Here is a 223,316-nt window from a genome sequence, read left to right as displayed (position 1 = left end):
GACGAACAGGCCGCTTTCGAGATCGGCCGTATGAACTCCTCGCTCGATCATTCCTGTCAACCAACGTCCCAGCGGGGTTTCGCTGCGCGCCAGTGACGGTAATGCTGCCCGGGCGCCATGGATGAGCAAAGTGCGCAAATAGGTGTAGCGAGCAACTCAAATAAGACCGGACGCAGCGCCGGTCGGTATTCACTGACATTCGTTGTCCAACCAGGTGCCGCGAAGTAAGACGGGTGGATCGGCCACCAACTGCCCGGCGCCGTGGTGTATTTGTCCCGATCCTCTCTTAGCCGCTCATTGAAAGCCGCTTCTGTGGGCCGCCAATGATTGAGCGCCTCGTACTTTTTAATAGTTTCATCGAGATCATTAGTAAAATCTCGAATCTCATCAAAATACGTTGTGATCCAGGTTATTGCTTGATTGACGAGAAAGCAGGCCTGATATGCTGGTGTGGTAAAAGATCGCTCCGCAGCGACACGGCAGATCGATTTAGCAATCTTCGAGATGCCATCCTCGCCTTCAAACGGCTCGAATTTGATCGGATCATGGGTAAGATATTTTCGATAATAGAATAGTAACTGCGGCGCAGTCAGGAATGATATTATCCGATTCTCCGAAAGCGCACCTTCCTCGATTTCGTTGACCAGATCATCTTCCTCATCGTCTTGGCCCGCGCCTTTGCGAGGTTGGATTGAAAGGCCTTGTCCGCGGATGAAGTCATCCAAATCATGCGAAACGGATGCCGGAAGACTCCGTGTGTGAGGTGCGCCGAGCGCATTGGCGAGCGGCTCTTTCCGGGCGTACTTCTTGTTCCCTTTGCAATAGAAGGGAATTTCGAACTCACCCGTCTCAATTTTCTGGATGAGTTCTCCGAGCCGCTGCCGATATGGGGGCAATCCGACGATGCCGCCGACTTCCAGGTCTTTAACGAGGTCATCAATATCGTCCTTAGTGAGCTCCGCGTTGCGCTCAATCCCGCGGGCGTGCCTCCAGCGGACAAAGGCAAAGTAGTTCCTGTTGTTTATAGGGATGATCGCGGCGATGAATCCCTGTCGCTGTGGCCATCTGTCCGACCCGGCCCTGGCCTGTTCGCGCGCGCCGCGCTGCGCCAGCGATTATCAGGCGAAGGTGTCCGGACCGCTGCTCGATCGCATCGACCTACATGTCGAGGTGCAGGCGGTGACGGCGGCCGACCTGGTGCTGCCGCCGCCGGCCGAGGGATCGGCGGAGGTGGCCGCGCGCGTCGCGGCGGCGCGCACGCTACAGACCCGGCGCTATGCCGGCAGCAAGGTGCGGACCAATGCCGAGGTGGATGGCGAGCGGCTGGAGGATGTGGCCGGGCCGGACGAGGCCGGGCGGCAATTATTGGCACAGGCCGCCGCCGCGATGAAGCTGTCGGCGCGCGGCTATACGCGGGTGTTGCGGGTGGCGCGCACGATCGCCGACCTGGCCGGCGCGGAGCAGGTCGGCCGGGTGCATGTGGCCGAGGCGCTGAGCTACCGGCGGCGGGCGCCGGTCAACTGAGTGCTTAGGCTGCGCTGTCGCTGGTAATGAGCTTGAGGTCGGCGGCCGCGACCGGGCCATTATCCTTATGGGCAAAGCGACCCTCGACCCGGCCGCCGGCCTCAATCGTGATCCGCTCATAGGTCACGTCGCCGGTGATGCGGGCGGTGCTTTCGACCACCAGTTCCTCGGCGCTGATCGATCCGTCGACGAGGCCCGCCAAGCGCGCGCTCTGCGCGGTGACATGGCCGATGATGCGGCTGTCGGGGCCCTGGACCAGCGCGGCGCAGCGAATGTCGCCGTCGATCACGCCGTCGACATGCAGGTCGACGGTCGCGGCGAGATTGCCGGTGATCGTCACGTCGCTGCCGATCAGCGAGAAGGGGGTGTGCTTAGCCCCGGTTGCCGACATCGGCGAGACGGGCCGTGGCGATTTGCTGGACTTGGAGAACATCTTTGCGGGCCTCGAGGAAACGGCGGGGATTGATGGGATCGCCGTTGACGCGCACCTCGAAATGAAGATGCGTGCCGGTCGAGCGGCCGGTGGAGCCCATGCGGGCGATCTGGTCACCGCGCGCGACCTGCTGGCCGACACGGGCGTTGAAGCCGGACAGATGGGCGTAGCGGGTCATGATGCCATTGCCATGGGTGACCTCCACGACATTGCCATAGCCGCTGCGCTGGCCGACATAGCTGACCTTGCCGGGGGCGGCGGCCAGGATCGGCTGGCCATAGCGGCCGGGAAAGTCGAGCCCGGCATGGAAGGCGGCGTGGCCGTTGAACGGGTCGCGACGATAGCCATAGGAACTGCTGAGCATCGGCGTGCCGGTCGGCTGGCCCGACGGGATGCGCAGCAGGCTGGTTTCCAGAAATTCCATGCGAGAAAGCGCGGTGGCGAGCTTTTCCAGCTCGGCCGGCATCGCATCCTCGTCGCCATGCCAGGGGACGAACGGGCCACCCTGGGCGCGGGCCGCGTTGCGGGCGAGCGCGTCGGGATTGAGGCCGAAGCTGCGGATCGCGGCGGCGGCCTTCTGCGCGCGGGCTTCGACGGCGCTGGTCAGCAGGGCTGCGAAGCGACGCTGGCGGGCATCGACCTGCATCAGCGGTGCGGCTTCGGGCGCCATGCTGATCTTGGTGTCGAGCTTGCCATTGGCGGCCTTGTCGGTCGCGGCGTCGGCCTTGCCGACCGGGGCATTGGCCGCAGCGTCGCCGGGCTCGCCAAAATGCGTCTTGTACAGATCGTCGATGAAGTCCTGGCGCGCTTCCAGGTCATGGGCGAGGTCGTTCACCGACTTGCGATAGCCATCGACCTTGCGTGCCTTGCTGGCCACGGCCGCGCCCTTGGCATCCAGCATCGCGCGGTCATGAGCGACGGCAGCGCTGCTCGCCAACATCGACACGGTGACGGCGCCCCAGCCGACCAGGCCGGTCGACAGGATGCCGAGCGCCAGCAACTGGGCGCGCTTGGAAATGCGGATGAACTTTACCTGGCCGCCCGAGCGCAGGAAGATTTCCCGCTCCGGGCACAAGGCACTGAGCCTGGCCCAGAGGGTGGCGACCCCCTTCTTCTTGCGCTGCGACAATTGCGACCCCGTAACTATTTATTTCGGTGAGTCGGGCCGGTAGCAAAAGAAGATCGGACGCGCGAATCCGCAGCCGCGGACTCGTGACGAGTCGAAGCTAAACCGGGACGAAATGATCTTCGTCCCATTTGGTTCCCTGGCTTTGAAAATATTTTTCGTGATGCGCTTCAGCTTCGGCGGGCGAAGCGGGAAGGCTCAAGAAAGCTGGGTAATTGCGATGCCGGAACGGCAGCGCTCCAATAATAGCCCTGGCCATAATGGCAACCACCTGATCGCAAATATTCCAGTTGTTCAATCGTTTCGACGCCTTCGGCGACGGTCTTCACGCCCAGGCTGTAGGCGAGATTGAGCACGGTGCGCACGATGGCGGCATCGTCCGGGTCGGTTTCCAGGTCGCGCACGAAGCCCTTGTCGATCTTGATGACGTCGATCGGAAACTGCTTGAGGTGGGACAGCGAGGCATAGCCGGTGCCGAAATCGTCGAGGGCGATGGCCATGCCCGCCTGGCTGAGGCGCTGAAGATTGCGTTCCACCACATCGACATTGCGGCCAAGGAAGACGGATTCGGTGACTTCCAGCTCGATCCGGCGCGGTTCGACATCGGCATGGGCGAGGCGGGCGAGCAACCGGTCGGGGAAGGCGCGGTCGTGCAGTTCGACGCCGGGGACATTGACCGCGACATGGCCGAAATCGATGCCGGCGCTGGTCCAGGCCCGGCAATCGGCCAGCACCTGGTCGATCATCCGTTCGGTGATCTTCCGGCCCAGTTCGGGATGTTCGAAGGCGGCCAATATCTGGTCGGGCATCATCAGCGTGCCGTCCGGACGGACGCAGCGCAGCAGCGCCTCGAAGCCGATGACGCGGCCGTCTTGCAGGTCGACCTTGGGCTGATACCAGGGCACGGGCTGGGCATGGGCGAGCGCATCGCGTGCCCGCTCCAGCATCCGCGCCTCGGTCTGCCAGCTTTCCAGCAGGCCGGGCTCGAACAGGCAGGCGCGCCCGCGTCCGCTATTCTTCGCCTCATACAGCGCGATGTCGGCATGCTTCATCAGGTCGATCATGTCGCCGGCATGGTCGGGATAGAGGGCGACGCCCATGCTGACGCGGCAATCAATGTCGCGCCCGCCATGGCGCAGCGGCATGTGCAGGCGCGCGATCATGCGGCTGAGGATGGTGTCGAGGTCGGCCAGGCCGCGCAGGCGGGTGAGGATGACGGCGAACTCGTCGCCGCCCATCCGGGCGATCATGTCGGCGGGGCGCACCGAGTCGCGCAGCCGTTCCGCCACGGCGCACAGCAGAGCGTCGCCCGCATCATGACCTGCGCTGTCGTTGATCCGCTTGAATTCGTCGACGTCGATCAGCACGACCGCCATCTGGCCGCCGGATCGTTCGGTCGACTGGGCCGCCTGCATCAGGCTGGCCATGAAATGGGATCGGTTGGCGAGGCCGGTCAGGGCGTCGGTCATCGCCAGATGGGCAAGATGGCGTTCGGCCTGCTTGCGGTCGGTGATGTCGACGATGCTGGCGAGGATACATTGTTCGCCGGCGAGCAGGATCGGGCGGGCACCCAGCAGGACATCGCGGATGATGCCTTCGTCATTGGCGAGGCAGCATTCGTCATTGTCGATGCTGTCGCCCCGCGTCAGTCGGTCAAGCAGGCGCAGCGGCGGGGCATGGTCGACGATCAGCGCCAGCCGGGCGACATCGTCTGCGGTGCCCAGGTTGCGTGTGGCGGAATCGTTCATGCGCAGGACGGTGCCGTCGTCGCGGATAACGATCAGCGGCAACGGCACCGTCATGAACAGCCGTTCGAGCGCTTCGCCATTGGCGGCGAGGGCGACGCGGGCGGCCTGCGCGTCCTGGCTGGCGGTCCATTCCAGGCGCTGCAACCGGTTGGTGCGGGCGATCGCGATCCACATGCCGCAATGGAGCATCAGCACCGCCATGATCATGCCGGGCATGGTCGGCGATAGAGGCGCAGGGGCCAGATAACCGATCAGCAGCGCGACGCCGCAGCCCAGGCCGCCGCCGACATTTCCCCGGAAGCTGGTCGGCACCACCAGGTAGAAGACGAGCGGCAGCATCACCAGAACGAAGATGGCGATGTCGCTGCGCGAGGAGACGAGGAAGGCGACACCGATGGCGGTGATGCATTGCCAGACGAAACAGATGCGCTCGACTGCCTTGAAGCTGTGCATGTAGCGGCACAGGCCCAGGCTGACGAGTGACCAGAACACCACGACCAGGCGGGCGGGCACCGCGACCCAGAAATGGGGCGTCCCGGCAAAGCGCCAGTCGCTCAGCAGGAAGAGGGTGTTGAGCAGCGCCGACAAGGCGAAGAGCAGATGGGCGTGGCGACGCGATTCGGGCAGTCGATCGGCCTGGAAGGCGGCCTCCCGTTCCGGGCTGTGGAACTCGCCGCTAATGCGGGAAAGTGCAATCACGACTGGTCCATCTGGATATGGGGCTGCGGGGAAAGATCCCATAATCTGCAGCATGTTAGCAAAATGATAAAATGTCATTCACTATGTGGCGCGCGCATCTCCGTGCGCCTTCGGGCGCCGTGCTTGACCCTTCCGTCCCCCGTCGCTATAGGGCCGCTGCCCCGCGCTATGCGTCTGGAAGACTCGTTTTCCCGCCGCTTTCCGGGGCAAGCACTAGAGCTGAACATTATCGGCTGTCCCTGCGGCTCCGGGCGGATCTTGTCCGTCGGGGGCCTTTGCCGTTCGGAATTTTCGTGATTCCGGCCGGTCAGGAACGCAGGTGGCGTCCGGTAAAGTAACTGAAAAGGTGAAGGGCTTCATGCCAACAATCAACCAGCTGGTCCGTAAGGGCCGCGAACTGCAGAAGACCAAGTCCAAGGTCCCTGCGATGGATGCGAACCCGCAGAAGCGTGGCGTTTGCACCCGCGTCTACACGACGACCCCGAAGAAGCCGAACTCGGCTCTCCGTAAGGTGGCGAAGGTGCGTCTGGTCAACCAGCGCGAAGTCATCACCTACATCCCGGGTGAAGGCCACAACCTCCAGGAACACAGCGTCGTGCTGATCCGTGGCGGCCGTGTGCGAGATCTTCCGGGCGTGCGCTATCACGTTCTTCGCGGCGTTCTGGATACCCAGGGCGTCAAGGATCGCAAGCAGAGCCGTTCGAAGTACGGCGCCAAGCGTCCGAAGTAAGGGGAGAACAGTAATATGTCACGTCGTCGTCGCCCCGAAAAGCGCGTTATCCTGCCGGATCCCAAGTTCGGTGATATCGTGCTGTCGAAGTTCATGAACAGCATCATGCAGGACGGCAAGAAGGCCGTCGCCGAGTCCATCGTTTACGGTGCGCTCGACACTGTCGAAGCGAAGTCCAAGAAGGACCCGATCGGCATGTTCCATGACGCGCTGAACAATGTGAAGCCCGGCATCGAAGTCCGCAGCCGCCGCGTCGGCGGTGCGACTTACCAGGTCCCCGTCGAAGTGCGCCCCGAGCGCGCCCAGGCGCTGGCGATCCGCTGGCTGATCACGGCTTCGCGCAACCGCAGCGAAACCACCATGGCTGCCCGTCTGTCGGGTGAGCTGCTGGACGCTGCCAACAACCGCGGCAATGCCGTCAAGAAGCGCGAAGATACGCACCGCATGGCGGAAGCGAACCGCGCCTTCTCGCACTACCGCTGGTAACAGCAGGGCGGGCGCTTATGTGCCCGCCTTGTTATTTGGTTTCCAAAATCGGTCCGTTCGCCGTGGGTGGCTACCCATGGCGAACGGATTGGTTTAGGGGCCACGCGCAGAATTAACGAATCCCCAACCGCCGGCGCGCCGGCAACGGAGAAGCATCATGGCCCGCAGCCATCCGCTCGAACGCTATCGCAATTTCGGTATCATGGCGCATATCGACGCCGGCAAGACCACCACGACCGAGCGTATCCTTTACTACACCGGCAAGTCCTACAAGATCGGCGAAGTCCATGACGGCGCCGCGACCATGGACTGGATGGAGCAGGAGCAGGAGCGTGGTATCACCATCACCTCGGCTGCAACGACCTGCATCTGGAACGACCATCGCCTGAACATCATCGACACCCCCGGCCACGTCGACTTCACCATTGAAGTCGAACGCTCGCTGCGCGTGCTCGACGGTGCGGTTGCCGCGTTCGACGGCGTTGCCGGCGTTGAGCCGCAGTCGGAAACCGTGTGGCGCCAGGCGGACAAGTACAAGGTTCCGCGGATGTGCTTCATCAACAAGCTCGACCGCACCGGTGCCGACTTCTATTATTGCGTGCAGACGATCATCGACCGTCTGGGCGCGACCCCGGCCGTCCTGTATCTGCCCATCGGCGCAGAGTCGGACTTCAAGGGCCTGGTCGACCTGGTCGAGAACCGCGCGATCATCTGGAAGGATGAGAGCCTGGGCGCCGAATTCTACTATGAAGAAATTCCGGCCGACCTCGCCGACAAGGCTGCCGAATATCGCGAAAAGCTGATCGAGCTTGCCGTCGAGCAGGACGATGCCGCGATGGAAGCCTATCTGGAAGGCAATCTGCCCGACACCGCGACCCTCAAGAAGCTGATCCGCAAGGGTACGCTGGGTCACGCCTTCGTGCCGGTGCTGTGCGGTTCAGCGTTCAAGAACAAGGGCGTTCAGCCGCTGCTCGACGCCGTCGTCGACTATCTGCCGAGCCCGCTCGACATCGAAGACGTCCAGGGCGTCAAGATGGACGGCGAAACCCCCGACAGCCGTCCGACCTCGGACGACGCGCCCTTCTCGGGCCTGGCGTTCAAGATCATGAACGACCCGTTCGTCGGCTCGCTGACCTTCCTGCGCATCTATTCGGGCACCCTGACCAAGGGCACCTACCTGAACTCGGTGAAGGACAAGAAGGAAAAGATCGGCCGTATGCTCCTCATGCATGCGAACAGCCGTGAAGACATCGACACCGCCTATGCCGGCGACATCGTCGCGCTGGCCGGCATGAAGGAAACCACCACCGGTGATACGCTGTGCGCCGAGCGCCAGCCGATCATCCTGGAGCGGATGGAATTCCCCGAGCCGGTCATCGAACTGTCGGTGGAACCCAAGACCAAGGCCGACCAGGAAAAGATGGGCGTCGCCCTCAACCGCCTGGCCGCTGAAGATCCCTCGTTCCGCGTCTCGACCGATCACGAATCGGGCCAGACCATCATCAAGGGCATGGGCGAACTTCACCTCGAAATCCTGGTCGACCGCATGAAGCGCGAGTTCAAGGTCGAGGCGAATGTCGGTGCGCCGCAGGTGGCCTATCGCGAGTATCTCAAGAAGGCCGTCGACGTCGACTACACCCACAAGAAGCAGTCGGGCGGTACCGGTCAGTTCGGCCGTATCAAGGTCAAGCTGACCCCCGGCGAGCGTGGTTCGGGCTTCGTCTTCAAGGACGAGATCAAGGGCGGTAACATTCCCAAGGAATATATCCCCGCGATCGAAAAGGGCATGCGCGAAACCGCTGCCACCGGTTCGCTGATCGGCTTCCCGATCATCGACTTCGAAGTGCTGCTCTATGACGGTGCGTACCATGACGTCGACTCGTCGGCGCTGGCGTTCGAAATCACCGGCCGCGCCGCAATGCGCGAAGCGGCGCAGAAGTCGGGCATCACCCTGCTCGAGCCGGTCATGAAGGTCGAAGTCGTGACCCCGGAAGAATATCTGGGCGACGTCATCGGCGACATGAACAGCCGTCGTGGCCAGATCCAGGGCACCGATACGCGCGGCAACGCGCAGGTGGTCGAGGCGATGGTCCCGCTGGCCAACATGTTCGGCTATGTGAACTCGCTGCGTTCCTTCACCCAGGGCCGCGCGAACTACTCGATGATCTTCTCGCACTATGACGAAGTGCCGCAGAATGTTGCGGACGAAGTCAAGGCGAAGATGGCCTGACGAGTTTCCCTGTCCGGGCCGTGCAATCGGCTCGGATAGGGGCTGGTAATCTGTGAATATGCTGCTATGGACGCGCCTTCGCGAGGCGCGGCCGAGCGGTCAGACCCAAGCTGATTTTGATTAGAAGGTAGGATAAAATGGCTAAGGCTAAGTTTGAGCGGAATAAGCCGCACTGCAACATCGGCACCATCGGTCACGTTGACCATGGTAAGACCTCGCTGACCGCGGCGATCACCAAGGTTCTCGCCGAAACCGGCGGTGCGACCTTCACCTCGTACGACAACATCGACAAGGCTCCCGAAGAGCGCGAGCGCGGTATCACCATCTCGACCGCCCACGTCGAGTATGAGACCGAAGCCCGTCACTACGCGCACGTCGACTGTCCGGGTCACGCTGACTACGTCAAGAACATGATCACCGGTGCCGCCCAGATGGACGGCGCGATCCTGGTCGTTTCGGCTACCGACGGCCCGATGCCGCAGACCCGTGAGCACATCCTGCTCGCCAAGCAGGTCGGCGTTCCCCAGCTGGTCGTGTTCATGAACAAGGTCGACCTGGTCGACGACGCCGAAATCCTCGAGCTGGTCGAGCTGGAAATCCGCGAGCTGCTGAGCTCGTACGACTTCGACGGCGACAACATTCCCGTCATCGCCGGTTCGGCTGTCGCTGCCCTGCAGGACAAGACCCCGGAAATCGGCCACGACGCCGTTCTGAAGCTGATGGCTGCCGTCGACAGCTGGATCCCGCAGCCCGACCGTCCGGTCGACAAGCCCTTCCTGATGCCGATCGAAGACGTGTTCTCGATCTCGGGTCGTGGTACCGTCGTGACCGGCCGCGTCGAAACCGGCATCGTCAAGGTTGGTGAAGAAGTCGAAATCGTCGGCATCAAGCCCACCAAGAAGACCACCGTCACCGGCGTCGAAATGTTCCGCAAGCTGCTCGATCAGGGCCAGGCCGGCGACAACATCGGTGCGCTGATCCGTGGCGTGGGCCGTGAAGAAGTTGAGCGTGGTCAGGTTCTGGCCAAGCCCGGCTCGGTCACCCCGCACACCGAATTCGACGCCGAAGTCTACGTGCTGTCGAAGGAAGAAGGCGGCCGTCACACCCCGTTCTTCGCGAACTATCGTCCGCAGTTCTACTTCCGCACCACCGACGTGACCGGCGAAGTGATCCTCCCCGAGGGCACCGAGATGGTCATGCCTGGCGACAACGTGAAGCTCGGCGTCAAGCTGATCGCTCCGATCGCCATGGACTCGGGTCTGCGCTTCGCCATCCGTGAAGGCGGTCGTACCGTCGGCGCAGGGGTTGTCGGCACGATCTCGAAGTAATATAGGACCGCAGCGGCGCGAATCGCCCGATTCGCGCCGCTGAAGTTTTTTACCCGCCCCGGATCGCCTTTCTCCGGCTCGAATGAGCTAGAAGGGCAAAACGGGGCGGATATTTTTTTGTTGGCGTGTTTTTGTAAATCAACGGCTGCTCCGGCTGATTCATGAAAATGCGCTGGTTATTGGCTCTTTCGCATCGGTACAGGAACAATGGACAGCAACATCCGCATTCGCCTCAAGGCGTTCGATCATCGCGTGCTCGATCAGGCGACCGGCGACATCGCCGAAACCGCCCGCCGCACCGGCGCCCTCATTCGCGGTCCGATTCCTCTTCCGACGCGCATCGAAAAGTTCACGGTCAACCGTGGTCCGCACATCGACAAGAAGTCGCGCGAGCAGTTCGAAGTCCGCACCTACAAGCGTATGCTTGACATTGTGCAGCCGACGCCGCAGACGGTCGACGCGCTGATGAAGCTGGACCTGGCTGCCGGCGTGAACGTCGAAATCAAGCTGGCCTAAGGTCGGCAAGTCCCCGCCTTCCGTAAGGTAGGCGGGGTATCGGGTATTCTGTTCCTCTTCTCTGGAGAGGCGGAAGCTCAAACGACACAAGGGATACCGCACGGCCCGCCGGTGAACCGGCCAAGGCGCGTGGTCCTGGTCCCCCGTCGCCTTTCCCGAGAGGGATCGGCATCCAACCCGGACGGGGTGATCTATGCATTGGGTTGGGCCGCGAAGCAGAGATGCTGAGCGGTTTTTTCGTTGGATACGCCCGCTGCTATGGCGGGCCTCTATGGGAGTAATCAGTGATGCGCACTGGCGTGATCGCTAAGAAAGTCGGGATGACCCGCCTGTTCCAGGACGACGGACGTCACGTCCCCGTCACGGTCCTCAGCCTTGAGGGTACGCAGGTCGTCGCACGTAAGGAAGTCGAGCGCGACGGTTATGTCGCCCTTCAGCTGGGTGCTGGCGTTGCCAAGGCCAAGAATGTCGCCAAGCCGCAGCGCGGTCACTTCGCCAAGGCGGAAGTTGAGCCCAAGGCGCGTCTGGTCGAATTCCGCGTCGCCGAGGATGCGCTCCTCGACGTCGGCGCTGAAATCGCCGCTGACCACTTCGTCGCTGGCCAGCTGGTCGACGTTGCCGGTCACACCCAGGGTAAGGGCTTTGCCGGTGCTATGAAGCGCTGGGGCTTCGGCGGTATGCGCGCCACCCACGGCGTGTCAATCAGCCACCGTGCGCATGGTTCGACCGGTAACCGTCAGGATCCGGGCCGCGTCTTCAAGAACAAGAAGATGGCCGGTCACATGGGTGATCGTGAGCGGACCCAGCAGAATCTCGAGATCGTCCGCACGGACGTCGAGCGTGGTCTGCTGTTCGTCAAGGGTTCGGTTCCGGGCGCCAAGGGCACGTGGCTGACCGTCAGCGACGCCGTGAAGGTTCCCCGTCACGCCGACGCGCCCTATCCCGCCAGCCTGAAGCAGGCTGCAAACAGCAATGCCGCGCCGGCCGAGACGCCCGCGGAAGCGGCCGCTCCCGAAGCGACCGAAGGCCAGGAGGGCTAAACCATGAAGGTCAATGTACAGACCCTCGACGCCGCAGCTGCCGGTGAGTTGGAGCTCAACGATGCCGTTTTCGGCCTCGAGCCCCGCGCCGACATTCTGCACCGCGTCGTCACCTGGCAGCTCGAAAAGCGTCGTGGCACTGCCCGCGGCACGCGCGAGCGTTCGGATGTCGCCCGCACCGGCAAGAAGTTCGGTCGCCAGAAGGGCGGCGGAACCGCTCGTCACGGCGATCGCCGCGCTCCCGTCTTCATCGGCGGTGGTAAGGCTCACGGTGCCCGCGTTCGCGACTTCAACCCCTCGCTGAACAAGAAGGTTCGCGCGCTGGGTCTGAAGATGGCGCTGTCGTCGAAGGTCAAGGATGGTTCGCTGATCATTCTCGACAATCTCGACGTTGCCGAAGGCAAGACCAAGGCGCTGGTCGCCAACCTGGCCAAGCTGAACCTGAACAAGGTTCTGTTCATCGACGGCGACGCCGTGAACGTCAGCTTCGCCAAGGCTTCGGCCAACATCGTCGGCGTCAACCTGCTGCCGGCCGTTGGTGCCAACGTCTACGACATCCTGAAGGCCGACTCGCTGGTGCTCACCCGCGCCGCGGTCGAAAAGCTGGAGGCCCGTTTCAATGGCTAAGAAAGAAGCCGCGACCGTGGACAACCGTCACTTCGACGTCGTTGTCGCGCCGGTCATCACCGAGAAGTCGACCCTTCTCTCGGAAAACAACGCCGTTGTTTTCCAGGTCGCCAACGACGCATCGAAGCCTGAGATCAAGGCTGCCGTCGAGGCGCTGTTCGGCGTGACCGTCAAGGCGGTCAACACGCTGGTGCAGAAGGGCAAGGTCAAGCGCTGGAAGGGCAAGCCCTACAAGCGCAACGACGTGAAGAAGGCGATCGTCACGCTGGCCGAAGGTCAGTCCATCGACGTCACCACCGGTATTTGAGGCGAGATAGATGGCACTCAAGCACTATAATCCGACGAGCCCGGCCCAGCGCGGCCTGATCCTCGTCGACAAGTCGAGCCTGCACAAGGGCAAGCCCGTCAAGGCGCTGACCGAAGGCAAGCGCAAGACCGGTGGTCGTAACAACAAGGGCCATGTCACTTCGCGTGGTATCGGTGGCGGTCACAAGCAGCGCTATCGTATCATCGACTTCAAGCGTCGCCTGTGGGATGTTGAAGGTACGGTCGAGCGTCTGGAATATGACCCCAACCGCACCGCCTTCATCGCGCTGGTGAACTATCCCGACGGCACGCAGGCGTACATCATTGCGCCGCAGCGTCTGGCGCCCGGTGACAAGGTCATCGCGGGCAAGAAGACCGACGTGAAGCCGGGCAATGCGATGGAACTGGGTCAGATGCCGGTCGGCACGATCATCCACAACATCGAGATGAAGCCGGGCAAGGGCGCGCAGCTCTGCCGTTCGGCAGGCACCTATGCCCAGCTGGTCGGTCGCGACCGTGGCATGGTCATGGTGCGTCTGTCGTCGGGTGAGCAGCGCTACATCCGTTCGGACTGCATGGGCACCGTTGGCGCCGTGTCGAACCCCGACAATGGCAACACCAACCTTGCCAAGGCTGGCCGCAACCGTTGGAACGGCATCCGTCCTCTGACGCGCGGTGTTGCGAAGAACCCGGTCGATCACCCGCATGGTGGTGGTGAAGGCCGGACCTCGGGCGGCCGTCACCCGGTCACCCCGTGGGGCAAGCCGACCAAGGGTGCGCGCACCCGTCACAACAAGGCAACGGACAAGTTCATCATCCGTAGCCGCCACGCGAAGAAGAAGAGGTAAGCGAGATGGCTCGTTCCGTCTGGAAAGGTCCGTTCGTGGACCTCAGCCTTCTGAAGAAGGCGGAAGTCGCGCAGGAAAGCAATGGCCGCTCGGGTCCGATCAAGACCTGGTCGCGCCGTTCGACCATCCTGCCGCAGTTCGTTGGTCTGACGTTCAACGTCTATAACGGCCGCAAGCATGTTCCGGTTCTCGTGAACGAGGATATGGTGGGTCACAAGCTGGGCGAATTCGCTCCGACCCGCTTCTTCCCCGGTCACGCTGCCGACAAGAAGGGCAAGCGCTAATGAGCAAGGAAAAGGCTCCCCGTCGCGTCGCCGACAATGAAGCGCTCGCCGTCGGCACGCAGATCCGTGGTTCGGCCCAGAAGCTGAACCTGGTCGCCACGCTGATCCGCGGCCGCAAGGTCGAGGACGCGCTCAACATCCTCGCCTTCTCGAAGAAGGCGATGGCTGTCGACGTGCGCAAGGTGCTGGCTTCGGCCATCGCCAATGCGGAAAACAACCACAATCTGGACGTCGACGCCCTGGTCGTCGCGGAAGCATCGGTGGGCAAGAGCTTCACCCTGAAGCGCTTCCACGCTCGCGGCCGCGGCAAGTCGACCCGGATCCTCAAGCCCTTCAGCCGCGTGCGCATCGTCGTGCGTGAAGCTGGCGAAGAAGCGGAGGCGTAAGCACATGGGTCACAAGAGCAACCCGATCGGTCTGCGTCTGCAGATCAACCGTACCTGGGACAGCCGCTGGTTCGCCGAAGGCGCCGACTATGGTCGCCTGCTGCTGGAAGATCTCAAGATCCGCCAGTACATCATGAAGAACCTGCCGCAGGCCGCGATCTCGAAGGTCGTGATCGAGCGTCCGGCCAAGCTGTGCCGCGTGTCGATCTACGCTGCCCGCCCCGGTGTCATCATCGGCAAGAAGGGTGCAGACATCGAAAAGCTTCGCAAGAAGCTGGGTGCCTTCACCTCGTCGGACGTGTCGCTGAACATCGTCGAAATCCGCAAGCCGGAAATCGATTCGAAGCTCGTCGCACAGGGCATCGCCGACCAGCTGGAACGCCGCGTTGCCTTCCGTCGCGCCATGAAGCGTGCGGTGCAGTCGGCTCTCCGTCTGGGCGCCGAAGGCATCAAGATCACCTGCGGCGGCCGTCTGGGCGGCGCGGAGATCGCGCGTGTCGAATGGTATCGTGAAGGCCGCGTTCCGCTGCACACCCTGCGTGCGAACGTCGACTATGCCGAAGCCACGGCGCACACCGCCTATGGCGTTTGCGGCATCAAGGTCTGGATCTTCAAGGGCGAGATCCTCGGCCATGATCCGATGGCTACCGACCGGCTGATGCTGGAGGCTCAGACCTCCGGCGTGCGCCCGGCGCGCTGAGAATAAGAAGGTAATAGCGTCATGCTGCAACCGAAGAAGATGAAGTTCCGCAAGACCTTCAAGGGTCGGATCAAGGGCGATGCGAAGGGCGGCACTGCGCTGAACTTCGGCGCCTACGGTCTCAAGGCTCTGGAGCCCGAGCGGATCACCGCGCGCCAGATCGAAGCGGCTCGCCGCGCGATCCAGCGCCACCTGCGCCGTCAGGGTCGTCTGTGGATCCGCGTGTTCCCCGACGTTCCGGTCACCAAGAAGCCGGCTGAAGTCCGCCAGGGCAAGGGCAAGGGTTCGGTCGAATATTGGGCGGCTCGCGTCGCTCCCGGCCGTATCCTGTTCGAACTGGACGGCGTTCCCGGTCCGCTCGCAGCAGAGGCCTTCTCGCGCGCCGCGATGAAGCTGCCCATCAAGACGAAGGTCGTTGCCCGCCTCGGCGACACCTCGCACCTGGAGGGTTAAGCTGTGGCCAACGTTGCAGACCTCAAGACCAAGTCGGACGACGAGCTGTCGACCGAGCTGAACAACCTGAAGCGCGAGCAGTTCAATCTGCGTTTCCAGGCGGCCACCAACCAGCTGGAAAAGCCCAGCCGCGTTCGTGAAGTCCGTCGTTCGATCGCGCAGATCAAGACCCTGCAGACCGAGCGTTCGCGCTCGGCCGCGAAGTAAAGGAAACACACGATGCCCAAGCGCGTGCTGACGGGAACGGTGGTTTCCGACAAGACCGACAAGACGGTGGTGGTTCGCGTGGAGCGCAAGGTTAAGCATGCGCTCTACGGCAAGATCATCCGCCGGTCGAAGAAGTACCATGCCCATGACGAGGGCAATGTCTACAAGGAAGGCGAAACGGTCCGTATCGAAGAGACCGCTCCGATTTCCAAGCTCAAGACCTGGAAGGTCATCGAGCGTGTGGACACCCACAAGTCGCCGGAATCGGCGGGCTAAGGGCAGTCACCGACTCTAGAGTCGAAAAAGTTCGGACGCGGGGCTGGCCTTTTCCTTCGGGAGGAGGTACAGGCCCGCGCTTCGTGCATTTCGATTCACCGGGTCGACTCACGAAATTCGGAACCGCCGGGATAGTCCCGGTAGGCCAAATAAGAAGGAACCGGATCCATGATCCAGATGCAATCCAATCTTGACGTCGCGGACAACAGCGGCGCCAAGCGCGTCCAGTGCATCAAGGTGCTGGGCGGCTCGAAGCGGCGTTTCGCCGGCGTGGGCGACATCATTGTCGTCTCCGTCAAGGAAGCTGCTCCGCGCGGTAAGGTGAAGAAGGGTGACGTGCATCGCGCCGTCATCGTGCGCACCGCCAAGGACGTGCGTCGCGCTGATGGCAGCGTGATTCGCTTCGACGGCAATGCCGCTGTGCTTATCAACAAGAACGAGGAGCCGATCGGCACCCGTATCTTTGGCCCGGTCGTTCGCGAGCTGCGCGCCAAGAAGCACATGAAGATCATCTCGCTCGCTCCCGAGGTGCTGTAATGAGCGCTGCTAAGATCAAGAAGGGCGACAAGGTCGTCGTCCTGGCTGGCAAGGACAAGGGCCGTACCGGCGCCGTCCTCCAGGTGATGCCCAAGGACGACAAGGTCCTGGTCGAAGGCATCAACGTGCATGCGAAGCATCGCAAGCCCGACCAGTCGAACCCGCAGGGTGGCATCGACCGCAAGCCGGCCCCGATGCACATTTCGAACGTCGCTGTCGCCGACAAGGATGGCAAGCCGACCCGCGTCCGTTTCGAGGACCGCGACGGCAAGAAGGTCCGCGTCGCCGTCAAGTCCGGTGAGGTGCTGTAATGGCCGACAAGTATATTCCGCGCTCGAAGTCGATCTACGACGACGCCATCGTGAAGGCGATGGTCGAGAAGTTCGGCTACAAGAATGTGATGGAAATCCCGAAGATCGAGAAGATCACGCTCAACATGGGCGTCGGTGAAGCCACGCAGGACAAGAAGAAGGTCACTTCGGCCGCCGAGGAAATGGAACTGATCGCCGGCCAGAAGCCGGTCATCACCAAGGCGAAGAAGTCGATCGCGCAGTTCAAGCTGCGTGAAGGCATGCCGATCGGTGCCAAGGTCACGCTGCGCCGTGAGCGCATGTATGAATTCCTTGATCGCCTGATCAACATTGCCCTGCCGCGCGTGCGCGACTTCCGTGGTCTCAACCCGAAGAGTTTCGACGGCCGTGGCAACTATGCCTTCGGCATCAAGGAGCAGATCATCTTCCCCGAGATCAACTATGACCGCATCGACAAGGTGCGTGGCATGGACATCATCGTGACCACCACGGCGAAGACTGACGACGAAGCGCGCGAACTGCTGCGCCTCTTCGGCTTCCCCTTCCCGATTGAAGAGAAGCAGGCGGTCTAATAGGCCCCGCTTCTCTCCCAACGCTTAAGCTAAGGAAGAGAACTTAAGTCATGGCGAAACTGAGTTCGATCAACAAGAACGAGCGCCGCAAGAAGCTGGTGAAGAAGTATGCCGGCCGCTATGCGAAGCTCAAGGCGATCGCAGCCGATACCGCTCTCGACGACACCGAGCGTCTGATTGCGCGTCTGAAGATGGCGGAAGTCCCCCGCAACGGCAACCCGACCCGCATTCGCAACCGCTGCGAACTGACGGGCCGCCCGCGCGCTTACTACCGCAAATTCCGTCTCTGCCGCGTGCAGCTGCGTGATCTGGCCAACAAGGGCCTGATCCCCGGCGTCACCAAGTCGAGCTGGTAAGGATCATTTGAGATGGCATTGACCGATCCCCTGGGTGATATGCTCACCCGCATCCGTAACGGGCAGCAGGCGAAGAAGGACAGCGTTGTGTCCCCCGCCAGCAAGCTCCGTGCCCGCGTGCTCGACGTGCTGCAGCGCGAAGGCTATATCCGTGGTTATTCCGAGGAAACCCTCGGCAATCACCCCGGCCTGCGCATCGAGCTGAAGTATTTCGAGGGCCAGCCTGCGATCAAGCATGTTGCCCGCGTGTCCAAGCCTGGTCGCCGCGTCTATTCCGGTTCCAAGGAACTGCCGGTGATCCGCAACGGCCTGGGCATCACCATTGTCTCGACGCCCAAGGGCGTTCTGTCCGACGCCGAAGCGCGTGAACAGAATGTCGGCGGCGAAGTGCTGGCGGAGGTGTTCTGATGAGCCGCACTGGCAAGAAGCCGGTCACCGTGCCTGCGGGCGTGACCGCGTCGATCGCTGACGGTCAGCTGTCGGTGAAGGGGCCCAAGGGCACCCTCGCCATGCCGCTGGCCGACGAAGTGACCTACACCGTCGAAGAAGGCAGCATCGCTGTAAAGCCCGCCAACAACGGCAAGCGCGCCCGCGCTTTCTGGGGCATGCAGCGTACCCTGATCCAGAACCTGATCACCGGCGTGACCCAGGGCTTCTCGAAGAAGCTACTGATCACCGGTGTCGGCTACCGTGCGAACTCGCAGGGCAAGACCCTGAAGTTGCAGCTCGGCTACAGCCACGACGTCGATTTCGAGATTCCGGAAGGCATCGAGATCAAGACCCCGGATAACACCACGGTCGAGATCAGCGGCATCGACAAGCAGCAGGTAGGCCAGGTCGCCGCCGAGATCCGCCGCTGGCGCAAGCCCGAACCCTATAAGGGCAAGGGTATCAAGTACGCCGGCGAATTCATCTTCCGCAAGGAAGGGAAGAAGAAGTAAGATGGCTAAGCTTTCCCTCTTCGCGCGGCGTCGTCGCCGCGTTCGCACCGCGCTCAAGGCTGTTTCGGGCACCCGCCCGCGCCTCAGCGTCCATCGTTCGGGCCGTCACATCTACGCCCAGATCATCGACGACGTCGCCGGTACCACTGTCGCCGCCGCTTCGACCCTGGACAAGGATGTTGGTTCGAAGGCTCTGGGCAAGACCGGCGCCTCTTCCGAAGCCGCTGCCGATGTCGGCAAGCGCGTCGCTGCCGCTGCTACGGCGGCCGGCGTCACCAAGGTCGTGTTCGACCGCGGTGGCTTCCTGTTCCATGGCCGCGTCAAGGCGCTGGCCGATGCCGCCCGTGAAGGCGGGCTGGAGTTCTGATCATGGCTGACGAAAACACCAACGAAGTCGTCGCGCCCGTCGAGGGTGCCGAGGCTCAGACCGAAGGTCGTGGTCCCGGCCGTGGCCGTGGCCGTGGCGGTGACCGCAACCGTGGCGAGCGTGGCGGCCGTGGCCGTCGCGACGACCGCCGTGGCGGCAACCGTGACGAGGAACAGGGCGAAGAGCTGATCGAGAAGCTGGTTCACATCAACCGCGTCTCGAAGACCGTCAAGGGCGGTAAGCGCTTCGGTTTCGCTGCTCTGGTCGTCGTCGGCGACGGCAAGGGCCGCGCCGGTTTCGGTCATGGCAAGGCGCGCGAAGTGCCTGAAGCCATCAGCAAGGCGACCGCTTCGGCCAAGAAGGCCATGGTTCGCGTTCCGCTGAAGGAAGGCCGCACCCTGCACCATGACGGCCTCGGCCACTTCGGTGCTGGCAAGGTGACTGTCCGTTCGGCTCCGGCCGGTACCGGCATCATCGCCGGCGGTCCGATGCGCGCCGTGTTCGAAAGCCTCGGCGTCGCTGACGTCGTGACCAAGTCGAACGGCACCTCGAACCCCTACAACATGATCCGTGCGACCTTCGCGGCGCTGGGCGAGCAGACCAGCCCCAAGTCGGTGGCGCAGCGTCGTGGCAAGAAGGTCGCTGACCTTCTGCGTCGCGGTGGTGCCTCGGCCGAAGTCGCGCAGGCTGACGCCGAAGCGATTGCGGAGTAACTGACATGGCGAAGATCAAGATCAAGCAGATCGGTTCGCCGATCCGTCGCCCCGAAAGCCAGAAGAAGATTCTGATCGGCCTGGGCCTTGGCAAGATGCATCGCGTGGTCGAGCTGGAAGACACGGCGGAAGTCCGCGGTGCCATCAAGAAGCTCCCCCACATGGTGGAAGTGGTCGAGGGCTAAACCTTGATCGTTTCAGACAGAATTGTCTGAAACGTGAATCAAGGTTTAGAATATAGGAATAGAGCCTGATTCACGTTATCGGCGGAAGCGCGAAGCGCTTCCACCTCAAACGATCAGGCTCTAAGCCCTTTCGATCCGACGAAATGAAGCGAAAGAGGGGGAAACCCCTCTTTCGTTTTTTCAGCGGAAGCGCTAACGGGCGCTTCCTTTAGATGATCCCGCACGGGATCAGCGCGACAAAAGCGAAAGCGAGTGCGAACATGAAACTGAACGAAATCAACGACAATGCCGGTGCCCGCAAGGGCCGTATGCGCGTCGGCCGCGGTATCGGCTCGGGCAAGGGCAAGACCGCCGGTCGCGGCCAGAAGGGTGCCAAGGCACGCTCGGGCGTCAGCATCAACGGCTTCGAGGGTGGCCAGATGCCGCTCCACATGCGCATCCCGAAGCGCGGCTTCAACAACATCTTCGCCAACGATTATGCGATCGTGAACCTGGGTGAAGTGCAGGCCGCGATCGACGCCGGCAAGCTGGACGCCGCTGCCGTCATCGACCATGCGGCTCTGAAGGCCGCCAACCTGGCCCGTGGTGGCAAGGATGGCGTCCGCGTCCTGGCCAAGGGCGAACTGACCACCAAGGTCAGCTTCCTGGTCGCCGGTGCCTCGAAGAGCGCCGTCGAAGCGGTCGCCAAGGCTGGTGGCAAGCTGGACGTGATCGAAGTCGTCCCGGCTGCCGAGAAGGCCAAGGCGAAGAAGGGCACCGCCCTTGCCGCCAAGAAGGCCGCCAAGGCCTAAGTCTCGCCCGAGACTTGCAAGCACGGCCCCGCTGCCCGATATGGGTTGGCGGGGCTATGTGTATCGGGGGGAGCATATGTTCGTCGCAACGGCGGCAACTCCCGTTCGACATGGTCTTCCCGCCCCGCTAAGGGGGTAGCGATTCCGCCACGGAGCCCGATGGCTCCGGCAAGAATGATTTGAAGGGCAGCCACAATGGCATCGAGAGCCGACCAGCTCGCATCCAATCTCAGCCTCGCGAAGTTCAGCCAGGCGACCGACCTCAAGAAGCGCCTGTGGTTCACCCTCGGCGCGCTGATCGTCTTCCGCTTCCTCAGCTTCGTGCCGCTGCCGGGTATCGATCCCACCGCGCTCGCGGCCTGGTCGCAGAAGTCGGCCGGTGGCATCCTCGACATCTTCAACACCTTCTCGGGTGGTGCATTGTCGCGCGCGAGCCTCATCACGCTCGGCATCATGCCCTATATCACCGCGTCGATCGTGGTGCAGCTGGCCGCCTCCCTCTCGCCGCAGCTCGCGGCGATCAAGAAGGAAGGCGAGAGCGGCCGCAAGAAGCTGAACCAATATACCCGCTATGGCACCGTCGGCCTGACCGCCGTGCAGGGCTATGCCGCCGCCGCCAACTGGCAGGCGCAGGGCGTGGTTGTGGACCCCGGCATGCTGTTCGTCGTCTCGGCGATCATCTCGCTGATCGGCGGCACCATGTTCCTGCTGTGGCTGGGTGAGCAGATCACCTCGCGCGGCATCGGCAACGGCACCTCGCTGATCATCATGGCCGGTATCGTCGCGCAGCTGCCGGTGACGCTGAGCAACCTGTTCAAGTCGGGCAGCGAAGGCTCGATCTCGGGCCTGGTCATCTTCCTGGTCGTCGTGCTGGGCTTTGGTCTGATTGCCTTCATCTGCTTCATGGAACGCGCGCAGCGCCGGGTGCTGATCCAGTATCCCAAGCGCCAGACGCGCCAGGGCCTGATGCAGGCCGATCGCAGCCACCTGCCGCTGAAGGTCAACACCGCGGGCGTGATCCCGCCGATCTTCGCCAGCTCGCTGCTGCTGCTGCCGCTGACCATCTCGCAGTTCATGGGCGTGAAGGCGGACGATGACAGCCGCTGGAGCAGCATCGTGCTGACGATCAACCAGTATCTGTCGCACGGCAGCCCCTTCTACATGGGCCTTTATGGCCTGGGCATCGTCTTCTTCTGCTTCTTCTACACCGCCGTGGTGTTCAATCCGGAAGAGACGGCCGACAATCTGAAGCGCAATGGCGGCTTCATTCCGGGCATCCGTCCGGGCAAGAATACCGAGAATTATCTCGATTATGTCCTGACCCGGATCACCGTGATCGGCGCCGCCTACCTGGCCTTTATCTGTCTGGTGCCGGAATTTGCCATCGCCCGGGCGGGAATTCCCTTCTACCTTGGTGGGACTAGCCTGCTGATCGTCGTCAATGTTACGGTCGATACCGTGACCCAGATCCAGAGCCATCTGCTTGCCCATCAATATGGGGATCTGATCAAGAAGGCGAAGCTGAAGGGCCGTCTGCGCTAAGGGGGCGCAGACAGACAAGCGCAAGTACAAGGGGAGAATGCGCGCAATGAATATCATTCTGCTTGGTCCTCCGGGTGCCGGCAAGGGCACCCAGGCCACGCGGCTCGTCGACAGCCGTGGCATGGTTCAGCTGTCGACCGGCGACATGCTGCGGGCTGCGGTGAAGGCGGGGACTCCGGTCGGCCTTCAGGCCAAGGCGCTGATGGAATCGGGTTCGCTGGTGCCGGACGAGGTCGTCTCGGGCATCATCGGCGAAGCGCTTGATGCGCTGGCGGCCGATACCGGCGTGATCTTCGACGGCTATCCGCGGACCGAGGCCCAGGCCCATTCGCTCGACACCATCCTGGCCGATCGCGGCCGCACGCTCGATCATGTGATCGAGCTGGAAGTGGACGAGGATGCGCTGGTCGAGCGCATCACCGGTCGCTTCACCTGCGCGACCTGCGGCGAGGGCTATCATGATGCCTTCAAGCAGCCCAAGGTCGAGGGTACGTGCGACAAGTGCGGCGGGCACGAATTCAAGCGTCGTCCCGACGACAATGAGGAAACGGTGCGGACCCGCATGGCCGAATATCGCGCCAAGACTGCACCGATCCTGCCGATCTACGAAGCGCGCGGCATCGTCAGCCGCGTCGACGGCATGGCCGACATGAACGATGTCAGCGGCGCGATCGTCGCCATCTTGGACGGCGTTCCGGCCTGAGCTATTCTCCCTCCCCGGCGACAAGGCGGGGAGGGAACATGGCCTATCCAATCAGATCGATACTGACAGGCGCCGGCATGGCGCTGGCGGCCGCGCCCGGACAGGGTGGGGTGGTTGCCAGCAGCGATGCCGGCTTTGTCGTGCAGGCGAGCGTGGACGTGGCTATGGCGCCCGGCGCGGCCTATGCGCTGCTGGCAGAGCCGGGGCGCTGGTGGAACAGCGCCCACACCTATAGCGGCGATGCGCGCAACATGGTGCTGGAGGCGAAGGCCGGCGGCTGCTTCTGCGAGACCCTTCCTGACAAGAACGGAAAGGGGTTCTCCGGCAGCATCGAACATGCGCGGGTCATCTATGCCGCGCCGGGCCAGCGATTGCGGCTGAGCGGGGCTCTGGGGCCGCTGCAGAGCGAAGCGGTGACCGGTGTGCTGGACTTCGCCATCGCGGCCAGGCCGGGCGGCAGCCATGTGACGCTGACCTATTCCGTTGGCGGTTATATGCGCGGTGGCCTGGTGCCGATCGCGCCGATCGTCGACAAGGTGCTGGTGGAGCAGCTCGACGGCTATAAGCGGGCGATCGACAGCAAGGGCTGACACGCGACAGCGCCGGCAGGCAAAAGCAAATCGGGGTGGAAGCCCGATGGCCTCCACCCCGATGGATGATGCCTAATTCTCGTCGCCCATGCGCAGGGCGGCGATGAAGGCTTCCTGCGGAATCTGGACGCTGCCATATTCGCGCATCCGCTTCTTGCCTTCCTTCTGCTTTTCCAGCAGCTTCTTCTTGCGGGTGATGTCGCCGCCATAGCATTTCGCCGTGACGTCCTTACGCATCGCCGCGATCGTCTCGCGCGCGATCACCTTGCCGCCGATCGCCGCCTGAATCGGGATCTTGAACAGGTGGCGGGGGATCAGATCCTTGAGGCGCTCGCACATGTGGCGGCCGCGCGCTTCGGCGGCGGAGCGGTGGACGATCATCGACAGCGCATCGACCGGCTCGTTGTTGACGAGGATGCTCATCTTGACGAGGTCGCCCTCGCGCGTGCCGATCTGGTGATAGTCGAACGAGGCATAGCCACGGCTGATGCTCTTCAGGCGGTCATAGAAGTCGAACACCACTTCGTTGAGCGGCAGTTCATAGGTCACCTGGGCGCGGCCGCCGACATAGGTGAGGTTCTTCTGGATACCGCGACGGTCCTGGCAAAGCTTCAGGATCGAGCCGAGATATTCGTCGGGGCAGTAGATCACCGCCTCGATCCAGGGCTCCTCGATCATCTCGATATGATTGGGATCGGGCATGTCGGCCGGGTTGTGCAGGTGAAGGGTGCGACCATCCTTCATGTGCATGTCATAGACGACCGACGGCGCCGTGGTGATCAGGTCCAGATCATATTCGCGGCTGAGGCGCTCCTGGATGATTTCCAGGTGAAGGAGGCCGAGGAAGCCGCAGCGGAAACCGAAGCCGAGCGCGGCCGAGGTTTCCATCTCGAACGAGAAGCTGGCGTCATTGAGGCGCAGCTTCGAGATCGACTCGCGCAATTTCTCGAAATCATTGGCATCGACCGGGAACAGGCCGCAGAACACCACCGGCTGTACTTCCTTGAAGCCCGGCAGCGGCTTGGCTGCGCCATTCTTCACGGTCGTGATCGTGTCGCCGACGCGGGTCTGGGCGATTTCCTTGATCTGCGCGGTGATGAAGCCGATCTCGCCGGCGGCGAGTTCGGGCAGCGCCTCGATCTTGGGGCGCATGCAGCCGACACGGTCGATCAGATGCTCGGTGCCGCCGATCATGAACTTGATCGCCTGGCCCTTCTTGATGACGCCGTTGATGACGCGCACCAGGATGACGACGCCCAGATAGGGGTCGTACCAGCTATCGACCAGCATCGCTTCCAGCGGCGCATTGCGGTCGCCCTTGGGCGCCGGGATCTTGGTGACGATCGCTTCCAGGATATCGTCGATGCCGATGCCGGACTTGGCGCTGGCCAGCACCGCTTCCGACGCGTCGAGGCCGATCACCTCCTCGATTTCCGCGCGGACCTTCTCCGGCTCGGCGGCGGGCAGGTCGATCTTGTTCAGGACCGGCACGATCTCATGATCATGCTCGATCGACTGATAGACGTTGGCCAGCGTCTGCGCTTCCACGCCCTGCGCGGCGTCGACCACCAGCAACGCGCCCTCGCACGCGGCCAGCGACCGCGACACTTCATAGGCGAAGTCGACATGGCCCGGCGTGTCCATGAGATTGAGCTCATAGGTCTCGCCATTCTTGGCGGTATAGTCGAGGCGCACGGTCTGCGCCTTGATGGTGATCCCGCGCTCCTTCTCGATGTCCATATTATCAAGGACTTGCGCGCTCATCTCACGGTCGGTCAGGCCGCCGGTGCGCTGGATCAGGCGATCGGCCAGCGTCGACTTGCCATGGTCGATATGCGCAATGATCGAAAAGTTTCGGATATGGGACAGGTCGGTCATCGGCGCCCGATAGCAGCAGTTGCGGGCGCTGTCAGCAGGATCACGTAGTGCATGGCATGCGAAATTGCCGTGCGATGACAAGCATCGTCATTAACCCCCTTTGCTTGGAAGCCCCTTGCGGCTGTGTTACGTTCCAGAAAAATATCCGGGGCGCACCAATTTCTCTCGACCAGACAGGAAACGGGGTTTTTGAAAATGCGTGTATTGAAGATGCTGACTGCGGCTGCGGTCTGCCTTGGTTCGGCCGCGCCGATGGCGATGGCCGCCGAAAAGGGTTCGTCGGCCCGTCAGGAACAGTCGCGAAAGCAGGCGGAAATCCCGCGCTGCACCCGCCGCCTTGGTACCGTCGCAATCGTCGAGCCCGACAATCAGTGGTGGCGCGAACTCAATCTGGGCAGCCCCGAGGCGATCCTGAAGATCTTCGTGCAGCAGTCGGGCTGCTTTGGCCTCGTCAATCGAGGCCGGTCGATGGCGAGCCGCAACATGGAACGCGCCATGGCTGACAATGGCGAATTGCAGGCGAACAGCAATCTGGGCCGTGGCCAGGTGAAGGCGGCGGATTATTTCCTGGAGCCGGATATCGTCTCCTCCAACCGCAACAGCGGCGGCAATTCGCTGGGCGGCGTGCTCGGCGGCTTCATGGGTGGCAGCACCTGGGGCCGGATCGCCGGCGGCATCAACGTCAAGAAGAGCGAGGCCAATGTCACCCTCTCGGTCGTCAATGCCCGCACCACCGAGGAAGAGGCGTTGACCGAAGGCTATGCCCGCAAGTCAGACCTGAGCTTCAACGCGAGCGGCGGGTCGAGCTGGTGGGGCGGTTTTGCCGGCGCCGGTGGCGGCGGCTATCAGAATACCGAGATCGGCCAAGTGATCGTGCTCGCCTATCTCGACGCCTATACGAAACTGGTGACGCAGCTGGGTGGTCTGCCCGAAAATGCGGCCGCAGCCGCGCCGGTCGCGCAGCCCTGATGGCGAGAGGGCGCTGCCGCTGCGGCAGCGCCCTCATCTGCTCGGCGCGATTTCCGCAAGTGGGCCTGGCGCCCGTCGCCGCTTCTTCCACCAGCGCAGGATGATCTCTCCCGCCGGTCGTTCGACCAGGCGGTTGATCAGCGTGCCGAGCGTCAGCGCGACGAGGAAGGCGGCGGCAAAGCCGATCCAGGGGCTATAGCCGGCCCTGGCAATTTCCAGCATGACGACGAAACCGACATGCTGGTGGATCAGGTAGAAGCTGTAGCTGATCCCGCCCATCCAGACGAGCGGCCGGATCGCCAGGAAGCGCAGATGATTGCGGACCAGCGCTGCGAAGGTCGCCATCAGCACCAGGCCGACAATCGTCACGTCCCATGTTTCCATGGTCGCGATCGACAGCAGGGCCAGCGCGGCATAGGGGGCCTGCTGCTGCCAGCTGCGTTGCCCAGCCCAGATGCGATAGGCCAGCATGCCGATGATGAAGAAGGGCGTGTAGCGCAGCACCAGCAGCATCACGACCCGTTCGGGCACGATGTCGGGCCAGAGCTGCATCACCCAGCGCAGGATCAGCCAGGCCACCAGCGTCGGTTCCAGATGCCGCAGGCCGATCCATTTCCAGATCGAGACCATGCAGAAATAGAAGGCGATCTCCACCGTCAGCGTCCAATAGGCGCCATCCACTTCAGGAATGAAGGCAAAGCCCTGAAGCATCGTCAGATTGGCGAGAATCGCAAAGGGGCCGACCAGCAACTGGGTCGCCTGGGCCAGATATTCGATCGACAGCGTCACCAGCATCGCCACCAGATAGGCGGGGTAGAGGCGGGCGAAGCGGTTGACGATGAAGTCGGCGACCGTGCCGATCCGATCCAGCGTGAAGAAGATCGCAAAGCCCGAAATGGTGAAGAACAGCAGCACGCGGTAATTGCCGCCGGGGAAGCTGAAGGGCACATGGCTGGCCTGCGGGAACAACTCATGGAAGCGGGTCGAATAATGGAAGACCAGCACGCACAAGGCGCCGATCCCGCGCAACGCGTCCAGCTCCGTCAGCCTTGTCCGTTTCGGCTTCGTTTCGACCATGATGCTTCATAGCAATGATAGAGCAACGAATGGGATATTTTCTTGGTTAACGCGCAATGGGCAAATGGCGGATACGGGCGCTGTCGGTCCCAATCTGGAACGTCCCGCCTTTGCCTCCTTGCGGGATCGCGGTCTTAGCCGGCCGCACACCAGTCGATTGGCTTGGCCGACCAGGGACGGGCATAATGTTTGAGAATGAGAAGCTGGCCCAGCGAGACACCGTCGCGCAGCAGGATGCGGTCGGTCGGGTCACTGTCGGCGGGGTCGGCATGGGCTTCGAAGCTGCCGCCGTTCAGCATGCCCTGCAACGCGGTGCGGCCGGCGCGGGCAAGGGCGGCTTCCTGCGGGCAGGCAGCGCCTTCGAGACGCGGCGCGCTGATGTCGGCGAGATGGTAGCGACGGCCCTGATAGGCATAGGCGTCGGTGGCAAGGACGCAGGCCTGGCCGTCCAGATCGTCACAAGCGGCAAAACGGGTGGATATGGTGGCGGGGGCGTCGATGGATGGTGCTGAAGCCGTCGTCGACGCGGGCAGCACATGGCGCATCAGGACCAGGAGGAGCGCCCCCATCAACAGGGCGATGAGGATGAGGCGTAGCGGCACGATGGCGCGGCGCTGATCCTGCTTGTCATTCAGCCAATGGTCCGACCGGTCCCGGTCTTCGTCACCAATATCATGCAGGCTATAGGCCATGATTCATCCCCAATCGGAGGCTATCGCTAGTAAATATTTGGAAATTTTTGGTTAACCATGGTGGTCGCGCAGGGGGCGTCGGACGGCGCCTTGACGCCGCGCCGGGAGCATGGTGAAAACCGCGGAAGCCAGATGAAGGAGGCGGCGTGAGCGAAGCATGGCTGTATGACGAGCATCCGGCGATGGTCCGGGCGCATCCCTTCCTGTTCCTGCTGCTGCTGGTTTCGGTGGTCGGTATCCTGGCGATCGGCGTGTGGTGGGTGATGCACAAGGGCGAGCGGCTGGCGCTGAGCGAGCGCGAGGTGCTGCTGGAGCGTGGCTTGCTGGCCAAGCAGCGGACCGAGGTGGCGCTGTCCAGCATCCGCAGCGTGCGCATCACGCAGACCTTCGGCCAGCGGCTGTTCGACGTCGGCAATGTCGAGCTGTTCAGCGCCGGTGACGTAGCGGAAATCGCGATCCGCAACATGCCGCGACCGGGCCGGATTCGGGCGATTGCGGCGGCCCGCAACCTGGACCTGCTGCCCCAGCGCTGAACGCTCGGGCAGGGGCGGCGCGCACGGAAAGCGCACGAAATCCGCCATTTTCTTGTCGAACATAATGTCTAGGCCCTTGACTTGGGCGCATTTATTTTAACCAATAGGAGCCCAGGGGCCGGCAGAGCTTTCCACCCGCACGAGGACGCCAGGAACAAGCAACGTCGATCCGCATCAGGCGGACGGCGGGAAAAAGGGGGCGCCTTGATGGTGGGTTTGCGCGTAATGCCGCTGTTGCCGGAATTGACGGCCGATCAGCGGGCCGAGATTCGGCAGTCCTGCGGCTTTGCCTGCGTGCGCTGCGGGGTGACCATCTATCGTTATCTGGGGCTGCCAGACGGGCCGGGGGCGACGCTGCTCTGCCCGACCTGTCACGGACTGGTGGAGGAAGGGCGGCTGACCGCGAATCAGGTCCACAGCTTCCATGCCAATCCGGTGGTACGCCAGCGCCACTTCGCGCGCGATCGCCTGCCTTTCTCCAACGAATTGCCGCAGTTGATCGTCGGTGGATCGCGGATGCTGCGCGATACGCCGATTCCCATCACCCTGGACGGCGAGCCGATCCTGATCTTCGCGCCGCCGCGCCGATCCATGGGGGCGACGCGGATCAGCGTCAGACTGGGCGCGGCCGACGGCACGCCGATGCAGGTGATCGATGGCAATGAATGGAAGCCGCATGACGGCAGCTGGCATTTCCTGTTGCGTGGCGACCGCTATTCGATGATGGCGGCGCGGGGCGACGGATTGTGCGTTTTGCGTATCGTTGCGCGCAACCGGCTTGCGGTCGAGCATCTGCGGACCACGATCAACGGGCGCCGGCTGGAAGTGACGCCGGACTGGCTGGAGGTCGATGGCAAGCGCTATGTCGACCGGATCGGCAGCGGTACGCTGATCGGCCTGGAACTGTAGACGGCGCCTTTCGGGGCGCTATCCGGGTTCCCGATTGCAGCTATTGCGGATCGAGTCATGTCATGACTGGATTCCGTAACGGAAACAGGCGATGCCCACAGGCGTCGCCTTTTTCGTCTCACCGATATGGATGAAGTGTATCTGATATAAATCAATGGCTTGGCCGGCATCATAAAAAATTGATCATAGAAGAAGTTTACATCCGTTCCGGGGCATGATTCCCTGTGGGCGATCAGAGGGGTTGGAATGTCGAATGCGGTTGCCAGTCTGGACGATAATCAGCGGGCATGCCTGCGGCTGGTGGCACAGGGCTATACCTCCAAGCAGATCGCGCAGCGCACATCGCTGACCCCCGGCACGGTCGACCAATATGTCTATCGCGCGACCGTGGCGCTGGGCGCCAAGGATCGGCGCGAAGCCGCCCGGATATTGGTAGAGGCCGAGAAAAACGCGCAATTCAAGCAATTTGAATTAAAGCCGGAGCCGCTTGTTGAACCGGCGATGGCGGGTGAGAAGGAGGCGTCGGCACCAAGCAGGCCGACCCGGACCGGCGACATCCCGGCTGGTGCAGAGCGGCAGGAAAAGGGTCGTTTGCGCCAATTGGGTAACCGGATTCTGGCAACCATGGGAGGGGAACCGCATGGGCTGAATCGATGGCAGATCCTGACGACCATCTTCCGGGTCGCGTTATGGGCAGGGGGTTCCCTGGCCGCGCTGATCACGATGGGATATTGGCTCAATCATCTGTTCGGCTGACGGTCTCCAACAATCCAACCATCTGATGGGCCAGCGAGCGCTGGCCTAAAAAGGGAGCCTTGCCATGTCCAATGCCCGCCGCGCCGAGCGCGCCGCCAAGAGCGAAATGCACATGTCGGACGACACCTTCTTCAACCTGAGCGGCCAGGTCCGCGATGCCTATGTGAAGCTGGACGATGTTCTGGCCCATACGCTGCGGATGAGCGCCGACATGATCGACACCGCCCGCACCATCGGCCTGGCCCCCGAACAGGGACAGAAGCTGTTCAAGCGCTTCCATGGCTGCATCGACACGATGATGCAGAGTCGCGAGCAGCTGCTGGGCGCCCATCTGGAAGCGACCAAGATCCGCATGAAGACCAACCAGGCCGAACGCGCCGACGGCTGCTACAGCCCGTGGAGCGCGCTGGAAGAAAAGCAGGCCGACGCCCTGCGCCTGGTCGCCTGACGCGACCGGACCGGAAGGCAGGATCGTGCAGATCTTCCTCGCTTATACGATCGCGCTGATCGCCACCTCGATCTTCGTGGTGCGCTATGGCGGCGCGACCGGGCGCTGGAGCATCGTCGGCGTCTGGGCGGGGTTCATCCTGGCCCAGACGGCGGTCCTGACCATCCGGCCGGAGGCGGTGCTGATCCGCACGATCCTGGCGATCGAATGCGCCTCGCTGCTGTTCAAGATCATCATTTCGATGCTGAGCAGCCGGCGCTGGCCGATCATCGTCGCCGCCTTCCAGCTGAATGTGGCTGCGGTTCAGGTCGCGGTGATCGTGTCGCCCGCCTACCTGACCAAATTCTTCTACGCCATGTCGACAATCTGGGCGGTGCCGGTGCTGGTCGTGATGGCCATGGGCACGCAGATGGACCGGAAACACGCGTTTCCGGCCTGAACAAGGGAAACAGGATGCGGAAATGTCCGCTATTCCCTCTTGCGGCAGCGCCGGCCGGTGAAAGGCATATCGTTTCTGTTTTTGTCCGATTGATGGAGGGCCGATAATTATGGCATCAAGGGACATGACCCAGCGCGTTACGCGCCATCTGAACCCAGTAGGGAGTGATGGAATGGAGGGAGAGGGTGGTTATCCGGCCGAAAGTCCGGTCGTCACCGCGGCCGACCTGGTCCGCGGCTTTTCCGAATGTCGCGACATGGCGACACGGACGCCACTTTACATCACCCATCATGGCCGGGCGACCCATGTGCTGCTGGGCGTCAACGAGTTCCGGGCGCTCAAAGCCCAGTCGGGCAACGCCGGTCAGGAGAGCGCCGAGGAGAAATTGTTCGCGCTGGCCGACTGGGTCGATCAGGCGGTGATCATCTGCGACCAGGACATGCGCGTCGACTTCGTCAACCGGGTCGCCAGCGCCATCTGTCGCAAGCCGGTGGGACAGATGGTCGGCCCCAAGCTGGACGTCGTCCTGCCGTCGATCAGCGGCAGCCTGATGGAAGTGCATGTGCGCCGCACCGTGAGCGGCGGCGAGCCGAGCGCGGCCGATATTCCCTCCCCCTTCGCCGACGGCGCCTGGCTGCGGCTGCAGAGTTTTCCCCTTGGAAGGTCAACCGTCATCATGTTCCGCGACATTACCGAGGATGTGCGCCGCCATCGGCTGGCCGATGCCAAGGCCGCGATCATCGAGGCGATGACCGCCCATGGCGATGTCGGCTATGTCCGCCTGTCGGTGCGCGGCACGATCGACGCGGTCGATGTGCCCTTCACCGACATGCTGAGCCTGCCGCGCGAGCGGGTGATGGGCGTGCAACTGACCGATCTGGTCCTCACCCATGGCCGCGCGGCGTTCCGCCAGGCGCTGGAGCGGGCGATGCAGGGGCAGGGCGCGCAATGCGTGCAGACCATGCTGCTGAGCAATCGCGGCGAGGCGGTGGCGGTGAAGGCCTCTATCGTCGCCCTGCACGGCGCCTATGGCGCCGAGGGGGCGGTGGTGCTGATCACCGCACTCGATGGGAGCACGGTGGTGGAACTGCCGCGCGCCGCCGAATGAGGCGGGCGCGGGTCAGCCGCAGCGGGCGCTGGTGACGACCATCTGATCGTCATAGCTGACGGTCAGCCGGTCAGGGCGGAAGTCCATGGTCATGGCCATATTGGGGCCGCCCCAGCGCAGCGTCTTGGCGCCCGATGCCTTGAGCAGGTCCGCGCCCAGATCGGCCGTCGCCTTCTGGCCGGTGAAGCGGTCGAGCCCGTCATTCCTGCACGGCCCTTGTGCCATGGCTGGCGGCGATGCGGAGCCGGGGCCTTCGCTGCCGGTTCCGGCACAGGCGGCCAGGGGCAGGAATATCATCGCCATCATCGGCATGGGCATCGCCATCCGCATCGTCCGTCTCCTTATTCGGTCCGCGTCATCTTGAGTCGGCCATTCTTGACCGCAAAGGCAAGGCGCCCTTCGACCAGGTCCACCGCGTCCCGGCCGAACTGGTCATAGCGCCAGCCTTCCAGGATCGCGAGATCGTCGCGCACGCCGGCGGCCAGCGCCTCGATATCGTCGGTGCGGGCGAGCAGGCGCGGGGCGACATTGATGTCGCGCGAGCGAATCTTGAGCAACAGCTTCAACAGGTCGGCGACCAGTGCGCCATCCTTGCCCAGGCCCGGACGCTTGGGATCGCGCTCGGGCATCTCATCCTTGCCGAGCGGCTTGTGCGCGCCGAGCGCCGCCATCAGCCGGCCGCCAATGTCGTTGCTCTTCCAGGTGGCGGACAGGCCGCGCACCTTGCCCAGATCCTCCTGCGCGCGCGGCGGGTGGCTGGCGATGTCGGCCAGCGTCTCGTCCTTGACGATGCGGCCGCGCGGCAGATTCTTGTCCTGCGCTTCCTTCTCGCGCCAGGCGGCCAGCGCCTTGAGGCGACCCAGCACATCGGCCTTGCGGCTGGCGATGCGGACGCGCTTCCAGGCTTCGGACGGATCATTCTCGTAATTGGACGGATCGCTGATCCGCTCCATTTCCTGGTCGAGCCAGTCGCCGCGCCCGGTCTTGCGCAGTTCTTCCAGCATCTTGGGGAAGATTTCGATCAGATAGGTGACGTCGCCGATCGCATAGTCGATCTGGCGCTTGTCGAGCGGGCGGCGCGCCCAGTCGGTGAAACGCGCGCCCTTGTCGAGCTGCACGCCGAGCCAGGCATCGACGAGGTTGCCGTAACCGATCTGTTCGCCAAGGCCGAGCGCCATGGCGGCGATCTGGGTGTCAAACATCGGATGCGGCGTCTTGCCGGTCAGATTATGGACGATCTCGATGTCCTGGCCGCCGGCATGGAAGACCTTGAGCACGTCTTCATTATGGACCAGCAGGTCGAGCAGCGGCTTCAGGTCGATGCCCGGCGCCTTGGGGTCGATCGCCGCGGCCTCGTTGGAGTCGGCAACCTGGACCAGGCAGAGTTCGGGCCAGTAGCTATTCTCGCGCATGAACTCGGTATCCACCGCGACATAGGGGGATTTGGCCATGCGGGCGCAGAAATCGGAAAGCGTCTTGCTGTCGGTAATCAGCGGATGAATTTGCATATGGTCTTCGATCTTATTATGGGCTGGCCCGCGTCCTGCGGGCTGGTCGATAGTCGACAAGGCAAGCCCATAGCCGGGCCGCAACAATTTGTCATTTCCGTAAAACGAATTTGAAAGATCGAAACGCCATGCACGCCTATCGCACCCACAATTGCGGCGCCCTTCGTGAAGCCGATGTCGGCGCGAATGTGCGCCTGTCCGGCTGGGTGCATCGCAAGCGCGATCATGGCGGCGTTCTCTTCATCGATCTGCGCGACCATTATGGCCTGACCCAGATCGTCGCCAAGGCGGACAGCGAGCCGCTGCGCATCCTGGACGGCCTGCGTGCGGAATCGGTCGTGACGATCGACGGCACCGTCGTTGCGCGCGGCCCGGAAGCGACCAACCCGAAGATGGCGACCGGCACGATCGAGGTCGTGGCTGACAAGGTCACCGTGCTGTCGACCGCGGCCGAACTGCCGCTGCCGGTGGCGGGCGAGCAGGAATATCCCGAGGATATCCGCCTGCGCTATCGCTTCCTGGATCTGCGCCGCGAGACGCTGCACGCCAATATCGTCACCCGCACCAAGATCATCCGCGACATGCGTCGCCGCATGGAAGATGCCGGCTTCACCGAATATTCGACGCCAATCCTGACCGCGTCCTCGCCCGAAGGCGCGCGCGACTTCCTGGTGCCCAGCCGCATCCATGCGGGCAAGTTCTACGCCCTGCCGCAGGCGCCGCAGCAATATAAGCAGCTGCTGATGGTTGCCGGTTTCGACCGCTATTTCCAGATCGCCCCCTGCTTCCGCGACGAAGATCCGCGCGCCGATCGCCTGCCGGGCGAATTCTACCAGCTCGACCTGGAAATGAGCTTCGTCACCCAGGAAGATGTCTGGAACACGATGGAGCCGGTCATCGCATCGGTGTTCGAGGAATTTGCCCAAGGCAAGCCGGTCACCCCGGCCGGCAGCTTCCCGCGCATCCCGCATGCCGAAGCCATGCTGAAATATGGCAGCGACAAGCCGGACCTGCGCAACCCGATCATCATCCAGGACGTGACCGAGCATTTCCACGGCTCGGGCTTCGGCATCTTCGCTTCGCTGGTCGAGAGCGGCAATGTGATCCGTGCGATCCCGGCGCCGGGTGCGGGCGCGGGCAGCCGCAAATTCTTCGACGACATGAACAATTGGGCGCGCGGCGAAGGCTATTCGGGCCTTGGCTATATCAACATCAAGGATGGCGTGCCCGGCGGCCCGATCGCCAAGAATCATGGCGAGGAAGCGACCGCCAAGCTGATCGCAGCGCTGGGCCTTGGCCCGAACGACGGCGTGTTCTTCGCCGCAGGCAAGGAAGGCCAGGCGGCCAAGCTCGCCGGCCTCGCCCGTATCCGCGTCGGCGAGACGCTCGACCTGATCGACAAGGACCGGTTCGACCTGTGCTGGATCGTCGACTTCCCCTTCTATGAATATGACGAGGACGAGAAGAAGGTTGACTTCGCCCACAACCCCTTCTCGATGCCGCAGGGCGGGCTGGACGCGCTCAACAACCAGGATCCGCTGAGCCTCAAGGCGTACCAGTATGATATGGTCTGCAACGGCTATGAGATCGCGTCGGGTTCGATCCGGAACCAGTCGCCCGAGGCGATGGTCAAGGCGTTCGAGCTGGTCGGCCTCAGCCAGGCCGACGTGGAAGAGCGGTTCGGTGGTCTCTATCGCGCGTTCCAATATGGCGCGCCGCCCCATGGTGGCATGGCCGCCGGTGTCGACCGTATCGTGATGCTGCTGTGCGGCGCGCAGAATCTGCGCGAGATCACGCTGTTCCCGATGAACCAGCGCGCCGAAGACCTGCTGATGGGGGCGCCGAGCGCCGCCGAGTTCAAGCAGCTGCGCGAACTGCATGTCCGCGTGGTGGAGCCGCAAGCGAAGGCATAAGCCTTTCCATAGGCTGGAAAGAACAGGGCTCCTGCCATCCGGCAGGGGCCTTTTTCTTTGCCGTCTTGCCTTGCTGTATTGTTGTGATAACACACGTGGCGGCAAGGGAGCAGGGCGGATGATGCGGACGATCATGGCAATGGTGGCGGCGGGGCTTGCGGCGGTGTCGGTGCAGGCGGCTGGTCCCGGTTTCGATCCGCGCGCTTTGAAGGCGGTGGCGGGGCCGCCCAATGAGGTGATGGTGCTGGGCACGCCCCATCTGTCGGGCTGGCCAAAGGATTTCGATGCAAAGGCGCTGGGGCCGCTGATCGACCGGCTGGGGGCGTGGAAGCCGCAATCAATCGCGGTCGAGTCCCTGTCTGGCCTGCAATGCGACGCCTTGCGCCGCGCGCCGTTCCGCTATGCGGAGACGGTGGAAACCTATTGCTGGGACGCGACGCCGGCGCGCCAGGCGACCGGGCTGGACGTACCGGCTGCCACGACCGAGGTCGAGCGGCGTCTGGCCGCCTGGCCGGAGCGACCGACGGCATCGGATCGGCGCCATCTGGCGGCCTTGTTCCTGGCGGCGGCGGATCAGGGATCGGCGCTGGTGCAATGGCTGCGGCTGGACGGCGCGGACCGTCATGTGGGGGATGGGCTGGACGCCATATTGGTGGCGCGGCTGGAAACGCTGCGCCAGCGTCGCAACGAGGAGTTCCTGATTGCCGCGCCGCTGGCTGCCAGGCTGGGGCTGGAGCGGCTGGAACCGATGGACGACCACAGCGCCGACCGGCTCTATCGCAATGCCGAGGAGGAGAAGGCAGTGGGCGCGGCGATCATGAAGGCGTGGGACAATGAAGCGACGGCGCGGCGCAAGGCGGCCGATGCGGCGCTGCAGCCCGGCATCCGGACGGGGGCCGGCGTGCTGGCGCTCTATCGCGCCTATAATGCGCCGGATCAGGCGCAGACCATCTATGACAGCGATTTCGGCGCGGCGCTCACGGAGCCTTCGCCCGAGCGTTTCGGGCGCGGCTATGCCGGCTATTGGGAGGTGCGCAACCTGCGCATGGCGGCCAATATTCGCGACGTCTTCGCCGCCGCGCCGGGCCAGCGGATGCTGGTGATCGTCGGCGCCTCGCACAAATTCTATCTCCAGGCCTATCTCGACATGATGCACGATGTGCGGCTGGTCGATACCGACGCCATACTGCACTGAGGCCGCGCTTGCTCTTGGCGGCAGGGTTCGATCTAATCGGCCGTCCCCTTGCAGGAGAGCGGCGCATGACGATCAATCTGTCGGACTATGAGACCGGGGCGAAGTTCAAGGGTGATTATGATGCGGCGCTGCTGGCGCTGCAGCATCGCCTGTCGAAGATCCAGGTCGCCCATATCCTGCATCGCCGCCGGACCGTCATCATGCTGGAAGGCTGGGATGGCGCGGGCAAGGGCGGGATCATCAAGCGGATGACCGCGGACTGGGACCCGCGTTACTATCAGGTCCATCCGATTGCCGCGCCGACACGCGAGGAACTGGACCATCATTTCCTCTGGCGCTTCTGGACCCGGTTACCCGCCAGCCAGAATATCGGCCTGTTCGACCGCAGCTGGTATGGCCGGGTGTTGGTCGAGCGGGTGGAGAAATATGCCACCAAGGCGGAATGGAAGCGCGGATACAAGGATATCAACGCGTTCGAGGCGCAGCAGGTCGAGACCGGCACCAACATCATCAAGCTGTTCGTCCACATCACCCAGGAGACGCAGGACGAGCAACTGGCGCAGCGGCTGGATACGCCGTGGAAGCGGTGGAAGACCGGCACCGACGATTATCGCAACCGGGCCAGGCGGGCCGAATATTGGGATGCGATGCACGACATGTTCGAGAAGACCGACACCAAGCAGGCGCCCTGGAAGGTGATCGACAATAATAATCGCAAGGCCGGACGAATCGCGGCGCTAACCTATGTGGCGGAGCGGCTGGAGAAACTGGTGCCGATGGATTTCCCGGCGCCCGATCCCGAGGTGGTCAAGCTGGCACGCGAGGCATTTGGCTATAAACCGGCCAAATAATTCCGTAAAAACAACGATCTGTAACAAAAGCGTCATCAAATACTAAGCGGTCATTTACCCTTTTCTTCTAGGCCGGGCGCCATGTACGCGCCCCAGATGCTCGATCGGCCCGACCCGGAGCCGCATGTTGCCGCCGGCACCGCCTTGCCCTTTGCGCAGGGCTGCGCTGCGGTCCGGCTGGGCCAGCCGCTCAGCCAGGCGGTCGACCGCTTCCAGGACGATGCGGCGCTGCGGCTGCTGCCGGTGGTGGACGCCGCCGATCGGCCGGTGGGGGCCATTTATGAGCGCGACATGCGACGCATCCTTTTCAACCCCTTCGGTCATGCGCTGCTGCGCAATCCCAGTTTCGGCGGGCGGCTGGATGAGCATGTGCGGCCGTGTGCGATGGTGGAGCAGAGTGCCAGCGTCGAGCGGCTGATCGATCTTTATGCGGCGCAGGGGAGTGATTGCGAGGGGCTGATCGTGACGCAGGGCGGCCATTATGCCGGCGTGGTCGACGGCCCGCTGCTGCTGCGGCTGGCGGCGGAGCGGGATACGCGCGATGCGCTGGCCCGCACCCGGCGGCTGGAACATGTGACGCGCGAGAGCGGCGCATTTCGCGCGGATGTCGAGGCGCTGATCGCGGATCTGGTCGGCATGGCCGACATGCTGTCGGCGCGCGCTGAACAGGCGGTGGAGCGGGCGTCGGGCAATGGCGAGGCGGCGGCCGGCATGGCGGTCGCGGCGGAACAGACGGCCGACAGCCTGCACGGCATTGCCAGCGGCGGGCAGGAACTGGGCGGGCTGTTCCAGGCAATGGAAAGCCAGGTGCGCGCGGCGGGCGAAGCGATCCGCGCGGCGGTGGCGCAGACGCAGGTCGGGGCCGAGCAGACGGCGGCGCTGCGGGTCGAGGCGGACGGGATCGGCGCGGTCATCACCCTGATCGACGATATTGCGCGGGCGACCAGCATGTTGGCGCTCAATGCCAGCATCGAGGCGGCACGGGCCGGTGAGGCCGGGCAGGGCTTTGCCGTGGTGGCGCGCGAGGTGAAGACATTGGCGAGCCAGACGCGTGAGGCGGCGGCCGAGATCGGCCAGCGCATCGGCCATGTCCGGCTGGCGGTGGAGACGGTGGCGCAGGGGCATCTGCACATGGACGCGGCGATGGCGACCGCGAACGAGGTGTCGGCATCGGTCTTCTCGGCGGTGGCGCGCCATGGTGCCTTCAGCCGGTCGATCGCCGCGAGCCTGTCGGAAGCCGGATCGTCGAGCGACCATATCCGCCAGAGTGCGCGCCAGATCAGCGATAATGCAAGCGCGGCGGCAGCAGGCGCCCATGACATCGGCGTTGCGGCGGGGCAACTGGCAACGGTCGCGCATCGGTTGGACGATCGGGCGAGCCGGTTCCTGCAGGCGATCCAGGCAGGTTGAACCGCACAAAGCCTCTGGTAACGGCGCAAAAAGCAGCTAGTCTTGCACCCAATGGGTCCGGCACGGGCCGAAAATGGGAGAGAAGATCATGCTCGTCATGTTCGTCGGCGTCGATCGCACCGAAACCGCGGTCAACCCTACCCAGGTGACCTTCGTCTCATCCGTGACCGACGGCACCCGCATCCGCTTTGGCGAAGGCCGCAGCGTCACCGTGACCGAACCGATCGCCGAGGTGCTGGATTCGCTCAACCGCGCCCTGCGGCCGCACGAATAGCGGTCTTTTCCCTCTTCCCCTCCGTTGTGCCTGCATGGCGACAGCCCTGTCGCGCGCCCGGCAGGTAAAAGGCCCGCCGCGCCATCGCGCAACGGGCCTTTTCAGAGCGTGAAGCCAGAGGTGGACGAAAGGCAGGATCAGGCGCCCGGTTGATCCGGTCGGGCGCGGTCGTCCTGCTTAGTCGTCATCCCCCGCTTCGGGTCCGGCCATCATCCCTTCGGCGACTTCCTCGGTCTTGCCGCGGATCGCCTTTTCCAGGCGGTCTGCCATTTCGGGATTTTCCTTGAGGAAGGTCTTGGCGTTTTCGCGACCCTGACCAATGCGGACCGAGTCATAGGAGAACCAGGAGCCCGACTTCTCGACCAGCCCGGCCTTGACGCCGATGTCGAGCATTTCGCCGATCTTGGAAATGCCCTCGCCATACATGATGTCGAATTCGACCTGCTTGAAGGGCGGGGCGACCTTGTTCTTCACCACCTTCACGCGGGTCGCGTTGCCGACGATATCGTCGCGATCCTTGATCTGGCCGGTGCGACGGATGTCGAGACGGACCGAGGCGTAGAATTTGAGCGCGTTGCCGCCGGTGGTGGTTTCCGGATTGCCGTACATCACGCCGATCTTCATGCGCACCTGGTTGATGAAGATCACCATGCACTTGGAGCGGGCGATCGACCCGGTCAGCTTGCGCAGCGCCTGGCTCATGAGGCGCGCCTGCAGGCCGACATGGCTGTCGCCCATCTCGCCCTCGATCTCGGCACGCGGCACCAGCGCGGCGACCGAGTCGACGACGAGGATGTCGATGGCGTTGGAGCGGACCAGCGTGTCGACGATTTCCAGCGCCTGTTCGCCGGTGTCGGGCTGCGACACGATCAGTTCGTCAATGTCGACGCCCAGCTTCTTGGCATAGATGGGGTCGAGCGCATGTTCCGCGTCGACGAAGGCGGCGGTGCCGCCGGCCTTCTGGGCTTCGGCGATCGCATGCAGCGTCAGCGTGGTCTTGCCCGAGCTTTCGGGACCGTAAATCTCGATGATGCGGCCCTTGGGCAGGCCGCCGATGCCGAGCGCGATGTCGAGGCCGAGCGAGCCGGTCGAGATCGATTCAATCTCGATCTTCTCACGGCTGCCGAGCTTCATCGCGCTGCCCTTGCCGAAGGCGCGATCAATCTGGGCGAGCGCCGCCTCCAATGCTTTCTGTCTGTCCATTGTGCCTGTCTTCTTGGAATCGATGAGTGAGAGCATAGCGGTCATCGGCCTATCCCCTGTCAAGCGGATCGCGTCGAGTCACTCGGCGCCTGCCAATGATGTATCCCGTTTGTTCCTGCGGAACAAGAGGGGAACGGAAATTTCCTATCCTGCCTATTCAGTCGGCGAGAATCTTCTCCAGCGCGCGCTCCACGGCGCCGATGGTGAAGGGCTTGGCCAGCGTCGGCCGATCGGCATGGCCCTGCGGCAGATCATCCGCCATGCCGCCGGTGGCGAACAGGAAGGGAATCGACTGCTGCGCCAATATGTCGGCGACCGGCCAGCTTTTTTCACCCTGGAGATTGCAGTCGAGCAGGGCGGCGTCGAACCCGCCCTCGCGCGCCAGGGCGCACGCCTCGTCCACCGACGCGGCGGTCGCGTGGAGGCGATAGCCGAGCGCGTCGAGATAATCTTCCAGCATCATGCCGATCATCGCTTCATCCTCGACGATGAGGATGGACTTGCCGTCAGCCATGCGCCCTTGTCCCTTGTTCTTGCTTCCCATCGCTAGCCAAAGGGGCAGGCGATGCCCAGCATAATCGTTTGCCGGCGGGCAAGTTCATTCCACCGCCGGTCGCATCGCCAGCGCGTCGCGCGCCGCTTCGGCCAACTGGTTGACGGAAAAGGGCTTGGGCAGGAAGGCGACATTGGCGATGTCGATCGACTTGCGCAGTTGCTCCTCGGCATAGCCGGACATGAACAGCACGGGGAGGTCGGGGAAACTGCGTCGCGCCTGCGCCACCATCGCCGGCCCATCCATATTGGGCATCACCACGTCGGAGATCAGCAGGTCGATCTTCTCGCCGCCGCCCAGCACTTCCAGCCCCTGTTCGCCGTCGCTGGCAGTCAGCACCTTGTAGCCCTGCCGGGTGAGGGCGCGTTCGGCCACGGCACGGACCATATCCTCATCCTCGACCAGCAGCACCGTGCCGGTGCCCCAGGTTTCGCTGCGCTTGATCGGCGTCTTGGGCTTGGCCTGCTCGATGTCGCCGCCGGCATAGACCGGCAGATAGATGACGAAGCTGGCGCCCCGGCCCAGTTCGGATTCGGCGAAGATATAGCCGCCCGACTGCTTTACGATGCCGTAGACGGTGGAGAGGCCAAGACCGGTGCCCTTGCCCAGTTCCTTGGTGGTGAAGAAGGGTTCGAAGATCTTGGACAAGATGTCGGGCGGGATGCCGAGGCCCGTGTCGGACACGCGCAGCGCGGTATAGTCGCTGATCGGCAGAATTTGTTGCCGCATCTCGCGCACGCGGTTCGCCGGCACGCCATAGGTCTGGATATTGAGCGTGCCGCCTTCGGGCATGGCGTCGCGGGCATTGACCGCCAGGTTGATGATGACCTGTTCGAGCTGGCCGGGGTCGGCGCGCACCGCGCCGAGGTTGCGGCCATGGCTGACGTCGAGCTTCACATTCTCGCCGAGTAGGCGCTTCAGCAGGTTGGAGACGTCGGCGACGATGTCGGGCAGTTGCAATATCTGCGGGCGCAGCGTCTGTTGGCGCGAGAAGGCGAGCAGCTGGCGGGTGAGGCCGGCGGCGCGATTGCTGTTCGACTTGATCTGGGTGATGTCGTCATAGTCGCTGTCGCCCGGCGTATGGCGCATCAGCATCAGGTCGCAATGGCCGATGATGGCGGTCAGGATATTGTTGAAGTCATGGGCGACGCCGCCCGCCAGCTGGCCGATCGCCTGCATCTTGGTCGCCTGTGCGACCTGGCGCTTGAGCTTCGATTCCTCGCTATTGTCCTTGAGGCTGAGCAGCACAGCGGCCTCGCCCAGGCCGCGCACGCCGGCAAGGCTGAGCGCGATCGGTTCTTCGGGCTGTTCGCGCATGCGCACGGCGATGTCGCCCGACATTTGCGGGCCGACGGCAAAGCGGCGCACCGCGTCGGCCACCGCCGCCTGATCCTCGCGCACGACAAGGTCGCCGGGATAGCTGGGCGTTTCGGCATCCTTGATGCCGGCGGCGCGGGCGAACGCCTTGTTGACGAACAGCACCCGGCCGTCGCGATCGGCCATGGCGAGGCCGAAGGGCAGCAGCGAGAGCAGGGTTTCGATATAGGAAAGGGCCGATGTGCCGCCGCCGCCGGCCGGCTCGTCGATCAGCAGCAGCAGCATCGGGCCGTCCTGCGCCCCATTCTGGATGCCGCCCGGCTGGGTGGCGCGGCGCAGCGGCACCTGCAGCAGGCGCAGCGGCAGGCCGCCGCTTTCCTCGCGCGCCAGGAACAGCCGGCCCTTGTCATCGACCCGCATATGGGCGGCGAAATCGCGGCCGGTGATGTTGGCATCGATCCGTCCGGCGGCGCGCAGCAGGAAGGCGCCGTTGGCGGCGCGGATGCGCCCCTCGCCGCCGATCATCACCGCCATGATGCCGGCTTCGCCCAACTGTCGCCCGGCCTCGCCCGTCAGGACGCGATGGACATCGTCGAGCGCGCTGGGCTGGCGCATCGGAGTGAAGCGCCAGAGCAGATAATCTTCCGAGCGACCGGTGCGGGTGATGTCGACGTCGAGGCGCAGGGTCGCATGGGCGATCGCCTCCACCTTGGCCTCACCATCGCGCCAGGCGGCGCGGGCGGCGGCGGTCAGGCTCTCGATCAGCGAGGCATCGGCATTGACGGCCGGAGGCGAGGGATAGCCGGGGAACCATTCGCCGAACAGGTCGCTGGCGCAGACCAGCCGGCCGGCGCGGTCGGTGACGGCGATCGCCATGCTGGAGGCGTCGGCGGCGGCGCGCGCCACGGTCCAGTCGGGCACGGCATCACTGGCGGACAGCGGCGGGGGATAGAGGCGGCGATACCAGGCGAGCAGCGCGGCGATGGTGATGACCGTGGCGGCAAAGCCGGCGGCCAGCGCCCAGTCGCCGATGGCATAGAGGACGATCGCGGCGGAGGCTGCTGCGGCGAGCGCGAGCAGAGGCACGAAGCTGCGCGACGGGGCCTGCCCCATCCACGCCTCATCATCCCTGTTTACCCGCGCGACCATCGGCGCCGTCCCCTTAAGCCCTTACAATGGAACCATGACGCCACGGATCAGACCCGGGCGATCTCTTCCAATGCGCTGCTTTCGGTGCGCTTGCCAATCCTCAATTTGCGCGCCTGCCACTTGCGCCCCATGCGGCGGCGCCAGAACCAGTCGGCGCCGACATAGCCGACCACCGCGCTGGCGAGCGAGATGAGGAAGAGGCCGAGCAGCATGGCCGGGGCGGCTTCGGAAAAGAGCCAGGCGCACCATTGGCCGATCGAGGCATGGCCATCGACCAGTGCCATGAAGCCGGAGGCGTCAGCGCTGCGGCCGAGCATCCAGTTGCCGAGCCATACCGACGCCATCAGGATCAGCGGCGTGGTGGCCGGGTTGGACAGGAAGGTCATCGCCGCCGCCACCGGGATATTGGCGCGGAAGGGCAGGGCGAAGATAGCAGCGCCGGCGATCTGGACGCCGGGGATCAGCAGGAAGATGCCGACGAACAGGCCGAGCGCGACGCCGCGCGGTACCGACCGACGGGTGAAGCGCCACAGCGAAGGTTCCAGCACGCGATGGGCGACGGGGGCAAGGACGCGGCTCTTCTCCAGCGATTCACGGGTCGGCGCGTTGGCGTGCCACCAGCGGGAGAAGCGATTGTCCATGGATCAGCTATGTGCCTTCATGATGCGCTGCTGATCGCGCTTCCAGTCACGTTCCTTGATCGTGTCGCGCTTGTCGTGATTCTGCTTGCCCTTGGCCAGCGCCAGTTCGACCTTGGCCCGGCCCTGGCTGTTGAAATAGACCATCAGCGGCACCAGCGTCATGCCCTTGCGCGACACCGCGCTGTGCATCTTCTCGATCTCACGCTCGTGCAGCAGCAGCTTGCGCACCCGCTTGGGCTCGTGATTTTCGCGGTTGCCATGGCTATATTCGGGGATGTTGCTGTTCACCAGGAAGACCTGGTTCCCCTTCACCTCGGCATAGCTTTCGGCGATATTGCCCTCGCCGCCGCGCAGGGCCTTCACCTCGGTGCCCTGCAGCGCGATGCCGGCTTCGAACACGTCCTCGATGAAATAATCGAAACGGGCGCGCCGGTTCTCGGCGACGATCTTCTTCTTGTCGAAGGTTGCGGGGCGGGGGCGGGCCATATTCTGCTACTTAACTCAATTCATCATATAGGGACGCCGGCGCGTCAAACCAGACCGGCGATCTCCAGCGCGCGATCGACCGCGGCGCGGCTCGATTCCGACGGCCAGGTAATCGGCAGCCGAAGCTCGCCGGGCATGTCGGGCCGCACGCGGGTAAGCGCATATTTGACAGGGCCGGGTGAAGAATCGCTGAACAGGGCATCATGCAGGGGATAGAGACGATCCTGCAGCGCCAGGGCACCATCCCAATCCTGCGCGGCGCAGGCCGCCTGGAAATCGGCGATCAGGCGCGGGGCGACATTGGCGGTGACCGAAATACAGCCCCGGCCGCCCATCGCGTTGAAGCCGAGTGCGGTTTCGTCATTCCCCGAAAGCTGGCAGAAGTCCGGGCCGCAGGCGAGGCGCTGCGCGGTGACCCGCCCCAGATTCCCGGTGGCGTCCTTCACCCCGACGATCGACTGATATTCCTGGCTCAGCCGGTGCATCACCGGCACGCCGATGTCGGTGATGGTGCGGGTGGGGACGTTGTAGAGGACGATCGGCAGATCGCAGCGCTGCGCCAGATAGGCGAAATGCTGGTAGACGCCTTCCTGATTCGGCTTGTTGTAATAGGGCGCGACGACCAGCGCCGCGTCGGCACCGGCGGCCTGCGCCGCATACATATGTTCCAGCGCGATGCGGGTGTCGTTCGATCCGCAGCCGGCGATTACCGGCACGCGGCCGGCCGCCTGGTCGACGCAGATGGCGATGACGCGATTATGCTCCTCGACCGTCATGGTCGCGCTTTCGCCGGTGGTGCCGCAGGGGACCAGCGCGCTCGACCCTTCCTCGATCTGCCAGTCGACCAGGGCGCGGAAGGCGGCCTCATCCACCGCTCCGTCGCGGAAAGTGGTCACCAGGGCTGGAATCGACCCGGAAAACATCATTAAACTCCTTCAATTCTCCGGGCGACCGGGGCATGATCGGGCAAGCGGCGCGCTATAGCGCGTCATTCAGGGCCTGATAAGGATGCAATAGCGATTATGTCCAGCATGCCGAAGCCCGGAACTGTCGAAAGTTACCTGATCCGCATGCCTGTCATTGCTTTATTGCTCGCAACCGCCGGTGCCGGCGCCCAGACCGAAACCCCCACCGTCTATGCCCAGGCGATGGTGCAGCCCCTGCCGGGCCAGCCGGGCTCGACTCAGCCCAGCGCCTGGAACCAGGCGGCGAGCCGCGTCGGCATGCCGTCCGATCCCTCGATCGCCGGCACTATCAGCCAGTGGCGCGCCTTGCAGCAGAGCGATGGTCTCGGCTTTTCCACCTATGCCAGCTTCATCATGGCCAATCCCGGCTGGCCGGGCGAGGACCGGATGCGGCGGCTGGCCGAGACCGGGATCAATCCCGACAGCTTTGATCCGCGCCAGGTGATCGTCTTCTTCGCCCGCTTCCCGGCGCGCACCGCGACCGGCCATGCCCGCAATGCTGTGGCGCTGATGCAGGCCGGGCGGATGGACGAGGCGCGGGTTGCCGCGCGTACCGCCTGGATCACCGGCACGCTGAGTCCGATTGACGAGGCGCGGCTGCTGTCGCTGTTCGGATCGGGCTTTACCGTGGCCGACCATGATCAGCGGGCCGACATACTGCTGTGGAGCAATGACACGATCGGCGCGATGCGGATGCTGGCCTATGTCAGCCCGGCGCGGCGGGCGATCTATGATGCGCGCATCGCCTTTCGCCAGAAGTCGCCGGACGCCGCGATCAAGATGCAGACGGCCGAGCCGGCCGGTGGGGCGAGCGATGCAGGCTTCATCGCCGACAAGGCGACCTGGCTGCTCAACAGCGGCAACTGGATCGCCGGGCGGCAATATCTGGCCAATCGCCAGCCGCTGACCTTCCGCCCCGGCAATGCCGAAAAATGGTATGAGACGCTGCTGACCCAAGCACGGTCGTCGGCGAACGACAGCCAGTGGAGCTTTGCCTATGGCATCGCCAGCCAACTGGACGATGCCTATGCGCCGGGCACGGATGTGTCGACCCGGCCGATCGGCGAGCGCGACGATTATACCAGCCTTGCCTGGCTGGCGGGCACCACCGCCTTCTACAATCTCAACCGGCCGACCGATGCGGTGGCGATGTTCCGCCGCTATGCCACTGGCGGCAAGTCGCCCCAGGTCCAGGCCAAGGGCTATTATTGGGCCGGGCGCGCGGCGCTGCAGGCGGGCGATGCCGCCAGCGCCAACAGCTATTTCAACCAGTCGGCACAATTCCCCGATCAATATTATGGCCAGCTGGCGCTGGAGCGGCTGGGCCGGCCGGTGCCGCCGCCGCCTGAACGGGCGGTGTCGATTTCGGCCGCCGAACGCAGCGAGTTCAACAACCGGTCGGTGGTGCGCGCCGCCAGGGCGTTGGGCCAGATGGGCTATTGGGAGGACCAGAGCAAATTCGTCCGCGCCATCGCCAACGGCGCGGACAGCGATGGCGATCATTTCCTGGCTGCCGAGCTGGCGCAGAATCTGGGTCGCCCCGACATGGGCGTGATGGTCGGTCGTCGCGCCGTATCCAACGGCCTGACCGGCTATGGCGCCAGCGCCTTTCCGCGCGTACCGGTGCCGCCGACGGCGCAATATAACTGGACCATGGTCCATGCGATCGCGCGACAGGAAAGCCAGTTCGACAAGCAGATCGTCAGCCATGCCGGCGCGCGCGGCCTTATGCAGCTGATGCCCGGTACGGCGCGCGAGCAGGCGGGCAAGCTGGGCCTGAGCTATGACGCCGGCTCGCTCAATGATCCCAGCTACAACATCATGCTGGGGTCGGGCTATTTCCAGCGCATGCTGGATTATTATGGCGGCAGCTATCCGCTGGCGGTCGCCGCCTATAATGCCGGGCCGGGCAATGTGAATCGCTGGGTCAAGGCCAATGGTGACCCGCGCCTGCCGGGTGCCGACATGCTGCGCTGGATCGAGCAGATCCCGATCTTCGAGACGCGCAACTATGTCCAACGGGTGCTGGAAAATGCTGTCGTCTATGAGGCGATGAACCCGGAGCGGGCCAAGTTCAAGGGCAGCAATGCGGTGCTCAGCCGCTATCTGGGCAAGCAGACGCCGGGCTGATCTTTCCGGTTTGCGCGTCGGCCAAGGCTGTGGATAAGGGGCGGCATGAGCGGTCCCTATCCCAATTATATCAGCCCCGAGGGCTTTGCGAAGCTGCGCGCCGAATATGACCATCTGCTCGGCGTCGAGCGGCCGCGCATCGTCGAGGTGGTGAGCTGGGCCGCGGGCAATGGCGACCGGAGCGAAAATGGCGACTATCTTTATGGTCGCAAGCGGATGCGCGAGATTGACGGGCAGCTGAAGCGCCTGTCGAAGAAGATGAAGGACGCCAAGGTCGTCGACCCGCGCCAGCAGCCCGACAAGGGCCGGGTCTATTTCGGCGCGACCGTCACCATCGCCGACGAGGATGACAATCATCGCACCGTGACGATCGTCGGCAATGACGAGACCGATGTGGACGCCGGCCGGATCGGTTGGGGATCACCGATCGCCCGTGCGCTGCGCGGGGCGGCCATCGGCGACCTGCGCCGGGTGCATCTGCCCGCCGGCGAAAAGGAATATGAGGTGATGGCGATCAGCTATCCGCAATAGGATTTCGATCGCTTAACTTCCCATATTTCCCGCACATTTCGACATAGAATTTCCAATCCCCGTAACATCCTTGCGCCGGCCGCCCCCATTATAGGGGCGATCAGCCCTGTAGGACAGCATCCGCCAGCCAGGCGCGGAAGGCGGCCATGGCGGGGCTGTCGGGGCGGGACAGCAGGCGGGTAAGCCAATAGCCGCCGACATCGACGCTCTCCGGAAAAGGCTGGACCAGCCGCCCGGCCTGCAGATCGGCGGCGAACATCGCGACCGGGGCGAGGGCGACGCCAAGGCCGGCCCGTGCCGCCTCCACCATCAGCAGCGAGGTGTCGAACATCGGCCCGCGCAGCGGCGGGCAGGGCGCACCGGCGGTGGCGAACCAGCGCGGCCATTCGTCGGCACGATAGGAGCGCAGCAGCGGCTCGCGCGCGAGCGCGGCGGGATCGGCCAGGCGGGCGGCGAGGGCGGGCGTGCAGAGCGGGGCGAGCGGCGCGCGGAGGATCGGCTGGGCATGGGTGCCGTGCCAGGCGCCCTCGCCAAAGCGGATCGCCAGGTCCAGCCCTTCGCCGGCCAGGTCGACCCTATTGTTGTTGGTCATCAGCCGCAGATCGACATGGGGGCAGGCGCGGGCGAAATCGGCAAGGCGCGGCAGCAGCCAGCCGCCGGCAAAGGTGCCGACCACGCCCAGCGTCAGCACTTCATGCAGCCGCCCACCCTCGATCCGCTCCAGCGTGCCGCCGACCCGGTCGAACGCATCGGCTAGCACCGGGAGCAGCGCCAGCCCCTCATCGGTCAGAGCGAGGCCGCGCGGCAGGCGGCGGAACAGTGGTGCGCCGATCCGCGCCTCAAGCTGCGCGACCTGCTGGCTGACCGCGCCCTGGCTGACGCAGAGTTCGAGGCCGGCGCGGGTGAAGCTGAGATGCCGGGCCGCCGCCTCGAAGGCGCGCAGGGCATTGAGCGGCAATTGGGCGCGATCCATGGTCCAGGCATAAGATAAGCTAATGGCTGTGTCGAGAATTGATGCTTTGTCGCAAGCCCGTATCTCCCGCAATCTCAGCCCATCACCAAGCATGTAAGGGTAGGGCGATGCGCAACTGGATGGGCGTAGGTATCAGCATGGCTGCGATGTTTCTGGGTGGGCCGGCCTGGACGAAGGCGGCGGATGATCCGTTGCTGCGGCCGATCGCGCTCGCCTCGTCCAAACGCTGGCTGGCGCCGCAGGCACCGGTCCGGCTGCATGGCCAGACCTATCTGGTCGGGTTCGGCGGCCTCAATGTCGCGCTCATCAGGACGAGTGCCGGGCTGATCCTGATCGACGGCGCGGTGCCGCAGGCGGTGCGCGACGTGGAGGCGAACATCAAGGCGCTGGGCTTTTCGATCCGCGACGTGAAGCTGATCCTGAGCACGGAGCCGCATTTCGACCATGCCGGCGGGCTGGCCGCGCTGGCCCGCGACAGCGGCGCGACGGTGGTAGCGAGCGCGCCGGCAGCGGCCGTGCTGCGCACCGGCGGCATCGATCCGGCCGATCCGCAGGCGGCCTGGCTGGAGCGTTTTCCCGCCGTGCGCCGGCTGCGCGCGGTCAAGGATGGGGAGGAGATCCGGCTGGGCGACACGGTCATCACCGCCGTCGCGACGCCGGGCCATACGATGGGCAGCATGAGCTGGCGCTGGAAAAGCTGCGAGGGGCGGCAATGCGCGACGATGGTCTTCGGCTCCAGCCTCAATCCGATCGCGGCCGACGGCTATGCGTTTTCCGATCCGGCGCGCCGGCCGGTGGTCGAGGCCTTTCGTGCGACCTTCGCCAAGGTGGGCGTAATGGACTGCGACCTGTTGATCACCGCCCATCCCGATCCGGCCGACCCGGCCAAGCTGGCGCGCCTGCGGGCGAAGCGCGTGCCCAATGCCTTCATCGATCCGACCGCCTGCCGCCGCTATGCCGACCGTGCTGCCGGGATGCTGGACAAGAAGCTGGCGGCGGAAGGGGAAACGCGCAGTTACAGCCGGGGCCAATAGCCCCTTTCCCTGCTGGCCTTAATTTGCAACACTGTTGTCGTAAATGTAAAGGAGAGCAGGATGCAGATCGCGGGCAGAACGATATTCATCACCGGGGGCGGCGGCGGCATTGGCGCAGGGATGGCCCAGGCCTTTGCCGAGCAGGGCGGGCGCATCATCCTGGCCGATATCGACGCGGGTTTTGCCGAGGCGGAGGCGGCGAAACTGCCGGCGGGGACGGACGCGATGGCGCTCTCCCTCGACGTCACCCGGCGCGATAGCTGGGCGCAGGCCAGGGCAGCGGCGGAGGCGCGCTTCGGGCCTGTGGATATTCTCTGCAACAATGCCGGGATCGCGTCCGGTTTCGCGCCGCTGATCGACATGGACCCGGCCGATTTCGACCGGCTGGTGGCGGTCAACCTGACCGGCGTCTATAATGGCATCGCCTGTTTCGCGCGGGCGATGGTCGACCGGGGCGCGGGGCATATCGTCAACACATCGTCGATGAACGGGCTCAACCCCTTCGGCCTGTTCGCAGCCTATTCGGCGAGCAAGTTCGGCGTGCTGGGCCTGTCGGATTCGCTGCGGCAGGAACTGGCGCCCCATGGCGTCGGCGTCTCCACCCTGTTTCCCGGCCTGACCCGCAGCCGCATGTCGGAATCCGACACGGTCGGGCCGGGCGCGATGGACCCGGCGCGGCTGGCGCAGATTCGCGCCAACATGATGGAGCCGATCTGGCTGGGCCGGGCGGTGGTGCGCGCGGTCGAGCAGGACCAGCCCTATATCATCACCCATCCCGAATATCGCGACGACCTAGCCCGCCGGTTCGATACGATCCTGGCGGCGTTCGGGGAACCGGCCCAGCCGGGCTATCGCACGGGGGCGTCGGCGACCGGGCGCTGACTCAGGCGCGAAAGCTTAGGAACGGGCGGCTGCGAGAATCATCTCCGCCCCCTTTTCCGCGATCATCATGGTCGGCGCATTGGTGTTGCCGGACGTGATCATCGGCATCACCGAGGCGTCGATGACGCGCAGCCCGTCGAGGCCATGAACGCGCAGCTGCGGGTCGACCACTGCGCGCGGGCCGCTGCCCATGGCGGCGGTGCCGACCGGATGGAAGATGCTGCTGGCGATCGCGCCGATTCCTTCGAGCAGGGCGGCGTCATCCTGTCGCTCCGGGCCGGGCCGGAACTCCTGCGGCGCATAGGGGGCGAGGGCCGGCTGGCCGACGATCGCGCGGGTGACGCGCACCGCCTCGATCGCAACCTGGCGGTCCTCGGCGGCGGAGAGATAATTGGGGCGGATGGCGGGCGGGGCGAGCGGATCGGCAGACCTTATCCACACATCGCCCCGGCTGTGCGGGCGCAGGTTGCAGACGCTGGCGGTGAAGGCGGGAAAGGCGTCGAGCGCACCGCCGAACGCGGCCAGGCTCAAGGGCTGGACATGATATTCGAGATTGGCGGTGGCATGGCGCGGGTCGGATTTGACGAACATGCCAAGCTGGCTGGGCGCCATCGACAGCGGCCCGGAGCGGCTGGCCAGATAGTGCAGGCCCATCCACGCCTTGCCCAGCCATGATCCGGCCCGGCCGTTAAGGGTGGCGATGCCGCTCACCCGATAGGCGCAGCGTATCTGGAGATGATCCTGCAGATTTTCGCCGACGCCCGGCCGGTCGGCCAGCACGTCGATGCCGAGTGCGGCCAGCCGGGCGCCGTCGCCGATGCCAGATCGCTGGAGGATGGCGGGGCTGCCGATCGACCCGGCCGACAGGATGACCTCGCCCTCGGCCTGTGCGGTGCAGGCGTCGCCGTCCAGCAGGAAGCGGACGCCGGTGGCGCGGCCCTGCGCGATCGTCACCCGGTCGATCGTGGCGCCGGTGACGATGCGCAGATTGGGGCGGTTCATCGCCGGGCGCAGGAAGGCGTCGGCCGCGCTCCAGCGCCGGCCGCGCCGCTGCGTCACCTGAAAATAGCCCGACCCCAGATTGTCGCCGCCGTTGAAGTCGGCGGTTTCGGGCACGCCATATTGGCTGGCGGCCTGGCGGAAACGGTCGAGCAGATCCCAGCGCAGCCTTTGCCGCTCGACCCGTATCTCGCCGCCTGCGCCATGGGTGGCGCTCGCCCCATCCTGATGATCCTCCGCCCGCACGAAATAGGGCAGGACATCGTCCCAGCCCCAGCCGACATTGCCGGCCTGCCGCCAGCCATCATAATCGGCGGCCTGGCCGCGCATGTAGATCATGCCGTTGATCGAGCTGCTGCCGCCGATCACCCGGCCGCGCGGATAGGCGATGGCACGGGCGTCAAGGCCGGCTTCTTCTTCGGTCTTCAGGCACCAGTCGGTGCGTGGATTGCCCATGCAATAGAGATAGCCGACCGGGATCTTTATCCACAGCCAGTCGTCCTTGCCGCCGGCCTCCAGCAGCAGCACGCGATTGCGCGGATCGGCGCTCAGCCGGTTGGCCAGCACGCATCCCGCGCTGCCCGCGCCCAGGATGATATAATCCCAGCGGCCATAATCCCGGTCCATCGCCTCTCCTCTTGTGCGCGGAGCATGGCCCGGCGGGGACGGCGGCGTAAAGGGGTGGGGCGGGCGCGGTGGCGATATCTGGCCGGGCCATGGCCTGCAAACTGGCCATGGGCGCGGGCGGGCAAGGGGCTATGGCAGGCGGGTGACGGCGCAGGAGGATGGCCATGCAGATTGCGATACTGACGTTCGAGGGATTCAACGAACTGGACAGTTTCATCGCCGCCGCCATCCTCAACCGGATGAAGTCGCAGGGCTGGGCCGCCTATATCACCGCGCCGGAAGAGACGGTGACGTCGATGAACGGGGTGACGGTGCAGCGGCAGCGGCCGCTGGATTTTGCGGCGCAAGCGGACGCGGTGCTGATCGGCAGCGGCATCCGCACGCGCGAGATTGCGGCCGATGCCGCGATGCTGGGGCGGATCGCGCTCGACCCGGCACGCCAGCTGATCGGGGCGCAATGTTCGGGCACGCTGCTGCTGGCGAAGCTGGGCCTGGTCGGCGACCTGCCGGCCTGCACCGACCTGACCACCAAGCCCTGGGTGGTGGAGGCGGGGGTGCGGGTGATCGACGCGCCTTTCATTGCGCATGGCAATGTCGCGACGGCGGGCGGCTGCCTGTCGGCACCCTATCTCGCCGCCTGGATGATCGCGCGGGGCGGATCGATGGCGGATGCGGAAGCGGCGCTCCATTATGTCGCGCCGGTGGGCGAGAAGGCGGACTATGTCGCACGGGCGCGGGCGGTGATCGCGCCCTTCGTGGAACGGCCTGACGATCGGCTATCTGCGCAGCAGGAACACCGCATGTTCGGCGAACAGATTGGCGTTCGCATGGGTGGTTTCCCTGTCCCCTTTCAGGAACCACTGGCCGTCGATGGTCCAGCCGCGATCCTTCACCAGCGCGCGGAAATCATCCACCGTCACATGATGGATGTTGAGCGTGTCATACCAGGTGTCGGGCAATAGCCGCGTCACCGGCATGCGCCCGCCCCACAGCAGCGACAGGCGCCCGCGCCAATGGGCGAAATTGGGGAAGGAGACGAAGGCCTGGCGGCCGATGCGCAGCAATTCCTCCACCACCAGGTCGGGGCGCCGGGTCGTCTGCAGCGTCTGGCTGAGGATCGCATAGTCGAAACTGGTGTCAGGATAATAGCTGAGGTCGGTGTCGGCGTCGCCCTGCACCACCGATAGGCCGCGGCCGACCGCGGCGGCGACATTGGAGCCGTCAATCTCCAGCCCGCGGGCATCGACCTGGCTGGTGTCGCGCAGTGCCGCCATCAGCGCGCCGTCGCCACAGCCGACGTCCAGCACCCGCGTGCCCGGCCGAACGGTGCGGGCGATCAGCGCCAGATCGGGGCGGAGGAGATCGCTCATGCCCGGCCACCGCGCAGGAAGCCGTCGACCACGCGATTGAGTTCCGGGCTTTCGAGCAGGAAGGCATCATGGCCGAAGGGGCTGGACAGTTCGACGAAGCTGGCCTGCGCGCCCGAGGCGTTGAGGGCATGGACGATCGCGCGGGATTCGGCGGTGGGATAGAGCCAGTCGGTATCGAAGCTGACCAGGCAGAAGCGCGCCCGCGTTGCGGTGAAGGCGCGCGCCAGCGATCCGCCATGATCCTCCGCTATGTCATAATAGTCCATGGCGCGGGTGATGTAGAGATAGGAGTTGGCATCGAACCGCTCGACGAAGCTCAGCCCCTGATGGCGCAGATAGCTCTCCACCTGGAAATCCGCGTCGAAGCCGAAGGTCTTGGCGTCACGCCCCTGCAGCCGTCGCCCGAATTTCTCGGTCAGGCCCGCTTCGGAAAGATAGGTGATATGCGCCGCCATGCGGGCGACGGCGAGGCCCGCGCTCGGCACCTTGCCATCGGCATAATAGTCGCCGCCGCGCCAGAGCGGATCGGCCATGATCGCCTGACGTCCGACCTCGTGAAAGGCGATGTTCTGGGCGCTGTGCCGCGCGGTCGAGGCGATGACGACGCAGCGTTCGACCCGGTCGGGGAACAAGGTGGGCCAGGTCAGCGCCTGCATGCCGCCCATCGACCCGCCGATCACCGCCGCCAGCCGATCGACACCCAGATGGTCGAGCAGCATCGCCTGCGCCCGCACCATGTCGGCAATGGTCAGCACCGGGAAGCGCATCGCATAGGGATCGCCCAGCGCCGGGTCGATGCTGGCGGGGCCGGACGATCCCATGCAGCTGCCGATGACGTTGGAGCAGATGATGAAATGGCGCGCCGGGTCGACCGGCCGGCCTTCGCCCACCATCCGCCACCACCAGCCGGGCTTGCCGGTGACGGGGTGGTCCGATGCGACATATTGGTCGCCGGTCAGCGCGTGGCAGATCAGGATGACGTTGGATTTGTCCGCATTCATCTGCCCATAGCTTTCATAGGCGATGTCGACCGGGGACAGGCTGGCGCCGCTCGACAGCGGCAGCGGACCGGGAAGGCGGGCCTGGCGGCGCAGGCCGAAACGTGTGTCAGGGGAAACGCTGGCCATGACATCGGGCTAAGACGAGGGAAAGAGGCTGTCAATTGGCGGGGCGGGGTGGCGATCGGCCTGCGCCGTGCCTAGATGGAGGGCATGACCGATCAGACCCGTCCGACCATCGTCGCCTATGGCCCGCTCTACCCCTATCTGACCGACCAGCTGGAGCAGCGCTTCACCGTCCATAATGTGGCGGCGGACGCGGATATGTCCGCGCTGCCGGCCGAGGTGCTGGAGGCGCGCGCGCTGGTCAGCTTCGGATCGGTCGGGGCGCCCGCCGCCATTATGGACGCGCTGCCGAAGCTGGAGATGATCGGGCTATTCTCGGTCGGCTATGACAAGGTCGATATCGACCATGCGCGATCGAAAGGCATCCGCGTCACCAACACGCCCGACGTGCTGACCGACGATGTCGCCGACCTGGCCGTCGGCCTTCTCTATGCGACGGTGCGCAACATCGCGGCGAATGACCGGCTGGTGCGGTCGGGCGGCTGGGCGCGGGGCGAGAAGCCGGCGCTGGCGGGCCGGGTGACCGGCGCGACCATCGGTATATTGGGGCTGGGCCGGATCGGCCGGGCCATTGCCAGACGGCTGGAGCCGGTGGCGGGCGAGATCCTCTACCATAACCGCAAGCCGGCGGCCGACACCGCCTATCGCTATGTCGCCGACGCGATCGACTTTGCGCGCCAGAGCGATGTGATCATCGTCGCCACGTCGGGCGGGCCGGAAGCGGCCAAGCTGGTCGACGGCGCGATGTTGGACGCGCTCGGGCCGGACGGCGTCATCGTCAATATCAGCCGGGGCGGCGTGATCGACGAGACGGCGATGGTCGAGCGGCTGGCCGACCGGCGCATCGCCGGCGCGGGGCTGGATGTGTTCGCGCACGAACCGCATGTGCCCGAAGCACTGTTCGCGATGGACCATGTCGTGCTGCAACCCCATCAGGGCAGCGCCACCGTCCACACCCGCAAGGCGATGGCCGACCTGGTCGTCGCCAATCTGGACGCCTGGTTTGCAGGGGAGGCGCTGCTGACGCCGGTGGTGTAGGATGGGTGGGAAGCGGACTGTCCGAAAATCCTCCCCAAGCAAGCTTGGGGAGGAACTGGAAACGTCCGCTTCTGGTCGTTTCTTGCAAGTTCTAGCCGGCGTCATCCTGACGAAAGTCAGGATCCATTCTGCGCTATGGCGGATGGGGAGCGCTGAATGGATCCCGAATCAAGTCCGGGATGACGGAACCGGCGAGGTCCGCTTTTCTGACCGACGATCGAACAAGCCGACGATAGTGAATCGCCGCTAGCCGTCCTTGCAATCTCAATGGAAGTCGCGCGATTTGGGTAGAATGCGCACGTCGCGGGGGTGACGGGCGGCGGGGGCGGCCTGTATCGGCGGTTCGGATTGCGACAATCGGTTGAGGTCGGCGGTGCGGTCGTGGATGCGGCTGGCCATCAGATGGACGACGCCTTCCTTGCTGCGCTGCACCTCGCCCTCGACCAGCATCAGACGGCTGGCCATGACCGGGCGGCGCTGCAGCTCGAACAGACGCGCCCAGAGCAGGATATTGGTGATGCCGGTCTCATCCTCGATGGTGATGAAGACGGCATTGCCCTTGCCCGGCCGTTGGCGCACCAGCACCACGCCAGCGGTGCGGACGCGGGTGCCGTTCTTTGCCGCGCTGGTCTGGGCGCAGCTCAGCACGCCTTCGGCCGCGAACACCGGACGCAGGAACTGCATCGGATGGCCCTTGAGCGAGAGGCGGGTCACCGCATAATCGTCCATCACCTGTTCGGCGAGCGGCATGGCGGGCAGCATCGCATCCGTCTCCTCCCCCAGTTCGCGCGCAGCGCGGTCGTGCCGGCGGGCGGCGGCGAACAGGGGCAGTTCGTCCGAGGGGGTACGGCGCGCCTCCCATAGGGCGGTGCGCCGGTCCTGCCCCAACGAGCGGCAGGCATCGGCATCGGCCAGCAGCCGCAGCGCCCGCGCGGGCAGGCCGGCGCGCCGGGCCATATCCTCGATGCTGGTGAAAAGGCCGCCCTGCGCCCGCGCCGCCACCATCTGCGCCGCCCATTGTTCGCGGAAGCCATCGACCTGGCGCAGGCCAAGCCGCAGCGCCAGCGCCCGGCCGGTGCCTTCGCCCTTGTCCGCGCGACGGCTGCGCAGCAACGGTTCCAGGCCATTGTCCCAGCCGCTCATATTGACGTCGACATCATGGATGGCGACGCCATGCTCGCGCGCGTCGCGGACCAGTTGGGCCGGGGCATAGAAGCCCATCGGCTGGGAATTGAGCAGGGCGCAGGCGAAAATGGCGGGCTGGTGGCATTTGATCCAGGCCGAGACATAGACCAGCCGGGCGAAGGACAGGGCATGGCTTTCGGGAAAGCCATAGCTGCCGAACCCTTCGATCTGCTTGAAGCAGCGCGCGGCGAACTCCGCCTCATAACCGCGCGCGGTCATGCCGTTGATCATCTTCTCGCGGAAATGATGAATGGTCCCGACATTGCGGAAGGTCGCCATGGCGCGGCGCAACTGGTTGGCTTCGGATGAGGAAAAGCCGGCCGCGACGATGGCCAGCTTCATCGCCTGTTCCTGGAACAGGGGGACACCATAAGTGTCCTTGAGCAATTTTCTAAGCTCGTCTGGCGGGCCGAAATTTGGGTCGGGACGAGGATAATCTATGGTTTCTTCGCCGCACCGCCGTCGCAGATAGGGATGCACCATATCACCCTCGATCGGTCCCGGTCGCACGATCGCCACTTGAACTGTTAAATCATAAAGATTGAGGGGCTTGAGACGCGGCAACATGTTGATCTGTGCTCGGCTCTCGACCTGGAAGACACCGATACTGTCGCCCTTGCAGAGCATGTCATAGACGGCCGGATCCCTGGATTGCAGATCGACGGTCAGGTCGTGGCGACCCAGCCCATGCTGGTTCATCAGCGCATAGGCCCGGCGAATACAACTGAGCATCCCTAGCGCCAGCACATCGACCTTCATCAGGTTCAGCGCGTCGATATCATCCTTGTCCCATTCGATGAAACTGCGGTCGGCCATGGCCGCATTATGGATCGGCACGGTCTCGTCCAGCCGATCCTGAGTGAGGACGAAACCGCCGACATGCTGGGACAGATGACGGGGGAAAGGCGTCTTGATCAATTGCTGGACCAGGGTGCGCAACCGCTGGATTTCGCCATTGTCGAGGGCAAAGCCGGCATCCACGAAGCGGGCATCGCCAAGATCGCCCGAATAGCTGCCCCACACGGTCGCCGACAGGCGCATCACCACATCTTCGCTGAGGCCCAGCACCTTGGCGACTTCGCGCAGCGCGCTGCGCGAACGATAATGGATGACGGTCGCCGCGATGCCGGCACGGGCCCGGCCATAGCGGCGATAGATATACTGCATCACCTCTTCGCGCCGCTCATGCTCGAAATCGACGTCGATATCGGGCGGCTCGTTGCGCTCCTCCGACACGAAGCGGGAAAAGAGCAGATCATGCTCCATCGGGTCGATCGATGTGACCCCGAGCAGGAAGCAGACGATGGAATTGGCGGCCGATCCGCGTCCCTGGCACAGGATTGGCGGCTTCTGCGCGCGGGCGAAGCGCACCAGGTCATGCACGGTCAGGAAATAATATGCATAGTTCTGGCGTCGGATCAGGCGCAATTCCTGACCGATGAGAGCGCGCACCTTGGGCGGAAGCTGGCGGCCATAGCGCCGCCGGGCGCGCCGTCGCACCATATCCTCCAGCCAGGCGTCCGGCGACCAGCCCGCCGGCACCGGCTCGTGCGGATATTCATAGGCGAGGTCCTTCAGCGTAAAGTCGATCCCGTCGATGAAGCGGATCGTCTCGGCCAAGGCATCGGGGCAGACGGCAAACAGCCGGGCCATCTCCGTCGGCGATTTCATGTGCCGTTCGGCATTGGGCTGCAATCGGGTGTCTGCCGTCTTGAGCGTTACTCCTTCACGGATACAGGTCAGCACGTCCTGGAGGGGACGAGTGCCGGACGTCGCATAGAGAATATCGTTGGTCGCGATCAGTGGGATCCCGATGTCGCGTGATACCGCCTGCATCATCGCCACATGCCGGGCGTCCCGCCCCTGATAGCGCATCGATAGCCCCAGCCAGACGCGGCCGGGCACCCTGTCTTGCAATCGCCGCGCGGCCTCCTGCCAACTGGGCGGCGAGGCTGGCGGGACCAGCCGTAAATGCCGGGATGGCACAGGGACAGCCTCATCCTCGAACGCATAATCGGGCGGCGCGTCATGTTCCTGCTGCGCCTGCGCCGTGGACAAAGGCAGGATGATCATGCGCCAGTCGTCGAGATAATCGAGCAGGTCGGCAAAATGCAGGATGCAGTCGCCCTTGATCGCCTTGATATTGCCCTTGGTCAGCAATCGGGTCAGCTTCCCCCAGCCTTGCCGCGACGCGGGATAGACGATGATGTCGGGAGTGCCATCGACAAAGACCAGTCGGGCACCGACAATCAGGCGCAGGTCGGTTTCGCAGCCTGCTTCCTCTTCGGGCGTCAGGCTTTCGGGTTCGCCCCGCGCCTTCTTGTCCTCCAGCAGCTTGGCGCGCGCCTTTTCCGGCGCATCACGTAGCGCGACATGGGCGCGGACCACCCCGGCGACGCTATTGCGATCGGCAAGGCCGATGGCCTTGAGGCCCAGGGCAATCGCTTCCCCCACCAGATCGGCGGGATGGGATGCGCCATGGAGTAAGCTGTAATTGCTGATCGAGACCAGTTCGGCGAAGGGGGGCTCGGCCGGTGCCGGGCGCGGCGGGGCGGGTTTCGTTTTTTCTCGGGCTGCCTCGATCGCGTTCAATTCGCGCCGGTCGATCGATCGGGGTTTGGCGGGATCGGGCGGCGGGCGCCGGCCGCTCATGCGAACAGGCCGTGGATATACCAGCCGGGATGGACCGTCTCCGCGCCATAAAGGCCGTGGCGGAAGATCCAGTAGCGGCGGCCGCGCGCATCCTCGACCCGGTAATAGTCGCGGGTGCGGCCGGTGCTTTCGCCCTCGATCGCGCCGTCCCTGGCCTGCCACCATTGCGGCGCGATCCGTTCCGGCCCCTCGAACCGGGTGACTTCATGCAGGGTGCGGCGCCAACGGAAACGGTGGGGCGGGCCGTCGGGCACTTCCGCCACGACATCGATCGGCTGGGGCGGATCGAACAGATGGAGCGGGCGCATCGGCGGGTCGCCGGGTTCGCCGACCGGCGCCCAGCCTTCGGGCGCGCGATGCTCGACCGCCGGCAGCGCCAACTGCGCCTGTTCGGGAATATGGCTGTCGCGTGGTTCCAGCCGCTGGATGCGGGCGCGCCCGGCGCGGATCGACAGGCGATCGACCAGCGCCTCCACGCCCTCGCTCTTGCGCGCCTCGCCCCCTTCGAGCGCGAGCTGGGTCGGTGCCATCGGATCGGCGCGCGGCACGGTGAGGCGCAGCATGTCGAAGCCGAAACCGGGATCGAGCGGGTCGGACAGGCTGTCGATCCGTTCCTGGAACAGCCGCATGATCGCCGGCGCGTCGCGGATCGGCAGGCTGGTTTCGACCCGGATCGGGAAGGCGAGGCCGTCGCTACGGAAGAAGACTGCTTCGAACCGGCGGCCGCCCTGGCCGCGCTCGGCCAGTTGTTCGCCGGCTTCCGCCGCCATCTCCGCCACGACCTTGATCGCGTGGGCGCTGCTGCCCATCGGTTCGGCAAAACGCCGCTCGACCCGGATTGCCGGGCGCGGGCGGCGCGGGGCCAGCGGGCGGTGGCCCAGACCCAATAGTGCATGGAGCGCATCCACAGCCTCCTCGCCGAAGCGGGCGGCGAGCGCGGCGGCCGGGCGTGCGGCAAGATCGCCGACGGTGCGCAGTCCCGCCCGGCGGAGCGCCACTGCGCTCTCCGCCTCCAGCTCCAGCGCCTCGACCGGCAGCCGGCGCACCGCCGCATCCTCGTCCGGCGCGGGGGCGGCAGGGAAACGGGCGAGCGCATGGGCGGCCTCGGGCGATGCGGCGATGGCGTGGCGCACGCGCATGCCATGCCGTTCCAGCCGGTCGGTCGCGGCCTGCGCCAGTTCCGCCTCGCCATCCCACAAATGACCGCATCCGCTGATGTCGAGCATCAGGCCATGGCCGGAATCGAGCGCGGCATTGGGGGTGTAGCGGGCGCAACCGTCGCACAGGCGCTCCAGCCAATCCTGGTCGCCATGGGGATCGGCCTCGAACACGCGCAACTCTGGCTCGCGGGCGCGCGCATCGGCCAGCGTCATGCCGGGGGTGAGGCCCGCGGCCAGCGCATCGGCATCCAGCGTCGCGAGCCGCATCGCGCCGCGGACATTTTCCACCACCACCGCGGGCGCATCGCCCTGCGCGGCCCAGAGGTCAGGCCGCGCGATCCGCAGCCGATCGATCGGCAGGAAGGGAAACCAGAGCGCCAGATAGCGGCGCGCCGTCCTGCTGTCCGTCCTGTCCATGCTCATGGCATTCATGCCGTCCGTCTCCAAAAGCCCCTTTCTCGCCATCCCATATCAGCCGCCAGGCCAGCCCGTCCGGCCCCGCCCGTCGCCGCAGCAGGCTGAGGGCGAAGGCGCTGTGCCCCGGCGCATTGCCGGGCAGCGGATCGGATGGGGCGGCCGCCACCTGCCAGCGGGTTTCCGCCGCGCTGGGCACCGGATCGCCGCCAACCCGCAGCAGGAAGGCGGTGACGCCCGATTGTTCGGCCGCCAGCGCCAATCGCCGGCTGGCAGTGAGGTCGAGCAGCGGGGCGCGCCCGCGCAATTCGATCAGCAGCGCGCCGAGTGCGGGGCAGCGCAGCCCCTCCACCGCCGCGCGCAGCAGCATTGCGTCATCGGCCATCAGCCCGATCAGCAGCCGGGCCGGATCCAGCCCCAGCGCGGCGAGACCGGGGCCATAGGGCGATCCGCCGACCTTGGCCGATGCGGTAGTGCGCAGCCAGAGCAGCGGCGCGTCATCCGCCGCCAGCCGGGCGAGGATCAGCGCCAGGCCAGCCGCCGCCCCTTCCTCCTCCGCCGCGCCGAACAGTTCATGCACCCGCCCGCGCAGGAGGCCGCCGTCGAGCGCCGCGTCCAGCCCGGCATGGCCGGTCGCAAGCCGGGCACAGCCGACCGTCGGCGCTGGCGTCCGGTCCAGCGCCGCGATATGCCGCTTCAGCGCGGCGAGACTTTTGATCGACTCGCTCATTGCATTTGTTCCTGATATGTTCTTATTTCACTTTATTGGCTGCCCGAGTCAATCCGCTTGCCAATCCAGAGGACAAAGAAGGATTTCCTGATGACCGACACCGCCCGCAAACGCGCCGATTTCCGTACCCTGCACCAGGATGGTTTCTTCCTGCTGCCCAATGCGTGGGACGCGGGCAGCGCGGTGCGGCTGGCGAAGAAGGGCTTTCGCGCAATCGCGTCGACCAGTGCCGGCGCGGCCTGGGCGGCGGGTAAGGATGATGGCGAACTGGGCCGCGACGCGGTGCTGGCGCATCTGGAGATGCTGGTCGCGGCGACCGACCTGCCGGTCAACGCGGATTTCGAAAATGGCTTTGCCGATGCGCCCGAGGATGTCGCCGTCAATGTGACGCTGGCGGCGCAGACCGGCATCGCGGCCCTGTCGATCGAGGACTGGTCGGGCAGCGCGCTCTATGACCTGCCGCTGGCGGTGGAGCGGATCGCGGCCGCGCGCGAAGCGATCGACCGGGTCGATCCGGCGCTGATGCTGGTCGGACGCAGCGAGAATTTCCGCGTGCCCGGCATGGCGCCGAGCGAGAGCATCGCCCGCGCCGTCGCCTATGCAGAAGCTGGCGCGGACTGCCTGTTCGTGCCTTTCCTGCTGGACCATGGCGCGGTCGCCGAACTGGTGGCGGCGGTCGCGCCCAGGCCGGTCAATGTCGTCATCCATGACTATGACGCGGCCGGCATCGCCGCGCTGGCGGCGCTGGGCGTGCGCCGTTGCAGCATCGGCGCCAGCCTGGCCCAGATCAGCTGGGCGGCGTTCGACAATGCGGCCGCGCGGTTGAAGGCGGCCGAGGGGTAAGGCCTTTCACCTGGCACTCCATCCGTTCGTTTCGAGCCAAGTCGAGAAACGGGAAGCGCTGGTGTCTCCGCTTCTCGACACGCTCGAAGCCAACGGATGTGGGGGGCTTACTCCACTGTCACCAATGTCACCGACTTGGACGGCAGGGTCAGCGCCACCTGGCCCTGCGCCAGCCGCGCCGGCAGCGGGCCGGGCACGAAGGGATCGGCGCCCTCGAAGCGGATGCGGGTGTCGATGGTCGCGGCGGTCAGCGTCCGGGCGCTGGCCTTGCGCCATGCGCCTCCTTTCAGGTCGATGCGCACCGGCCGGGCGGCGGCGGGGTCGAGATTGACGATACTGAGGTGCAGCGCGCCCGCCGCATCCTTCGACGCCGACACGCTGAGTCCCGGCAGCCGCACCGCGCCCGCGACATAGTCGGGCGCCTGCACATCGACCGGGATCATCGTCGCATTCTGATGGACCTTGTAGAGGTCGAACACATGCCAGGTCGGCGTCACCACCATCTTGGCGCCCTGCGTCAGCACCAGCGACTGGATGACGTTCACCATCTGCGCGACATTGGCCATGCGCACCCGGTCGGCATGATTATTGAAGATGTTGAGGCTCATCCCCGCAATCACCGCGTCGCGCAGCGTGCTTTCGAGGTAGAGCTGCGAGGGCGCGTCCTTCTCGCTGTCGAACCAGGCGCCCCATTCATCGACCGCGATCGCCACCTGCTTCTTGGGATCATAGCGGTCCATGATCGCGGCATGGCGGCGGATCAGTTCGTCGGTCAGATGGGCGCGGGCCAGCGCCGCGGCCCATTGGTCGGTGCCAAAGCCGATATTGCGCCCCTTGTTGCGCCAGTCATTGCCGGCGAAGCTGTAGAAATGGAGCGAGAGGCCCCACATCAGCGGGCGTTCGGTATTGTAGGCGAGCGGCGTGGGATTGGGGCGCCATTTCATCGCCTGCGCCATGACCTTTTCGGTCCATTCATAATCGTCGGTATCCGCGCCCACCGCGATCAGCTTTGCCCGCTCGCCCGAATAGGCGCGCAGGAAGGCGGCATAATGGCGGAAGGCGGTGGCATAGGTGTCGGCGGTCATGTTGCCGCCACAGCCCCAGCTTTCATTGCCGACGCCAATGAAGGGCACGGCCCAGGGTGCGGCATGGCCATTGGCGGCGCGTTCCTTGCCCGGCTGGCTGTCGGCCGGCGCGGTCATGTAGCGCATCCAGTCGTCCGCCTCGCGCACGCTGCCCGATCCGACATTGACCGACACGAAGGCCTTGGCGCCGATCTGGTCCAGGAAATCCATATATTCATGGGTGCCGAACGCATTGGTTTCGGCCGACTTGTCCCAGGCGGCGTTGATGCCGGCGGGGCGCTGCGCCGCCGGGCCGATGCCGTCGCGCCAATGATAGCCATCGGCAAAGCAGCCGCCCGGCCAGCGGATCACCGGTACCTTCACCTGGCGCAGCGCGGCGACCACATCGCTGCGGATGCCGCGCACATTGGGGATGGGGCTGCCTGGCCCGACCCATATGCCTTCATAGACGCCGCGGCCCAGATGCTCGACGAACTGGCCATAGATATTGGGATCGATGGTGGCGCCGGGCTTGCCGGTATCGACCGTCAGGACGGCGCTGTCGCCGGGCGCAGCCGCCGGGGCCGATGCGCCGGCAAGACCGGCGAGCAAGCCCGCCGTCGCCGCCAGCAGTGATCGCCGCGTTCGCACCCAAGCCCGTCCCGAAAGCTGCACGCCCATGCCATCCCCTTCCTCAATTTGTCTGAGTATAGGCTAGGCGGGCGGCAGGGCCGGGGTCAAGGGGCCGTAACGTCCCTGGGTTCTTCCATCCGCGTCACATGGATCGCCTGTTCGTTCATCTGGGCGCTGCCGAAGATGGTCATGAAGGCGATGTCGGTGGCGTCGCGGCCGACGGCGATGCGGACCATCCCCTCGATCGGGGCCAATCCCGTCGCGTCGACCATATGCCAGGCGTCGTCGAGCCACACTTCCACCACCGCGTGGAAATCGGGCGGGTCGAGATCGGCGGCATAGACCGACACCAGCCGGGCGGGAATGTCGCGCGCGCGGATCAGCGCGGCGGTGAGGTGCGCGAAGTCGCGGCACACGCCACGCTGGGCGACGAAAGTGTCGGCGGCGGTGGTGGTGATATCCGAACTGCCCGGCACATATTGCAGATTGTCATGCACCCAGCCGACCAGTGCCTGCACCAGCGGGCCACCGTCCAGCCCTTCGAAATGGCCGCAGACGAAGCTGACGAACCGGTCCGCCTCGCAATAGCGGCTGGGCCAGATGAAGGGCAGCACATCCTGCGGCAGGCTGGGCAGCGGCGAACGGGCGAGCGAGAAGAGATCGGGCGCGGACCGGTCTACATCGACCAGCGCCTTGTAGCGGCTGAGCATCCGCCCGGTGCCGCTGCGCGTCCAGGTGCGCCGGCCGATCGCGCTGCCGCCCATCAAATTGGTCAGCGGCCCGGCATTGTCGATGATGTGCGATTGTTCGACGATGCGCTGATCGGCCATGGCGGCGGCCTCGACGGCCATCAATACGTCGGTCGGCCCGGAAAATTCATAGTTGAGGGTCGCTTCGATCGCGAGACGCATGGCCATCCTTCAGGAGAGATTCGGCAAGATGTCATCCTGCCGATGCTGCAGGCCGCTGTCGCGCTATTCCGGCAGCTTGCCGAACGGCAGCAGCTTGCGCGCCTGGGCGGCGGCGGCCTTGCCATTGCCGGCGCGCAGGGCGGGCAGGATGGCGGCGGCATTGCGCTTCATCAACTGGTCGAGCGGGGCGGGGGCAGGGGCATTGGCCGCCCGTTCGGCCAGCGCCAGTGCGCCGGCGACATCATTATGATCGGCGCGGATGCGCATCAATGCCGCCAGGCCCGAATAGAAGGCGCGGTTGCCGCCCAGCGCGACCGCCTTGCCCAGAGCGGCCTCCCCCACCTGCTCCTTGGCGCCCAGCACGGTGCGGGCGATGAAGCTGCCAAGCTGGTCGATCGCGTCGAGATGCCAGCCGGCGATCACCATCTGTGCCTCGGCATCGCGCGGATTGCGCGCGGCCAGCGCCTCGAATGCGGAAAGCGAGCTGCGCGCATCGGCTCGGCTGCGGGTCAGCTTGGCGCGATAGCCGATCGCGACCGCGCGTTGCAGCACCGCCTCATGATCATTGGGGGCGGTCATCAATATGCGGTCGGCGGCGCTGATGGCCTGGCCGATGAGGCTCAGCGCCCGCGCCTTGTCGCTGGTCTGGAAGGCCGCCGCAGTCAGCAGCTCGCGCGGGGTTTCCGCCAGCGCGGCCGGCGCTGCGGAGAGGGCGACGGCACAGATCAGCGGGCGGCAGAGCGACGGGGCGAAGGGCACATATTCTCCTGTTGTGGCGGCGCCACCCTGGCGCCGGATCAATAGTCCCTAGAATAACGAAGTGCGGCGGAAGATCCCGCATTGGTGCCGGTCTTCGACAGGATGCTCAGCGTCTTCGACAGGGCGACTTCCAGCTGGGTGGCGGTAAAGCCCTTCGAGTCCGTCACGACCTCCACATAGATATTGTTGGAGATATGCTGGCCGACGGCGAGCGACGTGCCGCGCCCGGTATCCTCGTCACCGCCGACGATGCCGATCCGGTCGAGACCCGATGCGCCCTGCAGCTTGCCCATCGGATTGAGCCCGCCACTGCCGCCGCGCAGGCCGTTGAGAGCGGCGGCCAACTGGATCGCCTGGGTAGCGGACAGATTGGCGACATTGTCACCGAACAGGATGCGCGAGAGAATCTCGTCCTGCGGCAATGTCGGCGTCGACACGAATGTGATGTCCGGCTGCTGCGCGGTGCCGGCGACGGCGATGCCCGCGCTGACATCGTCAATCTCGGTCAGCGCCTTGATCGCCAGCGTCGGGTTCATCATGTCGCCATTGAAGGTGATGACGCCCTGATCCAGGTCGAACTGGTGGCCCGAGAAGCTGTAGCGGCCGCGGATCACCTCGATCTTGCCGCTGACGCGCGGCTTGGTCGCGGTGCCGGTGACGCGCATGTCGGTCTTCCATTCGGAATCGAGGCCCATGCCGGTGACATAGATCTGGTTGTCGGCGCGCAGGCGGATGTCGAGTTTCCAGTTGGTCGGCGATGCAGCGGCGGCCTTGCGGTCGGCGATACGCTGCGCCAGCACATCCTGGCCCTCGCCCTTGCGGCGGACGCCCTGCAATTCACGAATCTCGGTGCCGCCCTGCCAGGCGACGCGATAGCGGGTCTCGGGCAGCGACAGGTCGCCCTTGATCAAGCCGCCATTTTCCGCGCTGTTGGTGATAGCGAGGGTACCGCTGACCACGCTGGTGATCGCTTCGCTGCGGGCGAGGCGGGCATGGTCCATCTTGACCGCGATGTTCATCGGGAAGCCGCTGTCGGCGGCCAGGCCCACCGTGCCGCTGGCCTGGACCGTGCCGTTGCCGGCGCGGCCGGAAAAGTCGCGAATGTCGAGCCGGTCGTTGGTGAAGCGGCCGTCGAGCTTCATCTGGGTGACGCGGGTGCCGAAACTCGTATTGTCATAGGTCAGCGCATTGGCGCGGACCAGGCCGTTGAGCTGCGGCGCGGTCAGTCGGCCGCCGAAATCGGCTGCGACCGCGATGCCGCCGCTCAGCCGCTGATCGGCAAGGCCGGCGAAGGAGAAGAGCACGTCGGCCGGGCCGGCATAGCGGATGCCGCCGCCCAGCGGCGCAGCCATCAGCTGTTCCGACCAGTTGGCGCCTGGTCCCGGCGGGGCCATGGTGGCGACGAAGCGGCCGATCGTGCTGTTGCCCCTGCGGATGAGGCCGCGCATGTCGCCGCCGGCGGAGGACAGCTTGCCCTCGACATTCATCGACACTGCGTCGGACACGGCGGCCAGGCTCGACCGGCGGAAATCGCTGATCGCCAGGCGTGTGGTCGCGGTCGGGAAGGCGGTCCCGTTCTGGCTGTAATCGACCATGCCGGTCGCCTTGCCGCCGATGCCCAGGCCCGGATTGGCGACATTGGCGATGGCGAGGTCGAAATCCTTGAAACGGGCCTGCAGCGCCGTGTCCGTGCCGAAATGGCCAGCCAGATCGACCTTGCCCTGCGGCAGCACCAGGCTGACCGGTTCCAGCCGATAGCCGGTCTTTTCCGCGCGGATGATCGCCGGCTGGTTCAGGCGGAAATCGACATTGCTGGCCTTGCCCTGCAGCGCGACGGCATAGAGGTCGGGGCGCAGTGCGGCGTTGACCGCGACCGAGAAGGGTACGCCGCTGGAACCATCGGCGACCAGCTGGGCCTTGCCCCGGCCGCCCTGATAATCGAGCTTTGCCCGCGCCTTGCGCACGACATAGTCGCCATAGGCGGCGTTCGCCATCTGCACGTCGGCGATCACCTTGGGCTGGTCGCTCAGCAGCATGGAGGCGGTGACGACGGCGCGGCCGATGACGATGTCGGCCTCGCCCGGCAGCTTGGCATTGCTGGCGGTCGCGTTGACGTCGACGCCCTGTAGCTTGCCGACGGCATTGAGTTTCACCGCACCGGTGATGCCCGACCCGTTCATCGCCAGCTGGCCGGTGAAGGGGCCAGCATTGGACTGCTGGATGCGGCCGTTCATGTCGACCCCGGCGAAGCGCGCCTTGGTCACGTCGATCGTCAGCGGCCCTTGTGCGGTGCGGATCAGCACATTGGCGAAGAAGGGGCCATAGGGCGATCCGCCGGTGGCATCGAGGCGATAGCCGGCCGGTTCGCCATTCAGCTTGGCAACGACATCGGTCAGCTGCACGCCGACATTGGGACGCGGCGCGCGCAGCACTGCCTGCGGCCGGTCCGCCGTGCCGCGCACGGTCAGGAACAGCGGGCCATATTGTTTCGAATAGGCTTCGGTGTCGAAGGCGAGCTGGCCGTTGGTGTCATAGCTGCCCGAACCGGACTTGATCTGGAAATTGGGCGCGGCGCCCTTGAGCCCCGCCAGGGTGAACTTGCCCTCCGGCGTCATGCCGATCCTGCCGGACATCACCGCATTGCCGCCCAGGAAGTCGCGGACCGAGGCATTTTCCCAGCGCGCTGTGCGCACGCCGAACATGCCCGACAGGCCGAAGCCGCCCTTGGGACCGGGGATCAGCTTGACGTCGGTGTTGAGGTTGACGATGCCGACGCCGTCGATCCGATAGTCGTTGACCCGCCCCTTCAGCGCGCCGCGGTAGATGGCGTTGTCAAGATCGGCGAGGATGATGGCGGTGGCGTCGATCTTGTCGCTGTCGAGCTTGAGATTGTCGCTGATCAGCTTGCCGCCGGCATAGGCAAAGTCGCCCTTCACCCGCAAATTGGTCATCAGGCCGCCGGCGGCGGCATTGAGGCCGGTGACGCGCTTCGCGGTCGCGTTGACCGGGATGCGGATGCGATCGGCGTCGATCACGGCGCGGCCGCTGGCCTTCAGATTCTCGATGCCGGTGGCGTCGAAGGCGAGGGATGTGGCGCTGATGTCATAATCGATGAAGGGCGTCGCCATCGGCCCGTCGAGGATGATTGAGGCGCGGACATCCTTGCCCTTCACCTTGTCCATGAAGGCGCCCGGTTGCAGCAGCGCGGCATTGATCTTGAGCGCGCTGAATGTGCTCTTGCCCAGGTCCACCAGACCTTGCGCATCGGCCGACATGGCGGGCGAGCGCAGCGACCCCTTGAGGTTGACGCGCCGTTCGTTGAGGCCGGCGAACAGGTCGACGTCGAGCTGCGGCCGGGTCAGCCGGTCGGCAATGTCGCCATAGACGAGGCCGGGGCGCAGCGGCCCCTTGGCGGTGAAGCTGCCGTCGCGGGCGGCGAGCGCGATATTGGCCAGTTCGCCCTTGGGCGTGGTGGCGATCAGCTTGCCGTTCCAGGCCTGCCAGGTGCCCTTGCCGTCGAGCGAGGCGGTCATGCCGTCGGGCAGGCCGCTCATCGCCGCGATCACGCCGCCCTTGGGCGCGGTCAGCGTGCCGCTCATCGCCAGGCGATTCTGTGCCGGCACCGCGTCCAGCTTCGCCTGCAGCCGATCGCCGCTGTCGACCACCGCATTGGCGGACAGCTGGGCGCGGCCGTCAGCGATATGGACGACGCTGTCGATCGCGATCTCGCGCTTCTGGCCGATCACCGGCTTGGCGAGCAGGAAACGGTCGAGCCGCATCCGGTCGACGTCGATGTCGAGGTCGGGCAGGATCGGCGCATTGGGATCGGTCGGGGTCTGGTTGAATTGCGGGCTGCGCGCCAGCACCACCAGCGGGCTTTCCAGATTTTGCACCGAAATATGGTTCTGGAGGTAGCGGAACGGGCGCCAGACGACATGGACCCTGGGGCTGACCGCGAACACGCCCTTGGGATCGCGCAGGATCAGGTCGTGGATGGTCATGTCGCTATAGATCGATCCCTCGATCCGGCCGACCTCGATCCCCATGCCCGATTCCATCTTGAGCGCGGCGATCTGCTTGATGAGGAAACTCTTGCCCGGCTGGGTATCGAGGAACAGCAGCAGGCCCGCGACCAGCACCACCAGCCCGACGATCAGGCCGGCCAGGCCGATGGCGATCTTCTGCCACAGCGGGCGGCCCTGGCGGATCACCACGGACTCGGTCGCTTCGGGCGCGGGGGGAGGGGTATCTGCCGCCATCAGAAGGCCTGTCCGATACCGATGTAGAGGGCGAATTTGGATTCGCCGGGCTGGCGGTTGATCGGCATGGCTATATCTGCGCGGAAGGGTCCGAAATTGGTGTAGAAACGTCCGCCCAGGCCCACGCCATAGCGGATGTCGGAAAATTGCGGGATCTGGCTTTCATAGACCTGACCCGCATCGACGAAGGCGACGACGCCATAATTGCCGAAGCGATAGCGGCCCTCGACCGCAAATTCATTGACCGATCGGCCGCCGATCGGATCATTGTTCGCGTCCTTTGGCCCCAGTTCCTGATAGCCATAGCCGCGCACCGACCCGCCACCGCCGGCATAGATGCGCCGCGAAGGCGCGACATCGTCGCGGGCGACGCCGTTGATCATGCCGATCTTGGTCCGCGCCGCCAGCACGAAACTGTCGGAAATCGGATAATAGCCGGCCAGGTCGAAGCTGGCGCGGACATAGGGCGAGACATTGCCCTGCAGGGACGCCTCGGGCGATACGCGCAGATTGGCGCGGAAGCCGCTGGTGGGGTTGAGCAGGTCGTTGGAGCGGTCATAGCCGACCTGCACCGGCAGTGCGCCGATGAAATAGGTCAGCCGCTTGTTTTCGCCGCTTTCGTCGATCGTGGTATTTTCGTTCGAAAGCAGGATTTCGCCGCCATAGGTATAGGTCCAGCGCTTCTGGAAGATCGGTGTCGACTGGCGCGACCAGCTGGCGTTGAGGCCCAGGGTGAAGGCTTCATAGGCGTCATATTTCTGGTGGTTGACGCCGGCGCCGGCCTGGAAGGTCTTGTCGCGCTTGCCCGCATTGGACCGGCGGAAGGTGCCCGATACGCCCTGTTCCTGGGTGCCGGCGATGACGCTGGCGATCAGGGCGCCTTCGGGCGGGAACAAGTTGCGATGGGTCCAGCTGCCTTCGGCGCGGAAGCCCTGTCCGGTGCCATAGCCCAGTTCGCCGGCCAGCCGCCGGGCCGGGCCGGCTTCCTGATCGACATGCAGGTCGACATATTCGGTGCCATCCGGGCCGGGCTCGCCGGTCTGGACCGGATCGACCGCGACGCTGGCGAACAGGCCGGTCGCGACCAGCGCCTTGCGCAGATCGTCGACCTTGCGGCTGTCATAAAGGTCGCCTTTGTCGAAGCGGGCGATCACCGCCATATGGTCTGCGCCGAACGCCTGCTTCTCGCCGCTGGTGGTAATGGTGCGGAATGTGCCGCGCGGGCCCGGCTCGACCGGCAGGGTATAGTCGCCGGTCACGGTCGCGGGATCGAGCAAGATGTCGCGGTCGCCGATCCTGGCGAAGGCATAACCATGCTCCGGCAGCTTGAGCGCGACATTGGCCTCCGCCGCCTCGACCGCAGTGGCGACGATATAATCGCCGGTCTTCAAGGTCAGGCTGTCGCGGATCAGGCCGGGCGGGATCGTCTCGGGCGCATGGATGACGATCTCGTTGATCTTGTAGCGCTTGCCCGGCGTTACCGACAGGATCGCCTTCAGCGTGCCATCCTGCTGCTGGTCGAGCGAGGCGAGGGCGGTGGCATCATAATAGCCTTCCGAATGGAACAGCCGCACCGCCAGTTGCTCGTCGGCCTGGGCGCGCTGCTGCACCATTGATGCGGTCTCGGCCTTGCCCTTGCCGTCGACCAGGGCTGACGCGGCGCGGAATTCATCCTCCAGGCCGGTCTTGCCGAAACCGTCAAGCTGGGTCGCGTAGCGGACCTCGGGCATCTTTTCGTCGCTGTCATCATCGGCGACATTTTCCGGCACGGTCACGCTGTCGAGCGCGGGCAGCGGCTGGGCCAGTTCGGTTTCGACCGGCGGCTCGGTGGCGGGGGGCAGTTCGGCGCCGGTCGCGGGTGCCGTGCCGCTGGCCGGCGCGCTGCCTTGGGAACCGCCCTGGGCCGGCATCTGCTGGTCCAGCCAGTCGTCGATCGAGGGCAAGGGGGCCTTGCTGTCGGTCCCGCTATTGCTAGCCTTGTCGTCGACGTTGCCGGCGCCGGGCAGGCGCGCGTTGAACTCGTCGTCGGGCAGGATCGGTTCTTCGTCGGCGGGCGCTGTGGTGCTGGGGGCGCTGGCCGGAACCGTCTGCGCCATCAGGGGCAGGGGAGAGGCGGCTGCCATGATCATGCCCAGCGCATGCCGAACATATCTCGCCTGCCGCTTCTTCATCTGTCTGCGATGCCCCTTTCGCACCGGGCATCCCATATGTCCGGCAAACAGGCAATACGCCCAATGACTTGCAACGGTTCCGCCTGCGTGACGATTTCGCCCGGCGGCGCGGCGCTTCCATCGGTGCCCCCGCCGGTCTAGAGCCGCTTCATGACATTTGCGCTCAACATCACCCGTTCGATCACTGGCCAGCCCTGGCGCTGGCGCGGCCTGGGGGCGGACGCGCGTTCGCCCGGCTATCAGCCCGACGATCTGGTGGCGCAGCTGCTGCTGGCGCGCGGCTGTCCGCCCGACGGGGTGGAGGCGCATCGCAACCCGACCATCCGCCATTTCATGCCCGACCCCAGCCTGTTCCGCGACATGGATGCGGCGGCCGAGCGGCTGGCCGATGCAGTCCAGCGCGGCGAGGATGTCCGCATCTTCGGCGATTATGACGTCGATGGCGCGACCAGCGCGGCGCTGCTGATCCGGTTGCTGCGCGACATTGGCCTGGATGCCCGGCCCTATATCCCCGACCGGCTGATGGAGGGCTATGGCCCGTCGGGCGAGGCGCTGGTGCGGCTTGCGGGGGATGGCGCGCAACTGATCGTCACCGTCGATTGCGGCGCGCAGGCGTTCGAGGCGCTCGACATGGCTAAGGCGGCCGGGGTCGATGTCGTCGTCGTCGACCATCATAAATGCGCGGCGGCGCTGCCGGTGGCGCTGGCGCTGGTCAATCCCAACCGGCTGGACGAAAATGCGGGCGCGGCCGTCCATGGCCATCTCGCCGCCGTTGGCATGGCCTTCCTGCTGGGTGCGGCCTTGCTGCGGACGCTGCGCGCGCGCGGCTGGTTCGCGACCCGGCCGGAACCGGCGATCATGGAGTTGCTCGACATCGTCGCGCTCGGCACCGTCGCCGACGTCGCGCAGCTCAAGGGGCTCAACCGCGCCTTCGTGGCGCAGGGGCTCAAGGTCATGGCCAAGCGGCGCAATATCGGCCTTGCCGCGCTGATGGACGCCAGCCGCCTCAATCGTGCGCCGCTCTGCCATGATCTGGGCTTCGCGCTCGGGCCGCGCATCAATGCCGGCGGGCGTGTCGGCAAGGCGGATCTGGGGGTGCGGCTGCTGACCACCGAAGATCCGGCCGAGGCCGCGCGAATCGCCGCCGAACTGGATCGGTTGAACGAGGAACGGCGCGCGATCGAATCGATCGTGCAGGAACAGGCGGAGGCCTTGCTGGCGGCGCAGGACAATCGGGCCGTGGCGCTGGTCGCCGGGCCGGGCTGGCATCCCGGCGTCATCGGCATCGTTGCCGGGCGGCTCAAGGAACGGGCCGGCCGTCCCGCCATCGTCGTCGCGCTGGACGAGGATGGCGTGGGCAAAGGGTCGGGCCGCTCCATTTCCGGCGTCGATCTGGGCGCGGCGGTGCTGGCGGCCAAGGATAGCGGCCTGCTGGTCGCGGGCGGCGGCCATGCGATGGCGGCGGGGCTTACCGTGATGGCCGACAAGGTCGATGCGCTGGCCGAGTTCCTGGACGATCGCCTGTCGGCCGCCGTTGTCCGTGCGCGGGACGAGCGGGCGCTGCTGATCGACGCGGTGCTGGCGCCGGCCGGGGTCAATCCCGACTTCGTCGCCGCGATCGAGGCGGGCGGCCCCTATGGCGCAGGCTGGCCCGCGCCGTTGATCGCCGCCGGGCCGATGCGGGTGATTCGCGCCGATGTGGTCGGCAATGGCCATTTGCGGGCGATCATGGCGGGCGATGATGGCCGGTCGATCAAGACGATCGCCTTCCGCCAGGCCGAATCGGAACTGGGTCAGGCGATTCTGGGTGCGCCGCGCGACCGCCGCCTGTGGGTGGCGGGCCGTGCGAAGATCGACGATTGGGGCAGCCGACCCGCCGCAGAGCTGCATCTGGAGGACGCCGCCTGGGCGGATTGAGAAAGATTGCAATTTTCTTGCGCAAAGGGGGTTGACCCTTTCGCCAGTCCCGCCTAATTGCGCCCTCGCTTCGCAGCGCTGCCACGGCGGCGACAACGAACGGCCCCTTCGTCTAGCGGTTAGGACGCGGCCCTTTCACGGCTGAAACACGGGTTCGATTCCCGTAGGGGTCACCATATTTTTCAATGGCTTAGGCGACTGCCTGAGAAAGTTGTCAAATATAGGTCAAATAAGCATGCAGGAGCATGCTGGGAAAATCTGACACGCCTGTGGATTTCCTTTTTCAATTTTCCATATCGATAGTGTCTCGGTCTGCGTTTGGCCTGAGCTGGAAATTTCTGATTCCCTTTCCCCCGCTCAGGTAATCGGCGAGCAACTCTGCCTTGGCCGCACGCCACATCCTTCGCCGTTCTGCTTCGGGCTCGGGCGGCAGGATCATGGAGAATGGACTGGTTGAACGTAGAGTTCTCCCGGTCGGGGACTTCTGAAGCATATAGGCGATGATCTCATCGATGGATCGCCTCAGTAGAAAGCGCCATGCCCTGTTTCCAATGGTCGCACGATGGCTTGCCAGCTGCCGGTCATTCTCCGCCTGCGCCTGAATGATGAGGTCCAGATTGGCCCGAAGCGCGGCGATAAGACGGCGGGCAAGGATGAGCTTCCTCCTCTCGCCTATGTCATGCGCGTTCAGTTCATGGGGCGGCGGCTCCTCGATTTCCCGCGTCCAGTACCGGCAAGGCAGATGGACGATCCCGAAGACGTTGATCTCGGCCTGGGGGTATCCATTTTCGATCAACCAATCCTGCAGGCTCTGCCCCTCACCAAGAGTGAGGGGCTTGGGAAAGCCATAGCGCCAGCCATGGGGCGGATCGATCATCGTCACTTTACGCATGAGCCGCCCTCCTTCTGAAAGCTGATCCAGGCGTTCCATGCATCATGGCAGCCACTATCCGAACAGACGTCGCGTGCCTGGCCGGTAAACCCATTCATCGACAGCCGGCGTGCCGGGAGCAGGATATGGATGTGAGCGGCATTTGATGACCCCGCCAGATAGGGCAGATGGAGAACCATCAGTGCGGCGAGCTGCTCCTGACGCACAAAATAGCTCCGAACCCACGCTCGCACCTGCTCCCATCCCACATTCGGTGGCTGATCTGATGGCAGTGCCAGGGTGAATTGGGCGTATCCGGTCCGCTCAGCCGCGGGCAGCATCGCATCGTAGCGCTGCAGCAGATAGCTGAGGTCCATATATTCACCGCTGGCTGCGTCAGGCAGCAGCAAATCATGACGCGATGCCTTGTGCCCGGCAGGCGTCAGCTTCGCCATAACCATGTCGGCTATTCCGGCACGATGTACATCCTGTTTGTAGAAGTAGCGGATATATTTGAAGCTGCCGTCATCGGCAGGATCCAGCGTGAAGCAGGACAGCATCTCTGGCTGATCGGCCGTGGCAGGCTTCGATTTGGCTTTGCTCATGCCGCCTCCTGCCACTGCGTGCTGGTCTGCGCCGCCAGCGAGAGACCGGCTTCAAAGCGCCGGGCATCGGGGCAAGGCGCATGGGTGGAGAATTGCAGGCCGCGCCGGTGTGCCAGGATGAATGGCTGATCGACTTCATCGGGCGGGCAGAACCAGTAGCGGTCCTCAAACCATGCGCGCTGATAGCCGGTAAACCACTGATCGTCTTTGCAGCGATAAATGTCGTATTTCACGACTGGACCAGAGAAGCGCGCGAGCAGCAGGTCCATACCATACGGCCTCGCGACCGCGCTGACGTCATTTAGCCCGATGTTCGGCCCGGTCCGGGTCCCGACGATCAGGAGATTGGCGCCTTCCAGTAGCACGCCATGCCGCGCGCCCGGGAAGCGCCGCTCCGGGCTGAAGTCGATCGGCCCGCCAATATCTGCCGCCAGCATCATGATGGCGCGATGGGTTGCAGCTTTGATCCACGGCAAGCCGTTCGCGCTCCCGAAGGAACACGGTGTAACATTATCCTGCATATTGAGAGACTTTCGCGTTGAGGGCGCGCGGCAGCCGAGCGGTGCCGCGCCTTGCCCCTTTTTTCATTCCATTTTGCTCAGCTGCCTGAGCCACTTCAAACTTGGCCTTCGCCGCGGCGGCGGCGCCTACTCGTCCGAGATGTCCACCGTCTTTATGTAAACCGTGACCACCGGCGGCCTGGCTGGCTTGGAAAAGCCGTCGCCGTGGACCGGACAGAGAGTGGCAACGATGCGATTACGCATGAGCATTTCTCCCGGATCGCCGCATCGTTGGCAGGTAACCTTGGACCGCTCTTCGGCTGCGGCGATGTAGGGTCGTGCTTCGGGAACCCTGGGCTCGAGATAAATCCGGAGCGAACCGAATTTTTCCTTCGCCTCGTCCACGCAGGCCGTGATGCCGTTCGCCGCGAGATCAGACAGGAGGTCGCGGTAGAGCTGCGCCCAGCCAACCGGCAGGTTGTCCAGCCATCGGAGATTGTCGTTCCCGCTCATGCGCAACGCCCTTCCACGGTCAGCTCCCAGTGGCGTCGGGCGGTCGAGAAACCGAGCCGTTCTGCTTCTGCGGTTGACCAGGGCAGAGTTGGCAGCGGACAAATGCCGCCGCGATCGACCATGAATGCCCGCATCTCGTCGCGGCTCTCCGGATTTGTGACCAGGTGGATCGGCCCGCCGGGTTCCTGAAGCCACATCCCGAGGCTCGTGATGATCTGAACCTCACCATCGCGCCACAGCAACAGCGTGATGTAGTTGCCGGCCTGCTTTCCTGAGACGTGGCTCGGCTCGACCAGGAGAAGATCAGTTCGACACTCGGCAACGGCTTTGATGAGGGCGGTGAGCGAGAGCTTCTTTTGCCAGTGCGCCATCACGATGTTGGCGCGGTCGGCATATTCGAAGTCCGCTAGCACGGACGGCATTGGCGATGTGCAAGGCTCGACCATCCAGCCGACCATCCCGGCGAATGCGCGAGCGGCCTCCTTCGCAAGCGCGATGCGCTTGCGGTCTTCTTCACTGACATAGATCATTTGAGGTGGGTTCTTTCTCCCCACCCTGCGGCGGCTGCAGCCGTCAGGGTGAGGATGAGATTTTCATTTCAATAATTGCAGCCACCTGCTGCTCTTCAAGCCCTTAAGACAATTTGTGTGGCTGTTTTCTGCCTGAAGCCCGATCAGGCCGATTTTATCGAATCCGCAATCGCTCGAATGAGGCAATGGCACTTGCGATCGATAAGAGCCGGATCGGCGATGTCAGCGTGTGCGGATCAGAAATGATGAGGGCTTTTACATCTCAGTGTGGTCTGCAATCACGCGAATAATTGCTTCGCCCAAAGGACTCCAGAATTGCACGATACTCGCTGTCGGTGATCGGCAAAATTGAGCCATGGCGCTTTAAAATTGAACCAAAATCGATGTCATCGGCAGCGATCCAACCTTTGGGCGATCCTGTACCGGATCATGCGAGGGTGGTGGACGCAATCGCGCGGCGCGATCCGCGCAAAGCCCGAACGAGCATGGAAATTCTCATCGCCCTCGCCCTTGAAGATATGAAGACCGTTCTGGATGGATGATCTGAAATTTCACTGTGGGGGAATGCGGAGCGTTAGTGGGGAGCATTGTTTTCACCTCCCTTTCTGGCGATGAGTTTGGCTGACCGGTGGATCGGCACAACGGCAACAAGGAGAAGAAGCGCATGCTCGGAGCAGGATCGACCAGGCCATTGCGACAAATCGCTGCGCTCTTTGGTATAGGCCTGTTGTCTGGGGCGGCGGCCCCTGCCACCAAATGGGAGCCCATATTCGACGGGAAGGATTTGTCCGGCTGGGTTCCGAAAATCACGGGCCATGCCCTGGGCGAGGATCCTCGACACACTTTCATCGTAAAAGATGGCGCTATCCACGTCTCCTACGACGAATATGAGGCCTTCAACGGAGAGTTCGGCCACCTGTTCTGGCACACGCAACTCAAGTCATTTCGGATTCGTTTTGAATATCGTTTCACTGGTCAGTCCATCGCGGGTATCAAGCCGTGGCAGGCCACCAACTCCGGGCTTATGCTTCTTGCTCAAGCGCCAGAAACGATGCGAAAGGATCAGGCGTTTCCGGTGAGCCTGGAAATGCAGTTGCTTGGCGTCCCTCGCCCGTCGGAGGAACCCAGCGGCAATCTGTGTACACCGGGAACGACCGTCGTCGTCGATGGCAATCGCGACCTGCCGCATTGCATCGCCTCCACCTCGCCTCTTATTCCCATCGGCCGCTGGACCGAGGCGGAAGTCGAAGTCCTTCCCTCTGGTCAGATTACGCATTTCATCGATGGGAAGCCAGTATTGCGTTATTCCGGGGCGCAACTGGATCCCGAAGATGATGACGCTCGCCCCTTGATTGCGACTGCGGGTGGCACGCTTCATCTCGGCAGAGGCTATGTCGCCTTGCAGAGTGAAGGGCATCCCGTCGAATTCCGGAAGATAATGTTGCAGCGTCTCGAATAGTCGGAGGTCTCTATCCGGCATCAGGGGGGGACGCCTGTATTGGATCCGACGCTAGGACTTTCGGAACGGGGCCCAGTAACGGAGGGCGAACTTCGGCAAGAAGATCGGCCAAATGACCGGCCAAATTGCCACTCCATAGCCCATCAGGCAGTGCGAAAAGTAAAGCATCAAGGCTGGAAAAACGGCTATTCTTGGGCTAATGTGAGCATAAGAGAACCGGCTAGAAGGATCGGCCAAAACTGTGGCAGTGAACGTCGAATCCCCCACTCAGATTGAGCCAGCACGGATCGATGCACCGGCCGGTGATTTGCCGGATCTCGTCGCCGAAATAGCAGCCAGGGCCGAAGGCCTCGGGCGAGCACTTCATCCGCAGACCGCACTCCATCTCGTCAGCCTCGTGCGAGTGATGAATACCTACTACAGTAACCTCATCGAGGGACACCGCACCCGTCCACGGGATATCGAGCGCGCGTTGGCCGGCGAACGCGATGACGATCAACGAGATCTCATGGCCGAAGCTGCAGCGCATTACCGCGTACAGGAAGCCATCGATCGCGCTGCCATTCATGGCGAACTTCCGGATCCTGCCGACCCCGATTTTATCCTGCAACTGCATCGAGATTTCTACGCGGATGCCTCGATCGACATGCTCACCGTGCGCGGTGGAGAGCGAAGCTTTGTAATGACGCCGGGCGAATGGCGATCAAGGGCTGAGCACGATGTCCAGATCGGCCGCCACATTCCGACATCGTCGGCCAGAGTGGCCGATTTCATGAGCTATTTCTTCTTGCGGTTTGCCTTTGAACCCGAGGATGGAATGCGCTTGACCGCAGTGGGAGCCGGGAAAGCAAAGCGCATACTGGCACTGGCAACAGCACACCACCGGTTCAATTGGATTCACCCCTTTCCCGATGGCAATGGCCGGATTAGTCGGTTGATGAGCCACGCCATGGCGCTCAAGGCAGGGATCGGCGCGCACGGGCTATGGTCGGTATCTCGAGGGCTTGCACGCGGGCTGGAGCCCGGAGATGCTGGCCGGACAGAATATCGCAAGTACATGGCCTCGGCCGATGCACCGCGTCAGGGAGATCGCGATGGCCGGGGAAACCTTTCCGAAGCGCATCTGGTGGGATTTGCTGAGTGGTTTCTCAAAGTCTGTCTCGATCAAATCAGCTACATGTCGAGCCTCTTCGAACTCGACACTCTATCGAAGCGGCTTGAGCGCCATGTGTTGATCACAGATGGCTTGTCTCCGGAGGGTAACTGGCTACTCCAGGAAGCCCTTATTCGAGGAGAATTCGAGCGGGGTGCTGCTCCGCGCCTTACGGGTCTGCCCGAGCGCAGCGCGCGACGCGTCCTAAAGGAGCTAACCGATGCTGGATTGCTGGCGTCGGATACCCCGAAGGGGCCCGTATCGCTTCGTTTCCCAAGTGACACCCAGGATACGCTTTTCCCAAAGCTCTTCGCCTAACAGCGACCCAAATTTGCCGTTCAAGGGGCGATTTTTGATCCCCAGGAGCAGACGGTCAGGTTTTCCCTTCCAACCGCGCGTCGAGCCGATCTCGGAATGTCAGCTTCCATCTAGCAATTGGTCCCAAGCTGCCCTCAAGCCTGACTGACGAATAAAGAATCGGGAATATCCGATATCTCATTGACGGGCCATATCGCATCGGATAATTTCGATGCATGGACACCGATGACGCCCTTGCCATTCTCTCCACCCTTGGCCATCCCACGCGGCTCGATGCGTTTCGGCTGCTGATCCGACATGAGCCGGATGGCTTGTCGACCGGCGAACTGGTCGAAGCGTCGGGGCTGACCCAGAGCACATTTTCGACGCATCTGGCCGTGATGGTGAAGGCCGGCCTGGTGCTGTCCGAGAAGCGTGGTCGCCAACAGATCCAGCGCGCCAACCTCGACGCGCTGCGCGGCCTCATGGTCTATCTGGCCAAGGATTGCTGCCAGGGGCGCGCCGAACTGTGCGAGCCGCTTCTGGCCGAACTTACCTGCTGCTGAAGAGGCAACAATGACCGATATCGTGATCTACCATAACCCGCTTTGCGGGACCTCTCGTAATGCCCTGGCCATGATCCGCAATGCGGGTATAGAGCCTCATGTTATCGAGTACCTGAAGACGCCGCCGAGCCGTGCGCTGCTCCTGGAACTCATTGACCGCGCCGGCATCACCCCGCGCGCTCTGCTGCGCGAGAAGGGGACGCCTTATGCCGAACTGGGCCTCCGCGACGAGACCTTGACGGACGAGGCCCTCGTCGACGCGATGATGGAGCATCCTATCCTCATCAACCGGCCGCTGGTCGTGTCGCCACTGGGCGTGAAGCTCTGCCGGCCTTCCGAAGCAGTGCTAGACCTGCTGCCGGCCGAGCAGCGCAGAACTTTCGTCAAGGAAGACGGCGAAGTCGTGGAAGCGACCCGGCGATGAGTCTTTCGGTTCGCCGGGCTGAGGTCGACGACGCGGACGCCATTGCCACCATTTATGCGCATCATGTTCTTCACGGCACGGCAACCTACGAAGTCGTGCCGCCGACCGCGGACGAGACCGTCGAGAAGATTTTGATGATCACCGGGCGGAGTTGGCCGTTCCTTGTCGCCTGCGATGGATCTGAGCTGGTGGGCTATGCCTACGCCACGCAGTTCCGGGATAGACCGGCCTATGCCTATGCTTGCGAGAACAGCATCTACGTAGCGCACGACCGGCGCGGTGGCGGCATCGGCAAGCTGTTGCTCAAGGCCTTGCTGGAGGCCGCCGATGCCTATGGCTTCCGGCAGATGGTCGCTGTCATCGGTGGCGGTGAACCGGCCTCCGTCGCACTGCACGGCTCTTGCGGCTTTGAGCAGGTCGGCTGCCTGACCGGCATGGGCTGGAAGGCCGGTCGCTGGCTCGACACAGTTTACATGCAGATCGCCTTGGGTGGCGGCACCGCGACCGCGCCTATCGCTTCCGGGAAGGACTGACGATCATGTCGCTGTTCGAACGCTATCTCTCGCTGTGGGTGGCCATGTGCATCGTAGTCGGGATCGGTCTCGGCCATTTGCTTCCCGGCGCCTTCGAGGCGATCGCAGCGCTGGAGATCGCCAACGTCAACCTCGTGGTGGCGGGCCTGATCTGGCTCATGATCATCCCGATGCTGCTACGGGTCGATTTCGGCGCCCTCCATAGCCTTCGGCAGCACTGGCGTGGTATCGGCATTACCCTCGTAGTGAACTGGGCGATCAAGCCATTCTCCATGGCATTGCTCGGCACCTTCTTCCTCGGCCACCTGTTCGCGCCGATGCTGCCTGAAGGCGTATCGTCGTCCTACATTGCCGGGCTGATCCTGCTGGCTGCTGCGCCTTGCACGGCGATGGTCTTCGTCTGGTCCAACCTCGTCGATGGTGAGCCGAACTACACCTTGAGCCAGGTGGCACTGAACGACCTGATCATGGTCCTTGCCTTCGCGCCGCTCGTAGGATTGCTGCTGGGCGTGGCATCGATTACCGTGCCGTGGAGCACGTTGGCGCTGTCGGTGGGACTCTACATCGTCGTCCCGGTGGTCATCTCGCAACTGCTCCGCCGAGTCCTACTTCGCGGGGGCGAGAAGCGGCTCCAGCATTTCCTGTCCGCCATTGGCCCGATCAGCCTTGCCAGCCTGCTGCTGACACTGGTGCTGCTGTTCGGCTTTCAGGGCGAGCAGATCATCCGGCAACCGCTGGTAATCGCGCTGATTGCCGTGCCGATCCTGTTTCAGGTCTATCTTAATGCCGGCATCGCCTATTGGCTCAGCCGCCGTTTTGGCGTGGCATGGTGCGTCGCTGGCCCTTCGGCGCTGATCGGTGCCTCCAATTTCTTTGAACTGGCTGTGGCCGCCGCCATCAGCCTTTTTGGCCTCAGTTCCGGCGCCGCGCTGGCAACGGTCGTGGGCGTGCTGGTCGAAGTGCCGGTGATGCTATCGATCGTCGCCTTGGTGAAGCGGACCCGTCCCTGGTACGAGAAAGGTATTTCCGCATGAGACTGCGCGAACTCGCCGCCCCCGATCACCTTCCTGCGCTAGACAAAGCTTTTGCGTTGGCTCGTCCCGCCAGCGGCCTTGGCCCGGATCAACCGCCTCCGCGTATTCTGCTGCTCTACGGCTCTCTGCGGGAACGCTCGTTTTCGCGCCTCGCCGTGGAAGAGGCGGCGCGCCTGCTAAAGTTCTTCGGCGCCGAGACGCGGATCTTCGATCCTAGCGACCTGCCGCTGCCCGATCAGATAGCGGGAGATGATCACCCGGCGGTGCATGAACTGCGGGAGCACGCGCTATGGTCGGAGGGCATGGTCTGGTGCAGTCCTGAGCGGCACGGCCAGATCAGCGGCATCATGAAGACGCAGATCGATCATCTGCCACTTCAGATGCGCGGGATGCGGCCGACGCAGGGAAGAACGCTTGCGGTCATGCAGGTGTCCGGCGGTTCGCAATCGTTCAATGCCGTCAATTCGCTGCGCTTGCTGGGCCGCTGGATGCGGATGTTCACGATTCCTAATCAGTCGTCAGTGGCGATGGCCTACAAGGAGTTCGACGAAGACGGCCGGATGCGGGCATCGAGCTACTACGAGCGCATCGTCGATGTGATGGAGGAACTGGTCCGCTTCACCGTGCTGATGAGGCCGCACGGGGTGCAGCTCGTTGACCGATACTCCGAACGGAAGGAGGCTGGGCTCCCGGTTGATAACGCAGCGGACCACTCCGCAATTGCAATCATGCCTCAATCCTGATTTTCGCCCTGACCATCGAATGACTGGAAAGAGCGCGTAGCGGCCATCTCCGCTGTCGACCCTTTGCCGCCGTTCAGCAGCCGATTTTTCATTCCCAGGTGCGGCCGGTCCGCTTTGCCGATCGGAACGTTCGAGACTGGCCGATTGCAGAATGACGGCTTTCAGCCCGCCGGTGAGCGATAGCTGCCGGTCGGTATAGGAGAGATAATCCTATGCAGTGGTTTGCGGTTAGGCGAGTGCAAGCTCAGCCTAGATCGGGATGAATCAACCTGTCCATCGCCTTCGCAGCGCGTTAAGCATAAAGTTCAGACATCTCACTATATATTTCGCTGACTGCTACCGATTGCGCGGAACATGCGTTTGAATTGCTCGGGAAAGCGATGCACGAGAATGAGATAAGCGATCATGGGTCGTACTCCATCGGGCGCGCGAGGGGCCAGCCCAACGCAACGCAGGTGTTTCCAGCCTCTGGAAATTCGGTCGAAACTCTCGACCGGCGTTCGATTTTTTGGAGAAGCGGCACCGGACATGCTCGGTACCGCTGATCACCAGTCAATATAGGGATCGCGGCGGCACATTATAAGACACAACGTCGGAGGCGCATCAAAATGGTGCCCATAATCGTTCGGCGTCATCGACCGCTTCAAACATGTCGCTTTCAGCCTGCATCTTATTGAGGTGAAGACGCACGGCGTCCGGGTCGCCATGCCGCGGAAATCCTCGATCCGCCTTGGCCGCCCTTGCTAGATCGCCGATCCAGCCGTCTCGGCCGTGCTGACCGATCAGCCAGGTGCCAAAGGCAATGTCCTCAAATGGGTCCTGTTCGATCGCTTCGCTATCCGTCATGGCCTGACCCGTCCCGCCAGTTGCCAGCCCCGTTTCGAAGGTTTGACCATGGGGCGACCACACAGCAGACATGCCGACATAAGCAAGCCATTTTCCACATGCTCCTCGACCGGATCGGGCCGATGCCGGCGCAGTAGATTGTGAAGGATCATCAAGGGGCTCCTGTCCCGCAATGAAGCGGACTTTGTCTTATTGAGGTTGCCTCCGCCACCCCCTCTGACACGACATGATTGGCTGGTTCTGCAGGCTCGGCCGCATCTTCGATCAGGAATTCTAGCGCGATCGCTGCATCCTCTGCGCTGAGCAAACGGCGCACGCCGGCTTCGATGTCGGCCGCCTCTACCGCCTGACGGCCCCAGGCCGCAGCCGCGCGCAGGGCAACGGCGCGAACATGGGCGAGCGGCGTCTCGGCCGCCCTCTGGCGGTGCAGTGCTTCTTGCTGCCTGCACATCAAAGCACTATTGAGTGCGATGGTCATGGTCGCCCGTCCGAACGCGCGTGGCGCACCCACAAAGGCACCCAGCGCCACGAGTTCATCGAAGAAGGGGGGCCAAGGAGATCGGAACCATCCGCCGCCATTCCTTCGATCCGGGCCTGGACTTTAGCCTGTTCGTCCCGCTTTTGCGCCTGCTCCAAGTCCTCCAGCTCGATCCGATGGCTCTCCAATCCGCTACCTGTTGGAATGTGGAGCGTCGTCGCAATCCACTGATAGACCGTCCCTGTATTGCTTGCAAAAGCCTCTTCGTCGGTATCGAGTGCATAGGTACCTGCAGGCAGGAACCCAAGTCCTGGTAACTGGAAAGGCGCCCTGAATGTCACGGATGTGCTGCTCGTACGCTTCGTCATGGACGTAGCCAGCAGGTTTTATCCAAGGGCGTGCATTGATGTTGCAGAGTCATCACTCTCTCCCGAAAGCAGGCGGGAGCACGATGGTCTCTCTGTCACGAAATGCCTGCGGCATTATATGGGTGATGCGTCATCCTAGCACATCTCCCGATAGTCCTTGCATCAATTCGGCTGTCTGAAGAATGATGTATGTCGCCGATACGGCCAATGTCCTGGAACAGAATAAATGAAGAGCGACAGGCCTGGGACACCCCGGCACCTCGGCTTGTCGGCTCCGTCCCTGGTAACCGGTTCAGCCGCCGATTTTCCATCCAAAAGTGTGACCGGTCCGCCTGCCGATTTTGGATGCGAGATAGTGGCAGATAGCTGTCTGTCCTTTTCCCGAGCTGGGAAAATGGTTGCGGGCGGAAATAGCTGCCAAATGGCTGTCGACCAGAAAGGACCTTGTTTCCTCTCCCGTTTACGGGAGGAGCATGACAGTAATCCATCCATCCCGCTCATTCAGCGCGCCGAATTCATCCACGCCCCTTAAATCAGGGGTTCGGGAGCGATCTTCGAAGCTGCGGAACGTCAATCGGATTGGTTGTGTCGCTGTGACTATGGTATGGCAGCTAATCGCTGCGCAAATCGCAGTGGCTGAGAGACACATGCGCTCCCGAAAATACAGGAGAGACGCATATGTGCCCGTCCACTTCCGCCATCGATCTTGCCGATATGCTTATCCGCGCGAAAGACAGGGTAGGTGGTAATCCGTCCCAATGCCTTGAACGTTTGACCGCGCTTCTCGGTGCAGCACGGGAGAAACTGGCTCGCGGCACGAATCTCTCCAATGCCGACATCCAAAAGCTGAACGAGGCTTTGGATGAATGGCAGAATAAATGGGCGAGCCCGCTTGAACCTCGGAAATGACGCAATACATCCCTCGACGAAAATTCGCGCGATGCAGAGTTTCTCCAAAAATTTACTTACTCTGCCAGATTGCTTTTCAAGAATTAGTTCGGTGCCCGGATTTTGACTTGAATGATGATGGAAGGGATCACCGTCATAATGCGTCAGTAGCGCCGTTCCGAAGGAGCGCAAAAAGCCTTTCCAACGGTTTTCCTGGCTTCATGACCAGCGGCAAGTCGGGATGCTGCGCGTGCAGCTCTGGAGGAAGGCCCGCAGCGCTGTACACTATGAAGGGTATTGCGGTTTCCATCAGGAAAAGTGCGAGAGGCGTGACGTCGCGATCCCGGAGATTTGCGTCTACGATGGCAGCGTCAATCTTCGCCTGAGTCAGGAAAGTTAGAGCCTCACCGACCGTTGAAAACGGCCCGGCGACTGTGCCGCCTACACTCTCCACATTATCACAAATCACCATCGCAATCAGCGGGTCGTCCTCGACGACCAGCACGCACGATCCTGACAGCATATGTCCTCCCTAGAAGCGGGAGCACGAGGTCTCTCAGCCGGTGACGCGCCACACATGTCACCGATAGACTGTAAGCGGATTGATATGGATTAAGTTCCCAAATTCATTTGTTATTTTAGCGACTAATCGTGGTGCCCATATATTGTTGGTCGAGACGCATTGGCTATTTCCCGCCAAATCGCAGTCTCCAAGGCTACACCGTGCGGTATAGCCTTCCTTGCCATGCCTCCAAAAGGCAGGCATGGTTCCGTGTCACCGCGTAATCGACGCCACTTCGGTTTACGGCGCGCTTGATCCAGAACGCGACAGGAATTCCATGAACTATAGCGGAACGCGCATTGCGCGGTCGTCGCCCCCTGCCTGCAATGACGCCTGGAATGGCAAAGACGCATCCCCAGAAAGGAAAGGAGTACAGGAAAACGGGGCAGGATCGGACAAAAGCCTCCCGATAATTACGGTCGATATTGCCGATATTCCGGGCGGTGGCCAGCTTCACCTCCTCCAGTGTGGGACAGAGTTCTCGATCCAGTTTGGCGATGATGAGTTGATGGGCAGTCGAGATCATGAATCCGAGAAGGCTCTCGCAAGGCTGACCCAAGAGCGTCTTGTTCAGCGCGATGGCAATATTTTGATTGGCGGCCTCGGCATGGGCTTCACCCTTGGGGCTGCGCTCGACGCCTGGTCACAAAGCGCGACCATCACGGTTGCCGAGCTCGTGCCCAAAATCATAAGCTGGGCGAACGGACCTTTGATGCACTTGTTCGGTACCAATCTGACAGATCCGCGAGTCAGAATTCAATTGGCCGACGTGTTTGATGTCATTACCCATGAGAAGGATCGCTTCGATGCCATTCTGCTCGACGTCGATAATGGTCCAGACGGTTTCATCAGAAAAAGCAACGACAGGCTTTATTCGACCGACGGCTTGGAAATGGCGTATGCAGCACTGAAACCGGGCGGCCTACTGTCGATATGGTCAGCCTACAGCGATGACGCATTTGCCGAAAGGCTGGAGCAGGCCGGATTCTGTCTGGATGAGATCTTGTTGCCAGCCTTTAGCGGCAGCGCCGAACGCTGGCACAATATCTGGTTCGCAGCCAAGGGCGGGGCCTGACAGTCCGTACCAGCTTTTCAAGCATGAGACTGAGCCTGCCAGGCTTCCATTCGCTACAGCGCGCGACCGGGCTTGGCAGGCATCGTCGTTCTCAGGTCAGTAAACCGGAGACTCCCATTTGATTTGTCGTGATGGCACTTGGCCGGGTTAGTTCAGAATTGCCACTGCTGTAGAGGCGATGAAGCCTCTTCGCGTTGCAACACGGAAATGATCTTCGCATAGGCACGAGCCAAATCCTCGTGTCTGGCTCTGATCGCAGGATTCTCCGCAAGCTCAGCATGCTTCAACTCGGCCAATCTCCGGCGGTTAAGATAGTCGAACCGACCCATGGCCATATTCATCGTGCTGACGGCGGATGGTGGCGGGCCACATGCGACCGGGAGCGTGTGACAGAACCTTCAATCAGCTTACCCTTCATTAAAACGCGAAGTGCATCGGCATCCCGTGGGTCAAGCAGAACGATCCGCACGCCGCCAGAGTCGAGCGCTTCGAGAACCGAAATCCTGAAGCCGTTTTTTTGGCAGACCAGCCGCACGGCGTCGGCTGATTCCATGATGTTCATGGCCCTGCTCATATCCGCTCCCCCCGCTGCTCGTTCAAAGCGAAAGGGGCTGAACCATCGGGACGCTGCGATCGATAGGGGTGCACATGCTCCCGAATGCGCTGCGCATAACCGTTGGCCAAACGCTGATGCGCATGGGAGGCAGCCCGGCAATGCGCGCTTTGGGCACGCAGCAACTCTTCCTGCTCGCGCTTGAGCAAATAATTTAGATCTTCCACGGATGGGCTCCCTCAGCTGGCAAGCGGGAGCACGTTGGTCTCTCTGTCACGGCGAATGCTTGCAGCAAATTTCGCGCAATAATTCTGTTTATCAAATAATATTCTCAATGTCCATAATTCAATTTAGAAATAACACGAAAAACCTTAAAAATTATTGAATCGACATAGCAACGATATTTCATAAAATATAATGCATGATATTTGAGATCAAATATGTATGGCACCATTAATTATTTTGAAAAAATTATATTATACCATATTCACTTTGATATCTATTTAACATCATAACAAGTTTTATAGATTTTCATAATTCATCGATCTTCAGATCGTCCCAGCCATCCAATATGCCGCTCCTCCACTCTGTTCGAGAATTCGGCATAATTGGTTGGCAACCAAGAAATGCGCTCGCTCACCTGGCGCTGACAGCAAATGCAGCGCCCGCTCATGACCATGGATGGCCTGGCGGGCTGCCTTCCCCTGCCCATCCATGCCTGTTTTGCCGCCGGCCCAATGGAACTGCCTTCATACCCATCGCCTTGACAGTGGAGATGACGGTGCTGGACTGCATCCCAAGCTTGTTGGCTTATGGTCGGGGTTCCGCATATTCATCAGCGCGACCTTGCGCTGTTCGTGACCCAGCCCTTGGCCATCGGGCAACGATGCGCGGATGCTTAAGCGCAAAAACATCAATGATAAATCTGACAATATCTATCCGAGTTCTTCGAGAATTCGCTTTACCGCCTCAAGCCCCGAAGAGCTTTTTACCGCGATATCTAGTGGTCGGCCGCCGAGGCCGGGCTCTTCGCCGTTCAGAAATGCGATGGCGCCCTGAGAGCCCAATCGGGCTATGGCAAGTTCAAGAATATGCCCTTGGCGCTCGATCTGATCCGAAGATAGATATGGACCGTCGAACCGTCTTCCAGCCCGCTCAATCAAGATGCTCATCCTTTTTTCGCATCTTGTCCAGCGCTTGTCTTTTGCGGTCGATCTGGACCAGCAAAGCGCGATCAGACATGATCTGCCATGCAGCTTTTGACCGCAGGCAGCGCTCTTTCACATTCGCCAGATTGGTTTCCTGCGCCTCTTTGTCGCATTGTGCGACGCGGGCCAGGTAGAAGTCGATCGTGGCGGGCATGTCGATCTCCTGCGAGTTGGATGTCGTTGCGACGGACGTCAATCGATCATTTCAGCGACAGCCCTGCGCAATTCGCGCACGGGCAGAGTGCCCAAAGGGACGTTTTGGTAAAATGAACGCGGCGTTTTGCCAGTCGCGGGCGATAATTTGGCATGAGCCATATTCGAACGGATACTGAGATTCATGATATTCCTGAAACACGCATCTTGGCGTGTGATGTAATGAAAAAGTCTCGCTAAACGGCGCCTTGTGTCGGCGCATAAGGCGCACAAGAACAGCCGGAGCATAACCCGCCACAGCTTGGGCGGGGCCAAGTGGTCACATTTCGAGCGCTTGCGCGGTACGGTCTTGCCATCCAATGATCAGGCAAACCGGCGCGACGGGATGCCGCGCCGCTAATGCATTATAGGGGGCGCTTTGCCTCGACGACTATCTTAAGCAGTCTCAAGGTTCACAGCAGACTGTTTGCCCCTCCGATCTGCTTCTACTTCGTAACTCAGGCGCTGATCCTTATGCAGCGTTATCATTCCCGCGCGCTCGACAGCAGAAATATGGACGAAGCTGTCCGGTCCGCCATCTTCGGGCGCCAGGAAGCCATAGCCCTTGTCAGCATTGAAGAATTTTACGGTGCCGATAGGCATGAGTGTTTCCTTTCACGAAAACAGAGAATCCACCTGCGAAATTGCAGGCGAAGCTGATAGCGCAAGAAAGGAAGCGGCACCCAAATGGGGGAAAGCTCCGTCGCAGGCGACGTTAAGCATCAACAAAAATACGGTATAATTGAAAAATGTCAATCCTAAAATCAATTTCGCTACAGAAGTGAAATGAAATTTTTACTAAAAATGAAATTGCAACCTCTAATATTATCGATTTTTATATATAGATATGAATTACATGCGTTATTTTATAGCCAAGTGCGAAAGTGTGGTCGACGCGTTTATAATAGTTCGCATCTCCGTTCAATTTGGTGACCATTTTTGCACTCATGCTCAGCGCGGCCGGTTTTGGATGGTCAAAAAGCGGCAGTTGAAGTGCCCGTATGGTTGGCGCCGTGGAAGGCTCGTTTGCGATCTCCGCATGTCCGGAATCAACGATCCGGCCCTCAGGACCGGACGGTCGGGAAAGTCCCAAAGATGGCTCGCCCGGCGACATTCCCAGACAGAATGCCAAGCTCGAAATCAGCGACTTGTTTCTACAACCTGCTGGCTGATGCTGCCAAATGGCGAGCCTTTGTCCTTAATCGCGGCCAGCGAAACGCGATCACCGAAGGCAAGGAAAGGCGTCTTTGTCTCTCCTTGCTCGATCACATCGATAGCGCGGCGCTCGGAGATGCAGCAGGAACCCAGTTTCGCATAATCGGCATTGGACACGGTGCCCGATCCGACGATGGTGCCGGCGACCAGATCGCGCGTGCGGGCGGCATGGGCGACAAGTTCGTGAAAGCCGAATGCCATTTCGCCGCCATGGGGATTTCCGAACCAGGCGCCGTTGACATGAACCTCCAGCGGCAGATGGACGCGGCCGTCCTGCCAGGCTTCGTCCAGCTCATCGGGCGTGACCGCAAAGGGCGCGACAGAGCAGGCGGGCTTGGCCTGAACCCAGCCGAACCCGGTCTTCATCTCGATCGGCGCGATCGCGCGCAGCGACCAGTCGTTGATGAGCAGGACCAGCTTGATATGGGATAGCGCGTCCTGTGCGCTGGTGCCCATCGGCACGGCATCGGTAATGACGCCGAACTCGCCTTCGAAATCGATGCCGTCAGCTTCGCTGGGAAGTCGCACATCCTGCGTTCCGGACAGGAAGCGATCGGACAGGCCCTGATACATCAGCGGCCGGTCGGTTTCGATCGGCGGCAGGTTGAACGCCTTCTGCATCAGCTCGCCATGCTGTGGGAAAGCGGAGCCGTCGAGCCATTGCCAGGCGCGGGGCAGGGGAGCGAGCAGCCGGCTTTCGTCCAGCACATCGCCTTCCCCCTGTTCCAGCCGGTCGGCTAGGAGTCGCAGCGCCGGCTCCACGCTGTCCCATCGCTCGATCGCCTGCTGCAGCGTATCTGCTACACCGTCCGCGGGCAGGCAGCGACGCGCATCGCGGGAGACGACTGCCAGACAACCGTCCGGCTGACTGAAATGGAGCGTGTTGCTGCCCTCCGGCAGAATGATTCTACAAGTTCGTGAATGACCGCTTTCCTGGGTGGGTTTCTCCGAAGGCGACAATGGCGAAAGTCCTATGTTCTGCCTCTTCTGGGCAGAGAGAATTCGGAGTTACACAATGATCGTCGTCACTCGATGGGTTGGTAACAAGTACGCAGTCACCTACCAGCTCCGCGGTGCTTCTGAGCGAGATGTTGAAGGTAGGCCAGATCATCCGCAATATGTTCAACATCTGGCAATTTTTTATCCGTCGGCTGTGGCGTTTCGTTCGAAATGTCGACCATCTTCTTCCTCGCAATTTGGGTTCCATGTGGCTCCTGCGAACGGATGGGCGTTTCACTTGTTTTACGCTGCGAGGACCTGTCAGCCATCGCAGATGGAGCAGCGATGAGTTGCTGGCCTTCGTGAAAAACTGAAAGGCCAAGACGGTTGGCTTCGATCCGGCACTGCTCGATAAATTCATGGTCACCGGTCAGATTTAAAGCTGAGCCGGGCCATTTTTGCGCAGCTCGCCTAAGCGCCAGCATGGTGCTTTCTCGCGAGATATTGAATGCAGCGATAGCCGCGCTGGATTCGGACAAAATGCGCCTGCCATCGATGTGATGGATGCGAAGGTTCGCGTCGCCCGAAACGCTATATGCGAAATTCTCGGTTTTCCATTGGTTTGGCAAGATAAACGCAGGCAATGTAACTGGAATTGCTGGCGGACAGCCCTCCGCATGCCAGCGGTCATGAGCGAGTTGATTGGCGGCGATTGTGCGCCGGGCGTCCTCGAAGGCTTTTTTTATCTGCGCTTCCACCTCATCCAGGATCATTTGGAGCCGTACTTCTGCAAGCAGAACCTCGAGCTCACTGTCAGCTTTTATTGATTGGATCGTCCGCAGATAGGCCTCGCGCGCCTCTTGAAGCGCCTTTTTCTTCTTCTCATTCACCCGTTTACGCTCGCGGGAGTATGCCTCTTTGTACCTATCGTGGGGCGTCTGCTGCGCGAGCGGGCTTGGCTGATAGGGGCCAAATTTCTGCTGTAGAGCAGGTAGGCTGAACTGCCGACCAAGCGTCGATGGTTTGTAGCTTTTCTTGCCAACGATGAGCATTGCGCCACTACCTTTCAGGCAGTATCGCGTGTCTTGCAGTAACAAAAGATGGTGGAGTTCAAACCACGAATTCGCCGCCGACATGGCGGATGCCACAGAACTCAGTTCTGGTTCGATGTTATCAAACCGTGCGTTTGTTTTGGCGTTACGTTTGTACAACCCAAGATGAGAGCCGTCCGCGCGACGAACCATTTGGCCGGTCTGAACATCGTATACGTCTCCGCCTTGCGCAGTATAAATAGCGTTGGGCTCTTTACTCCAGCCCTGCGCTTCCTCGATGACGGCAGCGAATTGGTGCAAACGATCAATTTCCCAACCCTCGGCAGGAAGGACCGGGCGACCGCTGATTAAATCAACCCGGGTTACGAGAATATGTATGTGGAAATTGGATGTGTTCGAGTGCGCTGACCAGAGTAGTTGGCAATTTTTGTAACCCATCATGGCAACAAAAATCTCAATGACCTGTTCGATCTGCGCCGCGTCCGGTATTTCGCCTTCACGGAAAGAGACGACATAATGTTCGATTGGGTCGCGCGCATTCGGAGCGAGGTGAAGTGCGGCGGCCATCTCGCGCTGGATTTCCCGCAGCTTTGTGGATCGAAGATTGCGGCTGCCGGAGACGGCTACCTTCTCTCCCGCCTCGGCATGTTCTCGCAGCTCATTGTAATGATCCAGCAAATAGGCTGGCAGCGCATGCGCCGCATGGTTTTCTGGCGTCGTGAGATCCAGGATGTAAGCGGCAGACATATGTACCGCCGTCATGACATGCTGGAGGTATCGCTTTTTCCGCCTGGCTTTACGGATGCGTTTGACAATCATCGATTATCAGTCCGCTGCAAGGAGGCGAGAGATGTGAATGTCTATGGCCTCGGCGAGTTCGGTCTGACCGAAGTTCGTGGCGCGATGGAGGGTTTGCAGAAGCGCAGCGAGAGCGGCAGTTCGGTGGTCCGTTGATGAAGCTCGTTGGAAAATGCGACGGCGGATGTATGCGGCGCGGCTCAAGCCGGCTGCCATCGCGTCTGCTTCGATAGCGGCAACCTCTTTGTTTGTTAGTCGAATTGTGACTGGCACCGTTTTCTCGAAGTCTACCCGACTCATTTTGAACTACCCACCAGGTGCGAGAAGGCGGCCGCCGAGCACCGTGACGACCGTGTGTACACGGTCCATCCTGCCTCGTTTTTTTGCCTCTGAGATGAGAAGGAAGTGAGATGCTGATGATACGAACGTAGGATGCTTCCGAGCCTCGTCTGATACTGCGAGCGGCTGCGATAGGATATTGGTGCGATTGCGCGGCAGACCTGCGGTACGACGAGCATCGCCACTGATGCGCGAATGGTCGACGCAGCATGCAAATTGGCTGCGGTCGCGCTGCGCTTGCAATAAGAGGAGTGCACGATGAACGGGATATCGCCCCGCGACGCGGACGCGACGAGGAGGGCTGCAGATGAGAGCTGCATTGGATGTTTCCTTCGTGATTTTGGATATGGTGTTAACCGGCTCTTTCGCCAGCTCGCGATCTACCGAGAGATCTGGACGCGACAAAAGCGATTGCCGCTCACGACGGTGACACGATGCCCTGCAGCCTTGCAGGCGCCGGTGCTGCGCAAATCGGCGTAAGGGTCTCGGCCTTCGCGATAATCGGCTGCGATCCTGAGAACCTCAGAAACAGATGGATCATGAGCGATAGCGACTCTGTTCCAGTCCCACCGCCGACCGGACGCCTGCGCGAATTTTTCGGCAAACTCGACTTTGCCCTGCTCGCGCGCATCGAGCCATGGGGGTATCATCCAGCCACAACTGAGAGTCCCATATACCGCCATCACCGCAGCAAACGCTGCGAAAATGGAGAAAAAGGCGTAGAATATCGTGGCACGATAGAAGGCAACCGATGACTGAGGCGCTGAAGCGTGGATACGCTTGATCGCGTCCTGCACCATCGCCCTGACCGCGGCTTCGGAATCTTGCTGGACGTTGGCGAGAATCTGCTGAGATGCATTTTCGACTGTGGTGCGTAGCTGCTCGAGCTGAAAATAGCTGACGACGACTTCGGCCACATAGGACTGGCTTTCGAGCAACTCGGGTGAGCCGGCAGCGAACATCTGGCTGAAGGCCAGATGATCGTGCTCGCTCATCGACCGCCCGAACACCCGCTCGAAAATCGCGTGGATCTCGGGCTTACCCATGGATTTTCTTCAAGACTGAGAGGATTTCGGCCCGAAACTCTTGGGTAAAGACCTGCAAATCACGCTTATGATAAGGTCGGAGGTCGGACGCCCGAGCTGCCGCGAACGAGAGGTCCTCATTTTCCAGCCGAAGGGCTAAGCTCTCTGGTAGCCGCGGAACATAACCCTCGGTTCCGCCACGTTCGAGAAATTCACGCCGCGTGGCGCTGTCCGACCAAAGACTGAGGTCGATATTCGAATCTCGTAGATTGATCATCACAACCATTTTTGCCGGGTCGACGACACTCATCCGATGACGCAAAGAATTAATGCTATCGTAGGATGGATACATCACCCAGAAAACTAGAACATTTCGTCCATTTTCTTCGTTCGACAGGAACCGGTTCCATTCTGTCGCCGCAGTCTTTCGAATTTGCGCTGGGAAATCGATGACTATTGGGGTGCGAGGATCGGTGTCCAGGATCAAATCATATGCGCGCTCCCACTCGGCCGGTTTTTGCCACTCGATGGTATCAACCATATTCGTATCGTGGTAGAAGCGCGCCAGGTTTGCGTTGCTCTCATCAAAATCAAGGCCTCGGAAGCGGCCGAATAGCGTGATAAGAAAATCACTGATCGCGCGAGCAAAAAAGCTCTTACCGACTCCACCTTTTTCACCGTCTACAACGGCCAAAATGGTTAGGCCGAGAATATTAGTTTCGATATCGATACTGATATGATTTGCAGGTTCTTTTTTCATCTGTTTTCTCGCTTATAGGTTATCGCGCGTGCTATCTTGTATAGATATTGGCGCGCTGCGCGGAGGTAGATCCGTAATTTTGCGACTTTCGGAGGTTTTTTGCTCCGTAGGCGCAAGGCTACTGCCATTACTGTGCGAATGGCGCTGCTGGGCCGCGCTGCTTCGCGGCTGCGGGACTGCCTTCTCAGGCCGATAGATCTCCTGCTTTTCTTTGATCTTGCGCTTACTCTCCTGGCGCACCTCGCCGATGGCTTTGCGAAGCGTGTGAATGCTGACGCCATACTCAGCCATTTTTTCTGCGACCTCGGCATCACGAAGAACATTGGCAGGCAATCGGCCGGCTCTCGGGATGATGATGCGAGCCAACTCCCGGGCCCGTGCCATCTGGGTTGGCGCTTGTTCATTCGTTTTACGCGCGATGAGGCGATCATCGCAGGAATTGGCGGTCGAGCCCCGTCGGCGCAAAATATGCCGAAGCCTTGTGGAAAAATTCGTAGACTTTCGAGGTCCTGCCAGACAACGGGGGGAGGGGCGAGTTGACCTTTGGCTGGATGATCCGATGGCGCTCACCTGTCGGTGATAAAGAGAAGCGCATCGATTTCTCGCAGGCCATGATCTTCGTCGCGATGGGCGGAAATCTCCCATGCTAAAACGCCCACTCCAGATTTTCTCAACAGGCCTCCGGTGCGGCTTGCTGGTGCCATGGGCCGTTATGTAGTTCGAGCGATCCGGTTTGCGTTGGTTCAATGAGCTTGATCTGCTCTCGTCCCAGGACTGGTTAACCGTATGATCAACATTGAGGCCCTTGCCGCATAGTATCAGTCGATCTCTTTGTCGGGGCCGAGACTGCGAGAGATTCGGCAGCTACGCCCGCACGCCAAGCGGTAATCTTATACCAAGGCGCTGAGTCGCTGGCGCATCACGCCATGGAAATGTTCCAGCGCCGCAATGGGCTAAACCAAAGCCCGATGATTAAGGCTCATCAACCTTTGGTATTGCGACGTCGCGCAGCATGTCGGCAGCAAAGGTTCCATGGTCGCCTATCCTAGGCTGTCAGCTCATACCGCCGTGCCATCTAGCCTTCTGAATCCAAAATGCACCAGGACGACATAAACGGCAAATTCTCAATGCTATTTTCGAGATAATCCCTAAATACTAGGTGGTGAGAATGATGAATTCTTATCGATGGATCTAAGAAGATCTTTGACAGATTGTGCCTTGATATCTCGTTCTAGAATTTTTCCTGCACAAAATTGTATGAATCTAACCAGAGGTCCGCCTTTGGCCGGGGATCCGACATTTTTATTGACGCTGACCGTTGGATTCGCCTTCCACCAAAACGTGTATGTGTTCCGAAGATTCACATAGAGTTCTTCTAGTGCAAGGTCTCTCATTGAAGGGCGTGATCCTGGTCCATTCGCATTTAACAAATCTACTTTGTTCTGTGCTAACCTGCGTAGTTTATAAACGCTGTCAGATAATTTAACGAACTCATCATATATGATTTCGTTACGGTTCACATTGAATATTCCGTATCCGTGGGTATGGCAGACAGGTATACTGCCAGATACACTGAGTCCCTCGTGGAGGGTCTCTTCAATTCCCAGTATCGATATAATTCTGTCCGCGGAGGAAATTAGCATTTCCATCTTCCGCTTATAATCAGCGACGGTTGGAATTCTTTCGTGCTTCAGTGAATCGGCGAAATCTGCAGGCGTGCCAAAAATAAGGGTTCGGCCAACATATTGCCAATAATGCTCGTTTAACTTTGCTTGGAGGTTGAGCCGCACTCGAGCAATGTCATCGCCAGCGCCCTCCGTGCTGACGGGTGTACCAACAAAATTTTCCAGCGCTGGAATATCATCTAATGAAAAGCGGGTCGGATCTATTCTTCTCGCTGCGTCGGTCAGGTCATCAAGTGTTCGCATTTATCAGATCCCATGGAGGAGTGGGTGAGGTAAATTAACCTTATTAACAATGGGTTGAGTGGTTTTTGAAAATGACTCTTTGAGAGCAGGATGGGCCAGATGCGGGAGTGCCCCCTATGGAGCTTGACCTCACAATCTTCCGACATTCCCGGTACATCATACTCAGCGTCAGCATTTGCCCCCAGTTGATTTCGGGCGATGGAGGGAGCGGCTCGCCTGCAATGCGCTCTCCGCATCCATTCGTGCATCTGATACTGCCCCTGAAGGCGGACATTGAATGCTGATTATCTGACTGGTTGCATCGAGCCGCCGATTAAAATGTCGATCAGCGTTGGAACGCGACCGCATCTTGGCAGCAGCGAAGAGGTTCGACGATTAAGGCAATCGCTGGATCGCGTGCGGACAGATGCTAATGGTGCCTCCATGCGCAAACTTATCCTAACCGCCATTATCCTCTCGATGACGTCACCTGCTTTTGCCTGGGGACCCATCGGCCACCGGGTGACCGGCGCCATCGCGGACCGCAATCTGAGCGGCCTGGCCCGTGCTAACGTCCAGCTTCTCCTGGGCGAGGAGGATCTCGCTGAGGCGGCGACCTAGCCCGACGACATGAAATCCGACCCTGCCGATTTCTGGCAAAAGCAGGCCAGCCCATGGCATTATGTGACCGTGCGCGAGGGCGACGCCTATACGAGCGCAGACGCGCCGCCCGAAGGCGACGCGATGAGCGCGCTTGACCGCTTCACGGCGACGCTGCGCAATCCCGCCGCCTCGATCGACGACAAGCGCCTGGCCCTGCGCTTTATCGTCCATATCATCGGCGACCTGCATCAGCCGCTTCATGCCGGCGGCGGCAACGACCGGGGTGGCAATGACATGAAGGTGAGCTGGTTCGTTCGCTCGACCAATCTCCATTCGGTCTGGGACAGCGCGATGATCGAGCAGCGGTCGCTGTCCTATTCGGAACTCGCCGACTGGCTGTCGCGCGCGATCACGCCGCAACAGATCATTGCCTGGAATGATCGCGATCCCGGTACGTGGATCCGCGAGAGCATCGCGCTGCGCAAGACCATCTATCCCACCGATACCAGCCTGTCCTGGGACTATGCCTATCAGCACCGGGTCGAGCTTGATGATCGGCTCAAGCGCGGTGGTATCCGCATCGCCGCCTATCTCAACTGGGTGTTCGAGAATCCGCAGGACCAGAACCCGTCCCAGGCTCAAACTCCCCGCAAGCCTTCAAGGCACAAATGACATGCCACGCGGCACGCGGCACGAACTGTTCGGCATCCTGCTTGGCGGCGATCCCTATACCGTGCTGCGTGTCGCCGATGGTGGGGAATGGCGGCTCGATTGCCCCAGATCCTGCCGGCATCTTCTTGGCCAGAAGGTCCGGGTCGTGGGAACGAGATCCGATTTCGACATGCTCGATGTCGAGCAGATCGAGCCGGCCTGAGCCGCACCGCCGGCTTGCCGCCTTTCAGCGAAAATCCCGTGTCTTGACCTTGATGCCCTCTGTCGGCTGGCCCGGAATGATGCCCGAGCCCAGGCGCAGATCAGGATCGTAAAGATCGCGGGGTCCGCGCCCGAGCGGCCTGTTCGCCGCATCGCGCGGATCGGGGGCCATGGCGCTCTTCACGATATCGGCGCGGCTGACCTGATAGATGCTCGCCACATCCGCCCGCTGCCCGACGCTAGCGAGGAGAGGGGAGAGGTCGTCGAGCCGCTGGGCGATGAGATGGATGACCTCGCCTTCCTTCTGGACCTGGCCGCGCACGCCCATCATCGAGGCGCCGAGCACCACGCGCCGATGCTTCTCGAAAAGATTGGGCCAGACGACGAGATTGGCGACATCGGTCTCATCCTCGAGCGTGATGAACATGGTGCCCTTGGCGGAACCCGGCTTCTGCCGCAGGAGAACGAGACCGGCGAGATTGACCCATCGCCCGTCGCGAATATCCTTGAGCGCGGCGCAGGTCACCATCTTCCGGCGCGCCAATTCGTCGCGCAGGAAGGCGAGCGGATGGGCGCGCAGCGAGAGCCCGATCGCGCGATAATCCTCGACCACTTCCTCGCCTTCGCCCATCTGCGGGAGAATGACGTTCGGCTCAATCGCTTCGGGGCGGAGCTTGCCTGCCCGCGCGTCCGCTGCGGCAAAGAGCGGCAGGGGCTCTTCGCCAAGACCCTTCACCTCCCAGAGGCCGGCGCGGCGCGAGAGCGCCAGCGAACCAAAGCCACCGGCATGGCCGATCCGGTCGAGCGCGCGGCCGCTGACGCCGGCGCGGCGCTGAATTTCCTCGACGCTGGCATAGGGGTCATTGCCCCGAGCCAGGACAATAGCGGCACCATCGGCATTTTTGAGCTCGCGCGCATAGCGCAGGCCGATCCTCAACGCATGATAGCGGCCCTGGGTCGGCTCGAGCGTGCAGTCCCAGCGGCTGTGATTGACATCGATCGGGCGGACCTCGACCCCATGCTGGCGCGCGTCCCGCACGATCTGGGCGGGAGCATAAAAGCCCATGGGCTGGGCGTTGAGAAGCGCTGCGCAAAAGACGTCGGGATGATGGCATTTCATCCAGGAGGAGGCATAGGCGATGAGGGCGAAGGAGGCGGCATGGCTCTCTGGAAAACCGTAGGAGCCAAAGCCCTCGATCTGCTTGAACGTCTGTTCGGCAAAGTCGCGTTCATAGCCACGCGCGATCATGCCGTTGATGAGCTTGTCGCGGAAATGGGACACCCCGCCGGTCAGCTTGAAGGTCGCCATCGCCCGGCGCAACAGATCTGCCTCCGACGGCGTGAAGCCCGCGCATTCGATCGCGACGCGCATCGCCTGTTCCTGGAAGAGGGGAACGCCCAGGGTCTTCTCCAGCACCCGGCGCAGTTCCTGCGTCGGATAGCTGATCGCTTCCTTCCCCTCGCGGCGGCGCAGGTATGGATGGACCATGTCGCCCTGGATCGGGCCCGGGCGTACGATCGCCACCTCGACCACCAGGTCATAGAATTTGGTCGGCTTGATCCGGGGCAGCATCGCCATCTGCGCCCGGCTCTCGATCTGGAAGACGCCCAGCGTATCGGCCTTGCGGATCATCGCAAAGGTGTCGGGATCATCATGGGGAATGGAGGCCAGGTCCATTGCGATGCCCTTGTCATCCTCGAGCAGAGCGAAGGCGCGGCGCATGCAGCCCAGCATGCCAAGGCCCAGCACATCGACCTTCATGAAGCCGAGCGCATCGATATCATCCTTGTCCCATTCGATGATCTGGCGATCGGCCATGGCAGCGGGCTCGATCGGCACCAGCTCGTCGAGCCGTCCCAGGGTCAGAACGAAGCCGCCGGGATGCTGGGACATGTGCCGCGGCGTATTGATGAGGGTGCGGGCGAGCTCGAGCGTCAGCGCCAGGCGCTTGTCGCTCGTGTCGAGGTTGAGTTCCTGTGCATGCTTCGCCTCGACCCCATCGCGCGCCCAGCCCCAGACCTGGCTTGAAAGCCCTGACAGCATGTCTTCGCTGAGTCCCAGCGCCTTGCCCACCTCGCGCACCGCGCCGCGCGCGCGAAAGCGGGAGATGACGGCGGTCAGCGCCGAACGTTCGCGGCCATAGGTCTCGTAAATCCACTGGATCACTTCCTCACGCCGCTCATGCTCGAAATCGACGTCGATATCAGGAGGCTCGCGCCGCTCGGCCGACACGAAGCGCTCGAAGAGCAGTTCGGATTTGACCGGGTCGATCGAGGTGATGCCGAGCACGAAGCAGACCGCCGAATTGGCGGCGCTGCCGCGCCCTTGGCAGAGAATATCCTTCGATCGGGCAAACTGGACGATCGAATGGACGGTGAGGAAATAGGGCGCATAGGCAAGCTCGCCGATCAGCCGAAGCTCATGGGCAAGCTGTTCGCGGACATTGTCGGGAACCCCATGAGGATAGCGGCTCGGCGCCTTTGTCCATGTGAGGCGCTCGAGTTCCTGCTGCGGGGTAAGGCCGCTTTCCCCGATCTCGTCGGGATAGGTGTAGGTGAGCTGCGCCAGGTCGAAGCGGCAGGCCCGCGCAATCTCGACGCTGCGGCGGAGCGGCGTCAGGTCGCCAAGATAGCGGGTGAAAAGCCGCTCCATTTCCGCGACGGATTTGAGATGCCGGTCGGCAAAACGCTCGCGGCGCTGGCCCAGCGTATCGACCGTGCATTTTTCGCGGATGCAGCTCACCACATCCTGCAGCAGCCGGCGCTCGGGCGCATGGTAGAGAATGTCGCCGGTGGCGACGGTCTGCACCCCGGCGCGCGCGGCGAGGCAGCCAAGATCGCGCAGCCGGATCGCATCGCGGGGCCGGCGCCGGATCGAGAGGGCGAGATAGGCGCGGGGCCCGAAGATGGCAGCAAGCCGGTCGAGCGCCTCCTCGCACGCCGCATCGGCGCGGTCGGGCACCAATATGCCGATCATTCCTTCCCCCCAGTCCGCCACGTCCGACCAGTCGAGATGGCAGCTGCCCTTGCCGCCACGGGCCTTGCCGATGCTCAAAAGCCGGCAGAGCCGCGAATAGGCCTCCCGGTCAGTTGGATAGACGAGAAGCGAGGTGCCGCAGACAAGGTCAAGGCGGCAGCCAATGATCGCGCGGCAGCCGGTGACCTTCTGTGCGTCCCAGGCCCGTACGGCACCGGCAAAACTGTTGCGGTCGGTGATGCCTAGCGCAGGCAGGCCCAGCAGCGCGGCAGCCGAGAACAGCTCCTCAGGGCTGGAGGCACCGCGCAGGAAGGAGAAATGGCTGGTGACCTGCAGCTCGACATAGCGGGCGCCCTCAAGATCGTCCTCGAGATCATGGTCGTGATCATTCTCGGACATCATGCAAAGGCACCATGGATGAACCAGCGCATCGGGCCGGTCGACGCCTGCTCACCATCCCCCATGCGGAACAGCCAGTATCGCGCGCCGCTCACCGTCTCGACCTGGAAATAATCCCGCACGGCATAGGGTGTGTCTGCCTCATGGCCGCCCTCACGCCACCATTCGCCATGCAGGCGCTCTGGCCCATCGGCCTGGGCGATCCGATGGCGCCGCCCCCGCCAGACGAACATGGCAGGCGGATGATCGGGCAGCATCGCCATCACGTCGACAGGCTCTGGCGGGACCAGCATGCGGGCAGGCCGGGGAAGATCATCGGCCCAGCCAGCGCCGCCGGCCGATGACAGCGGCGCGACATGCCCGACTTCGCGTTCGGGCATGCTGCTTGCGCGCGGCGCCGAGCGATAGAGGCTGCGCGCGCCAAAGCGATTGGCGAGCGCATCGACGATCGCGGCGAGATCCGGGCCGCGCTCTTCACCGGCAAGGACGCTCCCGACCTGGGCGGCCGCCATGGGCTGGGTGAGCGACGCGACCAGTGCCATGGCCTCGATCCCCATGCCCGGATCAATCGTCTCGATCTTCTGGGAGAGCAGCTTTGCCAAATGACGCACATCGCGCGAGGGGGAAGCAGTCCCGACCCGCACGGCCTGCCTGGCGCCATCGACCCGCTCGAAATGAAGATCGAGCCGGCGCGCGCCTGTCCCCGCGCGCAGCAGGAGGCGGGCAAGATCGGTGCACAGGTCCGCGATGACCTGGCCAATGGCATCGGCGGTACCGATCGGTTCGAGCAGGCTGCGCCGCACGCGCGGCAAGCTGGCGCGGTAGATCGGATCGATGGGTTCGGGCACCTGGCCCAGGGCCTGGTCGAGCCGTTTGTAGAGCTGCCGGCCGAACCGCTTGGCGAGGGGCGCACGCGGCGCGGCGATCAGCTGCTCGATGCGCTCGAACCCCATGCGGCGCAGTTCGCTCACGACGCCCGGCTCGATGCGCAGCGCCGACACCGGCATGATCGAGAGCGCGGCGCGCGTGGCCCCGGGCTCGATGATGTTCGGCCGTCCTGATGGCACAAACCGTGCCACCGCATGGGCGCAACCGGGCGTGTCGGCGACCGCGACCTGGCAGGCGAGGCCCGAGCCACTGACCCGGCGCATCATGTCCTTGAGGAGTGGCACTTCACCCTCGAAAAGATGGGCGCAGCCGGTAATATCGATCCACAGGCCATCAGATGGATCGGGCGCGACGATCGGAGAATAGCGCTTTCCTGCCCACAGAGCGAGCCGGCGCAGGCCCTCAAGATCTCCCTCGGGATCGGCATCCACGACGTCCAGGTCCGGCGCCAGCGACCGGGCGCGCGTTACCGTCATGCCGACGGCTATGCCAAGCCGGCGCGCCTCCTCGTCCACGGCCGCGATCAGGCGGCGGCCATGGTCGGCATGGGCGGTGACGAGGGGCGGTGCGCCGCCTTCAGGCGGCCTGCCGGCTTTGCGACGGATACGATCCGTCGACCAGCGCGGCAGGAACAGCGAGACAACCCGTCTCATCGCTTCCCTCTACGGTCCAGATTTGGGGTTCGGTGCCGCGCGCGCGCTCAAGCGCCAGCGACCAGCGCGGACGCGCGAGACCAGGATAGCCGAGCGCCTGGCTGGGCACGGCGCGCACCCGCCAGCGGGTCAAGGCGGCGCTGCCCTCTGCATAGCTTTCGGGCAGCATGGCGCGGCGAAAGACCATGGCCAATACGCCAGACTGTTCGGCGGCCAGTTGCAGCCGGCGCGAGGCGGTGAGCGACATTTTCCGCAGTTCCCCGACGACACCGCCAAGGCCGGGGTGACGCAAACATTCCTCCATCGCGATGAGGACGTTGGTGTCATTGCCCGCTTCCACGAAGATGACCCGATCGGGGTGGAGTCCGGCGAGATGCAGGGCCGGCGAGAACAGGTCGCGCCAGTGGAGGCACCAGATGATCTGGCCCTGCGACCGCGCGAGAATGCCGGCCAGGAAAATGGTCGCGGCTGCATCGTCGGAAAGGTCCGGACTGCCGGCGACCTCATGGAGCGCGCCGGTCGCTATGCCGCCGCCCGGCAGATGATCGTCAATGGCGTCGATGCCGAAGGGCAGCACCGGATGCCGACCGCCCACGGCTTCCACCTGCGCGATACGCGCACGCAGCTCGTCGAGGATGGCGGTTTTGGACATGGAGGCAGGGACTCGAAAATATATTCCCCATTTGTTCGCTCCAATCCTGCGCCAGAGTCAATGGCATTTCGTTCTTCATATGTTCCATGTTAAGGAGATGGCTTCGAGTCCCGGCAAGGAGGTCCCATCATGTCACGGCTGCATTGCGCGCGGGCGAGCATCGCCGAGATCGCGGCGCACTTCGGGGTCGATCCCTTGCCGTCGGTCGCGGTACCTGAGGAGACGGTGGAAGGGCTGCCGGGGCTGGTCGTCTTCGAGAAAGGCGGCCGGCGCCTGTTGCGGTCCATGACATGGGGTTTTCCGCGCCTGACCAAGGATATGCGCGCGCGCGGCGAAGAAGCGGGGCGGATCGGCTTGGTCGCTGATCTCACCAACCCAATGTGGGAGGAGATGGTGGTCGATCCGCGCTATCGCTGCCTCATCGTGCTCACCCATTTTGCCAATCCCGATGGCGTGCCCGGTGCCAAGACCAGGACCTGGTTTTCGGTGAAGCGCCAGCCGATCATTGCCTGGGCCGGATTCTGCCGAAACCTGCTGAGCGAGGGGCCGGTCTATGCCGGCATGACGATGGAGGCCAATGCCGCGATTCCGCCGACCAACGACCGGATGCCGGTGCTGCTTGATCCCCATGACTATGACGCCTGGCTGCATGGCGGCATCCAGGATGTGATCCGGTTCCAGTTCCGTTCGCCCTTTGCGGCAGAACGGATGGAGGTGCAGCAAACCGAGGATAGCTGGCGCAGCAAGGCGCCGCCGCCCGGAACGCAGGCGCAGGCGCTTTTGCTGTAGTCGGGGCGAGAAATTTGCCGGCTATCCTGCCAGACAGGCGGCTTTCCCGTCTTTCGCGCCATGATAGGATGAAGCTGGAATCGCCAACTGCTCCAGCCGCTTCGTTCGAACAGGAGGTCAGCCATCTGCAATCTCTACACCGAGCGTCTGAGCGCTGCCGAGGTGGCCGCCCATTTCGGCGTCGCCAACCCGGTCATGTCCAATGCCGGTGACGAGGTCTATCCCGGCACGCCGGGCCTCGTGATCCGGGAGGAAGCCGGGCAGCGCATCATGCAGTCGATGACCTGGGGCTTCCCGTTGCGCCTCAAGGGCATGGCCCCGACGGCAAAGCCCAAGCCTGTCAACAATATTGCCGATCTCGCCAAGCCGATGTGGAAAGGCCTGGCGGCCAAGCCGCAATGGCGCTGCCTCATCCCGCTGACGGCCTTTGCCGAAGCGGAGGGTCAAAAGGGCGCTAAGACCCGGACCTGGTTCAATGTGAAGGGACAGCCGATCTTTGCATGGGCGGGGCTATGGCGCGTGAGCGATGAATGGGGGCCTGTCTATTCGGGCGTAATGACCGATTGCAACGAAGCCATCCGGCCTGTGCATGATCGCATGCCGGTGCTTCTCATGCCAGATGATTATGAGCGGTGGCTTCACGGCTCATTTGATGACGCCGTGTCATTTCAGGACCGCTGCTTTCCCGATGCGTTGATCGAGATGACGCGCACCAGCGAATTATGGGTGAAGAAGAAGTCGGTAGTGGTCGAAACTCCGTCGTTCCTGTGACGCGGGAGATGGAACGCTGGGCCGAAGCGCTGGCCGTGGATCGTCAATATGGCGCTGGGGCGGCGGAGTTCATCGCTGGACGCGTGAAAGATCTCGCCATCAAGGGTGACGAAGCCGGCGTCATGCGCTGGCTTGCAATCGCCGATTGCCTCGATGTCCTTGCGGCTGGAGGTACGATCCAGTGAGGTGGTGGCCGGGACGCATGGTTAGGCACCGAATTGCAGCTAGCTGAGCGAAGTGGACAATTCGAACGGACTGCAAATCCCTAAATTTGCCACAGACGAGGCTAGTGAGTTTGGTTTTTTACCCCTAGCCTCGTCTTCAGAAAAACGAATGCCTAAGTCATGGCATTCTAGTTTTCCTTAGGCTGCGCGCCCTTGGCTAAGGCCCGCATTATCTTTGAGGTCGCGCCTCATTCGGTTCACATAAGATTCGACATCAACCAGAATGGTGGGCGAGAAATGCTTCGCCATGTCCGCAGCCAACGCCGTCAATGACGCGTCTGTCGATTCGGCCGTCAAGATTACAGGGCTGAACGAATATTCGATCCGATGCGCATCTGGGTCGCCCACATCTACTTCGTCGCCTGCCTCGCAGAACGCGGTTTCGGCGGGCGCCTCTAGGATTTCAGCGACGGTGGAGAAACTGTGACCTGATACAAAGGAGTGGCAGATGTCCGAAATCTCCGCATCATCAGCATCTTCTTCCTCGATTTCAGCGAGGTAGGTCGTCAATTCTGGCAGCAGCTTATTCACGAGGTCGCGCGCCTCGCCTATGGTCGGTACTTCTCCGATTTGCCACATACTCATCTGGCCGTTGGCGACGTCGATCGGCATCGCACCTGGTTCGAACTGTTCGACCCAAGCTGCGCCATCGCGATGGTCGAGCAACAGATATACTGGCCAGTGGAGGCCAGGCAGGTTCGCGGGCGTGTAAAGTGCATGCACCTCCGCATCGCCAACACAATTTTCTGCTTTCATAAATTCTCCTTATCGTTTGTTAAATCACAGTTTTCTTCGGGATTGGGTTTTATCGCCGGTTTATCAAGGCGGTGGCAACAGCCCAGGCGGTAATGCGAGTGCCGGCGTTTGTTCAAACAGTGCTTCGAACTCGACAGTCGCGAATGTCCCAGGCTTTGCCTCTTCAAGGCCAGGAGAATTCGGATTTATGCGGTCACCTGTGTTTACCTCCGTGTCTTGATGTGACGAGACACTGATAGCAGCCGCGCAAATGCGGGACTTGAGGGGAGGTTAGAAAAGTTTCGGCGAGAAGACTCCCCTGTTTTCCAGGAGCTTCAGAAGTTACCGGCGGGCAGAATGAATGGGGAGTCAGAGAAGCGGTGCGCTATGAACAGCGGCAAAATCGACAATGACTCGGTGGACTGACGGGCCGACACGTTCGAGATGCTGGCCGATGATCTCCAGCGACACTGGACGCTCATCTTCAACGACTACCCCGACGTTGAGGACATACGCGTCATCGGGATAGATCTGACCCAGCGCGGTATCGACACCGGGGCGGCCAAAGCCGCGAAAGCCGCCAAGAAGGCGGCGAAGATGTCGGGGAAAATGGCGAAACCAAGCTCGGAAAAGGGTCATAAAAATGAAAGTAGCGAGGACAGTAGAAGCGCGGTGCGACCGAGCGTCACCGAACGTCCAGCTCATTGGATCGTTTGCTGAAAGCGGCCGGTCTGTAGCCGGCCAGAGCTGTGCGGCGGAGCTGGCGTAAGCGGCCCAGCGGCTACGCGCCCATCCCAGCCGTTCGGCTGAAGAAAACTCGCGCCTATGAGCGGTCAGTCCGGTTATGGCCAAGGCTGGGACAAAACCGACGTTCGCGAGCTGCGCCGGGAACGGCAGGTTCCCGTCCAACACCTGCCGTTCCTGAAGCACTGATGATCGTTTCCCGGAATGCGAGGGATGGCCGATTGCGGAATGGCAGCTTCTCGTCGGCCGAGATGCACTAGCTGCCAGTCCGGTTCCGGGTGGGAAATCATCGAGGCACGAAGCGTGCGATTGCCGTCGAGCATGGCCATCATCCCAGAGCAAGGGGGTAGCGGAATATTGGACCGATGTGCATAGCAAGTCATGCCCCGGCGCAAAGACATATGGAGATGCGGGATCGTCCATCAGCCGATGGCTGCAATCATCGCATCGGGCCGGATCGATAGCGCGTTGACATGGCTCCCGGAGGAGCCGGCATTCCAGTTTCTTGCCGATCCATTCGGATGGAGAGGTGCGGACGGAACGCTTCACATCTTTGCCGAGCATTATGATTATCGCCATCGTCATGGCACGATCATGCGCCTGTCGCTCGATGAGCATCTGTCGGTTGTCGAACGGCGCCTTTGCCTGAGTGAGCCCTGGCACCTGTCCTACCCCCAGATTTTCGCCGGCGAAGGTGCGACCTGGATGCTGCCCGAGGCGCATCGATCGGGCGCGCTGACGCTTTATCGCGACCATGGCGGCCTGGCTGACTGGCGGCCGGAACTGCGCATCGCACTGGACTGCGTTCCGGTCGATGCAACGATCCTCCATCATCAAGACCGCTGGTGGCTCTTTTATTCGCCGGCCACCTCAAAGCAGACAAAGATATCGCAGCTTCATATCGCCTGGGCCGAGCGCCTGGCGGGCCCCTGGATCGTGCATCCGCGCAATCCCGTGCGCGTCGATGTGACATCATCGCGCCCTGGTGGCTCGCCCCAGATCCTGTCCGGACATGTCGTTCTGCCGGTCCAAGACTGCAGCAGCACCTATGGCGGAGCCATCCGTCCTCTCTGGATCGACAGGCTGGATGAGGCGAATTTCAGCGCGAAAGCCGGCGACGCCATGCCGGTCCCATTGTCCGCCGGCGCCTATCGGGACGGCATGCACAGCCTGACCGCATGCGGGGAGATCAGCCTGGTCGATGTGAAGCGGATCGACCGATCCGCACGCGGGCTGGCGCTGGAAATCAGGCGTGCGCTTGGCGGATATGGGTGAGAATGGCTGTACCTGTTCTTTCGAAACGCTCTCTTGAGTAGCGCTGGTTCACCAGGTTTCGTGCGGCCTGCCCCATTTCTTCAAGCCTTGAAGGCGTAGCAAGCAGGGTCTCCAGCGCATGGGCGAGAGCATCAGTATCTGCCGGTGCGCAGGTCAGGCCGCTGACGCCCGGCATGATCGAATAGGGCATTTCCCCGACCGCTGAAGCGATCACCGGCAGCCCGGCCGCCATCGCCTCATGCGCGGCGATGCAAAAGCCTTCGGATCGTGACGGCTGAACATAGAGATGCAGTCCGGCGAGGAAGCTCTTGGGGGCATCGGTAAATCCGGCGAATTCGACATCGACCCCTGCGTTGCGAGCCAGCATCTCCAGGCGACCGCGCTCGCTCCCCTCACCCGCGATCGCCAGCGAGAATGGAGGCGTGGCAAGGCCCCGAGCCTTGATTTGCGCCAGGGCCGCGATCAAGATGTCATAGCCCTTGACCCGATGAAGCCGTCCCAAAGAACCGATGCGGATCGGCTCGCCGGCCTGCCATGGGGATGCCTGCGGCATGGCTGGATCGACGGCGTAGATGGGCCAGCAGCGTAGCCGCTCGTCCGGAACCTGGAGTCGATGCTGCGTCAGATCGGTGACGGACTGCGAATCCCCCACCCACAAAGCCGCCCTGGGCGCCAGGAGGCGCATCAGCCTTTCATTCCAGGGCTTGAGGAAGGCAGCATGCTGCCAGCAGACGACCGGAAGTCCGAGGGAAGGCCCGATAATGAGACCAAGGATCGTGGCACGGCTGAGCGACGTCCAGATATGGGTCGCGCCCCAGTCCATCAGTTCCCGCCGTAGCCACAAGGCGGCCGCCAGATGATCGCCTGTCCCGCCTTCCCGAACGCGCGGAAGCAGCCCCGCCTCGATAATCGCGGGCAAGCCGCGCCTGTCGCTTGGCCGAAGCGCGAACAACCGCACCTGCGCGCCGCCGGCGCGCAGCACGTCGGCTATGGCGGGCACGGGCTGCGCAGCGCCGCCGCCTTCGACCGAATTGATGACATAGGCAATGCGCATGCCGTTCACTGCGACAGGCTCCGGTGCCAGGCCAGGCCGCCCAGCAGGAGACTGGCAATCAGGGCCTGACCAACGGCCTGTATCCCTGCGCCCATCAGCCCGAACGACCCGAGCAACCAGGGCAGCGCCGGCAGGAAAATGAGGCTCGCAAAGAGGTTCGCGCTCATCGACAGGGCCGGATATCCCATAGCGGAAAGCGCAGAACTGCAGGGCGGTCCGACCAGCGCGATTACCCGCGCAATGATCAGAACCACCATGACCGCGCCGGCCGCCTGGAACGCGCTGCCCGCCAGCAGGGTAACCATCATGGTCGGGAAAAGCGCCGCCAGGATGACCACGGGCAAGGCCGCGGCGATCGCGATCAGAATGACGCGCACAAGCGTGCGGCGGAGCGGTGCGCCGCCTTGGCCGGAGGCAACCATCCCTGCCAGTTCGGCATAGGCGGTGTTCCCCAATATCTGTGCCGGCTGCGAGATGATCACGGTCGCGCGCTGGGCGACCGCGAAAAGCCCGGCGACGGCAGGCCCCATGACCCAGCCGACGATCAGCGGTGCGAGCCGCCCAGCCAGTTCCGCTAGCGTGACATCGGCATTGCTGGCCACCAGGAACCGCCAGATGCCGGCATTTTCGCTTGCCACATTACCCGCCTGTGGACGGATCAGGACCGCGCCCAGTCTTGTGTAGGCACAGATAAGCCCCATGCCCCAGAGTACCGCGAACTCGGCGATGGCGGCCAGCAGCCAGGCAGCGAGGAAGCCCTTGAGCCCCCAGCCGAACAGCAGCGCCAGCGAGGCTCCGCACAGGCGCACGAGCGGCTGGACCATATTGTGCAGGCCGATAAGGTCGAAGCGGTCGATCAGTTGCAGATAGCCCGCCGGCGTAGAGCGCACCGATCCCAGCACGGCGAAGCTGTAAGGAATGGCGAAAGCCATGGTTTCGGGCGGCCAGCCCAGATGTGGTCCGACCCAGGGCGCCAGCAGCATGGCGGCGATGATCGCCGCGACGCCGCCCGCCAGTTCGACCTTGGCACCGAAACGAAGCAGACGTGCGAGGCGGTGCGATGCCCCTTCCTGTCGCGCCTCCGCGCCATAGCGCACGATCGCCTGCCAGGCCGGAAATTCGACGATGCCGCATATCGCCGTCACATAGGCATGGACGAGAACCAATATGCCATAGTCATGCGGCCCCAGGGCGCGCGCGGCGATGACAAGATAGACGAGACTGATGAGCCCGGCGCCGGCCTTGCCGCCGAGCACAAGTCCCAATCCCCTGAAAATACGCCCTGTAACGGTTGCTCGTTCGATCATGGGCGTTGGGCAGGCCAGTCTTTCATGCGCAGGGCATCGCCCGTGCCGTTGCGTGCCGCAAGACGCCGGCCGAGGAAAGTGTAGAAATACCAGTCCAGGGCAAATCGCGGCGTGTAGCGGTAGATCAGCCGTTCGGCCCGTGTCCAGCTTACGGCCTTGCGGCATGATCGCCGCGCTGAGGGAAAACAGACATGATCCCGGTCGTAGATGGCGCGGCCATGCGTCATCACGCGATGCACGATTTCATGATCCTCAAGGACATAGGGCCATCGTTTGGCGTCGAAGCCGCCTGCTGCCCGCAAGGCATCCGTGCGATAGGCCTGGGCATAGCCACCGGCATGACATTTCGCCGAGAAACGTCGGCTCTTGCGCAGGATGAAATCGGTCCGTTTTCGTGACTCAGCGCTCTCCAGCGGCGCATAAAGGTCGATGGCCATCACCGAGGCCGCTTCCGGATCGCCCGTAAACAGGTCGAGGATGCGCTTTACATAGTCGATCGGATATTCCGTGTCCGCATCACAGATCGCCACAAAGGCGGTCTCAACCCTCGACAGGCCAAGCGCCATGGCGTGAATTTTCCCGGGGGTCGGGCACGACAATATCTCTGCCCTGGATCCGAGAGATCGGGCTGCCTCGCGCGCTTGTTCGGTGCCGTTGTCAGTCGAGCCATTGTCGATAAGAAGCAGTCGGAAACGAATATCACTTTGAATCGCAAGGGTCTGAACCGTCTTGTCGATCCAGCCTTCCTCATTGAAGAAAGGCAGAATGATGGTCAGCGAGGACATCAGGCAGCACGAAAATTGCTGAAGCCAACGACGTTGCCTCGGCGCTTGTCTGCAAGCTGCGTGATGACCGCCGCTGCCCGGTCTGACGACGGTCGGCCGTCCAGATCGAAGCTGTCGGCGAACAGATTCTCCTGAATGGCTTGGTAGTGATCGCGATGCAGACCATTTGCGCGGGCGAGAGCCGGGCCAAGATCCTTGGGATCCGAGATGACTTCGCCGGCTCGCCAGTGCGCAAAGTTCGGATCCCCCCGCCAGTCGATGCCATGGCTGTTGAGAAACACACAGGGTCGCGGACGCAGCAGAAATTCATAGACCTGGCTACTCGCGTCGCCCAGATAGACATCGGCGATCAGCGTATAGCTCATATCGGTCGATGCCCGGCTGCCGAGGTCAATATGGATATTGTCGCCATGCAGAAAGCGCTTCGCGATGGTCCCCGGGCGATTGACGCTCAACTTGTCTATCGTGACTACGAACGGCCTTTCGAAGAGCATTACATGGGGTGCAAAAATAAGCTCTTGCGCATCCCGCTCGACGAAATGATCGAGCACCTGTCTGCCATGCTTGTACCAGGAAGAAAGATGCGGCGAGCAGTGCGGATTATATAAAATGATCGGCCGCTCGCGGGAAAAATGCTGGGTTCTGCCCGCCTGCCGAACAAGATCGAATTTGGGATAGCCCACGATGCTGATGGTAGAGGGATCAATCCCGGCTTCAGCGATCAGCCGGCGACGGATCTTCTCGCCCGAACACAGAACATGGTCGAACCCGGCACTGGCCTTGTCAAAGCCGATCGCACGATCGCCCGCGCCATGACGCGTATGAATCATGAAGAGCTTGTCGAGGCCATAGCGCTTCTTGAGGAGCAGAGATGTCTTCTCCGCCACGACAAGCATGTCCAGGCTACGGAAAAATTCGAGATTGTCCCGATAGAGCAGCAATTTCCTGGCCGGGATCATGCTGCCCAGCATCCCGACAAGCCGCTCCGACCGCGTCGTCAGGCCGAGTTCGACATGCTGGATCCTTGATCCCAGTAACGGTCCCGCCAACCGCCGCACCTCATGGGCCAGGCGATCATTTGTTGTTGCGATGATGATCTCGCCGGCAAAACCGCCCGCAGCGAGTGAAATCGCTATGGGCAGGCTGTGGGCCAGTTGGTGGATCTGATCATGGTTGAACAGGAAGCCGATGCGCATGGGGCGCTGACGCCGTGGCACTGGAGCCACCTCAGCTCACGAACGAAAAATATTTGCGGAAGGCGCCATCCGATGAGTTTTGCGATCTGGAGCTTCGTTCTCTCCATATTCTGTACGATTGGCCCGTTGATAGCAGGGCGCTTTCAGACCTGTGGCTTGAAGGTCAGTTGCTGCGGGCAATTACCTTCAATGCCATTCCGGCGTTGCTGCTTTCCGCCATTTGCGCCGTTCGTTCCGTCCTGCAGAATATCCGGCAAGCCGTTGCGCAGACCCGACCTGATCGCATCGACGGGCGATGCCATATCATCCTTGGGGCTGAAGCGTCGGAAAGGTGACTTGCACACACATGCCGGCACTATCCTCACAGATTGTGCAATGTGCTTGATGCAAGTTCGCTATCGCGGCCACGAGCGCCAGCCCCAATCCGGAGCCCTCGGTGTTGCGACTGGCATCCAGGCGATAGAAGCGACCGAACACCTTTTCCCGCTCGTCTGCTGGTATGCCTGGGCCATCATCGCAGATCTCGATGACAGGCGAAGTATCCTGATAGCGGAGTCGTGAGGTGATCCGTGTGCCGGCAGGCGTATGAACGAGGGCGTTTTCGATGAGGTTGATCACCAATTGGGTAAGCAACTCGCCATCGCCATGGATCAGAATATTTCCGGCATGGTCGGCAAGGAGATGGTGGTCGCCATCTTCCGCAACAGGCTCATAGAGTTGCTGGATCCGATCCATGAGTTCGCTCAAATCCACGGCCTTGAACCGCCTGCGCCCAATTCCTCCCTCCACGGTGCCAATGCGCAGAAGGGCGTTGAATGTGGCAAGCAGGCCCGATGTCTGTGCCAGCGCTGCCTCCACTGCCGCCGGCTCGATCGGATCGGCATCCCGCATCTGCTCCAGTTGCTGGTGCAGCCTTGTGAGGGGGGTACGCAGGTCGTGGGCTATGTCGGTGGAAACCTGGCGGAGGGCCTCCATAGCCGCCTCGTTGCGATCGAGCATGATGTTGAGATTGTGGGCGAGCCCGTCAAATTCCGGGCCAAAGCCGATCATCGGCAATCGCTCCTCCCGCTCGCCTTCGACAATCCGGCTTACCGCCAGATTTACGCGTTCCAGGCGCCGCAGGAATAGGACGGCCGCCAGGAAACCGCCCACCAGAACGAACAGCGTAATGCCCACCCCGCTGAGCAGGGTGAAGGCAAGGAGGCGACTGCGCAGATCCAGCACATCGAAATTGTCGGTGGCGACGACCAGCGTCAGGCCGTCCGGTAGGCTCGTCCCCAGCGCCGTCAGCGTCTCCAACCGACCGCTGACCGGGCCGCTGTCATGCTCAACCATTTCGAGCGCATATGTGCCAACCCGGGCCGCGCTGACCGGCAGGTCGCCGGCAAGACGCCGCCGCTGCGCATCGACCAGCAGATAGTGAAATTGCGCGTCATCGCCCACGCTCTGGTGGCGCGCGATGGCATCGGTCAGGCCCGATTGTCCTAGCTGCGCATATTCGCCGCCAAGGATGGCAACTTCCGCCTTCAATCGGCCGCTCGTCGCCTCGGCTGCATAATGTCCAATCTGGCTCCGAACAGTGAACAGAAGTGCCCCAGCCCCGATCGCAAAGATCAGGGCCAGCAGCACGGCAAATCGAAACGCCGCGCTACGCAAGGGCGCACGCAGCACGGCTTCAAACGTCATCGATACGATATCCCGCCCCGCGCACGGTCTGGATCAGTTCCCTGCCAAATCCGCGATCGACCTTGGCGCGCAGCCGACTGACATGGCTTTCGATGATGTTGGTTCTCGGATCAAAATGGAATGACCAGACATTTTCGAGGAGCATCGTCCTTGTGACGATCTCCCCGGCATGCAGCATCAGATATTCGAGCAGCTTGAATTCCTGCGCCTGCAATTCGATCCGATTACCGCCTCGGAGCACCGTTCGCTTGATCCTGTCCAGGCTGAGATCGGAGACCTCAAGAACGGAAACTGTTTCGGCGATGGGCGGACGACGCGCCAGCGCATTGACGCGGGCAAGCAGTTCGGTCGCGGCGAAAGGTTTGGCGAGATAGTCATCTGCGCCCGCTTCAAGCCCCTCGACGCGGTCTTCGACGCCATTCATGGCGGTGAGGAACAGGGCTGGCGCTCTCACGCCAGCTGCGCGCAGCGCTTTCAAGACCGCCAATCCGTCAAGGCCCGGTACCATTCGGTCGAGAATGAGGACGGCATGGTCCCCGCTTGATCCCAGGAAGATCGCATCGCGGCCATTGTCGCACACATCCAGCACATGACCGGCAGCAGTCAGGACGCGCTCGAGATGGACGCGCGTCGTTTCATCATCCTCGAGCAGCAGCAGCTTCATCGCCCGTCCTCATCGCACGATCCTGGTCTTCAACAGAAGGATTTTGCTTCATCTTCCTTCGTCCCCGCAAGTTGGGGATTATCAATGTTCGCGTCACGCTGCGCGAAACTGGCGACCGCTAGAGCGGGTAATGCGCAGATTCGCGCAGGAGGATATCGCCATGAAAAGGATGCCAACCGCCCTGGCGGCTGCCCTGATTGGCAGCATTGCCACGATGCTGCCCGCCGCGCCCGCTGCAAAACTCAAGGGCAGCCAATATGCTGCTCAATCCAAGCTCTCGCTCGCTGCTGCGCGGATGGCGGCGCTCAAGCTGCGCCCCGGCACGATAACCGATCAGGAACTGGAAAAGGAAAAGGGCGGCAGCGGACTGCGCTATTCCTTCGACATCATGAGCAAGGGACGGGCCTATGAAGTGGGCATCGACGCCGTGACGGGCAAACCGCTCGAAAATGTGCCTGAAGGCCATAACCCGGATTGAGCGCCTGGTACCGGGCCAGGCCAACCGGCCCGGTCGCTCCATAAACAGGGGTCAGCCTTCTCATGCCACGTCGCCTTCCCATGTCTGCAAGCCTTAGCCTGCTGGCACTGTCGCTTGCTGGCTGCGCGCATTATACGCCTCTGCCGCTCGCAACCCAGGCGCCGCTCGCGCCTGATCTTCGCTCGCTGGATCCGTCCATCCCCCGCGAACCGCTTGGCGTGGAGCAGGTGGTTACCCTTGCCCTTGCGAACAATCCCGATCTCAGGGCGATCCGGTTCAAGCGCGGCATCGCCACCGGACAGACATTGCAAGCCGGCCTTCTGCCCAATCCGTCGCTGAGCGGCGCACTGCTGCCGCTGCTATCCGGCGCCGGCAGCGTACCGGCGTGGAATCTGGGCATTGCGCAGGATATCAAGAGCCTGGTCACCTACCGTTCCAGGCGCCGTGCCGCCGCCGACAGTGAACAACAGGTCGCAGCCGACATCATCTGGCAGGAATGGCAGGTTGCAGGCCAGGCGCGCCAACTCGCCTGCGACCTCATCATGGGGAACCGCGCCCGCCCGAGCTATGCTGGAGCCTACACGCTTCTGGTCGAGCGCAACACCAAGCTTGAGAAGGCATTGGCAGCGCATAGCGTGACGCTGGTGACGGTCGCGCCCGATCGACTGGCTTTGCAGTCTGCCCGCGCCGCGCTCGATGCCCTGGATCAGCGTCAACTTGGTCTCAAGCATCAGCTCAATGCATTGCTGGGCCTCACGCCCGACGCGCAGCTTCCATTGGCCGAGCAGGTCGATCTCCCACCATTCGACATGGCAGCGATCAGGGCCGATCTTCCCAACTTGCCGGCTCGCCGCCCCGATCTCATAGCCCTGCGCATGGGCTATGCCTCGTCAGACGAGCAAGTGCGCCAGGCGATCCTTTCCCAATTTCCCGACATGAACCTTGGCGGAAGCGTCGCAAGCGACAATGCCAAGGTCATCAATGGTGGCCCGAATATTCAGATCGGCCTGCCGATATTTGATCGCAACCAGGGCAATATCGCCATCGCCCGGGCTACCCGCGAACAGCTTCATGCCGATTATTCCGCGCGGCTCGCGGCCACGATGGGCACAGTCGAAGCCATGTTGAGCGAGGCAGAGCAGCTTTCAGCCCAGCTCATGACGGCCCGGCATGATCTTCCCGCCGCACGCCTTGCTGCCGAGCGGGCACAGGCCGCCTTTGGCGCGTCCAATCTCGACGAGCGCGGCTATGTCGACCTCGTTTCCAATCGCTTCACCAAGGAGCAGGAAATCATGACACTCGAACTTGCGCTCCTCGATCGCCAGATCGCCATACAGACCCTCATCGGATCGGGCCTGCCCAAGGCAGATGCGCTGACTGCGCCGGATGCGGCACGATGAAGGGCGCAGCTTTCCTTGCGCCCATCGTCCTGCTTCTTGCAGGATGCGGAAATACGCCAGTGGCGCCGAGCGATGCGCCGACGACATTGGTCAGCACAGTGACAGCGCGGCGTGGCGCACTGCCGGCAACGCTCGACTGCTATGGCACCGTGGCACCTGCCATCAATGGAACACAGAGCCTGAGCGTTGCGCAACCCGGACAGGTTACCGCGCTGCTGGTAGCGCCCGGCACGGCCGTGAAAGCGGGCCAATCCCTGGCGACTTTCATGGTCGCGCCCTCGGCCCGCAGCGCTTATGAGCAGGCCTCGAGCGGGCTGGCTGCCGCGCGCAAACAGGCTGCGACGACAGCGCAACTCCTCTCGCAACAACTCGCGACCCAGGATCAGCTCACCCAGGCGAACAAGGCGGTTTCCGACGCGCAACATGCACTCGCAGCCCTTCAGGCGGAAGGGGCGGGGCAGGCAGCCCGCACGCTTGTCGCGCCCTTTGACGGGATCGTGACCAGCATATCTGTCGCACAGGGCGATCGCCTGCAGGCTGGCGCCCCGATCGTCACGGTTGCCAGGGCCGGTGGGATTGTCGTCACCGTTGGGGTCGATCCCGCCGTCCATGGCCGCGTAGCGGTAGGCATGCCTGCATCGCTCAAGCGGCTTTCGGGCGGGCAAAGCCTGGCAGGACAAGTCGTTCGGGCAGACAGCGCTCTTAACCCACTCACCCGACTGATCGATGTTGATGTCAGCTTCCCGGCTGGCGCGCTGCTCCCCGGCGAAGCCATGCAGGTAGCCATCGAGACCGGCCAGGTTTCCGGCTGGATCGTGCCACATCAGTCGGTGGTGACGGCTGGCGGCCCGGCCCGCCTGTTTCAGGTGGCCAATCGCCAGGCCCGGGCGATCCCGATCCGCATCCTGCTTGCCTCCGACCGGGGCGATGTCGTCGAGGGCGCACTTGATCCAGGCAAGCCGCTGATCGTCTCGGGCGCCTATCAGGTCAGTGACGGCGACGCCGTGCGGTGGAGCAACTGATGCTGGAATATCTGCTCCGTACGCAAGCGCGTACATTGGTTCTCATCGCCATGGCGCTTGCGCTGGCAGGTGTCGTTGCATCGCTATCGCTGCCCACGGGACTGTTTCCCCAGGTGTCCTTCCCTCGGGTGGTGGTCGATCTCAACGCCGGAAGCCGTCCGGCCGACCAGACGGCGCTCACAATTACCCGCCCGGCAGAAGAAGCGATCCGCGCCATACCCGGCGTCCAGAATGTCCGCTCGGAAACGAGCCGCGGATCGGCGCAGATCTCGGTCGATTTTGGCTGGGGGCGCGACATGGTCGCCAGCACTTTGCTGGTCGACACGGCTTTGGGGCGGATATTGCCGTCGCTGCCCGCCGGCACCCAATATGACGTCCGTCGCATGGATCCTACGGTCTTTCCGATCATCTCCTATGCGCTGGTATCCGAGCATGGCGACCCGGTGGCCTTGCAGGATTTGGCCACCTATCAGATCACGCCCCTGCTTTCATCGATCAATGGCCTGGCGCGTGTCGGTGTCCAAGGCGGTGATACCGCCGAGGTACAGGTGCTCGCCGACCCATATCGATTAGCCGATCACGGCCTGTCGATGACCGACCTGGCCAGCGCAATCCGCAATGGCAATGTGTTGAGCGCGGTCGGCCAGGTGCAGGATCGCGGCCGTCTGTCGTTGGTCATCGCCGACCGCAGCATCATCAGTGCGGGCGACGTCGGCAACATCGTCATCAAGGCTGCAACTGCCGGGATCGTTCACGTCCGCGATGTCGCGACCGTCCAGGACGGCGCGGTTCCGGTTTGGCAGCGCATCGTCGACGACGGCAAGCCTGCGGTGCTGTTCAATATCTATGAGCAGCCCGATGGCAACGCGGTCCAGATAGCCCGTGAAGTGCAGGCAAAGCTGGCTGGCGTAAAACTGCCAGCCGGCGTCAAGCTGGTGAACTGGTATGATCAAAGCGAACTGGTCACCCAATCTGCAGCAAGCGTGCGTGATGCCGTATTGATCGGCCTTGTCCTGGCCGGCCTCGTCCTGTTGTGGTTCCTGCGCAGTTGGCGCGTGACGCTGATCGCGGTGATCGTCGTCCCCGCCACATTGGCAGCGACAATATTGCTGCTTTCGCTGCTCGGCATGAGCTTCAACATCATGACCCTTGGCGGCATTGCAGCGGCCGTCGGCCTGCTCATCGACGATGTAATCGTGATGGTCGAACATATTGCGCGGCGGGCGGGCGCCCTTGGCAGCGATGGGAAGCCACTCGGCGACGCCGCCGTCCTGCCCGCAGCGCGAGAGTTCATGGTACCACTCACCGGCTCCAGCCTTGCCACCTTGATCGTGTTTCTGCCGCTGTCCTTCCTGACCGGCGTGACCGGTGCCTTTTCCAAGGCTCTTTCCATCACCATGGCCGGAGCACTGGCTCTTTCCTGGGCGATGACGGCCTTCGTCGTTCCGATACTCGCGCGCTGGCTGATCGATTTCAACCAGTGGCATGATCCTGGACTGGCCGGTGACGGACGTATTGGGCGTCTACATGAGCGTACGCTCGATCGCCTTTCGGCTCGTCCATGGCTCCTTGCCATGATCGCAGGCCCGCTGCTGCTGATCGGCTTTGTCGGCTATTCCAATGTGCCCACCGGGTTCATGCCGAAGGTCGATGAAGGCGGCTTCATCATGGATTATTTCACGGCGCCCGGCACATCGCTCGAGGAGACCGGCCGACAGGTCGGGCAGATCGATGCGATGCTGCGTGCCAATCCCCAGGTGCTGACCTTCTCGCGTCGCCTCGGCACCGGGCTCGGGGGCGACCTCGGACAAAGCTATCATGGCGACTATTTTGTGCGACTGAAGCCGGATCACAGCACGCCGACCGAAGTGCTTGCCGCCTCGATCGCAAGCGAGATCGCCATCAAGGTTCCCGGTGTTGAAGTGGAAGTCGCGCAGTTGATGGAGGATCTCATCGGCGATCTGACGGCTGTTCCTCAACCGATCGAGGTAAAGCTTTATGCCGCTGATCCTGGCATTCTACAGAGCGAGGCACGCAAAGTTGCAGCCTTGATCGGGCAAATTCCAGGCGTCATCGAGGTGAAGGACGGCGTGCAACTCGCCGGCGACGCGCTCAACGTCCATGTCGATCCTGTTCGCGCCGGAATCGAAGGAGTCGCCCCCGCAGATGTCGGGGCGCAGCTTTCCACCGCTCTTACCGGGGCGATCGCCACGACACTGGCGCAGCCCAGCAAGGCGGTCGATGTGCGTGTCCGCTTGGCCGAGACAATGACGCTCAGCCAGGATGGCCTGTCTCAACTGCCGATCCGGGCTGGCGACGGTCATATATTTCCGCTCTCGCGGGTCGCCACGATCGAGGCCGTCACCGGCCAACCGCAGATTGCGCGCGAGAATCTCGAGCCGATGGTGGCTGTGACGGGGCGTATCCAGGGGCGCGGTATCGGCGCAGCCGTCGGTGACGTAACCAGGGCGCTCGACAGGCCGGGGGCACTTGGCACCGGCGTGCGCTACGAAATGGGCGGCCTCTATCAACAGCAGCAGATCGCCTTTGCAGGACTGATCAAGGTGTTCGCCATGGCCCTGGTCGCCGAACTCATACTCCTGCTGATCCTGTATCGGCGCTTCTGGCTGCCGGTCATCATCATCGGCTGTTCCCTGCTTTCGACCACCGCCGTCTTTACGGCCCTCTGGCTCGCGGGCGTGGACCTCAACATCACCGCTCTCATGGGCATGACGATGATCATCGGCATCGGCACCGAAATGGCGATCTTCTACGTGTCCGAGTTCGAGGAACTCTGCCGCGTAATGCCCGCCGCACAAGCCACCCGGGAAGCCAGCCGGAATCGCCTGCGACCGATCCTGATGACGACCCTGGCCGCAATGTTGACACTCCTGCCGCTGGCGCTGGCTATCGGGCAGGGATCGGGCATCCAGCAGCCGCTGGCGATAGCGATCATCGCTGGCCTGCTGCTTCAGTTCCCGCTCGTGCTGCTGGCGATGCCAGTGCTGGTGCGACTGACTTTGCCGCGCGGCGAAACGGCACAAGCCGGGACGGGAGCCCTACCGGCCACATGACCATATCAAGAGGGCCAGCGCCCCAGCAGCAATCTGCCCATCTGAAGGAACAGCCCATGAAACATGCCCTCCTCCTTCTCGCCGCCCTGGCAGGAAGCGGCAGCGCGCTCGCTGCAGCGAGCCCCCCTCCTTACCGGATCACCGATAAAATTGCCGGACCCGATGGGGGATGGGACTATGCCCGCGTCGATAGCCGGACACATCAGCTCTATGTCGCCCGTGCCCGCGAGGTGACGGTAATCGACACCCGCACCCACAAGATGATCGGCTCGCTAGGCGTCATCGCTCACGGTCATTCTGCAGTGCCGGTCTCGGACGATCGACTTCTGGTGACCAGCGGCGACGATGCAAGCGTAAGATTCCTTCAGCGTGCCAATGGCAAGCAACTGGCACGCTTGACCGTCGGATTGAAGCCGGATGCGGCGATCCTCTCCCACGATGGCAAGCGCGCTTTCGTCATGAATGCGACAAGCGGCACGATATCGGTCGTCGATGTCCAGAGCATGAAAATCGAAAGAACAATCAAGGCGAAACCGGGCCTGGAATATGCGGTACTCGACCGGACCGGCACCATGTTCGTCAATAACGAGGATTTCAGCGAGATCGAACTGCTCGACACCATCACGGGAAAGATGGGACAGTCGATCCCGCTTCCTGGATGCGAGGGCCCCAGCGGCCTTGCTCTCGACGGGAAGTCTACCCGACTGATCGCCGCCTGCGCCAATGGCAAGGCCGCGATAGTGGATGCGCGAAGCCGCCGCTTGGTCAAGCTTGTAGACATTGGGCGGGGACCTGACGCAGTCCTGATCGACGAGACCCATAGACTGGCCTTCATTCCTTGCGGCAAGGATGGGGTACTCGATATCTTTTCGCTCGAGGGCCCTGAGGTCCGCAGGATTGGCCGCGTGGAAACCGAAATTGGCGCGCGCACCGGCGCGATAGATCCGGCCACGGGGACGATCTATCTTCCGGTCGCCAACATGGTATCGCCGCCGAGCGGCAGCGGACCTCTGCAGCCCATGCCAGGCAGTTTCCATGTGCTTGTGATATCGCGCCGCCAAATTGCGGGTTGATCGTCAAATACCTCAGCGAGGAACCTCATGCCCTCTGTCCTGCAGAAATTATCCGCCAGGCATCGTATCGACAGCTATATACTGGTCATGTTCCTTGCGGCAGCAGCGGGCATATTGCTCTTCCTGAAGCTTGGATCCGAAATATTGGAGGGCGACAGCTTCGCGATAGACCGATATCTTCTCCAGTGCCTGCGTCGCAGTTCGGATAGCGCAATTCCGATCGGCCCCGCCTGGCTCCGATCGGCAATGGTGGATATTTCCGCGCTGGGTGGCATCAATCTGCTGACGCTCATCACCCTGTTGGCATCGGGCTATCTTCTTGCTGCGCGAAAGCAGGTAACCGCCCTCTTTCTCCCGATCTCCATTGCGGCTGGCGCCGCGATGAGCGCGCTTTTCAAAATTGAATATGCAAGGCCGAGACCGGATATCGTCAAGCATCTGGTGGAGGTCAGCTCTGCCAGCTTTCCCAGCGGGCACGCGATGAACTCCGCTATCGTCTATCTTACGGTCGGCGCCTTGCTGGCCAGAGCCGAGCAGGCTCCTCGAGTACGGATCTACATCATCTCCGTGGCAATCTGCCTCACCCTGGCGATCGGCAGCTCTCGCATCTACCTGGGCGTTCACTGGCCGAGCGATGTGGTAGCGGGATGGTGCGTAGGAGCGAGTTGGGCGGCCATGGCGTTGCTGATCGCACATCGGCTGCCGGGCGCCAGAGCAGGCGTTGGGCCAGAATCTCTTTCCGGTTCGTCCGTTTATCTGTCAAATCGCGATCATGAGTCTTAGCGACGATAGCGATCTTGAGCTCATTTATGGCGTTCATCGTGCTGATTTACGTCGCTTTCTGATCGCGCGCGTCGGAGATGCTGCCGAAGCAGATGATCTGCTTCAGGAATTGTGGGTGCGTGCCAGGAATGTGGCGGCAGGGCCGATCGGCAATGGTCGCGCCTATCTTTACAAGATGGCCCAGAATCTCGTTCTTGATCGACTTCGCGAGCAGCAGCGGCGCATGGCTCGGGAGCGGCGCTGGAACGATCAGGAAACCGATTTCACGGCACCGGGCATCGACCCGGTCGATCGGTCGCAAACCGCCGAGGACCAGATCATCGCGCGCGAGGAAGTGCAGCGCATCAAAACGGCGCTCGAGACGCTGCCGGAAGGGGCAAGAAGGGCATTCGAACTGCACAAGCTTCGAGGGCTGACACATGGCGAGGTGGCTGCGCAGTTGGGCATCAGCAAGAGCGGCGTCGAAAAACATATGGCCGTCGCCATGAAATATCTTCGCCGCGCGCTCACGGACTGAGGTAATGCCGTCACGATATCGTCACACAGTGATCAAACAGGTGGAAGGGCAATCGCCATGACGGCGCGTGCGGATTTTGACGAAGCGATGCTTGACCAGGCGATTGCCTGGCAGGCGGCGCTCGAGCACGACGATGCGGATTGGGACGGCTATCTCGCGTGGCTGGAGGCAAACCCCCGGCACCGGGAAGCCTTTGATTCGATTGCCCTGGTCGATGCTGCTGTCCGCGAACATCGGGACGTTCTGAGCCATGAGCCTTCTCCTCCTGTCGCCGAAATCGATCCAAGACACCGTTGGAAGCCGAGACTGGTGATGGGCGGTGCTCTCGCCGCTTGCCTGGCGCTTGCCGTTGCGCTCCCGACATTCTGGCAGACATCCAGACCCATTGCCTACAGCAACGAAGGCTCGGCGCCGCGCATGATCGCTCTGGCCAGCGGCACCAGCGTCACCCTGTCGCCGGGAAGCGCCATTCTGGTATCGGCAAAGAATGACGGGCAAATCGAGCTTGCGAAGGGGGAGGCCTATTTTGACGTCCGCCACGATCCCTCGCGCGTCCTGACCGTATCGGCCGGCAACTATCGCGTTACCGATATTGGCACCCGCTTTTCGGTCAATCTTGCAAACTCTGCCTTGCGGGTCGGTGTCGCACAGGGGGCGGTTTCCGTCGCCGGCGCGCAGACCGCTTCGGCAGTCAGGGTCGATGCCGGCCATCAGTTGGTCGGCAAGGATGGTCTATTGACACTCAGCACGGTAGAGCCCTCCCAAGTGGGAAGCTGGCGCAGTGGCCGGCTGACCTATACGAATGCGCCGCTTGCAATGGTGGCTGGCGACATCGAACGATATTCGGGCAAGAGGATTTCTGTCGATTCCGCGCTGGAGAACAAGCATTTTTCGGGCATTCTTGTCATCGGTGACGGATCGAAACTTGCCAGCGACCTGGCGGCCGTCATGGGGCTCGAAGTGCGTCAGCAAGGCGATCTTGTGCATATTGCTGCTGGCCGGTGAGATTGGCCCGGAAACGGTTCTTGCACGCGCACCGGTAGTCAGTCTCGATATCGCGCCCGGGCCGCTCATGGCCGCGATGGACAAATTCTCCGCCTCGACGGGTATCTCCATCGGCTTCAAGGCCAATGTCACACAACTGAAAACGCGTGGTGTGAAAGGGCGCTTGTCGCCCGAGGAAGCCCTGGCGCGGTTGCTCGAAGGAACCGGACTTCAAGCGCTCAGGATCGGTGATCGCCTCTATCGTATCGAGCCCAAGCCGGCGGTAATCGCAGTCCGACAATCCCCTCGCACGCCTGCCCCCACAGTGGCGCCTGCGGCAAGTGAAATCATCGTGACCGCGCAGAAGCGGCCACAGCCGCTCGCGAATATCCCCTTATCAGTATCCGTGCTGTCGCTTGATCCGCTGGGGGGAGCGAGAAGTCCGACGTCCCGCGACATCAGCCTCGACATGGAAGGCCTGGCCATGACCAACATGGGACCAGGGCGTAACCGACAGTTTATCCGCGGGGTTGCCGACAGCCCATTCAACGGCCTGAGCCAATCGACGGTTGCAGTCCAGGTCGATGAGGCAAGGGTGACATTCAATGCGCCGGATCCCGATCTCCGGCTCATCGATGTCGATCGGATCGAAGTCCTCAAGGGACCGCAAGGGCCGCTCTATGGTTCGGGCGCACTGGGTGGCATCTATCACATCGTCACCAGAAAGGCCGAACTGGATGACAGCTATGCCCTGGCGCGACTGTCAGCTCAGGCCGTTCAGCATGGCGAATTGGGCACGGGCGCCGAGGGCATCATGAACCTGCCTGTCGTCGATGGCCGCCTGGCATTACGCGCCGTGGGCTATCGTCTTCTGGAAGGCGGCTGGATATCCAATGATGGTTCCGACAAGGCGACCAATTCAACGGAGACCGTCGGCGCGCGGATAGCGCTGCGATGGCAGCCCTCAGAGCGATGGACGGTCGATGCAGGCTTCATGCTGCAGGACATCAATGCGCGCGACAGCCAATATGTGCTTCAATCCGACGAAATGCTGTCGCGTGATCATCCCATTGCCGAGCCCACCGACAATGATTTCAAGCTGTGGCATGGCACCGTCAAAGGCAATATCGGTACGCTGGAACTGACGTCGGCGACCAGCTATGTCGAGCATGGTTTCGACTATATTCTCGATGCCAGCAGCGCTGCCGACCAGTTCGGATTGACGGGCCAGGTCCGGTTCGACGATGATCGTCGATATACGGTGCTGAACCAGGAACTGCGCATCGCACCTCAAGGCGAGCAGCATTGGCTTGCTGGCCTTTCCTACCTTCGGGCGACCACTCGAGGGGAGGCTTCCGTCACCCCGGAAGGGGGCGATCCCGCCATAGTGGAAATCTACGATCGGCAGGTTGTCGAATATGCGATATTCGGTGAAGCGACCTTGCCGCTCTTCAATCGCCTGGATGCGACGATCGGCGCGCGCCTGTTTCAGAGCATCACGCGCGATGGAACCGGTGACGAACCCAGGATCACGCCCGTTCGTGCGCGCAAGACCATCCTGTCTCCCAGCGCTGCAATCTCCTATCGATTGAACGGATCAGGTATTGTCTATCTCCGCTATGCAAGGGCGATGCGTCCTGGAGGTCTGGCGCCTGCGGAAACCACGTCGGCGCGCCAATTCGATGCGGACGAATTGAGCACCTTCGATCTTGGCTTTCGCAAGACTGCCTTTGATGGTCGCTGGTCCCTTTCAGCTAGCACCTATTACACGCTCTGGAACGACATCCAGTCGGACTATCTGCTCGAAGATGGGCTGGTCTCTACCCGCAATGCAGGCAAGGGACGGATCATCGGAGCCGAGATCGCTCTGGATTGGAATCTGGGCAATGGCTTTACCATTTCCGCCGGTGGCAGCGCGCAGTCGGCCTTGCTCACGCGTGCGGCCGATGGCGTCAAGCTCGATGATCGCAGCCTTCCCATAGCCCCGGCCTTCGCTGGCCGGGCATCTTTTGGCAAATCCTTCGCCTTGGCCGGTGGCTGGCAGGCCAGGACCGGGCTGCAGGCCAATTATATCGGGAAAGCAAGATTGTCCTTCGACGATGATCTGGACCGAAGCATGGGCAATTATGCGACCGCGTCCGCCCATGCAGAGGCGACGCGAGGCCACTGGACCCTCAGCGTCAATATGGACAATCTGTTCGATATTCGGGGTGACAGCTTCTCCTTCGGCAATCCTTTCGCGATCCGGGAGGAAGCGCAATATACGCCAATCCGACCTCGCACCCTTACACTCGCCCTGGCGCGATCCTGGTAAGAGGCTGGCGATTGCGCAATTGATAGGTCGCAGAATAACCCACATGGTCAGACAGCATGGTTCCGTCCGGTTCATGGCCGAACGGGACATCGATGCTGCTCAACTCGAGGTCGGTACGTCGGCCAGGTGTGAAAAACTGCCAGTCGCGGGCGCGCTTCCTTGAAAAACGCGCATCGGCCGAAAGAGCGATGCCACGACGGGCCGCTTCTCCATAGGCGTCGTCAATATCGCCATCCTGACACCATCTGGACTGAGCCCTGGAGAGCAGCATTTGCTTGCGCGCTGGAACGCTGCCCACATTAAAGTCCCCAGCAACGATCAGGGGCCGCGATGGATCATGCGCGCTCGTAATGAAGTTGGTGAGATAATCGACCTGCAATCGGTAGGCGGCCAGCGATCGGTCATCCTGGACCCGTGACGCACGCCTGCTGTTCAGATGCGTCGTGACGATATCGACCCTGTCCCATTGCCCGGGGAGAGCGACGCTGACCAGCAGCGCGCCCTTGTTTGCCAGACAATCAAATCCTGCACAGGCAAAGGCCGGGAAGGCCATTTTCCGGACGCCCGCAATCGGATAATCGGACAGGATCTGAAGCCCGCTTCCGACATATTTGCCGAGCGTTTCACCATGATACCATGCGGCAGCGTCTGTCAGAGCATGCGAGCCGGACGGCAGATTTCCCTGTCCAGGCATCTGCGCGCCCGGACCTTCCACTACATATCGGTAGCCCGCTGCCCGGCCGATCGCCCGAGCGTCAGTCGTAAAGGCTTCCTGCAGAACGATGATGTGAGGTTGCGTCCCATCCTCGCGCATGGTCCGCAAATGCTGCACAATCTGCGCGAATGCCTGTGTCCGCCCTCTTGCGACGGGCCAGGGCAGACCATGGATATTATAGGTCAGCACGGACAAATGCCCGTCGAAAGGCAGCGGGAGCCTGGGCGTCAGATCCGGCGATGACGGGGTCGGTGCCGCAGCGCCGAGCATGCCCATGAGCGAAGCTGCGATCAGAACTGCCTTCGAGGTCCGCAAATTGTGTCTCCCGTATTCGCCGCCTGCGACGATGCGAATGCACGGGCACCTCAGTTTCCATCACGGAAAAAATTGCTGGGCTTGAAGCTGAGGTCTCCATCTCACCACGCCGTCGAGGCACGCAACGGGGAGATGTGAGCTGATGATTATATCTGCGCATCATGCGTTCGGGATCGTGACGCTGGTCTTATTCGGAGCTTTTGAAGCCATGCCGGCTCGAGCCGCCAATGAAGATCCACGCTATGCTCCCCTACTGGTAGCGAGCAATGCCAGGCTCTTGCACGGGATACCGGTTGCGCACGCCCCCAAGACCTACGCGCTTGCCGTCGCGACGCCCACCGATCATTTCGATCTGGCACGGGTCAGATCCCGTTCGCTCAATCTGCTGCTTGGTCCTTCCAGCCTGCGTCTGTCCGCCAACCGTGCCGCATCCTTTGTTCATCAGGATGGAAGCGCTGATCAGGATCGCTGGTCCTTGAGAAGCATATCCTTCAATGCGGCCATACCATTGATGGATATGCTGAACCTGTCGCTGAACGGGGATTACGCGCATATGGGGCGACGCCTCCATGTCGTGGAGATCAACCCCCGCCGGTTGTCGACCAATATTGCCAGTATCGGGCTTGCCATCGACGATGCGCGGGGCTCTCGCCTTTCCTTGGACTATCGGTCCATCTCTCGCCCGTCACGGCATGATGCCCTTACTCGCCTGGCGGAGACGCTGGGGGGCGCCCCATTGACCGGTTCTGGCCCTGAGCTTGCCCTTGCCAGTCCGGCACCGGGGGTCTCCGGATCGATCGATTGGCGCCTTTGCGTCAGTGACATGCGTCGCCCCGCAATGGATCTCACCGGCCTGGAGGGATCAGCCATTGTCAACGATGCGCGCGCCCTGGCCAGCTTTCGCTATCATCTATGAAAGAGAAGCGACTTCTATTCTCGATCCACGACGTCGGACCAGCTTTTGAGGGCCAGGTGGATCGCCTCGTCGATCATGTCGCCCCCTATGTGCGGCTTGACCGGACCGCGATGCTGGTGGTCCCCAACCATTGGGGCGATCATCCTATTTCGGCGCGCTCACCCTTTGCTGGCCGGGTTCGCCGATGGGCGGAAAGCGGCGCGGAGATTTTCCTGCATGGCTGGTTTCACCGTGACGGAGCCAGCCACGGCGGCCTTGGCGCCCGGTTCAAGGCTCAGCACATGACAGCTGGCGAGGGAGAATTTCTCGGACTGGATCTCGCCACGGCCCGTCAGCGGCTTGCAGACGGGCGGGCCCTGATCGAGGAGATTACCGGTCAACCGATTGCCGGCTTTGTTGCGCCGGCCTGGCTGTATGGAGAACCCGCCCTGACAGCGCTTGAGGAACTCGGTTTCCCAATTGCGGAAGATCATATGAAGATTTGGTCACCCATGACTGGGCAAACTCTGGCGCGTGGACCGGTCATGACATGGGCCAGCCGGAGCAAACTCCGCATGGCATCATCCCTGGCGGTCGCATATCTCCTACCGCCGCTATTGCACCGGTCGGAGAATTTCAGGGTCGCCGTCCATCCCGGTGACACGACCCAGCCGGCTATCATGCTCAGCATCAATGATGTTCTGCAGCGGGCGGTCCTGACCCGCCGGCCGAGCCGCTATGGGCATTTGCTGGACGATTGAACCGAATATGCGCGTGCTGACATTTCTTCACAGCTTCGAAGCCGGCGGCGTGGAACGTATCGCGCTGCGTCTTGTCCGCGCCTGGCGGGGCGCCGGTATTGAAGCCCCTCTCTTCATGGGTCGGTCCGATGGCCCGATGCGGAACGAACTCGCCCGCGCGCTCGAATTCCATCAGCCACGCCAGCCCCCCTTTTCCACCAGGCGGTTCGAGACGCTGTGGATGATGATTACCCTGCCGGCCGTCATTCGGCGGCTCCAGCCTGATCTGCTATTTTGTGCCGGCAACAGCTACACGGTCGTTGCGCTGGCGATGAAATTGCTGCTTGGCAGGCGTTGTCCCCCTATTGTCGCCAAGATCAGCAATGATCTCGAGCGCAGGGATATGCCCATGCCGATCCGCACGCTGTATCGGCTATGGGTGCGCCTCCATGCCCGGTTCATCGATCATTTCGTGGGTATGGAACATGCAATGGAAAGGGAGATATCCTCCGCCATCCACATCCCATCGAGATGCATCTCCATCATAGCCGACCCTGCGATCGACCAGCGCCAACTCGAGACTTTACGAGCCGGTGCCACTGGCCGTCGACGGCAGGAAAATGAGGGCCTTCAATTCGTGGCGGTCGGAAGGCTTGTCCCGCAGAAGAATTTCGGGCTCATGCTTCGCGCCTTCGCCGTCGCTGCAACAACGCGCGATTGCCTGACGATATATGGAGACGGGCCGGAGCGCGAACGCCTGGCTGCGCTGGCCCTGCAACTAGGCATAGAAGATCGGGTTCGTTTCAAGGGCCATGTGCCCGATCCGGCGAGGCACCTCACCGGATTCGATATTTTCTTGCTATCGTCCAATTATGAGGGCGTACCAGCGGTGATCATCGAAGCGCTCGGCGCCGGACTTCCGATCATCGCGACCGATTGCAGTTCCGCCATGTCCGAACTCACGCAACATGGACGTCTGGCGACGCTCGTCCCTGTCGGCAATCTCTATGATCTGGCTGCTGCGATCGCTGCAGCCCGCCGCATGGATCAATGCGAGGATGCCAGCTATTCCCAGGCGAAACGTTTCACGATCGAACAGGCATGTGGCGATTATATCACCTGTTTTAAACATGTTACATACAACTCTATCTCCGAAAATAATTGCCATCCGCAAGCTGAGGTTCGGTCCTGAGTGCGCCGTCCCATGGGTGACGCAACTATCAAGAGACGATCATGACGGACCCGAATTCAGGTGGTTCAGTCCTTTCCTCAAATCTCGTTTTCCAGCCCACGGTGCCAGCCATTGGCACCATGATCTCGCCAGAGCCGCTGATACGGACAGGGCGCAACTGGACGATATGGGCGGGGCCGATCATCTCGCTGCTGATCCTGCTGGCGGTCCTGCAGCAGTTCAGGGGCCTGGACACGGCCCACCTCCTGCAGCTTCTGCCGACAACACCCATATTCTGGACCGCGTTCGCCGCCTATTATCTTGCCGGCCCGATCTCGGAATGGGTCATTTTTCGGCGACTCTGGCATATTCCAGCGGCGGGCTTCGGCGCGCTTCTTCGCAAGCTGGTGAGCAACGAGATTCTGCTGGGCTATCTTGGCGAGGTCTACTTTTACGCATGGGCCAGGCGTAGCGCCGACATCAGGTCCGCACCCTTTGCGGCGCTCAAGGACGTCACCATCCTGTCTGCGCTCGCCGGCAACGTCGTGACGCTGATCATGATGATCTTCGCCTTCCCGCTTCTGGGCAGCGGCGTCGCGGGGATTGGCAGATGGGAGATATCGGGATCCATCTTCTTCGTCCTGCTGACGTCCATGCTTGCCATGCTTTTGCGCAATCGGCTGTTCGCGCTGCCTCGGCACGAACTGTGGCTGATTTCCGCCATTCACGTGCTGCGTATCCTGGCCACGACATTGCTGGCCGCCATGATGTGGCACCTGCTGCTCCCCTCGGTGGACCTGAGCATGTGGATCATCCTTGGAACGATCAGACAGTTGCTTTCCAGGCTGCCCCTGCTTCCCAACAAGGACGTCGTCTTTGCGGGTGTGGCCGCTTTCTTGATCGGACGGGACAGCGACATTGTTTCGGCGATGGCTTTGATGGCCACGCTGATTCTTGCCGCGCATCTTGTTGTCGGTCTGCTTCTGGGAATGAACGGCCTGATCAAGGATCGGACATGATCCTGTTTGCCATGATGTCCGCTGCGCCGATCCCTTCATCGCCAGATCTGGGCAAGGCTGAGGGGCTCTGTCGGCCAAATGAAAGCGGGTCAGCCTTTCTCGTGTCGGTCGAGGGACTGAAGGACCGCAGGGGACGCCTCAAGCTTGAGCTCTACCCAGCAAATGACGCCGATTTTCTCGCCGACGACAATATCCTGATTTCGGAAGGTAAGGTGTTTCGGCGGGTCGAGGAAACCGTCCCCTCCCAGGGGTCAGTGACGCTGTGCATCCGGGCACCAGGCCCCGGCGTCTACGCGATCAGCTTGATGCATGATCGCGATGCCAACCGGAAATTCTCGCTCTCGATCGACGGCGTAGGTTTTGCGGGCAATCCCAAACTCGGATTGTCGAAACCGTCAGCGGCAAAGGCATCGGCGCGCGTAGGCGCCGCTCCGGCCCATATTCCCATCAGGCTCAATTACCGGCGCGGCCTGTTTTCCTTCGGACCTTTGGAGCGCTAGCCCATGCGAATTGTCGACGTTTGCGCTTTTTATGCGCCGCAGGGCGGCGGGGTTAAGACCTATGTAGAGCGGAAACTGCATGCCGGCGCAGCGGCGGGGCATGACATAATCATCCTTGCGCCGGGCGAGAAACTGGCGCGGCGGCCTGCGCGCGGCGGGAGCGTCGTGACCATTCCAGCCAAGCGTTTTCCGCTGGATCGGCGCTATCATTATTTCGATGATGAGGCAGCGCTGCATCGCATGCTGGACGCGCTTGCCCCCGACCTGGTCGAAGCATCGTCGCCATGGTCGAGTGCCTCCATGGTTGCACGCTGGCGCGGCGATGTCCCGCGCGCACTGGTAATGCATGCAGATCCTCTGTCGGCTTACGCCTATCGCTGGTTCGGCAATGTTGCGCCGCGGGCAGCCATCGACCGGGGCTTTGACTGGTACTGGCGACATTTGCGACGGCTCGGACAGGCTTTCGACATGGTCGTGAGCGCAAATGACAGTCTTTCCGCGCGCCTGCGCGCCGGGGGCGTCGGTTCGGTCTGTACCGTCCCCATGGGGGTAGAGCCCCATATTTTTACCCCGTCGCATCGCGACGCAGCTTTGAGGCGGCATCTTCTCGCGCGATGCGGCCTGGATGAAAATGGCCTGCTGCTGATGGGGGTCGGCCGGCATGCACCCGAGAAGCGATGGCCAATGGTCATACAGGCTGCGACGCTCGCCGGTTACCGTCGGCCCGTCGGCCTGGTGCTCCTGGGTGATGGTCGGGACAGCGCGCGGGTGCGCCGTGCAGCCGCGCACAACCCGCATATCCATCTGCTGGCGCCGACGACCGACCGGCGGCGACTCGCGAGCCTGCTGGCAAGCGCCGATGCCCTCGTCCACGGGTGCGAGGCAGAGACCTTCTGCATGACCGCCGCCGAAGCGCGCGCCAGCGGCGTCCCCGTGATCGTGCCCGATGAAGGAGGCGCTGCCGATCATGCGCGTTCAGGAATCGGTCTCCGTTTCCGTGCAGGTGACACGGCAAGTCTGGTTGAAGCGATAGAAAATTTCGCAGCTACCGATCCGGACATTTGGCGTAGTCGAGCCGCAACCGCGGCAGCTTCAGTCACCACGATGGACGAGCATTTTTCTTGGCTGTTCGAGGCCTATTCCTCGCTGCGAACTGCTGTGCGCCATGCAGCCTGAAACCTCCGCATCGAAAATGGCGCCCTTACCCGGCCAACCGCCCGCACAGCGCGGCCGCCTCCGCCGCAGAAATCTTGTGAGGTTCGATGTGGAACCCGAAAAGAAGCATCCCGTCCTATCTTCCCTCGAACCCGCCTTCCAGCGCCAATGCACCTGTCGGTGCTGGCCCCTCATGGTCAGGATCATATGGTGGGCGCTCAGAAACGATCGTTGATAGCGTAGGGCAGGAGAGGGGGATGGCGCCCTCCAGATCGTTATCGGACCATTAGTTTCAACGAGCGCAACAGCATTTCCCATAATTTTCGCTGCACAGGCATTTCTCGACTGAGGCACCCCTTGGATGACGCCGTCCTGCCGGCACGGGCATCCAGCCTGGCAGGGGATCTTCATGCGGCTTTTCATCGTAATTGCAGTATTTTGCTGTGTCCTGCTCACGCCGCGATTTGCTCAGGCGTCCGACCGGACGTGGCGCGATACCAGTAATATCGGTCGAGACGCGCTGGTGATTGCCGCGCTCGGCACGCCCCTCGTTCAGGAGGATTGGCAGGGCGCGCTTCAGGCAAGTGGAAGTGTCGGTGCCGCGACGCTGGTGTCTCTTGGACTGAAGGATATCTTTCCCGAAACCCGCCCGGATGGCAGCGACCGGCGGAGCTTTCCGTCCACCCATACCGCCACTTCCTTTGCGGCAGCTGCAACGCTCCAGAACCGCTACGGCTGGAAAGTCGGGCTTCCAGCCCATCTGGTTGCGACCATCGTCGGAATCTCTCGTGTCCAGGGTACCAAACATCACTGGTATGATGTCGCTGCCGGGGCCCTTCTGGGCGAAGCATCAGGCCTGCTTCTCACGACCAGGCGCAACAACAATATTCGAATGCTTCCCTGGAGCGATGGGCAGGGGGGCGGGATTGCAATGGCTTTGCGATTTTGAGGGCTGTAGCCACTTTTCCAGCAAAGATGGACAAATGGTATAGTTGGCGAGATTTGGACGCCAGACAAGTTCGATAGGGCTCGAACCGATCCATTTATCGGTGAGCAGCATGATCCGAACGACCTCTCTCCTATTTCTGCCATTGAGCGCGCTCGTAATGCTCGGCGCCTGCAGTCAGCAGGGCAAGCAGTCTTCTTCGCCTCCATCCCATGGTGAGGTTGTCGCGCATGAGACCGAACTGGTCAGGCTGACGCTGAAGCCCGAAGCTGTAAAAAGGCTCGGCATCGAGACGACCAGGGTTGGTGCGGGAACGGCTGCGCTGGCGCGAGAAACGAGCGGCGAAATCGTCGTTCCCAATGGGACTGGTGGCGTACCCACCGGTGCTCTCAGCAATCTGGCACAAATTGGTGCCAGCCAGGCGAGCGCCGACGGCGAGGTCGAGCGGACGCGCGCGCAGGTTCGGCTCGCGCGCATTGCGCTGGAACGCGCCAGCAGGCTCGTTGCAGAAGAAGCTGGAAGCGTCAGGGCGCGGGACGAGGCTGCGGCAGCGCTCGCAACAGCCCAGGCCCAGGCCCAGGTTGCGATCGAGCAACGACGCTTGCTCGGGCCCGCGGTTGCGTCGTTGGGCAACCAGTCACGTCTCTGGGTCCGCGTTTCCGTCGCCGGCACAGATGTTGCTGCCATCAACCGCAATGCATCCATCATCGTCGCGCCCCTGGGAACAACGCAGGGAGGACGCAAAGGGACACCGGTTCAAGCCCCGCCGTCGGCCAATGCAGTAGCTGGTACGGTCGACCTCTATTATGCGCTCGATAATAGCGACCAATTCTGGCGCGTGGGACAGCGCGTCGGCATTCGACTTCCCCTCGGCAAGACCCAGGAAGGGCTTTCCGTCCCAGCCAGTGCGATCGTGCGGGACATTTACGGCGGAGAATGGGTCTATCTCCAGACGGCGCCGGGCAATTTCATCCGGCAGCGCATCGAAGCCCTGTCGAGCGGGCAGGATGGCGCTGTCGTCATCCGCGGCCTGGCGCCTGAAGCACAGGTAGTTTCGGTCGGCGCCATGGAACTGTTCGGCACCGAATTCGGAGTGGCGCACTGATGCTCGCCTGGCTCGTCCGCAGCGCACTTCAGCAGCGCGTCATCGTTCTTGTTCTTGCCGCTATCCTGGTCGTGCTCGGACTGCGGGCATCGACCGATGTGCCGCTGGATGTCTTTCCAGAATTTGCGCCGCCGATCGTGGAGATTCAGACCGAAGCGCCAGGGCTCTCGACGGAGGAAGTCGAAAGCCTCATTACCGTTCCGATCGAAACCCAGGTGAATGGCGTGCCTGGTATAGCCACGCTGAGGTCCAAGTCGGTCCTGGGTCTTTCGTCCGTGGTCATTCTCCTGGAGCGCGGCGCGGATGTCTTCCGTGCAAGGCAGATGGTGCAGGAGCGGGTTACCCAGGCACAGGCTCGACTGCCTGCTGCCGCACGCCCTCCGATCATGCTGGCCCCGCTTTCGTCGACCAGCCGCGCCATGAAGATCGGCATTTCCTCGAAAAAGCTCGATCAGATGGAACTGTCCGAACTGGTTCGCTGGACTATTCGACCCAGGCTGATGTCCGTGCCTGGCGTCGCCAATGTCGCCATGTGGGGCATGCGCGATCGTCAGCTTCAGGTTCTCGTCGACCCTGACAAGCTACGTGCGGCTGGGGTCACTCTCAACGAACTGCGCCTGGCAACCGGTGATGCCGTCCTGGTGGGAGGCGGCGGCTTTGTCGACAACGCCAATCAGCGCCTCGCGGTGCAGCAGCCAAGCGCCGTTCAAACAGCCGACGACCTTGCTCGGACTGTCGTCAAATTGACCGGCGATGCACCGATCCGCGTAGGCGATGTTGCCCGGGTGACCGAGAGCTATGCCGCGCCGATCGGGAACGCGATCATTGATGATGGGCCAGGCATCATGCTCATCGTAGAGAAGCAGCCGACAGGCAACACTCTCGAACTCACGCGCTCGGTCGAAGCTGCCCTGGAGGAGCTCAAGCCCGGTTTGCAGGACGTCAAGGTCGACAGCAGCATCTTCCGACCTGCGACCTTCATCGAACGCTCGATCGACAATCTCACCCGCGCACTCGCGATTGGTTGCTTCCTCGTGGCGGTCGTTCTGTTTCTTTTTACCCGGGACTGGCGGCAGGCGATTATCAGTCTGGTCGCCATTCCCCTGTCGTTGCTCGGTGCCGGGCTCGTCCTGCTCTGGAGCGGGGCGACCATCAATACCATGGTTATTGCCGGTCTGGTGATCGCGCTTGGAGAGGTCGTCGACGATGCCATCATCGACGTCGAGAATATTGCCCGGCGGCTCCGCCTCAACCGCGAGGCCGATAATCCCAGGACGCCATTCGAAGTCGTACTGGCAGCGTCGCTAGAGGTGCGCTCTGCGGTGGTTTTCGCGTCGCTGATCGTGATGTTGGTCTTTCTCCCCATCTTCTTCCTGGGCGGGGTCGCGGGCACATTCTTCCAGCCGCTCGCCATTGCCTATGTCCTGGCGATCGCAGCATCGCTGCTGGTTGCGCTCGTCGTAACCCCTGCCCTTTGCCTGTTTCTGCTACCCAATGCTCCGGTCAAACATGAAGGTGACACGCGTTTCGTACGAGCGCTCAAGGGGCGTTATGGAGCAATGCTGCCTCGTATCATTGCCGCACCGCGTGCGGTTATGATCGTGATCGGAGCGGGCCTGCTTCTGGCGGGTGTTGGCTATGCGACTTTCAAGGATCAGTTCCTGCCGGAATTCCGCGAAACCGATTTCCTCATGCACTGGCTCGAAAAACCCGGAGCCTCCATCGAAGCCATGGATCGGATCACCATCCGGGTTTCCAAGGAGCTTCGTGCGATCCCGGGCGTCCGTAATTTCGGCGCACATATCGGGCGGGCGGAAGCGGCCGACGAGGTGGTCGGCCCGAACTTCACCGAGTTGTGGATAAGTCTCGACGAGAAGGCGGACTATGACGGCAGCGTGGCCAGGATCAAGGAGGTGATAGAAGGCTATCCTGGGCTCTTCCGGGATGTGCTCACCTATCTGCGCGAACGGATCAAGGAAGTTCTGTCCGGTGCAAGCGCGACGGTTGTGGTGCGGATCTTTGGCCCCGATCAGAATGAGCTTCGTGCTGCTGCGGACCGGATCAAGCAACAGGTAGCCGGAGTGGAAGGCGTAGCGGACCTCAAGGTCGAGCAGCAGGTTCTGGTCCCGCAGATCCGCATCCGTCCCCGCAGCGGCGATCTGGCAACCTTCGGCCTGACGCCGGGCGAGGTGCGCCGCCAGGCACAATCCCTCGTTGCCGGACAGAAGCTTGGCGAGATTTACCGCGATCAGAAAGCCTTTGACGTGGCGCTCTGGGGAGAGGCAGCGACCAGAGGCGACATGCATGCCCTCGCTGATCTGATGATCCAGACGCCCAACGGCGGTGCGGTACGCCTGCGCGATGTGGCGGACGTGGCAGTGGTGCCTGCTCCCAATGAAATCAAGCGCGAGGATGGTCAACGACGCCTCGATGTGACGCTCAACGTCAGTGGTGCGGACCTGGGCACAGTCGCCCAGGCGGTTGAGTCCATCGTGGCCAGGACCCGCTTTGCTCAAGGCTATCATGCCAAGGTCCTTGGCGAATATGCAGCACTCAAGGAGTCGCGCCAGCGACTTTGGACGACCGGCCTATTCTGTCTTGTCGGGATATTGGTGCTGGTGTGGATGGAGTTCCGCTCTCACCGGATCACTGCGCTGGTTGCGGTCAGCCTTCCTTTCGCGCTGGTCGGTGGCGTTGTGGCGGTGGCGTTCACCGGCAGCCTCTTGTCGCTGGGATCACTCGTCGGCTTCGTCACCGTCATCGGCATCGCGGCACGCAACGGCATCATGCTCCTGTCGCATTATCACCATTTGCGTGTTCATGAGGGAGAGGCTTTTGGTCCATCGCTTGTTCTGCGCGGAGCAGAAGAGCGGCTGGTTCCCATCCTCATGACTGCAGCCTGCGCGGGCCTTGCGCTTGTGCCGCTGATCGTGGCGGGGAACGCGCCGGGCCATGAAATCGAACATCCCATGGCGATCGTCATTCTTGGTGGACTTGTATCATCCACGCTCCTCAATCTTTTCCTGATGCCTGCCCTCTACGCTCGGTACGGCGAGGATGCGGCTGGGCCGGCCGAGCCCTCGCCCCAAGATGCTCGCATGAAGGGAGCAGCAATATGAAAACGGCCATCCTTCACGCGTGCCTGATGACTGCTGGACTCCTGGCAAGCGGCTGTGTCTCCCAGCAAGGCGCGCCACCCGCATCGGGCCTTACCCAGGCTCCGCCTCCCTTTTCGCGTGGCGAACATGTGATCGACCGACCCTTGCCGGAAAACTGGTGGCAGCTTTTCAATGACAGCCAACTCGATGCGCTTGTTGAAGCGAGCCTCGCAGCTAATGCCGATCTTCGCGCAGCCTTTGCCAATCTCGAAGCAGCGCGCGCTGCGACCCGGCAGGCGGACGCAGCGCGACTTCCGCAACCGATCCTCGAAAGCAGCGCAGCGATCGACAATCCTGCAGGGCAGCCAAGCGCAGCCAATGTGTCGAGCAGTGATTATGATGCCGCAGCAACCATAAGCTGGGATATCGATCTGTTCGGTCGGCTGCGTGCGGGAGCGCTGGCCGCCCGCGCTGACGCGCAGGCGCAAGCGGCCGCGCTGGATGGTGTGCGCGTGGCCGTGGCGGCAGATACCGTGCTCGCTTACATCGATCTATGTGCGGCGCGTCAGAATGGGGCGGTGGCCTACAAGATTGTCGATGCGCAGGAACGCAATCTCAAGGCCGTTCGCGAACAATTGTCGGCAGGGGAAGTGTCTCCCCTTGAGGTCGCGCAAGCCGCCAGCCTGCTTGAAGCATCGAGAGCTACGATCCCGGCTTTCGATGCCGCTGCCGCCAGCGCAAGATTCCGGCTCGCAACGCTTCAGGGCTTGCCGCCTACCACCCCCCAGATGGCCAAGGTTGATTGCACGCTGCTGCCCAGAGCGAGCAGCGAAGTGCCAATAGGCGACGGTGCTGCACTGCTGGCACGTCGGCCCGATATTCGCGAAGCAGAGCGCAAGCTTGCTTCGGCAACAGCCAAGATCACCATCGCGCGGGCCGAACTCTATCCCAGGATCACGCTGGGCGGCGCATTGGGACTTCTGTCCGGCGCTTTTTCTGCCAGTGCCTCACCGCTAATTTCCTGGTCCTTCCCCAACCAGGCGCCGGCGCGCGCCAAGATCGCGCAGGCGCAGGCAGCCGAACGCGCTGCGCTGGCTTCGTTCGACAACGCCGTTCTGCGCGCCCTCAGGGAAGTCGAAACCGGACTTGCAGGCCTACAAAGCGAAGCCATCCGGAACCAGGCGCTTGATCGGGCAAGAGAGGCAGCAGGGCTTTACGCCCGTCGAACCAGTGCCCGGGCCAGGATTGGCGACGCGTCGCCATTGCTGGTGATCGATGCCGAACGAACCCTTGCAACGGCTGCTCTTCAAAAGGGACAGTCGGATCATCTGCTGGCACAATCCTATATCTCCCTGTTCCGTGCGCTGGGCGGTGGATGGCAGCGAGCACCTGAGCCGCTCGATCCGGTCAGGGTGATGGAGTAGAAGAACGCATGCATATCCTGATTATCGAAGACGATGGGGAAACACGCGAATTCCTCAGCCGAGGCCTCAAGGAAGTGGGGCATGCCGTGACCCTTGTGGAGGAAGGACGAGAGGGACTGTTCCAGGCAACGGACAGCAATTATGACGCGATCATCGTTGATCGCATGCTGCCAGGACTGGACGGTCTATCCCTGCTCAAGATGCTGCGCGCGACCGGCGACCTCACGCCCGTTCTCATGTTGACCGCAATTGGTCGAATAGCGGATCGGGTAGAGGGGCTCGAGGCAGGCGCCGACGACTATCTGGTCAAGCCCTTCGCCTTTTCCGAGCTCCTCGCCCGCTTGAATGCCCTTGGTCGACGGCAGGCACCGCAAGTCGAACAGTCCCGGCTGACCGTTGGCGACATCGATATCGACTTTCACAGGCGCACAGTGCATCGCGGAGGAAAGAAGGTCATTTTGCAACCGCGGGAATTCTCGCTGCTCGCCGAACTCATGCGCAATTCTCATCGCGTGGTTACCCGAACGATGCTGCTCGAACGCGTATGGGACTTCGACTTCGAGCCCAAGACCAATATCGTGGAGACCCATCTCAGTCGGCTTCGCTCGAAGCTGAATGCGGGCTTCGATGTCGATGCGATCGAGACGGTTCGCGGCGCGGGTTACATGATCAGGAGCAATTAATGCCCCGCCCATGGAAAACGACCTTTGGCCTTACGGCACTGGTTAGCCTGGCCTTCGTTCTGGCGACGCTTGTGATCGGGCTCTTGGCCTATGCGCTGACCCATGAGGCGATGGAGGTGCAACTGGACCATCGAACCGCCACCGAGACGAGCGCCTTGCTGGAGCGGGCGGGTGCTGGCGGAACCCCGGCACTGGCCGAACTCATTCATCAGCGCGATGCCGGGCACAGCACGGCAAGCCTCGGATATATTCTGGTCGATCCCCAAGGACGACGGCTGGCCGGCGCACTGGATGCGCAAATTCCGGCAAAGGCAGGATATTTCGAATTACTGCACTACGGGAAGGATGGCGCCATAGCCCAGGCACTCATCACCGATCTGCCCGACGGCAGCCGCCTTCTGGTGGCAGCAGATCGCACGGTGATTGACGAGATGGACATCACGATCCTGAAGCTGTTTTCGGCCTCATTTGCCGCCATGCTTCTTCTGGCTGTCGGGGGCGCCTGGACCGTTGGCGCTGTAACGCGCAGTCGATTGCGCCGATTCGACGATGCGGCCCAGGCCATTATCGGAGGAGACCTGACCCAGCGCATGCCGCTGGACGGATCTGACAACGAGTTCGACGGCGTCGCCAAGTCGCTCAATCATATGCTGGACCGCAATGCTGCCCTGGTCGAGAATCTTCGACAGGTGTCGAGCGATGTTGCGCATGACCTTCGAACGCCACTGACGCGCCTGAATAATCGTCTGGATGAAGCACTCGCCTTCAGCGGAGACAAGCGCACGCGCGCGATCGAGGCGGCAATAGCAGAATCCCATGAACTGCTCGAGGTCTTCTCGGCCATCCTTCGCATATCCGAAATCGAGGCGGGCACGCTCAAGCGAGATTTTCAGGAACTGGCGCTTGGAGATCTGGTCGAGGATGTGGTCGAAACCTATGCGCCCGATTTCGAGCTTTCAGGTCATGCGCTGCATTCGACCATCCATATGGGGCTTCGCATCCGGGGCGATGCCCGATTGCTGTCCCAACTCATCACCAACCTGCTGGATAATGCGCTGCGGCATACGCCGGCTGGCACGACGGTCGCGCTCAATCTGACTGCCAGCGAGGCTTTCGTTATTCTTGAAGTCTGCGATGATGGTCCCGGTGTTCCGGCAACCGAGCGTGATCGACTGTTCAGCCGTTTTACGCGGACCGAAGCCAGCCGCACCACCGACGGACATGGTCTGGGCCTGGCCCTTGTCTCTGCTGTCGCGCAAATCCATGGGGGCTGTGCGACCGTTCTGGACAAGCCCGGTTTTGCTGTAGAGGTTCGTCTCGCGCGATAAGTTACCGGAACATTGGGGGGCATATACAACATCCCAACCTTATCCCTGGGCCAGTTGCACGTCCCGACCGAAGCGCTAACCCCCCTCGCGAATGATAACTATTCGCATTAAATGAAGGGGATCTAACCTTGCAATATTCAGCGATTTTCCGATCGGCGCTGCTTGCGTCGACTGCGCCCGGCATCCTCCTTTCGCTGGTCTCCCCCTCACTCGCAATAGCCCAGGAGCAGGTTCTCGGGTCCGTAACGGTCACGGACACCGCGATCGATGATCGGGAAGCCGAAAGCTCCTACAAGGTCAGCCGCAGCATCAGCGCGACGCGCACGGATACGCCGCTGATCGATGTACCCCAGTCGGTCAATGTGGTGTCGGTCAAGCAGATCGAGGATCAGGCAGCCAACAGCATCGGTGACGCCATACGCTATGTCCCGGGCGTTTTCTCGGCCCAGGGCGAGGGTAATCGCGAAACGCTGGTGATCCGCGGCAATTCGACCACCGGCGACTTCTTCGTCGATGGCATGCGCGACGATATCCAGACCTATCGCGACCTCTATAACATCGAGAAGCTGGAAATCTTCAAAGGACCGAACGCGATGATCTTCGGCCGGGGCGGCGTAGGCGGCGTGGTCAATCGCGTTACCAAGGTTGCGGACTGGAATCTTCATCGTGCCTTCCGACTGGAAGGCGGAAGCTTCGAGCATACTCGCGTACCTACCAGCCGCGTGGTGGCGACCAGTTGACCGGCCTTTCGCTTTCCAACGCCAGCCTGGCGCCGGAGAAGTTCCAGAACTACGAAATCGGTGCGAAGTGGGACATTCTCCCCACGTTCAACCTTGCCGCCGCCATCTATCAACTGGATCGCGACAATGTTCTGGCGCTGAGCGATCCCAATAATGCGGCCTCGCCGACGGTGCCGATCGGACGGCAGCGCACCAAGGGCATCGAACTCAGTGCTGCGGGCAGCATTACCAAGCAGCTCAGCATGGTCGGCGCCTACACCTATTCCGACGGCACCTTCCTCGACAATGTCTCGGGCACTGTCCAGGCAGGGAACATCCTGCCCAACATGCCCAAGCACAGCGCCTCGCTCTGGACCCGCTTCGATCCGATCGAACAGCTCGGCGCTGCGCTGGGCGTGATCTACCAGGGCAAGCGCTACGCCTCGACCGACAATTTCGTCGCGATGCCCGGCTATACGCGGCTCGATGGCGCCGTCTATTTCGACATCGCGCCAGAGCTGAGCCTGCAGGTGAATGTCGAGAATATCCTTGGCAAGCGTTACTATCTCTATGCCCATAGCAACAACAACATCACGCCAGGTTCACCGACTGCGGTGAAGGTCGGCCTCAGCGCGAAGTTCTGACCATGTCCAGCCGCTTCCTTCCTTTGAAGCGCTTCACAAGGGAGGAGCGGCTGGCAATTTGCCTTCTGCGTGGTGGCAGCAGTGCCAAAGTCGGAGAGGCCGCTATCCGGGCATTCGCAGCACTGGGTGAACACGCCACCGAGCGAGGCTTCGTGATAGCGACATTGTCCAGCCCATTTGTGAACCAGGATGAGATCCGGCTTCTTGGGGGCATAGCAGCATTCCAGCGCCAGATACCGCCGATGGACATCGGGCTGCCGGCGCACCTGCACGCATTGCTGGACGCGTGCGCAGCAGGCCTGACCCGGCGTGGCGGCAAACTTGATTTTCGTAATGTCGCCCGGTGCCCAGGTCTTCCTGAACAACGGGCAAAGAAGCGACAGGATCGTTCGATCCGGCTCATAAATCGCACATATGGCGCCCCCAAACAGGCAGTTGTCTTTGCGGTTTTGCGCGATCGTGACACGGCAACAATCGCCGATCTCGGCCGAATGGGCGTGTCTCGCTCGGTCGTCAGCAAGATGACCAAGCGTGGCTTGATCGAGAGGGTGGGCTACGGCGTTTATGCCTCGCCGGCCTCGAAGCGCCGAGGATAGTGCATATGTCGCGCCTAGAGGAACATGCGGCCGGACATTCGTCCGGCCTCACACATCAGTCTGAAGAGGTGACATAAGCAGGACCAAGTTCGTCCAGCGATTTCACGCCGACTTGCGCCATGGCGAGTTCGAACTCTGCCCGTATCATGTGAAGCATATGGGCAACGCCGGCCATGCCTGCCACCGCGAGGGCATGAAGTTGCGGCCTACCAATCATGACCGCGCTGGCACCAAGGCTAATCGCCTTGAGGACATCCGTGCCGGTACGCACACCGCTGTCGAGAAGGATCGGGCATTTTCCATCGATCGTACGCGCGATCGATGGAAGCGCTTTCATGGGCGTGATGAGACCGTCGGTGACGCGTCCGCCATGGTTCGACACGACAATGGCATCAACGCCATGATCAAGTGCCATGCGAGCGTCAGCAGGAGAAAGGATGCCTTTCAATATGATCGGCAAACTGGTCTGCTTGCGCAGCCACGCGATATCGTCCCAGGTTGGTGCGGCGTCGGCCAGCGCCGTTCCAAAGATGATCTGCCCGCCCGCAGCCGCGCTGTTCTGGACGCTGCGGGGCATTCCACGGAGATTGGCGGCCTCGACCCCTTCCGGCAGTGCGAATTCGGATCGCTTCATGGCCGCATCGATCGTTACCATGAGGACGCAATAGCCAGCAGCCTCGGCGCGTCGCACCAGTTCAAGCGAATGCCCTCGATCAGCCTGGAAATAGAGCTGGAACCAGAGCCGCGGCGTCTGGTCACGCTCCATGGCCTGGCGCGCGGCATGCGCAGCCCAGGCAATGTCCTCGAGAGGAATGCTGGAAAGAGTGCTCCCGTTCTGGGTATGTCGCTCAGATGGCAAAGCTCCGCATGGTGGGCGGCGACTTTATATTGGCAGCAGCCATGGCATGGCGGATCCTGGCAAAAGCTGTCGGTCACATCAATGACGCCAAATGTCTTGAGTTGGTCGGCACGAGCCCTATAGCAAGTCCTGCGCATCCTCGTCGGCAAGCGTTCTGCAGAAGGCCAATGTGGCCAAAGGAGAACGATCATGGAGATGCCTGAAACAGAACTCATCGCCACCAAGCGCCCGGTTTGGAATGCAGGAAGGACCGTGGGCGCCAAGCGGGCGCTGAAACCGAAGCAGATTTGGGAAATCCGTTTCTACCTCAATCAGCGCCGCCGCCTACGAGATCGGGCGCTGTTCGATCTGGCGATCGACAGCAAGCTTCGGGGCTGCGACCTCGTGCAGATCAAGATCGGCGACCTTGTAAGCGGCGGGCAGGTCCGAACGCGGGCAATCGTCATGCAGCAGAAAACAGGTCGGCCCGTTCAATTTGAGCTGCTGCCAGATGCTCGAGCGAGCTTGCTGGCATGGCTCGAACGCCGGGGCGGAACAGTGGACGATTATGTTTTCCCAAGCCGGGTTGATCACAATGGGCACCTGAGCACACGGCAGTATGCTCGGCTTGTCGACGAATGGGTGACAGGTGTCGGCTTGATGCGGAGCGAGTATGGCACGCACTCACTTCGCCGAACGAAGGCATCGATCATCTACAGGGCGACGGGCAACCTTCGCGCCGTTCAGATACTGCTCGGCCATAGCAAGATTGAGAACACGGTGCGCTATCTAGGGATCGACGTAGAGGACGCGCTTGCCCTTGCAGAAAACACGGAGATCTGAATCTGCTGGCGCCCGTGCCCAGGGCGTGCCGGGCACGGGCGCTGGGACATTCCCGACGTTCGCCTGTGACATGTTAAACGGCAGCCCTGATTACAAGCCGACGTTCCCGCACCTCCCGACGAACGGCCTCGGCATTATGCTCGGCTTGTAGATGAATGGTTGACAGGAGTTGGCCTGATGCGGAGCGAATACGGCACCCGCTCACTCCGCCGAGCGAAGGCATCGATCATATACAGGGCGACCGGCAATCTACGGGTTGTCCAGATCCTGCTCGGCCATAGCAAGATCGAGAATATGGTTAGCTATCTCGGGATCGACGTAGAAGACGCCCAAAATACCGAAATTTGAGTGTTGGCCTCTCACCTATGGCGAGGGGCCATTTAGCGTAGCCACCAGCGGAGCATTCCGCCCACAAGCGCCAACGCGAAAACGCTAGCAGCCCAAATGCCGAAAAACCATCCAAGGCGACTCAGCCAGAGCGGCATCAATGATACCCCTCAATGCCAACCTTGCCCCGGAAAACCCAATAGGACCAAGCCGTATATGCCAGGATCACGGGCACCATGATCGAGGCTCCAACCAGCATGAACAACTGACTGCGGACGGGCGCTGCAGCTTCCCAGATCGTCACCCGCGCCGGAACGACATCGGGCCAGATCGAGACACCAAGGCCGACCAAGCATAGCCCGAACAGGGCCAACGCCCAGAAGAAAGGCTGCGCATCGCGCTTCAATCGGAGGCTACGATAAAACAGGAATGTTACGACGAGCGTGGCGAGCGGCACCTGCGCTGTCGCGACCACGCCCGGGAAACTCAGCCAGCGCTGAAAGTATTGCGTTTCGAGCCGCAGCGTTGCGAGGCTGATCACGCCGATCATGATGAGCAGGCCGATGCCAAGCCGCCCGGCATAGGTCACCGTCTGCCGTCGCAACCCGCCTTCAGTCTTCCAGTTGAGCCAACAAGCCCCGAGCAGGGCATAGCCGACTAGCAGCCCGACACCCGTCAGCAGACTGAACGGCGACAGCCATTCCCACCAACCCCCGGCATAGCTGCGCCCCTCGACCGTGATGCCCTGTAGCAGCGCGCCGAGCGCAATGCCTTGCGCGAAGGTGGCGACGACCGACCCTGTCGTGAACGCCTTGTCCCAGAAAGCACGGTGCGCCGGGTCGCGCCAGCGGAACTCGAATGCCACGCCGCGGAATACAAGGCCAAGCAGCATTGCGATCATCGGCGCGTAAAGCGCGGGAAGGATGATGGCATAGGCCAGCGGGAATGCGGCAAACAGGCCGCCCACGCCCATAACCAGCCAGGTTTCGTTTCCGTCCCAGACCGGAGCGATGCTGTTCATCGCGGTGTCCCGATCCTGCCCGACCTTGAAGAACGGAAACAGGATGCCGATGCCGAGATCGAAGCCGTCCATCACGACATAGGCGATGATAGCAAAGCCGATGATACAGGCCCAGATGACGGTGAGATCGATCATGACGAAGCTCCCTCGATGATAGCCGGCGCCGGGGTGATCCCCGCACTGCGAATGGGCGCATCACTGGGCGGCGGTTCATGTGCTTCAGGCGGCTTCTTCATGAGTTGAAGCAGATACCAGATGCCCATCCCGAAGACGGCGAAATAGACGACCACGAAGGCCAGCAGCGACGAGGCGACCGCAGGAGCATCCAGCGGTGAAGCGCTTTGGGCGGTCCTCAGCAGACCATAGATTGTGAAGGGTTGCCGTCCGACTTCCGTCACGATCCAGCCGGACAGCACTGCGATCAGTCCCGACGGCCCCATCAGCACAGCGAAGCGATGCAGCAGCGGCCAGTCGTAGAGCGCCTTGCGCCAGCGCGCGATGAGGCTCAGGATCCCGATCCCGAGCATCGCGAAACCGATCCCGACCATTACGCGAAAGGCCCAGAAGACGATACCGACGGGAGGACGATCAGCTGGTGGCACGGTGTCCAGGCCACTCAAGGGCGCATCGAGTTCGTGTTTGAGAATCAGCGACGACGCCTTGGGTATCTCGATGGCATAATACACCCGCTGTTCAGCGCTGTTGGGGATGCCGAACAGGATCAAAGGCGCACCGTGCGGGTGGCTCTGAAAATGGCCTTCCATCGCCATCACCTTCACCGGCTGGTGCTTGAGAGTATTGAGCCCGTGCATGTCGCCGGCGAAGATCTGGATCGGAGCAACGAGCGCCGCCATCCACATCGCCATAGAGAACATCTTGCGTGCGCCGGGATTGGTGCGGTCCTTTAAGAGATGCCATCCTCCGACGGCACCCACGATAAAAGCGGTCGTCAGATAGGCGGCAAGGACCGTGTGAAAGAGCCGATAGGGGAAGCTGGGATTGAAGATGATTGTCAGCCAGCTTGGCCCCGGCAGGAACTGGCCGTTGGCGCCGACCTCATAGCCAACGGGCGTTTGCATCCAGCTGTTGACCGACAGGATCCAGAATGCGGAAATAAAAGTCCCCAGCGCGACTGCAAGCGTCGCGACGAAGTGCAGCTTGCGCCCAACCTTGTTGATCCCGAACAACATGACCCCGAGGAATCCGGCTTCTAAGAAGAAGGCGGTCAGCACCTCATAGGCCATCAGCGGTCCGATGACAGGTCCCGCCTTGTCCGAGAACACTGACCAGTTGGTGCCGAACTGGTAGGACATGACAATGCCCGAGACGACGCCCATCGCGAACACGACGGCGAAGATCTTCAGCCAGTAGCGAAACAGGTTCGCATAGACGCCCTTGCCGGTCTTCAGCCACAGAGCTTCGAGCACGGCCAGATAGCTTGCCAGCCCGATGGAAAAGGCCGGGAAGAGGAAGTGAAAGCTCACCGTGAAGGCGAATTGCGCCCTTGCGAGAATGATGGCGTCCATGAATATCCCCGTTCAGCTGGCGAGTTCGGACCAGCTCTTGAATAGCATGTAGATGGCAACGACGAGCACGAAGACTGCGAAGAGGCTGTTCAACCGGCCCTTTTCGGCGGCCAGTACCTGCGATGCACGCGTGCCGATGACGCTCCCGACAATGCCGCCCACGATGAACACGCCGGCCAGACCCCAAAGGACGTAGCCCGAAAGCGCATAGTTGAGCGCTGTCGTCAGACCGAAGGCCGCGACCGCGACGAGCGAGGTGCCGATCGCGCGCAGGATGGGCATGTGGGTCGAGGCGATCAGCCCCGGCACAATGAGGAAACCGCCGCCGATCCCGAAGAAGCCGGAAAAGGCGCCGGTCCCGAGACCATAGCTGACAACCTTGCCGACATTCTCCCGATTGCATTGCGCGCCCTCGACGCCCTGGTCGCCGCGACCGCGAAACATCAAGACTGCCACAACGATCATCAGGATCGCGAACAGGAACAGCAGCTTGTGCCCATCGATGCTCTTGCCAAGCGTTGAACCGCCGAGCGCACCGACGACGCCGGCAGCAGCATAGATCCCCCCGCACCGCCAGTTCACGGTGCGGGCATGGGCATGGTTCCAGAGGCCAGTAAGCGCATTGGCCGCGACGGCCAATGCACTGGTGCCGATCGCCTCATGCGGATTGCGGACGCCTACGAGATAGAGCAGCAGCGGCACGGCGAGGATCGACCCGCCGCCCCCGACAAGCCCGAGGACAAAGCCCACCAGCGCGCCTGACAGTCCGCCGAGGGCATATTGAAGCGGCTCAAGCATGGCTCAGTGCGCCGCTTCGATCGCGTGCGGCGCGACCATCCATTCCCGGCCCTTGAGCATGCCATGCCAGTAAACCGGCGGCAGGATGGTGTCCTTGAGGAGCCAGGACAGGCGCGAGGGCCGCGTTCCGTCGATCAGCCAATTGGGAAAGCTGGGCAGCAATTTGCCGCCATAGCCGAACTCGGCGAGCACGATCTTGCCAGCCTCGACCGTTAGCGGACAGGAGCCATAGCCGTCATAGTCAGCGGTCGGCGGCTTGCCCTCGAGCACGGCAAGTACATTGACCGCGACAACCGGCGCCTGCTTGCGCGCCGCAGCGGCGGTCTTGGCATTCGAGGCGGAGCAGGCGTCGCCCAATGCAAATACATTAGGATAGCGCACATGTCGAAGCGTCGCCTCGTTGACTTCGATGAAGCCGGAGGCTGCTGCGAGGGAACTGGTGCGCACGAAATCCGGCGCGACCTGTGGCGGCACGACGTGAATCATGTCGAAGCGCTCTTCGACGCGTCCGGTGCCGTCGCTATCCTTGCGTTCGAAAGTCGCCACTTTTGCGGCGCCATCGATCGCGACGAGCTTCGATTCGAAGTTGAGGTGCGCGCCATAGCGCTCGACATATTCCATCAGTGCCGGGACATAGGCGGCAACGCCGAACAGCACCGCGCCGGCGGTGTGGAACTGGACGTCGATGTCTTTCAGGACGCCTGCCTTTTCCCAGCGATGACAGGAAAGGTACATCGCTTTTTGCGGCGCGCCGGCACACTTGATCGGCATTGCGGGCTGGGTGAACAGCGCCCGTCCGCCCTTGAATTGCTTCACCAGTCTGTTGGTGTAGGGCGCAAGATCATAGCCATAGTTGGACGTCACGCCGTTCTTGCCGATCGTATCGGCCAAGCCCGGAATAGCGTTCCAATCCAATTTGATACCCGGACAGGCAACGAGAACACGGTAGCGGACTTCGCCGCCATCACTGAGGATCACCTTGTTTTCGTCGGGGGCAAAATCCGAGGCTGCTGCGCGGATCCAGTTCACTCGGCTCGGCATGACCTGCGCTTCAGTGCGTCGTGTGAACTCTCTCTCGAAGACACCGGCGCCGACCATAGTCCAACCGGGCTGATAATAATGCTCCTCAGATGGCTCGATAACTGCAATATCGAGCTTCGGATTGCGCTTTAGAAGGCTTGCTGCCGTCGCAATCCCCGCTGCACCGCCGCCGACAATCACGACATCGTGAATATGGACTACAGGGGCCGATTGGCTCCGAGAGGAGGAGAGGTCATACAACTTCGTCGACCTCGCGCCGGAGCGGCAAAAGGCGAGAATCGGCCTAGGAAGGCGCGCTAGCGCACTTGCCATGGCCTCAACATTCGCATCGGTAATCGCCCCCGAGACTGCGGGCGCATGCGCGAACTCTAAGCCCAGTCGTTCGGCAGCTTCACGAAGCTCCGTAGCGGCAATCTGACCCTTCTCCTCGTTATCAGGTCGATTGCAGATGATCGCCTTGTAACCTTGGGCGGCGATTGCCGGAAGGTCGGCGAGATCAATCTGCGGGGAGATTGCAAAGTCCCGATTGAGCGGCTTGATGTCCATGGCTTCTCCTCGATCCCGCTCTGAAGCGGGCCTCTTTTCATTTTGTAATGATGCGGTGCGCGGTCATGCCGGCGAGCATGGCGGCGACGAAAATTCCGGCTTCAATTGGTGCGATGGCAAGGTCGGCGAGTGCGGGGCCGGGACATAGTCCCCCGATCGCCCAACCGATCCCGAACAATGACGCTCCGCCAAGCAACTTGGCATCCAGCAAGCTTGTACCGGGCAAGTCGAACGCCTCGCAGACGATCGGTCGCGGCATCCGCTTCTGGACCAACCAGGCGATCGCCATCGGCACCATCGCACCGACCATCACGAAGGCAAGCGTGGGATCCCAGGCCCCGAACAGATCGAGGAAGGCGCGCACCCGCGCGGGGTCAGCCATGCCGGATATGGTGAGCCCAGCTCCGAACAAGGTGCCCGCTAGCAACGAGATGGCAGGGACCTTCACTTCCCAGTGCCGCAGGTTGAAAGGCCGAGCGGGCGGTAGAGCGGACAGAAGCTGACCGCGCTTGTCAGAAGGAATATAACTGCGACGATCGCCAAGCCGACACCGAGGTCCCCGCTGATCGTTCCGGTCCACCAGAGATAACCGATCGCCAAGGCTGCGATGGTGCGCAGCATCCGATCGACCGTTCCCATATTCCTCTTCATGTCCGGTGTCCTCCGACTATCCGTTGATGAAACCGAAAGCGCGCATCAGCCCAACGGTGGCGAAGCCGCTGACCATGAAGGTCAGCGTTGCGACCATCGACCGGCGCGAAAGTCGGGAGAGACCGCAGACCCCGTGACCGCTCGTGCAGCCTGAACCAAGGCGCGTGCCGAAACCTACGAGCAGTCCGGCAATGACCAGTTGCAGGACTGATCCTGTAAAAAGCGGTCTGATACTGCTGGAAGACAGTATGACGAGGAGCGCACCAAGCGGCAGTCCGGCGATGAACGCGAGCGCTATGGCGCGCGGTGTGCCCGTATCGGAAATTCCCGACGCGCGGGCCAACATACCGCTTACACCAGCGATGCGACCAAGTCCGAGCAGCATGATCGCTGCCGCAAGCCCGATCAGCAGGCCGCCAACCAACCCCGCGACGGGGGTGGCATTGGGGAAGCCGGGCAGCATCATACTGCGTTGACCGGAATCTTGAGGTACGTGACGCCATTGTCCTCGGCAGGCGGGAAATGACCGGCGCGCATGTTCACCTGGACAGAAGGCAGAATGAGGCGCGGCATCGCGAGCGTCTTGTCGCGGGCCTCGCGCATCGCGACAAATTCGTCTTCGCTTACCCCGTCATGGATATGGACGTTGGCTTGGCGCTCGGCCTCTACGGTCGTTTCCCAGACATAGTCCTTGCGCCCTTCCGGAAGATAATCGTGGCACATGAACAGCCGCGTTTCCGGCGGGAGCGACAGAAGCCGCATCGCAGATTGATAGAGGGTTCGGGCATCGCCACCGGGAAAATCAGCACGTGCCGTGCCGTAGTCGGGCATGAACATGGTATCGCCGACAAAGACGGCGTCGCCGATCACATAGGCGATACAGGCCGGCGTGTGCCCCGGCACATGCAGCACGGTTACATCAAGATTGCCGATCCGGAAGTGATCACCGTCTTTCCACAAATGATCGAAGTCGGAACCGTTGCGCTCGAAATCGGTGCCCGCGTTGAAAAGCTTACCAAATGCCTGCTGCACCGTGATGATTTGCTCGCCGATGGCGATTTGCCCGCCCAACTTCTCCTTCAGATATGGCGCAGCTGACAGGTGATCCGCGTGAGCGTGCGTCTCCAGGTGCCAGTCGATAGCAAGCCCCTTCTCCTCGACAAAAGCGACAAGCGCGTTTGCCGAGGAGAAGGAGGTGCGACCCGAGGCGGGGTCATAGTCCAGCACGCTGTCGATGATCGCAGCGTGGCGGCTCTCGGGATCATGAACAACATAGGTCACCGTGAAGGTCGGCTCGTCAAAGAACGCCTTGATCTGGGGGGTGTCCGTTTGAGCGGCTGAGATCTGCGATGAGGCGGCTGCAAGAGCGGAGTCGGCCACGGAAAACCTCACAAATTCACATTTACATATATCGTGTAATCGAATAATCTTGTTGCGTCAAGAGGGAGGAGCGTCGAAGGAGACGTCATGGAAATGGCCCAAAGAATTGAATCTCGCTCACCGCGCATTGGAGAGCCCGCGCCAGACTTTCGCGCCCGTTCGACCGGGGGCGAAATTCAGCTTTCAAAGTTGCGTGGACGATGGGTGATCTTTTTTTCCCATCCCGCTGACTTCACGCCAGTTTGCAGCACCGAATTCGCTGAACTCGCCCGTCGGCAGTCGGAATTTGATGCCCTTGAAACGTCGCTGTTGGGACTGTCAGTCGACAGCCTTTACTCGCACATGGCGTGGGTCAGAGCGATCCGAGAGACGCTCGGAGCGGATGTCCGCTTCCCGATAATCGAGGATCCGAGCATGGCGATTGGGCATGCCTATGGCATGGTTGACGAGCAATCTGCTGACAGCATGGCTATGCGTTCGACATTCTTCATCGATCCCGAAGGGGTCATAAGGGCGATCACATGCTACCCCCATAATGTTGGGCGATCGGTCGATGAGATGCTGCGGTTGCTTAAAGCACTGCAAGTGGTGGGCAGTGCCCAGAAACTTGCGCCTGAAGGATGGCGGGAAGGACAGCCTTTGCTCTGCCCACCATCTGACATCGCAGAAGATCGCCAGGACTGGTTTTGCCGCTTTGCGGACGCGCTATGAACGAGGCATTTTACGAGGACCGCGAAGCTGCGACCGTCGCGTCCGAAAAGCTCAAGGTCTTTGCGCAACCACAGCGCCTCATGATCCTCTCTTGCCTGTTACGCGGGGAGCGCAACGTATCGGAGATCGGCGAAGCGACAGACATTGTCCAACCAGCACTCAGCCAGCAGCTAGGGGAGTTACGCCGGGCCAATCTCGTTCAAACGAGAAAGGAGGCCAAACTCGTTTGGTACGCGCTTGCTGACGAGGGGGTCGCTTTGTGCGTCCGAACAATGGAAGCGATTTTCGGAGGCCTGGGTAAGGTCGAAGAAATCCGGCCGTCTGCCAAACCGGAGCGTCGTCCATCATTACCTGAAGGGGTGGCCGGATTTGCTCAAGTGCTTGATTAAGATATTTACGCGCTGTTTGCCTCGTTTGGCTTTGTAGCGAGTGCTGCGGTGGTCGCTGCAAGCGACACGCTCTTAACGTCGTAGAAGAAGTTTCATGTGCGCAGCTTTTGGGCCTTTGTCCTAAATTGCTTTCCCGACCAAGCTGCCAATGCCAGCGGTCAAACCCATGGCCAACGCCCCCCAGAACACCACACGACCGACAGGTTTGAGCGGGTTTGCACCGCCAGCGGCAGCTCCCACCCATCCCAGGAGCGCCAGGAACAGGAGCGATCCCAGCGCTTCGCCTGTTACGGTGAGCGACGCCGGCAGCAAAGCCGCAAGGATGAGAGGCAGCAGGGCTCCGGCCGTGAACGTCGAGGCAGACGTCAATGCCGCTGTGATCGGGCGTGCGGCAGTCATCTCGGTGATGTGGAGTTCTTCGCGAGCATGAGCACCCAGTGCATCATGCTCCATGAGTTGTTTCGCAACCTCATGCGAGGTCTTTTCGTCGACCCCTCGCTGAACATAGAAACCAGCCAACTCTGCCAATTCCGCATCGGGATTGTCAGCGATTTCCTGCTGCTCCCGGCGCAAGTCCGCCGCTTCGGTGTCAGACTGAGAGCTTACCGACACATATTCGCCCGCCGCCATCGACATCGCGCCGGCCACCAGACCCGCTATACCAGATATCAACATGGAAGAACGGGAGGCACCGGACGCAGCGACGCCGATCATCAGGCTAGCCGTGGATACGATGCCGTCGTTGGCGCCTAGCACCGCGGCACGAAGCCATCCGATACGAGAGACGAGATGGGTTTCCCGGTGGCTGCGCATCGTAATCCCCTTTGAAGCCAAGCCATTTCTTTGACCCGCATTATAGCCTGTTCGCTATCTCGTGCCAGTCCGGCAAGCTCGATCCGCACAAATTTGGAGGCGCGACGCCGTATCGGATCACAAGCGTCAGAAGAAATTCATATGGTCAGGACGATGTCAGATCGGTTCGGTAATATGCCGGGTAAAACCATCGCCGGATGAGAGCATGCGCATTCTGATCATTGAAGACAATCGCCACCTGGCAGATCTGACGGCGGAGGGCCTTACGCGTCGGAAATTCGTATGCGATTGTGCCTATTCGGCAGCGGAGGCGGATCTGGCTCTTGGGTCGGCTCAGTATGATGCACTCATCCTCGATCTGGGCTTGCCCGATGGTGACGGCGTACATTGGATCAAGAAGAGGCGTGACGCGGGCCTTGCGGTGCCGGTCCTGATGCTGACAGCCCGCAGTTCGCTCCAGCAGCGGGTCGATGGACTGGACGGCGGCGCTGACGACTATGTCGTCAAACCGGTAGAGGCGGATGAGCTGGCAGCGAGGATTCGGGCACTACTTCGCCGTCCGGGAGCTCGGGCAGCGCCCGTGTTGGAGGTGGGCAGCCTATCCTATGACACGAGCGCTCATCGCGCGCGGTATCAGGGTAAGGCCATCGATCTGTCACCTCGCGAGACCAGCCTGCTTGAGTTACTCATGCGGGAGGCTGGTGCAGTCGTTCGTCGATCTCGTATCGAAAATGCACTGTATAGTTTTCGAGACGAGATATCCCCTAATGCAGTGGATGCCGCAATCTCGCGGCTGCGTCGTCGACTTGAGGAATGCGGAGCTCGCAACATGCTCCATACGATCAAGGGGCTAGGCTACTTGCTAGAAGACCGGGAACCGTGCTGAAGCGACTTTCGGTTGGCCATCGGCTCATCGGTGGCCTGCTGCTGGTTGGCGCCATCGGTACGGTGTCGCTGATCTACGCTGTCCTCTCGGAATATGGCATACCGTTTAGCGCCTTGCTCGATCCGACCATGCGCGACGCGGCATCGACGGAACTGTTCGATCATGTTCTCATCCCACTGGTGGTGCTGATCCTGCCAATGGGCCTTGCAACCACATGGGTCATCAGAACGGCGTTCGAGCCCCTGAGCAAAGCGGCGCGTCATATCGAAACCGCACCGACCGAACGCGGGATGCAGATCGATGAAGCCGATATGCCTGCTGAAGCGAAACCGTTCGTGCGATCCATCAACAACCTGCTTCACCGACTCGACACCTCAGCTCAGCAACAGGCGGATTTTGCGTCTGACGTCGCCCACGAATTGCGGACGCCGTTGGCCATTTTGTCTCTAGAGCTTGATCGACGCGAGGGATCGGATGGAGATCCTCTGAAGGCGCAGGTCAGCGCCATGCGCCGTCTTGTGGATCAGCTCCTGCTACTGGCGCAGATCGACGCGGACGCCACCATGCCCATGACGCCTGAGCCACTCGATCTCGAGACATTGGCTGAAGACAGTGTCTCGTCCCTGGCAGCGACCGTCATCGCGCAAGGACGCGAGATCGCGATAGAGTCCGAAGGCCAGGTGCCAAAGATATACGGCCACAGGGAAGCGATCGGGGCGGGAATCCGAAACCTTATTGAAAATGCCGTCCGCGCGACGCCCATGGGTGGCACCGTGACGATCATATCCGGGCCCGGAGCGATCATCAGGGTGCGCGACCAAGGCGCCGGCCTCAGCGAAGAGAAGCTGGCGCAACTCATCCGCCGCCATCAGCGAGCAGACCATGCCAGCCCCCATGGCGCGGGTCTCGGCCTCTCCATAACCCATCGGATTATGAGCGCACATAACGGTCATATTCGAACGAGCGAGACCTTGAGAGAACTCATCCTGGATTTCCGCCTGCAGTAATTTCCCATCGTCAAGACGCCGTCAGGTTGAACCCGATATCGCGGCGAAATGGAAAACGGACGCAAATATCTGGTGGGCGGCGCCATTGTAGCCGTCGCAGTCGCGGGCTTGGGCTGGACTATGTTTCCTCGCTCGGAAACCGTCTCGGCGGGAACGCAGGTCAAGACCGAGAAAGCTGCCGGCATGCTTGCCGTGCTGCCGGACAGGGCGAGATTGCTCGGCATCAAGGCCTCTCCGGCATTGCCTGCATCAGAAGCGCCGATCGCCGATCTCCCCGCCACGATCAGTCCGCCCGCTAACGCGCGTGTAGCGGTGACCGCGACACTTCCGGGTGTGGTGATGCGCACCATGGTTGTGGAAGGCGACAGCGTACAGGCCGGGCAACCACTGGCCGTGGTTTCGAGCCGTGACATTCTGACGCTGGGCGCCGATCTCGCGCGTGCAAATGCACGGTTGGGTGTCGCGCAGACGAGTGCCGCCAGGCTGTCCCAACTGGACAAGGAAGGGGTGATTGCCGGAGCGCGAGCCGACGAAGCCCGCGCAGTGGCCATGGAGGCGCGTGCGGACGTTCGCGAGAAAAGCCGCATTCTCAGCCTTGTCGGCGGGCATGGGAGCAGCGGCACCTACACGCTGACAGCTCCGATCGCGGGCAGAATTACGCGTGCCAAGATCCAGACAGGCGACCCGTTGGACGGGACGACTGCTCCCTATGTGATCGATGCGAATGGCCGTTACGAAGTCGTCGCGCAGGTTCCCGAGCGGCTTGTTGGACAGATCAGACCCGGCATGACGGTCAAACTCGGCGCGCTTTCTGGCACCGTCACATCTGTCGGCAGCACCATCGACGCGATGACGCGATCTGCCTCGCTGAAGGCGAGCCTTCCCGCCGCTCCAGGGGTCATCGCAGGCGCCACGGGCAATGTCACGATATTCGGGCCTGCACCGAAAGGCGCAGTCGTCCTGCCTGCCGCGGCCGTAGTGGATACTGACGGCAAGTCGGTGGTCTTCGTGGCGGTCCGGGGCGGTTATGTTCAGCGCAGGGTGACAAAGGGCGGCGCGGTGGATGGCCAGGTCCTTCTCCTGACCGGCGTCAGCGTCGGTGAGAACGTCGTCACTACGGGCACAAGCGCGCTCAAAGCGCTCGCCATCTCGAAATAGGTCGGGCCCATGCTTCAGTCACTCGTCGCGAAGGCTCTGTCCTATCGCCTGCTCGTCGTAGCGCTTGCGCTGGCTGTCGCCGGCCTCGGCGCATGGGCCTTCGTTCAGCTACCCGTGGATGCTTATCCCAATATAGCGCAGACGCAGGTCAAGATCATTCTCAAGGCTCCCGGCATGACGCCGGAAGAGGTCGAAAGCCGCGTCATTGCCCCGATCGAGATGGAGATGCTGGGCATTCCCCGGCAGTCTATCCTGCGTTCGTCCGCCAAATATGCGATTGCCGATATCACCATCGACTTCACCGATGGCACAGATATCTACTGGGCGCGTCAGCAGGTGGCGGAGCGCCTGTCCGGAGTGATGGCGGATTTGCCGGCGAGCGTGTCGGGTGGCCTGGCGCCGATTTCCACGCCTCTGTCCGATATCTTCATGTTCACGATCGAGGGGCCGCTCAGCCTCCAGCAAAGGCGAGAGCTTCTCGACTGGACCATCCGTCCCGCGCTGCGGACGGTGCCCGGTGTCGCCGACGTCAACGCACTTGGTGGATATGTCCGTACCTTCGAGGTCCGGCCCGATCCTCTCGCCTTGGCCGGAGCCCATCTATCCGTTGCCGACATCAAGACGGCCATCGACGGTGGCAATCGCAACGACGGAGCCGGCCGCCTCGTCACTGGCGAAGAATCCCTGATCGTTCGGGCTGTCGGCGCGATCCGATCCGTGGCCGATCTCCAGTCGCTGGTCATAACGAGCCGTGACGGGCGCATCGTCCGCCTGGGGGATGTGGCGAGTGTCGGGACGGGCAGCCTGACGCGCTATGGCGCGGTATCCAAGAACGGCAAGGCAGAGGCGGTCGAGGGCCTTGTGATCGCTCTTCGCGGTGCCGATGCACGGCAGGTTGTGACCGGCGTCAAAGACCGTCTGGCCGAGGTCGAGCGTGGCCTGCCAGCCGGAACGCACATCGCGGTCTTCTACGATCGGTCCGATCTGATCGGCCGAGCGGTTGGAACGGTTGAGGAGGCGTTGCTGGAAGCGACCGTCCTGGTCGTAATCCTTCTGATCGTTTTCCTCGGTGACTGGCGAGCCGCCGCGATCGTGGCGGTCACACTGCCGATGGCCGCGCTGGTGACGTTCCTGTTCATGAGCATGGCCGGGTTGTCCGCGAATCTCATGAGCCTCGGTGGACTGGCCATTGCTATTGGCATGCTTGTGGATGGTGCGGTCGTTGTGGTGGAGAACGTCGTAGAGCGTCTGTCGCACCAACAGGATGACTCCCATCCGCGCCTTCACCAGGTCTTCCGCGCAACCAGCGACGTGACGGTGCCGGTATCGGCGGGCATCATCATCATCGCGCTTGTGTTCCTTCCTCTGCTCTCGCTGCAGGGGCTGGAAGGCAAGCTGTTCGCGCCGGTTGCCCTCACCATTGTCTTCGCCCTGGCAGGATCGCTCCTGCTCGCGCTGACGCTCGTTCCCGTTCTTGCCTCGTTCGGCTTGAAAAGCGGACATCATGGGGACCCATGGGTGATGCGCTGGCTAACGCCTCGCTACCGTGCGCTTCTGAATGGCGCGTTTGCGCGCAAGCGCCTGGTCTACGGCCTCTCGGCTCTCGGACTGGTCCTCGCCGGATTGGCCTATGGAGCAGTGGGCAAAACCTTCATGCCGACGATGGATGAAGGGTCAGTCATCGTGCAGCTGACGAAGCTGCCCTCCATCAGCCTGGCCCAGTCCGTCGAGGGCGACAAGGCGGTCGAGCGCGCGTTGATGGGTGTCCCCGAGGTGCAGGAAGTCATCGCGCGGGTTGGTGCTGACGAAATCGGGCTTGATCCGATGGGACCTAATGAGACCGACACCTTCGTCCGTCTGAAGCCGCAGTCCGAGTGGCGCGGCAGCAAGGAGTTCGTCCTGGAGCAGATCCGCAAGGCCGTCGACGGCCTGCCTGGCATCCAGCCCAGTTTCACCCAGCCGATCGAAATGCGTGTCTCGGAAATGCTGACCGGCGCCCGGGGCGACCTGGCTGTCAAGATTTTCGGACCGGATTCGGCGGTCCTCGCGGATCTTGCAGGTCGCGTGCAGCATGAGTTGGGCCAGGTGCGCGGCGCGACGGAAGTGTTGACGGTCGCGAACGACAGCGTGGACTACCTGCAGCTCGACATCGACCGAGCAGCCGCAGGCCGGTTTGGCATGCCGATCGATCAGTTACAGGACACCTTGCGCGCACAGGTGGAAGGCGTTCGGTCCGGTATCGTCGCCGAAGGTCAGAAGCGGATCCCGATCGTCATCCGCGGTGACGAAAGCATCCGCAATGATGCGACCCGGTTTGAAGACCTGCAGATCATGACGCCGGGTGGAACGCTCGCCCGGGTCAGCGACATGGCGCAGGTGAAGCATACGCAGGGTCCGGTGAAGCTCGACCATGAGAATGGTTCCCGCTTCGCTCTGGTCCAGGCCTTCGTCTCTGGTCGTGATCTGGTGGGCTATGTGGACGAGGCGAAGGCCGCAGTCGCGAGCAAGGTGCCGCTCCCGCCCGGCTATCGCATCGTGTGGGGTGGCCAGTTCGAAAATCAGCAGCGTGCATCGGCTCGGCTCATGATGGTCATTCCCGTCGCGCTGCTCCTTATCTTCTTCGTCCTGCTCGCCACCTTGCGTTCGCTGCGGGCCGCCACGCTGATCCTGGTCAACATTCCCTTCGCCATGGTCGGCGGCCTGATCTCGCTCTGGGCATCGGGAGAGTATCTGTCAGTGCCTGCTTCCGTCGGCTTCATTGCTCTGCTTGGCATCGCGGTGCTGAACGGCTTGGTGCTGGTCTCCTATTTCCGCCAACTCCGTCAGGAGGGGCAGAGCATGACGCAGACGGTGCGCCTGGGTGCCGAGCGACGCCTCCGCCCCGTCCTAATGACCGCGAGTATTACCGCTTTCGGCCTGGTCCCCCTGCTGTTCGCGACCGGTCCGGGATCCGAAATACAGCGCCCGCTTGCCATTGTGGTCATCGGCGGGCTGGTCACGTCCACGTTGCTCACTCTGGTACTTCTCCCGATCCTTTTCGAAAGGTTCGGAGAGGGCCGCGGCGAGCAGGATTTCGAAGAGGTGCTGGCCAATGGCTGAGCTTCTGCTGGTCCTCCACTGTTCCCCTCCGGATGCGGGAACTCTGGTGGAGGCTATTCGAACCGTTGCGTCCGCGCCGATCCATCGCCGTGAGGAAGCCGTTCTCGGTCGCGACTTCAGCGACGCCGGAACGCATGAGCAGGTAAGAGGAGTCCTCCATCGGATCGCATTCGAGCTCGTCGTCGAGGATTCCATGATCCCCGCCATAATCGCTGCGGTTGCCTCATCGCGCCGCAAACAACCTGTGCGCTGGCACTCCTTGCCGATCATCGAGCGCGGGAGGATTTCATGAAGAAGCTGACTGCCCTCTTGCCGCTATCCATCTCGATAGCGACTGCGCTCGCAACTGCCGCGCACGCGCAAGCGACTGGTCTTCAATGGTCCTTGCCGCCTGAGGAGCAGGTGGTGAAGGCGCTTGACGGTCATCCGACCGTCGAGGCAGCGGGCAAGCGCGTCGGCGCTGCATCGGCGGCGAGCGATATGCTCCGCGTTGGCCCTCACGAGGTCCAGCTCACCGGAAGCTACATCAATCGCGACGTGCGGCTGGAGCGGAATTATACGGAGTTCGACGGCACGGTCAGCCGATCTTTTCGCTTGCCCGGGAAGGCTGCCCTGGATCGCGAGGCAGGCCAGCTTGGTGTCGAAGTCGCGCAAAACCGGATGGAAGATACGCGCCATCAGGCGGCCTTGTATCTGTCGCAGCTCTGGTACGACTGGCTGACGGCAAGCGAGCTCAACCGCACGGATCAATCGAACGTCGCATTACTCGAACGCGGTCTCGCTGCCGTGAAGAGGCGAGTGCAGTTACGCGATGCATCGATGCTTGACACCGACCAGGCCCAGGCGGCGCTCGATCAGGCCAAGGGTGTCGCGGCAGCCAGCCTGGCTGATATGAAACAGGCGCGAGCGCTGCTGCAATCGAACTTCCCCGATCTGGCCCTGCCGTCGGACGCACCATCCTTGGCTGATCCAGTCCTGCCTTCTCAGGACCTGACTGCACTTCATGATCTGGTGATCCAGCGCAGTCATGAAATTGGGGCTGCTGATCGCGAAGCTCTGCGTCTTGAAGTCGTCGCACGGCGGGCGAAGGCTGATCGCTTGCCGGACCCACAGCTGGGCGTCCGGGCCTTTAGCGAGCGTTCTGGCATTGAACGCGGTGTCGGTGTCGTCTTCTCGATCCCATTGGGAGGACGATACCGGAAATTCCAGCAGGATCAGGCGGAAGCCAATGCCTCCGCTGCCTCTATGGATCTCGCGCAAGCGCGCCGGATGGTGCTGGCGATGGCCGATACTGATATGGCGAACGCCTCTGGCCGCTACGTCGCTTGGCAGCGGCTTCAGGGTGCTGCCAGAAGTTCGCTCGACGCCGCCACACGGACGGAGCGCGGGTACGAAGGGGGCATTATCGACCTGTCCGATCTGCTCTATTCCCGACGGCAAGCACATGATGCGGACCGGCTGGCCATAGACGCGCGCAGCTCTGCGACACGAGCTATCGTGAAATTACTCATCGATTCTCATACGATATGGCAAGGTAACGAGAAGGAGCCATGAGGGCGTAGGTTGGCAATCGCTGTAGAGAATGAAGTCATCTTCCCATTCACGCGGAGGAATCTGAAATGCAGAGTTCAAAACCTGGAATCCCAGTCCGGCCCCTAAAAGACTCAGCCCGAGCAAAGGCGAAATGGGACCCCGTTGTTAAGGTGACCCATTGGTCAATCGTTCTTGCTGTCATCGGGAATGCAATTTTCACGGAAGAGGGTTCGGGGCCGCACGTCTGGGTGGGATACGCCCTCGCAACCGTTTTGGCGTTTAGACTGCTCTGGGGTTTCGTTGGACCCAAAGAGGCACGGTTCACAGCGTTCCCACCGAGTCCGCGTAAAGCGCTTGCCCATATCCCGGAGATTAGAGCCGGACACAATGAAATCCATCCATCGCACAATCCGTTAGGTGCATTGATGGTCTACGCTATTTGGGGAACGCTTAGCATCATCATAGCGACCGGCATTGGCATGGCTGGTCTGCCCTCCACGAAATGGATTAGCGAGGCTCCGTCCCACGCCGTTGGTCGGGGCACAGATGACAGGGACAGCGTCTTACTCAAAGGTTCTGAGCGGAAAGAGATAGGCGATGACGCAGAGGACGAGCCCTTGAAGGAAGTGCACGAGTCAGCGGTAAATTTGCTGTACGTTCTGATTGCCCTCCACCTTGCCGGAGTTGTTTTCGAAACGAGGAGGAGTGGGAAGTATATCCTTACAGCGATGCTTCCCGGCCGAGCACAATAGGATGGAGGTGATGCTGCAACGTGGCGATGGCGGCTCGGCTTTCCGATTAGTCGATGATTGAAGTGCTGGCCTACAGAACGGCTTGGACCGCAAGATCGGTGGCAGCTTCATGCTTTGCCTGTACAGCCTTCCGTTCGGAATAGCGGTTGACGAGCTGGCCGGCGTGCGGGCGGGTCAGGATCGTGAACCGCACCAGTTCCTCCATCACGTCGACGATGCGGTCATAATAGCTCGACGGCTTCATGCGGCCGGCCTCGTCGAATTCCTTGAACGCCATCGCCACGCTCGACTGGTTGGGGATCGTGATCATGCGCATCCAGCGGCCAAGCAGGCGCAGCGTGTTGACCGCGTTGAACGACTGCGAGCCGCCCGACACCTGCATGACCGCGAGCGTGCGACCCTGGGTCGGCCGCATGCCGCCGAACTCCAGCGGCGGATGGTCGATCTGCGCCTTCATGATGCCGGTGATCTGGCCGTGCCGCTCGGGGCTGCACCAAACCATGCCTTCGGACCAGAGCGCGTGCTGGCGCAGCTCATGGACCGCCGGATGATCGTCACCCTTCACCTGATCTGGGAGCGGCAGGTCGCTGGGATCGAATATCCGCACCTCCGCGCCGAAGAGGATCAGCAGTCGTGCCGCTTCCTCAGCCGCGAGCCGGCTGAACGAGCGTTCGCGCAGCGACCCGTACAGCAGCAGGATGCGAGGCGGCGGCTGATCGTCGCCCATGCCGGCGGCGGGCCGGGTGATCGCGATGCCGCGATCGAGTGCTGGCAGATGGTCGGCGTCGGGTACGTCACGAAGGCGCGTCATCCAAGATCCTTGACGAGATAGGTCGCGCGCGGACCGCACAGCGACGTGAACTGCGCGGTCGCTGCGATGAAGGCCGGCGCGGCGTCGCGATCGGCATCGGTGTAACCAAGCCTGCGAAAGAACTCCCCGGTGCCGCTGGTCAGGAGGTGCAGCCGCTCGACCGCGCCATCAGCAACGCCTTCAAGGCGTTCGACCAGCATCCGGCCATATCCTTTGCCGCGCCGGGTCGGCAGCACGACCAGCGAGCGGAGCAGCCGGTCGGTGCCGCTACCTTCCAGGCCGATGAACCCGATCAGCTCTTCATCGTCGGACAGGCTGAAGAACATCTGGTCGGGACCGCCGAGATCGTCGGTCGGGAGCTGCGCGGCGCCGAGCGCGAGCCGCAGGACATCATCGGCGTGGCGAGCCTCCGAGAAATATACCTGCGTCATGCCGCCGCTCCCGCTTCATACCAGGGACGGGTCCGCTTGACGATCGCCCAGCCACAAATGGAACTGGCGCAGGAGGATGCGACTTCGCGCAGTCATGCGAAGTGGCGAACCCGGCAAAACCAGGCAGCGATTATCATGATGGTAATCCTCGGCAGGCCTGGCAGCCGCAAGAGCGCGCATTGAGCCAAGCCAAATCGGACGCAGGTGCATGACAGCGAAGGAGGCGGACGCGATACACGCACCCGTCCCCTCAGCCCCTCATGCGACGACGAACGATCAGATTGCCGGAAGCCCCCTCAGGGGTGGACGCAGATAGGGTGGCGCTGTCGAAGCTCGCAGCACCAGAGGGCGCGTGCCGAGCGCCAGCACGAACAGAATCGCAGCCGCCAACAGAATTGGGTCCGCAGCAGCGAGGGACGGCGCCGACAAGCCTGAGAAGGCGCAAGGCTGTTCTGCCTTGCCCTGATGACCGTCGCTACCGGATTTCCCATGTTCAAGGCCGGGGATCGTAATGACCATCGTCATCGGCCCGGTACCCGAGCAAATGCTGACCACGATCCGCCCGTTCGAAACGGTTGGCATGAACCCCGCCGGCATGACGATCTTCATCATCAGCGCGAGTACAAGCACCGCGCAGGCAAGGGGCCGATTGGCAAGGACAAGATTGCGAAGTCGATGCACCGATTGCGCTCTTAGCTACGAGACGCGCTTCTGTCATGTGCCATTGATGGTGAGACAATCTGCCCATTTTTAAGCGTTGGCCGCTTTTGGGGAACCCGGCCGTTCGCGTTCCCGCTCATAAAAGGCAATTTCTGTGAAGGGTTTCGGGCGCTTGCGTACGAAAGCCTCCAGTGCAGGAACCCGCGGGCCCCACGCGCTGGTCTATGGGTAAAGCGGCTTTGGGGTGGTTCGGACGGGTAAGCGAGGCTGATCCGGAAGTGTCGGTTCTGGCCGGATCAACGTGACTTTGTGCGGCGTCAGAGTGCGGACGGTGGTGGTTTTGCTGGTCGGTGTGCCCTGCGCTGGGCTCGCTTCCGGAATGGGCATGCACTGGGTCATCGGCCAGGACGCCATGGGCGTGACCGTCGTGCAGCCTGAGCCATGCCGGATCATGGCGCATTCCCCCGGATTGGCGATGCCGATGATGGCGGTGCGCGGGGCTGGCACCAGCGGGCGAAGGCCTCGATGATGGTCATGGGCCCGCCGCAACATGGGCATGGCGGGCGATGGTCGGGAGGTTCGTCGGGTTCGGGCTCCTCGACCGGTACAGCAACGCCCAGCAGTTTGCGGGCCAGCGCCATGGTGTCCTTGTGGGTCGAACTGGCGAGCAGGCCGTAATGCCGGATGCGGTGGAAGCCGCGCGGCAGAACGTGGATCAGGAAGCGGCGGACGAACTCGTCGGTCGCCAGCGTCATGACCTGCTGGCGTTCAGCAGCAGGGCGGCGATAGTCTTTGTAGCGGAACGTCACGCCGGTCTCGTCGAAGCCGAGGAGCCGCCGGTTCGAGATGGCAACCCGGTGCGTGTAGCGCGAGAGATAGGCCAGCACCGCCTGCGGCCCGGCGAAGGGCGGCTTGGCATAGACCACCCAGCGCTTCTTCCGGATCGGTGAGAGATGCCGCAGGAAGGCCTTGCGTGTCGCGAGGCCAGCCAAGGTGCTGAAGAAGACCAGCTTGCCGGCATCGAACAATGCCAACAGGCGAGTGAGGAACAGACGGCGGAACAAGGCGCCCAGTGCCCGCAGTCTTCGCAGGCCTCGACGTGACCGCCCAGCGCGGCGGTGCGGCAGTTCTCGATGGCCGCCATGACCTTGAGCTGGCCGAGGCTGAGATGCCCGGCATGGGCCGCGCGATAGGCCGGCCCGCTGCTCCGGAAGATATCGGCGACCTCGAGTGAGGTGCGCACCGGCTCAACCGGGAGGTGCCCTGCCTTCCATCACGGCCATGATCTGGTCGAGCGGGCTGGCCACCGCCCGCATCGTCTTGCTCGAGACCTGGGTATAGATGCCGGTCGTGTTGATGTTCACGTGTCCCAGCAGCACCTGGATGACCCGGATATCGACGCCTTGCTCGAGCAGGTGAGTGGCAAACGAGTGGCGCAGTGTATGCGGGCTTACCCGCTTGTGGATCTCGGCGCGCTCGGCCGCTTCCTGCACGACGCGGTGCAACTGGCGAGCCGAGACCGGATCCGTGCCGCTGCGGCCGGGGAACAACCAGCCATGAGGTAGCATCACTCCGCGCCGCTTGCCTTCGCGCCACCATTGACGGAGCAAGTCCAGCAGGTGCGGTGAGAGCATGGCGTTGCGGTCCTTGCGTCCCTTGCCCTGCTCGACGCGGATCATCATCCGGGTGCTGTCGATGTCATCGACCTTGAGGTGGGCAACCTCCGAAACCCGCAGGCCGGCGCCATATGCCACACTGAGGGCCGCCTTGTACTTGATGCCTGGCGCAGCCTCGAGCAGCCGCGCTGTCTCCTCGATGCTCAAGATCACACGCAGCTTGGGCATGTAGCGAACAACGACGAGCCCCAGCGCCATCTCCGGGCGCTTCAGGGTGATCCCGAACAGGAACCGCAGTGCCGACACGGCTCCATTGATCGTGGCCAGCCCCACGGCGCGCTCGTGCTGGTCGACCTGATAACGCCGCAGGTCTTCCATTGTGGCCGTATCCGGCGGACGGCCCAGGAACGCGGCGAAGCTTCGGACATGCCGGATATAGTCCTTCTGCGTGTGCGCCCCGAAGCCACGCATCGTCATGTCCTGCAACATACGCTCACGCAGCGAATGGGTCGGGGCAGCGGTCGTGATAGTATCCATGGTAAGTTCCTCTCCGTTGAAGGAACTCCACCGTCGGCGGGCGACGCCGCCCCGCCGAAAGCCTCACAAATACTACGCTACGTCACCCCAAGCGACCCTCCCGCGGAGCGGGTTCGTGCTCTGGTCGGCAGCCGACACCGAGTGAGCGTCAGCTATCTCAGAAACCCAACTCGGAACCGGACGGTCGCCTACCGGCCAGAAATGGCCATTCAAGCTAATCTGATGACTGATTTTGCTCTCAGTTCCTCATGGGCGTCGATGATATATCGGGCATAATGCTTCTCGATCATCGCCACGCTTGTGTCATGTGCGGCGGCGACCATACGGATAGGTTGTCCGGCTACAAGACCGCGCACAATCGATGAATGCCGAAGCGCATAAGGCACACATCTTTCAATGCCGCATCTCTTCACTATTGCATTCCAGTTTCGGAGCATTTCCGACGGAGTTTTCCACGGGCCACGATCTACGCGCTCCCAAGCGAACTGGCTCACCTGCCTTAATCGCCACCGTTCAAGTAGCGTCGCAGTTGAAGGGCGACCTTCGATGATGGGACGGAGTGCATCGAGAATGTCATTTCCTAATGGCACAGCCGTAAATTCCACCGACTTGGTAGTAGAGCCTTTGTGGGACACTGGCACCAGCACACGGGCTTTATCGAGTTGTACATCGCGTACAAGGATCCGAGTCAATTGACTGAAACGTGCGCCGGTGGCGGCGAGAAGCAGCACTAGGAAGTAAAAATCACGTCCTTCGCTGTCCTCCTTTGCCGTCGAAATTAGCTTGCGGATATCATCGTCGGAAAGAATTTGATTTTCGCGTTGATCGGTATTGCGAGGAGCCGGGTCTGCATTCGCGGCGAGCCCATTTTTCACAATGAGACTGGCACGAGATTCAGGGGCTTCATGTAAACGGATCGCGCGATTCAGCGCGGCCTTGAAATCATTAACAATCCGGGCTCGAGCGGTCGACTTTAAGCTTGCAGCAAGCCCCTTTTTCCATTTTACGAGGGCGGCGGCCGTCACCTTGCCAAGAGGCAATTCGCACAAATCCTTACAGTTGAGGACATGACTTGTAAGTTTGTAGTGAGCATCACTTTTGGTGGGGAGTCCCTTGCGCAGGCTGTCGCGTTCATTCCGCTCTTCAATATACTCGTGAACCGCTTGTCCGACAGTGACCACCTCCACGAGGGTATCTTGCGATGGCCTGTTACGATATTCAGATACCAGCTCTCGAGCCGCCTTGCTGGCAGCCTGAAAATCGAGGTTGCCGGCAGCAATGGTATCGTCTGCAACCCCGAGCGGAGCCTGCTTGTACTTACCCGCTGAGAGATACCATCTCACAAGCCATTTTCCGCCGCGCTTCCCGCGACGGTAGCCAAGATGAACGTTTGCATCGAGACCGCGCCAGTAGGTGCCTTCAGGTAGAGACTGGCGCGCACTTCGTGAACTGAGTTGAGTTTCCTGGAGATTCTTGCTCATAAAACCATCAAATAACCGTCAAATATCCGCTCTGGCACGTGGTGGGACATCAATGGATTGTTTCACCCAATGTCTTGATAAATATATAGAATTTATGGGGTTCTTTTCAACTAAGCGCGCTGATTTTGCGCCCTTTCACGGCTGAAACACGGGTTCGATTCCCGTAGGGGTCACCACCTTCATGGCAAGGTGGTGCATCGCTCTGAGAGCGAACCTGTCCCTGTCAGGGACCATCCAGCAGCAGATATTCTCGATCGGTTCACGCACCGGCATGTGGTTTCCACGCGCGGCGCGCCCTCTTGTGGTTGATGGCCGAACCGTATGGAGATTGCGAAAAAAAAAGGCCCGAAGCCATATGAAGCTCCGGGCCAAGAAAAGGTTGCCCCACCGGGGCCTCCTTCGGGTCGCGCTGATTCCCTAGGGAAATCTCCTCGGCATGGCCGTGATGCAGATCACATATTTTCCGAGAATCATGCTGCCCTCCTGTTCATCCGGAGCGCATAGGCTATGCCGGTAACGGAACGATCGATCGTCACCGAGGAGTGGAGGATTGCAGGTCGAGGAACAGGTCGAGGTGCTGGCAGCGGTTTTCCGATGTGATCGGAAGGCGGCAGAGCTGCTGCGCCGCGTGCTGGTTCCGCAGCAGGTCGGCGCGAAACAGATATTGGCCCGGCAAGGGGAGGCGTCGCACCATTGCTGGCTGATCGTCGACGGCTGCGTGGCGGTGCAGACCTTTGGCATCGATGGCCAGCGCCAGCAATTGGCGCGTCATGGGCCGGGGGAGTTTTTCGGCGCCTACCCAGCGCCCACGACGCACCGGGCGGAGATAGAGGTGCTGGTCGAAAGCCGCCTGTTGCGCGCGGAGGCACAATCGCTGGCCGCGCTGGTGGCGGGCGATGCGCAGATCGGCGCGGGCATGGCCTGGCTGCTGGCGCGGCAACTCGACCGGGCGCTGGATCGAATGGCGACCCGGTCCACCTATAGCGCGGCCGGGCGGGTCTATAGCGAATTGCTCGCGCTGGCCGATGGTCGCGACCATATCGTGCCAGCGCCGCAGGTCACCACCCTGGCGCTGAGCGCGAACACGACCCGCGAGACCGCGTCCCGCGCGATCGCCGTGCTGATCCGGCGCGGCATCGTCAGTCGGGAAGATGGTCAGATGCAGATCCATGCGCCGCGCATGCTGGCGGACATGGTCGTCTGAAGGCGCGTGCCGTCAGCTGGACGGCGGATAATAATGGCCGACCGGGCAATCGCCCTGGCGGGTCATCACTTCGCCGGCAATCTCGAACCGATAGCCGGGGCCTTGCAGTGACATGGCGGCGGCCTGTGGCCAGGGCATGCAGATGCTGCCGGCCAGTGCGGCTGGCGCCAGGAGCAGCGCCAGGCATTCCTCACCATCGATCGGATCATTCGGCATGACCGTTTGATATTCCAGCGCCAGCCCATGGTCGGGCCAGTCCCTCAGGATCAGGCTGGCCTGGAGCATGGCGGTGGCCATATCGTCGAATGCCTGGAAATGCAGGCCATTGGCGCTTTCGCGCATGGTTGGCGCGAGGCGCGTCGTCGATGCCAGCACAGCCTTGTTGATGGCCATGGGCAGCGCATCGCCAGAGGGAGGCATTGATTGTTCGAGGATGATCTTGCGCACGGGCAATGTGCGTGACTGCCACAGCCGATAGGCAGGGGCAGGCTGATCCGAGGCGCGCCCGATATGCAGCGCGATGGCCTGTGTCGCAAAGGCGTCGGCACGGCGCAGCGCCAGTCCCATGGCGATCTCGCACCCCTTGTCGATCGCCGCGTTGGACAGGCTGGTGATGGCGTCGGGCGCGTCCAGGCTGTCGGCCATGTCGATCAGGCGATCGAAGCGGGCGAGCCAATGGTCACCGAACCGGCCGACCGAGCTTTGCCGAAAGACGTCGAGACTTGTCGGCAGGACGATATGCAACTGGATGCCCCGGAAAAGGGCGCATTCGGCGATCAGGATATCGGCCCCGGCGGCGAGCGCCCCGAAGGCGGCACCCGGCGCAATCTGGTCGAGCGCCGCCTCGATCTTGCCGCGCGCTTCCTCCTCATTGTCCGGCAGGCCGATGATGCCGCTGAAATAGAGGCTGGGTGGCGGGCGCAGCGGATCGAGGATCGCGGTCGAGCGCCCCTGCCTGGTCAATATCTCGTGGAATTGCCGCAGGGTCGCGGCATGATCTTCCCAGGCGTCCGGCGCGGCCGCCATGGCCTGTGCCAGGGCGGCCTGGGCTGCGGCCTCGTCACCCAGCAGCAGATGGGCTTCGGCCGCTGTCGCCGCCAGCCAGTAGCGCGTTTCCTGCACATGATCGCCGCTGTCGAGCAGCGCCAGCACCTGGCGGGCGAGGTCGGCCGCGTCGGCGGGGCGATCGTTCAGAAAGGCGAGGGTGGCGGCATTGATGAGCGGATAGGTGGCGCGGCAGTCGCTGGCCGCCTGGAGATAGGCCTGCCGCGCCTCGTCCAGCAGCGCGGCGCGTTCGGCGCCCTCGCTGCGCAGCGCCCGATCCTTGAGCAGTCGGCCCTTGAGGGTCAGCGCATCGCTGTCGCGTGACGGCAGCAGGCCCGCCGCGCCGAACATCGTCCAGGCGCGAACGGTGTCGCCGCTGCGTGCAACCCTGCGGATCTGCGCAAGGATCGGAAGGATCATGTCGCCACCACCCCGTCGCTGCGCTCAGTCTTCCTTGGGCGGCGGATTCTTGATGTCGGGGTCGATCGACAGCGGGATCCATTTGGGTTCTGTGGCACTGGGATTTTGCAGCAGGTCGATATTGATGTTGAAGCCGTGCCGCGTGCCATATTTGCCGCCCTGGTTGTAGCGTGCCTGGAACCGGACGGTCTTGTAGCGGTCCTGTTCGGCGCGATAATCATCATAGATCAAGCCGCCGTAAAAGGAAGACAGCGGCTCCTCGGTCGTGATGGCGTCGTAATTTTTCGAGAAGAACAGCTGATCGCCGATCAGGTTGATTTCCACGATCGAATTTTCGGTGATCGCGATATAGTCGTGGTCGGTCACGCCGGGCTGTTCATAGCGCAGCGAAACCCAGCCCTCCTCGCCCTTCAGAGCGACGTTAAACTGCAGCGGCGCGACGCCATCTTCCAGTTCGACCTCGATCAATGGCGCCAGGCCATATTGGGTATAATTCAGCGTCGACATCTTATTTGCTCCCCTTCGTCAATGGTTTGGCCAGCTTGCCCTGCCAGACCTGCCAGTCCTTGTTCGCCGGATCGCGCGCCACCAGGTCGGCGACGTCGGCGCGGGCTTCGGCCCGCAGTGCCTTGGCGCGATCGGTTTCACCCAGATCATAGAGCAGGTTCGACATGGAATAGCGCGCCAGCATCCAGTCCTGCAGATAGCCGGCATTTTTCGGATCGCGCCGGAGCAGCGACCGCAGGATCGCGTCCTGCTTTTCGCGCTGCACCAGTGCCGCCCGGTCATCCCCCTGCAGGCGCAGCGCGTCCGCCATCCAGGCATGGCGATTGGCGAGGTCCGCGGCGATCGCCGGATCGCCGGGCGCCAGGCGCTGGACCCGCATCATGGTGTCGAGCGCGCCCTTGCAGCTTTGCAATGTTCTGTCGGGATTCTTCCTGGCGAGGGCGATGGTGCAGATATTGCCCTGCGCATAGCCCAGTTCCCGCCAATAGGCGTCGTTCGCCGGTCGCAACTGCACCAGCCTTTCGGCCAGCGCCTGATAGGATTGGAAGCGTGTCAGGGCGGCGTCGTTCCGATCGCGGATAAAATCGACATAGCCGAGCCAGAATTCGCTCTGGGCATGGGCAAACAGGCGTTGCGGATCGTTCGGTGCGGCGGCCAGCAGGGTTGAAGTGACGCGATAGGCCTCGCGGAATTGGGCGATGGCCTCTGGCGTGTCGCCGCGCTTGAAATCATCCTCGCCCATGGCCTGCAGGATGCGGGCGCGTCGTTCGAGCGAGTCGCCCGGCAATGTGTCCAGGTCGGGCTGGTCGGCATAATAAGCGAGCGCACGCTTGTTCACCGTCTGCAGCACGTCGAGCCGGCCAACGCCCTCCAGCTTTTCCCGCAGATCGGTCAGCATGAATTCGATCAGTCCCTCTGCCTGCTGCCGCTGGCTTTCTGCCTCGCTCCTTGCCCGCGCGACAAAGACCAGCATCGCCGCCATCAATAGGACAAGAAAAAGCGCAACAAATGTGACGGCTATCACACGGCGCAACTGGCGCTGGGCGTCGCGCTGGATGATCTGGTCGAGCGGTACGCCGGTCAGGCCGGCGACGATCTTCAACCGGGCCAGTTTGGGTCCGTCGCTGTCGGCGCGGAAATCGGCGGCGATCGGTTCACGCTCTATGCCATCGGCATCGCGCGCGATCAGCGCGGCGGGAAAGCTGTCGGCCGGTTCATCCGCGACCAGCGCGGCGATGATCGGCCGGTCGGGATGAAGTTCGCGGAACAGCGCGATTTCCGCATTGACCCAGCGCGAGGCCTTCGCCGCTGGCGAGCATAGCACCAGCAGGGCGTCCGACTGGGACAGGGCCAGGCGCACCTGTTCGTCGAGGCTGGAAGCGGCCGGCAATTCGGCGCGATCGCGAAAGATCGGGGTCAGCCGGCGCGGGACGGCCGCCCGGCCGGTCTGTATGCCGACCAGGCGCCTGGGCATACGATAGGTTTCCAGCCAATGATGCAGTTTTCCCGCCGCGCGCTCGTCGGCATGGCTGTAGCTCAGAAAAGCACGATATTGGCGCGCGCCGGCCGTGGCAGGCGCCTCCTTGACCTTGTTCATGCGCGACCCGCACTCACTCTATTGTCCCCCACCTGTCATTGTCGGCGTGAGCCCGGTCGGCGATACATGGTCGCCATCTTGTCGGACCCCGCCGCAATCTCCTTGGGGTGTGCCAGAAAAACATGATTCATCAAGGGGAAGCGTCGCATCGTCGGGATGACGCGGTCTTTGGCGGACGCCTAGACGTCGCTCATCCCGGCCGCCTCGCGATCGTCGGCGCCCAGCGCAACGAATTGTTCGATCAGCCAGGAGGAGGCCGGGCCGGGCGGGGTGTCGCGGCGCCAGATGCCCGAGAAGCGATAGGTGCCGCCGGGGTGATCCGGCATGACGAGCCGCACCAATGTGCCGGCGACCAGATCCGCCTCGATCATCGGCAGCGGCATATTGCCCCAGCCAATCCCTTCGCGCAGCAGCGCATGTTTGGCGCCCAGATCGGCCAGGCGCCAGGTCTTGGGGCTGCTGACCGAGAAATCCCGGCCTTCGGTAAAGCGTGATCGGTCGGTCAGCACCAGCTGGGTATAGTCGCGCCCGGCGCCCGGCGCGATCGCCTCCATTCGGCCGAGCGGATGGTCGGGCGCCGCCACCGGGACCATCGGCACCAGCCCGGCCGCCATGCTCTCAATCCCCTCGACCCCGGCCGACAGCGGCCCGGAAATACCGATCACCGCGCCCCGGTCCAGCACCATAGCCACGATCGCGCCCAGCGCCTCGGCATGGAGGCGCAGCTGCACCGTGGGAAATTCCTTCGCGAAAGCGCGCAGCACCTTGCCCAGCCGTTCGGCCGGCAACATCACGTCGACCGCCAGATTGACCTCCGCCTCCAGCCCGTCGAGCAGGCCCTTCACCTTGGCGCGCAGCCCGTCCATGCCATGGGCGATGCTGCGCGCCTCCGCCAGCAGGGCGCGGCCGGCGACGGTGAGCTGCGGCTTGCGCGTGCCTTCACGCTCGAACAGCAGCACGCCCAGCTGCGCCTCCAGATTGGCGATGCCATAGCTGATGACCGAGACGGCACGATTGAGCTTGCGCCCGGCGGCGGCGAAGCTGCCGGTGTCGACGATGGTGAGGAAGATGCGCAGCTGGTCGAAGGTCGGGGTGCCGGGATTGTTCACTGTTCGATTTCCTGGAACGTTTCGATGGATTTTATCCATCTGAACGGAAATGCGTTCAAGCGCTAATTGGGTCTTCGACAGGGCGGCCCCATGTTGGATGCGCCGCCCGCAGGAGACACAAGATGATCGAACTTCGTCCTTTCGACAGCCTGGGTGGTGCCAATCATGGCTGGCTGGATGCCAAGCATCATTTTTCGTTCGCCGGCTATCATGATCCCGCCCGCGTCCATTGGGGCAATCTGCGCGTCTGGAATGACGACACGATCGCGCCGGGCACCGGCTTCCCGCCGCACCCGCACCGCGACATGGAAATCATCACCTATGTTCGCGAAGGCGCGATCACCCATCAGGACAATCTGGGCAACAAGGGCCGGACCGAGGCGGGCGATGTGCAGGTCATGTCGGCCGGCACCGGCATCACCCATTCGGAATATAATCGCGAGGATGTGACGACGCAGATCTTCCAGATCTGGATCATCCCGACCCGCGACGGCGAAGCGCCCAGCTGGGGCTCGCGTCCCTTCCCCAAGGGCGAGCGCAGCGGTCAGTTCGTGACGCTGGCGTCGGGTTACGGGAATGATAATGACGCGCTGCCGATCCGCACCGATGCGCGGGTTGTCGCCGCGACGCTGAAGGCCGGCGAGAGTGCCGAATATCCGATCGGCAAGGATCGCAAGGCCTATCTGGTCCCGGCGACCGGCGCGATCCAGATCGACGATGTGCGGGCCAATGCCCGTGACGGCGTGGCGATCCAGGATCTGGATGTCATCCGCGTGACGGCGATCGAGGATAGCGAGATCGTGCTGGTCGACGCGGCCTGATGATAAAGGGGAGGGGCGGGGGTCATGCGCCCCTTCTTTTCCAGATTATAGAACAGAGTGACCGATTTTATCCGGCTGATCCTGAAAGCACCATCGCGCTAGAAGAAAGCCAAGGAAACGGTCCAGACGAACAGGGAGCCTTCTCATGCTGAACATCGCCACCCCGCGCCTCAGCTCCGCCGAATGGCAGGACGTGAAGGCCATCTTGAGCGCCGTTGCCGATTGCGGCTGTGGCGAACCGGCGGCGGTCGGCCCGCTCCGCTCGCGGATCGGCCATGCGCTCGACGCAATCCTGGGACAGAAAAAGGCCCAGCCGGTGACGCTGGCCCCGCATCTGCACGATGTCCGCGAATTTCTCTGCGAATCCGGCCGCACCCGCGCGATCGCCGAACGCCATGTCCCGACCCTGGCCGCGCAGGGCTATAGCCGCGCCCAGATTGAGGCGCTGGCGCTGCTCGGCGCCTGACCCCATTTTCCGAAAAGAGGATAAGTCCCATGTCCATCCGCACTTCAGAGGTCGACGGCGTCGATCTGGTCATCCTGCCCCCGGTCCGCGATCTGGGCGATGGCTTCTCGGTCCGCCGCGCGCTGCCGTCCGCGCATCGCCGCATGGTCGGCCCCTTCATCTTCTTCGACCAGATGGGCGAGGCGACCTTCAACAGCGGCGAGGGGCTGGACGTGCGCCCGCACCCACATATTGGCCTCGCCACCGTTACCTATCTGCTGGAGGGTGAAATCCTGCACCGCGACAGCGTCGGATCGGTCCAGTCGATCCGCCCCGGCGAGGTCAACTGGATGACTGCGGGCAGCGGCATCGTCCATAGCGAGCGCACCAGCGGGGAGAATCGCGCCAAGGGCGGCAAGCTGTTCGGTCTGCAGACCTGGGTTGCGCTGCCGACGCAGGCGGAGGAAGTCGATCCGGGTTTCGCCCATCACAAGGCCGACGAAATCCCCACGATCGAGGATGCGGGCACGCGCCTGACGCTGATCGCCGGCAGTTCCGACGGGCTGGTGTCGCCGGTGAAGACCTTCTCCGACATGGTCTATGCCGATATCGTGCTGCAGGACGGCGCCCGCTATCAGCTCAAGGCCGAACATGTCGAACGCGCCATCTATGTGGTGCAGGGTGAGGTCGAGGTGATCGGCCAGACCGGTGGCTTCGCGACCGGCGAACTGGTGGTGTTCAAGCCCGGCGCGGAGATCATCCTGCGCGCCAGGGGCGCGACCCGGCTGATGCTGATGGGCGGCGAGCCGCTGCCCGAGAAGCGCCATATCTTCTGGAATTTCGTCTCTTCCTCGCCCGATCGGATCGAGCAGGCCAAGGCCGACTGGCAGGCCCAGCGCTTCGCCCCGGTGCCCGACGAGCATGAATTCATCCCCCTCCCGGCATAAGGAGCAGCATCATGGCCCAGGGTAGCGCCCATATCGGCAAGGACCGGTATCGCACGGAGATCGTCGTCGGCGGTCATGCCATCACCGCCGACGAGCCGCTGGCGCTGGGCGGTGCCAATCTCGGCCCGGCCCCCTATGACCTGCTGCTGGCGGCGCTGGGTGCCTGCACCGCGATCACGCTGCGCATGTATGCGGAAAAGAAGGGCTGGCCGCTTGAATCGCTCGACGTCGCGTTGCGCCTGTCGGGCAAGGAGGAAAAGCGGATCGACCGGACGCTGACGATCGTCGGGCTGGACGCGGAACAGCGGGCGCGGCTGGCCGATGTCGCCGAGCGGACCCCGGTCACATTGACCTTGAAACAGGGCCTGCCGATCGCGACGACGCTCGGCTAATGCTCAACATCCGTTCGTTTCGAGCGAAGTCGAGAAATGGCAGCGCTAATGGTTCTCGACAGGCTCGAACCGAACGGGATTAGGGATTCGTGCGCAACCGGACCACGATCGCCCTGGCGGCGCGGGTGACATCGTCCCAGGTGATGTCGAAGCCGGCATCATTGCCATAATAGGGGTCGGTGACCCCGCTGCCCTCGCGTCCCGGCACCAGATCCATCAGCAGCGACAGGCTGGCGGTGCCGTCGGCGGGGCGGATGCGGCGCAGATTGGCGAGATTGTGGCTGTCGAGCGCGAAGATATGGGTGAAGCGGTGGAAATCCGCCGGCTTCGCCTGCCGCCCGCGATAGCCACTGATGTCGATGCCATGGCGCCGCGCCACCGCCTGCGCGCGTGGATCGGGCGCATCGCCGACATGCCAGTCGCCGGTGCCGGCCGAATCCACGACAATATCAAGACCCGCCCGTTCGGCCTCTGCCCGCAGCGCGGCTTCGGCCAGCGGGGAGCGACAGATATTGCCGAGGCAGACGAACAGGACCGACGCCTGCGTCATTCGGCCGCGGCCGTGCTGAGGCCAAGCGCGGGGATGCCGATCGAGCGGCGGCCACCGAAATCGGTGCGTGCCACGATCACGCCCAGCTTCTCCATATATTCGATCAGCCGGCGCACGCGGCCGGGCGAACTGGTGCCATAGGCGCGGGCCAGCACCGTATCCTCGGGGCAGGGCTCGCCCTCCATCGCCGCGCGGGCGATCAGCAGGAAGGGGGCCAGCATATCTTCCGGCACCGGATCGGCGGCGCGGATCGGTTCTTCCCAGCGCGGGTCAGCCGAATCGCTCATGCCGGCGAGCGCCATGGCGAAGCGCTTGCGGAAGGCGGGCAGGTCGAGCGGCGGCTTGCGCAGCCCCTTCATCCGGCAGCGGACGCCGAAATCCTGGAACAGGGCGGCGACGCTGGGGACGGCTTCGCCCAGGTCCGCGACGATCTCGTCCAGGACGGCGATCACGATCGGCTCATTCTCGCCGAAATCCAGTTCCGGCGCGGCGGGCTTCGCCGATGGCACATCGGCGAGCTGGCGCATGATCTCCTCGGCCGGGCGTGCCGGCGGTTCGGCGCGGGGCGGGGGCGGCGGCATCGATTCTTCCTCGACCCGCGCGAACAGCAATTCCTGAAAATCCTCGCCGGTGGTGATCGGCGGCGGCATCAGCTTGTGGGTGCCGCCGCGCGTGCCGGTCTTTACCGCACCGATCTTCACCGCCACCGGGCGGCGCGCGATCGCCGGGCCAAGCCCCAGGAAACGACCACGCTCCAGATCGCGGATCTGCTCCGCCTGGCGCCGTTCCATGCCCAGCAGGTCGGCGGCGCGGGTCATGTCGATGTCCAGGAAGGTGCGGCCCATCAGGAAGTTGGACGCCTCGGCCGCGACATTCTTGGCCAGCTTGGCGAGGCGCTGGGTGGCGATGACGCCGGCCAGGCCACGCTTGCGGCCACGACACATCAGGTTGGTCATGGCGGCGAGCGACAGGCGTCGGGCCTCGTCCGATACATCGCCGGCGGCGACCGGGGCGAACATCTGCGCCTCGTCCACCACCACCAAAGCGGGATACCAATGGTCGCGCGGCGCATCGAACAGGGTCGACAGGAAGGTTGCGGCGCAGCGCATCTGCGCTTCCAGCTCCAGCGACTCGAGGCTCAGCACCACCGACGCGCGATGTTCGCGGATGCGGGCTGCCATCTTGACGATCTCGCGCTCATTATAGTCGCCGGCGTCGATGACGACATGGCCATATTCGTCGGCCAGGGTGACGAAATCGCCTTCCGGGTCGATCACCACCTGCTGCACCATCGGTGCGCTTTCCTCCAGCAGGCGGCGCAGAAGATGCGACTTGCCGGACCCGGAATTGCCCTGGACGAGCAGACGGGTGGCAAGCAGTTCCTCGACATCGACCAGCACGGGATTGCCCGTGCCGTCATTTCCTATGCTGATGCTGGCGGTCACGAACGTCCTTTGGCCCAGCCTGTGGCCTGCGCGCAACCCGTATTGGCGACTTTGCCAGCGTTGGCCGCGTAATATCTTGACCATCGCATTGTTGCGATGCAGCATCGATCCATCATGGAGAGCATAAACCCCGCCCAATCCGCGCCTGCGATCACGCAGAATCCCGACATCCGTTATCTGGGACGCCTGCTGGGCGATGTCATTCGGGCCTATGGCGGGGAGAAACTCTACAAGCAGACCGAATATATCCGCTCCGCCTCGGTCGATCGCGCGCGCGGGCTGCAGGGCGCCGACCTGACCGACACGGGCCTCGATGCCCTCAATCTCGACGACACGCTCAACTTCACCCGCGGCTTCATGCTGTTCTCGATGCTCGCCAATCTGGCCGAGGATCGGCAGGGCGTGGCGGCGGAACCGGGCGCCGATGTCGCGTCGGCGGTGGCCAAGCTCGAATCGCATGGCATCGGCAAGGATGCGGTGCTGGAATTGCTGTCGCACAGCCTGATCGTGCCGGTGCTGACCGCCCACCCGACCGAGGTGCGGCGCAAGAGCATGATCGATCACAAGAATCGCATCGCCGACCTGATGCAGCTCAAGGATGCCGGGCGGACCGAGACGGATGACGGCGAGAATCTGGACGAGGCGATCTTCCGCCAGATCGCGCTGTTGTGGCAGACGCGGCCGCTGCGCCGCGAAAAATTGTTCGTGCAGGACGAGATCGACAATGTCCTGACCTATTTCCGCGACATCTTCCTGCCGACGCTGCCGGCGCTCTATGGCCGGTGGGAACGGGTGCTGGGCGCGCGGCCGCACAGCTTCCTTCGGGTCGGCAACTGGATCGGCGGCGACCGTGACGGCAACCCGTTCGTCCAGGCGCCGCAGCTGCGATCGGCGCTGGGCCGCGGCTGCGAGGCGGCGCTGGCCTATTATATGGAATCGATCCATGCGCTGGGCGCGGAATTGTCGGTCTCGACCGAACTCGCCCATGTGCCCGAAGCGGTGCTGGCGCTGGCGGAGGCGAGCGGCGACGCATCGCCCAGCCGCCAGGACGAGCCCTATCGCCGCGCCATTTCGGGCATTTATGCGCGACTGGCGACCACCTATGTCCATCTGGTCGGCAAGGCGCCGCCGCGCCCGTCGGCACTGAAGGGCGAGCCTTACGCCGCGCCGGGCGATTTCCGCCGCGACCTCGTCACCGTGGCGCAGGGGCTGGCGAGCGAGGGTGATGGCGCGCTGTCGACCGGCGGCGCGCTCGGCCGGCTGATCCGCGCGGTCGAAACCTTCGGCTTCCATCTCGCCACGCTCGACATGCGGCAGAATAGCGACGTGCATCAGCGCGTGGTCGCCGAACTGCTGAAGGTGGCCGGGGTCGAGGCGGATTATGCTGGGCTGGACGAATTTGCCCGCATCGCCCTGCTGCGCAGGGAACTGGCGACGAACCGGCCGCTCGGCACGCGCTTTTCGGAATATTCCGAGGAAACGGCGTCGGAACTGGCGATCGTCCATGCCGCCGCCGAGGCGCACCGCACCTATGGGCCGCAGTGCATCACCCATTATATCATTTCCAAGGCCGAAAGCGTGTCAGACATGCTGGAGGTCAACATCCTGCTGAAGGAAGCGGGCCTGTGGCGCGCCCCGGAAAATGGTGACCCGGCCAAGGCGGCGATCATGTCGATCCCGCTGTTCGAGACGATCGGCGACCTTGAGGCCGCGCCCAAGATCATGACCGCCTATTTCGGCCTGCCCGAAATTGCCGGGGTGGTGCAGGCGCGCGGCCATCAGGAAGTGATGATCGGCTATTCCGACAGCAACAAGGATGGCGGCTACATCACCTCGACCTGGAGCCTCTACAAAGCGAGCCAGGCGCTGGAGCCGGTCTTTGCCGAGGCCGGGGCGGCGATGCAGCTGTTCCATGGTCGCGGCGGCGCGGTCGGGCGCGGTGGCGGCTCCGCCTTCAAGGCGATCCAGGCGCAGCCGCGCGGCAGCGTGCAGGGGCGCATCCGCATCACCGAACAGGGCGAGGTGATCGCGGCCAAGTTCGGCACGCGCGACGTGGCGATGACCAATCTGGAGGCGATGACCAGCGCGACCCTGCTTGCCAGCCTGGAACCCGAAGGCGTGTCGGCGAAGGATGCCGCCCGCTTTGCCGCGGCGATGGACGAGCTGTCGAAGAATGCCTTCACCGCCTATCGCGACCTGGTTTACGGCACCGAGGGGTTCAAGGAATTCTTCCGCCAGCTCACCCCGATCCAGGAAATCTCCGGCCTCAAGATCGGGTCGCGTCCGGCGAGCCGGACCAAGAGCACCGCGATCGAGGATCTGCGCGCCATTCCCTGGGTGTTCAGCTGGGCACAGGCGCGGGTGATGCTGCCGGGCTGGTATGGTTTCGGCCATGCGATCGCCGCGTTCGAGGACAAGGCGCTGCTGGCGGACATGGCGCAGCATTGGTCCTTCCTGCAGTCGGCGCTGGCCAATCTGGAGATGGTGCTGGCGAAGTCGGACCTGGGCATTGCGGCGCGATATCTGCCGCTGGTCGAGGACCAGGCCAAGGCGGAAACGCTGTTCGGGCGTATCCGCGAAGGCTGGTCGCTGACCCATGACGGGCTGCTGGCGGCCACCGGCCAGTCGCGCCTGCTGGAACGGAGCCCGACGACCGAGACGTCGATCCGGCTGCGGCTTCCCTATATCGAGCCGCTCAATCTGCTGCAGGTCGAACTGCTCAAGCGCTATCGCGCCGGCGAGGATGATGCCCGGATCAAGGAAGGCATCGAACTGTCGATCAACGCGATCGCGACCGCGCTGCGCAACAGCGGCTGAGTTGGAACGCTACGGAGCGGGTGGGGATGGCGGACCCGCTCTGTAGGATCTGCCGCGCTTAACTTCGCACATTTCCCGCACATTTTGATCGTATCGATCAATTGTGGGAAATCATGTTGCGAGCGGCCGGTCGGTCCATCCCTCTTATAGCATCGCCCTGCTGGGTAGGACAGGCGCGGTTAGGGGAGGAGGGCGACGCGCCAGGTCTCGCCCTCGATCGGGTCGCCGAAGACGGTGTGGACGTCGCTCGACACGCAGACGAAGCCATGCCGGGCATAGATGCGGCGGGCGGGTTCCAATATCTTGTGCGTCCAGAGGGTGACGGCGCGATAGCGTTTGTCACGAGCGAATTGCAGGCAGGTGGCGACCAGCGCGTCGCCGATGCCGCGCCGCCGGGCAAAGGGCTCGACATGGAGCAGGCGCAGCCGGGCGAGGCCGTCGCCCTCGTCGGTCAGGAATATCGCGCCGGCCATCACGCCGTCGATCTCCGCGATCCAGCATTGTTCGCGGTCCGGCTTGAAGTCGCGCAGAAAGGCGGCGACGGTTTCGGCCTCCAGCGTTTCGAGCGGCCGGCCCCAGCCATGGCTGGCGGCGTAGAGGATCGACTGGCGGGTGACGACCTGGCTGACCTCGCCGGTGCGGAAGGGGCGAATGGTGAAGGGGCCGCCGCTGGCGGGATCGAGCAACAGCCGCGCGCGGGTGAGCGCCTGGAGCAGATCCTGCTGCTCGACGCTGTCGAGCCGGTCCAGATCCTGGGCGACGACGGCGCGCTGGCGGCTGTCGATCTGGTCGAAGGCGGCGCGGCCGGCGGTGGTCAGGCGGATCGGCCGGGCGCGGGCGTCGGCCGCTTCCTGGTCGCGGACGATCCAGTCCTTCTTCTCGAAGCGCGAGATCATGCGGCTCAAATAGCCGCGATCCAGGTCCAGTTCGGCCTGGAGCGTGCTGGCCAGCACCGGTTCCAGCCGGGCAATCTCGAACAGCAGCCGCGCCTCGGGCAGGTTGGCGTCGCTGTCGAGGAAGCGCGCGTCGATCGCCCCCACATGGCGGGTGAAGAAGCGGTTGAAGGTGCGGATGGTTGCAATGGCCTGTTCCATGCCGACGCTTCAGCATGGAATGTTGACTTAGTCAACTATATTGGAACAGGCGAATGCGGGACGGCCGCAGTCCATGGCCGTCCCGCACCCCAGATCCCTTTATGGAAAGGGATGAAGGCTGGGCGGGCGGGCCGATCAATGACCGGCCCACCCGTTCATGCGATCAATATTTGACGACGACGCCGGCCATCGGGCGGATCGAATGGAAATTGCCGGTCGTGTCGGCCTGGACGCGCAGGCGGACATTGCTGCGCTCGGCCGAGCTGCCAAGGTCGGCGGGCGACAGTTCGAGTCCCGCGCCATAGGTCATGCCATGATAGTCGCGGCTATCCTTGCCCAGCGCGTCGAAATTGGTCCACTGATAGCCGACCTTGCCGAAGAACATGCTGTCCTTGCCGGCCTTCACGCCGACGCGGCCGGCCGCGCCATATTCCCAGTCGATGTCGCCGCTGACGCCCTTGGACACGGTGCCTTCGACGCCGAGCACGAGCGGGCCGGCAACATTATAGTTCACGCCCGCGACGCCTTCGACCATGCGGCCCTTGTAGCCGACGGGAGGAATGCCCTCCTTGCTGGTCTCGCTGTCATAATTATGCACGCCCGCCATCACGCCGACATAGGGTTCGATGCGGCGGGTGGAGCTGCTGTCTTCCTGCGCCATCGCGGCGGCAGGCAACAGGGTGGCGGCAGCAACTGCCGTGAAAAGCAGTGTCTTCATGGGGGTGACCCTTTATCTGTTTCTGAAAATTAGGCCGGGGTGTGGACCCGCCGGCATGTCCCGTGCGCTGCAAGCGTCTGCGAGGACATGGGGCATCAATGGTCGGGGCCGGCGGAAGGTTTCCTGAACGAAATGCGAAATATTGCCCGGACCATGATTATGTGTTGGAAACGACACGGTTTCTGTCAGGGGGATGAACGAAAGTCGCTTTTTCTGAACCGCAGATAAATGCCCGATCTTGAACCGCTTTTCATTCACCACCAATTCAACCGCGCGGCGTTAACCGGGGTCATGAAGCATATGAGGAGACAGGCAATGACGCGGACCGGATCACGATTCCTGGCTGCGCTTGGTCTCGTGAGCGCGATGGCCCTGGGGGGCTGCGCCTATGATGACGGCTATGGTTATGGCGGCGTGAGCGTCGGCACCGGCTATTATGGCGGTGGCGGCTATTATGGCGACGGCTATTATGGCCCTTATGGCTATGCGCCGGGCGGCTATGGCGGCTGGTACAATGACTATTATTATCCGGGACGCGGCTATTATGTCTATGACCGCGCCGGTGCGCGGCATCGCTGGAATGACAGCCAGCGCCGCTACTGGGAAGCGCGTCGCAAGGACCGGCCGGGCAATGGTCGGCCCGGTGACGGCAGGCCCGGTTATGGGCGACCCGGTGATGGACGTCCGGGGGATGGTCGGCCGGGCTGGGACCGTCCGGGTGACGGGCGCCCCGATGGCAATCGACCGGGCGACGGGCGTCCTGGCGGTCGCCCCGGCTGGAATGGCGGTGATGGTCGGCCCAATGACGGCAATTGGAGCCGTCCGCGCCCGCCGCGCGGCAATGACACGCCCGGCCGCGGGCGTCCCGGCGCCAGCGGCGGCGACCAGCGCTATGTGCCACAGCCCGGCCAGCGCCCGCCCCAGGCGAGCCGCCCGCCGCGCGACATGGGCGGCAGCGCCCGTCCGGCGCCGCGCATGCGGTCGGACGCCGGGACAAGGGGCGGCGGCCGCGAACCGGTTCGGACCCGGCCCCAATAATGCGGGAGACGTTCATGAGGGGAATGACCGGCGCCGCGTTGTTGCTGGGCCTGACGAGTCTGGCCGCCTGTGACGGGCGGGAGGAAAGCGCGATCGACAATCTGGCCAATGGCGCCAATGCCAGCCAGGTCGAGAATAATGTCCGGGCCGAGGCGCAAGCGCTGATGGAGCCGCTGGCGCCGCCGGCGCCCGGCACGCCCGGCGGCCTGCCGGTCGAACCGGCACCGGCCGAGGAAGGCGCGATCGACCCCGACAGCGCGCAGGGCGCGGCGCAGGTGGTGCAGGGCTATTATGGCCTGCTGGAAGAAAAGCGCTTCAGCGACGCGCAGGATCTGTGGAACGACAAGAGCGCGATCGGCGCGCAGGATGATGCGCATTTCGCCGCGCGCTTCCGTGGCTTCAACGAGATCCATGCCAATATCGGCAGCCCGGCCGAGATCGAGGGCGCGGCCGGATCAAGCTTCGTGACGGTGCCGGTGCAGGTCTATGGCCGGCTGAAGGCGAACGGCAAGCCCTGGTATCGGCTGCGCCAGGTGGTGCTGCGCCGGGTCGATGCGGTGCCGGGCGCAAGCGAGGCGGACCGGCGCTGGCATATCGAATCGATCGGCGCCTATGTCGCGCCGCCGGCGGACGAGGCGGACAATGCGACCCAGACCGCGCAGCTGATTTCCGCGACCGACGGCATGGCCCGGAAACACTGACCCGGAAACGCAGACACCGGCGCGGCGGGGCCGCACCGGTGTCGGGGCTTGGCCTGCCGCCAGTCCCGTCGCGGGGCTGGCAGCGGCCGGAAGGACAATGTCGCTTAGGCGACGGTCGCCTTGACGATCTTGCCCGGAGTCTTGGGCGGCTCACCCTTGGGCAGCGCGTCGACATGTTCCATGCCCGAGGTGACTTCGCCCCAGACGGTATATTGGCCGTCGAGGAAGGTGGCGTCGTCGAAGCAGATGAAGAACTGGCTGTTGGCGCTGTTCGGGTTCATCGCGCGGGCCATCGAACACACGCCGCGGACATGCGGCTCGCGGCTGAATTCGGCCTTGATGTCGGGCAGCTTGGAACCGCCCATGCCGGTGCCGGTCGGATCGCCGCCCTGCGCCATGAAGCCGGGGATGACGCGGTGGAAGACCACGCCGTCATAGAAGCCGTCCTTGGCAAGGGTGGTGATGCGTTCGACATGGCCGGGCGCCAGGTCCGGGCGCAGCTTGATCACGACGTCGCCGCCGCTGTCGAGGGAAAGGGTAAGGGTTTCGTCGGCCATGAAAGATCCTCTCATTGGGGAAGGCGTTGATCGCCTCATATAGAGGCTTGGGATGGGGATGGAAGCGGCTGTTTGGCAAAGCCTGTCCCATCTGTTGCCAAAGCGCGTCCAACCCCATTGCAATTATATTGTGCATCGGCGAAAGCATCGAAATGTTACAGGAACCGGACAGTTGCGCGCGCCATGACCGAACGTGGCGATTTGGCCGAGCCGCGGCCGCACGAGGAACTTGCTGACGAGAGTCTGATCTCGGCCGGTATGGAGCAGGCCGAGTCGAGCCTGGACGAGGATGACCGGCTGAAGCCCGAATTCCTGTCCGCCGTGCTGGATGCGGTGGACGAAGGCGATATCGACCATGCACGCGAGCTGGTCTCGCCGCTGCACCCCGCCGACATTGCCGACCTTCTGGAACTGACGCCCGCCGAGCAGCGTGGCGAAGTGGCCGCCGCACTGGGCGATCTGGTCGGCGCGGAGGTTCTGTCCGAACTCAATGATTATGTGCGCGACGACCTGATCGGCGCGCTGGCGCCCGAACAGGTCGCCGAATTCGCCTCCGAACTCGATACCGACGACGCCGTCGCGATCATCGAGGACATGGAGGAGGCCGACCAGCAGGCGGTGCTGGAGGCGATGGAGCCGGAAGATCGCGCCGCGATCGAGTCCGCGCTGTCCTATCCCGAAGAATCCGCCGGCCGCATGATGCAGCGCGACCTGGTCGCGGTGCCCGAGCATATGACGGTCGGCCAGGTGATCGACTATCTGCGCGACAATGGCGACCTGACCCGTGATTTCTGGGAAATCTTCGTCGTCGATGAAGGGCATAAGCCGATCGGCACCTGTCAGCTGAGCTGGGTGCTGACCTGTCCGCGCGGCATCGCCATGGCCGACCTGATGAAGCGCGAGCAGACGCTGATCCCGGTCGACATGGACCAGGAAGAAGTGGCGCTGCGCTTCCAGAAATATGCGCTGATTTCCGCCGCAGTGATCGATGGCAGCGGCCGGCTGGTCGGCATGATCACGGTCGACGACATCGTCCACATCATTTCCGAGGAAGCGGGCGAGGATATTCTCCGCCTGTCGGGTGCGGGCGAAGGCGACATCAACGAGCCGGTGATGGACAGCTATCGCGCGCGCGTGCGCTGGCTGCTGACCAATTTGCTGACCGCGCTGGTGGCGTCCACCATCATCGGCATTTTCGAGAATACGATCGAGAAGATGGTGGCGCTTGCGACGCTGATGCCGATCGTCGCGGGCGTGGGCGGCAATGCCGGCAGCCAGACCATGGCGGTGACGGTGCGCGCGCTCGCCACCAACCAGATTACCGGGTCGAACGCCCGCCGCACCATATTGCGCGAAATTCGCGTGGCGTTGCTCAACGGCTGCACCGTGGCGCTGGTGCTGGGGCTGGGCGTGGGGCTGGTGTTCCACAATGTCGCGCTGGGCGGCGTGATAGCCGCGGCGATGATGACCAATATCGTGACGGCCGGGCTGGCGGGCGCGGCGGTGCCGCTGGCGTTCGACCGGATGAACCTCGACCCGGCGGTGGCATCCTCCATCTTCGTCACCATGATCACGGATTCGATGGGCTTCTTCGCTTTTCTGGGGCTGGCGACGGCGGCGGGATTGACCGGCTGAGCCGCCGCCCCATTTTGACGCCAATGCCGCTGCACCTGACCAAGATCGCCTTCCAGAGCGAAAGCCCCGCGACCCTCAAGGCCTGGCTGGAAAGCCATGCGGACGAGGCGCGCCTGACCACCCGCTACCTGCCCAAGCGGCTGGAGGAGATGGATGGCGGATCGCTCTACTGGATTCACGGCCATGCGCTGGTCGGCCGCAGTCCGATTCTGGGATTTCAGGAGACCGGGCAGGGGCGCTACTGGATCCGGCTGGCGCCGCGGTTGATCCCGGTGCGGACGGCGCCCAAGCGCGCGCATCAGGGTTGGCGTTATCTGGAGGACAAGGATGCGCCGCCCGATCTGGGCGGGGGCGAGGCGGACGATCTGGAAGCGATGCCGCCGGCCATGCTGAACGAACTGGCGCGGCTGGGGCTGGTCTGACGCCAGCCCCAGGCGAGGTTCAGATCATCGGCTTGCCATCGGCCTTCACCACGGCGCCGCCCTTCATGACGAAGCCGACCTTTTCGAGCTGGCGGACATCGGCCAGCGGATCGCCGTCGACCGCGATCAGGTCGGCATAGCGGCCGGCCTGCAGCGTGCCGACATCGGCGCTGCCCAGCAGGTCGGCGGCATTGGCGGTGGCGGCCTTGATCGCCTCCATCGCCGGCATGCCCGCGCGCACCATCAGCGCGAATTCCTGCGCATTTTCGCCATGGTCGGACAGGCCGAACGTGTCGGTGCCAAAGGCGATCTTGACTCCGGCGGCATAGGCATCGCGCAGATTCTTCTGCAGCAGCGGGCCGATCACCAGCGCCTTTTCGGCGGTCGAGGGATTGAGCTGTTCGGGATGTTCCTTGGCGCGCTGATAGACGCGCTCGCCCACCAGCATGGTCGGCACCAGATAGGCGCCATATTGCTTGAAGATCTTGTAGCTGCCGGCGTCGGCATAGGAACCATGCTCGATCGAATCGACGCCCAGCGCAATCGTATGGTCGATCGCCTCCTTGCCATGGGCATGGGCCGCGACCTTCATGCCCAGGCTATGGGCCGTGTCGATCACCGCCTTGATCTCCTCGTCGGTCATCAACTGATGCTTGGGATCGTCGCCGATCGACATGACCCCGCCCGAGGGCATGATCTTGATGAGGTCGGCGCCTTCGCGCTTCAGCCGGCGCACGGCGATGCGGGCGGCTTCCGGGCTGTCGATCACATTGTCGCTGATGTGGGGAATGTCGGCAAATTCGACGCGCAGGCCGTTGACCGCGTCGCCATGGCCGCCGGTCGGGCCGAGCGGCGTGCCGGCCACCCACAGGCGCGGACCGGGGATGACGGCGCCGTCGATCGATTTCTTGAGCGCGACGATCACCTGCGTATCGGCGCCGCAGTCGCGGACCGAGGTGAAGCCGGCGAGCAGCGTGTTGCGCACGAAGCCGGTCGCCTCGATCGCGTCCTCATAGGCGCTGCGCGTCACCGCGTTGCGGATCGGGTCGCCGCTGTGCCAGCCGGCGGTGATATGGTCATGGGTGTCGATCAGGCCCGGCAGCACGGTCTTGGCCGACAGGTCGATCACCTCGGCGCCGGCGGGCGTGACGAAGCCGGACTGGATCGCGGTGATGCGATCGTCATGGATCAGGATCGACACTTTCTCGCGCGCGGCAGCGCCGGTGCCGTCGATCATCCGTCCGGCATGGACCACGACATCCTTGGCCATTACGGCCGGCGCCGACATCGCGACCATGCTGCATGCGGCCAGCGCTGCTGCCTTCCCCCAGATCATGTAACCCCCTGTTTAATTTGATAGCGGCAGCGTCGCGCGCAGCGGGCCGGCCGTCAACGCATTTATATCAGGTCCGGGCGTGGAGCCTTTCGCCGACCATCCGCAGGTCGGCGACGAAGCGGGCCTGTTCCTGCGCCTGGCGATCGGGGTCGGGCAGGCGCAGCAGATAGCTGGGATGGACGGTGATCCAGGCTTCGGCACCGTCGTCGAGCGGGATCGGGCGTCCGCGCATCGCGCCGATCGTCACCGGCTTGCCCAGCAGGGCGCGGGCCGCGGTGGCGCCCAAAGCGACGATGATGCGCGGGCGGATCAGGTCCAGTTCCTGTTCCAGCCACCAGCGACAGGCCCTGATCTCCGGCACGTCAGGAGTCTGGTGCAGGCGGCGCTTGCCGCGCTGTTCATATTTGAAATGCTTGACGGCGTTGGTGACATAGGCGCGCGCGCGATCCACGCCGGCCTCCGCCAGCGCCGTGTCGAACAATTGCCCGGCGGGGCCGACAAAGGGGCGGCCGGCCAGATCCTCCTGATCGCCCGGCTGTTCGCCGATGAAGAGCAAAGATGCGTCGAGCGGACCTTCGCCGAACACGGTCTGCGTGGCTGGTCCGTGCAGCGGGCAGCGGGTGCAGGTCATCGCCTCGTCACGCAGCGCCTGCCAGACGGCACGGAGATTGCCGGGGCGGGCTGTCGGGCGGGGTGCGGTGCGCGGGGCGGTGGCGATCATCGCCGCCTCGCGCGCCTGGGCGCCGGCGACCAGATCGGGGATCAGGGCGGCTTCGGGCAGGTTGCGCCAATATTTGCGCGGCATTTCCGACAGCATCGCCCCGGTCTTTAAGCGGGCCGGGTTGAAGATGGCGGCATAATAGCCCTTCCACACATCTTCGACCGGATCCTCGGCCGGGGCGTCGCCGCGTTGCGCGCCGGGGCCTTCGGTCAATATGTCGCCATCCCAATGGATGCTGACCTCCGGCGTCAGGATCGACCAGCGCATCGATGCGAAGCGGCGCGTGAAGAAGCCGGCATTGGCGCGGACGATATGATGGTCGGGCTCGAACCAGGCGATGAAGCGCGGGCCGTCGCCTTCATCCAGTTCGCGGAAACGGAGGAAGGCGCGCATTTTGTGGATATCGCGTCGCACCGCCTTGGCCAGATCCTCGACCCGGCGCAGCAGCGGATCGGCGCGATCCTCCATCCGGCCGGGCACCGCGCGCACCGCCAGCAACAGGCTGTAGAGCAGGGCGAAGCGGGCGGGGTCGCGATGGAGGATCGCGCTTTGCGCCAGTTCGACAAAGGCGCGGGGCACGGAGAAGACCGCATCCGCCGGAGCGGGGGGCAGGGGCGTCGCGTCACTGCCGAACAGGTCGGGCGCGGCGCTGCCCGCAACATCCCAGAGGATGGTGTCGGCGGGAATGGCGGCCAGGGCCAGCGCGCGGGCCGCATCGCGCCAGCCCTCAAAATCGTCCGACCCCGCCAGCGTCACCCGATGCATGGCCGTCCGGTCAGTCCTCCGCCTCGGCACGGGCCAGTTCGGCGGGCTTGCGGCGCGCGAACAGCTTCGCCAGCTTTTCCTCCTCGGCGGCGCTCAGTTCCTTGGCGGCGTCGGGGAACATCTCTTCCTCTTCCTCCTCGATATGGTGGAGGTAGCGCTTCTTCAACTGGTCGAAGGTGCGGCGCCAGGCATCACCGTTGAATTTGAGGCCGTCCAGTTCCTCCAGAAAATCGTCGATTTCCTTATGTTCGGACACGCTGTGCTGCGCATCCTCGCGCAGGTCCGGCTGGGCGAGCATGGTGGCGTAGAGCGTCTCCTCCTCGGCGGCGGCATGGGCCGTCACCTCGACCTTGAACTGGTCGAACAGCTTTTCCAGCCGGTCGTCATCCTTTTCGCGCGTCGCTTCCGCCATCTTGTCGAACAGCTGGCGATGGGCGTCATGATCCTGTTTCAGGCGATCGAAAATGCTGGCCTTGGCCATGGGCAATCCTCCTTCATGCGATGAAGGGGGAAACGACAGCCTGGTAAAAAGGGTCCGGTGCTTAGCCGAACAGCGCGTGGAAGATGATCGCGACCGGTACCCAGAGCAGCGCGCCCAGCAGGCTGGTGCCCCAGAGCTGGAGCAGGTCGCGGCGGAAGCGCAGGCGCAGGCCGGCATGGGACAGGCCGCTATGGTCGAGCATCTGCCAGCGATGTTCGAGCGCGCGGGCGGCGATGGCGAAACCGCCGATCGCGATGATGACGCCAAGGTGCAGGACCAGCGAGCCACCCATCTTGGCGACGATGAAGATCTGAAGCAGGCAGAAGACGACAAGGGCGGCCGCAAGATGCGTGCTGATGCGCTTGGCAAAGCCTGCGCCCTGCCGCTCCATGGCCTGATTGTCGAAAAGTGTCGCCAAAGTCCCGATCCCCTTGCTGATCGTGTTACAAGAGTTTCATGAACCGTGCTTGCGATCAACCGCAAAATTGCCTCGGCTCCCCTTAAAAAAGTTCGAGCTGGGCGGCGGGACGCCGCAACTGTGCCGACAGATCGACTCGGTCGGCCAATTGCACCGGGCGCCAGTCGACGGCGATCAGGAAGGGGCGCAGCTTGACGATGGATGTGGTCAGGCGCGCGACATCCTCCAGCCGCAGCCGGCGATGGCGCCGGCTGGCCAGGATGCGATCGACCGCCATCACCCCCAGCCCCGGCACCCGCAGCAGCATTTCGCGCGGCGCATGGTTGACGTCGACCGGGAAGCTGGCGCGATGCTGCAAGGCCCAGGCCAGCTTGGGATCGATGTCGAGCGGCAGGCAGCCACTGTCCCGGTCGGTCGCGGCGGCGACTTCGGCTGCGGAATAGCCATAGAAGCGCATCATCCAGTCCGACTGGTAGAGCCGATGCTCGCGCATCAGCGGCGGGCGCTTGAGCGGCAATACGCTGCTGGGCGAGGGGATGGGGGAGAAGGCGCTGTAATAGACGCGGCGCAGCCGGTGCCGGTCATAAAGGCTGCTCGCGCGCTGGATGATGGCGCGATCGTCGGCGGCATCGGCGCCGACGATCATCTGGGTCGACTGGCCCGCCGGGGCAAAGCGCGGGGCGTGGCGATATTTGCGGCGGGCGTCGCCCATATCGTCCATCTGGCTGCGCATCTGCGCCATCGCCCCCTCGATCCGGCGGCCGTCCTTTTCCGGCGCCAGCCGCTTGAGGCCGGGCTCGGTCGGCAGCTCGACATTGATCGACAGCCGATCGGCATGGAGGCCGGCCTGACGCAGCAGCTCGGGATCGGCGTCGGGAATGGTCTTCAGATGGATATAGCCGCGAAAATCATGATCCTCGCGCAGGCTGCGGGCGACCTCGACCATCTGCTCCATCGTATAGTCGGACGAGCGGATGATGCCGGAGGAGAGGAACAGCCCCTCGATATAGTTGCGGCGGTAGAAGCTGAGCGTGAGGTCGACCACTTCGCGCGCGGTGAAGCGGGCGCGGCGGACATCGCTCGACCGGCGATTGATGCAATAATGGCAGTCGAAGATGCAGCTGTTGGTCAGCAGGATTTTCAGCAGCGAGATGCAGCGGCCGTCGGGCGCATAGGCATGGCAAATGCCCATGCCTTCGGTCGAGCCTATCCCCTTGCCGTCGCGCGAATCCCGCTTGGTCGTGCCCGACGAGGCGCAGGACGCATCATATTTGGCGGCATCGGCAAGGATTTCGAGCTTTTCACGGGTGGACAGGGCGGACATATGTTCATGTTACGTTCCATATGCCGCCTTGTCCATAATGCAGATCAGGCCGGTTCCTCGTCCAGCACCTGGCGCACCTTGCCGGCGAGCTGGTCCATGGTGAAGGGCTTGGCCAGGAAGGCGACGCCGGGATCGAGCATGCCGTTATGGACGATGGCGTTGCGGGTATAGCCGGTGGTGTAGAGGACGCGCAGCTCCGGCCGGTCGGCACGGGCGCGGTCGGCCAGGATGCGGCCGTTGATGCCGGGCATGACGATGTCGGTGAAGAGCAGGTCGACCCGCGGTTCGATCGCCAGCATCGCCAGCGCCTGTTCGCCATCGGCGGCCTGGACGATGGTGTAGCCCAGCTCGCGCAGGGAATCGACCGACATGTGCCGCACCCTATCCTCATCCTCGACCACCAGGATGATCTCGTCCCCCTGGGCGCGGGGCAGGTCGAGGGCGATGGCGGGCGCCATCGGATCGGCGACCGGCACGCCATAATGGCGGGGCAGATAGATTTTGATCGTACTGCCCTGACCGGGTTCGGAATAGATTTTCACATGGCCGTGCGACTGGCGGACGAAGCCGAACACCTGGCTGAGGCCCAGGCCCGTGCCCTTGCCCACGCCCTTGGTGGTGAAGAAGGGGTCGAAGGCGCGCTCGACCACGTCGGGCGTCATGCCGGTGCCGCTGTCGGTGACCGACACCAGCACATATTGGCCGGGGATCACCTCCGCATGGGCGGCGGCATAGGCATCGTCGAGATAGGCATTGCCGGTTTCGACCGTCAGCCGGCCACCATCGGGCATGGCGTCGCGGCCATTGACGCACAGGTTCAGGATCGCCGCTTCCAGCTGGCCGGGATCGATGCTGGCCCGCCACAGGCCGCCGGCCAGCACGCTTTCCACCCGCACCCGCTCGCCGATCGTCCGGCGCAGCATGTCCGACATGCCGCCCACCAGCTTGTTCACATCGGTCGATTGCGGCGCCAGCGGCTGCTGGCGCGAGAAGGCGAGCAGCCGCGCGGTCAGTTGCGCGGCGCGCTGCGCGCCCTCGGTCGCATTGTCGAGGCCGTTGCTGATGCGCCGATCGATATCGGCGGGCAGGCGCCGCCGCGCCATGTCGAGCGAGCCGATGACGACGGCGAGCATATTGTTGAAGTCATGGGCGATGCCGCCGGTCAGCTGGCCGATCGATTCCATCTTCTGCAACTGGCGGACCTGCGCCTCCATCGCCGTGCGCTGTTCCGCTTCGCTGACCAGCCGGTCATTGGCGTCCGCGAGTGCGCGCTTGGCGGCGATCGCCTCCACCATGCGGCGGCGGGCGTTGCGCAGCGCCAGCAGGCCCAGGATGATGACCAGTGCGCCGCTGACCGCCAGGCTGGCCGTCACCATGGTGGTCAGCCGGTTAGCCTCGACACTGCGCAGGCGCAGCAGCTGCTCCTCGCGTGCCTTCATCCCGGCGATATGGGTGTGAATCGTCGCCATCGACATGAGGCCGGGGGCGAAGGCGTTGGGATCGACCGGCAGGCCGCGCCGGCGCAGTTCGATGCCGCCCTCCAGCAGGGTCAGTCGCTGGTCGAGCATCCGCCCCAGCGCATCGACGGCTGCAGCCTGGTCCGCATTGTCCTGCACATCGGCGCGCAATTGCGCGATCTCGCGCGGCCAGTCCGCCTTGAACGTGTCGAACGGCCCCAGAAAGGGATCCTGCCGGGTCAGCATATAGCCGCGCTGGGCGCTTTCGGCGGCCTGCACCCGCGACAGGATCACCGACAGGCGGTTTTCGACGCGCAGCGTGTGGTTGACCCAGCCGATCTCGGCTTGCTGGCTGCGATAGAGCCAGATGGTGCCGCCTACCGCGATGATGACGGTGGCAAGCGCGAGCAGCAGAACGACGATGGATCGTTCGGGGCGGAGCGCATTCATCTGGTCTTAATGGGCAATTAACAACGGTGGGGCAACCCGATTGTGTCTGTCATGCGACGGGTCGTTGCGGTTATGTCCGGGCACTTCGTTGAACCGGTCGGCAGATAGGGGGCGGGATGATGGACAGACGCGATTTTCTGGCGCGGGGCCTGGGCGGGCTGGGCGCCCTGTCGCTGGCGGCGGGGGCCGAAGCGGCCAGCCTGTTCGATCCGCTGGCCGGGCTGGAGCCGATCCGCGCGACGCCCGATCGTATCTTTCGCATCACCGTCTGCCTGCGGCCCTTCCGCGCGGCCGGGCCGCGCATCGCGGTGGAAGAAGTGGGGCGCAAGCGGGTCGTCCATCATTATGGCCATGGCGGCAGCGGCTGGTCGCTGTCCTGGGGATCGGCCGAGATCGCGGTCGGCATGGCGCTGGCGGAGGGGATGACGGATATTGCCGTCATCGGCGCCGGCGCGATCGGCCTCACCACTGCGCTCACCGCCCAGCGCGCCGGGGCGAAGGTGACCATCTATGCCAAGGAGCAATTTCCCGATGTGCGATCGGCGCGGGCGACCGGCACCTGGTCGCCCGATTCACGGATCGCGATGGAGGGCGGTGTCGATGCCGGCTTTGGCGATCGCTGGGAGGCGATGGCGCGGCGATCCTTCGCTTTCTATCAGGGGCTGCTGGGCCTGCCGGGCGATCCGGTGGAATGGACCGACCGTTACATGCTGTCGGACAGTCCGGCTGTGACGCCTGCCGTCGAGAGGGTGACGCCGGAGCGGCCCGATCGCTTCATTCGGCTGGAAGACCGGCTGCATGACATCATGCCGCGATCGGTCGAGCTGGCGCCGGGCACTCATCCCTTCCGCACCGAGCGGGCCCGGCGCAGCAGTTCGCTGACCTTCAATGTCGCCGATCTCGCCCATCAGCTGACCAATGATTTCCTGATCGGCGGCGGCCGGATCGTGCCGATGGAATTGCACGAACCCCAGGACGTGGCGCGGCTGAAGCAGAAAACCGTCATCAACTGCACCGGCTATGGCGCGCGAGCATTGTGGCGGGACGAGAGCATCGTGCCGGTGCGCGGCCAGATCGCCTGGCTGATCCCGCAGGCGGGCGCCACCTATGGCGTCTATCATGACAAGCTGGCGATGCTGGCGCGGCGCGACGGTATCGTGGTGCAGGAGGTCGGGGAGGACGATTGGTTCGGCTATGGCGACGCCAATGAAGCCCCCGACCGCGAAGCTGCCGAGGCATCGGTGCGCAAGCTGGCGGGCTTCTGGAAATAGCGCGCCGCCGCCCAGGCCCCCCGTCTCCGCCCGTCAGGCGAAGACCAGCGACTGGTGCGCGCCGACCCCGGCCTTGACCCCGGATGCGGATGCAAAGGTCGCATTGTGCATGGGGGAGGTGGCGTCGCCGGCGGCATAGACGCCGGGCACCGAGGTCAGGCCCCAGGCGTCGATGCTGATGAAGGGGCCGGTCGGGCCATCCTCCAGCGCACAGCCGAGCTGGACCGCGACATCGCTGCTGAGCCGGGTTCTGGGGGCGGTGAATAGGGCCGACACTTCGATCGTCCGGCCGTCGGCCAGTTGCACGGCGCTCAGCGCGGGCGCGTCACCGATCAGCGCGACGACGGGCACCCGCTCGATCGCGACGCCGCGCGCTTCCAGCCGGGCGCGTTCGGCATCGTCCGGCTCATATTGGCCCTGGGTGAAATAGGTGGATGGCCCCCAGTCGGGGATCAGCGCCGCCTGATGCGCGGACATCGGGTGGTTGGCGATGATGCCGAGCGGATGGTCGCGCACTTCATAACCATGGCAATAGGGACAGTGGAGCACCGTCTCGCCCCAGCGTTCGGCCATGCCGGGGATCGGCGGCAGCTCGTCGCTCACGCCGGTCGCCAATATCAGCCGTCGGGCCAGCCGGGTTTCGCCGCTGGCCAGGGTCAGGGCGAAGCCGTCGCTGGTCTTGATGGCATGGCGCACTTCGCCGGCCAGCATCCGGGCGGTGGGATAGGCAAGCAACTGGCGTTCGGCATCGCGGATGATGGCGCGGGGCGTGCGGCCATCCTGCCCCAGGAAACCATGGGCGGCGTCGGCAAAGCGGTTCCGCGGCAGGCCGGCATCGATCAGCAGCACATCCTGCCGCGCGCGGGCAAGCTGCATCGCCGCCGACTGGCCGGCAAAGCTGCCGCCGATCACGATCACGTCATGCATGGGTCTTCCTTTCAATGGCTGCGCCGAATCACGATACTTGATAAGTTACATAATTCGACCAGTCCAATTTGCAACAATTGATGTTGCGTGATAGGCGAGCGAAAAAGGAGAAGCCCGCGATGCAGCTGGATGCGCGCCTGTCGAGAATGCTGCATATCCTGATCCATATGGATCGGCTGGACGGCCCGATGACGTCGGAGCGGGCGGCGCAGATGCTGCGCACCAATCCGGTGGTGGTGCGACGGACCATGGCGGGCCTGCGCGACGCGGGCTATGTCCGCTCGGAAAAGGGGCATGGCGGCGGCTGGACCCTGGCCCGTCCGCTCGATGCGATCCGCATCCTCGACATTTATCGCGCGGTGGGCGAGCCGCGCATCTTCTCGATCGGCCCAGCCGATCCCGATCCGCAATGCCTGGTCGAACAGGCGGTCAACGCCTCCATGGCGGCCGCGATGCAGGAGGCGGAGGCGATGCTGATCGCCCGGCTGGGACAGGTGACGCTGGCGCAGATCGCGGCGGACTTCGACCAGCGCTATGCCGCGCTGCTGGCGACCGGAGCGATCGAGCCGCTGACCGGCCATTGAGCCAAGCGGCTTGCCAACCGCCTGTGGCGCGGCCATCAGGCGGGGCATGCAATGGCAATTCTGGATCGACCGCGGCGGCACCTTTACCGACGTGGTGGCACGCGACCCGCAAGGGGTTCTTCACACCGCCAAGCTGCTGTCGAGCGACCCCGAGCGCTATGCCGACGCAGCGGTCGAGGCGATCCGGCGGCTGACCGGCGCGGGCGACGGGCCGATCCCGCGCTGCACGTTGCGGATCGGCACGACCATCGCCACCAATGCGCTGCTGGAGCGCAAGGGCGAGCCGGTGCTGCTGGCGATCACCAAGGGATTCCGCGACGCGATCCGCATCGGTTATCAGGACCGGCCGGACCTGTTCGCGCGGCGGATCGACCTGCCGCCGCCGCTTCATGCCGATGTCGTGGAGATGGACGAGCGGCTGATGCAGGATGGCACCATCCTGACGCCGCTGGACGAGGTCGCGGCGCAGGCGGCGTTGCAGCGCGGCTATGATGCCGGGCTGCGCGCGATCGCGATCGTGCTGATGCACGGCTATCGCTATCCCGCCCATGAGCAGGCGCTGGCGCGGATCGCCCGGCAGATCGGCTTCACCCAGATTTCGGTCAGTCATGAGGTCGCGCCGCTGATCAAGCTGGTCGGGCGGGGCGACACGGTGCTGGCCGACGCCTATCTCTCGCCGGTGCTGCGCGCCTATGTCGACGGGCTGGGCGCGGCGCTGGGCGAGGACGCCGACATGCTGTTCATGCAGTCCAATGGCGGGCTGACGCGCGGCGACCTGTTCCGCGGCAAGGATGCGGTATTGTCCGGCCCGGCCGGCGGCATCGTCGGCCTTGCCCGCACCGCCGAGCAGGCGGGCTTTGGCGAGGTGATCGGTTTCGACATGGGCGGCACCTCGACCGACGTGTCCCATTATGCCGGCAGCTATGAACGCGACAATGAGGCGCGGGTGGCGGGCGTCCGGCTGCGCGCGCCGATGATGCGCATCCACACCATCGCGGCGGGCGGCGGCTCCATCTGTTCAGTGGTCGACGGGCGTTTTCGCGTCGGCCCGGAATCGGCCGGCGCGGTGCCGGGGCCGGCCTGCTACCGGCGCGGCGGACCGCTGACCATCACCGACTGCAATGTCATGCTGGGCAAGGTGCAGCCCGATTTCTTCCCCAGCCTGTTCGGCCCCAGGGGCGACCAGCCGCTCGACCGGGACGCGGTCGAGGCGCGCTTTGCCGACATTTGTGCGCAGGTGGAGGCGCAGACCGGCCGGGTGATGAGCGCACAGGAGGCTGCGCAGGGCTTCATCGCCGTCGCCGTCGCCAGCATGGCCAATGCGATCAAGCGCATATCGGTCGCGCGCGGCCATGATGTTGCGCGCTATACGCTGGCGAGCTTTGGCGGGGCGGGCGGGCAGCATGCCTGTCTGGTCGCCGACGCGCTGGGCATGGACCGGGTGATGATCCATCCGCTGGGCGGCGTCCTGTCCGCCTATGGCATGGGCCTGGCCGACCGGCGCGCGGTGCGCGAGCGGACGCTGGCGCTGCCGCTGGACGATGCAGGCGCCGACGCGCTGGCGGCGGCGATCGCCGAGCTGGCGGAGCAGGCGCGCGCCGACCTGCCGGAGGCGGAGCGGAGCGAGACGGTGCTGCGGCTGCGCTATGATGGCACCGACAGCCTGTTCGACGTGATGCTGGGCGATCGGGCGGCGATGCTGGCCGATTTCGAGGCGCAATATCAGGCGCGCTTCGGCTATGGCGGCACCGGCACCATATTGGTCGACATGGTGCGGGTCGAGGCGATCGCGCCGACCGCCGAGGATATGGGCAAGGTGGCGACCATCGCGACCCAGCCGGCCGCGCCACTGGCGCAGGTGATGCTGGCAGGCGCGCAGGCACCGGTGTTCGACCGGGCGGGACTGACGCTGGACAGCGTCGTCGATGGCCCGGCACTGATCAGCGACCCGGTGTCGACCACGGTGGTCGAGACGGGCTGGCGCGCGCGGCTCGATGCGATTGGCAATCTGGTGCTGACCCGCCATGCGCCACGCCCGGCGCCGGCCGCCGATGACGGCACCGCCGTCGATCCGGTCCGGCTGGAGGTGATGGGCGGCCTGTTCATGGCGATCGCCGAGGAAATGGGCGCCGCGCTCCAGCACAGCGCCTCCTCGGTCAATATCCGCGAGCGGCTCGATTTCTCCTGCGCTCTGTTCGACGCAGCCGGCAATCTGGTCGCCAATGCGCCGCACATGCCGGTCCATCTGGGCAGCATGGGGGAAAGCATCCGCGCGGTGATGCGCCGGCGCGGAATCGGCGCCGATGGCCGGGCGATCGACGGGCGCGGCATGCTGCCGGGCGACGTCTATGCGCTCAATGCGCCCTATGATGGCGGCACCCACCTGCCCGACGTGACGGTGGTGATGCCGGTGTTCGTCGACGGGGCGGCGCACGCGCCTGCCTTCTATGTCGCGGCGCGCGGCCATCATGCCGATATTGGCGGTATCTCGCCCGGCTCCATGCCGCCCTACAGCCGCAGCATCGAGGAAGAGGGCATCGTCCTCGATAATGTGCTGGTGGTGGATCAGGGCCGCTTCCTGGAGGGGGATCTGCGCGCCCTGCTGGGGTCGGGCCGCTGGCCCTCGCGCAATATCGACCAGAATATCGCCGACCTGTCCGCCCAGATCGCCGCCTGCGCCAAGGGCGCGGCCGAGCTGCAGCGGATCAGCGGCGATTATGGCGCCGATGTCGTGGCCGCCTATATGGGCCATGTGCAGGATCAGGCCGAGGCGGCAGTGCGCCGGCTGATCGATCGCCTGTCCGACGGGCACTATCGCTATGCGATGGATAATGGCGCGGCGGTGGTCGTCAACGTGATGATCGACCGGGCGGCGCGCGGCGCGACGGTGGATTTCACCGGCACGTCGGACCAGTTGCCGGGCAATTTCAACGCGCCTTTGTCGGTCGCGCGTGCGGCCCTGCTCTATGTCGTGCGGACGCTGGTGGACGAGGCGGTGCCGATGAATGACGGCTGCCTCAAGCCCATGACTTTGGTGGTGCCGGAGGGGTCGCTGCTGCGGCCGCTTTATCCTGCGGCGGTGGTCGCCGGCAATGTCGAGACCAGCCAGGTCGTCACCGATGCTCTGTTCGGCGCGCTGGGCGTGATGGCGGGCGCGCAGGGGACGATGAACAATCTCACCTTCGGCAATGCGCGCCACCAATATTATGAGACGATCTCGGGCGGATCGGGCGCCGGGCCGGATTTCGACGGCGCCGATGTGGTGCAGACCCACATGACCAACAGCCGCCTCACGGACCCCGAAATATTGGAAAGCCGATTCCCGGTGCTGCTGGAGGAATTTTCGATTCGGCCCGGATCGGGCGGCGCGGGCGCGCATCATGGCGGCAATGGCGGGCTGCGCCGCATCCGCTTCCTGGAAGATATGACCGCCGGCATCCTGGCCAACCGGCGCAGCGTGCCACCCTTTGGCCTCGACGGCGGCGCGCCCGGCGGGCTGGGGCGCAACTGGGTCGAGCGTGGCGATGGCCGGGTCGAGATGCTGGGCGCGACCGGATCGGCGCAGATGGCGCCGGGCGACGTCTTCGTGATCGAGACGCCGGGCGGCGGCGGATTCGGCAAGGGCTGATCCGCCTCCGTCCGCGCGGAGCGAACGGAGGTCGGGAGGCGGGACGCTCTAGTCCCGCCAGCTCCTGTCGGTGCGGTCGATCAGGCGGACCATCGCCTGGAAATCCGGCACGCCGACGCCGACCGGCAATTGCACACCGGCGAGGTCGCGCTGATGCACGGCGATGACATCGGCCGGGATTTCCACCGGCGTGCCGGCGGCGCAGGCGGCGACCTGAATCTCGCAGGCGCGCTGGAGCATCCATTGCATCAGGAAGGCTTCGGGCAGGGTCTTGGCCATCACCAGCGTGCCATGGTTGCGCAGCATCATGATTCGCCGCGCGCCCAGATTGGCGATCAGCCTTTCGCCTTCCTCCGGCCGGATCGTGACACCTTCAAAGTCATGATAGGCGATCCGCCCGGCAAAGGCGGCAGCGTAGAAATTGATCGGCCGCAGCCCTTCCTGCGTGGCGCTGACCGCCATGCCTGCGGTCGTATGGGTGTGGATGATGCAATGGGCGTCGGCCAGGTGGCGGTGGAACACGCTATGCTGGGTGAAGCCGGCGCGATTGACCGGATAGGGGCTGCCGTCCAGCACATGGCCGTCGATATCGATCTTGACCAGGTTGGACGCCGTCACCTCGCTGTAGAGCAGGCCGAACGGGTTGATGAGGAAGGCGTTTTCCTCATCGGGCACGCGCAGGGTGATGTGATTGTAGATCAGTTCCGACCAGCCCAAATGGTCGAAGATGCGGTAGCAGGCGGCGAGCTGCTGGCGCGCCTCCCATTCGGCAGGCGACATGTCGGGCTGTCTGGCGGCACTTGCCATGGCCATCCTCCTTTATATTATGGACGCCACTATCCTCCGCTCGACGCATTCTGTCGAGGGAAAGGGCGTGAAAGCCCTGCAGGGGTTGAATTTGCCCGACTCTGCTGGTAGGGCGCGCCCCACATGCCTCAGGGTGACCTGTGGCGACTCACGGATTTTTATATTCGGTCGGCCCGTCGGGAGGGTTTCATTCCTGGCGATCCGCCCGTTTTCGATTGGAGATTGACGGACTTATGCAGATCATCGTTCGCGACAACAATGTCGACCAGGCCCTCCGCGCGCTCAAGAAGAAGCTGCAGCGTGAAGGCGTGTATCGCGAAATGAAGCTGCGTCGTCACTACGAGAAGCCCTCGGAAAAGCGTGCGCGCGAAAAGGCGGCTGCTGTCCGCCGCGCCCGCAAGCTGGAGCGCAAGCGCGCCGAGCGCGACGGCGTCCGTTAAGGATTGCCGATATCAGGACGGCCGGTTCGCGGTCGTCCTGACTCTTTGCTGATTTCCCGTTCTTCATTGCGAGGCGTTCGCCCATGTCCACGACGGCTGTCCCCCTTCGTCCTATCGCCAAGGGGTCGCTGACGCGACTCTGGATCGGCGTCGCCGCGATCGCGCTGGCGGCCGGTGGTCTGGCCTGGGCAGGGCAGCAGGGCGTGGAAGCGTCGCCTGCCGCCTTCCTGACGCAGAACGCCCATGCCAAGGGCGTGGTCACGACCGAGTCGGGCCTGCAGTACCAGGTGCTGGAGGAAGGCAGCGGGCCGAGCCCGACGACCGCCGACGTTGCGCTGGTGGGCTATAAGGGCACGCTGCTCGACGGCACCGTGTTCGACGAGAATCCGCAGACGCCGATGCCGGTCGACGGCGTGGTGCCGGGCTTCTCCGAAGGCCTGCAGAAGATGAAGAAGGGCGGCAAATATCGCCTGTGGATCCCGCCGCAGCTTGGCTATGGCGAACAGGCCGCCGGCCCGATCCCGGCCAATTCGGTGCTGGTGTTCGATGTCCAGCTGCACGACTTCAAGTCGCGCGCGGAAATCATGCAGATGCAGCAGCGGATGCAGCAGATGCAGGGTGGCATGCCGCAGGGCGCCGTTCCGCAGGGCGTGCCGGGCAACTGATCCGATCGATCCGAGAGTAGAGAAGGGCCCGGTTTCCGGGCCCTTTTTCTTTGGTGGCCGGTGCGGATGCGCCAGAGGCGCAGTCCGGACAAATGCTCAGAGGGCTGCCTGATCGCCGGGGGCCGATGGCGGGAAGGCGAGGCCTTCGGCGCTGCCAATCTTTTCCTCGCCGGTGAATAGGCGGTCGAGTCGCGCCTTCACGTCGCGTCGATATTCGACGCAGGACACCGAACGCGGCGCGCCAATGTCGATATCGTCGGCGATCGCCGACTTGATCCGTTCCAGCGCGTCATTGTCGAGGATGCCGGCCCGATGCAGTTCCCGGCAGAGCTGGACCATTCCGGCGGCGGTTGCCTGGGCCCGCATGCCGACATTGGTCAGTTCGAAATGCAGCTTCTTCTGCTGCTCCATTGCCACGGTCATGCCATTCTCTCCTTTCGCTTTAGGATAGAAGCGCAGGAGCAATCGTTACGTTCCGGGACGCATTCGTCAATCGCCGTTTTTATCGTCGCTTTTCAGGATGGTCTGCCCTGCCAGAGCCTTGGACCGTTCCTCCAGATAGACCTTGATCATGGCGACGATCGGATCGGCCAGGAACAGGCCGAGGATACCGAACAGCGCGCCCAGCAGGATCTGCGCCGCCAGCACCAGCGCGGGGGCCAGGTCGGTTGCGCGCTTGGCTACCATCGGCACGATCAGATAGCCGTCGATGATCTGCACCGCCATGTAGACGCCAAAGGCATAAAGGCCGGTATGGGTGCCGCCGGAAAAGCCGACCAGGACGATCAGCACGCCCGAGATGATCGCGCCGATATTGGGCAGGAAGGCGAGCAGGCCGGTGAGGATGCCGAGCAGGCCCGCCATCGGCACGCCGCCCGCCCACAGCAGCAGCCATACGCCCACGCCCTCCACCGTCATGCCGATCAGCCGGCCGAACATCAGGCGGCGCAAGGTGAAGGCCATCTTGTCGGCGACGGTGTAGAAATGGGCGCGCTTGTCCATCGGTAGCATCCAGGCGACGCCGCGCTCGTACAGCTTGGGTTCGACCGCGATGAAGATGGCCAGCACCAGCATCATGACGCCGCTGGTGATCGCGCCGACGGCGGTGCCGACGGCGGCGGTGACCCGGCCCATGGAACTCATCGCCTGCTGGGCCAGGCCCTTGAGGTCTTCGGGCGTGGTGGTGATGCCCAACTGCTGCATCCAGCCGCCGACCCGTTCCACCTGCGCCTCGACGATGGTGCGCATCGCCTGTGCCTGGGCGGCCAGGCTGGAGCCGGTGAGGTAGAAGGTGTAGGCGAGGAAGGCGACGACGGCGAGCAGCACGATCGTCAGGCGCCAGCCCCGGCCGATCGGCAGCACGCGGCCCAAGAGGCGGGTGCCACCATCCATCATGGTGGTGAAGACCAGCGCGCCCAGGATCAGCATGATCGGCTGGGCCAGCAGCACGATCAGCGCGATGCCGATCGCCATCGCGAACCAGACGCCCGCCCGCTTGATCTCATGCTGGACCAGCGGGCTGCGCAATTCGCTGGGGCCGGGTTGCTCGATATGCTGCTGCGCGTCGCTCAAACCCGGAACCCCCATCAATCGCTGTGAACTATTTCGCCTCGGTAACGCTCTGGGGGCGCAGGCTGTTCCCGGCGCGGCCACCACGGAAGGCATGGAGCCAACTGAGCGGGTTCCAGCTCGAATCGCCGTCCAGGCTGAAGGTGATGAATTCGGCGCGGCCGCCGATCGCTTCCCATGGCACCGGGCCGCCCAGCCCATTTTCTTCCAGCGGGGCGCGGCTGTCGGCGCTGTTGTCGCGATTGTCGCCCATCAGGAAGACATGGTCGGCGGGCACGCGGACCGGGCCATACCAGTCGAGCGCGCTCGGCCCCATGTCGATCGTGACATAGGTCTTGCCGTTGGGTAGCACTTCCTGCCGTACCGGCAGTTCGCACCAGCTCTTGCCGGCCTTGTCGGTCACCAGCGCGCCAGGGAACTGCATCGGCGGACAGGGGGCATTGCCATCGACCGCTATGCGCAGGGGCTTGAGCACCTTCTGCGGCACCGGCACGCCGTTCAGGATCACCTGACCGCCACGCACCTCGACAATGTCGCCGGGCAGGCCGATGACCCGCTTGATATAATCTTCGCGCCGGTTCTGGGGCGAGACGATGACGATGTCGCCACGCTCGGGCAGGTGGCCCAATATGCGCCCCTTCAGGAAGGGCAGCGGATGGAAGCTGGGGCTGACATAGGACCAGCCATAGGGGAATTTGCTCACCACCAGCCGGTCGCCCTTCAGCAGCACCGGCATCATCGATTCCGACGGGATGTAGAAGGGCTTGGCGACGAAGCTGTGGAAGGCCAGCACGGCGAGGATGAGCAGTACGATGCTCTTCACCTCATGCCACCAGTTCACCCCGCTGCCGCCGGCCCCGCTGGTGCCTGCCTCCTTGTCGTCGGCTGCCGTTTCGGGCGCGGCGGGTGGCAGGGGGTCGGTTTGGGTCATGTCGACTGCCGTCATGGAAGGGCTATGCTCGGATGGGGAGGGCGGCCCGCTCAAAGCGGCAGCGCCTCGATGATGACGAAGGCCTGGGCCCATGGATGATCGTCCGTGAGCGTCAGGTGAATGACCGGCTTGTAGCCCGCCGGCACCATCGATGCCAGCCGCTGTGCCGCGCCGCCGGTCAGCGCCAGCGTGGGCGCGCCGCTGGGCGCATTGACGACGCCGATATCCTTCATGAAGACGCCGGCCTTGAAACCGGTGCCGACCGCCTTGGAAAAGGCCTCCTTGGCGGCGAAGCGCTTGGCCAGCGTGCCGGCTTTGGTGAACGGCCGGCGTTCCGCCTTGGCCTGTTCGACATCGGTGAAGACGCGCTGGACGAACCGGTCCCCGAAGCGGTCGAGCGAATTCTGGATCCGCTCGATATTGCAGAGATCGGAGCCGAGGCCGATGATCATGCGGCAGTCACCGTGCCAGGTCCATCTGGCGCCGCATTTCGCGGATGCTGGCTTCCAGCCCGCCGAAGATCGCCTCGCCGATCAGGAAATGGCCGATATTGAGTTCGGCGATCTGCGGGATGGCGGCGATCGGCGCGACATTGTCGAAGGTGAGGCCATGGCCGGCATGCGGCTCGATGCCGTTCTTGGCGGCGAGCGCGGCGGCGTCGGCAATGCGGCGCAGCTCGACCGCGCGGGCCTCGCCGGTCAGATGGGCATAGGCGCCGGTATGGAATTCGACCACCGGCGCGCCGAGTTGGATCGCGGCCTCGATCTGGGCGGCGTCGGCCTCGATGAACAGGCTGACGCGGATGCCGGCGTCGGTGAGCGCGGCGACGATCGGGCGCAGCACCGCGATCTGGCCGGCGGCGTCCAGGCCGCCCTCGGTCGTGCGCTCCTCGCGCTTTTCCGGCACGATGCAGGCGGCATGCGGCTTGTGCTTGAGGGCGATGCCCAGCATTTCCTGCGTCGCCGCCATTTCCAGGTTCAGCGGTACGTCGAGCGCCGCCATCAGCATCGCGATATCCTCGTCGCGGATATGGCGGCGATCCTCGCGCAGATGCGCGGTGATGCCGTTGGCGCCGGCCTTCACCGCCAGCAGCGCGGCCTTGACCGGATCGGGATGTTCGCCGCCCCGCGCGTTGCGGATCGTCGCCACATGGTCGATATTGACCCCCAGGCGCAGCGGAACGGCGGCCATCTTACTGCTTCCGGCTGCCGGGCTTGATCGCCGGCACCGCTTCCAGTTCGGGCGGCAGCTGATCGGCGTCATAGACCGGGAAATTGATGCTCACGAGCGGGTAGAAGGGGACGCCCAGGTCCACTTCGCCGGCCGAACGATCGACCAGCGCCACTTCGGCGACGACGATGCCGCCTTCGCGCTCGACCGCCTCGATCGCCTGGCGCGACGACAGGCCGGTGGTGACGACGTCTTCCACCATCAGCACTTTCTGCCCCGGCGATATGGCAAAGCCGCGGCGCAGTTCGAACACGCCCTCGGGCCGCTCCAGGAACACCGCATCCTTGTCGAGCGCGCGGCCGACTTCATGGCCGATGATCAGGCCGCCCATGGCGGGCGACACGACCAGATCGATCTCCTGGCGCAGCTCGCGCGGCAGCTGCTGCACGGTGGCGCGGGCCAGCTTGCCGGCGCGTTCGGCATTCATCAGCACGCGGGCGCACTGCAGGTAATTAGCGCTGCGGCGGCCCGACGACAGGATGAAATGTCCTTCGAGCAGCGCACCTGCTGCCCGGAATTCTGCCAATACTTCTTCGTCGGTCATTCCGCCCTGTTCCACTATTCCGTTGCGGGAGGTCGCGCAAAAACGGCGCCCGGCCCGCCCATATCGCACGGGCATGATATGCCCATGATCGCGCACCTGTGCGCGAGGTGCGAGATAGGCGGGAGCGGGAGGCGTTGCAACAGCGAAGAAAATCTGGTCCACACTGACTTGAGGCAGAAAAATTCGTTGCCTATAAGCCGCCACATAGACCGAACGGGCGGGCACGACGCGAAAGTGGACGTTCCCGTTGCAGCGGCAACAAGGGGTTAGGGGTAGATGAGGCTATGAAAAAGGTGAGATCGCTCATTCTGGCCGGCTTGCTGGCAATGGCGCCGGCAACGGTGATGAGCCCGATGGCATTGGCGCAGGAGAATGCCGCCGCTGCCGCCCCCGCTGCTGACAATGCAGCTATATCGACCGAATCACCCGACAATGCGACGGCCCCTGCGGCCGAAGCCGCGCCCGCCGCCAAGGTCGCCGCGCCGCCGCGGATGAAGCCGACCGAAGGCATCGGCATGCCAAAGCCCGGCGAGATCACGCTGCAGGAGCAGTTCACCTCCACCGGCCACACCGCGCGCTGGCTGCACGACAAGATGCTGCTGCCGCTCATCACCATCATCTCGGTCTTCGTGCTGCTGCTGATGCTCTATGTGATGGTGCGCTATCGCCGCTCCGCCAACCCGGTGCCGTCCAAGACCTCCCACAACACCGTCATCGAAGTGGTGTGGACGCTCGTCCCGGTCCTCATCCTGCTGGTGATCGCGATTCCCTCGATCGGCCTGCTGGCCGACCAGTACAAGCCCGCGCCCAAGGATGCGCTGACCGTGAAGGTCACCGGCTATCAATGGTATTGGGGCTATGAATATCCCGACAACGGCATCCCCGAATTCGTGTCGAACATGCTGCCCGAGGACAAGGCGAAGGAAAATGGCGAGCCCTATCTGCTCGCGCCCGACAATCGCCTGGTCCTGCCGGTCGGTCGTCCGGTCAAGCTGATCATCACCGGCGCCGACGTGATCCACAGTTTTGCCGTGCCTTCGCTCTGGGTGAAGATGGACGCCGTGCCAGGCCGCCTGAACGAGAAGAGCTTCACCATCGAGAAGCCGGGCGTCTATTACGGCCAATGTTCGGAACTGTGCGGCGCGCGCCACGGCTTCATGCCGATCGCGATCGAGGCGCTGCCCCCGGCCCAGTTCGACCAGTGGGTCCAGTCGCAGGGCGGCACGCTGAAGGGCGCAGCGGCGGAGAAGACGGCTGAAGCCGCTGCCGCTACTGCTGAAAAGAAGATCTGAGGGGTAGGAACGTCATGACCACCATCACCGCCGACCATCATGGCGATCATCATGGCGACCATGCCCATGATCATCATGATGCCGACCACAAGCCGGCCTTCTTCCAGCGCTGGTTCATGTCCACCAACCACAAGGACATCGGCACCCTCTATCTGATCTTCGCGATCATGGCCGGCCTGATCGGCGGCGCCATTTCCGGCCTGATGCGCATGGAATTGCGCGAGCCGGGCATCCAGTTCCTGCATATCTGGGCGCAGTGGAGCGACGGTCCCGCCGCGACGCTGGACCAGGCCTATCATCTGTGGAACGTGCTGATCACCGCCCATGGCCTGATCATGGTCTTCTTCATGGTGATGCCCGCGATCATCGGCGGCTTTGGCAACTGGTTCGTGCCGATCATGATCGGCGCGCCGGACATGGCCTTCCCGCGCATGAACAATATCAGCTTCTGGCTGCTCATCCCCGCCTTCCTGCTGCTGCTCGGCTCGACCTTCGTGCCTGGCGGCACCGGCAATGGCGCGGGCACCGGCTGGACCGTCTATGCGCCGCTGTCGACCAGCGGGTCGGCCGGCCCGGCCGTCGACATGGCGATCCTGTCGCTGCACATCGCCGGCGCCAGCTCGATCCTGGGCGCGATCAACTTCATCACCACCATCCTCAACATGCGTGCGCCGGGCATGACCCTGCACAAGATGCCGCTGTTCGTCTGGTCGGTGCTGGTCACCGCCTTCCTGCTGCTGCTGGCGCTGCCGGTTCTGGCCGCGGCGATCACCATGCTGCTGACCGACCGCAATTTCGGCACCACCTTCTATGATGCGGCCGGTGGCGGCGATCCCGAACTCTACCAGCATCTCTTCTGGTTCTTCGGCCACCCCGAAGTCTATATCATGATCCTGCCGGGCTTCGGCATCGTCAGCCAGATTGTCTCGACCTTCAGCCGCAAGCCGGTGTTCGGCTATCTCGGCATGGCCTATGCCATGGTCGCGATCGGCGTGGTCGGCTTCGTCGTCTGGGCGCACCACATGTTCACCACCGGCATGTCGGTGAATGTGAAGATGTATTTCACCGCCGCCACCATGGTCATCGCGGTGCCGACCGGCATCAAGATCTTCTCGTGGATCGCCACCATCTGGGGCGGGTCGATCAGCTTCAAGACGCCGATGGTGTGGGCGCTGGGCTTCATCTTCCTGTTCACCGTGGGCGGCGTGACCGGCGTGGTGCTGGCCAATGGCGGCGTCGACGACGTGCTGCACGACACCTATTATGTGGTCGCGCACTTCCACTATGTGCTGTCGCTGGGCGCGGTCTTCTCGCTGTTCGCGGGCTTCTATTACTGGTTCCCGAAAATGACGGGGCGCATGTATAATGAAGTGCTGGGCCAGCTCCATTTCTGGGTCTTCTTCATCGGCGTGAACCTGCTGTTCTTCCCGATGCACTTCCTGGGCCTGAGCGGCATGCCGCGCCGTTATCCCGACTATCCCGAGGCGTTCGCCTATTGGAACAAGATCGCGACCCACGGCTATGAGATCATGGCGGTCGGCGTGCTGATCTTCCTGGTCAATGTCTTCTGGTCGCTGTTCGCCGGCAGACGCGCCGAGGGCAATCCCTGGGGCGAAGGCGCGACGACGCTGGAATGGACGCTGACCAGCCCGCCGCCCTATCACCAGTTCGAGACCCTGCCGGTCATCGACTGATCGCCATGCGGGTGCCCGGCCTGGACCGGGCACTCCATCCCCCTGCGGCGGGGCAGATGGGTAGGACCGTCTGTCCATTTGCCGGAATCGGTCAGGGCCTGTATGGGGCGCCGGCTGATCGAAGAGGAGTTTATGGCCAGTTCGCCGCTTTCGTCCGGGGCTAATGCCCCCGTCCTGCCCGCTCATTGGCGCGATTTCGTCGCGCTGACCAAGCCGCGCGTGATGACGCTTGTGGTGTTCACGGGCCTGTGCGGGCTGCTCGCCGCGCCCGGCCATATCCATCCGGTGCTGGGCTTTACCGCGATATTGTGCATCGCGCTGGGCGCCGGCGCGGCCGCCGCGCTCAACCAGTGGTGGGAAGCCGACATCGACGCCAAGATGAAGCGCACCGCCAGCCGGCCGCTGCCCGCCGGCCGGATGGAGCGGCAGACGGCGCTGCATTTCGGCGTCGGCCTGTCCTTCTTCTCGGTGATCCTGATGGGGATGGCGACCAACTGGCTGGCCGCTGCGGTGCTGACCGTCTCGATCCTCTTCTATGTCTTCATCTATACCATCTGGCTGAAGCCCCGGACGGCGCAGAATATCGTCATCGGCGGCGCGGCCGGCGCCTTTCCGCCGGTGATCGGCTGGGCGGCGGTGACGGGCGACATCACCGCGCTGCCCATCGCCCTGTTCATGCTGATCTTCTTCTGGACGCCGCCCCATTTCTGGGCGCTCGCGCTGTTCGTGAAGACCGATTATGCCGCCGCCGGCATCCCGATGCTGCCGGTCGTGTCGGGTGAAGTCGTCACCCGGCGCCAGATCCTCTTCTACACCTTCATCATGGCGGTTGCCGCGCTGGCCCCGGTCGCGCTGCACCTGACCGGCGCGATCTATGGCACGGCGGCGCTGGTCGGCACCGCGATCTTCGCCGCCATGGCCTTTCAGGTCTATCTGCGCCGCGAGACCGACCCCGCGCGCATGGCGCCGGAAAAGCGGCTGTTCAAATATTCGATCCTCTATCTCTTCCTGCTGTTTGGGGCAGTGGTCGTTGACCGCTGGCTGCTGGCATGAGTCCGGAAGATCAGGATCAGGTGCGCGCACGGCAAAAGTCCCGTGCGCTGGTGACCGGGCTGCTGCTCGGCTTCCTCGCCATCCTCTTCTTCGCCATCACTTTGGCGAAGATCGGCGCGAGCCATAATATCTGATGGCCTCGCTCCCGCCCTCGCCCTTTGACCGCGACCGCCGCAACCGGCGGACGCTGGTGGCGATGGCGGGCATCGGCCTGGCGATGCTTGCCCTCGGCTTCGCCTCGGTCCCGCTCTACCGCATCTTCTGCCAGACCACCGGTTTCGGCGGCACGACCCAGCGCGCGGCGGCCGATGTGAAGCTGACCCCGGTGGCCGGGCGGACCATGTCGATCCGCTTCGATTCCAATGTCCAGCCCGGCATGCCCTGGGAGTTCCGGCCCGAACATCGCACCGACACGGTGACCGTCGGCGCCCGCGACATGGCGATTTTCATTGCGAAGAACCTGTCCGACAAGCCGGTGACCGGCACCGCCAGTTTCAACGTCACGCCGACCCAGGCTGGCGCCTATTTCACCAAGATCCAGTGTTTCTGCTTCACCCAGCAGACGCTGCAGCCCGGTGAGGAAGTGCGCATGCCGGTGATCTATTATGTCGATCCCAAGATATTGCAGGATCCCGACAACAAGGACACGCAGCAGATAACGCTCAGCTACACCTTCTATCCTGTTGAGCAGGGGAAGCAGCCAAGCTAAGCTGACGAGAATAACCGAAAAACAGGGAAGAGGTAGAAACCGTCATGGCAGGCGCCAAGAACCACGATTATCATATCCTTCCGCCCAGCATCTGGCCGCTGTTCGGCTCGATGTCGGCGCTGGTGATGGCGATGGGCGCGATCATGTGGATGCATCCCGACGCGATGCCCGCCGGCGGTGGCTGGATCTTCCTGATCGGTGTGGCCGGTGTCCTCTTCACCATGTTCAGCTGGTGGAGCAATGTGATTGCCGAGGCGCATGCCGGCGATCATACGCCGGTGGTCCAGCTGCATCTGCGCTATGGCATGATCCTGTTCATCGCGTCGGAAGTGATGTTCTTCGTCGGCTGGTTCTGGGCCTTTTTCGACTTCTCCCTCTTCCCCAGCGAACTGGCGCCGATCGAGGGGATGTTCCCGTCCAAGGGCATCGAGGTGATGAACGCGTTCGAGCTGCCCTTGCTCAACACGCTGATCCTGCTCTGCTCGGGCACCACCGTCACCTGGGCGCATCACGCGCTGATTCACGGCGATCGCGAAGGGCTGAAGAAGGGCCTGTGGTGTACGGTGATCCTGGGCGCGCTGTTCAGCTGCATCCAGGCCTATGAATATATGCACGCGCCGTTCCCGTTCGGCGGTTCGCCCTATAGCTCGGCCTTCTATATGGCGACCGGCTTCCATGGCTTCCACGTGCTGGTCGGCACCATCTTCCTGGTGGTGAACCTGATCCGCGCCTATAAGGGCGACTTCACCCCGCGGCAGCATTTCGGCTTTGAAGCGGCCGCCTGGTACTGGCATTTCGTCGACGTGGTGTGGCTGTTTCTGTTCGCCGCCATCTATGTCTGGGGCGGCTGGGGCGCGCCGATCCACGGCGGCTGATGGTTCAGGGATGACGGCGAAGGCGACAGGCATGGACCTGCTTGCGGCCTCCGCCCGCGGCCTTTGCCCCCGTTGCAGCGCACCGACCCTGTTCGAAGGGCCGGTGCGTTTTGCGTCGGGCTGTCGCCAGTGCGGGCTGGACTATGGCCAATATAATGTCGGCGACGGGCCGGCGGCTTTCCTGACGCTGATCATCGGCGCGGTCATGGTCGCGCTGGCGCTGACCCTGGAACTGACGGTCCATCCGCCGCTCTGGCTGCACCTGCTGCTGTGGGCGCCGCTGACCGCCGGCGCCGTGGTCGGCAGCCTGCGCGTCGCCAAGGGCGCGCTGCTGACGGTCGAATATCGCAAAAATGCCCGCGAGGGGCGGGTGGTGGAGAAGAAGGACGCATGAGCGGACGGCGCATCCCGATTGTCCCGACCCTGCTGGTCTGTGTCGCGATCGCTGTCATGATCGCGCTCGGCATCTGGCAGTTGCAGCGCCGGGGCGAGAAGGAAACCATGCTGGCGCTGGCCGCCAGCAATGTGTCGCGACCGGCCGTCGCCTTCCCCAAAATGCCGCCGGTGCCCGATGAACTTCTGTTCCGCCCGTCGTCGGTCCATTGCCTGCGCGTCGTCGGCTGGCAGGTGGAGGCCGGGCGCGCCGCCGACGGATCGACCGGCTATCGCCATATCGCCCAATGCACGACCGGCGCCGAAGGGCCGGGCGCGCTGGTCGCTGTCGGCGTCGGCCAGAAGCCGGATGACAAGCCGGCCTGGACCGGCGGGCAGGTCGAAGGCTGGATTTCGCAGGAGCCCGATCATCGCTCGCTGATCGCGCGGGCAGGGGGCAGGACCATGCCGCTGCGGCCGATGCTGGTCGCGCGCGCCGCACCGCCGGGCCTGAAACCCATGGCACCGCCCAGCACCGCCGACGTGCCCAACAATCATCTCGCCTATGCGGTGCAATGGTTCATTTTTGCCGCGCTGGCGGCAATAATCTATCTGCTTGTCCTGCGCCGACGCAATGCGGAGCCGCCAAGGCCGTCGTAAAGGCTTGCCCCGGCGCGCGCGCGTCGCTACCGCGCTTTCCCATTATGCAATATGTCAGCACCAGGGGAAGCGCACCGGCGCTCGGTTTTGAAGATGTCACGCTGGCGGGCCTGGCGTCCGACGGTGGCCTTTACGTGCCGGAGAGCTGGCCGCAATTTTCCGCTGCCGACATTCGCGCCCTCGCTGGTCTTTCCTATGTCGAAACCGCCGTGCGCGTCATGGCGCCGTTCGTCGCCGGATCGCTGAGCGAAGAGGAACTGCGCGAGCTTTGCACCGCTGCCTATGGCCGGTTCAGCCATGACGCGGTGACGCCGCTGGTCCAGCTCGACAATCGCCACTGGATGCTGGAGCTGTTCCATGGTCCGACCTTGGCGTTCAAGGATGTCGCGCTCCAGCTGCTCGGCCAGCTGTTCGAGCGGTTCCTGTCGCGCCGCGACGACCATCTGACCATTGTCGGTGCCACATCGGGCGACACCGGTTCGGCCGCGATCGACGCGGTCGCCGGTCGCGAAAAGGTCGACATCTTCATGCTGCATCCCGAGGGCCGGGTGTCCGACGTGCAGCGCCGCCAGATGACCACGGTGCTGGCGCCGAACGTCTATAATATCGCGATCGACGGCAGCTTCGACGATGCGCAGGCGCTGGTGAAGCGCATGTTCAACGACGCGGACTTCAAGGCGCGCTTCAACCTGTCGGCGGTGAACAGCATCAACTGGGCGCGGCTGATGGCGCAGGTCGTCTATTATTTCTACGCCGCCGTGCGGCTGGGCGCGCCCGATCGTCCGATCGCCTTCTCGGTGCCGACCGGCAATTTCGGCGATGTCTTCGCCGGCTATGTCGCGTCGAAAATGGGCCTGCCGGTCGCCAGGCTGGTGGTCGCCACCAACGTCAACGACATCCTCCACCGAGCCCTGTCGGAGGGCGACTATAGCCAGGGCCAGGTCGTGCCGACCGCGACGCCCAGCATGGACATCCAGGTCAGCTCCAATTTCGAGCGACTGCTGTTCGATGCCGGTGGCCGTGACGGCGTTGCGCTCGCCCAGCAGATGCAGGGTTTCGAGGCAAGCAAGGCGATGCGCCTCACCAATGCTCAGCGCGAGGGCGCGGCGAACCTGTTCACCTCCGCCCGGATCGATGCCGACGGCATGACCATGGCGATGCGCTGGGCGTTCGACGCCGCTGGCCAGGTGATCGATCCGCACAGCGCCATTGGCCTCGCCGCCGCGCGCGAGGCGGACATCGACCCGTCGATCCCGGTGGTGACGCTGGCGACCGCCCATGCCGCCAAGTTCCGCGACGCGGTGGAGCGGGCGACCGGCACGCGGCCGCCGCTGCCGGCGCGGGTCGGCGACCTGTTCGCGCGTGAGGAAAGCTATGCCAAGCTGCCCGGCACGTTCGAGGCGGTGACCGCCTATGTCGCGGAGCGGGCGACGCCGCGCGGCTGATCGCGGGTTGATCCCCTCTCGACAGGAGCGGCGCAAGAGACGATGAGGCCCCCATGGAACTCAAGACTCTCATCGGCGAACCCTGGTCCGACTATGGCCTGATCGACTCGGGCAACGGCCGCAAGCTCGAACGCTATGGCCGTTTCCGCTTCATCCGCCCCGAACCGCAGGCGATGTGGGCGCCGGCGACCGAAGATTGGCGCGCCGACGGCGAATTCATCCCCGGCTCTGACGAGGATGGCGGCGGCCGCTGGTATTATGACAAGCCGGTCCCGGCCGAAGGTTGGCCGCTGCACTGGAAGGAAGTGACCTTCCAGTCGAGCTGCACCCCCTTCCGCCATCTGGGCTTCTTTCCCGACATGGCGCCGGTGTGGGATTTCATGCGCACCAGCACGGCCGACAAGCCCGAGGCTGAGGTCATGAACCTGTTCGGCTATACCGGCGTCGGCACGCTGGGCATGTCGGCGGCCGGCGCGCGCATGGTCCATGTCGATGCGTCGAAGAAATCGGTGGCGCAGGCGCGGGCGAACGCTGACCTGTCGGGCATGGGTGATCGGCCGATCCGCTGGATCGTCGAGGATGCGGCCAAGTTCGTCGCGCGCGAAGTGCGGCGCGGCCGCCGCTATGACGGCATATTGCTCGACCCGCCCAAATATGGCCGTGGCCCCGACGGCGAAGTCTGGCGGCTGGAAGAGGATCTGCCGGGCCTCATCGCCAATTGCCGCCAGTTGCTCGACGCCGACAGCCGCTTCCTGTTCCTCACCGTCTATGCAGTGCGCATGTCGGCGCTGGCGATCGGCGAATTGCTGCGCCAGGCCTTTGCCGACCTGCCCGGCGAGGTGGAAGCGGGCGAACTGACCGTACGCGAGGAAGCGCGCGGCCTGCTGCTCCCCACCGCCATCTGGGCGCGCTGGAAGCGCTAAACCGCCTATAAGCCCTCTCCCGTTTACGGGAGAGGGTTGGGTGAGGGCTTTTCTACGACTGCCCTCATGATAGACTCTGCCAATGCCCAGCATCGGCCCGACCAGTCCCAACGCTTCACGTCTGCGGCGCAACGCAACCGAATGTGAGCAACGGCTATGGGCCGTCTTGCGCAATCGCCAGCTTGAAGGTTTCAAGTTCCGGCGACAGGCGACGATCGGGCCATTCGTGGTCGATTTCCTCTGTGCCGAATATCGCTTCATCGTCGAGATCGATGGCGGACAGCATGATGAACGGACGGATGCGTCGCGCACGACGCAACTGCAATCGGCGGGCTACGTGATCCACCGGTTCTGGAATCATGATGTGGTCGAGAATTTCGACGGCGTGGTGGAACGGATCAGGCTGGAGCTGCTTGCCGTTCGAGAGACGTAAGCAAGAAGACCCTCACCCAACCCTCTCCCGCCTGCGGAAGAGGGCTTTAAGGCGGGATCGTCGCCCTACTTCCCGACCCTGATCTCGAACAGCTTGGGCCAGTTCTTGCCGGTGATGAAGACGCGGTCGCTCTTGGCGTCATAGGCGATGCCGTTGGCGACGGCTTCGCTGTCGATGACGCCGGCCTGCTTGCGCAGCGGGGCGACGTCGATCCAGTCGATCACGCCGCCGCTGCGCGGGTCGATCCGGGCGATCTTGGTATCGTACCAGACATTGGCCCAGATCTCGCCCTTGACCCATTCCAGCTCGTTCAGCCGATCGACCGCGCGGCCGTTCCAGGTGACGGTGATGCGGCGCTGTTCGCTCAGCGTCTCGGGATCGAGGAAGCGCAACTGCGCGCTGCCGTCGCTCATGATGATCGATCGGCCATCCTGGGTCAGGCCCCAGCCTTCGCCTTCATAGCGGAAGGTGGAGAGTGGCGAGAAATCGTCCAGCTTCCAGACAAAGCCCTGGCGGTGGCGCCAGGTCAGGCTGACCAGCTTGCCGCCCCAGTTGACGATGCCTTCGCCGAAATAGGGCTGCTCGACGACACGGCGCTGCTCGACCTTGCCGGTCTTGAGCGCGACCTTGCGGATCTCCGACTGGCCTTCAAGGCCGGTGCTCTCATAGAGCGCGCCATCGAGGTAGAAGAGACCCTCGGTGAAGGCCGCCGGGTCATGCGGATAAGCCTTGACCAGTGTCCAGGGCGTTTCCGCCTGGGCCGGCATGGTCAGGGTGAGGGCGCAGGCAAGCGCCAGCAGTCCTTGCCTCATTCGGCGGCCTGCGCGGCGATCGCGGTGGCGAGCCAGGCGGGCAGGGTGGCGGGGTCGATCGCCTCCACCCGTTGCAGTTCGATCGACAGATTGAGGTCTGGCAGGGCGGCGCGCTGGCGCTTCTCGTCGGCCCGTTCCAGCGGCACTGCGACCAGCCGCCGGTTCACCTTGTTGCGATAATGCATGCGGGCCGTGTTTTCCTGCCCGACATAGCAGCCCTTGTCATAATCGACGCCGTGCAGTTCCTCGGCATTGGTTTCCAGCCACAGAATCTGGTCCTGCCCCAGTTCCGCCGCGCCTTCGAACACCCCAAGCGACAGCCGATGCGCGCGGAACGCGGCGGCGGCGTCGCCATCGCTCGCCGGCGCCAGCCAGCGCGCGCCCAGGTCTGGCAGGCGCGGGTCGCGGGGTTTGTCGGCCGCATCGATCGCCCAATGCACCGCCAGCGACTCATCGCGCGCGATCACCACCTTGCGCCGCAGCCGGTATATGGTCAGCCGCTTCGCCAGTGCGTCGGCCTGCGCCGCCTCGCAGTCGATCAATATATCGCCGTCGTCGCCCCACAGGATGAAGTCGAACAGCGCCTTGCCCTGCGGCGTCAGCAGCGCGGTCCAGCGCGCTTCGCCGTCTGTCAGCGTCAGCACGTCGCGGGTCAGCAGCCCCTGCAGGAAGGGACGCGCCTCTTCGCCGGAAATGCGCAGCACCGCGCGGTCGGTAAGGGTGGTATCGGTCATCGGCTTTAGGTAGGACGGCGGCACGACTTCGCCAAGCGGTTCGCGCGAACAGCAGACAGGAATATCGCCATGACCCAGACCTTCGACATGATCCTCAAGAACGGCACCGTCCATACGCCGGGCGGCGCGGAGCAGGTGGATGTGGGCGTGCGCGGCGGCAAGATCGTCGCCATCGGCACCAGCCTGGGCGATGCGGGCGAAGTGGTCGACTGTACCGGCCTCGACGTGCTGCCCGGCTGCATCGACAGCCAGGTGCATTTCCGCGAGCCGGGGCTGGAATATAAGGAGGATCTGGAATCGGGCAGCCGCGCCGCGGTGCTGGGCGGCGTCACCGCCGTGTTCGAAATGCCCAACACCAATCCCAATACCGACACTGCCGAGCGGGTGCATGACAAGCTGAAGCGCGCCCATCATCGCATGTGGTGCGACCATGCCTTCTATGTCGGCGCGACGGCGGAAAATGCCGAGCAACTGAAGGAACTGGAGCGCATTCCCGGCACGTCCGGCGTCAAGATCTTCATGGGCGCGTCGACCGGCAGCCTGCTGGTGGATGATGACAATGCGCTGGCCCGCGTGCTGGCGTCGGGCACCCGCCGCGTCGCCATCCATGCCGAGGACGAGACGCGCATGAACGCGCGCAAGGATTATCGGGTGGAGGGCGATCCGTCCTCGCATCCCGTCTGGCGCGACGATGAAAGCGCGATGATCGCGACGAAGCGGATCATCGCGCTCGCCCGCAAGGCGCGCCGCCGCATCCACATCCTGCACGTCACCACCCCGGCGGAGCTGGAATATATCGGCCAGAACAAGGATGTCGCGACCTGCGAAGTCACGCCGCAGCATCTGACGCTGGCCGGCGAGGACGCCTATCCGCGCCTGGGCACCTATGCCCAGATGAACCCGCCGATCCGCAGTGCCGCGCATCGCGACGGCCTGTGGTTCTGGCTCAACCAGGGCGTGCCCGACGTGCTGGGCAGCGACCATGCGCCGCACACGATCGAGGAAAAGGCCAAGACCTATCCCGCCTCGCCCAGCGGCATGCCGGGCGTGCAGACGCTGGTGCCGCTGCTGCTCAACCATGTCGCCGAAGGGCGGCTGACGCTGCGCCGCTTCATCGAACTGACCTCGTCGGGGCCGCAGCGCGTGTTCGGCCTGACCTGCAAGGGCCGCATCGCGCTCGGCTATGATGCCGACTTCACCGTGGTCGACCTCAAGAAGAAATGGACCGTCGGCAAGGAGTGGCTCGCCTCGCGCTGCGACTGGTCGCCGTTCGACGGCATGGACCTGACCGGCAAGGCGATCGGCACCATCATCCGCGGCAACCGCGTGATGTGGGAAGACAGCCTGGCCAATCAGGCGGTCGGCGAGCCGGTCCGGTTCGAGGCGACCGAGTTCAACTGATCAGATTATGCCGTCGCCAGCCGGTTGCGGCGGGCGGCGGCATAGCTGTCGCTGGCGAAGAGGATGAGGCCGAGCCAGATCAGGCCGAAGCTCAGCATCTGGCCCTGGCTCAGCGTCTCGCCGAGCAGGACCACGCCGCACAGAAATTGCAGCGTCGGCGCCAGATATTGCAGCAGCCCCAGCATCGCCAGCGGCAGGCGCTGGGCGGCAGTGGCGAACAGCACCAGCGGCACGGTGGTGACGCCGCCGGCCAGGATCAGCAGGCCGGTGGTCGACACGTCCTGGCCAAAGCTGATGCCGCCATGGCCCGCCAGCCAGATCAGGTAGCCGATCGCGGGCGCAACCAGCAGCAGCGTTTCGACGCCCAGGCCGGTCATCGGCGCAACCGGGGTGAGCTTGCGGATCAGGCCATAGAGGGCGAAGCTGATCGCCAGCGCCAGGCTGATCCACAGGGTGGTGAGCGCGGCCGCAGCCAGGATGGCGACGCCGACCGCGGCGATCGCGATCGCCAGCATCTGTCCGCGCCGCAGCCTTTCCTTGAGTATGACCACGCCCAGGCCCACGCTGACCAGCGGGTTGAGGAAATAGCCCAGGCTGCAGGCGACGACATGGCCGTCATTGACCGCCCAGACATAGACCAGCCAGTTGATCGCGATCATCACCGCCGATGCCATCAGCGGCAGGACCAGCCGGGGCGTGCGCAATGCCGCGACGAAGGCGCCTAGCCCCTTGCGCGCGGCCAGCAGCACCAGGATCAGGATGACCGACCAGATCACCCGCTGGGTCACGATCTCGATCGGGTCGACATGATGCAGCAGGCGGAAGAAGAGCGGCAGCATCCCCCAGATGCTGTAAGTGCCGATCGCGGCGATGACGCCCTTGCGGGCTTCGCTTTCCGCTATGGTCACAGGATTCCGCCGCCCAGGAACAGGCGCAGCGCGCCGAAGGCGGCGACGATCAGGCAGAAATTCTGCCCGCCCTTTTTCGACGACATCAGGCCGATGAAGGCGCCGAACAGCGCCATCGGCACCAGCAGCCAGTTGAGCGCGCCGAGCAGCGGAAACACCGCCGGGATCATCAGGACAAGGGTGACAAGACCGAACAGGGCTGACAGAAGGTTGAGCATAGTCCGACTGATGGCGGCTTTGCTGTCCCGGAACAAGACAAGCGACCATGCCACCCGGCAGAAACTGGCCCTGCGATGGGGTAGGGGCGTCTATGCACCCTGAATGCGAACGGAAAGTCCCGCTATCCGTTCTATGTGCCGGGTTATGAAGGAGCGAGGCGGATGGCGATTTCCAGACAAGTTGGTGTGATAGCGTTGCTGCTGGCGCTCGCGGCCTGTGGCAAGGGCGGCAAGGACGGCAATCTTGCCGCGCTGGACGACCAGTTGACCAACAATGCCG

Annotated in this window: 228 protein-coding genes, 1 tRNA gene and 7 pseudogenes (1 of these 236 running past the window's edge); 132 read left to right on the top strand and 104 right to left on the bottom strand. The window is 63.1% G+C overall.

Annotated elements, in window-relative coordinates; all coding sequences use genetic code 11:
* Positions 1-56 precede the first annotated feature (56 nt).
* A complete protein-coding gene (locus tag HH800_RS19240; protein ID WP_169861999.1) occupies positions 57-896 on the bottom strand; it encodes a hypothetical protein in 840 nt (279 codons plus the stop codon).
* A 127-nt stretch (positions 897-1,023) separates the two neighbouring features.
* On the opposite strand from HH800_RS19240, the pseudogene HH800_RS19235 reads away from it, so the two are divergent.
* Positions 1,024-1,524, top strand: a pseudogene (locus HH800_RS19235) (ATP-binding protein); the annotation flags it as partial.
* Positions 1,525-1,528: 4 nt separating this feature from the next.
* Here the strand turns inward: HH800_RS19235 and HH800_RS19230 are convergent.
* The 3 genes from HH800_RS19230 to HH800_RS19220 all read right to left on the bottom strand — a co-directional run bounded on the left by HH800_RS19230 (position 1,529) and on the right by HH800_RS19220 (position 5,530).
* Positions 1,529-1,915, bottom strand: coding sequence for a bactofilin family protein (locus HH800_RS19230; protein WP_169861998.1), 387 nt, complete (start codon positions 1,913-1,915; stop codon positions 1,529-1,531).
* Positions 1,896-3,086 carry a M23 family metallopeptidase gene (locus HH800_RS19225; RefSeq protein ID WP_169861997.1) on the bottom strand — a complete coding sequence of 397 codons (1,191 nt, stop codon included), beginning with the start codon at positions 3,084-3,086 and terminating at the stop codon, positions 1,896-1,898. Before HH800_RS19225 ends, HH800_RS19230 begins: the two co-directional genes overlap by 20 nt.
* Before the next feature lie 167 nt (positions 3,087-3,253).
* Positions 3,254-5,530 (bottom strand): putative bifunctional diguanylate cyclase/phosphodiesterase, encoded by a 2,277-nt coding sequence (locus HH800_RS19220; protein WP_169861996.1) that lies wholly within the window; start codon positions 5,528-5,530, stop codon positions 3,254-3,256.
* Between the two features lie 358 nt (positions 5,531-5,888).
* Here HH800_RS19220 and rpsL point away from each other — a divergent pair, with 358 nt between their 5' ends.
* From rpsL to HH800_RS19080, 28 genes are all read left to right on the top strand, one after another.
* Positions 5,889-6,260, top strand: coding sequence for a 30S ribosomal protein S12 (rpsL, locus tag HH800_RS19215; RefSeq protein WP_004208728.1), 372 nt, complete (start codon positions 5,889-5,891; stop codon positions 6,258-6,260).
* A gap of 15 nt (positions 6,261-6,275) precedes the next feature.
* Complete coding sequence (rpsG, locus tag HH800_RS19210; RefSeq protein WP_004208727.1) at positions 6,276-6,746, top strand: 30S ribosomal protein S7; 471 nt, start codon at positions 6,276-6,278, stop codon at positions 6,744-6,746.
* Between the two features lie 157 nt (positions 6,747-6,903).
* Positions 6,904-8,976: an elongation factor G gene (fusA, locus tag HH800_RS19205; protein WP_004208726.1), complete on the top strand. Its 2,073-nt coding sequence runs from the start codon at positions 6,904-6,906 to the stop codon at positions 8,974-8,976.
* A 137-nt stretch (positions 8,977-9,113) separates the two neighbouring features.
* Positions 9,114-10,304, top strand: coding sequence for an elongation factor Tu (gene tuf / locus HH800_RS19200; protein WP_004208725.1), 1,191 nt, complete (start codon positions 9,114-9,116; stop codon positions 10,302-10,304).
* 207 nt (positions 10,305-10,511) lie between these two features.
* Positions 10,512-10,820, top strand: coding sequence for a 30S ribosomal protein S10 (rpsJ, locus tag HH800_RS19195; protein WP_004208724.1), 309 nt, complete (start codon positions 10,512-10,514; stop codon positions 10,818-10,820).
* 287 nt (positions 10,821-11,107) lie between these two features.
* On the top strand, positions 11,108-11,860 hold the full coding sequence (gene rplC, locus HH800_RS19190) for a 50S ribosomal protein L3 (RefSeq protein ID WP_004208723.1): 753 nt from the start codon (positions 11,108-11,110) through the stop codon (positions 11,858-11,860).
* A 3-nt stretch (positions 11,861-11,863) separates the two neighbouring features.
* On the top strand, positions 11,864-12,487 hold the full coding sequence (rplD, locus tag HH800_RS19185) for a 50S ribosomal protein L4 (RefSeq protein ID WP_004208722.1): 624 nt from the start codon (positions 11,864-11,866) through the stop codon (positions 12,485-12,487).
* Complete coding sequence (locus HH800_RS19180) at positions 12,480-12,794, top strand: 50S ribosomal protein L23 (RefSeq protein WP_004208721.1); 315 nt, start codon at positions 12,480-12,482, stop codon at positions 12,792-12,794. Before rplD ends, HH800_RS19180 begins: the two co-directional genes overlap by 8 nt.
* A gap of 10 nt (positions 12,795-12,804) precedes the next feature.
* Positions 12,805-13,641 carry a 50S ribosomal protein L2 gene (gene rplB / locus HH800_RS19175; protein WP_004208720.1) on the top strand — a complete coding sequence of 279 codons (837 nt, stop codon included), beginning with the start codon at positions 12,805-12,807 and terminating at the stop codon, positions 13,639-13,641.
* A gap of 5 nt (positions 13,642-13,646) precedes the next feature.
* Positions 13,647-13,925 (top strand): 30S ribosomal protein S19, encoded by a 279-nt coding sequence (gene rpsS, locus HH800_RS19170; protein WP_004208718.1) that lies wholly within the window; start codon positions 13,647-13,649, stop codon positions 13,923-13,925.
* Positions 13,925-14,311, top strand: a complete 387-nt coding sequence (rplV, locus tag HH800_RS19165; protein WP_004208717.1) for a 50S ribosomal protein L22 — start codon at positions 13,925-13,927, stop codon at positions 14,309-14,311. The genes rpsS and rplV overlap by 1 nt, the downstream gene beginning before the upstream one ends.
* A 4-nt stretch (positions 14,312-14,315) precedes the next feature.
* A complete protein-coding gene (gene rpsC / locus HH800_RS19160; protein ID WP_004208716.1) occupies positions 14,316-15,011 on the top strand; it encodes a 30S ribosomal protein S3 in 696 nt (231 codons plus the stop codon).
* A gap of 21 nt (positions 15,012-15,032) precedes the next feature.
* On the top strand, positions 15,033-15,464 hold the full coding sequence (gene rplP / locus HH800_RS19155; protein ID WP_004208715.1) for a 50S ribosomal protein L16: 432 nt from the start codon (positions 15,033-15,035) through the stop codon (positions 15,462-15,464).
* 3 nt (positions 15,465-15,467) lie between these two features.
* Positions 15,468-15,671, top strand: a complete 204-nt coding sequence (rpmC, locus tag HH800_RS19150) for a 50S ribosomal protein L29 (RefSeq protein ID WP_004208714.1) — start codon at positions 15,468-15,470, stop codon at positions 15,669-15,671.
* Between the two features lie 12 nt (positions 15,672-15,683).
* Entirely contained in the window at positions 15,684-15,947 is a 264-nt protein-coding gene (gene rpsQ, locus HH800_RS19145; RefSeq protein ID WP_169861995.1) for a 30S ribosomal protein S17, read from the top strand.
* A 168-nt stretch (positions 15,948-16,115) separates the two neighbouring features.
* The gene (rplN, locus tag HH800_RS19140; RefSeq protein WP_004208712.1) at positions 16,116-16,484 is read left to right on the top strand and encodes a 50S ribosomal protein L14; all 369 of its coding nucleotides are present in this window, start codon (positions 16,116-16,118) and stop codon (positions 16,482-16,484) included.
* Positions 16,484-16,795 carry a 50S ribosomal protein L24 gene (gene rplX / locus HH800_RS19135; protein ID WP_004208710.1) on the top strand — a complete coding sequence of 104 codons (312 nt, stop codon included), beginning with the start codon at positions 16,484-16,486 and terminating at the stop codon, positions 16,793-16,795. The genes rplN and rplX overlap by 1 nt, the downstream gene beginning before the upstream one ends.
* Entirely contained in the window at positions 16,795-17,367 is a 573-nt protein-coding gene (gene rplE, locus HH800_RS19130; RefSeq protein ID WP_169861994.1) for a 50S ribosomal protein L5, read from the top strand. Before rplX ends, rplE begins: the two co-directional genes overlap by 1 nt.
* Before the next feature lie 50 nt (positions 17,368-17,417).
* The gene (gene rpsN / locus HH800_RS19125) at positions 17,418-17,723 is read left to right on the top strand and encodes a 30S ribosomal protein S14 (protein WP_004208708.1); all 306 of its coding nucleotides are present in this window, start codon (positions 17,418-17,420) and stop codon (positions 17,721-17,723) included.
* A gap of 12 nt (positions 17,724-17,735) precedes the next feature.
* Entirely contained in the window at positions 17,736-18,131 is a 396-nt protein-coding gene (rpsH, locus tag HH800_RS19120) for a 30S ribosomal protein S8 (RefSeq protein ID WP_004208707.1), read from the top strand.
* Positions 18,131-18,664 carry a 50S ribosomal protein L6 gene (gene rplF / locus HH800_RS19115; RefSeq protein ID WP_004208706.1) on the top strand — a complete coding sequence of 178 codons (534 nt, stop codon included), beginning with the start codon at positions 18,131-18,133 and terminating at the stop codon, positions 18,662-18,664. Before rpsH ends, rplF begins: the two co-directional genes overlap by 1 nt.
* A gap of 1 nt (position 18,665) precedes the next feature.
* Positions 18,666-19,031 carry a 50S ribosomal protein L18 gene (rplR, locus tag HH800_RS19110; protein ID WP_004208705.1) on the top strand — a complete coding sequence of 122 codons (366 nt, stop codon included), beginning with the start codon at positions 18,666-18,668 and terminating at the stop codon, positions 19,029-19,031.
* A 2-nt stretch (positions 19,032-19,033) separates the two neighbouring features.
* Positions 19,034-19,744 (top strand): 30S ribosomal protein S5, encoded by a 711-nt coding sequence (gene rpsE / locus HH800_RS19105; RefSeq protein ID WP_004208704.1) that lies wholly within the window; start codon positions 19,034-19,036, stop codon positions 19,742-19,744.
* A 5-nt stretch (positions 19,745-19,749) separates the two neighbouring features.
* The gene (gene rpmD / locus HH800_RS19100) at positions 19,750-19,929 is read left to right on the top strand and encodes a 50S ribosomal protein L30 (RefSeq protein WP_010337294.1); all 180 of its coding nucleotides are present in this window, start codon (positions 19,750-19,752) and stop codon (positions 19,927-19,929) included.
* Positions 19,930-20,189: 260 nt separating this feature from the next.
* Positions 20,190-20,720, top strand: a complete 531-nt coding sequence (gene rplO, locus HH800_RS19095; protein WP_169861993.1) for a 50S ribosomal protein L15 — start codon at positions 20,190-20,192, stop codon at positions 20,718-20,720.
* 195 nt (positions 20,721-20,915) lie between these two features.
* Positions 20,916-22,262 (top strand): preprotein translocase subunit SecY, encoded by a 1,347-nt coding sequence (gene secY, locus HH800_RS19090; RefSeq protein ID WP_004208701.1) that lies wholly within the window; start codon positions 20,916-20,918, stop codon positions 22,260-22,262.
* 46 nt (positions 22,263-22,308) lie between these two features.
* Positions 22,309-22,965 (top strand): adenylate kinase, encoded by a 657-nt coding sequence (locus HH800_RS19085; protein ID WP_099231028.1) that lies wholly within the window; start codon positions 22,309-22,311, stop codon positions 22,963-22,965.
* Between the two features lie 38 nt (positions 22,966-23,003).
* The gene (locus tag HH800_RS19080) at positions 23,004-23,555 is read left to right on the top strand and encodes an ATPase (protein ID WP_169861992.1); all 552 of its coding nucleotides are present in this window, start codon (positions 23,004-23,006) and stop codon (positions 23,553-23,555) included.
* Between the two features lie 72 nt (positions 23,556-23,627).
* Here HH800_RS19080 and lepA read toward each other — a convergent pair whose 3' ends face one another.
* Positions 23,628-25,433 (bottom strand): translation elongation factor 4, encoded by a 1,806-nt coding sequence (lepA, locus tag HH800_RS19075; protein WP_069335565.1) that lies wholly within the window; start codon positions 25,431-25,433, stop codon positions 23,628-23,630.
* A gap of 195 nt (positions 25,434-25,628) precedes the next feature.
* On the opposite strand from lepA, the gene HH800_RS19070 reads away from it, so the two are divergent.
* The gene (locus HH800_RS19070) at positions 25,629-26,402 is read left to right on the top strand and encodes a CsgG/HfaB family protein (protein ID WP_017499622.1); all 774 of its coding nucleotides are present in this window, start codon (positions 25,629-25,631) and stop codon (positions 26,400-26,402) included.
* A gap of 33 nt (positions 26,403-26,435) precedes the next feature.
* On the opposite strand, the gene HH800_RS19065 is transcribed toward HH800_RS19070, so the two are convergent.
* Positions 26,436-27,479 carry an acyltransferase family protein gene (locus HH800_RS19065; protein ID WP_169861991.1) on the bottom strand — a complete coding sequence of 348 codons (1,044 nt, stop codon included), beginning with the start codon at positions 27,477-27,479 and terminating at the stop codon, positions 26,436-26,438.
* A gap of 134 nt (positions 27,480-27,613) precedes the next feature.
* Positions 27,614-28,171, bottom strand: a complete 558-nt coding sequence (locus HH800_RS19060) for a nuclease (RefSeq protein ID WP_169861990.1) — start codon at positions 28,169-28,171, stop codon at positions 27,614-27,616.
* 146 nt (positions 28,172-28,317) lie between these two features.
* Here HH800_RS19060 and HH800_RS19055 point away from each other — a divergent pair, with 146 nt between their 5' ends.
* The 6 genes from HH800_RS19055 (at position 28,318) to HH800_RS19030 (ending at position 32,364) form a co-directional block, all read left to right on the top strand.
* Positions 28,318-28,704, top strand: a complete 387-nt coding sequence (locus HH800_RS19055; RefSeq protein WP_004208693.1) for a PH domain-containing protein — start codon at positions 28,318-28,320, stop codon at positions 28,702-28,704.
* Between the two features lie 225 nt (positions 28,705-28,929).
* Complete coding sequence (locus HH800_RS19050; protein ID WP_010337301.1) at positions 28,930-29,613, top strand: hypothetical protein; 684 nt, start codon at positions 28,930-28,932, stop codon at positions 29,611-29,613.
* A gap of 300 nt (positions 29,614-29,913) precedes the next feature.
* Complete coding sequence (locus HH800_RS19045) at positions 29,914-30,369, top strand: helix-turn-helix domain-containing protein (protein ID WP_234831479.1); 456 nt, start codon at positions 29,914-29,916, stop codon at positions 30,367-30,369.
* Between the two features lie 64 nt (positions 30,370-30,433).
* Positions 30,434-30,817: a hypothetical protein gene (locus HH800_RS19040; RefSeq protein WP_004208690.1), complete on the top strand. Its 384-nt coding sequence runs from the start codon at positions 30,434-30,436 to the stop codon at positions 30,815-30,817.
* 25 nt (positions 30,818-30,842) lie between these two features.
* Entirely contained in the window at positions 30,843-31,256 is a 414-nt protein-coding gene (locus HH800_RS19035) for a hypothetical protein (protein WP_004208689.1), read from the top strand.
* Positions 31,257-31,428: 172 nt separating this feature from the next.
* Positions 31,429-32,364 (top strand): PAS domain-containing protein, encoded by a 936-nt coding sequence (locus HH800_RS19030; protein WP_017499618.1) that lies wholly within the window; start codon positions 31,429-31,431, stop codon positions 32,362-32,364.
* Positions 32,365-32,376: 12 nt separating this feature from the next.
* On the opposite strand, the gene HH800_RS19025 is transcribed toward HH800_RS19030, so the two are convergent.
* Together HH800_RS19025 and rnd are read right to left on the bottom strand one after the other, a co-directional pair.
* Positions 32,377-32,694, bottom strand: coding sequence for an I78 family peptidase inhibitor (locus HH800_RS19025; protein ID WP_169861989.1), 318 nt, complete (start codon positions 32,692-32,694; stop codon positions 32,377-32,379).
* Between the two features lie 11 nt (positions 32,695-32,705).
* Positions 32,706-33,872, bottom strand: a complete 1,167-nt coding sequence (gene rnd / locus HH800_RS19020; RefSeq protein ID WP_169863374.1) for a ribonuclease D — start codon at positions 33,870-33,872, stop codon at positions 32,706-32,708.
* 128 nt (positions 33,873-34,000) lie between these two features.
* On the opposite strand from rnd, the gene aspS reads away from it, so the two are divergent.
* From aspS to HH800_RS18995, 5 genes are all read left to right on the top strand, one after another.
* Positions 34,001-35,785, top strand: coding sequence for an aspartate--tRNA ligase (aspS, locus tag HH800_RS19015; RefSeq protein ID WP_010337306.1), 1,785 nt, complete (start codon positions 34,001-34,003; stop codon positions 35,783-35,785).
* A 118-nt stretch (positions 35,786-35,903) separates the two neighbouring features.
* Positions 35,904-36,980: a DUF5694 domain-containing protein gene (locus tag HH800_RS19010; RefSeq protein ID WP_169861988.1), complete on the top strand. Its 1,077-nt coding sequence runs from the start codon at positions 35,904-35,906 to the stop codon at positions 36,978-36,980.
* Positions 36,981-37,045: 65 nt separating this feature from the next.
* Positions 37,046-37,831: a polyphosphate kinase 2 family protein gene (locus HH800_RS19005; RefSeq protein WP_169861987.1), complete on the top strand. Its 786-nt coding sequence runs from the start codon at positions 37,046-37,048 to the stop codon at positions 37,829-37,831.
* 81 nt (positions 37,832-37,912) lie between these two features.
* Positions 37,913-39,241 (top strand): methyl-accepting chemotaxis protein, encoded by a 1,329-nt coding sequence (locus tag HH800_RS29505; protein ID WP_169861986.1) that lies wholly within the window; start codon positions 37,913-37,915, stop codon positions 39,239-39,241.
* Positions 39,242-39,329: 88 nt separating this feature from the next.
* Positions 39,330-39,515: a hypothetical protein gene (locus tag HH800_RS18995; RefSeq protein WP_004208680.1), complete on the top strand. Its 186-nt coding sequence runs from the start codon at positions 39,330-39,332 to the stop codon at positions 39,513-39,515.
* 177 nt (positions 39,516-39,692) lie between these two features.
* Here the strand turns inward: HH800_RS18995 and recA are convergent, their stop codons facing one another.
* From recA to dapA, 6 genes are all read right to left on the bottom strand, one after another.
* A complete protein-coding gene (gene recA / locus HH800_RS18990; RefSeq protein WP_004208679.1) occupies positions 39,693-40,763 on the bottom strand; it encodes a recombinase RecA in 1,071 nt (356 codons plus the stop codon).
* A gap of 112 nt (positions 40,764-40,875) precedes the next feature.
* Entirely contained in the window at positions 40,876-41,232 is a 357-nt protein-coding gene (locus tag HH800_RS18985) for a response regulator (protein WP_004208678.1), read from the bottom strand.
* 84 nt (positions 41,233-41,316) lie between these two features.
* Entirely contained in the window at positions 41,317-43,737 is a 2,421-nt protein-coding gene (locus HH800_RS18980) for an ATP-binding protein (protein WP_419248213.1), read from the bottom strand.
* 47 nt (positions 43,738-43,784) lie between these two features.
* A complete protein-coding gene (locus tag HH800_RS18975; protein WP_136185632.1) occupies positions 43,785-44,378 on the bottom strand; it encodes a DUF2062 domain-containing protein in 594 nt (197 codons plus the stop codon).
* Between the two features lie 3 nt (positions 44,379-44,381).
* A complete protein-coding gene (smpB, locus tag HH800_RS18970) occupies positions 44,382-44,864 on the bottom strand; it encodes an SsrA-binding protein SmpB (RefSeq protein WP_010337314.1) in 483 nt (160 codons plus the stop codon).
* 44 nt (positions 44,865-44,908) lie between these two features.
* Positions 44,909-45,787: a 4-hydroxy-tetrahydrodipicolinate synthase gene (gene dapA, locus HH800_RS18965; protein WP_169863372.1), complete on the bottom strand. Its 879-nt coding sequence runs from the start codon at positions 45,785-45,787 to the stop codon at positions 44,909-44,911.
* Positions 45,788-45,886: 99 nt separating this feature from the next.
* On the opposite strand from dapA, the gene HH800_RS18960 reads away from it, so the two are divergent.
* Both HH800_RS18960 and greB read left to right on the top strand, forming a co-directional pair.
* On the top strand, positions 45,887-47,959 hold the full coding sequence (locus HH800_RS18960; RefSeq protein ID WP_169861985.1) for a lytic transglycosylase domain-containing protein: 2,073 nt from the start codon (positions 45,887-45,889) through the stop codon (positions 47,957-47,959).
* 45 nt (positions 47,960-48,004) lie between these two features.
* The gene (gene greB / locus HH800_RS18955) at positions 48,005-48,490 is read left to right on the top strand and encodes a transcription elongation factor GreB (protein WP_010337318.1); all 486 of its coding nucleotides are present in this window, start codon (positions 48,005-48,007) and stop codon (positions 48,488-48,490) included.
* A 100-nt stretch (positions 48,491-48,590) separates the two neighbouring features.
* On the opposite strand, the gene HH800_RS18950 is transcribed toward greB, so the two are convergent.
* On the bottom strand, positions 48,591-49,463 hold the full coding sequence (locus HH800_RS18950; RefSeq protein ID WP_169861984.1) for a LysR family transcriptional regulator: 873 nt from the start codon (positions 49,461-49,463) through the stop codon (positions 48,591-48,593).
* 107 nt (positions 49,464-49,570) lie between these two features.
* On the opposite strand from HH800_RS18950, the gene bla reads away from it, so the two are divergent.
* Positions 49,571-50,497 carry a subclass B3 metallo-beta-lactamase gene (gene bla, locus HH800_RS18945; RefSeq protein WP_169861983.1) on the top strand — a complete coding sequence of 309 codons (927 nt, stop codon included), beginning with the start codon at positions 49,571-49,573 and terminating at the stop codon, positions 50,495-50,497.
* 60 nt (positions 50,498-50,557) lie between these two features.
* Positions 50,558-51,379, top strand: a complete 822-nt coding sequence (locus tag HH800_RS18940) for an SDR family oxidoreductase (RefSeq protein ID WP_169861982.1) — start codon at positions 50,558-50,560, stop codon at positions 51,377-51,379.
* Positions 51,380-51,394: 15 nt separating this feature from the next.
* On the opposite strand, the gene HH800_RS18935 is transcribed toward HH800_RS18940, so the two are convergent.
* Entirely contained in the window at positions 51,395-53,005 is a 1,611-nt protein-coding gene (locus HH800_RS18935; protein ID WP_169861981.1) for a GMC family oxidoreductase, read from the bottom strand.
* A gap of 164 nt (positions 53,006-53,169) precedes the next feature.
* On the opposite strand from HH800_RS18935, the pseudogene HH800_RS18930 reads away from it, so the two are divergent.
* Positions 53,170-53,766: pseudogene (locus HH800_RS18930) on the top strand (DJ-1/PfpI family protein); the annotation flags it as partial.
* Between the two features lie 15 nt (positions 53,767-53,781).
* Here HH800_RS18930 and metW read toward each other — a convergent pair.
* Together metW and metX are read right to left on the bottom strand one after the other, a co-directional pair.
* Positions 53,782-54,375, bottom strand: coding sequence for a methionine biosynthesis protein MetW (metW, locus tag HH800_RS18925; RefSeq protein WP_169861980.1), 594 nt, complete (start codon positions 54,373-54,375; stop codon positions 53,782-53,784).
* Positions 54,372-55,502 (bottom strand): homoserine O-acetyltransferase MetX, encoded by a 1,131-nt coding sequence (metX, locus tag HH800_RS18920; protein ID WP_037518304.1) that lies wholly within the window; start codon positions 55,500-55,502, stop codon positions 54,372-54,374. The genes metW and metX overlap by 4 nt, the downstream gene beginning before the upstream one ends.
* Before the next feature lie 75 nt (positions 55,503-55,577).
* Between metX and HH800_RS18915 the strand changes: the two genes are divergently transcribed.
* Positions 55,578-56,537, top strand: a complete 960-nt coding sequence (locus HH800_RS18915; RefSeq protein ID WP_169861979.1) for a 2-hydroxyacid dehydrogenase — start codon at positions 55,578-55,580, stop codon at positions 56,535-56,537.
* 264 nt (positions 56,538-56,801) lie between these two features.
* On the opposite strand, the gene HH800_RS18910 is transcribed toward HH800_RS18915, so the two are convergent.
* The 3 genes from HH800_RS18910 to HH800_RS18900 are packed head-to-tail and all read right to left on the bottom strand — an operon-like array spanning position 56,802 to position 62,678.
* A complete protein-coding gene (locus HH800_RS18910) occupies positions 56,802-60,374 on the bottom strand; it encodes an error-prone DNA polymerase (RefSeq protein ID WP_169861978.1) in 3,573 nt (1,190 codons plus the stop codon).
* Positions 60,371-61,951, bottom strand: coding sequence for a Y-family DNA polymerase (locus tag HH800_RS18905; RefSeq protein WP_169861977.1), 1,581 nt, complete (start codon positions 61,949-61,951; stop codon positions 60,371-60,373). The genes HH800_RS18910 and HH800_RS18905 overlap by 4 nt, the downstream gene beginning before the upstream one ends.
* Positions 61,860-62,678 (bottom strand): ImuA family protein, encoded by an 819-nt coding sequence (locus tag HH800_RS18900; protein ID WP_169861976.1) that lies wholly within the window; start codon positions 62,676-62,678, stop codon positions 61,860-61,862. Before HH800_RS18900 ends, HH800_RS18905 begins: the two co-directional genes overlap by 92 nt.
* A gap of 90 nt (positions 62,679-62,768) precedes the next feature.
* On the opposite strand from HH800_RS18900, the gene HH800_RS18895 reads away from it, so the two are divergent.
* On the top strand, positions 62,769-63,521 hold the full coding sequence (locus tag HH800_RS18895; protein ID WP_169861975.1) for an isocitrate lyase/PEP mutase family protein: 753 nt from the start codon (positions 62,769-62,771) through the stop codon (positions 63,519-63,521).
* A 107-nt stretch (positions 63,522-63,628) separates the two neighbouring features.
* On the opposite strand, the gene HH800_RS18890 is transcribed toward HH800_RS18895, so the two are convergent.
* The 5 genes from HH800_RS18890 to HH800_RS18870 all read right to left on the bottom strand — a co-directional run bounded on the left by HH800_RS18890 (position 63,629) and on the right by HH800_RS18870 (position 73,318).
* Positions 63,629-65,266 carry an alpha-N-arabinofuranosidase gene (locus HH800_RS18890; protein ID WP_169861974.1) on the bottom strand — a complete coding sequence of 546 codons (1,638 nt, stop codon included), beginning with the start codon at positions 65,264-65,266 and terminating at the stop codon, positions 63,629-63,631.
* Between the two features lie 56 nt (positions 65,267-65,322).
* Positions 65,323-66,129, bottom strand: coding sequence for a transglutaminase-like domain-containing protein (locus HH800_RS18885; protein WP_169861973.1), 807 nt, complete (start codon positions 66,127-66,129; stop codon positions 65,323-65,325).
* 63 nt (positions 66,130-66,192) lie between these two features.
* Positions 66,193-66,888, bottom strand: coding sequence for a hypothetical protein (locus HH800_RS18880; protein WP_026109532.1), 696 nt, complete (start codon positions 66,886-66,888; stop codon positions 66,193-66,195).
* Positions 66,889-66,926: 38 nt separating this feature from the next.
* Positions 66,927-71,147: a translocation/assembly module TamB domain-containing protein gene (locus HH800_RS18875; protein ID WP_169861972.1), complete on the bottom strand. Its 4,221-nt coding sequence runs from the start codon at positions 71,145-71,147 to the stop codon at positions 66,927-66,929.
* Positions 71,147-73,318 (bottom strand): BamA/TamA family outer membrane protein, encoded by a 2,172-nt coding sequence (locus HH800_RS18870; RefSeq protein ID WP_169861971.1) that lies wholly within the window; start codon positions 73,316-73,318, stop codon positions 71,147-71,149. The genes HH800_RS18875 and HH800_RS18870 overlap by 1 nt, the downstream gene beginning before the upstream one ends.
* 150 nt (positions 73,319-73,468) lie before the next feature.
* Here HH800_RS18870 and recJ point away from each other — a divergent pair, with 150 nt between their 5' ends.
* A complete protein-coding gene (gene recJ, locus HH800_RS18865) occupies positions 73,469-75,235 on the top strand; it encodes a single-stranded-DNA-specific exonuclease RecJ (protein WP_169861970.1) in 1,767 nt (588 codons plus the stop codon).
* A gap of 101 nt (positions 75,236-75,336) precedes the next feature.
* Positions 75,337-75,411 (top strand) — tRNA-Glu (locus HH800_RS18860).
* A 107-nt stretch (positions 75,412-75,518) separates the two neighbouring features.
* Here the strand turns inward: HH800_RS18860 and HH800_RS18855 are convergent.
* The 5 genes from HH800_RS18855 to HH800_RS18835 form a co-directional block, all read right to left on the bottom strand.
* Positions 75,519-76,127 carry a hypothetical protein gene (locus HH800_RS18855; RefSeq protein ID WP_235681922.1) on the bottom strand — a complete coding sequence of 203 codons (609 nt, stop codon included), beginning with the start codon at positions 76,125-76,127 and terminating at the stop codon, positions 75,519-75,521.
* A complete protein-coding gene (locus HH800_RS18850; protein WP_169861969.1) occupies positions 76,115-76,711 on the bottom strand; it encodes a hypothetical protein in 597 nt (198 codons plus the stop codon). The genes HH800_RS18855 and HH800_RS18850 overlap by 13 nt, the downstream gene beginning before the upstream one ends.
* On the bottom strand, positions 76,708-77,151 hold the full coding sequence (locus HH800_RS18845) for a hypothetical protein (protein WP_235681921.1): 444 nt from the start codon (positions 77,149-77,151) through the stop codon (positions 76,708-76,710). Before HH800_RS18845 ends, HH800_RS18850 begins: the two co-directional genes overlap by 4 nt.
* A gap of 207 nt (positions 77,152-77,358) precedes the next feature.
* Positions 77,359-77,724: a hypothetical protein gene (locus HH800_RS18840; RefSeq protein ID WP_169861967.1), complete on the bottom strand. Its 366-nt coding sequence runs from the start codon at positions 77,722-77,724 to the stop codon at positions 77,359-77,361.
* The gene (locus HH800_RS18835) at positions 77,721-78,254 is read right to left on the bottom strand and encodes a hypothetical protein (RefSeq protein WP_169861966.1); all 534 of its coding nucleotides are present in this window, start codon (positions 78,252-78,254) and stop codon (positions 77,721-77,723) included. Before HH800_RS18835 ends, HH800_RS18840 begins: the two co-directional genes overlap by 4 nt.
* Before the next feature lie 335 nt (positions 78,255-78,589).
* On the opposite strand from HH800_RS18835, the gene HH800_RS18830 reads away from it, so the two are divergent.
* From HH800_RS18830 to arsH (HH800_RS18795), 8 genes are all read left to right on the top strand, one after another.
* Positions 78,590-78,796, top strand: coding sequence for a hypothetical protein (locus HH800_RS18830; protein WP_153039521.1), 207 nt, complete (start codon positions 78,590-78,592; stop codon positions 78,794-78,796).
* 86 nt (positions 78,797-78,882) lie between these two features.
* Complete coding sequence (locus HH800_RS18825; protein WP_201039033.1) at positions 78,883-79,713, top strand: 3-keto-disaccharide hydrolase; 831 nt, start codon at positions 78,883-78,885, stop codon at positions 79,711-79,713.
* A gap of 247 nt (positions 79,714-79,960) precedes the next feature.
* Positions 79,961-81,184: a Fic family protein gene (locus HH800_RS18820; protein ID WP_037523018.1), complete on the top strand. Its 1,224-nt coding sequence runs from the start codon at positions 79,961-79,963 to the stop codon at positions 81,182-81,184.
* 215 nt (positions 81,185-81,399) lie between these two features.
* Entirely contained in the window at positions 81,400-81,729 is a 330-nt protein-coding gene (locus HH800_RS18815; protein WP_048938527.1) for an ArsR/SmtB family transcription factor, read from the top strand.
* A 10-nt stretch (positions 81,730-81,739) separates the two neighbouring features.
* Positions 81,740-82,153, top strand: a complete 414-nt coding sequence (gene arsC, locus HH800_RS18810) for an arsenate reductase (glutaredoxin) (protein ID WP_037523022.1) — start codon at positions 81,740-81,742, stop codon at positions 82,151-82,153.
* Complete coding sequence (locus HH800_RS18805) at positions 82,150-82,686, top strand: GNAT family N-acetyltransferase (RefSeq protein ID WP_037523024.1); 537 nt, start codon at positions 82,150-82,152, stop codon at positions 82,684-82,686. Before arsC ends, HH800_RS18805 begins: the two co-directional genes overlap by 4 nt.
* A gap of 5 nt (positions 82,687-82,691) precedes the next feature.
* A complete protein-coding gene (arsB, locus tag HH800_RS18800; protein ID WP_037523025.1) occupies positions 82,692-83,720 on the top strand; it encodes an ACR3 family arsenite efflux transporter in 1,029 nt (342 codons plus the stop codon).
* Positions 83,717-84,463: an arsenical resistance protein ArsH gene (gene arsH, locus HH800_RS18795; protein WP_037523027.1), complete on the top strand. Its 747-nt coding sequence runs from the start codon at positions 83,717-83,719 to the stop codon at positions 84,461-84,463. The genes arsB and arsH (HH800_RS18795) overlap by 4 nt, the downstream gene beginning before the upstream one ends.
* Positions 84,464-85,066: 603 nt before the next feature.
* On the opposite strand, the gene HH800_RS18790 is transcribed toward arsH (HH800_RS18795), so the two are convergent.
* The 3 genes from HH800_RS18790 to HH800_RS18780 all read right to left on the bottom strand — a co-directional run bounded on the left by HH800_RS18790 (position 85,067) and on the right by HH800_RS18780 (position 86,155).
* A complete protein-coding gene (locus HH800_RS18790) occupies positions 85,067-85,381 on the bottom strand; it encodes a hypothetical protein (RefSeq protein ID WP_328805790.1) in 315 nt (104 codons plus the stop codon).
* A gap of 79 nt (positions 85,382-85,460) precedes the next feature.
* A complete protein-coding gene (locus HH800_RS18785) occupies positions 85,461-85,787 on the bottom strand; it encodes a hypothetical protein (RefSeq protein WP_234831478.1) in 327 nt (108 codons plus the stop codon).
* A complete protein-coding gene (locus HH800_RS18780) occupies positions 85,784-86,155 on the bottom strand; it encodes a hypothetical protein (RefSeq protein ID WP_037523030.1) in 372 nt (123 codons plus the stop codon). The genes HH800_RS18785 and HH800_RS18780 overlap by 4 nt, the downstream gene beginning before the upstream one ends.
* Positions 86,156-86,833: 678 nt before the next feature.
* Here HH800_RS18780 and HH800_RS18775 point away from each other — a divergent pair.
* Positions 86,834-87,064 (top strand): hypothetical protein, encoded by a 231-nt coding sequence (locus tag HH800_RS18775; protein WP_125999339.1) that lies wholly within the window; start codon positions 86,834-86,836, stop codon positions 87,062-87,064.
* A 133-nt stretch (positions 87,065-87,197) separates the two neighbouring features.
* Here HH800_RS18775 and HH800_RS18770 read toward each other — a convergent pair whose 3' ends face one another.
* A complete protein-coding gene (locus HH800_RS18770) occupies positions 87,198-87,548 on the bottom strand; it encodes a response regulator (RefSeq protein ID WP_037523031.1) in 351 nt (116 codons plus the stop codon).
* A gap of 334 nt (positions 87,549-87,882) precedes the next feature.
* Between HH800_RS18770 and HH800_RS18765 the strand changes: the two genes are divergently transcribed.
* The gene (locus HH800_RS18765; RefSeq protein ID WP_125999340.1) at positions 87,883-88,680 is read left to right on the top strand and encodes a spermidine synthase; all 798 of its coding nucleotides are present in this window, start codon (positions 87,883-87,885) and stop codon (positions 88,678-88,680) included.
* Between the two features lie 337 nt (positions 88,681-89,017).
* Here the strand turns inward: HH800_RS18765 and HH800_RS18760 are convergent, their stop codons facing one another.
* The 11 genes and pseudogenes from HH800_RS18760 to HH800_RS18715 all read right to left on the bottom strand — a co-directional run bounded on the left by HH800_RS18760 (position 89,018) and on the right by HH800_RS18715 (position 97,127).
* Complete coding sequence (locus tag HH800_RS18760) at positions 89,018-89,242, bottom strand: hypothetical protein (RefSeq protein ID WP_234831964.1); 225 nt, start codon at positions 89,240-89,242, stop codon at positions 89,018-89,020.
* A gap of 8 nt (positions 89,243-89,250) precedes the next feature.
* Positions 89,251-89,460 carry a hypothetical protein gene (locus HH800_RS18755; RefSeq protein ID WP_080572788.1) on the bottom strand — a complete coding sequence of 70 codons (210 nt, stop codon included), beginning with the start codon at positions 89,458-89,460 and terminating at the stop codon, positions 89,251-89,253.
* 708 nt (positions 89,461-90,168) lie between these two features.
* The gene (locus HH800_RS18750) at positions 90,169-90,405 is read right to left on the bottom strand and encodes a hypothetical protein (RefSeq protein WP_155276538.1); all 237 of its coding nucleotides are present in this window, start codon (positions 90,403-90,405) and stop codon (positions 90,169-90,171) included.
* Complete coding sequence (locus HH800_RS18745) at positions 90,389-90,595, bottom strand: hypothetical protein (protein WP_004209707.1); 207 nt, start codon at positions 90,593-90,595, stop codon at positions 90,389-90,391. The genes HH800_RS18750 and HH800_RS18745 overlap by 17 nt, the downstream gene beginning before the upstream one ends.
* 434 nt (positions 90,596-91,029) lie before the next feature.
* Positions 91,030-91,236 carry a cold-shock protein gene (locus HH800_RS18740; RefSeq protein ID WP_010335983.1) on the bottom strand — a complete coding sequence of 69 codons (207 nt, stop codon included), beginning with the start codon at positions 91,234-91,236 and terminating at the stop codon, positions 91,030-91,032.
* Positions 91,237-91,773: 537 nt separating this feature from the next.
* Positions 91,774-92,748: a fumarylacetoacetate hydrolase family protein gene (locus tag HH800_RS18735; RefSeq protein ID WP_122130081.1), complete on the bottom strand. Its 975-nt coding sequence runs from the start codon at positions 92,746-92,748 to the stop codon at positions 91,774-91,776.
* Between the two features lie 155 nt (positions 92,749-92,903).
* A complete protein-coding gene (locus tag HH800_RS18730) occupies positions 92,904-94,658 on the bottom strand; it encodes a relaxase/mobilization nuclease domain-containing protein (RefSeq protein WP_122129880.1) in 1,755 nt (584 codons plus the stop codon).
* Positions 94,659-94,799: 141 nt separating this feature from the next.
* Positions 94,800-94,937, bottom strand: a pseudogene (locus HH800_RS29630) (plasmid mobilization protein); the annotation flags it as partial.
* 419 nt (positions 94,938-95,356) lie between these two features.
* Positions 95,357-96,022, bottom strand: coding sequence for a hypothetical protein (locus HH800_RS18725; RefSeq protein WP_037522666.1), 666 nt, complete (start codon positions 96,020-96,022; stop codon positions 95,357-95,359).
* Complete coding sequence (locus HH800_RS18720) at positions 96,015-96,761, bottom strand: hypothetical protein (protein ID WP_169861965.1); 747 nt, start codon at positions 96,759-96,761, stop codon at positions 96,015-96,017. The genes HH800_RS18725 and HH800_RS18720 overlap by 8 nt, the downstream gene beginning before the upstream one ends.
* Positions 96,762-96,773: 12 nt before the next feature.
* On the bottom strand, positions 96,774-97,127 hold the full coding sequence (locus HH800_RS18715) for a hypothetical protein (protein ID WP_169861964.1): 354 nt from the start codon (positions 97,125-97,127) through the stop codon (positions 96,774-96,776).
* A gap of 134 nt (positions 97,128-97,261) precedes the next feature.
* On the opposite strand from HH800_RS18715, the pseudogene HH800_RS18710 reads away from it, so the two are divergent.
* A pseudogene (locus HH800_RS18710) lies at positions 97,262-97,411 on the top strand (IS5/IS1182 family transposase); the annotation flags it as partial.
* A 498-nt stretch (positions 97,412-97,909) separates the two neighbouring features.
* Here the strand turns inward: HH800_RS18710 and HH800_RS18705 are convergent.
* Positions 97,910-98,689, bottom strand: a complete 780-nt coding sequence (locus tag HH800_RS18705; protein ID WP_157784805.1) for a hypothetical protein — start codon at positions 98,687-98,689, stop codon at positions 97,910-97,912.
* Positions 98,690-99,112: 423 nt separating this feature from the next.
* Between HH800_RS18705 and HH800_RS18700 the strand changes: the two are divergent.
* Positions 99,113-99,943 (top strand): annotated as a pseudogene (locus HH800_RS18700) (S1/P1 nuclease).
* 1 nt (position 99,944) lies between these two features.
* Positions 99,945-100,145: a DUF5818 domain-containing protein gene (locus HH800_RS18695; protein WP_037522664.1), complete on the top strand. Its 201-nt coding sequence runs from the start codon at positions 99,945-99,947 to the stop codon at positions 100,143-100,145.
* 24 nt (positions 100,146-100,169) lie between these two features.
* Here the strand turns inward: HH800_RS18695 and HH800_RS18690 are convergent, their stop codons facing one another.
* From HH800_RS18690 to HH800_RS18680, 3 genes are read right to left on the bottom strand one after another with little or no spacing between them, the layout of a single operon-like run.
* Positions 100,170-103,523 (bottom strand): error-prone DNA polymerase, encoded by a 3,354-nt coding sequence (locus HH800_RS18690; protein ID WP_037522662.1) that lies wholly within the window; start codon positions 103,521-103,523, stop codon positions 100,170-100,172.
* Positions 103,520-105,061, bottom strand: coding sequence for a DUF6504 family protein (locus HH800_RS18685; protein WP_080727362.1), 1,542 nt, complete (start codon positions 105,059-105,061; stop codon positions 103,520-103,522). Before HH800_RS18685 ends, HH800_RS18690 begins: the two co-directional genes overlap by 4 nt.
* On the bottom strand, positions 104,985-105,713 hold the full coding sequence (locus HH800_RS18680; protein ID WP_037522660.1) for an ImuA family protein: 729 nt from the start codon (positions 105,711-105,713) through the stop codon (positions 104,985-104,987). The genes HH800_RS18685 and HH800_RS18680 overlap by 77 nt, the downstream gene beginning before the upstream one ends.
* Before the next feature lie 129 nt (positions 105,714-105,842).
* On the opposite strand from HH800_RS18680, the gene HH800_RS18675 reads away from it, so the two are divergent.
* From HH800_RS18675 to HH800_RS18665, 3 genes are all read left to right on the top strand, one after another.
* Positions 105,843-106,502, top strand: coding sequence for an SOS response-associated peptidase family protein (locus tag HH800_RS18675; RefSeq protein WP_037522658.1), 660 nt, complete (start codon positions 105,843-105,845; stop codon positions 106,500-106,502).
* Positions 106,503-106,625: 123 nt separating this feature from the next.
* Positions 106,626-107,273, top strand: coding sequence for an SOS response-associated peptidase (locus tag HH800_RS18670; RefSeq protein ID WP_080727361.1), 648 nt, complete (start codon positions 106,626-106,628; stop codon positions 107,271-107,273).
* Between the two features lie 8 nt (positions 107,274-107,281).
* Positions 107,282-107,458, top strand: a complete 177-nt coding sequence (locus tag HH800_RS18665) for a DUF6961 family protein (RefSeq protein WP_155276519.1) — start codon at positions 107,282-107,284, stop codon at positions 107,456-107,458.
* Positions 107,459-107,635: 177 nt separating this feature from the next.
* Here HH800_RS18665 and HH800_RS18660 read toward each other — a convergent pair whose 3' ends face one another.
* On the bottom strand, positions 107,636-108,253 hold the full coding sequence (locus HH800_RS18660) for a hypothetical protein (RefSeq protein ID WP_037522652.1): 618 nt from the start codon (positions 108,251-108,253) through the stop codon (positions 107,636-107,638).
* 423 nt (positions 108,254-108,676) lie between these two features.
* On the opposite strand from HH800_RS18660, the gene HH800_RS18655 reads away from it, so the two are divergent.
* Together HH800_RS18655 and HH800_RS18650 are read left to right on the top strand one after the other, a co-directional pair.
* The gene (locus HH800_RS18655; RefSeq protein ID WP_017183551.1) at positions 108,677-108,952 is read left to right on the top strand and encodes a hypothetical protein; all 276 of its coding nucleotides are present in this window, start codon (positions 108,677-108,679) and stop codon (positions 108,950-108,952) included.
* A 453-nt stretch (positions 108,953-109,405) separates the two neighbouring features.
* Positions 109,406-110,251 carry a hypothetical protein gene (locus HH800_RS18650; protein ID WP_010335866.1) on the top strand — a complete coding sequence of 282 codons (846 nt, stop codon included), beginning with the start codon at positions 109,406-109,408 and terminating at the stop codon, positions 110,249-110,251.
* On the opposite strand, the gene HH800_RS18645 is transcribed toward HH800_RS18650, so the two are convergent.
* From HH800_RS18645 to HH800_RS18615, 7 genes are all read right to left on the bottom strand, one after another.
* On the bottom strand, positions 110,223-111,305 hold the full coding sequence (locus HH800_RS18645; protein WP_017183057.1) for a glycosyltransferase family 4 protein: 1,083 nt from the start codon (positions 111,303-111,305) through the stop codon (positions 110,223-110,225). The two genes, HH800_RS18650 and HH800_RS18645, sit on opposite strands and share 29 nt — an antisense overlap.
* A 5-nt stretch (positions 111,306-111,310) precedes the next feature.
* Entirely contained in the window at positions 111,311-112,612 is a 1,302-nt protein-coding gene (locus HH800_RS18640; RefSeq protein ID WP_037509322.1) for a lipopolysaccharide biosynthesis protein, read from the bottom strand.
* Positions 112,609-113,397, bottom strand: a complete 789-nt coding sequence (locus HH800_RS18635) for a glycosyltransferase (RefSeq protein ID WP_010335869.1) — start codon at positions 113,395-113,397, stop codon at positions 112,609-112,611. Before HH800_RS18635 ends, HH800_RS18640 begins: the two co-directional genes overlap by 4 nt.
* A complete protein-coding gene (locus HH800_RS18630) occupies positions 113,397-114,593 on the bottom strand; it encodes a hypothetical protein (protein WP_010335870.1) in 1,197 nt (398 codons plus the stop codon). The genes HH800_RS18635 and HH800_RS18630 overlap by 1 nt, the downstream gene beginning before the upstream one ends.
* A gap of 143 nt (positions 114,594-114,736) precedes the next feature.
* Entirely contained in the window at positions 114,737-114,895 is a 159-nt protein-coding gene (locus HH800_RS18625; RefSeq protein ID WP_017183059.1) for a hypothetical protein, read from the bottom strand.
* Position 114,896: 1 nt separating this feature from the next.
* Positions 114,897-116,279 carry a sensor histidine kinase gene (locus tag HH800_RS18620; protein ID WP_010335871.1) on the bottom strand — a complete coding sequence of 461 codons (1,383 nt, stop codon included), beginning with the start codon at positions 116,277-116,279 and terminating at the stop codon, positions 114,897-114,899.
* Positions 116,269-116,943: a response regulator transcription factor gene (locus HH800_RS18615; protein WP_010335872.1), complete on the bottom strand. Its 675-nt coding sequence runs from the start codon at positions 116,941-116,943 to the stop codon at positions 116,269-116,271. The genes HH800_RS18620 and HH800_RS18615 overlap by 11 nt, the downstream gene beginning before the upstream one ends.
* 160 nt (positions 116,944-117,103) lie before the next feature.
* Between HH800_RS18615 and HH800_RS18610 the strand changes: the two genes are divergently transcribed.
* The 9 genes from HH800_RS18610 to HH800_RS18570 all read left to right on the top strand — a co-directional run bounded on the left by HH800_RS18610 (position 117,104) and on the right by HH800_RS18570 (position 128,588).
* Complete coding sequence (locus HH800_RS18610) at positions 117,104-117,421, top strand: PepSY domain-containing protein (RefSeq protein ID WP_010335873.1); 318 nt, start codon at positions 117,104-117,106, stop codon at positions 117,419-117,421.
* An 80-nt stretch (positions 117,422-117,501) separates the two neighbouring features.
* Positions 117,502-118,821 (top strand): TolC family protein, encoded by a 1,320-nt coding sequence (locus HH800_RS18605; protein ID WP_169861963.1) that lies wholly within the window; start codon positions 117,502-117,504, stop codon positions 118,819-118,821.
* A complete protein-coding gene (locus HH800_RS18600) occupies positions 118,818-119,843 on the top strand; it encodes an efflux RND transporter periplasmic adaptor subunit (protein ID WP_017183061.1) in 1,026 nt (341 codons plus the stop codon). Before HH800_RS18605 ends, HH800_RS18600 begins: the two co-directional genes overlap by 4 nt.
* The gene (locus HH800_RS18595) at positions 119,843-122,917 is read left to right on the top strand and encodes an efflux RND transporter permease subunit (protein WP_169861962.1); all 3,075 of its coding nucleotides are present in this window, start codon (positions 119,843-119,845) and stop codon (positions 122,915-122,917) included. Before HH800_RS18600 ends, HH800_RS18595 begins: the two co-directional genes overlap by 1 nt.
* A 56-nt stretch (positions 122,918-122,973) precedes the next feature.
* Complete coding sequence (locus tag HH800_RS18590; protein WP_010335878.1) at positions 122,974-123,990, top strand: YncE family protein; 1,017 nt, start codon at positions 122,974-122,976, stop codon at positions 123,988-123,990.
* Positions 123,991-124,017: 27 nt separating this feature from the next.
* Positions 124,018-124,773, top strand: a complete 756-nt coding sequence (locus HH800_RS18585) for a phosphatase PAP2 family protein (RefSeq protein ID WP_017183063.1) — start codon at positions 124,018-124,020, stop codon at positions 124,771-124,773.
* Positions 124,763-125,290: an RNA polymerase sigma factor gene (locus HH800_RS18580; RefSeq protein ID WP_010335880.1), complete on the top strand. Its 528-nt coding sequence runs from the start codon at positions 124,763-124,765 to the stop codon at positions 125,288-125,290. The genes HH800_RS18585 and HH800_RS18580 overlap by 11 nt, the downstream gene beginning before the upstream one ends.
* A gap of 57 nt (positions 125,291-125,347) precedes the next feature.
* Positions 125,348-126,295, top strand: a complete 948-nt coding sequence (locus tag HH800_RS18575) for a FecR family protein (protein ID WP_017183064.1) — start codon at positions 125,348-125,350, stop codon at positions 126,293-126,295.
* Positions 126,270-128,588 carry a TonB-dependent receptor domain-containing protein gene (locus HH800_RS18570; protein ID WP_234792516.1) on the top strand — a complete coding sequence of 773 codons (2,319 nt, stop codon included), beginning with the start codon at positions 126,270-126,272 and terminating at the stop codon, positions 128,586-128,588. The genes HH800_RS18575 and HH800_RS18570 overlap by 26 nt, the downstream gene beginning before the upstream one ends.
* Here the strand turns inward: HH800_RS18570 and HH800_RS18565 are convergent.
* Positions 128,560-129,618 carry an endonuclease/exonuclease/phosphatase family protein gene (locus tag HH800_RS18565; RefSeq protein WP_037509330.1) on the bottom strand — a complete coding sequence of 353 codons (1,059 nt, stop codon included), beginning with the start codon at positions 129,616-129,618 and terminating at the stop codon, positions 128,560-128,562. The two genes, HH800_RS18570 and HH800_RS18565, sit on opposite strands and share 29 nt — an antisense overlap.
* Positions 129,619-129,760: 142 nt before the next feature.
* On the opposite strand from HH800_RS18565, the gene HH800_RS18560 reads away from it, so the two are divergent.
* The 15 genes from HH800_RS18560 (at position 129,761) to HH800_RS18495 (ending at position 145,641) form a co-directional block, all read left to right on the top strand.
* Positions 129,761-130,534: a hypothetical protein gene (locus HH800_RS18560; protein WP_037509331.1), complete on the top strand. Its 774-nt coding sequence runs from the start codon at positions 129,761-129,763 to the stop codon at positions 130,532-130,534.
* Complete coding sequence (locus HH800_RS18555) at positions 130,531-131,274, top strand: DUF2334 domain-containing protein (protein ID WP_037509333.1); 744 nt, start codon at positions 130,531-130,533, stop codon at positions 131,272-131,274. The genes HH800_RS18560 and HH800_RS18555 overlap by 4 nt, the downstream gene beginning before the upstream one ends.
* Positions 131,275-131,281: 7 nt before the next feature.
* Positions 131,282-132,445 carry a glycosyltransferase gene (locus tag HH800_RS18550; protein ID WP_051887075.1) on the top strand — a complete coding sequence of 388 codons (1,164 nt, stop codon included), beginning with the start codon at positions 131,282-131,284 and terminating at the stop codon, positions 132,443-132,445.
* Positions 132,446-132,486: 41 nt separating this feature from the next.
* Complete coding sequence (locus tag HH800_RS18545) at positions 132,487-133,443, top strand: hypothetical protein (RefSeq protein ID WP_230588555.1); 957 nt, start codon at positions 132,487-132,489, stop codon at positions 133,441-133,443.
* A complete protein-coding gene (locus tag HH800_RS18540; RefSeq protein WP_037509337.1) occupies positions 133,440-133,943 on the top strand; it encodes a DUF2141 domain-containing protein in 504 nt (167 codons plus the stop codon). The genes HH800_RS18545 and HH800_RS18540 overlap by 4 nt, the downstream gene beginning before the upstream one ends.
* Positions 133,944-133,946: 3 nt before the next feature.
* Positions 133,947-135,119, top strand: coding sequence for a glycosyltransferase (locus tag HH800_RS18535; protein WP_037509339.1), 1,173 nt, complete (start codon positions 133,947-133,949; stop codon positions 135,117-135,119).
* A gap of 388 nt (positions 135,120-135,507) precedes the next feature.
* Positions 135,508-136,047 carry a phosphatase PAP2 family protein gene (locus HH800_RS18530; RefSeq protein ID WP_010338368.1) on the top strand — a complete coding sequence of 180 codons (540 nt, stop codon included), beginning with the start codon at positions 135,508-135,510 and terminating at the stop codon, positions 136,045-136,047.
* Positions 136,048-136,156: 109 nt separating this feature from the next.
* Positions 136,157-137,149: an efflux RND transporter periplasmic adaptor subunit gene (locus HH800_RS18525; protein ID WP_010338369.1), complete on the top strand. Its 993-nt coding sequence runs from the start codon at positions 136,157-136,159 to the stop codon at positions 137,147-137,149.
* Positions 137,149-140,268, top strand: coding sequence for an efflux RND transporter permease subunit (locus HH800_RS18520; RefSeq protein ID WP_010338370.1), 3,120 nt, complete (start codon positions 137,149-137,151; stop codon positions 140,266-140,268). The genes HH800_RS18525 and HH800_RS18520 overlap by 1 nt, the downstream gene beginning before the upstream one ends.
* Positions 140,265-141,671 (top strand): efflux transporter outer membrane subunit, encoded by a 1,407-nt coding sequence (locus HH800_RS18515; protein WP_029547837.1) that lies wholly within the window; start codon positions 140,265-140,267, stop codon positions 141,669-141,671. Before HH800_RS18520 ends, HH800_RS18515 begins: the two co-directional genes overlap by 4 nt.
* Positions 141,672-141,679: 8 nt before the next feature.
* Complete coding sequence (locus HH800_RS18510; RefSeq protein ID WP_010338372.1) at positions 141,680-142,354, top strand: response regulator transcription factor; 675 nt, start codon at positions 141,680-141,682, stop codon at positions 142,352-142,354.
* Positions 142,354-143,682, top strand: coding sequence for a sensor histidine kinase (locus tag HH800_RS18505; protein ID WP_010338374.1), 1,329 nt, complete (start codon positions 142,354-142,356; stop codon positions 143,680-143,682). Before HH800_RS18510 ends, HH800_RS18505 begins: the two co-directional genes overlap by 1 nt.
* 128 nt (positions 143,683-143,810) lie before the next feature.
* Positions 143,811-144,422 (top strand): TonB-dependent receptor plug domain-containing protein, encoded by a 612-nt coding sequence (locus HH800_RS29130; RefSeq protein WP_235681920.1) that lies wholly within the window; start codon positions 143,811-143,813, stop codon positions 144,420-144,422.
* The gene (locus HH800_RS29125; RefSeq protein ID WP_235681919.1) at positions 144,419-145,045 is read left to right on the top strand and encodes a TonB-dependent receptor; all 627 of its coding nucleotides are present in this window, start codon (positions 144,419-144,421) and stop codon (positions 145,043-145,045) included. Before HH800_RS29130 ends, HH800_RS29125 begins: the two co-directional genes overlap by 4 nt.
* Before the next feature lie 2 nt (positions 145,046-145,047).
* On the top strand, positions 145,048-145,641 hold the full coding sequence (locus HH800_RS18495) for a type IV toxin-antitoxin system AbiEi family antitoxin domain-containing protein (protein ID WP_037509343.1): 594 nt from the start codon (positions 145,048-145,050) through the stop codon (positions 145,639-145,641).
* A gap of 55 nt (positions 145,642-145,696) precedes the next feature.
* Here the strand turns inward: HH800_RS18495 and HH800_RS18490 are convergent, their stop codons facing one another.
* Complete coding sequence (locus tag HH800_RS18490) at positions 145,697-146,500, bottom strand: alpha-hydroxy acid oxidase (RefSeq protein ID WP_137405280.1); 804 nt, start codon at positions 146,498-146,500, stop codon at positions 145,697-145,699.
* Between the two features lie 189 nt (positions 146,501-146,689).
* Here HH800_RS18490 and HH800_RS18485 point away from each other — a divergent pair, with 189 nt between their 5' ends.
* Positions 146,690-147,322: a tyrosine-type recombinase/integrase gene (locus HH800_RS18485; protein WP_010338379.1), complete on the top strand. Its 633-nt coding sequence runs from the start codon at positions 146,690-146,692 to the stop codon at positions 147,320-147,322.
* 135 nt (positions 147,323-147,457) lie between these two features.
* Positions 147,458-147,670: pseudogene (locus HH800_RS18480) on the top strand (integrase); the annotation flags it as partial.
* A 32-nt stretch (positions 147,671-147,702) separates the two neighbouring features.
* Here HH800_RS18480 and HH800_RS18475 read toward each other — a convergent pair.
* Genes HH800_RS18475 through HH800_RS18435 form a run of 9 tightly spaced genes read right to left on the bottom strand, consistent with a single transcriptional unit; the run spans position 147,703 to position 154,612 of the window.
* Positions 147,703-147,807 (bottom strand): DUF2474 family protein, encoded by a 105-nt coding sequence (locus HH800_RS18475; protein ID WP_080572849.1) that lies wholly within the window; start codon positions 147,805-147,807, stop codon positions 147,703-147,705.
* The gene (gene cydB / locus HH800_RS18470; protein WP_010338381.1) at positions 147,807-148,805 is read right to left on the bottom strand and encodes a cytochrome d ubiquinol oxidase subunit II; all 999 of its coding nucleotides are present in this window, start codon (positions 148,803-148,805) and stop codon (positions 147,807-147,809) included. Before cydB ends, HH800_RS18475 begins: the two co-directional genes overlap by 1 nt.
* Positions 148,802-150,196 carry a cytochrome ubiquinol oxidase subunit I gene (locus tag HH800_RS18465; protein ID WP_010338382.1) on the bottom strand — a complete coding sequence of 465 codons (1,395 nt, stop codon included), beginning with the start codon at positions 150,194-150,196 and terminating at the stop codon, positions 148,802-148,804. The genes cydB and HH800_RS18465 overlap by 4 nt, the downstream gene beginning before the upstream one ends.
* A 12-nt stretch (positions 150,197-150,208) precedes the next feature.
* Entirely contained in the window at positions 150,209-150,994 is a 786-nt protein-coding gene (locus HH800_RS18460; RefSeq protein ID WP_010338383.1) for a sulfite exporter TauE/SafE family protein, read from the bottom strand.
* Between the two features lie 3 nt (positions 150,995-150,997).
* Positions 150,998-152,581, bottom strand: a complete 1,584-nt coding sequence (locus HH800_RS18455) for a bifunctional protein tyrosine phosphatase family protein/NAD(P)/FAD-dependent oxidoreductase (protein ID WP_029547838.1) — start codon at positions 152,579-152,581, stop codon at positions 150,998-151,000.
* A 37-nt stretch (positions 152,582-152,618) separates the two neighbouring features.
* Positions 152,619-153,029 (bottom strand): DUF6691 family protein, encoded by a 411-nt coding sequence (locus tag HH800_RS18450; RefSeq protein ID WP_010338385.1) that lies wholly within the window; start codon positions 153,027-153,029, stop codon positions 152,619-152,621.
* Positions 153,026-153,232: a YgaP family membrane protein gene (locus tag HH800_RS18445; protein ID WP_010338386.1), complete on the bottom strand. Its 207-nt coding sequence runs from the start codon at positions 153,230-153,232 to the stop codon at positions 153,026-153,028. Before HH800_RS18445 ends, HH800_RS18450 begins: the two co-directional genes overlap by 4 nt.
* A 16-nt stretch (positions 153,233-153,248) precedes the next feature.
* Positions 153,249-153,698 carry a YeeE/YedE family protein gene (locus tag HH800_RS18440; protein WP_010338387.1) on the bottom strand — a complete coding sequence of 150 codons (450 nt, stop codon included), beginning with the start codon at positions 153,696-153,698 and terminating at the stop codon, positions 153,249-153,251.
* The gene (locus HH800_RS18435; RefSeq protein ID WP_010338389.1) at positions 153,695-154,612 is read right to left on the bottom strand and encodes an MBL fold metallo-hydrolase; all 918 of its coding nucleotides are present in this window, start codon (positions 154,610-154,612) and stop codon (positions 153,695-153,697) included. The genes HH800_RS18440 and HH800_RS18435 overlap by 4 nt, the downstream gene beginning before the upstream one ends.
* 87 nt (positions 154,613-154,699) lie before the next feature.
* Here HH800_RS18435 and HH800_RS18430 point away from each other — a divergent pair, with 87 nt between their 5' ends.
* Positions 154,700-155,323 carry a peroxiredoxin gene (locus HH800_RS18430; RefSeq protein WP_010338390.1) on the top strand — a complete coding sequence of 208 codons (624 nt, stop codon included), beginning with the start codon at positions 154,700-154,702 and terminating at the stop codon, positions 155,321-155,323.
* Positions 155,320-155,712 carry an ArsR/SmtB family transcription factor gene (locus HH800_RS18425; RefSeq protein WP_010338391.1) on the top strand — a complete coding sequence of 131 codons (393 nt, stop codon included), beginning with the start codon at positions 155,320-155,322 and terminating at the stop codon, positions 155,710-155,712. The genes HH800_RS18430 and HH800_RS18425 overlap by 4 nt, the downstream gene beginning before the upstream one ends.
* A gap of 120 nt (positions 155,713-155,832) precedes the next feature.
* Here HH800_RS18425 and HH800_RS18420 read toward each other — a convergent pair whose 3' ends face one another.
* A complete protein-coding gene (locus HH800_RS18420) occupies positions 155,833-156,525 on the bottom strand; it encodes a VIT1/CCC1 transporter family protein (RefSeq protein WP_010338392.1) in 693 nt (230 codons plus the stop codon).
* Between the two features lie 205 nt (positions 156,526-156,730).
* On the opposite strand from HH800_RS18420, the gene HH800_RS18415 reads away from it, so the two are divergent.
* The 7 genes from HH800_RS18415 to HH800_RS18385 all read left to right on the top strand — a co-directional run bounded on the left by HH800_RS18415 (position 156,731) and on the right by HH800_RS18385 (position 164,960).
* The gene (locus HH800_RS18415) at positions 156,731-157,411 is read left to right on the top strand and encodes a response regulator transcription factor (protein ID WP_010338393.1); all 681 of its coding nucleotides are present in this window, start codon (positions 156,731-156,733) and stop codon (positions 157,409-157,411) included.
* Positions 157,405-158,418 (top strand): sensor histidine kinase, encoded by a 1,014-nt coding sequence (locus HH800_RS18410; protein WP_010338394.1) that lies wholly within the window; start codon positions 157,405-157,407, stop codon positions 158,416-158,418. The genes HH800_RS18415 and HH800_RS18410 overlap by 7 nt, the downstream gene beginning before the upstream one ends.
* Before the next feature lie 48 nt (positions 158,419-158,466).
* Complete coding sequence (locus HH800_RS18405) at positions 158,467-159,576, top strand: efflux RND transporter periplasmic adaptor subunit (protein ID WP_036530305.1); 1,110 nt, start codon at positions 158,467-158,469, stop codon at positions 159,574-159,576.
* A 9-nt stretch (positions 159,577-159,585) separates the two neighbouring features.
* The gene (locus HH800_RS18400; protein WP_036530303.1) at positions 159,586-162,675 is read left to right on the top strand and encodes an efflux RND transporter permease subunit; all 3,090 of its coding nucleotides are present in this window, start codon (positions 159,586-159,588) and stop codon (positions 162,673-162,675) included.
* Complete coding sequence (locus HH800_RS18395; RefSeq protein ID WP_010338397.1) at positions 162,668-162,967, top strand: DUF3240 family protein; 300 nt, start codon at positions 162,668-162,670, stop codon at positions 162,965-162,967. The genes HH800_RS18400 and HH800_RS18395 overlap by 8 nt, the downstream gene beginning before the upstream one ends.
* Positions 162,964-164,229 (top strand): TolC family protein, encoded by a 1,266-nt coding sequence (locus HH800_RS18390; protein WP_010338398.1) that lies wholly within the window; start codon positions 162,964-162,966, stop codon positions 164,227-164,229. Before HH800_RS18395 ends, HH800_RS18390 begins: the two co-directional genes overlap by 4 nt.
* Before the next feature lie 65 nt (positions 164,230-164,294).
* Entirely contained in the window at positions 164,295-164,960 is a 666-nt protein-coding gene (locus HH800_RS18385; RefSeq protein ID WP_036530300.1) for a cytochrome b/b6 domain-containing protein, read from the top strand.
* 70 nt (positions 164,961-165,030) lie between these two features.
* Here the strand turns inward: HH800_RS18385 and arsH (HH800_RS18380) are convergent, their stop codons facing one another.
* Together arsH (HH800_RS18380) and HH800_RS18375 are read right to left on the bottom strand one after the other, a co-directional pair.
* Positions 165,031-165,771 carry an arsenical resistance protein ArsH gene (gene arsH, locus HH800_RS18380; RefSeq protein WP_036530299.1) on the bottom strand — a complete coding sequence of 247 codons (741 nt, stop codon included), beginning with the start codon at positions 165,769-165,771 and terminating at the stop codon, positions 165,031-165,033.
* Positions 165,768-166,202 (bottom strand): GNAT family N-acetyltransferase, encoded by a 435-nt coding sequence (locus tag HH800_RS18375; RefSeq protein WP_010338401.1) that lies wholly within the window; start codon positions 166,200-166,202, stop codon positions 165,768-165,770. Before HH800_RS18375 ends, arsH (HH800_RS18380) begins: the two co-directional genes overlap by 4 nt.
* Before the next feature lie 36 nt (positions 166,203-166,238).
* Between HH800_RS18375 and HH800_RS18370 the strand changes: the two genes are divergently transcribed.
* A complete protein-coding gene (locus HH800_RS18370; protein WP_155276474.1) occupies positions 166,239-166,385 on the top strand; it encodes a hypothetical protein in 147 nt (48 codons plus the stop codon).
* Between the two features lie 93 nt (positions 166,386-166,478).
* Here the strand turns inward: HH800_RS18370 and HH800_RS18365 are convergent, their stop codons facing one another.
* The 4 genes and pseudogenes from HH800_RS18365 to HH800_RS18350 form a co-directional block, all read right to left on the bottom strand.
* Entirely contained in the window at positions 166,479-166,814 is a 336-nt protein-coding gene (locus HH800_RS18365; RefSeq protein WP_230588556.1) for a hypothetical protein, read from the bottom strand.
* Between the two features lie 497 nt (positions 166,815-167,311).
* Positions 167,312-168,105 (bottom strand): annotated as a pseudogene (locus HH800_RS18360) (IS91 family transposase).
* A 4-nt stretch (positions 168,106-168,109) separates the two neighbouring features.
* Complete coding sequence (locus HH800_RS18355; protein WP_026109561.1) at positions 168,110-169,015, bottom strand: tyrosine-type recombinase/integrase; 906 nt, start codon at positions 169,013-169,015, stop codon at positions 168,110-168,112.
* A 209-nt stretch (positions 169,016-169,224) separates the two neighbouring features.
* Positions 169,225-170,496, bottom strand: a complete 1,272-nt coding sequence (locus HH800_RS18350; protein ID WP_037513984.1) for a tyrosine-type recombinase/integrase — start codon at positions 170,494-170,496, stop codon at positions 169,225-169,227.
* Between the two features lie 550 nt (positions 170,497-171,046).
* Here HH800_RS18350 and HH800_RS18345 point away from each other — a divergent pair.
* Positions 171,047-171,700, top strand: coding sequence for a Crp/Fnr family transcriptional regulator (locus HH800_RS18345; RefSeq protein WP_004208652.1), 654 nt, complete (start codon positions 171,047-171,049; stop codon positions 171,698-171,700).
* Between the two features lie 12 nt (positions 171,701-171,712).
* On the opposite strand, the gene HH800_RS18340 is transcribed toward HH800_RS18345, so the two are convergent.
* From HH800_RS18340 to HH800_RS18325, 4 genes are all read right to left on the bottom strand, one after another.
* Positions 171,713-173,164, bottom strand: a complete 1,452-nt coding sequence (locus HH800_RS18340) for a TRAFs-binding domain-containing protein (protein ID WP_169861961.1) — start codon at positions 173,162-173,164, stop codon at positions 171,713-171,715.
* 24 nt (positions 173,165-173,188) lie between these two features.
* Positions 173,189-173,671 (bottom strand): nucleotide synthetase, encoded by a 483-nt coding sequence (locus tag HH800_RS18335; protein WP_069336112.1) that lies wholly within the window; start codon positions 173,669-173,671, stop codon positions 173,189-173,191.
* A 1-nt stretch (position 173,672) separates the two neighbouring features.
* Positions 173,673-175,268, bottom strand: a complete 1,596-nt coding sequence (locus HH800_RS18330; protein WP_169861960.1) for a toll/interleukin-1 receptor domain-containing protein — start codon at positions 175,266-175,268, stop codon at positions 173,673-173,675.
* Positions 175,269-175,447: 179 nt separating this feature from the next.
* Positions 175,448-176,377, bottom strand: a complete 930-nt coding sequence (locus tag HH800_RS18325; RefSeq protein WP_169861959.1) for a LysR family transcriptional regulator — start codon at positions 176,375-176,377, stop codon at positions 175,448-175,450.
* A gap of 122 nt (positions 176,378-176,499) precedes the next feature.
* Here HH800_RS18325 and HH800_RS18320 point away from each other — a divergent pair, with 122 nt between their 5' ends.
* The 4 genes from HH800_RS18320 (at position 176,500) to HH800_RS18305 (ending at position 178,982) form a co-directional block, all read left to right on the top strand.
* Positions 176,500-177,198, top strand: coding sequence for a pirin family protein (locus HH800_RS18320; RefSeq protein WP_004208647.1), 699 nt, complete (start codon positions 176,500-176,502; stop codon positions 177,196-177,198).
* A gap of 145 nt (positions 177,199-177,343) precedes the next feature.
* Complete coding sequence (locus tag HH800_RS18315; RefSeq protein WP_169861958.1) at positions 177,344-177,664, top strand: hypothetical protein; 321 nt, start codon at positions 177,344-177,346, stop codon at positions 177,662-177,664.
* 29 nt (positions 177,665-177,693) lie between these two features.
* Positions 177,694-178,590 carry a pirin family protein gene (locus HH800_RS18310; protein ID WP_169861957.1) on the top strand — a complete coding sequence of 299 codons (897 nt, stop codon included), beginning with the start codon at positions 177,694-177,696 and terminating at the stop codon, positions 178,588-178,590.
* A gap of 11 nt (positions 178,591-178,601) precedes the next feature.
* On the top strand, positions 178,602-178,982 hold the full coding sequence (locus HH800_RS18305) for an OsmC family protein (RefSeq protein WP_169861956.1): 381 nt from the start codon (positions 178,602-178,604) through the stop codon (positions 178,980-178,982).
* 79 nt (positions 178,983-179,061) lie between these two features.
* Here the strand turns inward: HH800_RS18305 and HH800_RS18300 are convergent, their stop codons facing one another.
* Positions 179,062-179,532: a low molecular weight protein-tyrosine-phosphatase gene (locus tag HH800_RS18300; RefSeq protein WP_169861955.1), complete on the bottom strand. Its 471-nt coding sequence runs from the start codon at positions 179,530-179,532 to the stop codon at positions 179,062-179,064.
* Positions 179,529-180,977, bottom strand: coding sequence for an ATP-binding protein (locus tag HH800_RS18295; RefSeq protein ID WP_169861954.1), 1,449 nt, complete (start codon positions 180,975-180,977; stop codon positions 179,529-179,531). Before HH800_RS18295 ends, HH800_RS18300 begins: the two co-directional genes overlap by 4 nt.
* Before the next feature lie 114 nt (positions 180,978-181,091).
* Here HH800_RS18295 and ppc point away from each other — a divergent pair, with 114 nt between their 5' ends.
* Positions 181,092-183,794 (top strand): phosphoenolpyruvate carboxylase, encoded by a 2,703-nt coding sequence (gene ppc / locus HH800_RS18290; protein WP_169861953.1) that lies wholly within the window; start codon positions 181,092-181,094, stop codon positions 183,792-183,794.
* 179 nt (positions 183,795-183,973) lie between these two features.
* Here ppc and HH800_RS18285 read toward each other — a convergent pair whose 3' ends face one another.
* Positions 183,974-184,888 (bottom strand): bifunctional helix-turn-helix transcriptional regulator/GNAT family N-acetyltransferase, encoded by a 915-nt coding sequence (locus tag HH800_RS18285; protein WP_169861952.1) that lies wholly within the window; start codon positions 184,886-184,888, stop codon positions 183,974-183,976.
* A gap of 163 nt (positions 184,889-185,051) precedes the next feature.
* Positions 185,052-185,606, bottom strand: coding sequence for an outer membrane protein (locus HH800_RS18280; protein ID WP_004208639.1), 555 nt, complete (start codon positions 185,604-185,606; stop codon positions 185,052-185,054).
* A 315-nt stretch (positions 185,607-185,921) separates the two neighbouring features.
* Here HH800_RS18280 and HH800_RS18275 point away from each other — a divergent pair, with 315 nt between their 5' ends.
* Both HH800_RS18275 and HH800_RS18270 read left to right on the top strand, forming a co-directional pair.
* Positions 185,922-186,644, top strand: coding sequence for a peptidase (locus HH800_RS18275; RefSeq protein WP_169861951.1), 723 nt, complete (start codon positions 185,922-185,924; stop codon positions 186,642-186,644).
* Positions 186,645-186,658: 14 nt separating this feature from the next.
* The gene (locus tag HH800_RS18270) at positions 186,659-187,345 is read left to right on the top strand and encodes a hypothetical protein (protein ID WP_169861950.1); all 687 of its coding nucleotides are present in this window, start codon (positions 186,659-186,661) and stop codon (positions 187,343-187,345) included.
* Positions 187,346-187,449: 104 nt separating this feature from the next.
* Here the strand turns inward: HH800_RS18270 and HH800_RS18265 are convergent, their stop codons facing one another.
* Positions 187,450-187,902 (bottom strand): peptidylprolyl isomerase, encoded by a 453-nt coding sequence (locus tag HH800_RS18265; RefSeq protein ID WP_004208636.1) that lies wholly within the window; start codon positions 187,900-187,902, stop codon positions 187,450-187,452.
* A gap of 183 nt (positions 187,903-188,085) precedes the next feature.
* On the opposite strand from HH800_RS18265, the gene mgtE reads away from it, so the two are divergent.
* Both mgtE and HH800_RS18255 read left to right on the top strand, forming a co-directional pair.
* Positions 188,086-189,537, top strand: coding sequence for a magnesium transporter (gene mgtE, locus HH800_RS18260; protein WP_169861949.1), 1,452 nt, complete (start codon positions 188,086-188,088; stop codon positions 189,535-189,537).
* 23 nt (positions 189,538-189,560) lie between these two features.
* The gene (locus tag HH800_RS18255; RefSeq protein WP_007710206.1) at positions 189,561-189,959 is read left to right on the top strand and encodes a DUF1489 family protein; all 399 of its coding nucleotides are present in this window, start codon (positions 189,561-189,563) and stop codon (positions 189,957-189,959) included.
* Positions 189,960-189,978: 19 nt separating this feature from the next.
* On the opposite strand, the gene HH800_RS18250 is transcribed toward HH800_RS18255, so the two are convergent.
* The 6 genes from HH800_RS18250 to HH800_RS18225 all read right to left on the bottom strand — a co-directional run bounded on the left by HH800_RS18250 (position 189,979) and on the right by HH800_RS18225 (position 196,911).
* Positions 189,979-191,295 carry a metal-dependent hydrolase family protein gene (locus HH800_RS18250; protein ID WP_037508412.1) on the bottom strand — a complete coding sequence of 439 codons (1,317 nt, stop codon included), beginning with the start codon at positions 191,293-191,295 and terminating at the stop codon, positions 189,979-189,981.
* A 67-nt stretch (positions 191,296-191,362) separates the two neighbouring features.
* Positions 191,363-192,781: a UdgX family uracil-DNA binding protein gene (locus tag HH800_RS18245; protein WP_169861948.1), complete on the bottom strand. Its 1,419-nt coding sequence runs from the start codon at positions 192,779-192,781 to the stop codon at positions 191,363-191,365.
* 10 nt (positions 192,782-192,791) lie between these two features.
* The gene (locus HH800_RS18240) at positions 192,792-193,262 is read right to left on the bottom strand and encodes a hemerythrin domain-containing protein (RefSeq protein WP_017500069.1); all 471 of its coding nucleotides are present in this window, start codon (positions 193,260-193,262) and stop codon (positions 192,792-192,794) included.
* 61 nt (positions 193,263-193,323) lie between these two features.
* On the bottom strand, positions 193,324-193,680 hold the full coding sequence (locus HH800_RS18235; protein ID WP_010339604.1) for a hypothetical protein: 357 nt from the start codon (positions 193,678-193,680) through the stop codon (positions 193,324-193,326).
* Positions 193,681-193,762: 82 nt separating this feature from the next.
* Positions 193,763-195,004: a putative DNA modification/repair radical SAM protein gene (locus tag HH800_RS18230; RefSeq protein WP_169861947.1), complete on the bottom strand. Its 1,242-nt coding sequence runs from the start codon at positions 195,002-195,004 to the stop codon at positions 193,763-193,765.
* 44 nt (positions 195,005-195,048) lie between these two features.
* The gene (locus HH800_RS18225) at positions 195,049-196,911 is read right to left on the bottom strand and encodes a CHASE3 domain-containing protein (protein WP_169861946.1); all 1,863 of its coding nucleotides are present in this window, start codon (positions 196,909-196,911) and stop codon (positions 195,049-195,051) included.
* Positions 196,912-197,027: 116 nt separating this feature from the next.
* On the opposite strand from HH800_RS18225, the gene HH800_RS18220 reads away from it, so the two are divergent.
* Positions 197,028-198,182 carry an FAD-dependent oxidoreductase gene (locus HH800_RS18220; protein ID WP_169861945.1) on the top strand — a complete coding sequence of 385 codons (1,155 nt, stop codon included), beginning with the start codon at positions 197,028-197,030 and terminating at the stop codon, positions 198,180-198,182.
* Positions 198,183-198,215: 33 nt separating this feature from the next.
* On the opposite strand, the gene HH800_RS18215 is transcribed toward HH800_RS18220, so the two are convergent.
* On the bottom strand, positions 198,216-199,109 hold the full coding sequence (locus HH800_RS18215) for an NAD(P)/FAD-dependent oxidoreductase (protein WP_169861944.1): 894 nt from the start codon (positions 199,107-199,109) through the stop codon (positions 198,216-198,218).
* A 119-nt stretch (positions 199,110-199,228) separates the two neighbouring features.
* Between HH800_RS18215 and HH800_RS18210 the strand changes: the two genes are divergently transcribed.
* Complete coding sequence (locus HH800_RS18210) at positions 199,229-199,693, top strand: Rrf2 family transcriptional regulator (RefSeq protein WP_169861943.1); 465 nt, start codon at positions 199,229-199,231, stop codon at positions 199,691-199,693.
* A 46-nt stretch (positions 199,694-199,739) separates the two neighbouring features.
* Positions 199,740-203,321, top strand: coding sequence for a hydantoinase B/oxoprolinase family protein (locus HH800_RS18205; RefSeq protein WP_169861942.1), 3,582 nt, complete (start codon positions 199,740-199,742; stop codon positions 203,319-203,321).
* A 48-nt stretch (positions 203,322-203,369) separates the two neighbouring features.
* Here HH800_RS18205 and HH800_RS18200 read toward each other — a convergent pair whose 3' ends face one another.
* Positions 203,370-204,128: a class II aldolase/adducin family protein gene (locus HH800_RS18200; protein ID WP_169861941.1), complete on the bottom strand. Its 759-nt coding sequence runs from the start codon at positions 204,126-204,128 to the stop codon at positions 203,370-203,372.
* 233 nt (positions 204,129-204,361) lie between these two features.
* On the opposite strand from HH800_RS18200, the gene rpsU reads away from it, so the two are divergent.
* Positions 204,362-204,568, top strand: a complete 207-nt coding sequence (gene rpsU / locus HH800_RS18195; RefSeq protein ID WP_004208618.1) for a 30S ribosomal protein S21 — start codon at positions 204,362-204,364, stop codon at positions 204,566-204,568.
* A gap of 83 nt (positions 204,569-204,651) precedes the next feature.
* A complete protein-coding gene (locus tag HH800_RS18190) occupies positions 204,652-205,233 on the top strand; it encodes an FKBP-type peptidyl-prolyl cis-trans isomerase (RefSeq protein WP_004208617.1) in 582 nt (193 codons plus the stop codon).
* A 96-nt stretch (positions 205,234-205,329) separates the two neighbouring features.
* Here the strand turns inward: HH800_RS18190 and HH800_RS18185 are convergent, their stop codons facing one another.
* The 6 genes from HH800_RS18185 to pyrE all read right to left on the bottom strand — a co-directional run bounded on the left by HH800_RS18185 (position 205,330) and on the right by pyrE (position 209,507).
* Positions 205,330-205,656 carry a hypothetical protein gene (locus HH800_RS18185; RefSeq protein WP_069338030.1) on the bottom strand — a complete coding sequence of 109 codons (327 nt, stop codon included), beginning with the start codon at positions 205,654-205,656 and terminating at the stop codon, positions 205,330-205,332.
* Positions 205,657-205,722: 66 nt separating this feature from the next.
* Positions 205,723-206,805: an AI-2E family transporter gene (locus HH800_RS18180; RefSeq protein ID WP_010339611.1), complete on the bottom strand. Its 1,083-nt coding sequence runs from the start codon at positions 206,803-206,805 to the stop codon at positions 205,723-205,725.
* A gap of 28 nt (positions 206,806-206,833) precedes the next feature.
* Positions 206,834-207,748 carry a signal peptidase I gene (gene lepB, locus HH800_RS18175; protein WP_004208614.1) on the bottom strand — a complete coding sequence of 305 codons (915 nt, stop codon included), beginning with the start codon at positions 207,746-207,748 and terminating at the stop codon, positions 206,834-206,836.
* 35 nt (positions 207,749-207,783) lie between these two features.
* Positions 207,784-208,185 carry a holo-ACP synthase gene (gene acpS / locus HH800_RS18170; RefSeq protein WP_004208613.1) on the bottom strand — a complete coding sequence of 134 codons (402 nt, stop codon included), beginning with the start codon at positions 208,183-208,185 and terminating at the stop codon, positions 207,784-207,786.
* Between the two features lie 7 nt (positions 208,186-208,192).
* Complete coding sequence (locus tag HH800_RS18165; RefSeq protein WP_125997341.1) at positions 208,193-208,924, bottom strand: pyridoxine 5'-phosphate synthase; 732 nt, start codon at positions 208,922-208,924, stop codon at positions 208,193-208,195.
* Position 208,925: 1 nt separating this feature from the next.
* Positions 208,926-209,507, bottom strand: a complete 582-nt coding sequence (gene pyrE, locus HH800_RS18160; RefSeq protein ID WP_004208611.1) for an orotate phosphoribosyltransferase — start codon at positions 209,505-209,507, stop codon at positions 208,926-208,928.
* Between the two features lie 284 nt (positions 209,508-209,791).
* Between pyrE and coxB the strand changes: the two genes are divergently transcribed.
* The 11 genes from coxB to HH800_RS18105 all read left to right on the top strand — a co-directional run bounded on the left by coxB (position 209,792) and on the right by HH800_RS18105 (position 218,963).
* Entirely contained in the window at positions 209,792-210,799 is a 1,008-nt protein-coding gene (gene coxB, locus HH800_RS18155) for a cytochrome c oxidase subunit II (protein WP_004208610.1), read from the top strand.
* A gap of 14 nt (positions 210,800-210,813) precedes the next feature.
* Positions 210,814-212,493 carry a cytochrome c oxidase subunit I gene (ctaD, locus tag HH800_RS18150; protein WP_004208609.1) on the top strand — a complete coding sequence of 560 codons (1,680 nt, stop codon included), beginning with the start codon at positions 210,814-210,816 and terminating at the stop codon, positions 212,491-212,493.
* Positions 212,494-212,625: 132 nt separating this feature from the next.
* Positions 212,626-213,546: a heme o synthase gene (locus HH800_RS18145; protein ID WP_026108937.1), complete on the top strand. Its 921-nt coding sequence runs from the start codon at positions 212,626-212,628 to the stop codon at positions 213,544-213,546.
* Positions 213,543-213,680 carry a hypothetical protein gene (locus tag HH800_RS18140; protein WP_010339616.1) on the top strand — a complete coding sequence of 46 codons (138 nt, stop codon included), beginning with the start codon at positions 213,543-213,545 and terminating at the stop codon, positions 213,678-213,680. Before HH800_RS18145 ends, HH800_RS18140 begins: the two co-directional genes overlap by 4 nt.
* A complete protein-coding gene (locus HH800_RS18135; RefSeq protein WP_004208606.1) occupies positions 213,680-214,255 on the top strand; it encodes a cytochrome c oxidase assembly protein in 576 nt (191 codons plus the stop codon). Before HH800_RS18140 ends, HH800_RS18135 begins: the two co-directional genes overlap by 1 nt.
* A 44-nt stretch (positions 214,256-214,299) precedes the next feature.
* Positions 214,300-215,130: a cytochrome c oxidase subunit 3 gene (locus HH800_RS18130; protein WP_004208605.1), complete on the top strand. Its 831-nt coding sequence runs from the start codon at positions 214,300-214,302 to the stop codon at positions 215,128-215,130.
* A 10-nt stretch (positions 215,131-215,140) separates the two neighbouring features.
* Entirely contained in the window at positions 215,141-215,524 is a 384-nt protein-coding gene (locus tag HH800_RS18125; RefSeq protein ID WP_169861940.1) for a DUF983 domain-containing protein, read from the top strand.
* On the top strand, positions 215,521-216,162 hold the full coding sequence (locus tag HH800_RS18120; RefSeq protein WP_169861939.1) for an SURF1 family protein: 642 nt from the start codon (positions 215,521-215,523) through the stop codon (positions 216,160-216,162). Before HH800_RS18125 ends, HH800_RS18120 begins: the two co-directional genes overlap by 4 nt.
* A 44-nt stretch (positions 216,163-216,206) precedes the next feature.
* A complete protein-coding gene (gene thrC / locus HH800_RS18115) occupies positions 216,207-217,607 on the top strand; it encodes a threonine synthase (protein ID WP_037508382.1) in 1,401 nt (466 codons plus the stop codon).
* Positions 217,608-217,660: 53 nt separating this feature from the next.
* A complete protein-coding gene (locus tag HH800_RS18110; RefSeq protein ID WP_007710282.1) occupies positions 217,661-218,530 on the top strand; it encodes a class I SAM-dependent methyltransferase in 870 nt (289 codons plus the stop codon).
* 82 nt (positions 218,531-218,612) lie between these two features.
* On the top strand, positions 218,613-218,963 hold the full coding sequence (locus HH800_RS18105) for an endonuclease domain-containing protein (protein ID WP_169861938.1): 351 nt from the start codon (positions 218,613-218,615) through the stop codon (positions 218,961-218,963).
* Positions 218,964-219,028: 65 nt separating this feature from the next.
* On the opposite strand, the gene HH800_RS18100 is transcribed toward HH800_RS18105, so the two are convergent.
* Together HH800_RS18100 and HH800_RS18095 are read right to left on the bottom strand one after the other, a co-directional pair.
* The gene (locus tag HH800_RS18100; RefSeq protein WP_169861937.1) at positions 219,029-219,775 is read right to left on the bottom strand and encodes a glutaminyl-peptide cyclotransferase; all 747 of its coding nucleotides are present in this window, start codon (positions 219,773-219,775) and stop codon (positions 219,029-219,031) included.
* Positions 219,772-220,509, bottom strand: coding sequence for a YgfZ/GcvT domain-containing protein (locus HH800_RS18095; protein ID WP_169861936.1), 738 nt, complete (start codon positions 220,507-220,509; stop codon positions 219,772-219,774). Before HH800_RS18095 ends, HH800_RS18100 begins: the two co-directional genes overlap by 4 nt.
* Before the next feature lie 69 nt (positions 220,510-220,578).
* Between HH800_RS18095 and HH800_RS18090 the strand changes: the two genes are divergently transcribed.
* Positions 220,579-221,910, top strand: a complete 1,332-nt coding sequence (locus HH800_RS18090) for a dihydroorotase (protein ID WP_169861935.1) — start codon at positions 220,579-220,581, stop codon at positions 221,908-221,910.
* A gap of 5 nt (positions 221,911-221,915) precedes the next feature.
* On the opposite strand, the gene rarD is transcribed toward HH800_RS18090, so the two are convergent.
* Positions 221,916-222,818 (bottom strand): EamA family transporter RarD, encoded by a 903-nt coding sequence (rarD, locus tag HH800_RS18085; RefSeq protein ID WP_169861934.1) that lies wholly within the window; start codon positions 222,816-222,818, stop codon positions 221,916-221,918.
* Entirely contained in the window at positions 222,815-223,036 is a 222-nt protein-coding gene (locus tag HH800_RS18080) for a hypothetical protein (protein WP_169861933.1), read from the bottom strand. The genes rarD and HH800_RS18080 overlap by 4 nt, the downstream gene beginning before the upstream one ends.
* A 162-nt stretch (positions 223,037-223,198) precedes the next feature.
* Between HH800_RS18080 and HH800_RS18075 the strand changes: the two genes are divergently transcribed.
* Positions 223,199-223,316 carry the start of a hypothetical protein gene (locus HH800_RS18075; RefSeq protein WP_169861932.1) on the top strand. 629 nt of this gene lie beyond the right edge of the window, so only the first 118 of its 747 coding nucleotides appear in the window; its start codon is at positions 223,199-223,201; its stop codon lies off the right edge, out of view.

The sequence above is a fragment of the Sphingobium yanoikuyae genome (genome assembly GCF_013001025.1).
Taxonomy (GTDB): Bacteria; Pseudomonadota; Alphaproteobacteria; order Sphingomonadales; family Sphingomonadaceae; genus Sphingobium; species Sphingobium yanoikuyae_A.
The sequence above is the reverse complement of the archived record's forward strand: the minus strand, read 5'-3'. Positions and strand labels throughout refer to the sequence as shown.

What these genes read in the sequence shown, in the direction of transcription:
- HH800_RS19230 (WP_169861998.1), bottom strand. Translation starts at nt 1,915, where the DNA reads ATGTCGGCAACCGGGGCTAAGCACACCCCCTTCTCGCTGATCGGCAGC.
- rpsL (WP_004208728.1), top strand. Translation starts at nt 5,889, where the DNA reads ATGCCAACAATCAACCAGCTGGTCCGTAAGGGCCGCGAACTGCAGAAG.
- rpsG (WP_004208727.1), top strand. Translation starts at nt 6,276, where the DNA reads ATGTCACGTCGTCGTCGCCCCGAAAAGCGCGTTATCCTGCCGGATCCC.
- fusA (WP_004208726.1), top strand. Translation starts at nt 6,904, where the DNA reads ATGGCCCGCAGCCATCCGCTCGAACGCTATCGCAATTTCGGTATCATG.
- tuf (WP_004208725.1), top strand. Translation starts at nt 9,114, where the DNA reads ATGGCTAAGGCTAAGTTTGAGCGGAATAAGCCGCACTGCAACATCGGC.
- rpsJ (WP_004208724.1), top strand. Translation starts at nt 10,512, where the DNA reads ATGGACAGCAACATCCGCATTCGCCTCAAGGCGTTCGATCATCGCGTG.
- rplC (WP_004208723.1), top strand. Translation starts at nt 11,108, where the DNA reads ATGCGCACTGGCGTGATCGCTAAGAAAGTCGGGATGACCCGCCTGTTC.
- rplD (WP_004208722.1), top strand. Translation starts at nt 11,864, where the DNA reads ATGAAGGTCAATGTACAGACCCTCGACGCCGCAGCTGCCGGTGAGTTG.
- HH800_RS19180 (WP_004208721.1), top strand. Translation starts at nt 12,480, where the DNA reads ATGGCTAAGAAAGAAGCCGCGACCGTGGACAACCGTCACTTCGACGTC.
- rplB (WP_004208720.1), top strand. Translation starts at nt 12,805, where the DNA reads ATGGCACTCAAGCACTATAATCCGACGAGCCCGGCCCAGCGCGGCCTG.
- rpsS (WP_004208718.1), top strand. Translation starts at nt 13,647, where the DNA reads ATGGCTCGTTCCGTCTGGAAAGGTCCGTTCGTGGACCTCAGCCTTCTG.
- rplV (WP_004208717.1), top strand. Translation starts at nt 13,925, where the DNA reads ATGAGCAAGGAAAAGGCTCCCCGTCGCGTCGCCGACAATGAAGCGCTC.
- rpsC (WP_004208716.1), top strand. Translation starts at nt 14,316, where the DNA reads ATGGGTCACAAGAGCAACCCGATCGGTCTGCGTCTGCAGATCAACCGT.
- rplP (WP_004208715.1), top strand. Translation starts at nt 15,033, where the DNA reads ATGCTGCAACCGAAGAAGATGAAGTTCCGCAAGACCTTCAAGGGTCGG.
- rpsQ (WP_169861995.1), top strand. Translation starts at nt 15,684, where the DNA reads ATGCCCAAGCGCGTGCTGACGGGAACGGTGGTTTCCGACAAGACCGAC.
- rplN (WP_004208712.1), top strand. Translation starts at nt 16,116, where the DNA reads ATGATCCAGATGCAATCCAATCTTGACGTCGCGGACAACAGCGGCGCC.
- rplX (WP_004208710.1), top strand. Translation starts at nt 16,484, where the DNA reads ATGAGCGCTGCTAAGATCAAGAAGGGCGACAAGGTCGTCGTCCTGGCT.
- rplE (WP_169861994.1), top strand. Translation starts at nt 16,795, where the DNA reads ATGGCCGACAAGTATATTCCGCGCTCGAAGTCGATCTACGACGACGCC.
- rpsN (WP_004208708.1), top strand. Translation starts at nt 17,418, where the DNA reads ATGGCGAAACTGAGTTCGATCAACAAGAACGAGCGCCGCAAGAAGCTG.
- rpsH (WP_004208707.1), top strand. Translation starts at nt 17,736, where the DNA reads ATGGCATTGACCGATCCCCTGGGTGATATGCTCACCCGCATCCGTAAC.
- rplF (WP_004208706.1), top strand. Translation starts at nt 18,131, where the DNA reads ATGAGCCGCACTGGCAAGAAGCCGGTCACCGTGCCTGCGGGCGTGACC.
- rplR (WP_004208705.1), top strand. Translation starts at nt 18,666, where the DNA reads ATGGCTAAGCTTTCCCTCTTCGCGCGGCGTCGTCGCCGCGTTCGCACC.
- rpsE (WP_004208704.1), top strand. Translation starts at nt 19,034, where the DNA reads ATGGCTGACGAAAACACCAACGAAGTCGTCGCGCCCGTCGAGGGTGCC.
- rpmD (WP_010337294.1), top strand. Translation starts at nt 19,750, where the DNA reads ATGGCGAAGATCAAGATCAAGCAGATCGGTTCGCCGATCCGTCGCCCC.
- rplO (WP_169861993.1), top strand. Translation starts at nt 20,190, where the DNA reads ATGAAACTGAACGAAATCAACGACAATGCCGGTGCCCGCAAGGGCCGT.
- secY (WP_004208701.1), top strand. Translation starts at nt 20,916, where the DNA reads ATGGCATCGAGAGCCGACCAGCTCGCATCCAATCTCAGCCTCGCGAAG.
- HH800_RS19085 (WP_099231028.1), top strand. Translation starts at nt 22,309, where the DNA reads ATGAATATCATTCTGCTTGGTCCTCCGGGTGCCGGCAAGGGCACCCAG.
- HH800_RS19080 (WP_169861992.1), top strand. Translation starts at nt 23,004, where the DNA reads ATGGCCTATCCAATCAGATCGATACTGACAGGCGCCGGCATGGCGCTG.
- lepA (WP_069335565.1), bottom strand. Translation starts at nt 25,433, where the DNA reads ATGACCGACCTGTCCCATATCCGAAACTTTTCGATCATTGCGCATATC.
- HH800_RS19070 (WP_017499622.1), top strand. Translation starts at nt 25,629, where the DNA reads ATGCGTGTATTGAAGATGCTGACTGCGGCTGCGGTCTGCCTTGGTTCG.
- HH800_RS19065 (WP_169861991.1), bottom strand. Translation starts at nt 27,479, where the DNA reads ATGGTCGAAACGAAGCCGAAACGGACAAGGCTGACGGAGCTGGACGCG.
- HH800_RS19060 (WP_169861990.1), bottom strand. Translation starts at nt 28,171, where the DNA reads ATGGCCTATAGCCTGCATGATATTGGTGACGAAGACCGGGACCGGTCG.
- HH800_RS19050 (WP_010337301.1), top strand. Translation starts at nt 28,930, where the DNA reads ATGCCGCTGTTGCCGGAATTGACGGCCGATCAGCGGGCCGAGATTCGG.
- HH800_RS19040 (WP_004208690.1), top strand. Translation starts at nt 30,434, where the DNA reads ATGTCCAATGCCCGCCGCGCCGAGCGCGCCGCCAAGAGCGAAATGCAC.
- HH800_RS19030 (WP_017499618.1), top strand. Translation starts at nt 31,429, where the DNA reads ATGGAGGGAGAGGGTGGTTATCCGGCCGAAAGTCCGGTCGTCACCGCG.
- HH800_RS19025 (WP_169861989.1), bottom strand. Translation starts at nt 32,694, where the DNA reads ATGCGGATGGCGATGCCCATGCCGATGATGGCGATGATATTCCTGCCC.
- rnd (WP_169863374.1), bottom strand. Translation starts at nt 33,872, where the DNA reads ATGCAAATTCATCCGCTGATTACCGACAGCAAGACGCTTTCCGATTTC.
- aspS (WP_010337306.1), top strand. Translation starts at nt 34,001, where the DNA reads ATGCACGCCTATCGCACCCACAATTGCGGCGCCCTTCGTGAAGCCGAT.
- HH800_RS19010 (WP_169861988.1), top strand. Translation starts at nt 35,904, where the DNA reads ATGATGCGGACGATCATGGCAATGGTGGCGGCGGGGCTTGCGGCGGTG.
- HH800_RS19005 (WP_169861987.1), top strand. Translation starts at nt 37,046, where the DNA reads ATGACGATCAATCTGTCGGACTATGAGACCGGGGCGAAGTTCAAGGGT.
- HH800_RS29505 (WP_169861986.1), top strand. Translation starts at nt 37,913, where the DNA reads ATGTACGCGCCCCAGATGCTCGATCGGCCCGACCCGGAGCCGCATGTT.
- HH800_RS18995 (WP_004208680.1), top strand. Translation starts at nt 39,330, where the DNA reads ATGCTCGTCATGTTCGTCGGCGTCGATCGCACCGAAACCGCGGTCAAC.
- recA (WP_004208679.1), bottom strand. Translation starts at nt 40,763, where the DNA reads ATGACCGCTATGCTCTCACTCATCGATTCCAAGAAGACAGGCACAATG.
- HH800_RS18985 (WP_004208678.1), bottom strand. Translation starts at nt 41,232, where the DNA reads ATGGCTGACGGCAAGTCCATCCTCATCGTCGAGGATGAAGCGATGATC.
- HH800_RS18980 (WP_419248213.1), bottom strand. Translation starts at nt 43,737, where the DNA reads ATGGTCGCGCGGGTAAACAGGGATGATGAGGCGTGGATGGGGCAGGCC.
- HH800_RS18975 (WP_136185632.1), bottom strand. Translation starts at nt 44,378, where the DNA reads ATGGACAATCGCTTCTCCCGCTGGTGGCACGCCAACGCGCCGACCCGT.
- smpB (WP_010337314.1), bottom strand. Translation starts at nt 44,864, where the DNA reads ATGGCCCGCCCCCGCCCCGCAACCTTCGACAAGAAGAAGATCGTCGCC.
- dapA (WP_169863372.1), bottom strand. Translation starts at nt 45,787, where the DNA reads ATGTTTTCCGGGTCGATTCCAGCCCTGGTGACCACTTTCCGCGACGGA.
- HH800_RS18960 (WP_169861985.1), top strand. Translation starts at nt 45,887, where the DNA reads ATGTCCAGCATGCCGAAGCCCGGAACTGTCGAAAGTTACCTGATCCGC.
- greB (WP_010337318.1), top strand. Translation starts at nt 48,005, where the DNA reads ATGAGCGGTCCCTATCCCAATTATATCAGCCCCGAGGGCTTTGCGAAG.
- HH800_RS18950 (WP_169861984.1), bottom strand. Translation starts at nt 49,463, where the DNA reads ATGGATCGCGCCCAATTGCCGCTCAATGCCCTGCGCGCCTTCGAGGCG.
- bla (WP_169861983.1), top strand. Translation starts at nt 49,571, where the DNA reads ATGCGCAACTGGATGGGCGTAGGTATCAGCATGGCTGCGATGTTTCTG.
- HH800_RS18940 (WP_169861982.1), top strand. Translation starts at nt 50,558, where the DNA reads ATGCAGATCGCGGGCAGAACGATATTCATCACCGGGGGCGGCGGCGGC.
- HH800_RS18935 (WP_169861981.1), bottom strand. Translation starts at nt 53,005, where the DNA reads ATGGACCGGGATTATGGCCGCTGGGATTATATCATCCTGGGCGCGGGC.
- metW (WP_169861980.1), bottom strand. Translation starts at nt 54,375, where the DNA reads ATGAGCGATCTCCTCCGCCCCGATCTGGCGCTGATCGCCCGCACCGTT.
- metX (WP_037518304.1), bottom strand. Translation starts at nt 55,502, where the DNA reads ATGGCCAGCGTTTCCCCTGACACACGTTTCGGCCTGCGCCGCCAGGCC.
- HH800_RS18915 (WP_169861979.1), top strand. Translation starts at nt 55,578, where the DNA reads ATGGAGGGCATGACCGATCAGACCCGTCCGACCATCGTCGCCTATGGC.
- HH800_RS18910 (WP_169861978.1), bottom strand. Translation starts at nt 60,374, where the DNA reads ATGAGCGGCCGGCGCCCGCCGCCCGATCCCGCCAAACCCCGATCGATC.
- HH800_RS18905 (WP_169861977.1), bottom strand. Translation starts at nt 61,951, where the DNA reads ATGGACAGGACGGACAGCAGGACGGCGCGCCGCTATCTGGCGCTCTGG.
- HH800_RS18900 (WP_169861976.1), bottom strand. Translation starts at nt 62,678, where the DNA reads ATGAGCGAGTCGATCAAAAGTCTCGCCGCGCTGAAGCGGCATATCGCG.
- HH800_RS18895 (WP_169861975.1), top strand. Translation starts at nt 62,769, where the DNA reads ATGACCGACACCGCCCGCAAACGCGCCGATTTCCGTACCCTGCACCAG.
- HH800_RS18890 (WP_169861974.1), bottom strand. Translation starts at nt 65,266, where the DNA reads ATGGGCGTGCAGCTTTCGGGACGGGCTTGGGTGCGAACGCGGCGATCA.
- HH800_RS18885 (WP_169861973.1), bottom strand. Translation starts at nt 66,129, where the DNA reads ATGCGTCTCGCGATCGAAGCGACCCTCAACTATGAATTTTCCGGGCCG.
- HH800_RS18875 (WP_169861972.1), bottom strand. Translation starts at nt 71,147, where the DNA reads ATGGCGGCAGATACCCCTCCCCCCGCGCCCGAAGCGACCGAGTCCGTG.
- HH800_RS18870 (WP_169861971.1), bottom strand. Translation starts at nt 73,318, where the DNA reads ATGAAGAAGCGGCAGGCGAGATATGTTCGGCATGCGCTGGGCATGATC.
- recJ (WP_169861970.1), top strand. Translation starts at nt 73,469, where the DNA reads ATGACATTTGCGCTCAACATCACCCGTTCGATCACTGGCCAGCCCTGG.
- HH800_RS18855 (WP_235681922.1), bottom strand. Translation starts at nt 76,127, where the DNA reads ATGCGTAAAGTGACGATGATCGATCCGCCCCATGGCTGGCGCTATGGC.
- HH800_RS18850 (WP_169861969.1), bottom strand. Translation starts at nt 76,711, where the DNA reads ATGAGCAAAGCCAAATCGAAGCCTGCCACGGCCGATCAGCCAGAGATG.
- HH800_RS18845 (WP_235681921.1), bottom strand. Translation starts at nt 77,151, where the DNA reads ATGATGCTGGCGGCAGATATTGGCGGGCCGATCGACTTCAGCCCGGAG.
- HH800_RS18840 (WP_169861967.1), bottom strand. Translation starts at nt 77,724, where the DNA reads ATGAGCGGGAACGACAATCTCCGATGGCTGGACAACCTGCCGGTTGGC.
- HH800_RS18835 (WP_169861966.1), bottom strand. Translation starts at nt 78,254, where the DNA reads ATGATCTATGTCAGTGAAGAAGACCGCAAGCGCATCGCGCTTGCGAAG.
- HH800_RS18815 (WP_048938527.1), top strand. Translation starts at nt 81,400, where the DNA reads ATGGACACCGATGACGCCCTTGCCATTCTCTCCACCCTTGGCCATCCC.
- arsC (WP_037523022.1), top strand. Translation starts at nt 81,740, where the DNA reads ATGACCGATATCGTGATCTACCATAACCCGCTTTGCGGGACCTCTCGT.
- HH800_RS18805 (WP_037523024.1), top strand. Translation starts at nt 82,150, where the DNA reads ATGAGTCTTTCGGTTCGCCGGGCTGAGGTCGACGACGCGGACGCCATT.
- arsB (WP_037523025.1), top strand. Translation starts at nt 82,692, where the DNA reads ATGTCGCTGTTCGAACGCTATCTCTCGCTGTGGGTGGCCATGTGCATC.
- arsH (WP_037523027.1), top strand. Translation starts at nt 83,717, where the DNA reads ATGAGACTGCGCGAACTCGCCGCCCCCGATCACCTTCCTGCGCTAGAC.
- HH800_RS18790 (WP_328805790.1), bottom strand. Translation starts at nt 85,381, where the DNA reads ATGTCTGCTGTGTGGTCGCCCCATGGTCAAACCTTCGAAACGGGGCTG.
- HH800_RS18785 (WP_234831478.1), bottom strand. Translation starts at nt 85,787, where the DNA reads ATGACCATCGCACTCAATAGTGCTTTGATGTGCAGGCAGCAAGAAGCA.
- HH800_RS18780 (WP_037523030.1), bottom strand. Translation starts at nt 86,155, where the DNA reads ATGACGAAGCGTACGAGCAGCACATCCGTGACATTCAGGGCGCCTTTC.
- HH800_RS18775 (WP_125999339.1), top strand. Translation starts at nt 86,834, where the DNA reads ATGTGCCCGTCCACTTCCGCCATCGATCTTGCCGATATGCTTATCCGC.
- HH800_RS18765 (WP_125999340.1), top strand. Translation starts at nt 87,883, where the DNA reads ATGAACTATAGCGGAACGCGCATTGCGCGGTCGTCGCCCCCTGCCTGC.
- HH800_RS18760 (WP_234831964.1), bottom strand. Translation starts at nt 89,242, where the DNA reads ATGAACATCATGGAATCAGCCGACGCCGTGCGGCTGGTCTGCCAAAAA.
- HH800_RS18750 (WP_155276538.1), bottom strand. Translation starts at nt 90,405, where the DNA reads ATGAGCATCTTGATTGAGCGGGCTGGAAGACGGTTCGACGGTCCATAT.
- HH800_RS18745 (WP_004209707.1), bottom strand. Translation starts at nt 90,595, where the DNA reads ATGCCCGCCACGATCGACTTCTACCTGGCCCGCGTCGCACAATGCGAC.
- HH800_RS18740 (WP_010335983.1), bottom strand. Translation starts at nt 91,236, where the DNA reads ATGCCTATCGGCACCGTAAAATTCTTCAATGCTGACAAGGGCTATGGC.
- HH800_RS18730 (WP_122129880.1), bottom strand. Translation starts at nt 94,658, where the DNA reads ATGATTGTCAAACGCATCCGTAAAGCCAGGCGGAAAAAGCGATACCTC.
- HH800_RS18725 (WP_037522666.1), bottom strand. Translation starts at nt 96,022, where the DNA reads ATGGGTAAGCCCGAGATCCACGCGATTTTCGAGCGGGTGTTCGGGCGG.
- HH800_RS18720 (WP_169861965.1), bottom strand. Translation starts at nt 96,761, where the DNA reads ATGAAAAAAGAACCTGCAAATCATATCAGTATCGATATCGAAACTAAT.
- HH800_RS18705 (WP_157784805.1), bottom strand. Translation starts at nt 98,689, where the DNA reads ATGCGAACACTTGATGACCTGACCGACGCAGCGAGAAGAATAGATCCG.
- HH800_RS18695 (WP_037522664.1), top strand. Translation starts at nt 99,945, where the DNA reads ATGCCACGCGGCACGCGGCACGAACTGTTCGGCATCCTGCTTGGCGGC.
- HH800_RS18690 (WP_037522662.1), bottom strand. Translation starts at nt 103,523, where the DNA reads ATGATGTCCGAGAATGATCACGACCATGATCTCGAGGACGATCTTGAG.
- HH800_RS18685 (WP_080727362.1), bottom strand. Translation starts at nt 105,061, where the DNA reads ATGAGACGGGTTGTCTCGCTGTTCCTGCCGCGCTGGTCGACGGATCGT.
- HH800_RS18680 (WP_037522660.1), bottom strand. Translation starts at nt 105,713, where the DNA reads ATGTCCAAAACCGCCATCCTCGACGAGCTGCGTGCGCGTATCGCGCAG.
- HH800_RS18675 (WP_037522658.1), top strand. Translation starts at nt 105,843, where the DNA reads ATGTCACGGCTGCATTGCGCGCGGGCGAGCATCGCCGAGATCGCGGCG.
- HH800_RS18665 (WP_155276519.1), top strand. Translation starts at nt 107,282, where the DNA reads ATGGAACGCTGGGCCGAAGCGCTGGCCGTGGATCGTCAATATGGCGCT.
- HH800_RS18660 (WP_037522652.1), bottom strand. Translation starts at nt 108,253, where the DNA reads ATGAAAGCAGAAAATTGTGTTGGCGATGCGGAGGTGCATGCACTTTAC.
- HH800_RS18655 (WP_017183551.1), top strand. Translation starts at nt 108,677, where the DNA reads ATGCTGGCCGATGATCTCCAGCGACACTGGACGCTCATCTTCAACGAC.
- HH800_RS18650 (WP_010335866.1), top strand. Translation starts at nt 109,406, where the DNA reads ATGGCTGCAATCATCGCATCGGGCCGGATCGATAGCGCGTTGACATGG.
- HH800_RS18645 (WP_017183057.1), bottom strand. Translation starts at nt 111,305, where the DNA reads ATGCGCATTGCCTATGTCATCAATTCGGTCGAAGGCGGCGGCGCTGCG.
- HH800_RS18640 (WP_037509322.1), bottom strand. Translation starts at nt 112,612, where the DNA reads ATGATCGAACGAGCAACCGTTACAGGGCGTATTTTCAGGGGATTGGGA.
- HH800_RS18635 (WP_010335869.1), bottom strand. Translation starts at nt 113,397, where the DNA reads ATGTCCTCGCTGACCATCATTCTGCCTTTCTTCAATGAGGAAGGCTGG.
- HH800_RS18630 (WP_010335870.1), bottom strand. Translation starts at nt 114,593, where the DNA reads ATGCGCATCGGCTTCCTGTTCAACCATGATCAGATCCACCAACTGGCC.
- HH800_RS18625 (WP_017183059.1), bottom strand. Translation starts at nt 114,895, where the DNA reads ATGGCATCGCCCGTCGATGCGATCAGGTCGGGTCTGCGCAACGGCTTG.
- HH800_RS18620 (WP_010335871.1), bottom strand. Translation starts at nt 116,279, where the DNA reads ATGACGTTTGAAGCCGTGCTGCGTGCGCCCTTGCGTAGCGCGGCGTTT.
- HH800_RS18615 (WP_010335872.1), bottom strand. Translation starts at nt 116,943, where the DNA reads ATGAAGCTGCTGCTGCTCGAGGATGATGAAACGACGCGCGTCCATCTC.
- HH800_RS18610 (WP_010335873.1), top strand. Translation starts at nt 117,104, where the DNA reads ATGAAAAGGATGCCAACCGCCCTGGCGGCTGCCCTGATTGGCAGCATT.
- HH800_RS18605 (WP_169861963.1), top strand. Translation starts at nt 117,502, where the DNA reads ATGTCTGCAAGCCTTAGCCTGCTGGCACTGTCGCTTGCTGGCTGCGCG.
- HH800_RS18600 (WP_017183061.1), top strand. Translation starts at nt 118,818, where the DNA reads ATGAAGGGCGCAGCTTTCCTTGCGCCCATCGTCCTGCTTCTTGCAGGA.
- HH800_RS18595 (WP_169861962.1), top strand. Translation starts at nt 119,843, where the DNA reads ATGCTGGAATATCTGCTCCGTACGCAAGCGCGTACATTGGTTCTCATC.
- HH800_RS18590 (WP_010335878.1), top strand. Translation starts at nt 122,974, where the DNA reads ATGAAACATGCCCTCCTCCTTCTCGCCGCCCTGGCAGGAAGCGGCAGC.
- HH800_RS18585 (WP_017183063.1), top strand. Translation starts at nt 124,018, where the DNA reads ATGCCCTCTGTCCTGCAGAAATTATCCGCCAGGCATCGTATCGACAGC.
- HH800_RS18580 (WP_010335880.1), top strand. Translation starts at nt 124,763, where the DNA reads ATGAGTCTTAGCGACGATAGCGATCTTGAGCTCATTTATGGCGTTCAT.
- HH800_RS18575 (WP_017183064.1), top strand. Translation starts at nt 125,348, where the DNA reads ATGACGGCGCGTGCGGATTTTGACGAAGCGATGCTTGACCAGGCGATT.
- HH800_RS18560 (WP_037509331.1), top strand. Translation starts at nt 129,761, where the DNA reads ATGATTATATCTGCGCATCATGCGTTCGGGATCGTGACGCTGGTCTTA.
- HH800_RS18555 (WP_037509333.1), top strand. Translation starts at nt 130,531, where the DNA reads ATGAAAGAGAAGCGACTTCTATTCTCGATCCACGACGTCGGACCAGCT.
- HH800_RS18550 (WP_051887075.1), top strand. Translation starts at nt 131,282, where the DNA reads ATGCGCGTGCTGACATTTCTTCACAGCTTCGAAGCCGGCGGCGTGGAA.
- HH800_RS18545 (WP_230588555.1), top strand. Translation starts at nt 132,487, where the DNA reads ATGACGGACCCGAATTCAGGTGGTTCAGTCCTTTCCTCAAATCTCGTT.
- HH800_RS18540 (WP_037509337.1), top strand. Translation starts at nt 133,440, where the DNA reads ATGATCCTGTTTGCCATGATGTCCGCTGCGCCGATCCCTTCATCGCCA.
- HH800_RS18535 (WP_037509339.1), top strand. Translation starts at nt 133,947, where the DNA reads ATGCGAATTGTCGACGTTTGCGCTTTTTATGCGCCGCAGGGCGGCGGG.
- HH800_RS18530 (WP_010338368.1), top strand. Translation starts at nt 135,508, where the DNA reads ATGCGGCTTTTCATCGTAATTGCAGTATTTTGCTGTGTCCTGCTCACG.
- HH800_RS18525 (WP_010338369.1), top strand. Translation starts at nt 136,157, where the DNA reads ATGATCCGAACGACCTCTCTCCTATTTCTGCCATTGAGCGCGCTCGTA.
- HH800_RS18520 (WP_010338370.1), top strand. Translation starts at nt 137,149, where the DNA reads ATGCTCGCCTGGCTCGTCCGCAGCGCACTTCAGCAGCGCGTCATCGTT.
- HH800_RS18515 (WP_029547837.1), top strand. Translation starts at nt 140,265, where the DNA reads ATGAAAACGGCCATCCTTCACGCGTGCCTGATGACTGCTGGACTCCTG.
- HH800_RS18510 (WP_010338372.1), top strand. Translation starts at nt 141,680, where the DNA reads ATGCATATCCTGATTATCGAAGACGATGGGGAAACACGCGAATTCCTC.
- HH800_RS18505 (WP_010338374.1), top strand. Translation starts at nt 142,354, where the DNA reads ATGCCCCGCCCATGGAAAACGACCTTTGGCCTTACGGCACTGGTTAGC.
- HH800_RS18495 (WP_037509343.1), top strand. Translation starts at nt 145,048, where the DNA reads ATGTCCAGCCGCTTCCTTCCTTTGAAGCGCTTCACAAGGGAGGAGCGG.
- HH800_RS18485 (WP_010338379.1), top strand. Translation starts at nt 146,690, where the DNA reads ATGGAGATGCCTGAAACAGAACTCATCGCCACCAAGCGCCCGGTTTGG.
- HH800_RS18475 (WP_080572849.1), bottom strand. Translation starts at nt 147,807, where the DNA reads ATGCCGCTCTGGCTGAGTCGCCTTGGATGGTTTTTCGGCATTTGGGCT.
- cydB (WP_010338381.1), bottom strand. Translation starts at nt 148,805, where the DNA reads ATGATCGATCTCACCGTCATCTGGGCCTGTATCATCGGCTTTGCTATC.
- HH800_RS18465 (WP_010338382.1), bottom strand. Translation starts at nt 150,196, where the DNA reads ATGGACGCCATCATTCTCGCAAGGGCGCAATTCGCCTTCACGGTGAGC.
- HH800_RS18460 (WP_010338383.1), bottom strand. Translation starts at nt 150,994, where the DNA reads ATGCTTGAGCCGCTTCAATATGCCCTCGGCGGACTGTCAGGCGCGCTG.
- HH800_RS18455 (WP_029547838.1), bottom strand. Translation starts at nt 152,581, where the DNA reads ATGGACATCAAGCCGCTCAATCGGGACTTTGCAATCTCCCCGCAGATT.
- HH800_RS18445 (WP_010338386.1), bottom strand. Translation starts at nt 153,232, where the DNA reads ATGAAGAGGAATATGGGAACGGTCGATCGGATGCTGCGCACCATCGCA.
- HH800_RS18440 (WP_010338387.1), bottom strand. Translation starts at nt 153,698, where the DNA reads ATGATGCTGCCCGGCTTCCCCAATGCCACCCCCGTCGCGGGGTTGGTT.
- HH800_RS18430 (WP_010338390.1), top strand. Translation starts at nt 154,700, where the DNA reads ATGGAAATGGCCCAAAGAATTGAATCTCGCTCACCGCGCATTGGAGAG.
- HH800_RS18425 (WP_010338391.1), top strand. Translation starts at nt 155,320, where the DNA reads ATGAACGAGGCATTTTACGAGGACCGCGAAGCTGCGACCGTCGCGTCC.
- HH800_RS18420 (WP_010338392.1), bottom strand. Translation starts at nt 156,525, where the DNA reads ATGCGCAGCCACCGGGAAACCCATCTCGTCTCTCGTATCGGATGGCTT.
- HH800_RS18415 (WP_010338393.1), top strand. Translation starts at nt 156,731, where the DNA reads ATGCGCATTCTGATCATTGAAGACAATCGCCACCTGGCAGATCTGACG.
- HH800_RS18405 (WP_036530305.1), top strand. Translation starts at nt 158,467, where the DNA reads ATGGAAAACGGACGCAAATATCTGGTGGGCGGCGCCATTGTAGCCGTC.
- HH800_RS18400 (WP_036530303.1), top strand. Translation starts at nt 159,586, where the DNA reads ATGCTTCAGTCACTCGTCGCGAAGGCTCTGTCCTATCGCCTGCTCGTC.
- HH800_RS18395 (WP_010338397.1), top strand. Translation starts at nt 162,668, where the DNA reads ATGGCTGAGCTTCTGCTGGTCCTCCACTGTTCCCCTCCGGATGCGGGA.
- HH800_RS18390 (WP_010338398.1), top strand. Translation starts at nt 162,964, where the DNA reads ATGAAGAAGCTGACTGCCCTCTTGCCGCTATCCATCTCGATAGCGACT.
- HH800_RS18385 (WP_036530300.1), top strand. Translation starts at nt 164,295, where the DNA reads ATGCAGAGTTCAAAACCTGGAATCCCAGTCCGGCCCCTAAAAGACTCA.
- arsH (WP_036530299.1), bottom strand. Translation starts at nt 165,771, where the DNA reads ATGACGCGCCTTCGTGACGTACCCGACGCCGACCATCTGCCAGCACTC.
- HH800_RS18375 (WP_010338401.1), bottom strand. Translation starts at nt 166,202, where the DNA reads ATGACGCAGGTATATTTCTCGGAGGCTCGCCACGCCGATGATGTCCTG.
- HH800_RS18365 (WP_230588556.1), bottom strand. Translation starts at nt 166,814, where the DNA reads ATGATGAAGATCGTCATGCCGGCGGGGTTCATGCCAACCGTTTCGAAC.
- HH800_RS18355 (WP_026109561.1), bottom strand. Translation starts at nt 169,015, where the DNA reads ATGGATACTATCACGACCGCTGCCCCGACCCATTCGCTGCGTGAGCGT.
- HH800_RS18350 (WP_037513984.1), bottom strand. Translation starts at nt 170,496, where the DNA reads ATGAGCAAGAATCTCCAGGAAACTCAACTCAGTTCACGAAGTGCGCGC.
- HH800_RS18340 (WP_169861961.1), bottom strand. Translation starts at nt 173,164, where the DNA reads ATGATCCTTCCGATCCTTGCGCAGATCCGCAGGGTTGCACGCAGCGGC.
- HH800_RS18335 (WP_069336112.1), bottom strand. Translation starts at nt 173,671, where the DNA reads ATGTCGACGCTGAATTATACCCAATATGGCCTGGCGCCATTGATCGAG.
- HH800_RS18330 (WP_169861960.1), bottom strand. Translation starts at nt 175,268, where the DNA reads ATGAACAAGGTCAAGGAGGCGCCTGCCACGGCCGGCGCGCGCCAATAT.
- HH800_RS18320 (WP_004208647.1), top strand. Translation starts at nt 176,500, where the DNA reads ATGATCGAACTTCGTCCTTTCGACAGCCTGGGTGGTGCCAATCATGGC.
- HH800_RS18315 (WP_169861958.1), top strand. Translation starts at nt 177,344, where the DNA reads ATGCTGAACATCGCCACCCCGCGCCTCAGCTCCGCCGAATGGCAGGAC.
- HH800_RS18310 (WP_169861957.1), top strand. Translation starts at nt 177,694, where the DNA reads ATGTCCATCCGCACTTCAGAGGTCGACGGCGTCGATCTGGTCATCCTG.
- HH800_RS18305 (WP_169861956.1), top strand. Translation starts at nt 178,602, where the DNA reads ATGGCCCAGGGTAGCGCCCATATCGGCAAGGACCGGTATCGCACGGAG.
- HH800_RS18300 (WP_169861955.1), bottom strand. Translation starts at nt 179,532, where the DNA reads ATGACGCAGGCGTCGGTCCTGTTCGTCTGCCTCGGCAATATCTGTCGC.
- ppc (WP_169861953.1), top strand. Translation starts at nt 181,092, where the DNA reads ATGGAGAGCATAAACCCCGCCCAATCCGCGCCTGCGATCACGCAGAAT.
- HH800_RS18285 (WP_169861952.1), bottom strand. Translation starts at nt 184,888, where the DNA reads ATGGAACAGGCCATTGCAACCATCCGCACCTTCAACCGCTTCTTCACC.
- HH800_RS18280 (WP_004208639.1), bottom strand. Translation starts at nt 185,606, where the DNA reads ATGAAGACACTGCTTTTCACGGCAGTTGCTGCCGCCACCCTGTTGCCT.
- HH800_RS18275 (WP_169861951.1), top strand. Translation starts at nt 185,922, where the DNA reads ATGACGCGGACCGGATCACGATTCCTGGCTGCGCTTGGTCTCGTGAGC.
- HH800_RS18270 (WP_169861950.1), top strand. Translation starts at nt 186,659, where the DNA reads ATGAGGGGAATGACCGGCGCCGCGTTGTTGCTGGGCCTGACGAGTCTG.
- HH800_RS18265 (WP_004208636.1), bottom strand. Translation starts at nt 187,902, where the DNA reads ATGGCCGACGAAACCCTTACCCTTTCCCTCGACAGCGGCGGCGACGTC.
- mgtE (WP_169861949.1), top strand. Translation starts at nt 188,086, where the DNA reads ATGACCGAACGTGGCGATTTGGCCGAGCCGCGGCCGCACGAGGAACTT.
- HH800_RS18255 (WP_007710206.1), top strand. Translation starts at nt 189,561, where the DNA reads ATGCCGCTGCACCTGACCAAGATCGCCTTCCAGAGCGAAAGCCCCGCG.
- HH800_RS18250 (WP_037508412.1), bottom strand. Translation starts at nt 191,295, where the DNA reads ATGATCTGGGGGAAGGCAGCAGCGCTGGCCGCATGCAGCATGGTCGCG.
- HH800_RS18245 (WP_169861948.1), bottom strand. Translation starts at nt 192,781, where the DNA reads ATGCATCGGGTGACGCTGGCGGGGTCGGACGATTTTGAGGGCTGGCGC.
- HH800_RS18240 (WP_017500069.1), bottom strand. Translation starts at nt 193,262, where the DNA reads ATGGCCAAGGCCAGCATTTTCGATCGCCTGAAACAGGATCATGACGCC.
- HH800_RS18230 (WP_169861947.1), bottom strand. Translation starts at nt 195,004, where the DNA reads ATGTCCGCCCTGTCCACCCGTGAAAAGCTCGAAATCCTTGCCGATGCC.
- HH800_RS18225 (WP_169861946.1), bottom strand. Translation starts at nt 196,911, where the DNA reads ATGAATGCGCTCCGCCCCGAACGATCCATCGTCGTTCTGCTGCTCGCG.
- HH800_RS18220 (WP_169861945.1), top strand. Translation starts at nt 197,028, where the DNA reads ATGATGGACAGACGCGATTTTCTGGCGCGGGGCCTGGGCGGGCTGGGC.
- HH800_RS18215 (WP_169861944.1), bottom strand. Translation starts at nt 199,109, where the DNA reads ATGCATGACGTGATCGTGATCGGCGGCAGCTTTGCCGGCCAGTCGGCG.
- HH800_RS18210 (WP_169861943.1), top strand. Translation starts at nt 199,229, where the DNA reads ATGCAGCTGGATGCGCGCCTGTCGAGAATGCTGCATATCCTGATCCAT.
- HH800_RS18205 (WP_169861942.1), top strand. Translation starts at nt 199,740, where the DNA reads ATGCAATGGCAATTCTGGATCGACCGCGGCGGCACCTTTACCGACGTG.
- HH800_RS18200 (WP_169861941.1), bottom strand. Translation starts at nt 204,128, where the DNA reads ATGGCAAGTGCCGCCAGACAGCCCGACATGTCGCCTGCCGAATGGGAG.
- rpsU (WP_004208618.1), top strand. Translation starts at nt 204,362, where the DNA reads ATGCAGATCATCGTTCGCGACAACAATGTCGACCAGGCCCTCCGCGCG.
- HH800_RS18190 (WP_004208617.1), top strand. Translation starts at nt 204,652, where the DNA reads ATGTCCACGACGGCTGTCCCCCTTCGTCCTATCGCCAAGGGGTCGCTG.
- HH800_RS18185 (WP_069338030.1), bottom strand. Translation starts at nt 205,656, where the DNA reads ATGACCGTGGCAATGGAGCAGCAGAAGAAGCTGCATTTCGAACTGACC.
- lepB (WP_004208614.1), bottom strand. Translation starts at nt 207,748, where the DNA reads ATGACGGCAGTCGACATGACCCAAACCGACCCCCTGCCACCCGCCGCG.
- acpS (WP_004208613.1), bottom strand. Translation starts at nt 208,185, where the DNA reads ATGATCATCGGCCTCGGCTCCGATCTCTGCAATATCGAGCGGATCCAG.
- HH800_RS18165 (WP_125997341.1), bottom strand. Translation starts at nt 208,924, where the DNA reads ATGGCCGCCGTTCCGCTGCGCCTGGGGGTCAATATCGACCATGTGGCG.
- pyrE (WP_004208611.1), bottom strand. Translation starts at nt 209,507, where the DNA reads ATGACCGACGAAGAAGTATTGGCAGAATTCCGGGCAGCAGGTGCGCTG.
- coxB (WP_004208610.1), top strand. Translation starts at nt 209,792, where the DNA reads ATGAAAAAGGTGAGATCGCTCATTCTGGCCGGCTTGCTGGCAATGGCG.
- ctaD (WP_004208609.1), top strand. Translation starts at nt 210,814, where the DNA reads ATGACCACCATCACCGCCGACCATCATGGCGATCATCATGGCGACCAT.
- HH800_RS18145 (WP_026108937.1), top strand. Translation starts at nt 212,626, where the DNA reads ATGGCCAGTTCGCCGCTTTCGTCCGGGGCTAATGCCCCCGTCCTGCCC.
- HH800_RS18140 (WP_010339616.1), top strand. Translation starts at nt 213,543, where the DNA reads ATGAGTCCGGAAGATCAGGATCAGGTGCGCGCACGGCAAAAGTCCCGT.
- HH800_RS18135 (WP_004208606.1), top strand. Translation starts at nt 213,680, where the DNA reads ATGGCCTCGCTCCCGCCCTCGCCCTTTGACCGCGACCGCCGCAACCGG.
- HH800_RS18130 (WP_004208605.1), top strand. Translation starts at nt 214,300, where the DNA reads ATGGCAGGCGCCAAGAACCACGATTATCATATCCTTCCGCCCAGCATC.
- HH800_RS18125 (WP_169861940.1), top strand. Translation starts at nt 215,141, where the DNA reads ATGACGGCGAAGGCGACAGGCATGGACCTGCTTGCGGCCTCCGCCCGC.
- HH800_RS18120 (WP_169861939.1), top strand. Translation starts at nt 215,521, where the DNA reads ATGAGCGGACGGCGCATCCCGATTGTCCCGACCCTGCTGGTCTGTGTC.
- thrC (WP_037508382.1), top strand. Translation starts at nt 216,207, where the DNA reads ATGCAATATGTCAGCACCAGGGGAAGCGCACCGGCGCTCGGTTTTGAA.
- HH800_RS18110 (WP_007710282.1), top strand. Translation starts at nt 217,661, where the DNA reads ATGGAACTCAAGACTCTCATCGGCGAACCCTGGTCCGACTATGGCCTG.
- HH800_RS18105 (WP_169861938.1), top strand. Translation starts at nt 218,613, where the DNA reads ATGCCCAGCATCGGCCCGACCAGTCCCAACGCTTCACGTCTGCGGCGC.
- HH800_RS18100 (WP_169861937.1), bottom strand. Translation starts at nt 219,775, where the DNA reads ATGAGGCAAGGACTGCTGGCGCTTGCCTGCGCCCTCACCCTGACCATG.
- HH800_RS18095 (WP_169861936.1), bottom strand. Translation starts at nt 220,509, where the DNA reads ATGACCGATACCACCCTTACCGACCGCGCGGTGCTGCGCATTTCCGGC.
- HH800_RS18090 (WP_169861935.1), top strand. Translation starts at nt 220,579, where the DNA reads ATGACCCAGACCTTCGACATGATCCTCAAGAACGGCACCGTCCATACG.
- HH800_RS18080 (WP_169861933.1), bottom strand. Translation starts at nt 223,036, where the DNA reads ATGCTCAACCTTCTGTCAGCCCTGTTCGGTCTTGTCACCCTTGTCCTG.